Here is a 229,041-nt window from a genome sequence, read left to right as displayed (position 1 = left end):
AAGCTGTTCGAGCGCTGCGATCAGCTCTCCGGTGGCCAGTTGCAACGGGTCGGCATCGCTCGGGTGCTCTATCAAGCGCCGGAACTGATCCTTGCCGATGAGCCGGTGTCTGCCATGGACCCGGTGCTCGCCGGTCATACCCTGAGCGTGCTCAATGAGGAAGTCAGTCGGCGCGGCATGACCCTGCTGGCCAGCCTGCATGCGGTTGACTTGGCCCTGGCGCATTTCCCGCGAATCATCGGCGTGCGCGAGGGCCGCATCGTCTTCGACCTGCCGCCCGAAGCAATCAGCGTCTCCGCGCTGGATGCGCTCTACGCCAACGAACAATTGCCAGTCGTGCCCGCTTCGGCAGCGGCGGCGCCTGTGAGCGTGCAGATCCCACGATGCTGAACCCGGTACTGCGTGACCCGGCAGCCTTGCCGCGCCTGGCACTGACCCTGCTGGCAGTGCTGCTGCTGTGGCCAAGCCTGACGCTCAGCGAGCTGAACCTGGCGGTGCTGTTCGATCAACAGAACGCAGCCAATATGGGCCGCTTTCTCGCCGACTTCTGGCCGCTGGCGCATGATCGCGAGTTCCTCCAGTTACTCGGTCGCGCCACCCTGGAAACCCTGGCTATCGCCACCGCCGGCATGGCCCTGGCCCTACTGATCGCCATTCCCGGCGCACTGCTGGCCAGCCGCGCGCTATCACTCTCCGCCGTGCACCGTGGCGGACGTCCGGCCTGGTGGGCGCAGGCGCTGCGCTGGCCGGTACGCGGCCTGCTGATCATCCTGCGCAGCGTGCCGGAAATCGTCTGGGCGCTGTTGTTCGTGCGCGCCGTTGGCCTTGGCCCGACTGCCGGCGTGCTGGCCATCGCCATCACCTACAGCGGCATGCTCGGCAAGGTCTACGCGGAAATCTTCGAGTCGGTCGACCCGCGCCCGAGCCGCGCCCTGCTGATCGCCGGCAGCCCACGCTTGGCCGCCTTCGCCTACGGGGTTCTGCCCAATGCCGCCGCGGAAATGCTCTCCTACACGGTGTACCGCTGGGAATGCGCCATCCGCGCCTCGGTGGTGATGGGCTTCGTCGGCGCCGGCGGCCTGGGCCAGCAGATCGACCTGTCGCTGCGCATGTTCGCCGGCGGCGAGGTGGCCAGCATGCTACTGACCTTCCTGTTACTGGTCCTGCTCGCCGACCAACTCAGCCGTCTGCTGCGCGCGAGGTTGCTATGAAGCCTTCTGCGGGCAAGCGTCTGGGCAACTACGGCCTGCTGCTGGCCTTGCTGGTGACGGTGGTTGCGTCCTTCCGTTTCCTGGATATCGACCTTGGCGCACTGATCAGTGGCGACAGCCTGAGCCAGATGGGCCGCTATGCCAGCAACTTCTTCAGCCCGGATTTCTCGGCGCCGCACGTGCGGGCCATCGGCCACGGCGCGCTGGAGACCCTGGCCATGTCAGCCGTAGGCACCCTGTTGGCAGCCCTGCTCGGCCTACTCCTGGCCTTGCCGGCGGCCGGACGTTTCGGCTGGCTGGCGCTGAGCGGCTCTCGTTTTCTCTTGAATGCCCTGCGCGCGATACCGGAACTGGTGTGGGCGGCCCTAGTGGTGCTGGCCGCCGGCCTCGGCCCGAATGCCGGCACCCTGGCCCTGGCCTTGCACACCACCGGGGTGCTCGGCCGGTTGTTCGCCGAAGCCCTGGAGAACACCTCGAACGAACCAGCCGAAGCGATTCGCCTGGGCGGCGGCGGACATCTGGCGGCGTTCTGCTACGGCACCCTGCCGTCAGTCTGGCCGCAACTGATCGCCTATTCGTTGTACCGCTGGGAAAACAATATCCGCATGGCCAGCGTGCTCGGCTTTGTCGGTGCCGGTGGGCTGGGACAGATGCTCTACGTCAGTCTCAGCCTGTTCCAGGAAGCCCAGGCGGCGACGGTGATCCTGGCGATGCTGATCCTGGTGCTAGGCGTCGACGCCTTCAGCGGCTGGGCGCGTCAGCGCTGGGTCAGCGCGTAGGGCGGTCCGGACGGCGATCCGCTCGGAGCGAAGCGACAGCCCGCCACAGGCTGCTTCGCGAATCTGCGGCGAGTAACGCCCTATCCGATAGCGCCACTACAAGCCGTCTTTCTCAAGGTGGTCGAGATCGACCGAATCACCGGTATGACTGCCGAGCTTGGTGCGGATATCGGCGAACATCTGGTCGTATTCCTGGTGACCACGCATGATCAGGCTGAAATTGGCCGGCATCCCATGCTTGAGTGCCAGGCGGCTGGCGACACTGGCGAAATTGAAGGCGGTATCGCGGTGCAACTCGAACTGCTCCTCGAACGCCTTGCCCGCCACGTCGCCGGCCAGGCGCATGTGTAGCATCGGCCCCTCGACCGGATCCTGGCGCACCTCGTAGTGGAGATCGATGCTGAACGTAGGTTGGTCCGGGGTGGCGACCGGGTTAGCGCGATGCAGATGGCCAGGCTCGAACATATTGGCTCCGTAGCGACAGAGAAAGGGAAGACTCGAACCAGTCTAGCCCTGTTCACCGCCACCGGCGCATCGACTCTGCGGTTGTGAAAATATCGCGCGCCGTCGCGCGACCGTCTCCAGGCGTTCGCGGCAAGGCGCACCGTGTGAAAAACAGGGGAGTTTAGTGAGCTAAATAACCCTGTTTTTCACGTAGCGCAACGCCGCAGCGGTCGTGTGGAGGCGGCCGAAGTAGACGCGCGTTATTTCACCGGCTCTCAGTGCACAACAGGCTCGCCACGCCGCTCCTGCACCAGCACCCAAGGCGCCACCACCACCGCCCACAGCGGCGGGTCGCGCGCCAGCAGATCCGCGGCATCCCCATCGTCGACTTTTTTCAATTGGCCGCTGGCCAGCCAGGCGCTCACCTTGCCCTGGTCGTTTTCCGCTACGACTTGGGCCATCGCAATCAGATCTTGCGTAGCCCCGACCACCAGCAACGCACCGCGGGCGAAGCAAGGTTCCAACTCTTGCCAGGTGATTGGTGCAGTTTCGCCAAGCAGCTTGGCGTAGAGGGTGCTAGGTTGTTCAGTCATGGTTTGTCCGCAGATGTAGTCCGAATTTTGCTTGGGCAACATGATAGCGCCGCGCAAGCGCCAGGCAAGTACGCCGGACGCTGCCGAACGCAGACGAGGCACGCCGTTTTTCTATACGTTTCTTGCAATTAAGCGACATCTGCATGAATTGTCCCCAACGGCTGGCTTTTCAATCGGCAAAGCGGCGCTCTACACTGCAGCAGTAAAGTTGCCAGGGGTATGGCCGGGGAGAACGATCCGGCTCTGCAGCTTTGGCCGCCAGAACTACACAACGAAAACCAATAAGAGTGGAGCACTATGAACAAGGCTACTAAGCAGATCTCCAAACTGTTTGCCGCCATGGCCATGGCCGGCGTTGCCAGCTACTCGCTAGCGGCTGATACGATCAAGATTGGTATGGCAGGCCCGGTAACGGGCGCAGTCGCACAATATGGCGAGATGCAATTTATCGGCGCCAAGATGGCCATCGAGCAGATCAACAAGGCTGGTGGCGTCAACGGCGCCATGCTCGAAGGCGTGGTGTATGACGATGCATGCGATCCGAAGCAAGCCGTGGCCGTAGCCAACAAGATCGTCAACGACGAAGTAAAATTCGTGGTTGGCCACCTCTGTTCCAGCTCCACTCAACCAGCGTCCGACATCTACGAAGATGAAGGCATTCTGATGATCAGCCCGGCTTCCACCAGCCCTGACATCACCGCTCGCGGCTACGAACTGGTGTTCCGCACCATTGGCCTGGACAGCCTGCAAGGCCCGACCGCCGGCAACTTCATCGCCGACCACGTCAAGCCGAAAGCTGTCGCTGTGATCCATGACAAGCAGCAGTACGGCGAAGGCATCGCCACCGCGGTCAAGCAGACGCTGGAAGCCAAGGGCACCAAGGTCGTCCTATTCGAAGGCATCAATGCCGGCGACAAGGATTTCTCCGCGATGATCGCCAAGCTCAAGCAAGCCAATGTGGATTTCGTCTACTACGGCGGCTACCACCCGGAGTTGGGCCTGCTGCTGCGTCAGTCGGCTGAAAAAGGTCTGACCGCCAAGTTCATGGGCCCTGAAGGTGTGGGTAACAAGGAAATCTCGGCCATCGCCGGCCCGGCTTCCGAAGGCCTGCTGGTGACCCTGCCGAAGTCGTTCGATCAGGATCCACGCAACCAGGCACTGGTCGAAGCGTTCAAAGCCAAGAACGAAGACTCCAGCGGCCCGTTCGTCTTCCCCGCCTATGCTGCCGTGCAAGTGATTGCCGAAGGCATTGAGAAAGCTGGCGATACCGATACCGCCAAGGTGGCCGCAGCCCTGCGCGCCAACAGCTTCGACACGCCTACCGGCGTCCTCAGCTTCGACGAAAAGGGTGACCTGAAAGACTTCAGCTTCGTGGTCTACGAATGGCACCAGGACGGCACCAAGACCGAAGCACCGCTTAACTGAATAAAGCGGCTTCCCGCCTGAACCCAAAGCCCACTGCAGCCGCAGTGGGTTTTGTTTATTAGAAGAATTCCGGTCTCACCCTGCGCCACAAGCGCTGACGTGCGTGACGACCCAGGAGTTAGGCAATGCCTGATCTGTATCACTACCTGCAACAGCTGGTTAACGGCCTGACCGTTGGCAGTACCTATGCCCTGATTGCCATTGGCTACACCATGGTCTACGGCATCATCGGCATGATCAACTTCGCCCACGGCGAGGTTTACATGATTGGCTCGTATGTAGTCTTCATCGTTATCGCCGGCCTGACCATGTTCGGCCTGGACAGCTTGCCCCTGATAATGATCGCCGGCTTCGCCGCCAGCATCATTGTCTGCGCAGCCTACGGTTACAGCATCGAACGCGTCGCCTATCGCCCCCTGCGCGGTGGCAACCGCTTGATCCCGCTGATCTCGGCGATCGGCATGTCGATCTTCCTGCAGAACCTCATGTTGTTGTCTCAGGACTCCAAGGACAAAGCCATTCCCAATCCCTTACCGGGCAACTTCGTGTTCGGTGAAAGCGCCATGAATGGCGTGGTCATTTCCTATATGCAGGTGCTGATTTTCGTCGTCACCTTCCTGGCGATGATCGGCCTGACCCTGTTCATCTCCCGTTCGCGACTGGGCCGGGCCTGCCGGGCCTGCGCCGAAGACCTGAAGATGGCCAACCTGCTGGGCATCAACACCCACAACATCATCTCCCTGACCTTCGTCATCGGCGCCGCTCTGGCCGCAGTTGCCGCCGTGTTGCTGGGCATGCAGTACGGCGTGATCAACCCGCACCTGGGCTTCCTCGCCGGCATCAAGGCGTTCACCGCAGCGGTACTGGGCGGCATTGGTAGCATCCCGGGCGCGGTATTGGGCGGCCTGGTGCTCGGTGTAGCCGAAGCCTTCGGCGCCGACATCTTTGGCGATCAGTACAAGGACGTGGTGGCTTTCAGCCTGCTGGTGCTGGTGCTGTTGTTCCGACCGACCGGCATCCTGGGTCGCCCGGAGGTTGAGAAAGTATGAGCACCTCGATCAAGAAAAACTTCAAAACGGCCTTCTTCAGCGCCCTGCTGGTGCTGGCCGTGGCCTATCCGGTAATCGGCCTGAAGCTGAGCACCGTGGGTATCAAGCTGCAAGTGCAAGGTGCCAGCCCGGCCGTTCTCTGGACCATCCTCGGCAGCTCGATTGCCATGTTCTTCTGGCAATTGTTCCGCACCCAGCTGAGTGCCGTCTTGCGCCATGCACCGAAGTTACCGAGCATGCCGAGTCAGGCAAGCAATTTGCTCACCCTGCCCTCGACCCAGCGCTGGGTGATCATCGGGCTGATCATCATGGCCCTGGCCTGGCCATTCTTCGGCAGCCGCGGCGCGGTGGACATCGCCACCCTGATCCTGATCTACGTGATGCTCGGCCTGGGCCTGAACATCGTGGTCGGTCTGGCCGGATTGCTCGACCTCGGCTACGTGGCGTTCTATGCCGTAGGCGCCTACAGCTATGCACTCCTGTCGTTCTACTTCGGCCTGAGCTTCTGGATCTGCCTACCGATTGCCGGCCTGATGGCGGCATTCTTCGGTTTTATCCTCGGCTTCCCGGTGCTGCGTCTGCGTGGCGACTACCTGGCCATCGTCACCCTGGGTTTCGGTGAGATCATCCGCATCCTGCTGAACAACATGACCTGGCTGACCGGCGGCCCCAACGGTATCGGCTCGATCCCCAAGCCGACGCTGTTCGGCCTGTCGTTCGACCGCAAGGCCGCTGAAGGCATGCAGACGTTTCATGAATATTTCGGCGTGGCCTATGCCTCGATCAACAAGGTGATCTTCCTCTACCTGATTGCTCTGGTGCTGGTACTGCTGACCCTGTTCGTGATCAACCGCCTGTTGCGCATGCCGATTGGCCGGGCCTGGGAGGCCCTGCGCGAAGACGAAATCGCCTGCCGTGCCCTCGGCATGAACCCCACCATGATCAAGCTTTCGGCCTTCACCCTGGGCGCCTGCTTCGCCGGTTTTGCCGGCAGCTTCTTCGCCGCACGCCAAGGCCTGGTCAGCCCGCAATCCTTCACCTTCATCGAGTCGGCGATCATCCTCGCCATCGTCGTACTGGGCGGCATGGGCTCGCAGTTGGGGATCATCCTGGCCGCCATCGTCATGATCCTGTTGCCGGAGCTGGCGCGCGAATTCAACGAGTACCGCATGCTGATGTTCGGCGCCCTGATGGTGCTGATGATGATCTGGCGTCCGCAAGGCCTGCTACCCATGCAGCGCCCGCACCTGGAGTTGAAACAATGAGCCGCCCTATTCTGGAAGTGAGCGGCCTGTCCATGCGCTTCGGCGGCCTGCTGGCCGTCAACGGAGTTGGGCTGACCGTCAATGAAAAACAAGTGGTGTCGATGATCGGCCCGAACGGTGCCGGCAAGACCACGGTATTCAACTGCCTGACCGGCTTCTACCAGCCAACCAGCGGCAATATCCGCCTCAATGGCGAGCAAATCGAAGGCCTGCCAGGCCACAAGATCGCCCGCAAGGGCGTGGTGCGGACCTTCCAGAACGTGCGGCTGTTCAAGGAAATGACCACGGTGGAAAACCTGCTGGTGGCTCAGCACCGTCACCTCAACACCAACTTCATTGCCGGCCTGTTGAAGACCCCGGCGTTTCGCAAGAGCGAACGCGAAGCCATGGAATACGCCGCGCACTGGCTGGAGCAGGTCAACCTGACCGAATTCGCCAACCGCCCGGCCGGCACCCTCGCCTATGGCCAGCAACGTCGCCTGGAAATTGCCCGCTGCATGATGACGCGGCCGCGCATCCTCATGCTCGACGAACCGGCCGCCGGCCTCAATCCGCGGGAAACTGACGACCTCAAAGCCCTGATCCGCATGCTGCGCGATGAACATAGCGTCACCGTATTGCTGATCGAGCACGACATGAAGCTGGTCATGAGCATTTCCGACCATATCTATGTGATCAACCAGGGCACGCCCCTGGCCGAAGGAACGCCGGAGCAGATCCGCGCGAACCCGGACGTGATCAAAGCCTACCTGGGGGAAGCTTGATGCTGTATTTCGACAAGGTTTCCACCTTCTACGGCAAGATTCAGGCACTCCATGACGTCGACGTCGAGGTGCGCCAAGGCGAGATCGTCACCCTGATCGGTGCCAACGGCGCCGGCAAGTCGACCCTGCTGATGACCCTGTGCGGCTCACCGCAGGCGAGCAGTGGCAGCATCCGCTTCGAGGGTGAAGAGTTGATCGGCCAGAACACCCCGGACATCATGCGCAAGAGCATTGCCGTGGTGCCGGAAGGTCGCCGGGTATTCTCCCGCCTGACCGTGGAAGAGAACCTGGTGATGGGCGGCTTCTTCACGGCCAAAGGCGAGTTCCAGGAACAACTAGACAAGGTCCTGCAGCTGTTCCCGCGCCTGCAGGAACGCCTGTCGCAGCGCGCCGGCACCATGTCCGGCGGCGAACAGCAAATGCTCGCCATCGGCCGCGCGCTGATGAGCAAACCCAAGCTGCTGCTGCTCGACGAACCCTCCCTGGGGCTTGCACCGATCATCATCCAGCAGATCTTCGGCATCATCGAACAGCTGCGCGCGGATGGCGTGACCGTATTCCTGGTCGAGCAGAACGCCAACCAGGCGCTCAAGCTGGCCGACCGTGGCTATGTGCTGGAGAACGGCCGGATCGTCATGCAGGGCAGCGGGCATGACTTGCTCAATGATCCGAAGGTGCGCGACGCCTACCTGGGGGGTTAAAAACTACTGCGCTCGGTCATGCGTCGTTGAAAGCAGACTCAACAAGCCGCTTGCGGCTAACGCGCTTTAGCGCGGCCCGAAGGGCGAGTGAAACGAGTAATGCTCATGTACATACGTACACTCCGCTTTTTCGCCTGCTTTCGCCTAGTCTGACCATCGCTCGCTACGTTTTTAAAGGCTATGTACCCTTTAACTGTTGCATGGGCCGGCCCACCGCCTCCTGCAGACAAAACTCTGGCTGAATGCGCTTTGTGTACCGCTCCAACATGCGGCGCCAACCCAGGTAGTTAACGAGGTACTTGGTCGCAACCCCATGAAAGCGCGCCATCCAGCCCTTCAGCCGACTGTGATAAGCGTTGACGTTCTGGATATGAAAAGCCGCTTCCTGGACGCGTAACCCCGGCCTCGCATACACCACCTTGTGGGTGATCCCGTTGCGGCGTGCAAATGCCGCATAGATTGCTGCGCCATCAGAACAGAGCACCGACGCTTTATCCACCAAAGGCCTTAGCGCGGCACTTACATGGGCGGCGTCGAGCTTCTCCAACTGAAAGTCAGCGGTATGTCCTTCACGGTCGCGAACAACCAAAACGGGTATCTGATCCGGCCCCGTTCCGCGTGTCTTGCCCACACCCCCGCGTTTACGGGGTGGGCGCGGCATCTCGCGCTGACCTTTGAATGACTCGAGAAAGAACGTTTCGTCGGCCTCGACAATGCCGCTTTCACGCGCATCGTGATGCGCCGCCACATCATGCAAAAACCGATGTCGCCAGCGAAATGAAGTGTTCTTGCTGACGCTGCAGTGTCGGGCCGCCGCTCTCACGGTCAATCCAGCAATGAGGGCTTGGGCATAATCCAGCCAGCAGTCCTTTTTGCGTAGGCGCGCCAAGGGTGTTCCAGTCAATGCATTGCACGTGCGCCGACAGACCTTGCAGCGATAGCGCTGCAAGCCACCACTGCGGCCCCATGAGGCCAGTTGCGCGGCGTCGGCGGCACAGTGCGGGCAGGCTTTCAGATCAGGGATGAGCTCTTCAAAGCCATCTCGCTGCACGTTGATCTGGAGAAAATGCTGAACGATGGACTTCTGTTTGATCGTGAGGCGATCAAGCCGAGCCAGTAGGTGTTGAAAGGGTTGGGCATCCATAACGGCACTCCTTGATGAGCACACGTCTTCAGTCTAGGCCTTGCAACAGTTAACGAGTACATAGCCTTTTTAAACCTACCTTGCACAATAGAAACCGCTCCCCGGAGCGGTTTTTTATCTGCACCGTTTGCCCAATGATCCGCGCACGACGCCCCTGGCCAGTTACAATGACAGCCCTTTTTTACCGACGACTCTTTCCATGACCGACCCGATACGCCTGTCCAAACGCCTGATTGAACTGGTCGGCTGCTCACGTCGTGAGGCCGAGTTGTATATCGAGGGCGGCTGGGTACTGGTCGATGGCGTAGTGGTGCAAGAGCCGCAATTCAAGGTCGAGACGCAGCGCGTCGAGCTGCTCCCGGACGCGGTACTGGCACCGGTCGAGCCAGTCACCCTGCTGCTCTATGTGCCCTCCGGTCACTTCCCGGATCGCGCGGTCGAAACCGTCAGCCAAGCCAGCCAATGGCCGGAAGACGGCTCCGGCATCCGCCCGCTGAAAAGCCACTTCGCTCGATTGGTCACCTGCCTGCCACTGCAAGCCGGCGCCGATGGCCTGCACGTGCTGACTCAGGACTGGCGGATCGAGCGCAAGCTCAAGGACGATCAGGCCAAGCTGGAGCAGGAGTATGTCGTCGAGGTCATCGGCACACTCAGTAACAGCCAACTAAAACGCCTGAACCACGGCCTGAGTTTTAACGGCTCAGCGCTGCCACCGTGCAAGGTCAGCTGGCAGAACGAAACCCGCCTGCGCTTCGCCTTGAAAAACCCGCAGCCCGGGCAGATCGTATTCATGTGCAACAGCGTCGACCTCAAGGTGCTGGGCATGAAGCGCATCCGCATCGGCGGCGTGTCCATGGCCAAAGTCCAGCCCGGCCAATGGCGCTACCTGGCCGCGAAAGAACGCTTCTAGGCATTTCTCCGGCTGCAGCACCTGAGTGCTGCAGCTCCCAACATTTCAGGACACCCTCATGCTCAATAACGATGTACTGCGCAGCGTGCGCTATATGCTCGACGTCAGTGACGCGAAAATTGTCGAAATCATCCAGCTCAGCGGCAAGCAGAGCAGCGTGGCCGAAATCGCTCCGCTGTTGAAAAAGGACGACGAGGAAGGCTTCGTCGCCTGTGACGACGAGCTGATGGCGCACTTTCTCGATGGCCTGGTGTACCTCAAGCGCGGCAAGGACGAAAGCCGCCCGGCCCAGCCCTTCGAGCTACCAGTGACCAATAACATGGTACTGAAAAAGCTGCGCGTGGCCTTCGAACTGAAAGAAGACGACATGCACGAGATCATGCAGAGCGTCGACTGCCCGGTATCAAAACCCGAGATGAGCGCACTGTTTCGCAAGTTCGGCCACAGCAACTACCGCACCTGCGGCGATCAGTTCCTGCGCAACTTCCTCAAGGGTCTGACTCTGCGCGTGCGTGGCTGAACCTCAGCTGAGGGAGCGGCGCATGGCTCATGGCGCTGCATTCCCAGGCGCAATAATGCCTGCCGTTGGCAGGCCGGGCGTTTAGGGTAGTGGCATTCATCCCCCAAGAGGATTCGCCATGCACCCCTACTTCTCCCTGCAAGGCCGCACCGCGCTGGTAACCGGTGGCACCCGCGGTATCGGCAGGATGATCGCCAAAGCCTTCCTCGAAGCCGGTGCGACTGTCTATGTATGTGCCCGTGACGGCGAGGCCTGCGCGCAAACCGCCGCCGAACTCTCAGCCTTTGGCACGTGCCACGGCCTCGCCGCCAACCTGGCCAGCGAGGAAGGCGTGCAGGCACTGGCCGCGCAACTGACAGGCGAAATCGGCCAGCTGGACATCCTGGTCAATAATGCCGGTACCACCTGGGGCGCGCCGCTTGAGTCCTACCCGGTCAAGGGCTGGGAAAAAGTCATGCAACTCAACGTGACCTCGGTGTTCAGCTGCATCCAGCAGTTGCTGCCATTGCTGCGCAAGGCCGGCTCGGCGACCAATCCGGCGCGGGTGATCAATATCGGCTCGGTGGCCGGCATCACCTCCCATGGCGAAGACGCCTACGCCTATGGCCCGAGCAAGGCCGCACTGCATCAACTGTCGCGCATGCTTGCCCGCGAACTGGTCGACCAGCACATCAACGTCAACGTGATTGCGCCGGGACGCTTTCCGAGCAAGATGACCCAGCACATCGCCCAGGATGAAGCGGCCATGGCCGAGGATACCGCGCTGATCCCGATGAAGCGCTGGGGCCGAGAGGAAGAAATGGCGGCCCTGGCGATCAGCCTGGCCAGTACTGCCGGCGCCTACATGACCGGCAACATTATCCCCATCGATGGCGGTTTCAGCCTCTGAGTCAACTTTGCCAACACGTGCGGCCGCTGGTCTGGCACACCGCCCGGCGACCGACTGCTCTGCTAGGTTTAATGACTGGGGGGTGAACCTACTTCGAAGCCGCAACCACGGCAAGGAGGAAAGCCATGAGCATGGCTGACTGGCGTATGCAGGGCGCCGAATTTGCCACCTGCAACTGCGATTGGGGCTGTCCCTGCCAATTCAGCTCCCTACCTAGCCACGGCAACTGCGAGGCCGTGGTGTCGATGCGCATCGACCAGGGCCACTACAACGAGGTCAAGCTGGACGGCCTGTGCTGGGTCGCCACCTTTGCCTGGCCCGGCGCAATCCACGAAGGCAGTGGCCGCTGCCAGGCATTCATCGAGGACAAGGCCACCCCGGAGCAGCGCGAGGCGTTGCTGCGCATTCTCTCTGGCGAGGACACCGAGCCAGGCGCCACGGTGTTTTCGGTATTTGCCAGCACCATCAGTGAGATGCTCGAACCGCAGTTTGTGCCCATCGAGTTCACCGTCGACGTGGATAGGCGCGAAGCCCATACCCGCATCGCCGGTGTACTTGAAGTCAAAGGCGAACCGATTCGCAACCCGGTGACCGGTGAACTACAGGAAGCGCGAATAGTCCTGCCCAAAGGCTTCGAGTTCACCGAAGCACAGGTAGCCAGTGGCACCTACCAGACCCAGGGCGCGATCAAGATCGCCGCGCAGAACAGTCATGGTCACTTCGCCCGGCTGCACTTCACCGGGCAAGGGGTGGTGCGCTGAAGGTGCAGGGCTCTCCTGAGAAACTCGCCGACCAGCAACACCGACGCTTGCCCTACTGGCCACTGGGCAAGGAACAATGGCTGACGCTGCTGAGCCTGCTGGCGTTGACTGGCGTCGCCTGGCTGCTGTTGTTCCGCATGGCTGCGAGCATGACCACGCCGAACGCCATGGTCGATATGGCCATGGCGGGCATGCCGATGCCCTGGAGCCTGACCGATGCGCTGCTGATGCTGGCGATGTGGTCGGTAATGATGATCGGCATGATGCTGCCGAGCGCCCTGCCGATGATCCTGCTCTACCAGCAGATGTTGCGCCGCTATATGACGCCCCCTCAACGGCACCTGGCGCTGCTGCTGTTCTGCCTGGCCTATCTGCTGGTGTGGAGCGGCTTCAGCCTGATCGCCACTGCCCTGCAATGGGGCTTGGATCGCCTCGCCCTGCTCAGCCCGCAGATGCGCAGCCAGAGTCAGTGGCTTGGCGCGGCCCTGCTGATGGGGGCCGGGGCCTACCAGTGGCTACCGGGCAAGTCGGCCTGCCTCGCGCATTGTCGCGGACCGGTGCAGTTCCTCCTCGGTCACTGGCGCCCCGGTGTGGTCGGTGGTTGGTCCATGGGCCTGAAGCATGGCCTCTACTGCCTGGGCTGCTGCTGGATGCTGATGGGCCTGCTGTTTGTCGGCGGAGTGATGAACCTGCTGTGGGCAGCCTTGATCGGCGTCTATGTGCTGCTGGAAAAGCTGCTGCCCGGCGGCATCTGGCTCGGTCGCATCGCCGGGCTAGTGTTATTTGTCTGGGGAATGGCACTTCTGCTTGGCTAGGGTGACTTAAGGCCGCCGCGTATTGCGGGTAAGATGGCCCTCCTCGCCACTGCCAGTCGCTTGCCCATGCCCTACTCCGTTTCGCCCATCGGTTTCGTCCGCTCCTGTTTCAAGGAGAAATTCGCCATTCCCCGTCAGCCACAGTTGGCACCGGCTGCCCGTGGTGTGCTGGAACTGGTCGCCCCCTTCGATACGGGCGAAGCGGTGCAGGGCCTGGAGCAGGTCAGCCATGTCTGGCTGCTGTTTCTGTTCCACCAGGCACTGGAAGACCAGCCACGCCTGAAAGTGCGCCCACCGCGCCTGGGTGGGAATAAATCGGTAGGGGTGTTCGCCACCCGCGCCACCCACCGCCCCAACGGCCTCGGGCAATCGGTGGTCAAACTGGACAAGGTCGAAGCGGGCAGGCTCTGGCTGTCGGGGATCGACTTGCTCGACGGCACACCGGTGCTGGATATCAAACCCTACGTGCCCTATGCCGACAACGTCGCCAGTGCCTATAACCGCATCGCCGACGGTGCTCCGCTGTTGATCGAGGTGCAATGGCGAGACGCTGCCCTCAGCCAGGCGCGCAGCCACGGCCTGCGCCTCGACCAGCCGCTGGTCGAACTGATCGAGCAATGCCTGGCCCAGGATCCGCGCCCGGCCTATCAGGTGCCACCGCCCGAACGGCGCTACGGCACGCGTTTGTGGGATGTCGATGTGCGTTGGCACTACCCGGAACCGGGAAATATCTGCGTGCTGGAAGTGGTGGCGACCTGAGTGAGTCAGCTAAGACAAGCCAGGCGGCTGCAGCCAATGCGTCGGGTGCTCTTGGCCTGCGGGACCTGTCGAACCCAAGGTAATCACTAGCCCGCGCGAAGCCGCTAGGCATTTTGATTGAAGTATTGCTTCCGCAGTACTTGGGCTACGACTAAAGTTGACTCATGGGCACCACCTGTCGGCACATCTTCATACTTTCCTGCAGGTCATGGCTGATTCCGAGAATCAATAATTTACCTTATGAAAAAAAAGCCTTACGTCCCATCAGGTAACCTTGTTGACCTTCTGCTCGATGCCATTTGCGTAGTCGACCAAGAGGGACGCTTTGTTTTTGTCAGTGCCGCCTGCGAACAGATCTTTGGTTATACCGCCGAGGAAATGGTCGGCAGGAGCATGATCGAACTGGTGTTGCCAGAAGATCGCGCCAGGACGCTGCAAGCGGCCAGCGAAGTCATGTTAGGCACCAGCAAACCCAATTTTGAAAATCGCTATGTGCGCAAAGATGGGCAGATCGTTCACATCATGTGGTCGGCCCGCTGGTCGGCGGACGATCAACTGCGGATTGCCGTGGCCCATGACGTCAGCGAACGCAAACGCAGCGAGTCGATGCAAGCGGCGCTCTATGCCATCTCCGAAGCGGCGCACCTGGCCAAGGATCTACCCAGCCTGTTCGAGAAAGTTCACTCGATCGTCGGCCAGCTGTTACCGGCCATCAACTTTTCCGTGGTTCTTTACGATGAACAGAACGACCAGCTGAGCTTTCCCTACCATATCGACGAGCGCTATCAGGCCCCGGCTCCGCACAATCTGGCGGCCCCCACACTCAGCGCGGAAATCATCCGCACTGGGCAGACCTTGCTGCTCTCACCAGAAACGCTGACGACCCTGCCCGAGCATGTGCAGGCGATCGACTGCGCTTCATTGTATTGGCTGGGCGTGCCCCTCACCTCGCACAACGGCACCATTGGCGCCTTGGTGGTCCAGAGTTATACCCACGGAGCGCGCTACACCGACAAGGACAAGGAACTGCTGCAATTCGTCTCGACCCAGATCGCGACAGCCATCGAGCGCCAGCAGATGCTCAGTCGCTTGCAGTTCATGGCCCAATACGACCAACTGACCCAACTGCCTAACCGTGCCCTGCTCTACGACCGCTTGCACACCGCACTGACCAGGACACGTCGGGAGCAAACGCAACTGTCGCTGCTGTTCCTCGATCTGGACAAATTCAAACAGGTCAACGATACGTTCGGCCACACCATCGGCGATCTCCTGCTACAACTGGTTGCCAAGCGCCTCAGGCAATGCGTGCGCGAATCGGATACGGTCGCACGCCTGGGTGGCGACGAATTCGTGGTGCTGCTCGAAGACTTCCACTCGCCGGATCATGCCGTGCTGGTCGCCGAGAAAATCCGCTTAGCACTCAACCAGCCATTCGACCTGAATGGTCAGGCGCACATGATTCTGCCGAGCATCGGGGTGGCGTTCTATCCGCAGCACGGTAATGACGCACAACAGTTGCTCACTCATGCCGACAACGCCATGTATGCAGCGAAAAAAAGCGGCGGCAATCGCTTCCAGATCACACTCGACCCAAGCCCCCACTGAAGACGCCCTGCTCGGCAGCGAACTGGATAATTGGTCCGGCTTGGCGGATTCGCCCGTCGCGGGCATCAGCCAGGAAACCAACGCGGAGTCCCGCTGCAATCCGGGAGCGATTTGTCGGCAGTGGATGCCTCCCCGATTTTCATCCAAGTACAAAAAAATCCCGTCCACTTGAATCAAGTGAGCGGGATTTTTTGTGCAGCGAGCCTTTGCATAAGACCCTGGAGCTTACTTCTCGACGAAGGCGCGCTCGATCAGGTAATCGCCCGGCTCGCCCATGCGCGGAGAGATTTTCAGGCCGAAGCTGTCGAGCACGGCCGCCGTTTCGTCGAGCATACTCGGGCTGCCGCAGATCATCGCGCGGTCGTCCTGCGGGTTGATCGGCGGCAGGCCAATATCGTGGAACAGCTTGCCGCTGCGCATCAGGTCGGTCAGGCGGCCCTGGTTCTCGAACTCTTCACGGGTCACGGTCGGGTAGTAGATCAGCTTGTTCTTCAAAGCATCGCCGAAGTATTCATTCTGCGGCAAGTGCTCGGTGATGAACTCGCGGTAGGCTACTTCGTTGACGTAACGCACGCCGTGTACCAGCACGACTTTCTCGTAACGCTCGTAGGTTTCCGGGTCCTGAATCACGCTCATGAACGGAGCCAGGCCAGTGCCGGTGCTCAGCAGGTACAGGTGCTTGCCCGGCAACAGGTCGTCGAGTACCAGGGTGCCGGTGGGTTTGCGGCTGACCACCAGCTCGTCGCCGGGCTTGAGGTACTGCAACTGCGAAGTCAGCGGACCATCCGCCACCTTGATGCTGAAGAACTCCAGATGCTCTTCATAGTTCGGGCTGGCAATGGAGTAGGCGCGCATCAGCGGCCGGCCGGTATCCTGTTGCAGGCCGATCATCACGAACTGACCGTTCTCGAAGCGCAAGCCCGGATCGCGAGTGGTCTTGAAGCTGAATAGGGTGTCGTTCCAGTGATGCACACTGAGAACACGCTCGACGTTCAGGTTGCTCATGTTAGGTCCTCAAGAATCACGGGCAGTTGCGGTTGCAGCAGATTCTAGACCCGGGCAGAATATCTGTTAAGTGGATAATTAAGATATCCGTTATCGGTTATATATATATGCGATTTACCCTACGACAGCTTCAGGTATTCGTCGCCGTGGCGCAGCAGCAAAGCGTCTCGCGCGCGGCTGACTCCCTGGCATTGTCGCAATCGGCGACCAGCACCTCGCTCAGCGAATTGGAGCGCCAATCCGACTGCCAATTATTCGACCGCGCCGGCAAGCGTCTGATCCTCAATGCCCTGGGCTCGCAGTTATTGCCCCAAGCCGCGGCCCTGCTCGACCAGGCCAAGGAGATCGAACGCCTGCTGGGCGGCAAGAGTGGTTTTGGCTCGCTGAATGTCGGCGCTACGCTGACTGTTGGCAATTACCTGGCAACCCTGCTGATCGGCAGCTTCATGCAGCGCCACCCGGAATGCCGAGTCCAGCTCCAGGTGCATAACACCGCCTATGTGGTGCAACAGATCGCCCACTATGAGCTGGACATGGGTTTGATCGAGGGTGACTGCCAGAACCCGGATATCGAGGTGCAGCCCTGGGTCGAAGACGAACTGGTGGTGTTCTGCGCGCCGCAACATGCCCTGGCCAAGCGCGGCGAAGCCAGCCTCGACGAGCTGACCCAGGAAGCCTGGATACTCCGCGAGCAGGGCTCTGGCACGCGCCTGACCTTCGATCAGGCCATGCGCCATCACCCGCGCTCGCTGAATATCCGCCTGGAGCTGGAACACACTGAAGCAATCAAGCGGGCGGTGGAATCGGGCCTGGGCATTGGCTGCATTTCACGCCTGGCCCTGCGCGACGCCTTTCGCCGCGGCAGCCTGGTGGCGGTGGAAACACCTGAGCTGGATCTGCGGCGGCAGTTCTACTTTATCTGGCACAAGCAGAAGTACCAGACCGCCGCAATGCGTGAATTCATCGATCTATGCCGGGCGCTGACTGCCGGGGTCAGGCGCAGCGATGAGATAGTGCTGCCAAACATTGCCTGAGCAGTCCTGCCGCCACAACATTGCGCGCGGCCAGCAATGTTTCACAGGCGGCTAGCCCAGCAGGATCACCGCCCAGACACTGGCGATCAACGTCAGGGACACGAACTGCGCGGCGCTGCCCATGTCCTTGGCGTTTTTCGACAAGGGGTGCAGCTCCAGGGAGATGCGATCGACCGTCGCCTCCAGCGCAGAATTGAGCAGTTCGACGATCAACGCCAACAAGCAAACGCCGACCATCAGCGCGCGCTCGCCCCGGCTGACGTCGCTGTAGAACGCCAGCGGAATCAACACCAGATTGAGCAGCATCAACTGACGAAATGCGGCCTCACTGGCAATCGCAACACGCAAGCCCGCCAGCGAATAGCCCGCCGCATTAACGATACGCTTGAGGCCCGTCTGGCCCTTGAATGGCGACGACATAAGAAGGTTATCCACACTGTAAAAGGAAAAGGCTGGCTGGCTGGCTGGCTGGCTGGCACGAGAACTATAAGACCTGCACAAGCAAACCGACACAATCCCGCTGGCTTGACTGCGCGTACAGACGTGCGAGCAACGTGTATCAGGAGCGCACTCAGCTGCTCGGGATCGATTCCATCTGCTGCAACAGCAGCGCCGCCTGGGTACGAGTTCGTACGCCGAGCTTGCGGAAAATCGCCGTGACATGCGCCTTGACCGTAGCCTCGGAAACGCTTAACTCGTAGGCAATCTGCTTGTTCAACAAGCCGTCGCAGACCATGGTCAGCACTCGAAACTGCTGCGGGGTCAGACTGGCCAGGCCTGCACTGGCGGCTTTAGCTTCGGCAGAGACCTGAGCAGCCTCCTCGGTTTGCTCCGGCCACCAGGTATCACCATCGAGCACCACTTGTACGGCTTGCTGGATACTCTCCAGAGAGCTGGACTTGGGAATGAAACCACTCGCGCCAAACTCGCGGGCCCGCGCCACCACGTTAACCTCTTCCTGTGCCGAGACCATCACCACGGGCACCTGCGGGTATTGCCCACGCAACAACGCCAAACCGGAAAAACCATAGGCACCGGGCATATTGAGGTCGAGTAACACCAGATCCCAATCTGACTTCTGCGCCAGGCAAGTTTCCAACTCGGCGATGCTGGCAGCCTCTACCAGGCGAGCCTGCGGGCCAAGACCCAGGGTCAGCGCCTGCTGAAGTGCACTGCGAAATAACGGATGGTCGTCGGCAATCAGGATTTCATAGGTGGCCATTGCAGATCCTGTTCTTGTTATGTGAGTACCGCTAGCGCAGGCCTGCCGGGTAAAACACGACAGACCGCTCGATTAGCCGCGCATAGTACACGGCCAACTGCATAATGCGCCTAAGACGGCGCCAAGCATGCCGAGCGATCTCGGAGTGGTCAAGCGCGTTGCTTTGCGGCACAGTCTGCACTTTTGCCCAACGAGACTGTTTTATGCGAAGCCAGGCCCTGCGCGCCGACCTCTTGATGCTGCTGACGGCCATGATCTGGGGCTCGGCCTTCGTCGCCCAGCGCCTGGGCATGGACTCGATAGGGCCATTGCTCTACAGCGGCCTGCGTTTTGCCCTGGCGGTATTGATTCTGCTGCCACTGCTACCGCTGCTTGAGCGCCGCTCGCGCAGCACACCTCCGCCGCCGCTAAACCGCCACCTGCTACTGGGTGGTGGCCTGATGGGCTTGGCGTTGGCCCTGGGAATCAATCTGCAGCAGGTCGGTTTGCTCTTCACCAGTGTCACCAACGCCGGATTCATCACCGGATTGTACGTGATCATCGTGCCCCTGCTCGGCCTGCTGATCGGCCACAAAACGGGGCTGGGCATCTGGCTGGGCGCCTCGCTGGCGGTGCTCGGCATGTTTTTGCTCAGCGTCGGCGAAGGCTTTCAGGTCGCCTCCGGCGACTGGCTGCAATTGGCCGGAGCCTTCGTCTGGGCCGTGCATGTGCTGCTGGTGGGGGTCTTCGCCAGGCGTCATGACCCATTGCGTCTGGCCGTGGTGCAATTCGCCACCTGCGCGCTGATCAGCCTGCTGTTGGCGCTGATCTTCGAGGAGATCCACCTCGACTCGATCATCGCCGCCGGGCCGGCGATTCTGTATGGCGGTCTGTTCGGCGTGGCCATCGGCTTTACCTTGCAGGTGGTGGCGCAAAAGCATGCGATCGCCTCGCATGCCGCGATCATCCTCTCGCTGGAAGCCGTGTTTGCCGCCATTGCAGGCGCCTGGCTACTGGGCGAAGCGCTGCAACTGCGTGGTTATTTCGGCTGTGCACTGATGCTCGCCGGCATGCTGCTGGCGCAATTATGGCCGAAAAAACCCAGCCAACTACTCACAGAAACAAGCGCAAATGCTGGTGCAGGGCGTCGTCCAGATCAACCGCGCGTGGAGCCTTAGCCGCCAAGTAGTGCTGGCTGAAGACATCCAGATAGGCATTCAGCGCGTCGGCGGCACGCTGATCGCCGGCCAGCTCCAGACAGAGCGCCGCCACCTCGGCGGTACACAGGTGATCGTCGCGCGTGGACCGCCGCAGACGATAACGCGACAACTGCTCGGGCTGCAGGCTGAGCACCGGCAAGCTGTCGAGGTAGGGGCTTTTGCGGAACATCTTGCGCGCCTCGGCCCAGGTCGCATCGAGCAGAATGAACAGTGGCCGCTTGCCAGGTGCATGCTGCACCTCACTGACCACTCGCGCAGACTCGACGTATTCACCGGGAAACACCAGATAGGGCTGCCACTGCGGATCGCTCAGCAGCGCCGGCAAGGCGGGCTCGACCGCCGTTCGCAACCAGCCGAAGGCCGACGTGTCGGCCACTACATCGGCAATCAACCAACCGGTATTGCTCGGCTTGAGCGCCTCGACATCATGCATCAGCAAACACATGCCCGATTTCGCCTCGATCTGCGGACGCCAGGCGCACAGGCAATGGCTCAGGGCCAGCCGGCAGCGCTGGCAACGCACGGCCTTGGAGCCACGGGCCAGGAAAGGTTTTTCACTACGCGCAATGCGCGCGGCGCGCAAACGAGCGACGGCATGGCTCATGCGCAAAGCGTTCCGTAGCAAGCAATGGACGTCATGTGGGATCCTGGGGCGGTAAGCCCGCCAGTCTAACAAAGCCGCCACGATTGCAGGTGGGGTAAACCCAGGCAGCCAAGTAAGATAGTCACTTGCTGAACCTCTGCAGGCTCATGCCTGTCGAAGGGTTCGAATTGACTCTGGAGAACCCCATGCCGCGCCTGATCGCTGTAATCCTCGCCCTTAGCCTGCCCATGTTCGCTCAGGCCGCATCGCTGAACAATTTCGAGCTGAGCAAGACCCTGGAACGCGTCGCCCAGGAAAGTAGCGTTGGCACGCCACGGGCGATCAACGCAGACATTCTCGATCAAGGTTATAGCGTCGACGGCAATGAACTGGTCAATCACCTGAGCGTGCGCCCCGCCCACGCCGCGCAGATGCGCGGTAACCCCGATAGCGTGCGCGCGCAGTTGGCCAACAGCGTGTGCCGCAACCCCGGCTATCGCCAGTTATTGGCGCGTGGCGCCGTCCTGCGTTACGAGTTCAGCGAATACAAAACCAATCGCCCGATCGTCAGCGAGCGCTTCAGCAACAGCGACTGCGGCCAATAGGCGGCAGTAGTCAATCAACGCCGGTATTGGGGCTGCGCCAGCCGACAAGAAAGCCTGCAGCTTTTTTCCGGGCAGAGGTAAGTGACAGTACTGCTACTCGGCAAAGCCGAGGCAACCCCCTTCGGCAATACCGCCAGCGCTATGCGGATTGACGTGACTACCCAGGGGCACACCCGGCGCGCCATCGGCTGCCTGGACATAGCTGTAGAGGTCTGCCACTAGCCGGCTCATTCCAGTTTCATCGCTCCTGTAACGCGCGATCTGTTCAGGGTGCTGGTTGGCGGTCAACAGATTCAGCGCCTCGACTGCCGCCACACAGTGCCCCTGCCCCATCAGCCAACCACGGCTTTCCCCGGCCTGGGCATTCAGCGCCAGGTAGGCGGCGTAGCCGGGCACCATGTTCAAGGCGCCGCCGGTACGTCCCTCGGGCTTTACCTTGAAGTCGTCAGGTTCCAGGGCCATGCCGTCCAGGCGTACGCGCCAGGCATGCTCATCTGCACCACCAGCCATAAACCGGCGGCGTTCAGCCGGTCCAGTGCGCGCAGCAGAGCATAGACACTGGCCAGGTCGAGCTGCTTACCCGCTTGCACCCGTTGATGGGCCATACGCAAGACCGCCGCACAGGTCTCTGGACTATGCTGTACAGGGCCGTAGCCCTGCTGCCAAGCGGCGAACCCAGGTTCGGCCAAGGCATGGGCGGCCAGCTCACGGGCACTCGGCAATAATTACGGCATGGGCGCTCGCCTGGAGCTTTCGCACTGTCTAGCACGCAACGAGCAGCCGGCACCCTGATCTGCATCAAGGCCAGCGACCATCATTCGCGGCACCCTGAGCTCATTCACCATCATCAAGGATTTCCGATATGGCTCTAATCAGCTTCCTTGGCGCCATCCAGCAAGTCACTGGTTCCTGCTACCTGATCGAAAGCCGCGACGGCGCCAAGGTGCTGCTTGAGTGCGGCATGCGCCAGGGCCGCCGCGAAGAGGACGAAGGCAATCGCGCACCCTTCGCTTTCGATCCGCTGAGCCTGGATGCGGTGGTAATTTCCCATGCCCATATCGACCATAGTGGCCTGCTGCCCAAACTGGTCGGTGCCGGTTATCGCGGGCCGATCTTCGCCACCGACGCTAGCTGTGAACTGATGGAACTGATGCTGCTGGATGCGGCGCATATCCAGGAGAAAGATACAGAGTGGGAGAACAAGTGGCGTGCACGCAAGGGCAAGCCACCGCTCAACCCGCTGTATACCACCGAGGATGCCGAGCAGGCGCTCAAACAAAGGCGCCCACAGGCCTATGGCGAGCCACTCGAAATAGCCAAGGGCGTGCAGGTAACCTTTCACGATGCCGGCCATATCCTTGGCTCGGCGATCGTCGAACTGCAGGTACAGGATCATCACCTGACCCGGCGCCTGGTGTTTTCCGGTGATCTCGGCAACACCTGCTCGCCCCTGATGCACCCACCGACCACGCTCGACCGAGCCGATCTGGTGCTACTCGAGTCCACCTATGGCGATCGCGATCACCGTAACAGCGACGACACCCTGGATGAACTGGCCGAGATTCTCCAGCAGGCCCATCGCGACGGCGGTAACGTGCTGATCCCGGCCTTCGCCGTCGGCCGCACCCAGGACCTGATCTACTACCTCGGTCGTTTCTACCAGGAGGGTCGACTGCCCCAGCAGGTGGTGTTCCTCGACAGCCCCATGGCCATTCGCGCCAACACCATCTATTCGCGCTTTCAACACCTGTTCGACCCGGACGATCACGCGGCCATTGCGCACAAACCCGCCAGGCGCATCGAGGACTGGTTGCCGATCCTGCGCTGCACGCCGACCCCGGAAGAGTCCATGGCGATCAACCGGGTCAAAAGCGGCGCCATCATTATCGCCGGCAGTGGCATGTGTACCGGAGGGCGCATCGCCCACCATTTCAAGCACAACCTCTGGCGCGAAGATTGCCATGTGGTGTTCCCCGGATTCCAGGCCAGAGGCACTCCGGGACGAGCCATAGTCGACGGTGCCAGCACGGTGAAAATGCTCCACCAGCGCATCGCAGTAAAAGCACAAATCCACACCCTCGGCGGCTTCTCCGCCCATGCCGGGCAGTCGCAGTTACTCGACTGGGTCAGTCATTTCGACCATCACCCCGAACTGTATCTGGTGCATGGCGAACTGGAGAAAATGCAGACGCTGCAGCAGGCTCTGCGCGAGCGCCTTAACTGGATTGCCAGCATCCCTGAGCCAGGCGAGCAGATCGCCATCTGAGCCAGCGCGAGACAACTGCAGCAGGCCCCGCACCCGCCATCCCAAATGACTGCAGGCACGGGGCTGCAGTTATGGCACTACCGTCTTCGCCAGCAGGCGCCTGCCTGCATTGGCCGGCGAACGCCCGGTCGGCCCATACCGCCAAGCCCCCGCAGCCCGGCCGTAGACGCAACCGAGGACCCGGGCCTCCGCCATCGCGCTGGCGAGCAGGCTCAAGATCCAGCGACAGCGCCCAGTCCAATCGTCGCTGGTGCCCACCCAGACTGGAGATTTTCTGCAACCTGATCAGGTATTTAGCGCTTCCAAAGCGCAAGCGCCAGCCATACTCTGAATATGACCGGAGCTTTCACGACAGCGAAACAATCCGGCCGGCATCCAGAACGGAGAAGTCGAATGCCTTACGCACCGGACGATTACTTATCCCGCCACTTCCAGACCAGTGGCATCGACCTTGCTGACAAAGTCGACGAGCTGGTTACCCTGGTCGCCCCTGGCGACAGCCCGAACCTGCCACTGTATCGCGACATGCTGATCACGGTGATCCGCATGGCCCAGGCCGATCGCAATCGCTGGGACGCCAAGATCATGCTGCAAACCCTGCGTGAAATGGAGCATGCATTCAGCTCTTTGGAGCAGTTCAAACGGCGGCGTAAAGTTACCGTTTTCGGCTCGGCACGTACGCCGCCCGATCACCCGCTGTATGCCCTGGCCCGCGAGCTCGGCGCCACCCTGGCGCGGCACGACTTGATGGTGGTTACCGGTGCCGGCGGCGGCATCATGGCGGCAGCCCATGAAGGCGCCGGCCTGGAAAACAGCCTGGGCTTCAATATCACCCTGCCCTTTGAACAAGGGGCCAATGCCACTGTGCATGGCACCAGCAACCTGCTGTCATTCCACTTCTTCTTCCTGCGCAAACTGTTCTTCGTCAAGGAGGCAGATGGTCTGGTGCTGTGCCCTGGCGGCTTCGGCACCCTGGATGAAGCACTCGAAGTACTGACCCTGATTCAAACCGGCAAGAGTCCATTGGTGCCCGTGGTACTGCTCGATCAACCGGGGGGTAGTTTCTGGAAAGATGCCATGGCCTTTATCGACAACCAGCTGGTGGGGAACCGCTATATCCTGCCCAGCGACCTGCATCTAGTGCGCCTGGCACACAGCGCCACGGAGGCAGCAGATGAAATCGCGCAGTTCTATCGCAATTACCACTCCAGCCGCTGGCTCAAGGATCGCTATGTGATCCGCCTCAACCACGCGCTCAATGAAGCGGTCATGCAGCAGCTGAACCTCGAGTTCACCAGCCTGTGCAAAAGCGGTGGTTTTCAGCAGCAGGCTTATTGCGAGTCCGAGCAGGACGAACCGGAACTCTGCCACCTGACTCGCCTGGCCTTTGCATTCAATAGCCGCGACCACGGCCGCTTGCGCGAACTGCTGGATCTGATCAACCAGCCGCAGCACTGGGAACAGCCAAGCTGATTACGCTTGGCCAACGAGGTCAGCTATTTGTGACGCGCACCGCCAGCCAACCGCTGCAGACAACCGCCACCCAGTAACCGGAAATCTATCTGTAGTGTGGGTTTCAGCCCAGCGCTGCTGAGTTGGGGCCTTTCTGGGCTAAAGCAGAGCGCCGCCCGCCCCATCCGTTTTGCCATCAACACATAAAGGGTACATAGCCAACAAAAAACCCGGAGCGCAGGCTCCGGGTTCAAAGGATGTTTCAGTCCAGATCGAGGCCGCGTAACAAACGGCTGATCAGATCCAGTGGATAACCGCGATAACTGAGGAAGCGGCCCTGCTGGGCATGTTCACGAGCATCGCCCGGCAGTTGACCGGCAAATTTTCGGCGCCAGGTTTGTTCCAGCTGCTCGCACCAATCGATACCGCTGTCGCGCAACGCCTGCTCGACAGCGGGCCGGGGCAAACCGCGCTGGATCAGCTCTTCACGAATGCGCAACGGCCCATAACCGGCGCGCGCACGATAGCCGACAAAGTTTTCCAGATACCGCGCTTCGGATAACAAGCCCTCTTGCGCCAGGCGCTCGAGGGCTGTGTCAATCAGTTCGACTGGGGCGCCCCGTTGACGCAACTTACGGGTCAACTCGACGCGCCCATGCTCGCGACGCGCCAATAGATCCATGGCTGCTCGGCGCACCGCGACGAGGTTATCCAGTACGACAGGCATGTTCTACGAGTCAGGCCTCGGCAGTGGCCAGAACGTCTGCGCTGGCCTTGGCCGGAGTGCTGGAAACCAGCAACTTCTCGCGGATCAGGCCCTCGATGGTGCGTGCCACTTCCGGGTTATCTTCCAGGTACTTGGCCGAATTGGCCTTGCCCTGACCGATCTTGCTGCCCTGATAGCTGTACCAGGCACCGGATTTCTCCAGCAGGCCGTGTTGCACGCCGAGGTCGATAACCTCGCCATTGCGGTAGATGCCCTTGCCATAGAGGATCTGGAACTCAGCCTGCCGGAACGGCGGCGCCACCTTGTTTTTCACGACCTTGACCCGGGTTTCGCTGCCCACCACTTCGTCACCCTCTTTCACCGCACCGGTGCGGCGAATGTCCAGGCGCACCGAGGCGTAGAACTTCAACGCGTTACCGCCGGTGGTGGTTTCCGGGCTACCGAACATCACCCCGATCTTCATGCGGATCTGGTTGATGAAGATCACCAGGCAGTTGGCGTTTTTGATGTTGCCGGTAATCTTGCGCAGTGCCTGGGACATCAGGCGAGCCTGCAAGCCCACGTGCATGTCGCCCATCTCGCCTTCGATTTCCGCTTTCGGCACCAGGGCCGCCACGGAGTCGATGACGATCACGTCGACGGCATTGGAGCGCACCAGCATGTCGGTTATTTCCAGCGCCTGCTCGCCGGTATCCGGTTGCGATACCAACAAGTCATCGACATTCACGCCCAGCTTGCCGGCATATTCGGGATCCAGAGCATGCTCGGCATCGACGAAGGCACAGGTGGCACCGAGCTTCTGCGCTTCGGCGATCACCGACAGGGTCAGGGTGGTTTTACCGGAAGACTCGGGGCCGTAAATCTCGACGATCCGGCCTCTTGGCAGACCGCCGATACCCAGGGCGATATCCAGACCGAGCGAGCCGGTGGAAATGGCCGGAATCGACTGGCGCTCATGATCGCCCATGCGCATGACTGCGCCCTTGCCAAATTGCTTTTCGATCTGGCCCAAGGCTGCCGCCAAGGCGCGCTTCTTATTCTCGTCCATTGAAGTCCTCACGTAATAAAGAAGGGCCTGCTAGCGGCCACTAACAACTGTATAAGTAGACAGTATTATTCCACAGGGCAAGTCCCTCGCCTACCCTGCATTTGGATTTTCTTGCGCAATCACGCGCAGCAGCCCCTCCAGAGCGGCCTCGACCGTTTGTCGGCGAACTTCGGCGCGGTCGCCAGCGAACTGGCGGCGTGCGCTGAACAGCCGCTCGTCGTCACCCCAGGCCAACCACACGGTGCCCACCGGCTTATCCGCCGAGCCGCCATCCGGCCCAGCCACCCCGCTGACCGCCACCGCATAACGCGCCCCGCTCTGTGCCTGGGCGCCACGCACCATGGCCTCGACCACCTCGCGACTGACCGCCCCTTCGGCGGCGAACAACGCCTCGGGCACCCTCAACTGCTTGCTCTTCTGTCCATTGGAATAGGTGACATAACCAGCCTCGAACCAGGCCGAGCTGCCGGGGATTCGGGTAATTGCCTCGGCAATACCACCGCCAGTACAAGACTCCGCGGCACTCACCTGCGCACCTTGCGCCTGCAATCGCTGACCCAATTCGACGGCCAGCCGGGTCAGGCGTTGATCATTCACAGTCATCTGCACTCCGGGGTTAAAGCCAGCCAGGGGGATACCGTACACTAGGCGCTTTTGCGATTCAGCCGGACAGTTAAAACGATGAGCCAAAGCGATCTTAGTTCTCACACGCCCATGATGCAGCAGTACTGGAGACTGAAAAACCAGCACCCGGACCAGCTGATGTTCTACCGCATGGGCGACTTCTACGAGATCTTCTACGAGGACGCGAAAAAGGCCGCCAAGCTGCTGGATATCACCCTCACCGCCCGCGGCCAATCCGCCGGCCAGGCGATTCCCATGTGCGGAATCCCCTACCACGCCGCCGAAGGCTACCTGGGCAAGCTGGTCAAGCTCGGCGAGTCGGTGGTGATCTGCGAACAGATCGGCGACCCGGCCACCAGCAAGGGCCCGGTGGATCGCCAGGTGGTGCGCATCATCACCCCCGGCACGGTCAGTGACGAGGCGCTGCTCGACGAGCGGCGCGACAACCTGCTGGCTGCCGTGCTGGGCGACGAGCGGCTGTTCGGCCTGGCTGTGCTGGACATCACCAGCGGTCGCTTCAGCGTGCTGGAGATCAAAGGCTGGGAGAATCTGCTGGCCGAACTGGAACGCCTCAATCCGGTCGAATTGCTGATTCCCGATGACTGGCCGCAAGGCTTGCCCGCGGAGAAACGCCCCGGCGTGCGTCGCCGCGCGCCCTGGGATTTCGAACGCGACAGTGCGCACAAAAGCCTCTGCCAACAGTTCACCACCCAGGATCTGAAAGGCTTCGGCTGCGAGAACCTGACCCTGGCCATAGGCGCCGCCGGCTGCCTACTGACGTACGCCAAGGAAACCCAGCGCACCGCCCTGCCACACCTGCGCAGCCTGCGCCATGAGCGCCTCGACGACACGGTGATTCTCGACGGCGCCAGCCGGCGCAACCTGGAGCTGGACGTCAACCTCGCCGGCGGGCGCGAGAACACCCTGCAATCGGTGGTCGACCGTTGCCAGACCGCCATGGGCAGTCGCCTGCTCAGCCGCTGGCTGAACCGCCCGCTGCGCGACCGCACAATACTGGAAGCGCGCCAGGAATCGATTGCCTGCCTGCTGGAACGTTATCGTTTCGAGACCCTGCAACCGCAGCTCAAGGAAATCGGCGATCTGGAACGGATCCTCGCCCGCATCGGCCTGCGCAATGCGCGGCCACGGGACCTGGCGCGCCTGCGCGATGCCCTGGCCGCCCTGCCCGAATTGCAACAGGCCATGACTGACCTCGACTCGCCGCACCTGGCTGAGCTGGCCGGCATAGTCAGCACCTACCCGGAGCTGGCCGAGCTGCTAGCCCGCGCCATTATCGACAACCCGCCCGCGGTAATCCGCGATGGCGGCGTGCTCAAGACCGGCTACGACGTCGAGCTGGACGAACTGCAATCGCTCAGCGAAAACGCCGGCCAGTACCTGATGGATCTGGAGGTGCGGGAGAAGGCACGTACCGGCCTGGCCAACCTCAAGGTCGGCTACAACCGCGTGCATGGCTACTTTATCGAACTGCCGAGCAAGCAGGCGGAGTCGGCGCCGGCCGACTATATCCGCCGCCAGACCCTGAAAGGTGCCGAGCGCTTCATCACCCCCGAGCTGAAGGAGTTCGAGGACAAGGCGCTGTCGGCCAAGAGCCGCGCCCTGGCCCGCGAAAAAATCCTCTATGAAGAACTGCTGGAACGCCTGATCGGCCACCTCGGTCCGCTGCAGGACAGCGCCGCGGCCCTGGCCGAACTGGACGTGCTGAGCAACCTGGGCGAACGCGCCCTGAACCTCGACCTCAATCGTCCACGCTTCGTCGACGAGCCCTGCATGCGTATCGAGCAAGGCCGTCATCCGGTGGTCGAGCAGGTACTGACCACCCCCTTCGTGGCCAACGACCTGAGCCTCGACGATGACACGCGCATGCTGATCATCACCGGGCCGAACATGGGTGGTAAATCCACCTATATGCGCCAGACCGCGCTGATCGTGCTGCTCGCGCATATCGGCAGCTTCGTCCCCGCGGCCAGTTGCGAACTGTCGCTGGTCGATCGCATCTTCACCCGTATCGGATCAAGCGATGACCTGGCGGGTGGCCGTTCGACCTTTATGGTCGAGATGAGCGAAACTGCGAATATCCTGCACAACGCCACAGAACGCAGCCTGGTGCTGATGGACGAAGTCGGCCGCGGCACCAGTACCTTCGACGGCCTGTCGTTGGCCTGGGCCGCCGCCGAGCAACTGGCCACACTGCGTGCCTACACGCTGTTCGCCACCCACTACTTCGAACTCACGGTACTGCCGGAAAGCGAGCCGCTGGTTGCCAACGTGCATCTCAACGCCACCGAGCACAATGAGCGCATCGTCTTTTTGCATCATGTACTGCCCGGCCCGGCCAGCCAGAGCTATGGTTTAGCGGTAGCGCAACTGGCCGGCGTTCCTGGCGACGTGATCCTGCGCGCCCGCGAACATCTGGCGCGCCTGGAAACCACCAGCCTGCCCCATGATTTGCCACGCAACGAGCCCGGCCAGCAGGTGACTCCACTGCAAAGCGATATGTTTGCCAGCCTGCCGCACCCGGTGCTGGAGGAATTATTCAAGATCAACCTGGATGATCTGACTCCGCGCAAAGCGCTTGAACTGTTATATACATGGAAAGCGCGAGTCTAACGCCCGCGCGCGCAAGCTGTTAGAATCGCGCGCGCTTTGGGATGCTGCGGCCTACTAGCCCGGTGTCGCAGCCATAGTTTCCCGAACCAAGGGGCTGTTTATGTAAAACAGTCCCCGAGCCGTAGCCTGAGGAGAGAATTAGAAATGACCTTCGTCGTCACCGACAACTGCATCAAGTGCAAGTACACCGACTGCGTGGAAGTCTGTCCGGTGGACTGCTTCTACGAAGGCCCTAACTTCCTGGTGATCCACCCGGACGAGTGCATTGACTGCGCACTCTGCGAGCCGGAGTGCCCGGCCCAAGCGATCTTCTCCGAAGACGAAGTACCGGAAGACCAGCAGGAATATACCCAACTCAATGCCGATCTGGCCGAAGTCTGGCCGAACATCACCGAGAAGAAAGAAGGCTTACCTGATGCTGAAGAGTGGGATGGCGTAAAAGACAAACTGCAACACTTGGAACGCTAAACCTTACTCAGCGCCCACTGAAAGACCCGCCTTGCGCGGGTCTTTTGCTTTCTTGCAGGCAAAAAAAGGGGCGGTATTACCCGCCCACTCTTTTGTCCCTACTCCCTGTATTCCCTGCTCATCATCCTGATGAAATCACGTCCTGCGATTGTCCTGACCGCTGTCCGTTGCGATCTGTGCCAGTCCCTAGGCACAGGTGTAATACTAGCGTTTCCCTGCTTTGCCACAAGCCCGCCAAATACCTGAAAAAATGCAATGCCCCATATAATATAATTAAATAACTATATAAATCAGTAGCTTGAATTAAACCCTCCTATTCAAACAGCGACTTTCCTGCCATTCTTTCCCTTAATCACTTACACGTCGCGTAAGCAATGGCTTACACGACGCCCACAAAAAACCCGGCCTAAGCCGGGTTTTGTAGAGCAGGCAAGAGCTACTGAAACAAGGCGTCACTCGACAAACCGTTCTTTTCCAGGATCTCGCGCAAGCGCTTGAGCGCCTCGACTTGAATCTGCCGCACACGCTCGCGAGTCAAGCCGATCTCCTGACCGACTTCTTCTAGGGTACAGCTTTCGTGGCCGCGCAAGCCGAAACGCCGCACCACTACCTCACGCTGCTTGTCGGTCAACTCGGACAGCCATAGATCAATGCTTTGCGACAAGTCGTCGTCTTGCAGCAACTCGCATGGATCGGTTGGACGGTCATCAGTCAGGGTATCGAGCAGGGTCTTGTCAGAGTCCGCGCCGAGGGAAACATCCACCGAAGAAACCCGCTCATTCAGGCCGAGCATGCGCTTGACGTCACTCACCGGTTTTTCCAGCAGGTTGGCAATCTCTTCGGCCGAAGGCTCATGGTCGAGTTTCTGGGTCAACTCGCGCGCCGCACGCAGATAGACGTTGAGCTCTTTGACCACGTGGATCGGCAATCGAATGGTACGGGTTTGATTCATGATCGCCCGTTCGATGGTCTGGCGAATCCACCAGGTTGCATACGTCGAGAAGCGAAAACCCCGCTCCGGGTCAAATTTCTCGACCGCCCGGATCAGCCCGAGATTACCTTCCTCGATCAGATCGAGCAGCGACAAACCACGATTGACGTAGCGGCGGGCAATTTTCACCACCAGCCGCAGGTTGCTTTCAATCATGCGCTTACGCCCAGCAGGATCGCCCTTCTGCGCCAATCGCGCAAAGAACACTTCCTCTTCAGGGCTAAGCAGGGGAGAAAAACCGATTTCGTTGAGATACAACTGAGTGGCGTCTAGCGCGCGCGTGTAGTCGATGTACTTGTGCTGCTTGCTACTTGATTGTTTGGCTTTAGTGCGAGCCTGCGGCTTTTCCGCCTCATCGCTCGACACATCGTCCAAGACGACGCCAGTCTCCATCAAGAGCACTTGATCATCGACGTCAAACTCCGGCGCTTCTTTTGGAATGAGTGCCATTATTGTTGTTCCTTGCTGAGTTCGACAGCAAGCTCTGGTGGCACCTGATTCCCTGGCAACACCTGAGCTCGTCCTCCCACGTGATGGAGCAGACGAGCGGCCGATCAAGGGTGCGGCAAGTATTGCATCGGGTCTACAGGCTTTCCCTGACGGCGAATTTCAAAATGAAGCTTCACCCGGTCGGCTCCTGTGGAACCCATTTCGGCAATCGTTTGCCCAACTTTGACCTGCTGTCCCTCCTGAACCAGCAGCCTGCGGTTGTGTCCGTAGGCACTTACGTAGGTATCGCTATGTTTGATGATCACCAACTCGCCGTAGCCCCGCAAACCACTCCCGGCGTATACAACTGACCCATCAGACGCAGCTAAAACAGGCTGTCCCAAATCACCGGCGATATCAATGCCTTTATTCAAACTGCCGTTTGAGGAGAATCGTCCAATTACAACGCCGCTGGCAGGCCAGGCCCAGCCTGATGCTGAGCGCGCGACAGATTGCACCGGAGTGGTCGCCTGGGTTGTCTTGATAGGCACTGGCGACTGCGCCTGAGTCCGCACAGTCGGGGACTTAAGCGGCGCAACCGGGCGGCCAACCGGTGCCGGCCGGGTCACTGTAGGCGCGGCGGCAACTACAGCCCTCCGCGTCGGCTGGCGACCGTCGAAGCGAATGACCTGGCCAACCCGAATCAGATAAGGCGAGGCAATACCATTGCGCGCAGCCAAGGCTTTCCAGTCCCAGCCGAAACGAAAGGCAATTGAATAGAGGGTATCGCCACGCCGCACCAAATATTGACCGCTGGTCACAGGTTGGCGCTGCTGCGTCGCCGCACCGCGGTGATTGCGATCGACAACTTGCACACCACCCGACGGGCTGGCACAGCCAGCCAGGAGCACACCAATAACCAGGCCACCCAACAGGCTCCGAGCGCTGCTGCTGCATATTCGCGATTGAATGGCAGTGAAACTCACCCGTATCTCCCTTTATGACTAGTGGCGTTGGTTGATTGGTGGGTATTGTGCCGTAATTATTCGGCGCAGCTAGTGCTTTGCTGATGGCGCGCGGCCAACCACTCCAGCCCGAGCACTAGCAGTACCCCGCCCAGAGCCAAAAGAATAGCCAAGAGTAGCTGTGGATCCTGCCCGCTAACTTCGGCGAAACGTCCCGGCAAGAGGTTGGCCTGGAGCAGCGGTACCTGCTGCCCATGGCTGTCGGCGTGCCAGGTAAGGGTTTCCTTCCACGGCCAGAGCTTGTTCAGCGAGCCCAGCATCAACCCCGTCAATAACGCCAGGGTCAGGTCGCGCCAACGCAGCAACAGCCAACGCAGCAACCCGGCAAAGCTGACGATGCCCACCAGGCAACCGCTGGCAAAGAGCGCCAGGACGTTGACATCCAGACCTTTTACCGCGCCGAGAATAAAGGGATACAGACCCAGCAGCAGCAAGATGAAACTACCGGAAATACCCGGCAGGATCATTGCGCAGATGGCAATCGAGCCTGCGAAGAAAATACTCAGTGAGTCAGTACCCCACTGCATCGGCGCAGCCACGGTGATCCAGTAGGCAAATGCCGCACCTACAGTGAAACTGACGAAACGACTCCAGTTCCAGCGCTGGATCTCTCGTGCGACCAGATGCGAAGAAACCAGTATCAAGCCGAAAAAAAACGACCACACCGGGATCGGGTGCTCGGCCAGCAGGAAGGTGATTACCCGCGCCAGGCTGAGCACACTGGTCAGAATGCCGGCCAACAGAACCAGCAGGAAAGTTGCATTGGCGGCCTGCCAGGCGGCCAGGACACGACCGCGCAAGAGCAAGCTCAGCGCAGCGGGCACACCGGCTATCGAACGCAGCAGTTCATCGTAGATCCCGCTGATAAAGGCGACGGTACCGCCGGAAACGCCAGGCACCACATCGGCCGCGCCCATGGCAATGCCTTTGGCGAAGAGCAGAAGATGTTTCTTCATGGATTCTTCCAGGTAAACGCTAACGATCAGGCCAAGGGCCCATTGAGCAAGGGAACGAAACGCACGGCATCCAGCACATGCCTGGCAAACCCCTGTTCCTCACGGACGATCAGCAGCAACTGCTGCACATCGCCGGCACCGACCGGAATCACCAGGCGTCCACCCGGCGCCAACTGATCGAGTAGAGCCTGGGGCACCTCACTGGCAGCCGCGGTGACGATGATACCGTTGTAGGGCGCCAAGGCCGGCCAACCCTCCCAGCCATCACCCCAGCGAAACACCACGTTGCGCAAGTTCAACTCGGTCATGCGTTCCTTGGCCCTATCCTGCAACCCTTGAATACGCTCGACGCTGAAAACCCGCTCGACCAACTGGGCGAGAATTGCCGTCTGATAACCGGAGCCGGTGCCAATTTCCAGCACCTTGTCCAAGGGGCCGGCGGCCAGCAGCAATTCGCTCATGCGCGCAACCATGTAAGGCTGCGAAATGGTCTGGTTATGGCCGATCGGCAGCGCGGTGTCTTCATAGGCGCGATGGGCCAAGGCTTCATCAACGAACAGGTGGCGCGGTGTGCGACGGATCGTTTCCAGCACCTGGGCGTTGGACAACCCCTCTTCATACAGCCGCTGAATCAGCCGCTCGCGAGTTCGCTGCGAAGTCATGCCGATGCCGCGATGATGCAACTCGTCTTGCTCACGCCTCATCAGAGCAAACCCTCTAACCAAGGTTGCAGACTGCTGAGGCCATCCTGAAAGGTACGATCCAACTGCAGCGGGGTAACGGAGACGAAGCCCTGCATCACCGCATGGAAGTCAGTGCCCGGCCCGCCATCCTCGGCATCGCCAGCGACCGAAATCCAGTAGCCCTCCTTGCCACGTGGGTTGATCACCTTGACCGGCGCAGCGGCACGGGCACGATGGCCCAGGCGAGTCAGCTGGATACCACGGATATGCTCCAACGGCAGGTTGGGGATATTCACGTTGAGCACGGTGCGCGGTGGCAAATCCAGCTGTTCATGAGCCGCCACCAGCTTGCGCGCAAAATAGGCGGCCGTCGGCAGATTATCCGGCTGCCGCGAAAGCAGGGAGAACGCGAACGCCGGACGGGCCAGAAAACGGCCTTCCAACGCGGCGGCCACCGTGCCGGAATAGAGCACGTCATCGCCCAGATTAGCGCCCAGGTTGATACCCGCCACGACCAGATCTGCCACCTGCGGCAGCAGTCCGTTCAGGCCCAGATGCACACAGTCGGTCGGCGTACCGTTGAGGCTGATAAAGCCGTTGGGCAAGGTGCAAGGGTGCAGCGGACGGTCGAGGGTCAGCGAGCTGCTGGCACCACTTCGGTCCTGATCGGGTGCGATCACCACGCACTCGGCATAATCGGCCAAAGCAGCATACAGCGCGGCAAGGCCTGGCGCTGCCACGCCATCATCGTTAGAAATCAGAATACGCATGGGTTGTCCGTTTGCCCTGCAGGCAACAGATCGACTAGCTCGCGCACTAAGACGGTGGCAAAGCATCCAGCCGGCAGGACGAATTCCAGTTGCAGAATGTCAGGCTCGGGATAATGCCACGTCAAACCGCCTATGGGGAGGCGCAGGATACGCCGTTCGTGTGTCATCCCCGCTTCTGCCAACCAGTCGACCAAGGCACGCTCATCCTCGGCGACCGTCTGCTCCAAGTCCTGGGCGACTCCGCCGGCCGTCGAGGCACCCGCGCCCCACAAGGGCCCGGTCGGGTGCAAATCCAGAATCGTCAAGCGTGGATCCGAGCATTCAGCCTCACCGGCAGGAAAAAAACTGCGGCTATCGGTAAAGGCCAGCAGATCACCCAGCAGCGCCTGATTCCAAGTATCGGCGGCGACCCGCTGCGCCAGTACGCGATTAAATAAATAACTGCGCGCCGCGGACAGTACTCGCGAACGGACATTACGCTTCTCAGGCAAGGTTTTAGATTCGGCAAAGTGCCGTGCATGGGCGACGTTCCCCCCCTCGAAGCCAAAGCGCTGCAAGCCGTAGTAGTTAGGAATGCCCTGAGCGGCTATTTGCGTAAGACGTATATCCAAGGCTTCGCGATCAGCCTTGAGTTGAGTCAAACGCAAGGTAAAGCCATTGGCCGCATGAGCACCGCGCTGCAATTTACGCGTATGGCGCAGCTGCTTGAGGATCGCCAAGCTGGCGTCTTCGGCGCCGCCCAAGTCAGGATTGGCCTTGCCAGGCAGGTGCAGACTGAACCATTGACGGGTCAAAGCCTGGCGATCCTTGAGTCCGGCATAGCTGATCATGCGGATTGATACGCCAGCGGCGCGGGCGATGCGCTTGGCCACCTCCTCGGTATTCAGCTCGCGTTTTTCCACCCATAGCCAGAGGTGTTCACCCTCTCCAGCCAGGGGGATGTCCAGCACCTCATCGACCTGGAAGTCTTCCGCCACAGCCTTGAGCACCGCGGTACCGCACGGCTCGCCATGGCCGCGCGGGCCAAGCAATTCGAGTTCGTTCATCGGCCTACCAATAGCGCAACGGCATGCACCGCGATGCCTTCTTCGCGGCCGGTGAAGCCGAGTTTCTCGGTGGTGGTAGCCTTGACGTTGACCTGATCCAGCGAGACCTGCAGATCCTCGGCGATCAGGCTGCGCATTTGTTGGATATGCGTGGCCATCTTCGGCGCCTGGGCGACTATGGTGGCGTCGACATTACCCACCTGCCAGCCTTTGGCCTGCAGCAAATCCAGGACATGCCGCAGCAGCATACGGCTGTCAGCCCCCTTGAAGGTCGGGTCGGTATCCGGAAAATGCTTACCGATATCGCCCAGTGCTGCGGCGCCGAGCAAGGCATCGGCGAGCGCATGCAGCAGCACATCACCGTCGGAATGGGCGATCAGCCCGAAACTGTGGGGAATCCGTACGCCGCCGAGGGTAATGAACTCGCCCTCGCCGAAACGGTGTACATCGTAGCCGTGGCCAATACGCATAAGAACAACGCCCTGCAAAAGTCAGGGCCTGATTCTACATGCAGGAGCCTGACTGTAGGGCACGCCGTGCGCACCGGCAATCGGCCAGCACCACGACGAACTCTCTTTTCGCAACCACTGAGCGGTGTGCACCGCGCCCCTACGCCAGAGCCTGCGCATGATGGCGCAGGTGGTCTTCGATAAAGCTGGCGATGAAGTAGTAGCTGTGGTCATAGCCGGGTTGCAGGCGCAGGGTCAGCGGATGCCCGGCGGCCTGCGCGGCGCTCTGCAGAGCCTGAGGTTTGAGCTGGCCGTCGAGGAAATCGTCACGATCGCCCTGATCGATCAGGATCGGCAAACGCTCGGACGCATCGGCGATCAGCGCACAGGCATCCCATTCGCGCCAGCGCGAGCGTTCAGCACCAAGGTAGCGGGAAAACGCCTTCTCGCCCCAGGGGCAGTTGGACGGATTGCCGATCGGCGCGAAGGCTGACAGCGACTGGTAGCGCCCCGGGTTGCGCAAGGCGCAGACCAGCGCGCCATGCCCGCCCATGGAGTGACCGCTGATGCCGCGTTTGGTCGAGACCGGGAAGTTAGCCTCGATCAGCGCCGGCAACTCCTGCACCACATAGTCGTGCATGCGGTAATTGCGCGCCCAGGGTTCTTGCGTGGCGTTTAGATAGAAACCGGCACCCAGACCGAAATCCCAGGCGCCATCCGGGTCGCCCGGCACATCAGGCCCGCGCGGACTGGTGTCCGGCGCGACTATGATCAAGCCCAGTTCGGCGGCCAGCCGGTGGGCGCCGGCCTTCTGCATGAAGTTCTCGTCATTGCAGGTCAGCCCCGACAGCCAGTAGAGCACCGGCAGCTTGGCGCCCTGCTCGGCCTGCGGCGGCAGGTAAACCGCGAACACCATGTCGCAGTTGAGCGTACTCGAACGATGCCGGTAGCGCTTGTGCCAGCCGCCGAAGCTTTTCTGGCAGGAGAGGTTTTCAAGAGTCATGTTTCAGCTCACACAAAATAGGACTTGCAGGGGCAACGCAATCCGCCCCCGCCCAAATCGCCCCGCAGCAGGCGGGGCGCATGCACCCTAGAAATGGATGACTGTACGGATGCTCTTGCCTTCATGCATCAAGTCAAACGCCTTGTTGATGTCTTCCAGCGGCATGTTGTGGGTAATAAAGGTATCCAGCGGGATTTCACCCTTCTGCGCCTTCTCCACATAGCTCGGCAGTTCGGTACGGCCTTTCACCCCACCGAACGCCGAACCACGCCAGACTCGCCCGGTAACCAGCTGGAACGGACGGGTGGAAATTTCCTGACCGGCACCCGCCACGCCGATGATGGTCGACTCGCCCCAGCCCTTGTGACAGCACTCCAGCGCCGCGCGCATCAACTGCACATTACCGATGCACTCGAAGGAGTAATCCACCCCGCCATCGGTCATTTCGACTATGACGTCCTGGATCGGCTTGGCGAAATCCTTCGGATTGACGCAGTCGGTGGCGCCCAGTTGCCGGGCGATTTCGAACTTGGCCGGGTTGATGTCGATGGCGATGATCCGCGCGGCCTTGGCCATCTTGGCGCCGATGATGGCCGCCAGACCGATGCCGCCGAGGCCGAAGATCGCCACGCTGGCGCCCTCCTCGACCTTGGCAGTATTCAATACCGCGCCGATGCCGGTGGTGACGCCACAACCGAGCAGGCAGACCTTCTCCAGCGGCGCTTCCTTGGGAATCTTGGCCAGGGAGATTTCCGGCAATACGGTGTATTCGGAGAAGGTCGAACAACCCATGTAGTGGTAGATCGGCTGGCCCTGATAGGAAAAGCGGCTGGTGCCATCCGGCATCAGGCCTTTGCCCTGGGTGGCACGCACTGCCTGACACAGGTTGGTCTTGCCGGATTTGCAGAATTTGCACTCGCGGCACTCGGCGGTGTACAGCGGGATCACATGATCGCCGACCGCCAGCGAGGTGACGCCCTCGCCTACCGCCTCGACGATGCCGCCGCCTTCATGACCCAGGATGCAGGGAAACACACCTTCGGAGTCTTCACCGGACAGGGTGTAGGCATCGGTATGGCACACGCCCGTGGCGACGATGCGCACCAGCACTTCACCGGCCTTCGGCGGTTCGACATCCACTTCGACGATTTGCAGCGGTTGGTTGGCGGCAAAGGCTACCGCAGCACGTGACTTGATCATGATCGCTCTCCGACGGGATATAACAGTGGCAAAGAGTGTAGATCATCCTCTGCAGAGTAATAATCGGCGTTATGGCAAAACATTATTGCCATCTAGGGATAATAGCCAGAAGCTACAGGCAACTCAGTGAATCGCTTGAGCGCATCAGAATCGGGAAGGAGCAGACATCATGAATCGCTGGGAAGGTCTGGATGAATTCGTTGCGGTGGCCGAGTGCGGCCAATTCACCGCCGCCGCCGAGCGTCTGGGCCTGTCCTCCTCGCAGGTCAGCCGCCAAGTCGCCCGCCTGGAGGAGCGCCTACAAACCCGCCTGTTCTACCGCAGCACCCGGCGCGTGGCCCTGACCGAAGCCGGGCAAACCTTCCTGCAGCATTGCCAACGCCTGCAGGATGCCCGCGAAGAAGCCCTGCGCGCGGTTGGCGACCTTGGCAGCGAACCCAAAGGACTGCTGCGCATGACCTGCGCCGTAGCCTATGGCGAGCGCTTTATCGTGCCCCTGGTGACGGACTTCATGACGCGTCACCCGCAATTGCGGGTGGACATTGAGTTGAGCAACCGCAACCTGGATCTGGTTCATGAAGGCCTGGATGTGGCCATTCGCCTGGGCCGCCTACAGGATTCGCGACTGGTCGCCACACGCCTGGCACCCCGACGCATGTACCTGTGCGCGGCGCCAGATTATCTGCAGCACTACGGTCGCCCGCACAGCCTGTCCGAACTGAACCGGCACAACTGCCTGATCGGCAGTTCGGATACCTGGAGTTTCCAGCTCAACGGCCGCGAAGCCTCGCAACGCGTACAAGGCAACTGGCGCTGCAACAGCGGCCAGGCGGTGCTCGATGCGGCCTTGCGCGGCCTGGGCTTGTGTCAGTTGCCGGACTACTACGTACTGGAACATCTGCGCAGCGGCGCCCTGGTCTCCTTGCTGGACAACCAGCAGCCGCCCAACACCGCGGTCTGGGCACTCTATCCCCAGCAACGGCATCTATCGCCGAAAGTGCGACAACTGGTGGACGCCCTCAAGGCAGGGTTGGCGCAACGCAGGGAGTATCGCCCCTGATGACGCGACCCGCGCGCCGCGGGGCCATCAACGACGCCAATTGCGGCGCTCAACCTCTTCGCTCCTGTGGCCCATCCATGACAGACCGAAATCAGCAGCGCTCGGCCCAGCGCTGGCGCAGCCAATCGAGGTCTTCGGGCCGGGTCACCTTGAGGTTATCGGCGCGGCCCTCGACCAAGCGCGGCGCCTGCCCGAGCCACTCGACAGCCGATGCCTCATCGGTAATAGCCACCTCGGCAGCCAAAGCCTCTGCCAGCGCACGGTGCAGCAAGCCGAGGCGGAACATCTGCGGCGTGTAGGCCTGCCAGATCAGCGAACGATCGACGGTCTGCAGCACCCGACCATCAGACCCGGCACGCTTCAAGGTGTCGCGCACAGGCACCGCGAGCAGGCCGCCAACCGCATCACCGGCCAGCTCGGCCAGCAGCTTATCCAGGTCCTGGCGCGCCAGATTGGGCCGCGCCGCATCATGCACCAACACCCAGTCGCACTCCTGCGCCCCCAACTCGGTCAGGCGCTGCAAACCATTGAGCACCGAATCCGCGCGCTCCCGACCGCCCTCAGCACGGGTGATACGCGAGTCGTGCGCACACGCCAAAGTCGGCCAGTAGGGATCATCGAGCGCCAGACTGACCACCACGCCTTGCAGCTGCGGGTGATCGAGAAAACAGGCCAGGGTGTGCTCCAGAATGGTTTTACCGGCCAGCTCCAGATATTGCTTGGGCCGGTCGGCACGCATGCGGCTGCCAACCCCGGCGGCGGGGATCAGGGCCCAAAAATGCGGCAATACGGAAGTCTTCATTCGGTTAACTGGTAGTCATTCGGTTAACTGGTAGAGAGTCTCGCCCTCTTTGACCATGCCCAGCTCATGGCGGGCGCGCTCCTCGACGGTTTCCATGCCCTGCTTCAGCTCCATGACTTCCGCTTCGAGAATACGATTGCGCTCCAGCAGGCGCTGATTATCACCTTGCTGATCGGCGATCTGGTGACTCAAGTCGGTGACCTGCGCCAGGCTGCCATCGCCCACCCACAAGCGATACTGCAAGCCAACCAGCAGCAGGATCAGGATGACTAACAACCAATAAGGACTACGCATGACAGTAAAAGCATCCGGACGAAAAGAGGGGCGACTCGCGCCGCCCCTCTTTTACCATGACTCGACCACTCACTGAAAACGCCGCGAGCGTAACCCGCAGCAGTTTTCAGCCACGGAATTCGGCACGGCCGCGATATGGCGCCTTACCAGCCAGTTGCTCTTCGATGCGCAGCAATTGATTGTACTTGGACACCCGATCGGAGCGGCACAGCGAACCGGTCTTGATCTGGCCGGCAGCGGTGCCCACGGCCAAATCGGCGATAGTCGAGTCTTCGGTTTCGCCGCTGCGATGGGATATCACCGCGCTGTAGCCGGCCGCCTTGGCCATCTGGATGGCTTCCAGGGTCTCGGTCAGGGTGCCGATCTGGTTGAACTTGATCAGGATCGAGTTGGCGATGCCCTTGTCGATGCCCTCTTTGAGGATCTTGGTGTTGGTCACGAACAGGTCGTCGCCGACCAGTTGCATCTTGCTACCGAGCTTGTCGGTGTGGACTTTCCAACCGGCCCAGTCGGACTCGTCCATGCCGTCTTCGATGGAGATGATCGGGTAACGCTCGGCAAGGCCCGCCAAGTAATCGCTAAAGCCTGCGGCGTCGAACACCTTGCCTTCACCGGCCAGGTCGTACTTGCCATCGGCGAAGAACTCGCTGGACGCGCAATCCAGGGCCAGGGTGACGTCGTCGCCCAGCGTGTAACCGGCGTTGGCCACAGCCTCGGCAATGGCGGCCAGGGCGTCTTCGTTGGAGGCCAGGTTAGGGGCGAAACCACCTTCATCACCCACCGAGGTACTCAAGCCACGGGCTTTGAGTACGATCTTGAGGTGATGGAAAATCTCGGTACCCATGCGCAGGGCTTCGGCGAAGGTCTTGGCGCCTACCGGCTGAACCATGAACTCCTGGATGTCGACGTTGTTGTCGGCATGCTCGCCACCATTAATGATGTTCATCATCGGCACCGGCATGGAGTAGACGCCCGGCGTGCCATTGAGGTTGGCAATGTGCGCGTACAGCGGCAGGTCGTTGTCCTGGGCGGCGGCTTTGGCGGCGGCCAGGGACACCGCGAGAATGGCGTTGGCGCCCAGCGTGGCTTTGTTCTCAGTACCGTCGAGGGCAATCATCGCGCGGTCAAGGGCTTGCTGGTCGAGCGGATCCTTGCCCAGCAACAGGTCACGAATCGGACCGTTGATATTGCCTACGGCCTTGAGTACGCCCTTGCCCATATAACGGCTCTTGTCGCCATCACGCAGTTCCAGCGCTTCGCGCGAACCAGTGGAAGCACCGGACGGTGCGCAAGCACTACCGATGATTCCGTTATCGAGAATCACGTCGGCTTCCACAGTCGGGTTGCCACGGGAGTCGAGAACCTCACGGCCTTTGATGTCGACGATCTTTGCCATTGCTTTTAGCACTCCAAAAAGTTGACGAGAACGGTACCGCCAGGGACTGAGTTCATGCCGCCTGCAAGGTCGGCAGGCGACAGATAGCTGACCACATAGTCAAATTATGCCCGGACGGCACTTTACCGGAGAAAAGCCGTTTCAGGCAGTCTCAATCGGCGGAAAACTCTTGATCAGATCATCCAGCTGCTTGAGCTGAGTGAGGAAGGGTTCCAGCTTGTCCAGGCGCAAGGCACAAGGACCATCGCACTTGGCATTGTCTGGATCCGGATGCGCTTCGAGGAACAGCCCAGCCAGGCCCTGGCTCAAGCCGGCCTTGGCCAGGTCGGTGACCTGGGCACGGCGGCCACCGGCGGAGTCGGCACGTCCGCCCGGCATCTGCAGGGCATGGGTAACGTCGAAGAACACCGGATACTCGAACTGCTTCATGATGCCGAAGCCGAGCATGTCCACTACCAGGTTGTTGTAGCCGAAGGAGCTGCCACGCTCACAGAGGATCAACTGATCGTTGCCGGCTTCGACACACTTGGCCAGGATATGTTTCATCTCCTGGGGCGCGAGGAACTGGGCTTTCTTGATATTGATTACCGCACCGGTCTTGGCCATCGCCACCACTAGGTCGGTTTGCCGCGAGAGAAATGCCGGTAACTGGATGATGTCGCACACCTGCGCCACCACGGCAGCCTGCTGTGGCTCGTGTACGTCGGTGATCAGCGGCACGCCGAAGGTCTTCTTCACTTCTTCGAAGATCTGCATGCCCTCTTCCAGGCCGGGGCCGCGGAAGGAGCTGATCGAGGAGCGGTTGGCCTTGTCGAAGCTGGCCTTGAACACGAACGGAATACCCAGCTTGTCGGTAACCCGCACATATTCTTCGCAGGCGCGCATGGCCAGATCGCGCGATTCGATGACGTTGATGCCACCGAACAAGACGAAGGGCTTGTCGTTGGCGATGTCGATGCCGCCGACCTTGATGATCTTCTGGGTCATGTCCTTATGCCTTCTTCGCGTGCTGGGCCAGCGCAGCGTTGACGAAACCGCTGAACAACGGATGACCGTCGCGCGGCGTCGAAGTGAACTCCGGGTGGAACTGGCAGGCGACGAACCACGGATGATCCGGCGCTTCTATCACTTCGACCAGGGCGCCGTCACCGGAACGACCGGTGACCTTGAGGCCAGCCTCGATCAGCTGCGGCAGCAGGTTATTGTTCACTTCATAGCGATGGCGATGGCGCTCGACAATTACGTCCTTGCCGTAGCACTGATGCACTTGCGAGCCGCTGAGCAGCTGGCAATCCTGAGCTCCGAGGCGCATGGTGCCGCCCAGGTCGGAGGCATTGCTGCGCTGCTCGGTGACGCCGGTGGCGTCCTGCCATTCGGTGATCAGACCGACTACCGGGTGGCTGCTGCTGTTGTCGAATTCGGTGGAGTTGGCATCACTCCAGCCCAGCACATTGCGGGCGAACTCGATCACCGCAACCTGCATGCCCAGGCAGATACCCAGGTAAGGAATCTTGTTCTCGCGGGCAAACTGCACAGTGGTGATCTTGCCTTCCACGCCACGCAGGCCGAAGCCACCGGGCACCAGGATCGCATCGACGCCTTCGAGCAAGGCGGTGCCCTGGTTCTCGATGTCTTCGGAGTCGATATAGCGCAGGTTGACCTTGGTGCGGCTCTGGATGCCGGCATGGCTCATCGCTTCGATTAGCGACTTGTAGGCATCCAGCAGTTCCATGTACTTGCCGACCATGGCGATGGTGACTTCATGCTCAGGGTTGAGCTTGGCGTCGACCACCCGCTCCCACTCTGACAAATCGGCACCGCCGCACTCCAGACCGAAGCGCTCGACGACGAAATCATCCACTCCCTGGGCATGCAGTACGCCCGGAATCTTGTAGATGGTGTCGACGTCTTCCAGGGAAATCACCGCACGCTCTTCGACGTTGGTGAACAGGGCGATCTTGCGCCGCGAGGAGATATCCACCGGATGATCGGAGCGGCAGATCAGCACGTCGGGCTGCAGACCGATGGAACGCAGTTCCTTCACCGAATGCTGGGTCGGCTTGGTCTTGGTCTCGCCGGCAGTCGCGATGTACGGCACCAGCGTCAGGTGCATGAGCATGGCGCGCTTGGCGCCCACTTCCACGCGCAACTGGCGGATGGCTTCGAGGAACGGCTGCGACTCGATGTCGCCCACGGTGCCGCCGATCTCGACCATGGCCACATCGGCATCGCCGGCACCCTTGATGATGCGGCGCTTGATCTCGTCGGTGATGTGCGGGATGACCTGAATGGTCGCGCCCAGGTAATCGCCACGGCGCTCTTTGCGCAGCACGTGCTCGTAAACCCGGCCGGTGGTGAAGTTGTTGTCCTGGGTCATGGTGGTGCGGATGAACCGCTCGTAATGGCCCAGGTCGAGGTCGGTCTCGGCGCCGTCGTGGGTGACGAACACCTCGCCGTGCTGGAACGGACTCATGGTGCCCGGATCGACGTTGATATAGGGATCCAGCTTGAGCATCGTGACCTTCAGGCCCCGCGCCTCCAGGATAGCCGCCAATGAAGCCGAGGCGATGCCTTTCCCCAATGAAGAAACAACACCACCCGTGACGAAGATGAAGCGCGTCATGAAAAACCCTAGAAGTCTGCGTTTAGGCGGTCAGCGCCGCCGGGGAAAGCGAAGGAAGGCCGAAGCCACAATTACGAACATGCCGTAATTGACAAGCTGTTGCCGACTCCATTCTCCTGAGGAAAAGGGGTCTGCAAAAGCTCTAGTAAGACGGGAGCGTAGTCTACCGGAAAGGCCTTACCAGCTCAAACCTTGATCATTGATCGGTGGCTGCCAACTGAGTTGCCATTGGCCACCATTCGCCCCATCCAAACCGGGAAGATTAGCCACGGCCTGCAACACGCCATTGCACAACAGCAGGGGCAAGCGCGGACGGACAAACGCCGGCACCCGCTGCTCATTAAGCAAACGTTTCAAATCGCGATGACCGCGCCCAGGCAGGCTCATGACCTCGCCCCCCTGGCGATAGGCCAAACGCCAGTCGCCGGCTGGCAACTGGCCCTCGACACGCACGCAACCATTGCCTGCCAGCGGCAACCAACGCCCAGGACTGAGCTGAACGTCAGGCGTTTGCGGCATGCACAGCCAGTCGCCGTTGAGCCACCACAACCGCTGGTCGGCTCGACGCAACTCGCCTGCCGCCAGACGCCAGATCGGGACGGCGTCACCGGCCGCATCGCGCAACGCCCGCCAGCCGGCCCAGTGCTCACTGTCCGGCATAGGAGTGAGGCTGCGCAGCCAGTAGCGCAGGGCATTGCACTGACGGGCATCGTTCAACGCCCGCAACGGCGCCAGGGACACGCTGGGCAGATTGAGCCAGGCAAACTCGCAGGGCGCCTGCGCAGCCTGCAAGTCCTGCTGCGCCAGTTCATCGAGCAGCTGAGCAGCCTCGCCCAGATGCTCCGCCGCACGCGCCATGCTGGCCGCCGCCTGCGGCCAGCGCCTAGTCAGGAGCGGCAAGACCTGATGGCGCAAGTAATTGCGCGAGAAGCGGCTATCGGCATTCGACGGATCCTCCACCCAGCGCAGCTGATGTTCGTCGGCATAAGCCTGCAACTCGGCACGGGAACACTGCAACAGCGGCCGTAGCAGCTGCCCGGCACCGAGCGGCCGACTCTGCTGCATAGCCGCTAAGCCTTGCACGCCGGCGCCGCGCAGCAGGCGAAATAGCAGGGTTTCCGCCTGATCATCGCGATGCTGCGCCGCCAGCAAAACCTCGCCCGGACCCAGCAGCGCGCGAAAAGCCGCATAGCGCGCTTGCCGTGCGGCGCGCTCGACGCTGGCCCCCGGCTGCACCTGCACAGGCTCCACCTGCAGCGGCACACCCAGCACATCACACAACCGACGACAGTGCGCCGGCCAGGTATCGGCAACTGCTTGCAAGCCGTGATGAATATGAATAGCGGAAAGCGGCGGTAACGCCTCGCGTTGCGCGAGACCAACCAGAAGATGCAGCAGCACGGTTGAATCCAGGCCGCCGGAAAGCGCGATACGCCAGGCCGGCGCATCGCGCCAGGGAGCCAGAGCCGTCAGCACGCGGGATTCGAGGGACATAGGCACAACTTCAGGCTGCAGGGTGGGTCGGCCGGCGATCCGCTTCAGCCTATCGATACGGACGCCGGATGGGTGAAAATTTCACCCATCCTACAACCGCCCTCAGGCGATGCCGTAGCTCATCAAGCGCTCATAACGACGAGCCAGCAGTTCGGCGGTATCGAATTTACGCAGCATGTCCAACTGAACCGCCAGCTCCTGGCGCACCGATTCGGCGGCAGCGACTGGATCGCGATGGGCGCCGCCCAATGGCTCGCCAATCACCTGATCGACAATCCCCAGGCCTTTCAGGCGCTCGGCCGTGATACCCATGGCTTCCGCGGCGTCCGGGGCCTTATCTGCAGTTTTCCACAGAATCGAGGCACAGCCTTCCGGCGAAATCACCGCGTAAGTCGAGTACTGCAGCATGTTCAGCTGGTCGCAAACGCCAATCGCCAGAGCACCGCCGGAACCACCCTCACCAATCACGGTGGCGATGATCGGAGTTTTCAGACGCGCCATCACCCGCAGGTTCCAGGCAATCGCCTCGCTCTGCCCACGCTCTTCGGCGTCGATGCCCGGGTAGGCGCCCGGGGTGTCGATAAAGGTCAGGATCGGCATCTTGAAGCGCTCGGCCATTTCCATCAGGCGACAGGCTTTGCGGTAACCTTCCGGGCGCGGCATGCCGAAATTGCGGCGTACCTTCTCGCGCACCTCACGGCCCTTCTGGTGGCCGATCACCATCACCGGCTCACCATCCAGACGGGCGACACCGCCGACTATCGCCGGGTCATCGGAGAAATGCCGATCACCGTGCAGTTCGTCAAATTCGGTGAAAATGTGCTGCAGATAGTCCAGGGTGTAAGGCCGGTGCGGGTGACGGGCGAGCTTGGCAATCTGCCAGCTGCTCAGGTTACTGAAAATACTTTCGGTCAGAGCACTGCTCTTGACCTGCAGGCGGGCGATCTCATCGCTGATGTTCAACGAGTTGTCGTTACCGACCAGGCGAAGCTCTTCGATCTTGGCTTGCAGGTCGGCGATCGGCTGTTCGAAATCGAGAAAATTCGGGTTCATAGTCATCCGTCTTGCGTCGACGGCCATGCGGCCGGGGAGCTGTATCCGTTTCGCGCCTACCTTATAGGAACAGGCGCATTCAGGTCGACACTCGGGTCTGGATAAAAATCACCGCTAACCGGTGATTCACTCACAATCCCACCCACGAGCGCCGCAACCAACACATGAAGCCGGGGCCTCAAAAATCAGCGGTAGTGCAGAAAGACGTTGTCTCGCCCGAACTGGTCACGCAATGCCTGAATCAGACTGTCGGCCGGATCGATTCTCCAGCCTTCGCCAAACTGCAGCATGGCCCGCGCATCCTCACCGGTGTACTCCAGGGTGATCGGGCAGGCACCGCGATGGCGCTTGCACACATCCGCCAGCCAGCGCAGCCGATCGCCCTTCAAGGCACTACTGGCAATCCTCAAGCGCAGGCTGTCAGCCAGTCCGGTCCGCGCCTCCTCCAGGCTCATCACTCGCTTGGCCCGCAAACGCAGACCGCCGGAAAAATCATCGTTACTCACCTCGCCCTCGACCACCACCAGGGCATCGCTCTGCAACAACGCCTGATTGCTGGAAAACGCTTCGGCGAACAACGACGCCTCGATCCGGCCAGAGCGATCGTCCAGGGTGATGAAACCCATCTTGTCACCCTTCTTGTTCTTCATCACCCGCAGGTTGACGATCAGACCGGCAATCGTCTGGTCGCCGCGCGCCGGCTTGAGGTCGATGATCCGCTGACGGGCAAAGCGCCGTACCTCGCCTTCGTATTCGTCGATCGGATGCCCGGTCAGATACAGGCCGAGGGTGTCCTTCTCGCCTTTAAGGCGCTCCTTCAGCGACAGCTCACGGGCCTTGCGGTGATTGGCATAAACATCCATCTCGGCATCGGCAAACACCCCGCCAAACAGATCCACATGACCACTATCATGGCTGCGCGAGGTCTGCTCGGCCGCCTGCACAGCCTCCTCCATCGCCGCCAACAGCACCGCGCGGTTACGATCAATATTGGCCTTGTAGGCTTTTATTTCCTCGTGGAAATACGGCCCCATACGATCCAGGGCGCCACCGCGGATCAGCGCTTCCAGGGTGCGCTTGTTGATGCGTTTGAGGTCGACGCGCGAGCAGAAGTCGAACAGATCCTTGAACGGACCATCCTTACGCGACTCGACGATGGCCTCGACCGGCCCCTCGCCGACCCCCTTGATCGCGCCCAGGCCATAGATGATCCAGCCTTCGTCGGTAACCGTGAACTTGAATTCTGAAATATTCACATCCGGCGCATCGAGGCGCAGCTTCATGCTGCGGCACTCCTCGATCAGGGTCACGACCTTGTCGGTGTTGTGCATATCCGCCGACAAAACCGCCGCCATAAAGGCGGCCGAGTGGTGCGCCTTGAGCCAGGCCGTCTGGTAAGAGAGCAAACCATAAGCGGCCGAGTGGGATTTATTGAAGCCGTAGCCGGCGAACTTTTCCACCAGATCGAAGATATTGCCCGACAGGTTCGCATCGATGCCGTTGCTCGTGCAGCCCTCGATAAAGCCACCGCGCTGCTTGGCCATCTCCTCGGGCTTCTTCTTACCCATGGCGCGACGCAGCATATCCGCGCCACCGAGGGTATAACCAGCCATGACCTGGGCGATCTGCATCACCTGTTCCTGATACAGGATGATGCCGTAGGTGGGCTTGAGTACGGGCTCCAGGCCCGGGTACTGATAGTCCTGATGCGGATAGGAAATCGGCTCACGACCGTGCTTGCGGTTGATGAAGTCGTCGACCATGCCCGACTGCAACGGGCCCGGACGGAACAGGGCCACCAGGGCGATCATGTCTTCCAGGCAGTCCGGCTTGAGCTTCTTGATCAGCTCCTTCATGCCGCGCGACTCGAGCTGGAACACCGCAGTGGTCTCGGCCTTCTGCAACATTTGGAAGGTCGGTTTGTCATCCAGCGGAATGAAGTCGATATTCAGGTCCGGCAGGCCTTGCTTGGCCTGCTCGCGGTTGATCGTTTCCATCGCCCACTTGATGATGGTCAGGGTGCGCAGACCGAGGAAGTCGAACTTCACCAGACCTGCGGTTTCCACATCATCCTTGTCAAACTGAGTGACCAGACTGCCGCCTTCGTCATCGCAAGCAATCGGCGAGAAGTCGGTGAGTTTGGTCGGCGCGATAACCACGCCGCCGGCGTGCTTGCCGGTACCACGAGTGATGCCCTCGAGCTTGCGCGACATTTCCCAGATTTCCCGGGCATCCTCGTCGACCTTGAGGAAGTCGCGCAGCGGCTCCTCCATCTCGTAGGCTTTTTCCAGGGTCATGCCAACTTCGAAGGGAATCATCTTCGACAGGCGATCGGCCAGGCCATAGGGTTTGCCCTGGGCCCGCGCCACGTCACGCACCACCGCCTTGGCCGCCATGGTGCCGAAGGTGATGATCTGGCTGACCGCGTTACGCCCGTATTTCTCGGCGACGTAATCAATTACCCGGTCGCGGCCATCCATGCAGAAGTCGACGTCGAAGTCGGGCATGGAGACCCGTTCCGGGTTGAGGAAGCGTTCGAACAGCAGGTCATAGGCCAGCGGATCGAGGTCGGTGATCTTCTGCACGTAGGCCACCAGCGAACCGGCACCCGACCCCCGGCCAGGGCCGACCGGCACGCCGTTGTTCTTCGCCCACTTGATGAAATCCATAACGATCAGGAAGTAACCGGGGAAGCCCATCTGGATGATGATATTCAGCTCGAAGTTCAGCCGATCGATATACACCTGCTTCTTCGCGTCGTAGTCCGGCGTGTCCTTGGGCAGCCTTACTTCCAGGCGCTCGTCGAGACCGTCGAAGGAAACCTTGCGAAAGTACTCGTCCATGGTCATCCCGGCCGGCACCGGGAAGTCGGGCAGGAAGTACTTGCCCATCTGCACTTCGATATTGCAGCGCCGGGCAATCTCGACGGTATTTTCCAGCGCCTCCGGCAGGTCGCTGAACAACTCGGCCATCTCTTCCGGGCTCTTCAGGTACTGCTGATCGGAATAGCTGCGCTGACGTCGCGGATCGTCCAGGCTGCGACCTTCACCGATGCACACACGGGTCTCGTGGGCGGCGAAATCATCCTGCTTGAGAAAACGCACATCGTTGGTCGCCACCAGCGACGCCCCGACCTTGGCTGCCAACTCGACCGCCAGGTGCAGATGCTCCTCGTCGTTGACCCTGTTGGTGCGCTGCACCTCCAGGTAAAAGCGCTGTGGAAACACCTCCAGCCATTCGCGCAGCAACGCTTCGGCTGCGGCTGGCTCGCCGTTCAGCAGGGCATGACCGACCTCGCCCTCCTTGGAGCCAGACAGCGCGATCAAACCTTCGGCGGCGGCCTTGACCCAGTCGCGCTGGATGATCACCTGGTCGTTGCGTTGCCCCTCGGTCCAGCCGCGGGAAACCAGTTCGGTCAGGTTGCGGTAGCCCTTGGCATTGGTAGCCAGCAGGGTCATGCGGCTGAGTGGACCGTCATCATCGGTGTTAGCCAGCCAGATGTCGGCACCACAGATCGGCTTGATTCCGCCGCCCATAGCCGCTTTGTAGAATTTGACCAACGAGCACATGTTGCTCATGTCGGTGACCGCCACCGCCGGCATGCCCACACTCGCCACGGCCTTGATCAGCGGCTTGACCCGCACCAGACCATCGACCAGGGAATACTCGGTGTGCAGACGCAGATGGACAAACGAAACAGTCATGACAGTCCTATACAAAACACAAAACGACAAGATGGGGATTGTACAGCCTTCGCAACGACAAGCTGCAAGCGCAGAGATGCAGGCTCAACAGCAGAGATTTCGGGCCTACAGCCGAATGGCGGCGACGGCCTCAGTCGTCCAGCAGCGCACGCACCGGGGCAAATGAGCGCCGGTGAATCGGCGTTGGCCCCAGGCGGCGCAAGGCTTCCAGATGCACGGGAGTGGGATAGCCCTTGTGCCCGGCGATGCCGTAACCGGGATACAACGCATCGAGCAGCTGCATCTCGCGATCGCGGCTGACCTTGGCCAGAATCGAGGCCGCGGCGATCGCCGGGACCTGGCTGTCGCCCTTGATCACAGCCGTGCTCGGCACTTGCAGGATGGGGCAACGATTACCGTCGATCAGCGCCAGCCGGGGCACGACACTCAAGCCCTCGACCGCGCGCTGCATGGCCAGCATGGTCGCGTGGAGGATGTTCAGGCGGTCGATTTCCTCCACCTCGGCGCGGGCGACGCACCAGGCCAGGGCTTTCTCGCAGATTTCATCGAAGAGCTGCTCGCGCCGTGCAGCGCTGAGCTTCTTCGAATCGTTCAGTCCCAGAATCGGCCGCAACGGATCGAGAATTACCGCTGCAGTGACCACAGCTCCGCACAATGGGCCACGGCCGACTTCATCGACACCGGCGACCAGCTCCTGCACCTGACTGAAGTCCAGACCCAGCTGCATCAGGCCTGCCCTATCAGTTTGAGCACGGCCTCGGCCGCCTGGGCAGACGCATCACGGCGCAGGGCACGGTGAATCACATCGAAGCCTTCGGTCTGTACTACACCGTCATTGAGCAGAGGCGCCAAGGCCTGGGCCAAAGCTTCCGGGGTTGCCGCATGCTGAATCAGCTCAGGAACCAACATACGCTCGGCCAACAAATTGGGCAGCGCGAAATAGGCACTGCTGACCAGGCGTTTGAGAATCAGGTAAGTCAGCGGTGCGACCTTGTAGGCCACCACCATTGGTCGCTTGTACAGCAGGGCTTCCAGGGTGGCCGTACCCGAGGCGATGAGCACCGCATCGCAAGCCGCCAGGGCATCGTGGGAGCGGCCATCGAGCAGGGTCAAGGGCAAGTCACGCCCGACCAGCATTTGCTCCAGCTGCACGCGGCGCTCAGGGCTGGCACAGGGCACGACGAAACGGATGCCCGGACGCAGGGTACGCAGACGCACCGCCGCATCGAGAAACAACGCGCCCAAACGCGCCACTTCACCGCCCCGACTGCCCGGCAGCAAGGCCACTACGGCGCTGTCCTGCGGCAAGTCCAGGGCCTCGCGCGCCGCCGCCCGGTCGGCCTGCAGGGGAATCGCATCGGCCAGTGGATGACCGACGAAACGCACCGGCACCTGATGGGCGTCGTAGAACTGCGCCTCGAACGGAAACAGGGTCAGCATCAGGTCGCAGGCGTCACGAATCTTCAACACGCGCTTCTGCCGCCAGGCCCAGACGGAGGGGCTGACGTAGTGCACGGTCTTAATCCCGGCACGGCGCAATTTGAGCTCGAGGCCCAGGTTGAAATCCGGCGCATCGATGCCGATGAACACGTCCGGCTTGGCGTCGATCAGGGTCTTGATCAACTGCCTGCGCCGCGCCAGCAACTCCGGCAGCCGGCCGAGCACTTCGACCAGGCCCATCACCGCCAGGCGTTCCATGGGAAAATAGGAACTCAGGCCCTCGGCCTGCATACGTGGGCCGCCGACGCCGATGAATTCGATTTGTGGATGACGGGCCTTCAAGGCCTGCATCAGGCCGGCGCCGAGAATGTCGCCGGAGGCTTCACCAGCCACCAGCGCGACGCGCAATAGATCCGCCATGAGCTAGCGGGTAATGCCGCGATTGGACGCCTGGATCGAGTCGCGGAACACCGCAACCTCAGGGAACTGCAGCGAAGGCTCCACCAACTCGGCCAAGGCTTCTTCTATGGTCAAGCCTTGGCGATAGACGGTCTTGTAGGCGCGGCGTAGCGCATGGATCGACTCGGCACTGAAACCGCGACGGCGCAGGCCTTCGAAATTCATGCTACGGGCTTCCGCCGGATTGCCGGAAACCGTGACATAGGCCGGTACGTCCTTGCCAATCGCCGTGCCCATGCCGGCAAAGCTGTGCGCGCCGATATGGCAGAACTGATGCACCAGGGTGTAACCGGACAGAATCGCCCAGTCGCCGATATGCACATGTCCCGCCAGCGCGGTGTTATTGACCAGAATGCAATGGTTGCCAATCACGCTGTCATGGCCGATGTGCGCATAGGCCATGATCAGGTTGTGATCGCCCACGGTGGTCTCGTCGCGGTCCTGGATGGTGCCCCGATGCATGGTGACACCTTCGCGAATGATGTTGTGATCGCCAATCACCAGACGCGTGGGCTCGCCCTTGTACTTACGATCCGGCGTGTCCTCGCCCAGCGAGGAGAACTGATAGACGCGATTGTGCTTACCAATTCTGGTTGGCCCTTTGATGATCACATTAGGCCCAAGCACTGTACCCTCACCAATCTCCACATCAGGCCCTATGATCGACCAAGGGCCGACGACAACGTCGTCAGCCAGCTTGGCAGAAGGATCAATGATGGCGCGAGGGTCAATCAAACTCATAGTTTGCGTTCCGCACAGATGATTTCAGCCGAACATACTTCCTTGCCGTCGACACTGGCCTTGCATTCAAACTTCCAGATGCTGCGCTTGTTACTCAGGTGGCGGGCCTCGAGGATCAGTTGATCACCCGGCACCACTGGCTGACGAAAGCGCAGCTTGTCCGAGCCGACGAAGTAATACAGGGTACCGTCCGAAGGCTTCAAACCCATCATCTTGAAGCCCAGTATGCCGGCCGCCTGGGCCATTGCCTCGATGATCAACACGCCGGGCATGATCGGATGCTGGGGAAAGTGCCCGTTGAAGAATGGCTCATTGATGCTGACATTCTTGTGCGCACGAATGCACTTGCCCTCAACATCCAGATCCACTACCCGATCTACCAGCAGGAACGGATAACGATGCGGCAGGTACTCACGTATTTCGTTGATGTCCATCATGTCCAGAGAAGCCTGTAATAAAAAGAGGAGAGCGCGGCATAGCCGGCTCAGGCATCAGATGAGGCGTTCCCGCTGGAGGTCACGGCAGCCAGTTGTTTTTCCAACTGTTGCAGTCGCCGCGCCATGTCATCCAACTGACGAATTCGTGCCGCACTCTTGCGCCACTCGCCCGCAGGCTGCATGGCGGTACCAGAAGAATAAGAACCCGGCTCGGTGATCGAGCGGGTCACCATGGTCATACCCGTGACGAAGACTCCGTCGCAGACTTCGATGTGTCCGACCATGCCGACGCCACCGGCGATCATGCAGTTCTTGCCAATTTTGGTGCTGCCGGAAATACCCGCACAACCGGCCATGGCCGTGTTGTCGCCGATCTGCACGTTGTGCGCGATCATGATCTGGTTGTCCAGCTTGACCCCGTTACCGATCAGCGTGTCTGCCAGCGCACCGCGATCGATGGTGGTATTGGCGCCGATTTCGACGTCGTCGCCGATCACCACACCACCGATCTGGGCAATCTTCTGCCAGACACCCTTCTCGTTGGCGAAGCCGAAGCCCTCGCCGCCGATCACCGCGCCCGACTGGATCACCACCCGTTTGCCGATGCGCACATCGTGATACAGGGTGACTCGCGGCGCGAGCCAGCCACCCTCACCGATCAGCGAACGCGCACCGATCACGCAATGCGCGCCGATCGTCACGCCGGCGTCGATCCGCGCACCGCGCTCGATCACCGCGTATGCACCGACACTGGCACTGGCATCCACCTGCGCATCATCGGCCACCCATGCGGTTGCATGCACACCAGCCGCAGCCTGTGGCTTGCGATCGAACAGGTGGGAGAGCTGCGCATAAGCCAGATAGGGATTGGCGACCAGCAAGGCGTTGCCGCTGTAATTCTCGGCATCGGCGGCGGTCAGCAAGACCGCGCCGGCACGGCAATCGGGCAGGTATTTGCGGTATTGCGGATTAGCCAGAAAGCTCAGTTGATCAGGGCCAGCCTCCTGCAAGGTGGCCAAACCACTGATCGCTTTATCGGCGGTGCCACGTAAGGTGGCATCCAGCCGTTCGGCCAGCTGAGCGAGGGTAAAAACCGGAGCCTGCATGATCAGCGCAGCTGATTCATGCGCTCGATAACCTGCAGAGTGATGTCGAACTGGGGCTTGACATCGATCACCGCACCGCGCTCGAGCACCAGGTCGAAGTTACCTTTCTTGATCACTTCTTCCACGGCTTTATCCAGGTTCGGCTTGAGCTTTTTCAGCATCTCGCGATCGGCAACTGCCTTGGATTCGTTCAGCTCTTTGGACTGAAACTGGAAATCGCGGGCCTTCTGCTTGAATTCCAGCTCCAGACGCTCACGCTCGGCGGTCTGCATTTTTTCGCCATCTTTGACGATGCGATCCTGGATGCGCTTGGCATCGCTTTCCAGGGTCTTGAGCTTGCTCAGCTGCGGGCCGAATTTTTTCTCGGCATCGACCGCATAGCGCTTGGCCGCATCGGACTCGAGCAGCGCCATTTGGTAATTGAGTACTGCTACTTTCATTTCGGCAAATGCTGGGGTCGCCAGCAGGGCCACGCTTAACAGAACCAGTTGGGTCAACTTACGCACGGTGCAACTCCTGCAAAAACTGTTGTAGTAGTTCAGTAATCGGACGCTTAGAACGTCTGACCGAGGGAGAACTGGAATACCTGAGTGTCGGCGTCGTCCGGTTTGACGACCGGCATGGCCAGGCTGAAACTCAACGGCCCCAGCGCGGTGATCCAAGTCAGGCCCACACCCACGGAGCTGGCGAGACTCCCAGCATCCAAGCTACAGCTGTCGCTAAGGGCTTCCTGGCTGGCACTGCAGTTGGTGTCGAACACGTTACCTACGTCCCAGAACAGTGCGGTACGCAGCGAACGCTGATCCTTGACGAACGGCATCGGGAACAGCAATTCGACGCCACCCTGGATCAGCACATTACCACCGAACGGCAACGGATCCTGATCGGGATCGAGCTGAGTGCCCGGCTTGGTACCTGTACTTGGCGTGCTACGCGGGCCCAGACTGCTGTCCTCGAAACCGCGTACCGAGCCGAAACCGCCAGCATAGTAGTGCTCGTAGAACGGCAGCTCGGCAGTCGAGCCGTAACTATCGCCATAGCCCAGCTGGGTGTGGAAGCGAAGGCTGTAGTTGTCGCTCAGCGGCTTGAACACCTGGCCACGGTAGTCGAGCTTGTAGAACGACAGGTCGCTACCCGGCACCGTGGTTTCGAACACCAGGCTCTGGGAATGGCCACGGGTGGCCATGACGCCGCGATTGAGGGTCGACTCCGACCAGCCCACCGAGGCCTTGAGGTTCAGGTAGCTGTCGCCTTCCTGTTCGAGGAAATCGAAGATCTCATCGACCGTGAACACACCAGTGCTGATGTCATCCTGCTGAGCCGTCAGGCCATAGGTCAGGCGCGAGGTTTCGCTGATCGGGTAACCGATGCTGGCGCCAACGCCATAACTGTCCACCGCATAGCTGGACACATCGGTGTCGAGTTCGTCGTAGTCAGTGGTGCGATAGAAGGCGTTGTAGCCCAAACTGACGCCATCGGCAGTCCAGTAGGGGTCGACGAAACCGAAGTTGTAGCGTTCCTGGAATTCGCTGCGGGTCAAGCCGACGCTGACTTTGTTACCCGTCCCGAGGAAGTTGTTCTGGGTGATCGAGCCACCGAGGATCAGACCGGCGTTCTGGGCGAAACCGACGCTGGCGGTGATCGAACCGGACGCCTGCTCTTCGACGCTGTAGTTGACGTCGATCTGGTCGTCGGTGCCCGGCACTTGTGGGGTTTCGACGTTGACTTCCTTGAAGAAGCCCAAGCGCTCCAGACGGGTTTTCGACTGATCGATCAGGTAGGTCGAAGCCCAGCCGCCTTCGATCTGGCGCATTTCACGGCGCAGCACTTCGTCTTCCGACTTGGTGTTGCCACGGAAGTTGATGCGGTTGACGTAAGCACGCTTACCCGGATCGATGACGAAGGTAATGGAGACCGTGTTGTCTTCATCATGCGCTTCCGGCAAACCGTTGACGTTGGCGAAGGTGTAGCCCTCGTTACCCAGACGGCGAGTGATCAGTTCGGAGGTGGTGGTCATCACCTTGCGCGAGAAAACCTGACCTTCCTGTACCAGCAGCAACGACCTGATGTCTTCTTCCGGCACCTTCAAGTCACCGGAGAGCTTCACCTCACGCACGCTGTACTTCTGGCCTTCGTCGATGTTGACGGTGATGTAGACGTGTTTCTTGTCCGGGGTAATGGACACCTGGGTCGAGGAAATATCCATATTGATGTAGCCGCGATCCAGGTAGTAGGAGCGCAGACGCTCCAGGTCACCGGAAAGCTTTTCGCGGGCATACTTGTCGTCGTTTCTGAAGAACGACAGCCAGTTGCTGGTCTTCAGCTCGAACAGATCGATCAGGTCTTCGTCGGCGAAGGCGCTGTTGCCCACCACATTGATGTGCTGGATGGCGGCGACCGTGCCTTCATTGATATTGATTTTCAGCGCCACGCGGTTACGCGGCTGCGGAATCACTTCGGTTTCGATTTCGGCCGAGTAACGTCCCTGGGCCACATATTGGCGCTGCAGTTCGTTACGCACACCTTCGAGGGTCGCACGCTGGAAGATCTCGCCTTCGGCCAGCCCGGACTGATTCAGTCCCTTAAGCAGGTCTTCGCTGCTGATGGCCTTGTTACCGTCGATCTCGATGCCGGAAATCGACGGCCGCTCCACCACGGTAATGACCAGCACGTCACCATCACGGCCGAGTTGGATATCCTGGAAGAAACCGGTTTTGAACAGGCCACGAGTTGCCTCCACCAGCGAGCGGTCATCAGCCTCTTCACCGACATTGAGCGGCAAGGCACCGAATACGCTGCCCGCAGACACACGCTGCAGGCCATTGACGCGGATATCGGAGATGGTGAAGGACTCGGCGTGAACTTCGGCGATCATCAATGCGGCAAGCACCGCAGGTAGCAGCAGACGTTTCATGAAGTCCTTTCTTATTCCAACTGACAATAAAAAATCTGCCGCCCAAGGCGACAGATTTGTAATTCAGTAACGGTCTACAGTCGACCCAGGTCGTTGATCAAGGCCAGCAACATCACCCCGATCACCAAACTGATACCAATCTGCATCCCCCAACCCTGCACCCGTTCCGACAGTGGACGACCACGCACCCACTCGACCAGGTAATAAAGCAGATGCCCCCCATCCAGCACAGGGATTGGCAACAAATTGAGAACCCCCAGACTTATGCTCAAGTAGGCGAGGAAGTTGAGAAAATCCCCCAAGCCCGACTCGGCCGAAGCGCCCGCCACTTTAGCAATGGTTATCGGCCCGCTCAAGTTTTTTACCGAGAGCTCGCCAAACAGCATTTTCTTCAGCGAGTCGAGGGTCAGCAGACTCATCGTCCAGGTACGCCGAAAGCCCTCAGCCACGGCCTCCAGCGGCCCGAAACTGACCTCGCGAAGCATCTCAGCTGGCCACTCGACACCTGCAACGCCCGCGCCCAGATAACCTCTGCGGGCCTCACCCTCTCCGCGTGCGGCGAGGTTCACGGCCACTTGCATATCTCGCCCATCGCGCTTGACCAGCAGGGTTACGGCTTCGGCCGGCATGGCCTGCACGCGATCGACCAGCTGCTGCCACTCATCCAGCGGCTCGCCATTGAGCATCAGCAGCTGGTCGCCAACCAGTAATCCGGCAGCCTGCGCCGGGCCTTTCGGATCCAGCTGCGCCAACACCGGCAACAGCGCCGGGCGCCAGGGGCGAATGCCAAGGGCGGCGATCGGATTTGGCTCCTCAACGCCCCTGAGCCAATCTTTCAGCACGATTTGCCGCGGGCCAGCGGTTGTGGAACCCTGATCGCGGGCATCGACACTCAAGGTGCCACTTTCGCCCAGGCGCCGCACCAACTGCAGGTTGACCGCCGCCCAGCCAGTGGTCGGCTCACCATTGACCGCAACGATTTCCTGCCCAACCTGCAAGCCGGCATCGGCCGCCAGACTACCGACCTCAACGGCGCCGATGACCGGACGCACCTGCTGGCTGCCGAGCATCGCCACCGCCCAGAAAAACACCAGGGCCAGCAGGAAGTTGGCAACCGGCCCCGCTGCCACTATGGCAATACGCTGACCTACGCTCTTGCGATTGAACGATTGATCGAGCTGCTCGGGCGGCACATCACCTTCGCGCTCATCGAGCATCTTGACGTAGCCACCCAGGGGAATGGCGGCGATGACGAACTCGGTGCCCTGGCGATCATGCCAGCGCACCAGCGGCGTGCCGAAGCCCACGGAGAACCGCAGAACCTTGACCCCGCAGCGGCGCGCCACCCAGAAGTGACCAAACTCGTGAAAAGTAACCAGCACCCCAAGTGCAACCAGGGTACCGACAATCATATAGAGCGCACTCATCTAGCTTCTCCGCGACTGGGGGTGTGCTCGCAGCAAATGACCAACCATGCGGCGTTCTGCTTGCGCTTATCAACCACGACGATTCAGCCATTGCTCGGCAAGCACACGCGCTCGACGATCTGCCGCCAGGACTGCATCCACACTTTCGACTGCAACGCCCGGCTCGGCGTTCAGCACAGCCTCAATGATACTCGCGATCTCGGGAAAGCGAATGCGCCGCTCGAGAAAGGCCGCCACCGCCACCTCATTGGCCGCATTGAGCATGGCCGGCACACTGCCGCCCGCCTCTGCCGCCTCGCGCGCCAGTCGCAAGCAGGGAAAACGCTGCTCGTCCGGCGCATGGAAGTCCAGCCGGGCGATGGCGAACAGATCCAGCGGCGCCACCCCCGAATCAATGCGCTGTGGCCAGGCCAGGGCATGGCTGATCGGCGTGCGCATGTCCGGGTTACCCAGCTGCGCCAACACCGAACCATCGACATAGTCGACCAGCGAATGGATCACGCTCTGCGGATGGATTACCACCTCGACCTGCGCCGGCTTGGCGTCGAACAGCCAGCAGACCTCGATCAACTCGAGGCCCTTGTTCATCATGCTCGCCGAATCCACCGAGATCTTGCGCCCCATCGACCAGTTGGGATGGGCGCAGGCTTGCTCGGGAGTCACCTCGTGCAACTGTTCCAGTGGCGTTTCGCGGAACGGGCCGCCGGATGCGGTCAACAAAATCCGCCGCACGCCCACTTGCTCCAGCCCGCGGGCATAATCGCCGGGCAAGCACTGAAAGATTGCATTGTGTTCGCTGTCGATGGGCAACAAGACCGCACCGCTGCGCCGCACCGCCTCGATAAACAGGGCGCCGGACATCACCAGCGCCTCCTTGTTGGCCAACAGGACCTTCTTGCCCGCCTCGACTGCCGCCAGCGTCGGCTTGAGTCCAGCCGCGCCGACAATAGCCGCCATCACCGCATCCACCTCGGGATGGGCGGCCACTTCGCACAGGCCCTGTTCGCCGAACAGCACCCGCGTCGCCAGGCCCGCCGCATGCAAACCACCCTGCAGATGGCGCGCCGAGCGCTCATCCGGCACCACGGCATAGCGCGGCCGGTAGATCATGCACAGCGCCTCCAACTCAACCAGGCGGCTGAAGCCGGACAAGGCAAACACTTGATAACGCGCGGGGTGTCGGCCGATCACATCGAGGGTACTGAGGCCGATGGAGCCCGTGGCCCCGAGCACTGTAATCTGCTGCACCTGGCTCACAGGGCACCCCAACCGGCCAGCCACAACAGCGCGGCGAACATTGGAATGGCGGCGGTCAGGCTGTCGATGCGATCGAGCACCCCGCCGTGTCCCGGCAGCAGATTGCTGCTGTCCTTGAGCCCAGCCTGACGCTTGAACATGCTCTCGGTCAGATCGCCGACCACCGAAATCGACACCACCAGCGCCGCACCCGCCAGCGCCATGAACAACTCACTGGCGAACCAGTCCCTATAGAGCCCCACCGCCAGGGTGATCAGCAGGCTGGTAATCAGGCCGCCAATCACGCCCTCCCAGCTTTTGCCCGGACTGACCCGCGGCGCCAGCTTGCGCTTGCCAAAGGCCTTGCCGGTGAAATAGGCACCAATATCCGCGCCCCAGACCAGCACCATCACCGCCAGGATCAAACCGTTGGCCAGTGGCCACTGCTTGAACAGCACCAAGCCTTGCCAGGCCGGCAGCAGGATCAGCAAGCCGATCAACAACCGACCCGGCAACCCGGCCCAATAGCGGCTACTGGCCGGATAGCTCAACACCAGCACAGTGGCCAGCGCCCACCAGACGACAGCGAGCAGCAACAGCCAGGGCGCCAATGTCGGCAATTGATAGAGCCCGAATAACAGCGCAGCAACCCCTGCGGCATAGGCCACTCGCAGCGGCTGTCCGGCCAGGCCCGCCAGGCGCGCCCACTCCCAGGCACCCAGACTGACCACGGCGCCAATGAACAGCGCAAAGGCCGCACCATCGAGCAGAAAGAACCCGCCCAGGGCGATGGGCAGTAACACCAACGCAGTCATGATCCGTTGTTTAAGCATCAGGCACGCGCCTCGGCATCGACCTGTTCAGCGGATCGACCAAAACGCCGCTGGCGCTTGGCGTAATCCGCCAAGGCCTTGCGCATGGCATCGTGCTTGAAATCAGGCCAGAACAGATCAGAGAAATACAGCTCGCTGTAGGCCAACTGCCATAACAGGAAATTACTGATGCGATGCTCGCCACCCGTACGGATGCACAAATCGGGCAAGGGCAAATCGCCGGTCGCCAGACAGCTCTGCAACAGCTCGGGGGTAATATTTTCAGGCCGCAAGTGCCCGCCCTGAACCTCGCGAGCGAGCCGCTGCGCCGCCTGCGCAATATCCCACTGCCCGCCATAGTTGGCGGCAATCTGCAGGACGAAACGTTTGGCGCCAGCGGTCAAGGCTTCAGCCTCACGCATGGCGGCTTGCAGCTCCGGATGGAAGCGCGAGCGATCGCCAATGATGCGCAGACTGATGCCGTTCTCGTCGAGCTTCTTCGCCTCGCGGCGCAGCGCGCCGAGGAACAACTCCATCAGCGCCCCGACCTCGTCGGCTGGACGCTGCCAGTTCTCGCTGGAGAAGGCGAACAGGGTCAACACCTCGACCCCGGTCTCGGCGCACACCTCAATGACCGCGCGCACCGCATCGACGCCAGCCTTATGCCCGGCAATTCCCGGCAACAGACGCTTGCGCGCCCAGCGGTTATTACCGTCCATGATGATCGCCACATGACGTGGCACGGCCGCTTTAGCGCCGCCTATGGTCTTGTGCATAAGGATCTCCTGACCGCTAAACGGCCATCAGATCCGCTTCTTTCTGCTTCACAGCCACTTCGATTTCCGCCACGAACTTGTCAGTCAGCTTCTGGATATCATCGGCGGCACGACGCTCTTCGTCTTCGCTGATTTCTTTCTCTTTGACCAGATCTTTCAGCTGACTCAAGGCATCACGGCGGATATTGCGCACGGCAATACGGCCATCTTCCGCGGCATCACGCGCCTGCTTGGTGAAGCCCTTGCGGGTTTCTTCGGTCAGCGCCGGCATGGAAATCAGCAGCAACTCGCCCAGGTTGGTCGGATTGAAGCCCAGACCGGAACTCTGGATCGCCTTGTCGACAGCAGCCAGCATGCCGCGCTCGAACGCGACAACCTGCAGGGTGCGGGAATCCTTGACGGTCACGTTGGCAACCTGATTCAAGGGGGTGTCGGAACCGTAATAAGACACCATCACGCCACCCAGAATGCTTGGATGAGCCTGGCCGGTACGAATACGACTGAAAGCATGGGTCAGCGAATCCAGGCTCTTCTGCATACGTTCCTGGGTATCTTTCTTGATCTCGTTGATCATTTTTCACTTTCCTCGATCAGAGTACCTTCGGCACCGCCCAGCACGATATTCAGCAGGGCACCGGGTTTATTCATATTGAAGACGCGCAGCGGCATCTTGTGATCACGGCACAAGCAGATGGCCGTCAGATCCATCACACCAAGCTTGCGATCCAGCACTTCATCGTAAGTCAGGTGATCGAACTTCTCTGCATGCGGATCCTTGAACGGATCGGCAGTGTACACACCGTCCACCTTGGTCGCCTTCAACACCACGTCGGCATCGGTCTCAATGGCCCGCAGGCAGGCGGCCGAATCGGTGGTGAAGAACGGATTGCCGGTGCCAGCGGCAAAGATCACCACCTCACCGGTTTTCAGGTGACGCAACGCCTTGCGCCGGTCGTAGTGATCGGTCACCCCAACCATGGAAATCGCCGACATCACGATTGCCGGGATATTCGAACGTTCCAGCGCATCGCGCATGGCCAGGGCGTTCATCACGGTCGCGAGCATCCCCATATGGTCGCCAGTCACCCGATCCATGCCGGCTGCGGAGAGCGCCGCCCCACGAAAGAGGTTGCCACCGCCGATGACCAGGCCGACCTGCACGCCGATCCCCACCAACTGGCCAACTTCCAAAGCCATGCGATCGAGCACCTTGGGATCGATGCCGAAATCTTCCGACCCCATCAGGGCCTCGCCGCTAAGTTTGAGCAGAATGCGCTTATAGCGCGGTTGACGACCACTCACCTGCTGAGCCATAACCAGTCTCTCCTGCGGCGTTTGAATTCTTTACGCGCCTTGCGGCACGGGTTTATCGAGCGCTTTGACAACACCCGGAGCCCTTTGTGCTACGCCTACCATCAGCGCAGCAAACAGCCCGACAGCCCCTCAATTTGACAAAGAGGCCGCGCGCGTATGCGGGCAGCCTCTTCGGGGCGACAACTATAAAGCGTCTTACTGCTTGCTGGCAGCCAGTTGTGCAGCAACTTCTTCAGCGAAGTTGTCTACCGGCTTCTCGATGCCTTCGCCGACCTGGAAGCGGGTGAAGGAAACGATTTCAGCACCGCCTTTCTTGGCCAGAGCACCGACCTTGATTTCCGGGTCTTTAACGAAGGCTTGCTCAACCAGACTGGCTTCCGCGAGGAACTTCTGGATACGACCGCCAATCATCTTCTCGACGATTTCAGCCGGCTTGCCCTTGATCTTGTCTTCGTTGAGGCTCATGAACACGGCTTTTTCGCGTGCGATCGCTTCAGCGGACACTTCCGTAGGCAGCAGGAACTCTGGGTTGCTGGCAGCCACGTGCATGGCGATGTCCTTGGCCAGATCAGCGTTACCGCCGCTCAGAACTACAACCACACCAATCTTGTTACCGTGCAGGTAAGCGCCGACCACGTCGCCTTCAACGCGGGCCAGGCGACGAATATTGACGTTCTCGCCTACTTTGGCGATCAGCGCTTCACGCGCAGTTTCCTGAGCGGCGATCAGCGGCGCAGCGTCGGTCAGCTTGTCAGCGATGGCTTTTTCCAGGCTGCTGTTGACGAAATTCTTGAAGTCGTCCTGCAGAGCCAGGAAGTCGGTTTGCGAGTTAACTTCAAGGATCACGGCCGATTTGCCGTCGTCAGCAACCTTGACTGCGATAGCACCTTCGGCAGCGATGTTGCCTGCTTTCTTGGCTGCCTTGATCGCGCCGGAAGCACGCATCTCATCAATGGCTTTCTCGATGTCGCCGCCAGCCTTGGTCAAGGCCTTTTTGCAATCCATCATGCCTTCGCCAGTGCGCTCACGCAGTTCCTTGACTAATGCTGCAGTAATCTCTGCCATTTCAAATTCCTCTTGGATAGGTTGTTAACCATTCCACCCGCCTGAACGGGCGATCAATTCTGTAAACACACTGCTCGAACCCGACCCACAGCAACCGGACGACAATGGTTTTCCAAGTGGCAAAAAGGGGGCCTAGCCCCCTTTCTGCGTAGCGAGTAACGCTTGGCGCGTACCGCTTAGCCCTGAACCGCTTCGGCTGCAGGAGCTGCCGGGACTGCCGGGGCTTGCTCGACGAAATCGTCGCTGCCGCCGCCGGTGTTAGTGCGCCCGCGAACTACGGCATCAGCCATGGCGCCCATGTACAACTGGATAGCGCGGATGGCGTCATCGTTACCCGGAATGATGTAATCAACACCTTCTGGGCTGCTGTTGGTATCGACGACGCCAATAACCGGGATACCCAGCTTGTTGGCTTCGGTGATAGCGATGCGCTCGTGGTCAACGTCGATCACGAACAGAGCGTCCGGCAGACCGCCCATGTCCTTGATACCACCCAGGCTGCGATCCAGTTTTTCCAGATCACGGGTGCGCATCAGAGCTTCTTTCTTGGTCAGCTTGGTGAAAGTGCCGTCTTGGGCTTGAACTTCCAGGTCACGCAGACGCTTGATCGAGGCGCGGATGGTTTTGTAGTTAGTCAGCATGCCGCCCAACCAGCGATGATCGACGTACGGCGAACCGCAACGAGCTGCTTCTTGAGCAACGATCTTGCCAGCGGAACGCTTGGTGCCGACGAACAGAATCTTGTTTTTGCCCGAAGCCAGCTTCTCAACGAACGACAGCGCGTCGTTGAACATCGGCAGGGTTTTTTCAAGGTTGATGATGTGGATCTTGTTACGCGCGCCGAAAATGTACTTACCCATTTTCGGGTTCCAGTAACGGGTCTGGTGACCGAAGTGCACACCGGCCTTCAGCATATCGCGCATATTGACTTGGGACATGGTAGTTCCTTGATAAGTCGGGTTAGGCCTCCACGCATCCCAACCTCCAACCAGTCGCACGTGGCGAAAGGCACCCAGGAAATCGTGTCGATGCGTGTGTGGATTAAAGCTCCCAGGCATACGGCCCGTAAAGCGGCGCGTTTTATACCATAAAAGATAGCCGCAAGCTACAGCCATCGAGCAAAAAGACAACGCGGCCACGCGCGCAGCTTATGGCTTGCAGCTTGAAGCTGCTAACATGACCCTCTTTTCAGTCTGCACCCGAGAGCCCATATGACCGTCACCATCAAGACGCCCGTTGAAATCGAAAAAATGCGCGTAGCCGGCCGCCTCGCTGCCGACGTACTGGAAATGATCGGCGAGCACGTCAAACCCGGAGTCACCACCGAGGAACTGGATCGCATCTGCCATGACTATATTGTCAATGTGCAGCAGGCCATCCCCGCGCCGCTCAACTACAAAGGCTTCCCCAAGTCGATCTGCACCTCGATCAACCACGTGGTCTGCCACGGCATTCCCAACGAAAAGCCGCTGAAAGAGGGCGACGTACTGAACATCGACATCACCGTGATCAAGGACGGCTACCACGGCGATACCAGCAAGATGTTCATGGTCGGCAAGGTGCCGGAATGGGCCGAGCGTCTGGCCAAGATCACCCAGGAGTGCATGTATAAAGGCATTCAACAGGTGCGTCCCGGCACCCGCCTGGGCGACATCGGTGAAGTGATCCAGAAGCACGCGGAGAAAAATGGCTTCTCGGTGGTGCGCGAGTACTGCGGCCACGGCATTGGCGCGGTGTTCCACGAAGAACCGCAGGTACTGCACTACGGCCGCGCTGGCACCGGCATGGAGCTGAAAGAAGGCATGACCTTCACCATCGAGCCGATGATCAACCAGGGCCGCGCGGAAACTCGCCTGCTCGGCGACGGCTGGACCGCGATCACCAAGGATCGCAAGCTCTCGGCGCAGTGGGAACACACCATCCTGGTCACTGCCGACGGCTACGAAATCTTCACCTTGCGCAGCGACGACACCATCTCCCGCACCTCGGCCTAATCATCGCCGCTCTTATAAAGGAAGATCGTCGCATGCCGCAGGTAGACTCCAAGCTGTTCGACCGCGGCCAATTCCAGGCCGAACTGGCGCTCAAGGCCAGTCCCATCGGCGCCTTCAAGAAGGCCATCCGGCGCGCCCATGAGGTGCTCGATGCACGCTTCAAGGAGGGTCGCGAGGTCCGTCGACTGGTCGAGGATCGCGCCTGGTTTACCGATCAGATCCTGCGTGAAGCCTGGGATCGCCTGGAGTGGAGCGAAGACGCCGACATCGCCCTGCTGGCGGTCGGCGGCTATGGCCGTGGCGAGCTGCACCCCTACTCGGATATCGACCTGCTGATCCTGCTCGACAGCGCCGACCACGAAACCTTCCGCGAGCCGATCGAACGCTTCCTCACCCTGCTCTGGGACATCGGTCTGGAGGTCGGGCAAAGCGTGCGCTCGGTCGACGAATGCGCCGATGAAGCCCGCGCCGACCTGACGGTGATCACCAACCTGATGGAAAGCCGCACCATCGCCGGCCCCGAGCGCCTGCGCCAGCGCATGCAGGATGTCACCAGCACCACGCAGATGTGGCCAAGCAAGCACTTCTTCCTAGCCAAACGCAAAGAACAGCGCGCCCGCCACGCCAAGTACAACGACACCGAATACAACCTCGAACCCAACGTGAAGGGTTCGCCGGGTGGCCTGCGCGACATCCAGACCATCCTCTGGGTCGCCCGCCGCCATTTTGGCACCTTGAATTTGCACGCCATGGTCGGCCAGGGCTTTCTCCTGGAAAGCGAATACGCCTTGCTGGTGTCCAGCCAGGAGTTCCTGTGGAAAGTGCGCTACGCCCTGCACATGCTCGCCGGCCGCGCCGAAGACCGCTTGCTGTTCGACTACCAACGCGAGATCGCCAGCCTGCTGGGCTATGAAGATGGCAATGCCAAACTGGCAGTCGAACGCTTCATGCAGAAGTACTACCGGGTAGTGATGGGGATTGCCGAGTTGAGCGATCTGATCAAGCAGCACTTCGAAGAGGAAATCCTCCGCGCCGGCCAAAGCGGCCAGGCGCAGCCGCTGAACAGCCGCTTCCAGCTCCGCGACGGCTATATCGAAGTCACCCACCCCAACGTATTCAAACGCACGCCCTTCGCCATTCTGGAAATCTTCGTGCTGATGGCCCAGCACCCAGAGATCAAGGGCGTGTGTGCCGATACAATTCGCCTGCTACGCGATCACCGCTACCTGATCGACGACGACTTCCGCAGCGACATTCGCAATACCAGCCTGTTCATCGAGTTGTTCAAGAGCGCCCAGGGCATCCACCGCAACCTGCGGCGGATGAACCGCTACGGCATTCTCGGGCGTTACCTGCCCGAGTTCGGCCACATCATCGGGCAAATGCAGCACGACCTGTTCCACATCTATACGGTCGATGCGCACACCCTCAACCTGATCAAGCACCTGCGTAAATTCAAGTGGACGGAGCTGGCCGAGAAATTCCCCCTGGCCAGTAAGCTGATCGGCAAACTGCCCAAGCCCGAATTGATCTACCTGGCCGGGCTTTACCATGACATCGGCAAGGGCCGCGGCGGCGACCACTCCGCGCTGGGCGCGGTGGACGCCGAAGCCTTCTGCGTGCGCCATCAGCTGCCCAACTGGGACCGTAAACTGATCGTCTGGCTGGTGCAGAATCACCTGACAATGTCGTCCACCGCCCAGCGCAAGGACTTGTCCGACCCGCAGGTGATCTACGATTTCGCCCGCCTGGTCGGCGACCAGACGCGCCTGGACTACCTCTATGTGCTGACCGTGGCCGACATCAACGCCACCAACCCCAGCCTGTGGAACTCCTGGCGCGCCAGCCTGCTGCGCCAGCTCTACACCGAAACCAAGCGCGCCCTCAACCGCGGCCTGGAAAACCCGCTGGACCGTGAAGAACAGATTCGCCTGACGCAGAGCGCCGCCCTGGACATTCTGGTGCGCGGCGGCACCGACCCGGACGAGGCCGAACAGCTGTGGTCGCAGCTCGGCGATGACTACTTCCTGCGCCACACCGCCGGCGACGTGGCCTGGCATGCCGAGGCGATCCTGCAGCACGCTAACGACAGCAATCCACTGGTGCTGATCAAGGAAACCACCCAACGCGAATTCGAGGGTGGCACGCAGATCTTCATCTATGCCGCCGACCAGCACGACTTCTTCGCCGTGACCGTGGCCGCCATGGCCCAGCTCAACCTGAACATCCATGACGCGCGGATTCTCACCTCGACCAGCAAGTTCACCCTCGATACCTATATCGTCTTGGAGGCCGAGGGCGGCTCGATTGGCGAAAATCCTGCGCGGATCAAGCGGATCCGCCAGGGCCTGGTCGACGCGCTGAAGAACCCCGATGATTACCCGAACATCATCCAGCGCCGGGTACCGCGCCAGCTCAAGCATTTCGCCTTCGCGCCACGGGTAACCATCCACAATGACGCGCAGCGCCCGGTGACCATCCTCGAGTTGACCGCCCCCGATCGACCGGGCCTGTTGGCCAGGGTCGGGCGGATCTTTCTCGACTTCGACCTGTCACTGCAAAATGCCAAGATCGCTACCCTTGGCGAGCGGGTGGAAGACGTGTTCTTCGTCACCGACGCCAACAACCAGCCGCTGTCCGACCCCGAACTGTGTCGCCGGCTGCAGGAAACCATCATCGAGCAGCTCTCGGACGCCAACGGGCAGACCACAGAACCAAACCGGATAACTATTTGATGACGGCAAGCGCAGGCTACCCAGTAGTCGCTTGCAGTACCCAGGAAAGAAACATGAACGACGCGTTGAACCAGCTGCAGCCCTACCCCTTCGAAAAACTCCGCGCCTTGCTGGCCGGTGCTCAGCCGCCCAGCGACAAGCCGGCCATCGCCCTGTCGATCGGCGAGCCCAAGCATCGCTCGCCGGCTTTCGTCGCCGAGGCGCTCAGCGCCAACCTGGAGAAACTGGCGGTCTACCCCAGCACCCTGGGCATCGCCGAACTGCGTGAAGCGATCGCCAGCTGGTGCAGCCGGCGCTTCAATCTGCCGGCCGGCATGCTCGACCCGGCGCGCCAGGTACTGCCGGTCAACGGCACGCGCGAAGCCCTGTTCGCCTTTACCCAGACCGTGGTGCAACGCGGTGTCGACGGCCTGGTGATCAGCCCCAACCCATTCTACCAGATCTACGAAGGCGCGGCCCTGCTCGCCGGCGCCCAGCCGCACTACCTGGCGTGCCTGGAACAGCATGGCTTCAACCCGGATTTCGATGCGGTGCCGGCCGAAGTGTGGCAGCGCTGCCAGATCCTCTTCCTCTGCTCGCCCGGTAATCCGACTGGCGCGCTGATTCCGTTGGCCACTCTTAAGCGGCTGATCCAGTTGGCCGATGAGTATGATTTCGTCATCGCCGCCGACGAGTGCTACAGCGAGCTGTATTTCGACGAGCCGAACCCACCCGCCGGCCTGCTGACGGCCTGCGCCGAACTGGGTCGCAACGACTTCAAACGCTGCGTGGTGTTCCACAGCCTGTCCAAGCGCTCCAACCTGCCGGGCCTGCGCTCGGGCTTCGTCGCCGGCGACGCCGACATATTGAAAGCTTTCCTGCTGTACCGTACCTACCACGGCTGCGCCATGCCGGTGCCAACCCAACTGGCCAGCATTGCCGCCTGGAACGACGAACAGCACGTCAAGGCCAACCGCGAACTGTACCGCGAGAAGTTCGACGCCGTGTTGGCGATTCTCGATGGCGTGCTCGATGTGCAGCGCCCGGATGGCGGCTTCTACCTGTGGGCCAGAACCCCGATAGACGACGAAACCTTTACCCGTGAACTGTTCGCCCGCGAGCACGTCACCGTGGTGCCCGGTTCCTACCTGTCGCGCAGTGTCGACGGCGTCAACCCAGGCGCCAATCGTGTGCGCATGGCCCTGGTCGCACCGCTGGCCGAGTGCGTGGCAGCCGCCGAACGCATCCGCGCCTTTGTGAAGAGCCTGTAAGCATGAGCAGAACCTTGTTTGGCATCAAAGCCTGCGACACCATGAAGAAAGCCCGCACCTGGCTCGACGAGCACGGGGTAAGCTACGTCTTTCATGATTACAAAACTGTCGGCATCGACCGTGAGAACCTGGACAAGTGGTGCAACGAGCATGGCTGGGAAACCATTCTCAACCGTGCTGGTACCACCTTCCGCAAATTGGACGAGGCGCACAAAGCCGACCTCGACCAAAACAAGGCGATCGGACTGATGCTCGCTCAGCCGTCGATGATCAAGCGCCCGGTGCTGGATCTCGGCAACAAGACCCTGGTTGGTTTCAAGCCCGAGCGCTATGCCGCCGAACTGGCCTGAACAATCCGTACCCATTGAATTCGCGTTAAGGAAAGCAACATGACCACTACCCTCTTCAGCCTGGCCTTCGGTGTCGGCACCCAGAACCGTCAGAGCAACTGGCTGGAAGTCTTCTATGCCCAGCCCCTGCTCAACCCATCGGCCGAACTAGTGGCCAAGGCTGCAGAAAAACTCGGTTACAACGGTGGCAACCAGGCGCTCGGCTTCACCACCCAACAAGCCGGCGACCTGGCCGAGGCCTTGAAAGGTATCGATGCCGCCCAGGCGGCCCTGCTCACCCGCCTGGCGGAAAGCCACCAGCCGCTGGTCGCCACCTTCCTCGCCGAAGATCTGCCCCTGAGCAGCACGCCCGAGGCTTACCTCAAGCTGCACCTGCTGTCCCATCGCCTGGTCAAGCCGCATGGTCTGAACCTGACCGGGATCTTCCCGTTGCTGCCGAACGTGGCCTGGACCAGCCAGGGCGCCATCGACCTGACCGAATTGCCCGAGCGCCAACTAGAAGCACGTCTGCGCAGCGAACTACTGGAAGTCTTCTCGGTGGACAAGTTCCCGAAAATGACCGACTACGTGGTGCCGAGTGGTGTACGCATCGCCGACACCGCTCGCGTACGCCTGGGCGCCTACATTGGTGAAGGCACGACCGTGATGCACGAAGGTTTCGTCAACTTCAATGCCGGCACCGCAGGCCCGGGCATGATCGAAGGCCGCGTCTCCGCCGGCGTATTCGTCGGCAAGGGCTCCGATCTGGGCGGCGGCTGCTCGACCATGGGCACCCTGTCCGGTGGCGGCAACCTGGTGATTTCCGTGGGCGAAGGCTGCCTGATCGGCGCCAACGCCGGTGTCGGCATCCCCCTGGGCGACCGCAACACCGTGGAGTCCGGCCTGTACATCACCGCCGGCACCAAGGTGGCACTGCTCGATGGCCAGAACCAGTTGGTCAAGGTGATCAAGGCGCGCGAACTGGCCGGCCAGCCGGACCTGCTATTTCGCCGTAACTCGCAAACCGGCAGCGTGGAATGCAAGACCCACAAGTCGGCGATCGAGCTGAACGAAGCCCTGCACGCGCATAATTGACCTTGGCGACGAACTGCAAGCCGAGCGCTTGCAGTTTTGTAGGATGGGTTGAGCGCAGCGATACTCATCACGCCCATTATGGGTATCGCTGCGCTCAACCCATCCTACGGTCTCAATTGCCTGCCCATGTCTATCCATTCCCCATGGCGTGCCGACTTCCCCGGCATCCTGGCCCTCGACGGCGAAGGCCAGACCTACCTGGACAGCGCCGCCACCGCGCAAAAGCCCCAGGCCATGCTCGATGCCCTGCTCGGCTATTACGCAGGCGGTGCGGCCAATGTGCATCGGGCCCAGCACTTGCCGGGCGAGCGGGCTACCCGCGCCTTCGAAACCAGCCGTGACAAGGTCGCGCGCTGGCTCAATGCGCCAGACTCGGCGCAGATCCTGTTTACCCGCAGCGCCACCGAAGCCTTCAACCTGCTGGCCTATGGCCTGGAGCATGAGTTGCAGGCCGGTGACGAGATTGTCATCAGCGCCCTGGAACACCACGCCAACCTGCTGCCCTGGCAGCAGTTGGCCCTGCGCCGCCACCTCAAGCTGATCGTTCTGCCGCTGGACGCCGCCGGCCTGATCGACCTCGAGCAGGCGGCCAGCTTGATCGGCCCGCGCACCCGGGTGTTGGCGCTCAGTCAGTTGTCCAATGTGCTCGGCTGCTGGCAGCCGCTGGCAGAGTTGCTCGCCTTGGGCCAAGCCCAGGGCGCGCTGACCGTAGTCGATGGTGCCCAAGGCGTGGTGCATGGCCGACATGACGTCGAGTCCCTGGGTTGCGACTTCTATGTCTGCTCCAGCCACAAGCTCTACGGGCCGGATGGCGTCGGCCTGCTCTATGGCCGCAAACCGGCACTGCAGCGTCTCCGGCACTGGCAGTTCGGCGGGGAAATGGTGCGGGTGGCCGATTACCAATGCGCCGAGTTTCGCGCTGCGCCGCTGGGCTTCGAAGCCGGCACGCCGCCGATCGCCGGGGTGATCGCCCTGGGCGCCAGCCTGGACTATCTGGCCTCACTGGACGCCGTTGCCGTGGCCGCCCATGAAGCCGCGCTGCATGGCCAACTGCTCAGCGGCCTGACTGCGCGCGACGGCATCCGCCTGCTGGGGGCGCCCAAGGTGGCGCTGGCCAGTTTCGTGGTCGAGGGCGTGCACAATGCCGACCTCGCCCACCTGCTCACCGAACAGGGCATCGCCGTGCGCGCCGGTCATCACTGCGCCATGCCGCTGCTGAACAGCTTCGGCCTGGCCGGAGCGATCCGCGTATCCCTGGGTCTGTACAACGACAGCGCGGATCTGCAGCGCTTCTTCGCCGCGCTGGATCAATCCCTGGAGCTGCTGCGATGAGCCTGCCCGCCAGCGCCGAGCAAGCGCTCGCCGCCTTCGGCCAATGCCCCGGCTGGGAACAGCGCGCGCGTTTGCTGATGCAGTGGGGCGAGCGGCTGCCCGCGCTGAGTGACGTGGAGCGCTGCGAGGCCAATCGCGTGCATGGCTGCGAAAGTCAGGTCTGGCTGGTCGCCGCACAACGGGATCAGTGCTGGCAGTTTCGCGCCAGCAGCGATGCGCGCCTGCTGCGCGGGTTGCTGGCCCTGCTGCTGGCCCGGGTCAACGGCCTGACCGGCGCCGAATTGAGCGAAATAGACCTGGCCGACTGGTTCGCCCAACTCGGCTTGGCGCGCCAGCTCTCGCCCTCGCGCAGCAATGGCCTGAATGCCGTGCTGCAGCGCATGCGCGAGCTGACCAGACAGCCAGCGGCCTAGCCAACCACCCCGCAATCAAGGCGTCTTGGTTGGCAACCACTGATCCGCATTGCCGCTATACAGAGCCTGCTGCAGGCGTTCTAAATCGCCCCTTTGGACAAAATTCCGCAAGCTGCGATTGAAGGCTTCCCGCAGTTCGGCGCCGCGCGGGCCATTCTTGCGAAACAACAGATGCAGCGGTTCGCTACTCAGGCTAAGTGGGTGATGGGTAATCCCGGCACGCGCCTCGGCGGAGAACATCCGCCGCAGCATGGCATAGCCCACTGCGCGGTCCTGCGGGTGCAGGTCGATACGATCCAGCGCCAACAGACGAAAACTGGTGCCCTCCTTGCCGCTTTTCACCACCTGCAATTGCCCGGCCCGCTCGGCTGCATCGAACCGGCCGCCATAGACATAGCCCAAGGTGGTGCCAATGCGAAACGTCTGCAAATCCTCGATCCGCTGCCAGTCGAAGCCCAGCCCCTTGCGGTGGAACAGCACCATCTCGCCGTGAATCAGCGGGTCACTGCAGTCGCTGAAGCTACGCCGTGCCGCAGTGCAGGTGTAGGGCATGATTGCGTCGAGCGTGCCTTGCTGAAGCTTCAGCACATTGCGATCCCAGGGATAGAAGAGGAACTCCGCCCGATAGCCGGCCTCGGCAAATACCGCACGAATCAGGCGCGCCATGGCGCCCTTATCACTGCTGTTCTGGTCGACGTAGGGCGCCCAATCGCCCGTGCCTATTCGCACGGTTGGCTGCGCCATGCCGGCGGGGCTGAACGCAAGGGCGAACACAATCAGCAACTGGCCGCCCAGGGCACGCCACGCGGTACGCACATGGCGCAACCCAGCAGGGTGAAAGCCACGAATCATTACAGCCACCTCGGGATCCAGTAGGGCGCAAACAACCTTCGCGACCCGCGTCCGCTTGCCTGCCGCTTAGTCAAAGCGGCAGGGCCTGGGACGCCCTCATGATGCCTGACGTTCGGCCGGCCTGCGCGCGCCGGCCACCAGTTTTTCCACGGTCTTGGCCACGGCGACCATGCCGAAGCTCGCGGTGACCATCATCGCCGCACCAAAACCGCCGGCGCAGTCGAGCTTGACCCCTTCGCCGACAAAGCCCTTGTACTGGCACACGCTGCCGTCCGGCTTGGGGTAGCGCAACTGCTCGGTGGAAAACACGCAGGGCACGCTGTAGTTACGCCCCGGCGTACGCGAAAACTTGTAGTCGCGGCGCAGGGTCGAGCGCACCTTGGCGGCCAGCGGATCGTTCCAGGCCTTGTTCAGGTCGCCGACCTGAATCTGCGTCGGGTCGATCTGCCCGCCGGCGCCGCCGGTGGTCACCACCTGGATCTTGCGCCGCTTGCACCAGGAGATCAGCGCCGCCTTGGCGTTGACGCTGTCGATGCAATCGATCACCGCGTCGAGTTGCTCGGTGATGTATTCGGCCATGGTCTCGCGGGTGACGAAGTCCGCCACCGCGTGCACCACGCAGGCAGGGTTGATCGCCCGAATGCGCGCCGCCATCACCTCGACCTTGGCCTGACCGACCGTGCTGTCCAGCGCCTGGATCTGCCGGTTGGTATTGCTGACGCAGACATCGTCCAGGTCGAACAGCGAGATCTCGCCGACGCCCGAGCGCGCCAGCGCCTCGGCCGCCCAGGAACCGACGCCGCCGATGCCGACCACCGCGACATGCGCCGCAGCCAGACGCTCGGCGCCCTCGCGGCCATACAGGCGGGCAATTCCAGCAAAGCGTTGTTCGTCGATCGTCATTTCATCACCTCGATCCCCATACCCCGGGCAGGCGCGCATTATAGGAAGGTCGCCTGGCACACCCAAGTGCCGATTCGACTCAAGCCGGTGAATAACCACCTATATGGGTTTGCTCGAGTCGGCGGCGCGGTAGTCCGCCGACCACGAGAAGACCGCCTGCCGGAGCCTGCCATGCAGAATTTCAGTTTTCATAACCCGACCAAGATCCATTTCGGTGAAGGCCAGATCGCCAAGCTCGGCAAGGAAATCCCCGCCGGCAGCCGCGTGCTGGTCACCCATGGTGGCGGCAGCATCTTCCAGAACGGTGTATGGGCACTGGTCGAGGAAGCGCTGGCGGGCTTCACCATCAGCCGCTTCGCCGGCATCGAAGCCAATCCGCAGTTCGACACCCTGCTGCGCGCCGTGGAGCAGGCCAGGCGCGACGACTGCAACTTCATCCTAGCCATCGGCGGCGGCTCGGTGATCGACGGCAGCAAGTTCATCGCCGCGGCGCTGTGCCATGTCGGCGAGCCGCTCGAGTTGCTCACCGGCACCCGCGCCAAAGCCGCGGTGCCGCTGGGTTGCGTACTGACCCTGGCCGCCACCGGCTCGGAAAGTAACCCGCACGGGGTGGTCACCCATGTGGCGCGCCAAGAGAAGCTGCCGTTCTCCAGCCCGCTGCTGTTCCCGCGCTTCGCCATCCTCGACCCCTGCACCACGTTCAGTCTGCCGGTGCAGCAAATCGGTAACGGCGTGGTCGATGCCTTCGTCCACACCATCGAGCAGTACCTGACCTACCCGGCCGACGCACCGCTGCAGGACCGCTATGCCGAAGGCCTGCTGCAGACCCTGATCGAGGAAGGCCCAAAAGCCCTGGTCAACCCCGAGGACTACCAGGTCCGCGCCAACCTGATGTGGTGCGCCACCCAGGCGCTCAACGGCCTGATCGGCTGTGGCGTACCCCAGGACTGGGCGACCCACCTGATCGGCCACGAGCTGACCGCGCTTTACCACATCGACCATGCGCAGACCCTCGCCGTGGTCCTGCCGGCGCTGCTCGCCGAACGTCGCGAGGCCAAGCGCGCCAAGCTGCTGCAATACGCCGAACGGGTCTGGCAACTGCGCGAAGGCGCTGAAGACACGCGCATCGACGCGGCGATCGCCGCCACCGAGGCCTTCTTCAAGCGCATGGGCGTGCCGACCCGCCTGTCCGAACACGGCCTGGATGCCGACGCGATCCCCCAGGTGCTGGCGCAACTGCAACGCCACCAGCTGACTGCCCTCGGCGAACACCGCGATATCGACCTGGAGGTCAGCGAGCGCATTCTGTTGCGCGCGTTGTAACTGCAGGCACAGGCCCGGGCCGCTGTTTTGCTTTAATATGGCGGCCTTCCTGCTTGATGCCGCTCTGGAGCCGCAATGACTGCCCCCGCCCCGACCCTGACGCCCACCCTGGAACTCGCCTGCGACCTGATTCGCCGCCCGTCCGTCACCCCGGTCGACGAAGGCTGCCAGGAGCTGATGATGCGTCGCCTCAACGCCCTGGGCTTCCAGATCGAAGCCATGCGCATCGAGGAAGTGGATAATTTCTGGGCCAGCCATGGCCAGCAGGACGGTCCGGTGCTGTGCTTCGCCGGGCATACCGACGTGGTGCCGACCGGCCCGTTGCAGGCCTGGCAGCACCAACCGTTCGACGCCCTGATCGACGAGCAGGGCATGCTCTGCGGGCGTGGCGCGGCCGACATGAAGGGCAGCCTGGCGTCGATGATCATCGCCGTCGAGCGCTTCGTCACCGACCACCCGCAGCATAACGGCCGCATCGCCTTCCTGATCACCAGCGACGAGGAAGGCCCGGCCCAGCACGGCACCAAGGCAGTGGTCGAACGCCTGGCCGCGCGCGGCGAACGCCTGGACTGGTGCATCGTCGGCGAGCCGTCGAGCACCTCGCTGGTTGGCGATACAGTCAAGAACGGCCGCCGCGGCTCGCTCGGCGCCAAGCTGACGGTACGCGGTGTGCAGGGCCACGTGGCCTACCCGCACCTGGCGAAGAACCCGATCCACCTGGCCGCCCCGGCACTGGCCGAGTTGGCCAGCGAACACTGGGACGACGGCAACGCCTTCTTCCCGCCAACCAGCTTCCAGGTCTCCAACCTGAATTCCGGTACCGGCACCACCAACGTGATCCCAGGTGAGCTGCAGGCGATCTTCAACTTCCGCTTCTCCACCGAGTCCACGGTCGAAGGCTTGCAGCAGCGGGTCAACACGATCCTCGACAAACATGGCCTGGACTATCACGTGGAGTGGGCCTTGTCCGGCTTGCCGTTCCTCACCGAACCCGGCGCCCTGCTCGACGCCGTAGCCGCCAGCATCAAGCGCGTGACCGGCCGCGAAACCCAGCCCTCGACCAGCGGCGGCACCTCCGATGGACGCTTTATCGCCACCCTCGGCACCCAGGTGGTCGAACTCGGCCCGGTCAACGCCACCATCCACCAGATCAACGAGCGCGTGCTGGCCAGCGATCTGGAGGTGCTGACCGAGATTTACTATCAGACCCTCGTCAAGCTTCTCGCCTGAAAATCCATGACTATGTCTACTGCGCACCCCGATAGCTGCGTTGGGCGGTACTCGCTCCTCGCCTATCTAACTGATATGTCTGATATGTCTCGTCGCTGCGTTCCGTCCGCCTTGCTCTCGGGTTGCTCGCTACGACATTTCCACGGATTTTTCGCATGCTGACCTGCCCCCTCTGCCAAGGCGCCTTGAGCGCCGTCGACAACGGCGTGATCTGCCCGGCCGGGCATCGTTTCGACCGCGCGCGCCAGGGCTACCTGAACCTGCTGCCGGTGCAGCACAAGAACAGCCGCGACCCTGGCGACAACGCCGCCATGGTCGAGGCCCGCCGACGCTTTCTCGATGGCGGCCACTATGCGCCGCTGGCCAGGCGCCTGGCCGAACTGGCCGCGGGTTACGCCCCCGGGCGCTGGCTGGATATTGGCTGCGGTGAGGGTTACTACACCGCACAACTTGCCGATGCCCTGCCCGATGCCGACGGTTATGCCCTGGATATCTCCCGTGAAGCGATCAAACGTGGCTGCAAGCGTTCGCCGCAGCTGACCTGGCTGGTTGCCAGCATGGCCCGGGTGCCGCTGGCCGACGCCAGCTGCCAACTGCTCGCCAGCGTGTTCAGCCCGCTCGACTGGCAGGAAGCAAAACGCCTGCTCGCCCCCGGCGGCGGCCTGCTGCGCATGGGCCCGACCCGCGAACACCTGATGCAACTGCGGCACAAGCTGTATGACGAAGTCCGCGATTACGACGACCAGAAGCACCTCGAACTGATCCCTGCGGGCATGCGCCTGGCCCACAGCGAAACCCTGAGCTTCGAGCTGCAACTGAGCAGCAGCGAGGCTCGCGCCGACCTGCTGGCGATGACGCCCCATGGCTGGCGCGCCAGCGCCGAACGGCGCGCCGCAGTAATCGCCGAACCTTTAGAGGTGACGGTTGCCATACGCTACGATTGGATCGAGCGCACAGGCCGTTGAAAAACTACTGCGCTTGACTATGCCGCGTTGGGATCAGGCTTTAAATGCTCATGTACGTACAGCTGTACACTCCGCTTTTGACTCACTACGTTCGCCCTGCGGGCCAGCCTTTGGCTGTTACTCCGCTTCGCTACGTTTCGCCTGATCCCGCCTGGCTACGCGCCCCGGCCTAGCCTTCGCTCGCTACGTTTTTCAAACGGCCTACCAAGCCCCGAAATAGAGAATGACCATGCGCCAACCGGATATCGAGATTTACCTGAAAGATGCCGATCACCACGCCATCGCCGTGTGGCTGAGCGAAGCGCTCGGCCCGTGCACGCCCTGGCAGCAGAAAGGCCAGACCTTCAAGTGCCTGGCCGGCGATGTGCCGGTGACCTGGCTACCGAAAGCCGTCGGCAAGTGGCATAGCCTCTACTTGGAAAGCGCCGCCACACCCTGGACGGACGACCTGACCTGCGCCCAGGCGGCTTTTGCCGCGCTCGACGTCGAAGTACGCTGCGCCCCGGGCAGCTGGCAGGAAGAGGAAAACGTCGAACAAGCCGACCGCTGGATGCGCATCAGCGCCGATGGCGTCGAGGAAATCACCTGGCGCACCGGCTGAGACACAAGCGCGGCGCCTAGCGCCTGCGGGCAAGGACACACGAAAAAGCCCGTCATCGACGGGCTTTTTCGTTGCTACAGAGACGGCTTGCGCCCTTCCATCAAGGTGCGTGGCCAATCAACCGTGCTTGCGCCGCCGCCACAGCCACAACGCCAGCACGCCGAACGTCAGCAACAGCGGCATCAGGGCGATATTGACGAACTTCAACGTGCGCCCCAGCGCCTCGATATCGGCGTTCAGCTGGTAACGCACCTCGCGCAGTTCCTTGCGGATCTTCAGCTTCTCCTGAAGGAACTGGCGCACCGTGGCCTGCTGTTCCGGGGTCAGCTCCGGCACCTTGCTCGGGTCGTCGCGCTGCTGCAAGACGGCGAGCTTCTGCTCGGTGTCCGCCAGCCGCGCCTGCAGGGCCTGCTCCTTCTCGCGAAAACGTACCTCGGCCTCACGCTGCAATGCCTCGACCACCTCGAACGGACGGGTGAAACGTCCGCGTGAACGCACGCTGATCAGCGCCTCGGAGCCGGCCAGGTTATCCAACGCATTAATCGCGAAACCCGCGTTGTCCGCCCACGGCTGCGGAATGCGCTGGCCGAAGAAGTCCTGCACCTGCACCCACATGCGGTCGGTGAGCATATCGGTATCGGCGACCACGATGACGTTGATGTTGTCCGCCTGCTTGAGCCCGTCCTTGCGCCCTTCGATGCCGTCCGGGTAGGCCGACTGCGCCGGGCCGTCAATCCGCGCGGCGATGGTGTAGCGTTCGCCGGTCGGCTGCAGTTCGCGAATCAGTTCTTCCGGGTTCTGCAGCATGGCGAAGCGCTTCGCGTCGAACGGCATGGCGTACTGCGAACTCTGCAGCAGCGGGATGAAACGGGTCTTGGCCCCCTCCAGCGGCTCGAGCATACCGGCGGCGGCCACGGTCAGGTTCTCCAGCGCGGCGGTGCTGATATCGTCCTGATCCAGGGCGCCCTTGGGCAGGCTCAGCCAGGCGGCATGCCGCACCGGCCGACGATCCTGACCCATGCTCACCGACATGGCGTAGGAGCCATCGCCGAGCACCTGATCCGGCACCATGCGCAGGCCCCAGGCCTTGAACAGCGGCTCGAGATCGGAGGACTTGCCGAGGACCCTCTCGCCGGGCATCTCAGCCTGGGTATCGGCCTCACTGAACGGATCGACGAAAGTCAGCAGCTTGCCGCCGCGCAGGACGAACTGGTCGATGGCGTAGAGGGTCTGTTGCGGCAACTGCTTGGGGTGCACCAGCAGCAGTACCGAGACATTCTCGGGGATCAGGTCGACGCCGGCCTTCAGGCTCTCGATCTGGAACAGCTGGCGAATTTCTTCCATGACCATCCACGGCGGCGTCGGCTGGCGTGACGCCATGTCGAAGCCGCCATTGATCTGCAGTCCGGACAAAACGCCGACCACCGGCCGCTCCGGTTTGGCCAGGCTCTGCAGCAGACGGCTGAGCTCGTATTCGAGGAACTCCTCCTGATCAAGGGCGAAGAAGGGGATCACCTGCACATCGCCCGCAGCGTTCTTGCCGGCCAGGCCGAAGTAGATCGAATCGCCGCCCTGCTGCAGAGGAATGGCCTGCAGGCCGAACTCGGCGGCCTTGTCCTCCTCCGCGGAGAAGGGCTCGGGGTCGATGATGTTCAGTTTGAGCTTGTCACCCGCCTCACGTTGGTAGGCCTGGAGCATTTCCTCGACGCGCTTGGCGTAGGTGCGCAGCGCCGGCAGGTCCTTGGTGGCCGTGTCGGAGTAGAAGAAGCTCAGCGCCACCGGCTCATCCAGCTCGGTAAGTATCTGCTTGGTACCGGAGGAGATGGTGTAGAGCTTCTGCTCGGTCAGATCCAGGCGTGCACCGGTCAGGCTCAGGCTGGAGAACAGGTTGAATGCGAGAAACGCCAGGGCGATAAGCACGAGCCCGGCGCCGGAAACCATCAGCTTTTTCATGGGCGCCCTCAATCGGCTTTCTTCAGGTCGATGACCACCGCCGTCGCGGCCAACCAGGCCGCGATCAGGGTGAGGAAATACAGCACGTCACGCAGGTCGATCACGCCCTTGCTGATGGCATCGAAACGGGTCAGGAAGCTCAGCGACGCCACCGCGTCGATCAGCCATTGCGGTGCCCAGCCACTGAAGCCGTCGAGCACCATGGGAAAGCCGCTGACGATAAACAGGAAGCACACGCTGACTGCCAGGATAAAGGCGATCACCTGGTTCTTCGCCAACGCCGACATGCACGAGCCGATGGCCAGATAAGCGCCGGCCAGCAACCAACTGCCGATGTAGCCGGTGGCAATGGCGCCGTTGTCCGGCTCGCCCAGGTAGTTGACGGTGATGATCATCGGGAAGGTCAGCAGCAGCGCCAGGCCGGCGAAGGCCCAGGCGGCGAGGAACTTGCCGGTGACCGCCTCGAAGCGGGTGATCGGCAAGGTCATCAGCAGCTCGATGGTGCCGGACTTGCGCTCCTCGGCCCACAGACGCATGGCGATGGCCGGCACTAGAAACAGGTACAACCAGGGATGGAAACCGAAGAACGGCGCCAGATTGGCCTGACCACTCGCGAAGAAACCGCCCAGGTAGAAGGTGAACACCCCGGACAGGACCAGGAAGATCACGATAAATACATAGGCCAGCGGCGTGCTGAAGTAGCTCGCCAGCTCGCGTTTGAACAGCACCGGTAACTGCCTCATACCACCTCTCCACGGGTCAGACGGCGGAACACTTCGTCCAGCCGGCCGCGCTCGACATTCAACTCCTTAACTCGCCAGCCGCGCTGAGCGATCAGCGCATTGACCTGCGCGAAGATCACTTCGCCCGGCTTGGCCAGCACGCTGAGGCTGTGCTCACGCTCGTTCTCTTCCACCGCGAGCACGCCCGGCAATGCCGCCAGCGCCACCCGATCCAGTGGCTCTTCGGCCACCAGGGTGACCGCTTGGTGATAGCGCGAGCGGCTTTCCAATTCCAGCGGCGTGCCATCGGCGAGCAGCTTGCCGTGGGCGATCACCACCGCACGGGTGCACACGGCTGAAACCTCTTCAAGAATATGGGTGGAGATGATCACGATCTTGTCGTAGGCCAGGCTCTGGATCAGCTTGCGTACCTGGTGCTTCTGGTTCGGATCAAGGCCATCGGTGGGCTCGTCGAGGATCAGTACCTTGGGGTCATGCAGGATCGCCTGGGCTAGGCCGACCCGGCGTTTGAAGCCCTTGGACAGGGTCTCGATGGACTGTTCGAGGACATTTTCCAGCTCGACCTGAGCCACTGCCTTGGCCACTCGCTGACGCTTCGCCGCACCCTTGAAGCCGCGCACCTCGGCGATGAAGTCGAGAAAACCGCGCACCGTCATGTCGCCATAACAGGGCGCGCCTTCGGGCAAGTAACCGATCTGGCGCTGGGCCTTGAGGGTATCTCTCTGGATATCGAAGCCGAGAATGCTCGCCGTACCGGACGTTGGCGCAAGAAAACCGGTGAGCATCTTCATGGTGGTGGACTTGCCGGCACCGTTCGGGCCGAGAAAGCCCAACACTTCCCCCCGCTCGACGCTGAAGGACAGGTCGTCCACCACCGTGTGCTGTGCGAAACGCTTGGTTAGATTGCTTATCTCGATCATGGTCCCTCACCCGTGCGCTAACAGATCCTGCTCGCGGCCCGTATAGAGCAGCGAAACGGCCTTTAAATGCCGGCGGGACTATAAGGAGTCGAGCACCGACAGTGCAAGCCAAGAACCCGCAAGGCATGCCCTTGACGCAAGATTGCTCCGCAGGATGGGTTAGCCGCCCAGGCGCTGGCTGCCAAGAGCGCATTTCAAGCGCGGCGTAACCCAGCATGGCGGCGGGCCTGCTGACACCGTGCTGGCTTACGCGGCGTCTTCAACCCAGGTTTGCTTCAGGCACGCGCCCCTCCGCCGACCTGCGCGCCCGGCCCAACGCTTCAACCAACCGGCCCATGACAAGCTTTTGCCGGCACGCCAGCGATCCGGCACACTAGCCGCCCCGAGCAATTGCTCGTTTGCACAGTCAGCAGACTCCGTATGACCCGCTCCCCGTTTCGCCGCCTCGTGTTCGGTACCCTGCGCCGCCTGCTGTACCTCTGGGTGCGTTCGGAAACCATCAACCAGTCGGCCTTCACCCTCAAGCTCGACCGCAGCAAGCCAGTGTTCTATGTGCTGCAACTGCCGTCCTTGAGCGATCTGGCGGTGGTCGATACGGAATGTCGCAAGGCCGGCCTGCCGCGCCCGATATTGCCGGTCGCGGTGGGCGATCTGCTGGAGCCGGCGGCGTTCTTCTACTTGACCCCGGAGCCGGACTGGCTCGGCCGCCAGGACAAGCGCGGCATTGCGCCGACCCTGCAACGCCTGATCAGCGCCCTTAGCCAGCATGCCGTGGACGATGCCCAGATCATCCCGGTCAGCGTGTTCTGGGGCCAGTCGCCGGATCGGGAAACCAGCGCCTGGAAGCTGCTGTTCGCCGACAGCTGGGCGGTCACCGGGCGTCTGCGCCGGTTGGTGAGCATCCTGATTCTGGGGCGCAAGACCCGCGTACAGTTCTCCACGCCGATTCACCTGCGCGAGCTGGTCGAGCAGGACAAGGGCCACGAGCGCACCCTGCGCATGGTTCAGCGCATCCTGCGCGTACACTTTCGCAACCAGAAGGCCGCGGTCATCGGCCCGGACGTGTCGCACCGGCGCAACCTGGTCAAGGGTCTGGTGCACGGCCCGCAGGTTCGCCAGGCGATCATCGAGGAAGCCGAGCGTGAAGGTATCAGCCTTGAAAAAGCCGAAAGCCAGGCCCTGCGTTACGGCAACGAAATCGCCTCGGACTACACCTACACGGTGATCCGCTTCCTCGAACTGCTGCTCAGCTGGTTCTGGAACAAGATCTACGACGGCATCAAGGTCAATCACATCGAAGGCGTACAGGAGGTCGCCCAGGGTCACGAGGTAATCTACGTACCCTGCCACCGCAGCCATATCGACTACCTGCTGCTGTCCTACCTGCTGTTTCGCAACGGCTTGACCCCGCCGCATATCGCCGCCGGGATCAACCTCAACATGCCGATCATCGGCGGCCTGCTACGCCGTGGCGGCGCCTTCTTTATGCGCCGCACCTTCAAGGGCAACCCGCTGTACACCGCGGTGTTCAACGAATACCTGCACAGCCTGTTCAGCAAGGGCTTCCCGGTCGAGTACTTCGTCGAAGGCGGCCGCTCGCGCACCGGCCGCATGCTCCAGCCGAAGACCGGCATGCTCGCCATCACGATGCGTAGCTTCCTGCGCAGCCACCGCCTGCCGGTGGTGTTCGTGCCGGTGTATGTCGGCTACGAACGGGTGCTGGAAGGCCGCACCTACCTGGGCGAGCTGCGCGGCGCGAGCAAGAAGAAGGAGTCGATCTTCGATATCTTCAAGGTCATAGGCGCGCTCAAGCAGCGCTTCGGCCAGGTCTGGGTGAATTTCGGCGAGCCAATCAAGCTGGCCGAGTTCCTCGACCAGCAACAACCGGACTGGCGCAGCCAGGACCTCGCACCGCATTACCGGCCAAGCTGGCTGAACGAGGCCACCAGCAAGCTCGGCCAACGCGTGGCGCAACACCTCAACGAAGCGGCGGCGATCAACCCGGTCAACCTGGTGGCCCTGGCGCTGCTGTCCACCAGCAAGCTGGCCCTCGACGAACCCGCCTTGGCGCGGGTGCTGGATCTCTACCTGGCGCTGCTACGCCGCGTACCCTACTCGCCGCACTGCACCCTGCCGGAGGGCGACGGCCAAGCGCTGATCGAGTACGTGCAGGCCATGGGCCTGTTGGCCGAACAGCGCGATGCGCTGGGCAAGATCCTCTATCTAGACGAGCACAACGCCGTCCTGATGACCTACTACCGCAACAATGTGCTGCACATTTTCGCCCTACCCGCGCTGCTGACCAGCTTCTTCCAGAGCAGCGCGCGGATCAGCCGCGAACAGATCCTGCGCTATACCCGCGCGCTCTACCCTTACCTGCAAGCCGAGTTGTTCATGCGCTGGAACCTGGACGAGTTGGACGCCGTGGTCGACCAATGGCTGGCCGCCTTCGTCGAGCAGGGCCTGCTCACCTTCGAGGCCGACGTCTATGTACGCCCGGTTCCCAGCTCGCGGCATTTCGTCCTGCTAACCCTGCTCTCGCGCACCATCGCCCAGACCCTGCAGCGTTTCTACATGGCCACCGCCCTGCTGCTCAATGCCGGCCAGCACGCGATCAGCGCCGAGGAACTGGAAGACCTGTGTACCGTGATGGCCCAGCGCCTGTCGATCCTGCATGGCCTCAACGCCCCGGAATTCTTCGACAAGAGCCTGTTCCGCCACTTCATTCAGACCCTGCTCGACCAGAGCGTGCTGCGCCAGGACCCGGCCGGCAAACTCAGCCACCACCCGTTGCTCAACGAACTCGCCGAAGGCGCCGCCAAGCGCGTGCTACCGGCAGAGATTCGCCTGTCGATCCGTCAGGTGGCCATGGACAGCAGCGAGGATGTGCCGGAGCCGGTTTAACCGGGTGCCGGGCCGCCCCTCCTACAGAGTCGTGCGGCACCGGCCGCGGGGGCCATCGCTGAGCAGCATAAAGCTTGTTGCAGCCTCACGATCAGCCACCCCAGTTCATGCACCTTGCTCCTGGCACGCCAGGGCACTGCGCAGCAGGGCCGGCTGCATCGGCCGATCGAGGAAATAGCCCTGGGCTTCCTCGCAGTCGTATCGCTGGAGAATATCGAGTTGTTCTTGCGACTCCACACCCTCGGCCGTCACGGTCAGGGAGAGCGCCCGGCCGAGTCCGATGATCGCCTTGATGATTGCCTGGCTGTTCTCGCAACCGTCCAGGTCGGAGACGAAACTGCGATCGATCTTCAACCCATCGAAAGGGAATGTGCGCAGATAGCCGAGGGACGAATAGCCGGTGCCAAAGTCATCCATGGACAGCCTGACGCCCAAGTCCTTGAGTGCCTGCATGATCACCAGCGCGCCCTCGGCATCCTCGAGCAAGACACTCTCGGTGAGCTCCAATTCCAATCTCGACGGCGGCAGGCCGGTTTCGGCAAGGGCGGCCGTCACCCGCGCCACCAATTGCCCATGCTGGAACTCAACCGGTGAGAGGTTCACCGAAACGATCAGTTCCTCGCTCCAGCTCATGGCTTCCATGCAGGCGGCATGCAACACCCAGGAACTCAGGGGCACGATCAAGCCGGTGGTCTCGGCGATTGAAATAAAGCTATCGGGGCTCAACAGTCCGCGTTGCGGGTGCTGCCAGCGAACCAGCGCCTCGGCCGCGACCATGCGCTTGCTGTTGACGCTGTAACGGGGCTGCAGGAGCAGGCGCAGCTCGTCGTGCTGCAAGGCCTGGCGCAAATCGTGTTCGAGCTGACGGCGCTCGACGACCCGCTCGTTCATGTCGCTGGCATAAAAACACCAGGTATTGCGCCCGGCCCCCTTGGCCTCGTACAGCGCGATATCCGCATACCGGAGCAACTCGTCCGCCTGGGCCGCGTCGGTGGGCGCCATGGCCACGCCAATGCTGGTGCCGATAAAAATACTGTGGTTATCGATCTCGAATGGCCGTTCGATGCTGGCGATCAAACGCTCGCACAGATGCTCCACTTCCTCCTGAGCAGATATGCCACTGACAATCAGAATGAACTCATCACCCCCCAGGCGGGCAACCAGATCGCCCTCGCGCAGGCACAGGCGCAGGCGCCGGGAAACCTCGTTGAGCACCCGGTCGCCGACCTCATGGCCGAAAGAGTCGTTGACTGGCTTGAAGCGGTCGAGGTCGAGGCTGAGCATGACCAGCGGATTTTTCGCAGTGGGTAGCGCCTTGAGTTTGCCGTCGAGGAACTCCTGCATGCGGTTGCGGTTCGGCAGGCCGGTCAGCGCATCATGCAGCGACAGGTGTTCGATGCGCGCCCGCGCCTCGACCTCTTCGGTGATGTCGCTGGCAGTACCGCGGTAACCGCCGGTAACCTGCGCATCGGCAACGGTTCGCATGGAGAGTCGACAGGTGCGCAAACGGCCATCCTGGGCGCGGTAATGACATTGCCGGGTGCCATTGGAGGCCCTGCTCTTGCGCTTGCTCAGCCAGGTGGATAGACCACCGGGACACTCGATGAACTCATCGATCTGGCGCCCCAACCAATCGCTCTCGGCATGCCCGGTCACCACCTGAAAGCGTGCGGAAAGGTAGGTCAGACGCAGCGCGGTATCGACCTCCCAAATCCAGTCCGAGGCGGCTTCGGCGACATCGCGAAAGCGCGCCTCACTGGCCGCCTGGGCCAGTTTGCTGGTGTACAGGGAAGCATAGCTGGCATCCATCTCGCGCGCGGAAGCCATGGCCCGGCGCAGGGTCAACCAGGTGACCAGCGCAAAAATGCTCCCGGCCAAGGCCAGCAGCGGCAGAATCAGGTAAAGCAACTGATCACCAGGCCGGGCCGGCTGCCAACGCAACAGCAGCTGCTCGTCGTTGAGGGTGGCCAGGGGCAACGAGGACGCGCCTGGCGCATCGGCTGCAGCGCTGGCCACCTGCAACCTGTCGATACCGAAATCCGCTCCAAGCGCCTGCAGCTTGTCCGGCCCGAGTCGATCGACGAAGAGCAAAACGGATGTCGGTCCCGGCACTTCGACTACCTGCGGATCGCCTCCGGGGGTAAAGCCCGCAGCAGCAACCAGCGCCGGCTGACCGGCTATTTGCACAAAGCCCACGACCGGTTCTGCATCCCCGGCCTGCTCACGTGCCTGTGCGAGCAGGCCGGCTATGTCTTGCTGGAGCCATTGCCCCACCGAGGTTGCCACACGCTGACCGTCGACCACCGCATAAGAGGTAGTACCGTCGGCAGCGACGACAAACAGACCCTCAAAGGCGAAATCATCAAACAGGCTGGGCCCCATGTTCTGTCGCGTATAGGCCCACTCAAGATCGACTGCGGTATGCAGATTTTGGTAAGCATCCCCCCAAAAGGCGTAGTCGCTGATAATCGTCAGCATCGACTTCTGCCGGGCCTGGGTGGCCTTTTCCACATAGAACCGGCCTTGTTCGAGCGCTCGAGTATTCTGCTGCAGCGCAATCTGCACCAACGCCGCACTGGCCACGACGAACAGCACCAACAGCAAGGCTGAGAGAAGCAGCAACGCCCGGCGGGTGGCACTCGAATTGGCGACGCCGATGGCCGGTTGACGGGACAGTTCTGCTGTTGGCGACATGGAAAATCCTCGAGCGATTGGTGATGCGGCGCAAAGCAGGTGCAAGCCAGGGGATACGCGAGCGTGAAGGCACTATGCCATCACCTCTGTTAACGCCAGCAGCAAAGCGTCCCCGCGCACTCATTGACTGCGCCACAGTGTCGCCAAAGGCGTTGAGAAAATCGTGAACGAACGTCATATCCGTTGAAAAATTACGGCTGTAGATCGGACCGCGCCGGCGCAGCGCAGCCAAGCTGTGGGGTCTTGGGCTTTATCCACAATATGATAAACACGGCACCGCCGACGTTTGGCGGTTAAAGCGGGTCGCTACAGGCAAAGAGCGAACCAGAATCGGGCAGCGCGGCGAGCGCAGGAGAAAGTCCGTCGTTATGGCTGCCCTGCGGGTCGATGCCGATCGAACCCGAACCAACAGGATTGATTCAGCAGGACATCGACTACCCGCTATTCTGAAATCTGCCGGATATCCAGCAGCACCCACACCTCGTAGCCCTTGGCGCGTGCGGATTTTTCGGCCTCGAGCTGAGCGGTCAGCGTGCTGATCGAACTCGAACGATGCTCGAAGCGGAAAGTCGGGCCACCGTTCTTGCGCACGCTCAGTTCGACGAGCGTGTAACTGGACGCGGGCTTTGACTGTGATTGTGGTTGTTTCGGTAGAGCTGGGTCGAGGCCGAGGGCGCGGCGCATCTCGCCTTCGGAGAGGTTGGTTTCGGTCAAGCTAGAGCCCTATTGCAATTATGAGTGTCATTGTTGAGCAGGACTTTGCAGGACATTCGCGACAAAGTGCTGCGAGGACGGCGAATCTCGCCGATACATCGCAAATCAAAGTAGATAGTGACACGTCGCCATAAAGAAGTGGATACACAGAACGTTATCTAGCGGCCTGTCGGGCTTAACACTGTCCTACTGCGAAAAAGCCGGACCTGATCATTTTTTACGCGCCATTTCGTTGAATAGAGCCACTATTCGCCTCAAAAGCGCGCAAAAACTGTGTTAACCCGGACTTCCCCTCGCTACAGACGGTCAAGTCCGACAGGCTGCTAGCCCGACTTGCGACTTGCGCCGCCACTCAACCCGACCAACGGACTCGCGCCACGCCAGGCAAAGATTGTCTAGGCTGTAATTGCCGATCTTGCCAACGCAGTCATCTCGTCTGGAGGTTCGCCATGCAACTCCAAGGTTCCTGCCATTGCGGCGCGGTGGTGTTCAGCCTGAGCAGTGCCCACCCTTATCCCTACCAGCGTTGCTACTGCTCGATTTGCCGCAAAACCCAGGGCGGCGGCGGTTACTCGATCAACCTCAGCGGCGCGGCACACAGCCTGATAGTCACCGGGCGCAAGCAGGTCGCCATCTATCGCGCCAAGATCAAGCGCGAAGGCGAGCGCCGCGCCCATACCAGCAGTGCCGAGCGGCATTTCTGCCGACTGTGCGGCAGCGCCCTGTGGCTCTTCAGCCCAGAGTGGCCGGAGCTGATTCACCCCTTCGTCTCGGCTATCGACACGCCGCTGCCGGTGCCGCCGGAACACACCCACCTGCTGCTCGACTCGAAAGCCTCCTGGGTCGAAGTCAATGTGCGGCCCGGCGATCAACAATTCGACGGTTACCCCGAAGAATCCATCGCCCAGTGGCATGTACGCCTTGGCCTGAGTCGCTGAGCGCTGGCCAGCCGCGGAGCCAGGCAAGTGCCCGACGCCTCCGGGCGGCAGGTTTGGTCGACCCCGGCAGTGCGGGTAAGATGGCGGAATGATTAAACACAGCCCAACGTTTTCACTCGATCATGAGCGCCTGCTCGACGCCCTCGTCGCCACCGATAAGCTGCTGATCATTCAGGACCTGGACGGCGTCTGCATGGGCCTGGTGCGCGACCCGCTGACCCGGACCATCGAACGGCGTTATGTGCAGGCAGCCCGTCAGCTGGCGGGGCACTTCTTCGTCCTGACCAACGGCGAACACATCGGCAGGCGCGGGGTGAACGGCATCGTCGACAACGCCCTCGCAGCCCCCGCCCAGGCCCGCGAGCAAGGTCTCTACCTACCCGGGCTAGCGGCCGGCGGCGTACAACTGCAGGATCGCCACGGCGAGGTTTCCCACCCTGGCGTAAGCGAGGCGGAACTGGCCTTTCTGCAGACGCTACCGGGCAAGGCCGAGCGCTTCCTCGGCGAACTGCTGGCCGCACCGCCCTATTCGCTCACCGCATCCGAGATCGCCGCCCTGGTTAGCGCCAGCGTACTGGACAACCTCGCCTCACCAACCCTCAACATCAACAGCCTCTACCAGCATTTCAGCGACCAACCGGCGCTCTACCAGCAGCTGCAGCACGCAGTCGAAGGCTTCATGGCGCACCTGCTGCAACAGGCCGCCGCCTGCCAACTGCAGGAGTCCTTCTTCGTCCACTACGCACCCAATCTCGGCAGCGACGCCCAGGGCCTGGAACGGGTCAAATACAGTACCGGCGACAACGCCGGCACCACCGATTTCCAGTTCATGCTCAAGGGGGCGATCAAGGAAGTCGGCGTACTGGTGATTCTCAATCACTACTATCACCAACACACCGGGCACTACCCGCTGGGCGCCGACTTCAACGCCCGCCAGGCCCCGCGCGAGCGCGACGCGCTGTTGCAACTGGCGCGCGAGCGCTTCGACCCGGCCCAGATGCCGCACATCGTCGGCGTGGGCGACACGGTCACCTCGGCCACTCGCACGCTGGATGGCCAGACCGAGCAACTGCGCGGCGGCAGCGACCGCGGCTTCCTGACCCTGGTGCAAGAGCTGGGCAAGGCCTTCGACAGCGACAACTGCGTGGTCTATATCGACAGCAGCGGCGGCGAGGTCGATCGCCCGGGCCTGGATGCGGCGCACCTGCAGCGCAGGGCGAGCGAGCCGAGCCTGGAACCCTGGGCGGCAGCCGAGGGCATCAGCGACCCCGCCGACCCACTCGCTCTGGATGTGGTGTTCTGTGCTGGCCATGGCCAATATGTCACGTTTTTCTGCACCCTGGCCGAGCGCTACGCGGGGCGTAGCCGGGCTGCCCAGTGAATGTCCTTGAAGTGGCCAACCCTGAGTTTGCCGCTCAACTCTTCAGCCGGTAACCGGTCTTGAAGATCCAGCCAACGGTGAGCACGCACAGCAGCAGGAAGGCGAAGATCATGCCCAGGCTGAGCACCACGTTGACGTCGGAGACGCCGTAGAAGCTCCAGCGGAAGGCGCTGATCAGGTACACCACCGGGTTGAACAGGGTGATGGTCTGCCACGTGGGCGGCAACATGCTGATCGAGTAGAAACTGCCACCGAGGAAGGTCAGCGGCGTGACGATCAGCGCCGGGACTATCTGCAATTTCTCCCAGCCGTCGGCCCAGACGCCGATGATGAAACCGAACAGGCTGAAGGTCAGCGCGGTCAGCACCAGCAAGGCCAGCATCCACACCGGATGAAAAATCTCGAAATCGACGAACAGCCGCGCCGTGACCAGAATCACCAGCCCCAGCACGATCGACTTGGTCGCCGCCGCGCCGACATAGCCGAGCAGAATTTCCAGGTAGGACACCGGTGCCGAGAGCAGCTCGTAGATGCTGCCGGAATACTTGGGCATGTAGATGCCGAAGGAGGCATTGGAGATGCTCTCGGTGAGCAGTGCCAGCATGATTAGCCCCGGCACGATGAAGGCGCCGTAGCTGACCCCGTGCACCTCGGTCATGCTGCTGCCGATGGCCGAACCGAACACCACGAAGTACAGCGAGGTGCTGATCACCGGGGTGGCGATGCTCTGCAACAGGGTGCGCCAGGTGCGCGCCAGCTCGAACAGGTAAATAGCCTTGATGGCATAAAAATTCATACACGCGCCTCATCAGGTTGTTCATCCGCTATTGCGCTCGGCCATGCGGCGTTGCTCATTACGCGGCTCAACGACCTGATACCAAATTAACGAAGATGTCTTCCAACGAACTCTGGCTGGACTGCAGATCCTTGAAGTCGATGCCGTGCTGGGCCAGGTCCTTGAGCAGTTCGGCGATGCCGGTGTGCTCGCGCTGGGCGTCGAAGGTGAACACCAGGGTGTGGCCTTCATCGGCCAGCTCCAGCGCATGGCCGGTGAGTTCGGCGGGTATGCTCGCCAGCGGCTGCTGCAGATGCAGGGTCAGTTGCTTCTTACCGAGCTTGTGCATCAGCACCTGCTTGTCCTCCACCAGGATGATCTGGCCCTGGCTGATGATGCCGATGCGGTCGGCCATCTCCTCGGCCTCCTCGATGTAGTGGGTGGTGAGGATGATGGTCACCCCGCGGGCGCGCAGGCCGCGGACCATGGCCCACATGTCGCGGCGCAGCTCGACGTCGACCCCGGCGGTGGGTTCGTCGAGAAACAGGATCTGCGGCTCATGCGACAGCGCCTTGGCGATCATCACCCGGCGCTTCATGCCGCCGGACAGCTCCATGATCTTGGCGTCGCGCTTGTCCCACAGCGAGAGGTCGCGCAGCAGGCGCTCCAGGTAGGCCGGATCGGGCTTCTTGCCGAACAGGCCGCGGCTGAACTTGACCGTGGCCCAGACGGTTTCGAACACGTCGCTGACCAGCTCCTGGGGCACCAGGCCGATCTGCGAGCGGGCCGCGCGATAGTCCGTAATGATGTCGTGACCGTCGACCAGCACCCGCCCGCCGCCCGGATTGACGATGCCGCAGATGATGCTGATCAGGGTGGTCTTGCCGGCGCCGTTGGGGCCGAGCAAGGCGAATATCTCGCCCTTGCGGATATCCAGGTCGATGCTTTGCAGCGCCGGATGGCCGGAGGCGTAGGTCTTGCTCAGTTGCTGGATGGAGATCACCGGTTGCACGGGATGGCCTTGCCTGGAAGAGAGAAAGGCAGAGTGTAAGTAACTTGGGGTGGGGTGAGGCAAGTGCCGCCTGGTTTGCACCTTAGCCAAGCACCCGCGAGCGGGCTTAGGACAAGGGCATCTGCTCGGCCAAAAAATCGATCAGGCTGCGCACCGAGGGCAGCAAGCCGCGGCGCGAGGGGAACAGCGCATGCACCACGCCGCAGCGCGGTGCCCACTGCGGCATGATGTCGAGCAGCCGACCTTGCGCCAGTTCCTGCTCGACCACCATGCACGGCAACTGCACCAGGCCAACGCCGCGTAGCGCGGCCTGCAGCAGGGTCGTCATGTCGTCGCTGATCAAGCGCGGTTGGTGCCGGACCTCGGCCATGGCCCCATTGGGGCCCTCCAGTCGCCACAGATGTTCGCCCGGTTGCCGCCAGTCCAGGCTGGGCAGGCCACTCAGGTCCGCGGGCAGCAAGGGCAAGGCGCGGCCCTTGAGCAACTCGGGGCTGGCGACCAGTCGTTGCGGGCTGTCTGCCAGCACGCGCATCACCAGATCGCTGTTTTCCAGTGGAGGGAAACGCACGCGCAGGGCCAGGTCGAGGCCTTCGCCGATCACGTCGACGTGCCTGTTGGTGGCATCCAGATGCACCTGGACTTTGGGATTGAGGACCATGAAGCGGCCGATCAGGTCGCCAATCCGGTACTGCAGCAAGGTGGTGGGACAGCTCATGCGTACGATGCCCTGGGGTTCCGAGCGCGTGCGTTCGATCACCTCCCGCGCGGCTTGCGCCTCGATCAGCATGGCCAGGCAGTGCCGGTAATACTCCTGACCGATCTCGGTAACCGAGAAGTGCCGCGTCGTGCGCTGCAGCAGGCGCACACCCAAGCGCTCCTCGAGCAGGGCAATGCGCCGACTGAGTTTGGACTTGGGTGTATGCAGCGCCCTGCCTGCCGCCGCAAAACCACCGTGTTCGACGACTTGGGCGAAGTAGTAGAGGTCGTTGAGGTCGTCCACCAGTGTTCTCCTTATAGAACGCTGAGACTGATTTACTCAGTCTACCGGGATAGCTGTTGCACTCCTAAGCTGTTGTGCATACACAGAGGAGGCATCTCATGAAAAAGATTCTTGGCCTTTACAGCAGCCCTAAGCAGCACTGGGTCGGTGACGGTTTTCCGGTTCGCTCGCTGTTTTCCTATGACAGCCTGGGCCAGCACATCAGCCCGTTTCTGCTGCTCGACTATGCCGGTCCGCATGAGTTCGCCCCGACGCAGCAGCCGCGCGGTGTCGGCCAGCATCCGCACCGCGGTTTCGAAACCGTGACCATCGTCTACCAGGGCGAACTGGAGCACCGTGACTCGACTGGCAGCGGCGGCCTGATCGGCCCCGGCGACGTGCAGTGGATGACCGCCGCCTCAGGAATTTTGCATGAAGAATTCCACTCCGCCGCGTTCACCGAGCAGGGCGGCACCTTGGAGATGGTGCAGCTGTGGGTCAACTTGCCGGCCCGCGACAAGCTGGCCGCGCCGGGCTACCAGACCCTTCTCGATCAGGACATTCCGGTAGTGCCGCTCGACGGCGGTGCCGGTTCCCTGCGCCTGATTGCCGGCGAGTTTGCCGGGCAACAGGGGCCGGCACACACCTTCACCGCCATGGACGTTTGGGATATCCGCCTGAATGCCGATAAGCCGCTGGCCTTGCCAGTCGCCGAGGGGCGCAGCACGGCGCTGATCGTATTGCGCGGCAGCGTGCTGGTGAATGGCAGCCAGCTGGTCAGGGAGGCGCAGATGGTGCTGCTCGACCGCGCCGGCGACGAGCTGTTGCTGGAAGCCAACAACCAGGCGCTGGTGCTGCTGCTCAGTGGCGAGCCGATCGATGAGCCGGTGGTCGGTTACGGCCCCTTCGTGATGAACAGCCAGGCCGAAATTGCCCAGGCGGTTAAGGACTTGCAGAGCGGCTCGTTCGGCCAACTACCGGCCTAACGGTCATCCGCCGCCGGTCTCACTGCCTAGTCTCAATAGACCGGCTCACCCAGGACCCGTGGCCTAACTCGTCACCCAGACCCGGACCGTCGAAACGGCCCGGGCCTCTCAACCTTTCAAGAGGATCCGCGCATGCATTCCTTCGCAAATATTGCCAACTTCAACGGCCAGAAACCGACGATCGACCCCAGCGACACGGTGATGCTGCTGATCGACCACCAAAGCGGCCTGTTTCAGACAGTCAAAGACATGCCGATGACCGAGCTGCGCGCCAACGCCATCACCCTGGCGAAGATTGCCAGCCTGGCGAAGATCCCGGTGATCACCACTGCCTCGGTGCCCCAGGGACCCAATGGCCCGCTGATTCCCGAGATCCACGAGGCCGCGCCGCACGCCCAGTACGTGGCGCGCAAGGGCGAAATCAATGCCTGGGACAGCCCGGACTTTGTGGCGGCCGTGGAAGCCACCGGCAAGAAGACTCTGATCATCGCCGGCACCATCACCAGCGTGTGCATGGCTTTCCCGAGCATTAGCGCGGTGGCGGCCGGCTACAAGGTGTTCGCGGTGATCGACGCCTCGGGCACTTACTCGAAGATGGCCCAGGAAGTCACCCTGGCCCGGGTGGTCCAGGCCGGCGTGGTGCCCATGGACACCGCGGCGGTTTGTTCGGAGATCCAGCAAACCTGGAACCGTCCTGATGCCGCGCAGTGGGCCGAAGCTTACAGCCATATTTTCCCGCATTACCAGTTGCTGATCGAAAGCTACCTCAAGGCACAAGCCGTGGTGAGCAATCAGGAAGTCCTGGATTCGCAGCGCTAATCCCCCAAGCCCTGCACTGATTGGCGCAGGGTCATCAGCAGAAACAAGGAGAAGCAAAATGACTACCACCTACAAACGTCTCGACAAGAACCAGGCCGCGGTCCTGCTGGTCGACCACCAGACCGGCCTGCTGTCGCTGGTGCGCGACATCGACCCGGACAAGTTCAAGAACAACGTATTGGCCCTGGCCGATCTGGCCAAGTACTTCGAACTGCCGACCATTCTCACCACCAGCTTCGAGAACGGCCCCAACGGCCCGCTGGTGCCGGAGCTCAAGGCGCAGTTCCCGGACGCGCCCTATATCGCCCGCCCCGGCCAGATCAATGCCTGGGACAACGAAGACTTCGTCAAGGCGGTAAAGGCCACCGGCCGCAAGCAGCTGATCATCGCCGGGGTGGTCACCGAGGTCTGCGTGGCCTTCCCGGCGCTGTCGGCGATCGAGGCCGGCTTCGAGGTGTTCGTGGTCACCGATGCCTCCGGTACCTTCAATGAAATCACCCGCCATTCGGCCTGGGACCGTATGTCCGCCTCCGGCGCGCAGCTGATGACCTGGTTCGGTCTGGCCTGCGAGCTGCACCGCGACTGGCGCAACGACATCGAGGGGCTGGGCACGCTGTTCTCCAACCACATCCCCGACTACCGCAACCTGATCAACAGCTACAGCACACTGACCGCGGGCAAGTAAGCGCGCCGACAAGGGCTGCGCTGCGCAGCCCTTGATCTTTGCGCCACTTACAGCTGTTCTTAACAGCCTTGGCAGTCCAGCAGAATAGGAGTTTGCAATGAGCGCAGCGTCAGTCACGGCCTCCCTCGACGGGCAGGCCTATCAGGTCAAACTCAGCGCTGGCGTACACCAATGGCTGGGTGACGAGCCGCAGGCACTCGGCGGTGGCGACACCGGGCCTTCGCCCCATCAGCTGCTGCTATCGGCCCTGGGTGCCTGCACCTCGATCACCGTTGCCATGTACGCGCAACGCAAGGGCATACCGCTGCAGGCCATCGATGTGCAACTGAGCCTGCTGCAGGCGCCCAGTGCGCAGCATCCGCAGACCCGCATCGGTCGAAACATCCACCTGTCGGGCGAGCTGAGCGATGCACAACGCCAGCGCCTGCTGGAAATTGCCAATGTTTGCCCCATCCATAAGCTGCTGAGCGGCGAGATCCTGATCGACAGCCAGCTGGTCGACTGAGGAGCACCGACGTGACAAATTCAGAAATCAAGGTGCTGGGCATCTCCGGCAGCCTGCCCAGTGGCTTCTACAACACGGCCGCCCTGCGCGAGGCGGTCAGGTTCAACACACAGCGGGGATAACGTCATGAGTACCCACGATAACCAATGCCAGCTGTCGTCATCCAGCGATTGCCCGTTAGAAAATGGCCAGCGCAGCATCCAGCGCGTGACCTCGCGTAGCGCCGAGATTGGTGGCGGCATTTCCGTTAGCCGCCTGCTGCCTTCAGCGCAACGGCGAATGATCGGCGCCTGGTGCTTCCTCGACCATGCCGGCCCCGCCACCTTCACCACCGACGCCGGTCTGCGGGTCGGCCCGCACCCACACATCGGCCTGCAGACCTTCACCTGGATGATCGAAGGCGAAGTGCTGCACCGCGACAGCCTGGGTCATGTGCAGACGGTTCGCCCGGGCCAGGTCAATCTGATGACCGCCGGGCGCGGCATCAGCCATAGCGAAGAGTCCTTGCCCACCGAACGGCGCCTGCATGCCGCGCAGCTGTGGATCGCCCTGCCCCGCGCCGAGAGCCAGCGCGCGCCGGCGTTCGAGCACCATCCCGAGCTGCCCTGCTGGGACCAGCACGGCTGCCGCCTCACCTTGCTCGCCGGGCACTACGACGGCCACACGGCGCCGACCCGGATTTACTCGCCGCTGCTCGGCATCGACCTGCACAGCGCGCCGGGCGCCACGCTCGAGCTGCGCCTCGATCCGGCGTTCGAGTACGGCATTCTGCCGCTGCAGGGCGAGGTGCAGATCCAGGCGGAGCGCTTCGCCGTCAACCAACTGGCCTATCTCGGCCGCGGCCGCGACCAGCTTTCCGTGCAGTTGGCGCCGGGTAGCCAGGCGCTGCTACTGGGCGGCGAGCCGTTCGCCGAGGAGATTCTGCTGTGGTGGAACTTCGTCGGCCATAGCCAGGCCGAGATCAGCCAAGCCCAGCACGACTGGCAAGCGGGGCACCCGCGTTTCGGCCGGGTCGAGGGCTACGACGGCGCGCCATTGGTAGCGCCCAGCCTGCCATGGTCGAGCGACTGAACCGACGCGGCGGCCGGTGCGGGCGCCGACCCGCCATTCAATAGGCTATGTCCCATGAAACGTGCAGGCCGGCAAGGTGCTGGGCGGGGGCGATGATTCGTAGGGCGAGTTAGTGGCGCAGAGGCGGGTTGGCAAAGTAACGGCGGAAGTTGTGCGCCGCGTAACCCACCAAGCGGTGATCGGCCAGCCCCATCTGGTGGGTTACGGCGCAACTGACTACGCATCAGCAGAGAGCCCGTGGTCATGCGCCTAACCGACCCTAGAAAAGCTGCGTGCAACACGTAATCAGGCATAGCCATTGAATAACCCGCGCCCCCGGCCATGCCTGGGGGCGCCAACCCTATGCTGCAAACGCTACCCTACGCCGCCCAGCCCATCGCCAGTCAAGGAGTCACCATGGCCGAACCAGGCAGCCTGCTACAGACCGCCGTGGTATTCCTCCTCGCCGCAGTATTGATCGTGCCCCTGGCCAAACGCCTGCAACTGGGCGCGGTACTCGGCTACCTGCTGGCCGGGGTGCTGATCGGCCCGGCGGCCCTGCGCCTGGTGGACGACCCGCAAAGCGTCAGCCATATCTCCGAGCTGGGGGTAGTGCTGCTGTTGTTCATCATCGGCCTGGAATTGTCGCCCCGGCGCCTGTGGGTGATGCGCAAGTCGGTATTCGGCGTCGGCATGGCCCAGGTGCTGCTGACCGGCCTGGTGATCGGCGCGGTGGCCATGTTCGGCTTCGCCCAGCCGCTGAAGACCGCACTGGTGCTCGGCCTCGGCCTGGCGCTGTCGTCGACTGCCTTCGGCCTGCAACTGCTCGCCGAACGCAAGGAGCTGACCAGTCCCCACGGTCGCCTTGCCTTCGCCATTTTGCTGTTCCAGGACATCGCCGCCATCCCGCTGATCGCCCTGGTGCCGTTGCTCAGTAGCACTGGGACGGCGCCCGACGCCGGCAGCGACCTCGGCCAGTTGTTCAAGGTACTGGGCAGCATCGGCCTGGTGGTCATCGGCGGGCGCTACCTGCTGCGCCCGGTGTTTCGCATCGTCGCCAAGACCGGCCTGCGCGAGGTGTCCACCGCCACCGCGCTGCTGGTGGTAATCGGCACCGCCTGGCTGATGGAGCTGGCGGGCATCTCCATGGCCCTCGGCGCCTTCCTCGCCGGCCTGCTGCTGGCCGACTCGGAATACCGCCACGAGCTGGAATCGCAGATCGAGCCGTTCAAGGGCCTGCTGCTCGGCTTGTTCTTCATCAGCGTCGGCATGACTGCGGACATCCGCCTGCTGTTCGCCCAGCCGGTGCTGGTGCTCGGGCTCACCGCCCTGCTGATTTTGCTCAAGCTGCCGCTGCTGGTGCTGCTCGGCCGCCTGCCCGGCGGGCTCGGCGCGCACAGTGCGCTACGCCTGGGCGTGGTCCTGGCAGCCGGCGGCGAGTTCGCCTTTGTGGTGTTCCAGATGGCCCGCGAGCAGGGCCTGTTCGAGCCGCGCCTGCATAGCCTGCTGGTGCTGGTCATCACCCTGTCGATGGCCGTCACGCCGCTATTGGTGCTGCTGGTGGCGCGCCTGTGCAAGGTCAAGGAGCAGCCGCGCGAAGTGCCGGCGGAGTACCGCGAGATCGACAGCGATGCGCCGCGCGTGGTGATCGCCGGCATGGGCCGCATGGGCCAGATGGTCGCACGGGTGCTGCGCGCGCAGCGGGTGCCCTTTATCGCCCTGGACACCGAGGTCGACACCATTGAGCTGTCGCGCAGCCTGGGCCGTATGCCGATCTTCTACGGCGACCCGCTGCGCCCGGAGATTCTCCACGCGGCCAAGACCGAGCAGGCGGAATATTTCATCGTCGCCACCGACGACCCGGAGATCAGCCTGAAGACCACCGAACTGGTGCGCCGCCTCTACCCGCACCTGAAGGTCATCGCCCGCGCGCGCAACCGCCAGCACGTGCATCACCTGCTGGATGCCGGCGCCCTGCCGATCCGCGAGACCTTCCATTCGAGCCTGGAGATGAGTCGCCAGGTGCTGCTCGGCCTGGGCCTCGACGAGGCGCAGGCGAACCAGCGGATCAAGCGCTTCCAACGCCACGACGAGGAAGTGCTGGAGGCCCAGCACCGGGTCTACAACGACAAGGCCGCAGTGCTGCAAACCGCCCGCGAGGCGCGCACGGAACTGGAGACCCTGTTCGACGCCGACTCCAGCGAGGCTCCGCCGCAAGCCTAAATCCGTGGATGGGTTGAGGAGCGTAGCCGCGTCTAGATGACCCGTCATGAATGACTGCTGCCGACACATAGCTCACGCTCGGTATTACCTAGAAATCCCGGGACGACTCAAACTACACTTCAGATTCACCTTAGCTGCTGGTTATCGGGCAGTAACCTAAATAAAAACCCGGGGCTCATAACCGGAACTTGAGGTAACAGGTTCGATGCTAGGACGGCACTCAGAAAAAACGCAAAAGCGCGACGCGCGCCCCGAATTTTGGCAGCTTTCCATGCGTTGCTGCCAGTTGGCTGGCGGCGTGGATGTCGCCTTTTTCTTTATTTTTCTCATTCTTGGCTCACCCATTCTGGCCTGGGTTAACGTGATCAGCGTGGCCATGTATGTCTGCGCCTATCGCGCACTCAAACAGCGACGTAATCGGATCGCGATCCTGCTGATCCGCACAGAAGTGCTTGTGCATGCAGGGCTTGGCACAATATTGGTTGGCTGGGAAAGTGGCTTTCACTACTTTTTGCTAATGTTCATTCCGGCCCTGTTCGTTACCATGCGCGCCCGCAACGCCTGGATCCTCGCCGCGTGCCTGTGGGCCTACTATGTTGGGCTGGATGTACTCATGTGGTACATCGAACCTCTGCAACCCATTTCCTCAAATGCCCTGTTGGGTGTGCATGTTTTCAACTTGACTGTGGTGTTCAGCATGTTCAGCTATCTTGCGCTGTTCTATGTGATCACGGTAACCCGCGCGCACAATAGTCTGGAGCGGATGGCAACGACAGACTCGTTGACCGGCCTGTTCAATCGCCGGCACATGATTGCGCTGACCGAGAAAGAGCTGGCGCGACACCATAGGCTTCCCAGTAACCTCATCTTAATGTTGATGGATATAGATCACTTCAAACAGATCAATGATCAGTACGGACACGATATTGGTGACCGGGTGCTCGATGCTGTGAGCAACTCACTCAAAAGAACAATGCGTGAACAGGATTTTATCGGCCGCTGGGGCGGCGAAGAATTTCTTGCGGTATTGCCGGAAACCGATCTTGATCAGGCTGCTGCAAGCGCAGAGCGCATACGCAAGGCGATCCAGGCGTTGGTCATTGACAGTGGCTGCAATAAAATCAGCGTGACTCTGTCCATCGGCATCGCGCAGTACCGTACTGAAGAGTTACTCAGCAACGCTATTGCGCGGGCCGATCACGCGCTCTACGAGGGCAAGTCAGCTGGACGTAACAGAGTAGAAGTGGCGCAGCCCTAGTAGGGTGTATGCGGTTTTCGGCCTGGAGTGAAGACAACCGAGGCGCCGGACTCGAAAACCTCGTCGACGCCCTCGATCTTGCTGGTGCCATACATCTCATGCACCTGGCAGCCGACCTCGGCTGCCAGGTGCATCGTCCTAGCCCAGTGAGATCGAGTCGTCGGTATATGCCGCCGGCCACAGCCTTCAGTGGATCGGTTTCCAACGTGGTGCGTGCCAGCTCACACACTTGGACAATAAGGAACAGACCACGACATTGATCGTTGCTGAAGTCTGCTTCTGGCCGATTGTTGCCTATCGCGACCGGCTGGTCCGGGTCCAGCCTGTGTAAAAACGTGCACCGAGATCGATCCGACCAACAAGCGACCTCCAGTAATTGCAAATACACCATGATCGCCTATTTGGTAAGGGGTCATCCCCCCGGTAAATGCAGCCTGTGCAGCCGCCTGGAGCATCGTGCGAGGCCCGGTCAGACCCGGTCAGACCCGGCCATGCGCGACCGAACCGCCAGACCGCCCGCCTGAAACGCCCCAAAAAAGGGATCTACCCGCCCGCTCGCACTCTTATGGTTCACCGCCCTGCGCCTGGGCGATGACCACGAGGAAGCTGAAGGACGCCAGCGGGATCACCTCGCCATCGCCCGCCAAGGCCCGCGCTGTCTCTGCTTTGCCAATCCGCCAGTTACGCGTTGCCGGCTTCTACGACCCAGGCCGGATGTCGGCACGAAACCTGCTAATGCTCTAGCAACCCCTGCCAAAACCTCCGGCAGGACATCCCACATGGTCACCGCCGACCATCGGCCTACACAGGCACAGGATGGGTGAAACGGACAGCGCGGTCCGGGCACTTCACCCCACACACCCCATGAATACCAGGCAAAGACGCCTGGAGCTGGCAGACAGCTCCAGGCGTTTTTTTTTGCTGGCCGTGCCCCTGGCAACGGCTCTGACTGAGGAACGGCTATGAACTCTCTCGTCACTCCGATCAAGCGCGAAACCTTGATCGTCATCGGCAACGGCATGGTCGGTCATCATTGCGTCGAGCAACTGATCGAACAGGGCGCCCTCGCCCGGTATGACGTGCATGTGTTCGGTGAAGAGCGCCAGCGCGCCTACGACCGTGTGCACCTTTCCGAGTATTTCGGCGGTCGCGATGCCGAGTCCCTGGCCCTCGGCGAGCCCAATCTGTATGCCCAGCACGGCGTGCAATTGCACCTCGGCGTGCCGGTGCTGGCAATCGACCGCGAGCGCAAGCAAGTGCTGACCAGTACCGGACGCCAGGCCTACGACCGCGTGGTGCTGGCCACCGGTTCCTACCCCTTCGTGCCGCCGATTCCCGGCGCCGAAGGCAACTCGCGCCTGGTCTATCGGACGCTGGACGACCTCGACGCGATCCGCGCGGCAGCCACCAATGCCCGCCGTGGCGTGGTGGTCGGCGGCGGCCTGCTCGGCCTGGAAGCGGCCAACGCCCTGAAATCCCTGGGTCTGGAAGCCCACGTAGTCGAATTCGCGCCACGCCTGATGCCGGTGCAATTGGACGCCGAAGGCGGCGCCGCGCTCAAGGCGCGCATCGAGGCCCTTGGCGTCGGCGTGCACCTGTCGCGCGCCACCCAGGAGATCGTCCCCGGCGAGGAATACGCCTACCGGATGAACTTCAATGACGGTGAATTCCTCGAAGCCGACCTGATCGTGTTCTCCGCCGGCATCCGCCCGCAAGACGCCCTCGGCCGTAGCGCCGGGCTGGAGATCGCAGCGCGCGGCGGCCTGGTGGTCGACAACGAGTGCCGCAGCAACGACCCGGACATCTTCGCCATCGGCGAATGCGCCTCCTGGAACGGCAGCATCTTCGGCCTGGTCGCGCCGGGCTACAGCATGGCGCGCAACGTGGCCAGCCAGTTGGCGGGCGGCGACTACCAGCCCTTCACCGGCGCCGACATGTCGACCAAGCTCAAGCTGCTCGGCGTCGACGTCGGCTCGATCGGCGATGCCCACGCCGCCACGCCCGGCGCCAAGAGCTACCGCTTTATCGACGAGGCCAGCGCCAGCTACCGGCGTCTGGTGGTTTCCGCCGATGGCAAGCAGGTGCTCGGCGCGGTGCTGGTCGGCGACAACAGCTACTACGACACCCTGCTGCAATACGCGCAGAACGGCATCGCCCTGCCGAAAGATCCGTCCGGCCTGATCCTGCCGCAGTCCGAGGGTGCGCCGACCCTGGGGCCCGACGCCTTGCCGGACAGCGCGACCATCTGCTCCTGCCACAACGTCAGCAAGGGCGCGGTGTGCTGCAAGGTCGAGGCCGGCGTCACCGACCTCGGCGAACTCAAGGCGCAGACCAAGGCGGCCACTGGCTGCGGCGGTTGCAGCGCGCTGCTCAAACTGGTGTTCGACAACGAGCTGACCGCCCGTGGCGTCGCCGTCGACAAGAGCATCTGCGAGCACTTCGGCCACACCCGCCAGGAGCTTTACGCCATCGTCCGGGTCGAGGGCGTCATCAGTTTCGAGGAGCTGCTGGCCAAGCACGGCCGCGGCCATACCGGCTGCGACATCTGCAAGCCGGCGGTGGGCTCGATCCTCGCCTCGTGCTGGAACCAGCCGATCACCGACTCGTCGTTGCTGCCGCTGCAGGACACCAACGACACCTTCATGGCCAACATGCAGAAGAACGGCACCTACTCGGTGGTGCCGCGCATCGCTGGCGGCGAGATCACCCCGGACAAGCTGATTGCCCTCGGCGCCGTGGCGAAGAAATACGACCTCTACACCAAGATCACCGGCGGCCAGCGCATCGATCTGTTCGGCGCCCAGTTGCACCAGTTGCCCGATATCTGGGGCGAGCTGATCGCAGCCGGCTTCGAGACCGGCCACGCCTACGGCAAGTCGCTGCGCACGGTGAAATCCTGCGTCGGCAGCACCTGGTGCCGCTACGGCGTGCAGGACAGCGTCGGCATGGCCCTGCGCCTGGAAGACCGCTACAAGGGCCTGCGCTCGCCGCACAAGATCAAGTTCGGCGTCTCCGGCTGCACCCGCGAATGCGCCGAGGCGCAGAGCAAGGACATCGGCGTGATCGCCACCGAGAACGGCTGGAACCTCTACGTGGCCGGCAACGGCGGCATGCGCCCACGGCATGCCGAGCTGTTCGCCACCGACCTCGACGACGCCAGCCTGATCCGCACCATCGACCGCTTCCTGATGTTCTACATCCGCACCGCCGACAGGCTGCAACGCACCTCGGTCTGGCGCGAGAGCCTGGACGGCGGCCTGGACTTCCTCAAGGAGGTGATCATCGACGACAGCCTGGGCCTCGGCGCCGAGCTGGAAGCGCAGATGCAACTGGTCATCGACCGCTATGAATGCGAGTGGGCCAACGCCCTGAAAGATCCGGAGAAGCTCAAGCGCTTCCGCACCTTCGTCAACGACGAACGCGGCGACCCGGACATCCACTTCGTCAAAGAACGTGGCCAGCGCCGCCCGGTGCATGCCTCTGAACTCCACCTGATCCCCGTTACCGAGGAGCTGCTCTGATGCGCCAATCGAATGTCGTACGTGCCGAATTCCGCCAAGCCGCGCCAAGCCCCGCCGCGTGGCGCGCGCTGTGCAGCCGTGAGGATCTGGTCGCCAACTCCGGCGTGGTCGCCTGGCACGACGGCGCCCAGGTCGCCCTGTTCCACCTGCCGCACACCGCCGAGGGTGAAAAGCTCTACGCGATCGACAACCGCGACCCGCAATCGGGCGCCAACGTCATCGGCCGCGGCATCGTCGGCCAGCTCAAGGGCGACCTGGTGATCGCCTCGCCGCTGTACAAACAGCACTTTCGCCTGGCAGACGGCAGCTGCCTGGAATACCCCGAGCAAAGCCTGCGCGTCTGGCCGGTTCGCCTGAACGGCGATGCGGTGGAAATCGGCCTGCTTGCTTGAGCCCCTCAGGCTGCAGTCGGCTCGCCCCTTGAGCCGGCTGGCGCACCTATCCAACCGCCGGACAACAGCACAAAAGCCAACCGCGACAAGCCCGCAGACGGCGTGAACATATCCAGCGCCATCACGAGATCGCCTCCAGCTCGGCGGTAGGGCGGTCCGTTCGGAGGTACGGCTTCGGAGCGCAGCGACAACCCGCCAGCGTCTATGCCGCGCCGAGCAACCAATGGTGCACTGCCTGCGGCGAGTACACCCTACGAACCGCTGGGTGGCTGGCCTGCGCATCCTGCGCCTGACCTGCCAGGAGGAAAAACGCCTGCTCGAGCGCCTGGAAAACATTGAGAGCCTGAACGACCGGGGAAAGCTGCAACAGCGCATGCACGAGCAACTCGGCATCCGCCGCGGCCTGGAGAAACACCCGGAGATCGCCTACCGGCTGCTCGATGCCCATGACCTGTTTCGCGATGTTTGAGGTGTTGTGTGGCTGGAAACCGGCCAAAGGCAGTCATTCGATGTGACCACGAAAGTAGGGACGATTCAGTCCGATGAAAACCCTGTATGGTCGGGCATTGAAAGATGGAAGCTGATACTGGATTCCTTTTATGTGGCTCCCCGCGATATCCCGGTCCCAGCCGGTCAGCGTCCAACAAACCATCGTTTATTGGACGGATCCAGAATGGCAATAGTACCGATGATCGATGCAGTCAATCCGAACGCCTGGACATCACTCGAGCTGCTGACTATTGGCGTAGTTCTGAGCTTTTTTCTGGCGTGCCTCACTGCTGCGACATGGCAGGCGTTTTCCCCTAGGAACCACCGCTGGGCCCGGATGTACTGGGTTGCCTGTAGCGTTCTGATGTGGACAGGCGTAGCTGGCCTGATCTATTTTGCCGTCTTCCCGCCCGAGCATTTTGACGAAGCGGGCCGCGTTGTCGGGGAAATACCACCCGAGTTCGGGTTTGCCGGTGCGATCGTTACGTTCGCTTTCTGTGCCGCGCTCGCAGGATTTGTTATGAAGGCGCTGATGCGCGTTTATCGAAGGACCAGACAACCGGGTTGAAGGGCGGGAGGATGCTGGCGGGCGAGGTGCGATCTGAGTCCCGTCAGTTGCCGATAATGTGAGCAGCCGAAGATGACATGCAAGTCGGCGCCGTCGAATGCAAGCACGGCCGGTTGCAAATGCAAGTCGCTACAGTCAACCTCATCCAGCGGATGCTCCGCAAACCTGTCACTAAAGTGAAGACTATGAACAAACCGTGCTTTTCGTTTTTTCTGACTCTTCTGCTTGCCGTATCCGCGATCCCCACCCATGCCGGGCAGCGTGCCCCACTTCGGTCACCCGAGCCCGGCGTGCTCTGCGACCGCTATTTGTGTGTCAACGACAAGGGGGTTTCTCGAAAGCTCACCGAAAAGTATCTCAGCAAGAAGGCCGCGACCAAGCTGTTTTCACAGGGCGATTTCGACCTGACCGAGTTCACCTTCGCCAACCGTATTTTCTGCGACGTGAAAGAGCGACTGTGCCGCGAAGATCGCTACTACGGCGCCAACGGCGAGCGCAGCGGGGCCGTGTCCAGAAAATACACCGAGCTACTGTTCGGCCAATGATTCTCTCGGTGACGCACCTTCAATTTCTAAACCATGTTTGATCAGTTACAGCCCCGTCGAGGAATATCGCCCGGACTGCCAATCTGAGTCGGTCAGTTCCAGATAATCTGGGCAGGCGGCGATGGAATCGCAAGCACGCTGGGTTGAATGCAAGCACAAATGTTCTATCTGCCGATTTCCGTAAAGCCGCTCAAAGCCCCGCCGCCTGGCGCGCACTGTGCAGCCGTGAGGATCTGGTCGCCAACTCCGTCGTGGTCGCCTGGCACGACGGCGTCCAGGTCGCCCTGTTACACCTGCCGCACACCGCCGCCGGTGAAAAGCTCTACGCCATCGACAACCGCGACCCGCAATCGGGCGCCAACGTCATCGGCCGCGGCATCGTCGGCCAGCTCAAGGGCGACCTGGTGATCGCCTCGCCGCTGTACAAACAGCACTTTCGCCTGGCAGACGGCGTGAAAATATCAAGCACCATCGCAAGACCGCCTCCAGACGTTCGCAGCAGCGTGCAGCTCAGATCGTAGGGCGGTTCGGGCGGCGTTCCGTTCGGAGGTAGGGCGGCTTCGGAGCGTAGCTACAACCCGCCAGCTTTTATGCCGCGCCACAGAATCATCGGTGCACTGCCTGCGGCGAGTACACCCTACGGGCCGCAGGTTGGCTGGCCGGCCCGCAGATCTGTCGTCACAAAGCAGATGGGCAAAATCGAGCTCGGCTCGCTATGCTTGGAGCCCATGACGCCCTCTCCCCAGATCCGCCCACCCTGCCCACCCGGCGCCTGCGACTGCGGGCGCGAACAGTTGCTGGCAACAACCGGCAGCGACCTGCGCATCCTGCGCCTGACCCGCCAGGAGGAAAAACGCCTGCTCGAGCGCCTGGAAAACATTGAGAGCCTGAACGACCTGGAAAAGCTGCAACAGCGCATGTACGAGCAACTCGGCATCCGCCTGGCCGTCGCCCCGGGCTTCAACGAAGTACGCAGCATGCGCGGCATCGCCATTGATATCGAGCAACTACCGGGGCTCTGCCGCAAAACCCGCCAGTCACTGCCAACCGCCATCCGCCGCGGCCTGGAGAAACACCCGGAGATCGCCTACCGGCTGCTCGATGCCCATGACCTGTTTCGCGATGTTTGAGGTGCTGTGTGGCTAGAAACGGCCAAAAACAGCTCGCCAGCTGTTCCGAGGAAACCAGGGGAGACTCACTTGGCCGAAAGTGGACGTTTAGAGCAGGGAAAATAAATATGTCCCCTTTTGGCCGTTCCCCTGGCCCGAACCCAGCCAAGACTGAATACAATATGCGCCCGATTATCCCGGGCCATGAATATGGCTGCACCGCACAAGGAACTCGCCTCCATGGCCTCCCCAGATAAACAGCAAAAACGCGCCCAGCGGGCCAAAGCCAAGGCTAAACAGAACCGTTCGGGTAAGTCCAAAGCCAATGTCATACATCCGGTGCTGGCCAATCCGCTGATCAACGAGCCGTTCGATGATGTCGAAATCGACCTGAGCACCTTCGACTTCAAAGACATCGAAGAGAACGGGTTCGACCCGGCGCACTTCGACGACCTGTTCCAGGCGATGAGAGTCGGCGAAGGCATCAGCCTGCTAGCGATGTGCGTGGTGTTCCTGCAATACCCGGTGTTGGAGCTGGTGGTCGCTGAGGAAGCGGAAGACGCGGCCACCGATTTCATGATGGGCCTGCTGATCACCTATCGCGGGATCTTCCATGATGAAGACGAAGACACGGCAGTGGATTGGATCGGCGGCGACGCCTTCCAGAATGCCTATAACGAAGCGTCGATGATCCTGCAGAAGAAGAACACTCGCGGCACACCAAGCGCCCGAGCTTAAAAGAGAATTTATTTAAATAATCGGGGATAGACCACGATTTAGGAAATGGCGATCTGCCCCCAGTTGTTATTGGTCTCGGGCCCTTAATCATCAGCAGCAGATGGCTACAGCAGCTGTCGCAGAGTGTCCTCTTTCGGCCAAAAGCGGACGGTTGTCCTATATATAAAGCGGTCCCATTTGTCAGTCCCTTTTTCCAAACGGACACAGAACAAAGATGTCCAGTTTGAAACCACTTTCACGCGCAGAATAGTTATTGGATGAGCGTGAACCTCTGGCGGCGATCAATTGGATCGCGAAAGATTCGCCGCATCCTGCCGCCCTCCACCAATTTTTCGAGCCATTATGGACGTGCAAAAAAGTTTGCGACCACAGAGGCTGCGCTTCCGGGAGTACCTAGCCCTGACGACCTGGTGGTAATGGCCGGGGTGGCCTTGCCGAAGCGTCACAGACCGCGCTTCCATTTTCGAATATGCAGCCTGCCTGAGCGGCAAGACAACCTAGGATAGCGTTCGAGCCAGCGGCTCCTGCGTGATAATGGTAGGGAAGATTTTCACCGCTATGCCCGTTGCAACTGTCCAAAGCCTTAGGGACGGCGTCCCGATACCATGAAATGCGAGAAAATTTGATAGCCATCCATTGCAATGCCGATCTGTGTGCCATGCGCAACCGCAGACGCACCCTGCAAATCTCTGTGGGTGGTCGGCGCACGCGGCAGGCAGTCCGTGACGGCATGATAGTGGTACCCGACATGCGTGTTCACATGACCGCCGCAGTCATCGAAGGGCGCTATGGTATGTGCGCTGAGGATCGCATCGAGCGGTGCGGGGCCGACCCGGCGCATGCTATTTTAGGCTACGCCGGACCCGTAAGAATTTGTCGGTTGCGGCCGGCCGGAGGCTTGGGGTTGCAAAGGGATCACGTAGGTCATGGTCGCATCTTTCTGCATGTATTCCGGCAGACACTGTACGCAGTAATTCTGATAGGTCGGATCAACATAGGGGCGCGCAGCCGCTTCGCAAGCCTCCAATGATCCAGTGAAACGGACGTTACCCGTCTCGGGGTCGAACAATTGCCATGCAGTGTCGCCACAGAATTGCGCAAGGTTTGAGATGAAGGCTGCGTCCACATCGTAGACCTCCCCATCGTGCATCCAGATGCCGCCAGCTTTGGCGCCGTCCGCGATATTGCCGGGGCACCAGGGGCCGGGCGTATAGCTTTTCGGGTCTGCTTTGACCGTGATCGGATAACAGCTCGTCACGCTGCCCCCTGACAGTGTGCAGTCGACGATTTTCGGCTCGCCAATCAGTCTGGCACCCTCGAAGAAAGCGGAAATTTCAGGAATGGTCGGTGGCGAAGTTTGCGCCAGTGGCTCCGTTCCACAGGCCAGCATGCCTGCAATGAGGACCGATGCCCGGCCATAGCCGTTGAGGTGTGCCATGTCGTGTTCCTCGCATTTCGAAAGGTGCCAAGGGACTATAGCCATCATCCATTCGGGATAGGTTAAGCAGCCATTCACTACAAGCAGATTCAGAGCCAAAACTGACCTTGGTGGAAGACTGAAATCTTTCCCGTTAAATAAACGTCGTTAGAACCTAAGAAGTCCGGTGCGACTCATAGTCGTCGCTTCCTTACGAGCGTATTCAAGCTTGCTGCGCCTTCTGTACACCCCGTCCATTCCACCAAACTAGCAGGTAGATCAACGTGGCGACGCTCCCTGCAACCGCCATTACTGTGAAGACCAGAGCGGCTTGCCCCGGCATGAACTCCAACAGTGAGGTCAGAAACTGGCCCGAGAAAATAGCCATCGACAGGTAGGCAAAATTGCGGCCGCGGCGTGCGGTGGGTGTGCGCTCCACTGTCATGTGGTTGACCAGCGGAATCGAGAAGCCGAACCCTATACCGGAAAAAAGGGCGCCGAGACTCATTAGCTGCATGTCCTCGGCGAGTCCGAACAGGATCAAACTGACCGTGATGCTTGCAAAGGCCAGCGTCAGGGTGATGTTTTCGCCGATCTGTCTGGCAATCCGAGGCAATAGCATGGCCGCTACTACCGCTACCAATGAGATGGCAGCAAGAAAGAGGCCGATTTGCATCTCGCCCAAGCCCATGCCGGATAACTCTAGTGGTAGCAACACAATGGGCGTGAAGAACAACATCATCGCTGCTGCGGCTGCCAAGTAGACCCATCCCATGCCAGTGCCAGAATCAGAGGATGTATCTGCCGCTATGCCAGCTTGTTCATCTGAGGGGGTGCGACGGGGTACCCATGCGCGCAACATCAACAGCATGACCCAAGCCAGCAGGTAGATCGCAAAGGGCCAGTACCAGCCGATCCCGGCCAGAATGCCGGCGGCCATTAGGAACAACACACCACCTAGCTCGATAGCCATGCCTTGCTGGGCGAGCATCTTCAGACGCTCATGCCCCTGATACCAATGCGAGATAAGGCTGGTGCCAGAGACCATCACCACAGCTGTAGCGCCTCCCAATAATACGCGGTCGGCAAACACCAGTGCCGGGCCTGCCAGCATGGCGCCAGCTATGCCCAGTAGACCGTAGCTGGCTAGACCAATTTGCAGCGCTGTATAGGCACCAACACGGTCTATCAATCTCCCAGCCAGCGGCGCAAAAAGAATCACACCCAGTGCTGGGAGGGTGACCAGCCAGCTGGCGTGGCTACTCACGCCCAGAGCAGAAGAAATGATGGCCAAACCGGGCGCTACTACCGTGCCCACCATGATGATCAGGCAGGCCACGGCCAGCAGGGTGAAGCGTCCGCGTGACGAGAGAGAAGCTGGGAGGGGGCTGGGCTTTTCAAACATGAGCATGAACCTTGTTTGATGAGGTCGCGGTGGGTTTGAATCGCCGCTAGTCACACGCCGCTATCCCTCTGTATTTTTAGATGCCCATGCATTCTGTTGAAAACCCGCATCAGCGGGCTTTCTTATGACAGTCAGTAGCCGGTGAGAATGTTAATGATCACGCCAGTGCCGACGACAACCAGCACATAATCGCCGTTGATGCGCAACCAACGATGGTTCTTCGGTGGAGCAGGCAAGTGGCGCGACCGCCAGTCCGTCACCCAGTAACGATCGGCGCGATAAGTTTTAGCGACGACGTGGCCACGTTTCCACTGGGAATGAGGCACCGGCATGCCGGGCTGTGGACGGAAGCCCGGGTCACGATAGCTCTGTTTTTTGTCCGGCCCATTGTACTTCTGTTGATTACTCTGATGCTGGTGGTCCTGCGGCGTTCCGGGTTGAGCAAAGCTGGCCAAGGGAGCGCTGAACATCAGCGCGGCGCAGATCACTGAAAGTGTCTTTTTCATCTGATGGTGGTCCTGTACTTGTGAATGACCGGCCAAAACGTTGTCGATGCCGGGTGCGATGGTGTTATCAAATCACAGTTTCAGGGGTGTAAACCTCAGGCTAAGGTAAAGGTCCGGTAAAGGTATGTAAGGACGACCTTCACACCGATATCTGCCTGTCACCACAGACCGCTTTGGGTCGTTAGCTGCCTGTCACGAATGACCACAATCGACCCAATATAGGTAGACGCTTAGTATCAATATCGGGTTTGTCCCCGATTGTTCAGTCTTTTCGCCGAACCAAGGCCAGGTACACAGCTGACGGGCTCTTGGCGGGATCAATGTAGTTCGCATTGGACAGATCACACAGCTGGACAGGCTCCAATACCATTTCCAGATTTGGTGCCCCTTCGTACCAGGGGGCATCATCTTCCAGTCCCGCAGCGAAGGCTTTCAGCAGGTCATGGGGACTCTCGAAATCCCGCTTATAAGAGTAGTTGCCGGACTGGTCGTCATAAAATTGTGAGAACACCAACATCACTACTCCCCACCTCTTCACGCTGTCATTGCAGGATACATCAGGAATCACTTTCGCTAAGTCACGGCGAATTTCCCAGACCTTCTGGTAAGTATTCTTATTGTTATGGATTACTTTGAATTCGATGGAAATTGGCGGCTCCTGTTGCCGTTGGTCTTCTATCCACATGTCCACTTTTTTTCTTTCTGCAGCAATCAACCAGCGGGGCACATTGAGGCGATAGTCCAGGGGTTCTGCCAACCCGAAAAGGGCGCGATTGGTGTCCAGCAATGCTGCCGACTCCAGGCTCAGCCAGTGCTCCGGCGCAGCGGTGACGACCAGCGAGGACAGCATTTGCCGGCGCTCGTCTTGTTGCAGATGTGTTGCCAGATAATCAAAAAAAGACGGGACAAAGGACATTTTATGAGCCTTGAGGTGCAGAACATGTCGGAAAGTTAATGGGCGTGAAGCTCTAAAGCAGATTTCAAACGCTGGGTGATGTCGTCAAGCAATTGCTTGGGCTTGCGAATCTGGATTGAGCCAGCATGGGACAGAATCCACCACTTCAACTCCCAGCTGTCATTCAGGGTTGCGGTCAAAATCGCTCCGTTGTCCTCCTTGATCAGAGTCATGTCAGCTGCGATGGGCGTCTCAGAAAGGAGACGGAATAGGCCATCATTGACCCACGCCTCAAGTTGTATCTGGGCAGTGCTGCCGAATTGCATCGCGCCGTTTGAGAGATAGTTCTGCAAGTCGAAATCGTTTGGCTTCCGACTGACGGACGTCAGCAGTGTGACTTGCTCGAAGCGATGCAGAGCAAACTGCCGAACATCGTCGTATAGTTCAGCTGTTGCGAGCAGGTAGGTGACCTGGCCGCGCTGGATTAATGCCAGCGGGTTAAGCATTAAGTTGCGGGTTTGATCCTTGTGAGCGGCGTAGTAACGACACTCCAGTTGTTTGTCATAAAGCAGAGCTTGCTGAACGGTTTCTACATGATCTTCATCGACTTGCGGCGCTATCAAATTCAGCTCAGGGTGAACGCAGGCCACCTTGTCTGGCCAGCGAGCCGAAGCATTCGAATTGTTTAGCGCGTCTATTTTCTGCCGGGCTTGGCTGAATAGTGGTGTCAGACTTTTCGTCATGTATACGGGGAGCAAGGGGCGGATGCTGTCCTCCACCAGACGCAATGTGAGCGCTTCAGCCAAGCTGATGCCTGGCATGCTTGCTGAGCTGCCTGGTGTCCAGTACCAGCCGTATGGCGTGCCCTTATCGTTGCACTGCAACGGGAATATCTGTGACAGCTCTACCAAATCACGTTCTACAGTCCGTTTACTCGCATCATGCCCTGCAGATTGAAGGCGGCTCTGCAGTTCGAGTGCGGTCAGTCCCGGCGCGCGGTTGGGTAATAGCTTGAGCAGCTCCCACTGACGGGCCAGAGTGCGGCGGGTAGAGTTGGCTGGCAAACTGGGCATCCTTGTCATGTCGAGGGGTGGCTAGGATGCCGTCTTTTGCTGTTGGGCGGCAACTGTGGTCGGCAAAGATGACATCTGTCAGTCATCAGGCTCCCCGAGAAGCAACACAACAGGAGGCTCGCAGGAGTAAATCTTCATGCCTGATTTCAATAAGCTGAGATTAGGGTTGGCTTTCTCTATCGCGGCTTCCAGCTCGATATACATACTCAGGGAGAGATCGACCGCACCGAATAGAATGGCGAACAGTGTCTTGTACCTGACTTTATCGAGCTTTGAATTGGGTGCGTGCGGTGGGTGATCGTAACTAATCAGCTCATAGCGCAATCGACGACTTTGGCTAACTTTGAGCACCTGTAGGAAATCAGCCAAATCGGTGCAAACCATTCCAGTACCGAACAGCGACTCTCGAAGGTACTGCATCGAGTGCTGAGCCCAGTCATGAAAGTTGTCCGCCCAAGGGCTTGGCGTATACACCAGTTGGTAGCCATGCTCGGGCATCTCCCGCGAATAGGATTCCTGATCGAGATAGATCAGTGCAGAAGCGTGGGTACCCCATCCGAAGTAGTCCAGTGGCGCATTAACTACAAAGCAGATATCACTCTGCCCTAGCTTCGCTTGCGCATTGGCGTCTCTTTCGAGGCTGGTGTGCATGGTTTCGTACAGCAGACTGAAGTCCATAACCTGCATACGTAAGCTTTCCGGCAGGTGCATCTCTAATTCGTCCATGAGGCCGCCTCAGTCAATAGTCTTCAAGCGAATGATCTTGCGCTCCCGCGCCTGCTTCACCAGCCAAGCAATCAGCTCGGCGTAGTTGATGTCCTCAGTCTCGCTGATCGCTTTGCGTGACTCTTCCAGGCTGCTGATCATTGACTGAATTGCATGCACATCTATGAGGTGGGTCAAACCAGCACGTGCCATTAACGTAACCGGCTCAAGCAGGGCGTCAAAAGCATCCTGTTGAATCAACAAGCGTGATAAACGATTGAGTTGCTCGCGGATGCTGATTGGCGGCTCGTCCGAGGAGAGAAAGCCGGCGAGATTGATGATGCGCCGGCCCAAACGTTTGCTATGCGAAGCGTCTTGCAGAAGGGCTTCGAGATTTTCCTTGATCAGGCGATCCATGATGTGTTTCCAGTGATGTTCTCGACTGGAAGCATGGAGTACATGTGCGACGAAATATGTCGCGCATAAAGAACTATAATTTTCAGTTACCTATGCTGGAAGAGGAGTGAAGTCTGACCCGCGCTTTATCTTGTAGGTCTATTCAAATGTCCCCTTCTGGCCGGCAACTGCCCCCCACAACAACCCACGCCCACACTCACAATCGCCCAGATAACCCACCCCGCTGCCCTGCCCGCGCAATCGCGTCCCATGCCACGTAGAATCGCAGCGTGAAACAAGGACTTGAGGTTGCAGCGGTGGATCTACAGCAGGGTTTTGTCCTGACCCGACACTGGCGCGATACGCCGGCCGGTACGCATGTCGAGTTCTGGTTGGCAACCGACGCCGGGCCGCGGCATATCCGCCTGCCGTGTCAGCCCTCGGTGGCGTTTATTCCTGCCGAGCAACGCGCGTTGGCCGAGGCGTTGCTGCGCGGGGAACGTGACGTCGAATTGCGCCCGCTGGAGCTGTGCGACTTCCACCATCGGCCGGTGCTCGGCCTGTATTGCCGCCAGCATCGCCAGTTGATGAATATCGACAAGCTGCTGCGCAAGGCCGGGGTCGAGGTGTACGAGGCCGATATCCGCCCGCCGGAGCGCTACCTGATGGAGCGCTTCATCACCGCGCCGGTGTGCTTCGGTGGCACGCCGGACGCCAGCGGCATGCTGCTCGATGCGCAGATGAAGCCCGCCCCGGACTATCGCCCGCGCTTGAAGCTGGCGTCCCTGGACATCGAAACCAATGCCCAGGGCGACCTGTATTCGATCGCCCTCGAGGGTTGCGGCCAGCGCCAGGTGTATATGCTCGGGCCGGCCAACGGCGCGGACACGCCGCTGGATTTCGCCTTGGAGTACTGCACCAGCCGCCAGCAGTTGCTGGAGAAGCTCAACCAGTGGCTGGCCGCCCATGATCCCGATGCGATCATCGGCTGGAACCTGGTGCAGTTCGACCTGCGTGTGTTGCACGAGCACGCCCAGCGCCTGCAGGTGCCGTTGCAGCTCGGTCGCGGCGGCGATGCGATGGGCTGGCGCGAGCATGCCAGCCGTAACAATCACTTCTTCGCCGAGGCCGCCGGGCGACTGATCATCGACGGCATCGAGGCGCTGCGCTCGGCGACCTGGAGCTTCTCCTCGTTCAGCCTGGAGAACGTCGCGCAAACCCTGCTCGGCGAAGGCAAGGACATCGCCACGCCGTACCAGCGCATGGACGCCATCGACCGGATGTTCGCCGAGGACAAGCCGGCCCTGGCGCGCTACAACCTCAAGGACTGCGAGCTAGTCACGCGGATCTTCGCCAAGACCGAGATCCTCACCTTCCTGCTCGAGCGCGCCACCGTCACCGGCCTGCCTGCCGACCGCAGCGGCGGCTCGGTCGCGGCCTTCTGCCACCTGTACATCCCGCTGATGCACCGCCAGGGCTTCGTCGCGCCGAACCTTGGCGAGCGACCACCGGAAGCCAGCCCCGGCGGCTTCGTGATGAACTCGCAGCCCGGCCTGTACGAATCGGTGCTGGTGCTCGACTACAAGAGCCTGTACCCGTCGATCATCCGCACCTTTCTGATCGATCCGCTGGGGCTGGTGGAGGGCATGCGCCAGCCCGAGGACAGCGAGTCGGTGCCGGGCTTTCGCGGCGCGCGCTTCTCGCGCACCCGGCATTGCCTGCCGGCCATCGTCGAAAGCGTCTGGCAGGGCCGCGAGGCAGCCAAGCGCGAGCACAACGCGCCGCTGTCGCAGGCGCTGAAGATCATCATGAACGCCTTCTACGGGGTGCTCGGCTCCAGCGGCTGCCGCTTCTTCGACCCGCGCCTGGCCTCCTCCATCACCCTGCGCGGCCACGAGATCATGCGCAGGACCCGCGAGCTGATCGAGGCCGAAGGCCATGCGGTGATCTACGGCGACACCGACTCGACCTTCGTCTGGCTCAGGCGCGCGCATGGCGAGGAGGAGGCGGCGCAGATCGGCCGCGCCCTGGTGCAGCGCGTCAACCAGTGGTGGCGCGCGCACCTGCGCCAGGAATACGACCTGGAAAGCGCCCTGGAGCTGCAGTTCGAGACCCATTACAGCCGCTTCCTGATGCCGACCATCCGCGGCGCCGAAGAGGGCAGCAAGAAGCGCTACGCCGGGCTGGTCACGGCGGCGGACGGCAGCAGCGAGATGGTCTTCAAGGGCCTGGAAACCGTGCGCAGCGACTGGTCGCCGCTGGCCCGGCAGTTCCAGCGCGAGCTGTATCTGCTGATCTTCAACCGGCAGCCCTACCAGGACTATGTGCGCGACTACGTGCGCCGCACCCTGGCCGGCCAGCTCGATGAGCATCTGATCTACCGCAAGCGCCTGCGCCGTAGACTGGACGACTACCAGCGCAATGTGCCGCCGCATGTGCGCGCGGCGCGCATGGCCGACGAATACAACGACCAGCAAGGCCGCCCGCGCCAGTACCAGAATGGCGGCTGGATCAGCTACGTGATCACCCTCGCCGGCCCCGAACCGCTGGAAACCCGGCGTACGCCCATCGACTACGAACATTACCTCACGCGCCAGCTCCAGCCGGTGGCAGACGCCATCCTGCCGTTCGTGGGCGACGACTTCTCCCGCCTGGTCGGCGGCCAGCTCGGCCTGTTCTGAGCACGCCGAATCCCCCCAACCCAGCGCTAGAGCCTGTTCACATCGCGGAGCGCAGCAAAGGCAGGTACGCGGGGCTTTCGGAGATCGAGTTGTGGCCCTTGTCCGGGATGACCTTAAGCGTGGCCACGCCGGGCGCGAAATGCCGGTAGAGCGCCTCGGTACTCGAACGTGGAATGATTTCGTCCTGTTCGGCCGCGATCAGCAGGGTCGGCACCTTGATGCGCGCGGCATAGGTCGAGGATTCGAACTTGTCCTTGAGCAGCCACTTAATCGGCAGGAAGGGGAACTGCCGTGCGGCGATCGTCTGCAGGCTGTCGAACGGCGTGATCAACAGCAGGCGTGAGGCCGGGCGTTGGCTGGCCAGACGAATGGCGACCCCCGTGCCCAGGCTGCGCCCCATCACCACGGTCTGCGGATGCGCGGCATGCACCCGGTCGAACAAGGCCAGGGCATCGCGCTGAATCGCCTCCTCGGAGGGCGACCCGGCACTGCCCGCAAAACCGCGGTAGTGCAGCAAGTAGAGCGCATGTTCGGGAAAGGCCTGGGAAAACTCGGCCAGATTCCGCGAAACGTCCTCGGCGTTGCCACCGAAGTAGATCAGCGCATTCGGGCCGGCGTGGGGCCTGACTGAAACCAGCACCTCGCCATCGTCCACTGGCAGCCTGAGCAGTGTGTCGGGCTGGCTGATGGAGAGCGGTTGCGGGAAGTAGATGAGGCTGCGCTGGAACACCAACAAGGCGACGCAGATCGCCACGTACAAGGCGGCAAGCACTGCCAGGATCGAAAGTATTCGCGACATGCGGTTAGCTTCTCTTCGGCTATGCGGCCGAGCTGAATGACTGCGACGGATCGCGTTCAGGGGGTGTGAAAATATCGAGCGCCGTCGCGAAACCGACGCGGGGCGTTTGCAGGCGGGAATTTTGTCACAACCGCTCAAAACTTCAGCATAGGTTTATACGCCCTGCCCCGCTAAGCTCGTCGTGTCATCCCAAAATCGAACTCTCACAGGAGCCGTCATGAGCATAACCCGATACGAAACAGCTGCACGAATGAGCCGAGTCGTGGTGCATAACCAGACCGCCTATCTATGCGGGCAGGTCGCAGAAGACCGCAGCGCCGGAATTCAGGAACAAACGCGGACCATGCTGGCCAAGGTCGATACCTTGCTGGAATCGGTCGGCAGCAATCGCGAACAGCTGCTGTCCGCCACCATCTACATCAAAGACATGAGCCTGTTCGCCGAGATGAACAGCGTCTGGGACAGCTGGGTGCCAGCGGGTTTCGCCCCTGCCCGTGCCTGCGTGGAAGCCTCGATGGCCAGCCCTGAACTGCTGGTAGAAATCTCGGTGATTGCTGCCGTCAGCCGTTGATTGCAGATGAGCCGTTGCGCGGATATCGACCTTGGCGTTGATCGCCAGTCATCCCGCGCGCCGGTTGTCTAAGGCGGATTACTGCTTATTCAGCCAGGATGAATCAGCAGTAATCCCCCGCCGAGCGCAGCTGAATGGAGCGCAGCCGCCGATTCAGGACCGCATGGTTCGCTCAGGTCCGGGCGCTATTGCTGGGGTACAGACGATCTTGCGTCATCTATCCGTTGCACAAGCATCCTTTGTCAGCAGCTGTGTTGCGCCGCCTAATAGCAGCGTTACGCGGCCTGTTGCTCTGCTCCAGGCGCAGCAGAACATCCGCTAGGGCACACCGACTCAAGGAACCTACCCATGCTGCTTGGCAAACCCCTCACCACCTGGTGCGACGAATACCCGCTGCTCAACCAGTTGATCGCGCTGCAGGAGACCAGCTGGTTCAATCCGCGAATCGCCTGTGCGGCCGAGGCCTTGCAGGATGTCGGGCTGACCCAGACAGACGTCGACGACGCCAGCGCGCGCCTGTTGCGCTTCGCCCCCTACATCGCCCGCGCATTCCCGGAGACCGCAGGCAGTGGCGGGATCATCGAGTCGAGTATCCGCGCGGTGCCGCACCTGCAGGCCCTGCTGGGCGAACGCTATGGACTCAACGGGGGCGGTGCGCTGTGGCTCAAGCAGGACAGCCATCTGCCCATCTCCGGATCGATCAAGGCGCGCGGCGGCATCTATGAGGTGCTCAAGCATGCCGAGGAGCTGGCGCTGGCCGAAGGCTTGCTGCAAATAACCGACGATTACGCCCTGCTCGACAGCGATGCGGCCCGGGCCTTCTTCGGCCGCTACAAGATTGCCGTCGGTTCGACCGGCAATCTCGGCCTGTCGATCGGCATCATCAGCGCCCGCCTAGGCTTCCAGGCGACGGTGCATATGTCGGCCGATGCGCGGCAGTGGAAGAAGGACAAGCTGCGCGGCCATGGCGTGACTGTGGTCGAGTACGCCTGCGACTACAGCGTTGCGGTGGCCGAGGGGCGCAAACAGGCGGATGCCGACCCCTGCTGCCACTTCGTCGATGATGAAAATTCGACCAGCCTGTTTCTCGGCTATGCCGTCGCCGCAGAACGGCTGAAGCAACAATTGGCCGCCGCGGCGATCAGCGTCGATGCCGAGCACCCGCTGTTCGTCTACCTGCCCTGTGGCGTCGGCGGTGGCCCAGGCGGAGTGGCCTTCGGCCTCAAGTTGGCGTTTGGCGATGCGGTGCATTGCCTGTTTGCCGAGCCCACTCACTCACCCTGCATGCTGATCGGAGTGCATACCGGTCGCCACGATGAGGTCTCGGTGCAGGACTTCGGCATCGACAACCTCACCGCCGCCGATGGCCTGGCGGTCGGCCGCCCGTCCGGCTTCGTCGGCCGCGCCATGCAGCGTTCGATCGACGGCTATTACACGGTCAGCGATGAAGAGTTGTATCGCCTGCTGGCGCTGCTGGAAAGCAGCGAAGGCCTGCGCCTCGAACCCTCGGCGCTGGCCGGCGTACCGGGCATGGCCCGCGTGCTCAGCGAGGAGCAAGGCTATCGCGCGCGCATGCACCTGACCCCGGCGCGGATGGCCCAGGCGACTCATCTGGTCTGGGCCACCGGCGGCAGCATGGTGCCCGCGGCGGAAATGGCCGACTATCTGGCCAAGGGCCGGCACCTGTTGCAAGCGGAACAGGCCTGAACCCGGCGTATGCGCTGGCTGCCCTGACCGGCTCGCCAGCGCTCGGTCGCAGTACGCGAGCGTTTTTTCACAACCGCTCATTGCTAGAATGACCTCATGCTCAATCTTCCCCCTCGGCTTGGCGCCGGGCTCAACAGTAGCCAGTTCGCCAACCTGCATACCTTCCTTGCGGCGGCGCGCCATCTGAGCTTTGCCCGCGCGGCAGACGAGCTATGCCTGACGCCGAGCGCCGTCAGCCATCGTATCGGCCGCCTGGAACGCGGGCTGGGCTTGAAACTGTTTCAGCGCCTGACCCGGCAGATTCGCCTAACCGCGGATGGCGAGCGCATCTTCAACATCCTGCAAGGTGCCGTGGGCGAGTTGCTCGAAGCCTTGCAGCAGGCCCCAGGTTCCGAAATCGCCGGGCCGCTGGCGATCTATGTCCGCCCCTCGCTCGCCGAATGCTGGCTGGTGCCGAGGCTGGCCGACTTTACCGCCCGTTACCCCTCGGTTGCCCTGGATATCCGGGTGGGCAACGACACGGTCGACTTCCGCACCCAGAACATCGATTTGGCGCTGTATTTCACCAGCGATACGTTTCCCGGCCTGATCGCCAGCCAACTGATGGACGAACAGATCGCCCCGGTGTGCAGCCCCGAGTATGCCCAGCGCCATGGCTTGCTGGATAACCCGGACAACCTGCAACAGTGCACCCTGCTGCATGACTCCCTGGCCTGGGACAACGCCGCCTATGATGCCGAGTGGCAACTGTGGGCCAGGCACTTCGGGATTGAGGCCACGCTGCCCCAGCGCAGTCTCACCTTCGACCGTTCCGACCTCTGCGTGCTGGCGGCGATCAATCACGCGGGGATCGCCATCGGCCGCTATCAGCTGGTGCAGCAGCGGCTTGAACGAGGCGAACTCATCCTGCCATTCGGCGGCTTCGCGCTGACCAGTCGCTGTCAGTACCAGCTGGTGCACCCAGCCCATGAGCCCATGCCGAGCCGGCTGCAGGTCTTCATCGACTGGCTGCGTGAATGCGTCGCCGCCGACGCCGGGCGGGCATAAAGATAGTCCCAGGGTTTGCACCAGCGCCCCGCTCCGCTACCCTCGCTAGATACCTCAGCGCAAGAAGGATCGCCCCATGTTTCGCATCTCTGCACTCGTTGCCGGCCTGGCCCTGTCTGCCAGCGCTTTTGCCCTGTCGCTCGCCGACCTGTCCCAGCAGGACGCCAGCGGTGGGCTGAAGGACGCCTTGATCCAGGGCGCGCAGGTGGCGGTCAAGCAACTGGGCGCCCCGGGCGGTTTCAGCAATAACCCGCAGGTACGCATCGAGCTGCCGGGCAACCTCGGCAAGGCGGCGAAAACCATGAAGATGATGGGCATGGGCGCCCAGGTGACCCAGCTGGAAGCCAGCATGAACCAGGCTGCCGAAGCCGCCGTACCGCAGGCCCAGGCCTTGCTGGTGAGTGCCGTGCAGAAGATGACCGTACAGGATGCCAAGGGCATCCTCGCTGGCCCGCAGGACTCGGCCACCCAGTACCTGAACAAGAGCAGCCGCGAGCAGATCCGCGCGCGCTTCCTGCCGATCGTCAAGCAGGCCACCGACCAGGTTGGCCTGGCCCAGCAGTACAACGCCTTCGCCGGCCAGGCCGCGAGCTTCGGCGTGGTCGACGCGAAGAGCGCCTCTATCGAAAACTACGTCACCGAACAGGCGCTGGACGGCCTGTTCGAAATGATCGCCAAGCAGGAAGCCAGCATTCGCCAGAACCCGGCCGGGGCGGCGACCAGTTTGGCGAAGAAGGTGTTTGGGGCGTTGTAGTTCGGTGCTGGTTTGGCGGTTTGTCATTCGCCCGCAATGACCCAGACGGCGCCCAAAGCCCCATCTGGTGGCCGCGTGGAATCGCAGCGCAGTCACAGCCGCAGGCTGGTTCGTAGGATGGGTTGAGCGCAGCGATACCCATCAAGCAGGCTGACCAACAACCGCATGGGTATCGCTCTGCTCAACCCATCCTACCCGGTGGTTTGTCATTCGCCCGCAATCACCCCGGCGACGGCCAATGCCAACATCAGCTGGCCGCATGGAAACGCAGCGCAGCCAAACCCGACTGCTGCGGAAACGCTTCAATCCTGCACCCCACGACTACCGGCTCAACACCTGCAGGACGTTTCCTCTTCCCCCTCCGGGCCACTGCAGGTGATCGTGGCGGTGCGGAAATTCAGGTCGACGAACAGGTGGCACCAATGCTCACCGGCGCGCCAGCCCATGGAGACGCTCGACATGTTCGACTGATGCAGTTCGAACTCGCCGGCGAAGGCCGGGTGGGTCGAACGCAGCTCCATCAGGCTGAGCAGACGCTGCACCACTGGGGCTTGCAGGGCCTGCTCGGCCTCGTCCAACGAATAGTAGTGGCGGTTGATTTCCCGCGCCTCGCCCGTTTCTTCCAACAGCTCGGTGTCGTTGTGGCCGGCCAGCAGGCCGACGTAGTAGACCTGCGGAATGCCGGGGGTAAAGAACTGGATCGCGCGGGCGGCGATGTAGGCGTCTTCGTTGCCCTGCAGGGCATCGAAGAAGGTGCAGGTGAGCTGGTAGATCGCGCCGACGCTGTGCACGTTGGCGGCCGAGCGGCGCAGAATGGGGTCGGCGCTGCGTTCCGAGACGTTCTGGATCAGTGCTTCGATATGCTCACGCGGAAGGATTTCCTCCACATCCGGAATGCAGATGCCATCGTGGGTATCGAGCACGGTGATCTGGTTGTGCGGACACATGCGCAGCCAGGACTTGAGGTACTGGCTGTTGCCGTCGAGCAGCGTATACAGCAGCAGGGGCGGCAGCGCGAAGGCATAGGACCACATGCCGCGCGCCGAGATGGCGTACTGCCAACTCGGGTGGTCGTGCACCTCGGGCAGTATCTCTATGCCGCGGGTCGCCGCCGTGTTCTTGAACCAGTCGAGGATTTGCCACACCTGCGGCTCGACCAGAAAGCAGCTGGTGCCGATCTTCTTGGTGGTGTAGCCGAAGGCATCCAGACGCAACAGTTTCACCCCGCGCTCGGCGAGAAAGGCGATGGTGTCGGCCATCATCTGGTAGGTCACCGGCGAGTCGTAGTTGAGGTCGATCTGACGCTCGGTGAAGGTGCACCAGACCCGCCCGCTGCTGCCGTCGGCAAAGGTGATTTCGCGGAACGGTTCCTTTTCCTTGCGGATGTGGATCTTCGCCAGATCGTCCGGGCCGATCTCGCCCAGGCTGTCGACATCGACGAACATCTCGGCCCACTCCGAGTCATCGCCCTTTTGCAGGTAGTCCTGGAACTCCGGCGAGTCATCGGCCAGGTGATTGAGTACCAGATCCAGACAGACATCGTAGTGCGCGGTCAGGCGCTCGATGTCTGCCCAATCGCCGAGAGCCGGGTCGATGCGCTTGTGCGTCAGCGGCGAGAAGCCACTGTCGGCATTCGACGGAAAGGGCGGCAGAACATGCACCCCACCCACCGCGCGACCGAGCTTGTGTTCGACGAAATTGGCCAGGTCAGCCAGGTCCGAACCGATGCGGTTGGGATAGGCGATCAAGTGGACGGTATTTTTCAATGACATGCGAGGTCTCCCTGAATTCATGGAATTTAGTGCAACCCATGCAATGAGCAGCAGAAGACAAACCAGCGCAGGAATCAGGCCTGCAACGCAACGGATTCACGCGCAAAAAACCACGCCTGCCGGCAACTGCCTGCCACAACGGTAACAGCTTGAGCCCGGCCTGTGGGCGGACAGCGCCCGCCAAAATCGGTTCGGCGCCGCGCAAAACGGGACCAACAGCGGGATTTGTAGCCGGGCTGAGCGCCAGTGCAATCCACAGATGCGTTGCGGATCGCACCGCGTTCGGCAGCTTATCCGGCGACCAAAACTGGGTAGGCTCGACGACGCCGTTTTCAGCCAGCATCGCTAATGGCGGATGGATTAAGCGTCATCCACCCGACAATCTCGCAGGGCCTGCAGACCCACATAGGCGCGACAAAAAACGCCGTTCACTTGAGCCAAGTGAACGGCGTTGTTCGGGTAGCGGGCGAGTTAAATCGCCGGATCAGGCTCTTGCTTGACCCGGAACCAGGCGGCGTAGAGTGCCGGCAGGAACAGCAGGGTCAGCGCCGTGGCGACGACCAGGCCGCCCATGATGGCCACCGCCATCGGCCCGAAGAACACGCTGCGCGACAGCGGGATCATCGCCAGCACCGCCGCCAGGGCGGTCAGCACGATGGGCCGGAAGCGCCGCACCGTGGCTTCGATAATGGCGTTCCAACTGTCCATGCCGGCGCTTCTGTCCTGCTCGATCTGATCGACCAGGATCACCGAGTTACGCATGATCATGCCGGACAGGGCGATGGTGCCAAGCATGGCAACGAAGCCGAACGGCTGGCGGAAAATCAGCAGGAACAGGGTCACGCCGATCAGGCCCAGCGGCGCGGTGAGGAACACCATCGCCGAGCGCGAGAAGCTTTTCAGCTGCAGCATCAGCAGGGTCAGCACCACCACGATAAATAGCGGCACCCCGGCATTCACCGACTGCTGCCCGCGCGCCGAGTCCTCGACCGTACCGCCGACGTCCAGCAGGTAGCCATCGGGCAGCGCCGCGCGGATCGGCTCCAGGGTCGGCAGGATCTGTTTGACCAGACTGGCCGGTTGCTCTTTGCCGTAGATGTCGGCGCGTACGGTGACGGTCGGCAAGCGATTGCGGTGCCAGATCACCCCTTCCTCGAAACCGTATTCGAGGATGGCGATCTGCGCCAAGGGCACGCTGGTGCCGCTGTCGGTGGGTATCGCCAGGCTCGGCAATAGACCGAGTTGCTGGCGCTCGCTCAGAGTGCCGCGCAGCAGAATTTCGATCAGTTCGTTGCCTTCGCGGTACTGACTCACCGACGAGCCGGTCAGCGAGCTGCGCAGAAAGCGCGACAGATCGGCGGTGCTGATGCCCAGGGCACGCGCGCGCTCCTGGTCGATATTCAGGCGCACCACCTTGCTCGGCTCTTGCCAGTCCAGGTGCACGTTGGCCACATGCGGGTTGTCGCGCACCTTGTCCGCCACCTCGCGGGCCAGCGCGCGAACCTCGTCGATATGCTCGCCGGAGACGCGCAGCTGCACCGGGTAGCCAACCGGCGGGCCGTTCTCCAGGCGCGAAACGCGCGTACGCAGGGCTGGGAATTCGTCATTCAGGGTGGCGATCAGCCAGCTGCGGATTTTTTCGCGCTCCTCGATGCTTTTCGCCAGCACCACGAACTGGGCAAAACTGGCAGCCGGCAGTTGCTGGTCGAGCGGCAGGTAGAAGCGCGGCGAGCCAGTGCCGACATAGGCGACATAATTGTCGATGCCCTCGTGGCCATCGAGCAGTTGCTCGAGATGCTTGACCTGCTCTGCAGTGGCGTTCAAGGAGGCGCCTTCGCCCAGTTTGAGGTCGACCATCAGCTCCAGACGCCCGGAAGCGGGAAAGAACTGCTGTGGCACGAAACGGAACAGCACTATCGAGGCGACGAACAGCGCAAGGGTCAGCAGGATCACCGTCTTGCGCCGCCGCACGCACCATTGCACGGTACGCCGCACGCGCTGATAGAACGGTGTCGCGTAGGGATCATGCCCCTCGGCGCTGCTGCCATGCTTGGCCGCATGCAACTTGGCCAGGTCCGGCAGCAGCTTGGCGCCCAGGTAGGGCACGAAGACCACGGCGGCGATCCATGACACCAGCAAGGCGATGGTCACCACCTGGAAGATCGAACGGGTGTATTCGCCGGTGCCGGACTGCGCGATGGCGATCGGCAGAAAGCCGGCGGCGGTGATCAGGGTCCCGGTGAGCATCGGAAAGGCGGTGCTGGTCCAGGCATAGCTGGCCGCCTTGATGCGGTCGTAGCCCTGCTCCATCTTGATCGCCATCATTTCCACGGCAATGATCGCGTCGTCGACCATCAGCCCCAACGCCAACACCAGCGCGCCGAGGGAGATCTTGTGCAGGCCGATCCCCAGGTAGTACATGGCGGCGAAGGTCATCGCCAGCACCAGCGGAATCGACAGCGCCACCACCAGGCCGGTGCGCAGGCCGAGGGAGAAAAAGCTCACCAGCAGGACAATGATCACCGCCTCGGTGAGTACGCGAATGAACTCGCCGACGCCGGTCTTCACCGCCGCCGGTTGATCCGAGACCTTGCGCAGTTGCATGCCGGCCGGCAGGGTTTCCTGCAGGCGGGCGAAGTCGATTTCCAGGGCCTTGCCCAGCACCAGGATGTCGCCGCCGGCCTTCATCGATACGGCCAGGCCGATGGCGTCTTCACCCATGAAGCGCATGCGCGGCGCCGGTGGGTCGTTGAAGCCGCGTTTGACCTCGGCTACATCGCCGATGCGGAAGGTCCGCTCGGCCACCCGGATCGGGAAGTTGCGGATGTCCTCGACCGACTCGAAGCGCCCGGTCACCCGCAGCTGCACGCGGTCAGAGACGGTTTCGAAGAAGCCGGCCGCCGCCACCGCGTTCTGCTCTTCCAGCGCCTGTTGCACCACGCTCAGCGGCAGGCCGAGGGTGGCCAGCTTGGTGTTGGACAACTCGATCCAGATCTTCTCGTCCTGCAGACCGAGCAGATCGACCTTGCCAACATCCTTGACCCGCTGCAGCTGCAGCTGCACGCGGTCGGCATAGTCCTTGAGCACCGCGTAGTCGAAACCTGTGCCGGTCAGTGCATAGATATTGCCGAAGGTGGTGCCGAACTCGTCGTTGTAGAACGGCCCCTGAATACCCGGGGGCAAGGTGTGGCGAATATCGCCGACCTTCTTGCGCACCTGGTACCAGAGGTCGGGAATCTCTTCGGAATGCATCGAGTCGCGCGCGATGAAGGTCACCTGGGATTCGCCAGGTCGCGAGAAGGACACGATCCGCTCGTACTCGCCGGTCTCCATCAGCTTTTTTTCGATGCGCTCGGTGACTTGGTTGGCGACTTCCTCGGCGCTGGCCCCCGGCCAGTTGGTGCGCACCACCATGGCCTTGAAGGTGAACGGCGGGTCCTCGCTCTGGCCCAGCTTGGTATAGGAAATACCGCCGACCACCGCCAGCAACAACATGATGTAGAGCACGATCTGACGATTGCGCAGCGCCCAGGCGGACAGGTTGAAATCCATCGAGGCTACTCCTTGGCTGCCAGCTTGACCGTGCGATTATCGCGGTCGACCGGACGCACCTGCTGGCCTTCTCGCAGCACCTGCACCCCGGCGGCGACCACCCAGTCTTGCGCCTGCAGGCCTTCCAGCACCGGCACACTGTTCTCGGCATAAGCGCCGATGCGCACATACGTGCGCTTGAGCGTGGAGTCCTTGGGGTCGACCAGCCAGACGTAGGGCTGGCCTTTCTCGGCGGTCAGCGCCGACAGCGGCACCGACAGCGGCACTTCGCCGTTATGGGCGATAAACACCCGGGCACTTTGGCCCAGCTCGGCCGGCACCTTGCCTGCGCTGAAGGCCACGCGTGCGGCAAAGGTGCGCGACTGCGCGTCGGCTGCCGGGGATATCTCGCGAATCCGCCCGGGGAAGCGCTGATCCGGCTGCGACCAGAGTTCGACCGCCACTGGCTGGTCGACCTTGAAACGCTCGTAGGCTTGTTCGGGCAGGTTGATCGAGACCTCACGCTCGCCATCGGCGGCCAAAGTGAACACGGACTGCCCCGCCGCCACCACCTGACCGACCTCGACCATGCGCCGGGCAATCACGCCATCCTGCGAGGCGCGCAATACTGCGTAACCGGCCTGATTGCTGGCCACATCGAACTCGGCCTTGATCTGCTTGAGGCGAGCCACGCCCGAGCGGTAGAGGTTTTCAGCGTTGTCATATTGCGAGCGACTAACCAGGTTACGCCCCTGCAGGGTCTTGTAACGGTCGCGCTCGGCGCGCACCAGTTGCAGATTGGCCTCGGCCGCGGAGACTTGCGCGCGCATGGCTTCGAGCTGCAAGCGCACATCCTGCGGATCCAGCTCGGCCAGCGACTGATCCTTGCGCACATGGTCACCCACCTCGACCAAGCGCTTGGCGACCTTGCCGCCGATGCGGAAGGCCAGCTCAGGCTCCAGGCGCGCACGCACCGCTCCGGCATAGGCATCCATCATTTCGGTAGCCGGTTGCGGCTGCACCACCATGGCAGGGCGGATAGACTGTTCGACCGGCTCCCCCTGACCACAGGCAGCAAGCAGAACGATGAGACTGACAATCAAGGCATGGCGAAACATGATGGATGACCTTTCGCGAAGGTTTGGAATATTTGTACTGGCGGGTATAGTAGAAATAGCAAACTCACCAGTCCAGTATTAAAAGCAGCCAATGCCAAACAAGTTGTTACCGCCCAGCGGCCCAGGCCGCCCAAAAGACCTCCTCAAGCGCCAGGCCATCCTGGAAGCGGCGAAAAGCCTATTCATGCGCAATGGCTACGACGGCAGCAGCATGGACGCCATCGCCGCCGAAGCCGGGGTGTCCAAACTGACGGTGTACAGCCACTTCACCGATAAGGAGACCCTGTTCTCCGCTGCGGTGAAGGCCAAGTGCGAGGAGCAGCTACCCGAACTGTTCTTCGACCTGACGCAAGGCACGCCCATCGATACCGTGCTGCTGAATATCGGCCGCGGCTTCCACACGCTGATCAATAGCCGCGAGTCGGTGGAGATGCACCGACTGATGGTGGCCCTGGCCGGCCAGAACCCCAAGCTGTCGCAGATGTTCTACGAAGCCGGCCCGCAACGCCTGCTCAACGAGATGCAGCGCCTGCTGAGTAAGGCCGATCAGGCCGGTCAGTTGCGCATCGTCGATGCGCCCCGCGCCGCCGATCAGTTCTTCTGCCTGATCAAGGGCGGCGCCAACTTCCGCCTGCTGATTGGTTGCGCCAGCCCGCAACAAGACGAAACTGCCGAGCAGCATGTGCGGGGCGCGGTAGACATGTTCGTGCGCGCCTATCGGCCGAACTAAGCACCTTGCCGGATTGCACCCGGGCAACGCAGGGCACCACCAATGCGCCGCCCGGAGGCTTTTGTAGGATGCGGCGGGCCGCGTAGGTTTGAGCGCAGCGATACCCATCGGCGATCAGCGCGCAGGCCGGCTATGGCCCTCTCCGGCGATTGCCCCTCGCCTTGGCGCTGGGCCGGCATTGGTCGTGATGGGTATCGCTGCGCTCAACACCATCCTACGGACAGTTCGTAGCCTGCAGCTTCTTCAGCGCATAGATGTCGTAGCGGCTGGTTTTGCCTTCCAGTGCATAAGTCGGTTTGCACCCGTCGATGACCGGCGCCTTGCGCGGGCGCTTGACCACCACCCGGTGGCTGGCCAGGGCCAAGGCTGCAGCCAGCAGGGCCGGGGCATCCAGGTCGTCGCCGACGAAGGGGCGGAACAGGCGCATTTCCTTCTTAACCAGCGCACTCTTGTCGCGATGGGGGAACATCGGGTCGAGGTAAATCACCTGCGGCGGCTCGCTCTGCCACTCGCTGATCAACTCGATCGCGTTGCCGGTCAACAGGCGCATCTGCGCCACTATCGGCCCCACATCCCGATCGACCGCGGCGCGGGCCAGGCCATCCTCCAGCAACGCAGCAATCAACGGCTGCCGCTCGATCAAGGTCAGGTTGCAGCCCAGGCTGGCCAGCACGAAAGCATCGCGACCCAGCCCGGCGGTGGCATCCAGCACGCGGGGCCGCACGCCCGGCTGCACGCCCACCGCCTTGGCGATCATCTGCCCGGTGCCACCGCCGAACAGCCGGCGATGCGCCACTGCGCCCTCGACGAAATCCACCCGCACCGGCCCTGGCGCCTGCGGCCCCAGTTCGACCAGCTGCAAGCCCTGCTCGCCCAGTTGCATGGCAAACTCGGCCTCGCCGCTTTGCGGCAAGCCCAGGCGCTCGGCCCACCCCGCCGCAGTCTCGGCCAGATGCGGGGCCAGGGCTTCCATACGAATTGTGGCGCCAGGTCGTTCGTCATTCATTGGGAAATGTGCTCAAAAAATACTCAATTCGATCTGTATGCGGTCGATCATCAATAACGCGGCATTCTGCCAGAGCCGGCCCTTTCCGGGCGGACCAAGTTCGTCATGTTTGCGCTGATTTAGCGGCTGGACGCACTAGCGGCACATGCGCAGCAACCCCATATCGACATGAAAATGATCGCGATGGGCGACGTTGTACGCCGGTCCGAGCGTGACATTGAAGCTGGCGCAAGCGCCTTTATGCACCAGGTGCAGGAAGCCCGCTTCGGCGCTGTCTTTCGGCCAGTCACGCAGAACGCTGATGCGCCGGCCGTCGCGCAAGCGGAAACCGACGATATCCAGGGCATTGGCCGAGGCATGCTGGCTGCGGCGCTGGCTACCCGCGATGTTACGGCAGGCGAAGCTGCCGACATGCTCGACTTGCACCACCGGCTGGCCGAACACCTCCTGGGCCGCAGGCTGCAAGGCATGCCGCTCGAACAGGGTAAAAGCCGCCGCCAGCGGGCAGGTAGCAATAAAGCTGCTGCTAAACCGCACCGCGGACGCCTGCACCCGCAGGGTATTCTGCAGCGGGCAGTCCGCCGCCGGGCTGCTATCGGCCAGCGCCGTGTAACGCAGCGGCGACGTGGCCAGGGCCTGCTGACAGAGCACAGGATCAGCCTCCAGGCGCCAGAGCTTGAAGGGGGTCAGCAGGTTCGGCGTGACCCTGATATCCAGTGGCGCCCAGGGATTCCAGCGCGGCGGCACATCGAGCCACTGTCGATAGACCGCCAGCGGCACGCCAAGCAAACCCAACACCACCAGCAGTAGCAGAACTCGACGCAAACCCTCAGCCCTTGAACAGATTGTTGATGCGCGCGAACGGCATGCCCTGGCCGGTCGCCACCAGGCTGCCGTGAGCGGCCAATTCCTGCGCCGCCTGGAAGAAGGCGCCATAGGCGACGCGCGCCAGACCGGAGCCGAGACTGACGCGTTTCACCCCCAGTTCGGCCAGCTCATCCAGCGACAACCGCAGGCTGGGCGAGCCCACCAATACGTTGACCGGGCGCGGTGCCACGGCCGTGACCAGCGTCAGAATTTCCTCGCGGGTCGTCAGGCCCGGCGCATAGAGCACATCGGCGCCCGCCTCGGCGTAAGCCACCAGGCGGCGGATGGTGTCGTCCAGATCGAGTCGGCCATGCAGGTAATTTTCCGCCCGCGCCGCCAGGGTGAAGGTGAACGGCAGGCGCCGGGTTGCCGCGACCGCCGCCTGGATCCGCTCGACCGCCAGTTCGAAGGGATAGATCGGCGACTGCGCATCACCCGTGGCATCTTCGATGGAGCCGCCAACCAGGCCGATCTGCGCCGCCAGGGCGATGGTTTCGGCGCAGTGCTGCGGGTCATCGCCGTAACCGTTCTCCAGATCGGCGGCCACCGGCAGCGGCGTCGCCTCGACGATAGCACCGGCGTTAGCCAGGGCCTCCTCGCGACTGATCGCGCCTTCTGCATCGCAGCGGCCCAGAGAAAAGGCCAAGCCGGCACTGGTCGTCGCCAACGCCTCGAACCCCAGGGCCGCGAGCATCTTCGCCGAGCCGGCATCCCAGGGATTGGGCAGCACGAACAACCCGTCGCGCTGGTGCAGGGTGCGGAAAGCCTCGCCACGCTCAACCTGAGTAGACATATCGATCGCTCCTATTTCGATTTCGACCTGCGTGCACCTTAGACCAGACGCCCTGCGCCGCAACAGCCTCAAGGTCGGCCAAGCTACTCAGCCGCGCCCTCGACGAAAGCCAGCGACGCCTGCACGCATGGCAAATAGCGCGCCGCCAGCTGATGGCAACCCCATGCAGCAGCGTGTTCGGCCAGATGCGGGGCCAGGGCTTCCCGACCCATTGTGGCACTAGCAGCCTGTCGGACTTAATCACTGGATTCCAGGATAATCCCGACACCGCCCAGCCGATGCCTCCGCATGAGCCGCTTTCGTCCGATCGACCGCAAGACTGACTACCTGCTCCCGCCATCGATGGATGACTGGCTGCCAGAAGCCCACCTGGCCCGTTTCATTCTCGAAGCCATCGAACGGCTCGACTTGAGTGCGCTCACCCGGCGTTATGGCGGACGCGGCAGCGCCGCCTATCACCCCGAGGTGCTGCTTAGTCTGCTGGTCTATGGCTATGCCACCGGCACCTTTTCCAGCCGTATGATCGAACGCGCCACTTACGACTCGCTCGCCTTTCGCTACCTGGCCTCAGGCAGTCACCCCGATCACGACACCCTGGCCAGCTTCCGCCGCCGCTTCCTCGACGAGTTGGTCGGCATCTTCCTTCAGGTGCTGGAGCTGGCGGGCGAGATGAAGCTGCTCAAGCTCGGCACCATCAGCCTCGACGGCACCAAGCTGCATGCCAACGCCTCACGCCACAGTGCACTGTCCTATGGCCATATCCAGACACTCGAACGCCAGCTCAAGGCCGAAGTGCAGGAGCTCCTGGCGCTGGCTGAACGGGCCGACCAGGCAGAGCTCCCCGTCGGCATCGATCTGCCGGACGAGATCAAACGCCGGCAAGATCGCTTGCTCGCCATGGACGCGGCGAAGGCCACGATCGAGGCGCGTGCCCGCGTGCGGTTTGAGCAGGAACAGAGCGCCTATAAGGAGAAGCTCGCCAAGCGCGCGGCACGCGCAGCAGAAACCGGCAAAAAGCCGGGCGGCAAGCCGCCCAAAGCCCCGGTGGAAGGGCCGGCTGAGCACGACCAAATCAACCTCACCGACGAAGACTCGCGCATCATGCGGGTGGCTGGCGGCGGCTTCGAACAGTGCTACAACGCCCAGGCCGCAGTGGATACCGACACCCTGTTGGTGGTGGCGCCAGGCCTCACTCAGGCGGGCAACGACAAGCAACAAGTCGTCCCCATGCTGGCCGAGCTCAAGGCGCTACCGGAGTCATTGGGTCAGGTGAACGTGGTGCTCGGGGACTGTGGCTACAACAGCGAAAGCAACATCGCCGCCTGCGAGGCGGCGGGAATCGAGCCCTACCTGGCGGTGGCACGCGAAGATCATCACCCGCACTGGAAGGCGCGCTTCGAGGAGCTGGCAGCGCTCGACGCTGATGCCACAGTGCAACAACGCATGGCGCACAAACTCAAGAGCCAGCCGGGGCGCCGCCTCTATGCGCTGCGCAAACAGACGGTGGAACCGGTGTTCGGCATCATCAAGTCGGTCATGGGTTTTCGCCAGTTTCTGCTGCGAGGCAAGGACAAGGTGAGCGGCGAATGGCGCCTGGTATGTCTGGCCTGGAATTTGAAACGCATGGCCGTTTTGCGCCACAAATCCGTCCAGTGTGGGTAGAAATGAACTAAACCCGCTCGTTCTCAGGAAATTCGGGGCAAAAAAGCCTGAAAATACCTCAATAGTGGGGCGAATCGCTTCGCCTCACTATTGATATCCCCGTTCATGAACTCAAGTCCGACAGGCTGCTAGGCCGTGGGTTGCTCATCGGCAAATATCCTCGAGAAATGTTCAACCTGGCCGCTAAGCGGCCGATAACCAGGTGCGCGGCATGTTGCCCGACTTGGCCCCTAGCGGCCGCACCGAGCTCCTTATGGTTAATGGCGTTTCCACTCCCAGCACCGCACTGCCGGCCTATAGCAGCAACCCGAGCGGCAACAGCCCGGCAGACATTCGCGCCTATCTGGATTTCCAGATCCTGTTGAGTCGGGTGATCTCGGGCCAGCAGCCGTTGGTTACCGCCGAGGCGGCAGGCGAACCGCAGGCGAGCGCAGCAATAGCGCCCGCTGCTATCGAGCAAGACAGCAGTGCCCAGGACTTCATCGCGCAACGCCAGCTCGAGCTGGGTCTCAGACTCAACGCCGAACCGAAGAAAGTCGATCGCTTGACCCTAATGCTGCTCGCCGACGCTTTCAGCGCCGGCAGCCAGAGCGCGCCCACAACGCCCGAGCCGTCCCGCTACCCGCTGACCCTGGCGTGAGCGCGGTTCGAGGCAGCTCGGGCTTGATGGCTGCGCTCAACGCCGACTGTGCGAGGCCGCCCGAAAACGGCCCGGCGAAATCTCGAAGAACTCGCTAAAACAACGACGGAAATGCGAGATGCTGACAAAGCCGCTGGCGACGGCGATATCGGTGAGGGACTTGTTGGTCTGTTGCAGCAGCTGGCGGGCGCGGGTCAGGCGCAGCTCCAGGTAGTAGCGCGAGGGCGTCGCGTTGACGTGACGACAGAACAGACGCTCGAGCTGGCGCCTGGAAATGTCTACGCAGGTGGCAATCTCATCCACCGTCAGCGGCTCGTCGATGTTGTTGTGCATCAGCTCCAGCGCCGACTTCAATGCCTGTGGCAAGGTCGGGTCGTAATCGACGGCCACCACCGACACATCCAGGACTTCCTGCATGGTGTCGCAGCTCAACACTTCCTCGATGGCACTTACCAGGTTGAAGCCACTGCCGCGCCGCACCACTTCCAGCATCATGCCCAGCGAGCTATTGGCACCGGCACAACTGATCCGCTCGCGATCCAGCACATAGGCATGGTTCGACAATCTCACCTTGGGAAACAGCTCGGCGATCATCGCCCGACCATCGGGATGGAAAGCACAGTCGTAGCCATCCAGCAGCCCCGCCTCGGCAAGAAAATAAGCGCCGTTCCACAAGCCGCCGAGCATGGCGCCAGCGGCGTCGGCCGATCTGAGCTTGGTCCTGAGCAGCGGATCCACCTGCAGGCGCACGCGAAAGCCGCCGCAGACGACCAGGATGTCCTGCTGTTTCTCTGCCATATCGGCCAGGCAGCAGTCTGCCGAAATGACGATGCCCAGATCGCTGACCACCACCGCGCTTGCGCCACCGACCACCAGCACTTCATAGAGCGGCGCCGGGCTCATCAAGTTGGCGGTGACCAGGGCGTCCACCGCCCCGGTGAAGGCCATCATCGAAAAATTATCCAGCAGCACGAAGGCAACGCGCCGCAGCGGCAACGCCGGCTCGCTGCCCTGGCCCTTGGCGAAGTGCGCCATATTCTTATTTTTTAACAAACTCTCGAAAGAGGATCTCATGTTGCAACTCACTGGCACGAAAGCATTTACTGAAGAAGGTAACTCAGACCATGTTATTTATTTGAATAGGCCTACGGAACAACATTCGTCCGCCTAACTACTGCCACTATGACACTAAGCACTTCCTGGCCTTAGCCATTAAAACGAAGACGCTCAGCATATCCCGACACTTGCACCGAGCCGCGAAAAATACAGATGTAAATGGCATGTAATGCACTGATTACAACCTGATACAGCAACCCGTAAAGCAGTTCACATCGGCTTGCTAGGTTGAGTCCTCCAAGAACTACAAAATGATCGCCGGCTCAGCCAGACGATCACTCCCTGGAGGAAGCTCGTGCACACCAATAACAACGCTCGCCCCTCGCTCGTCCTCGCCCTGATCCCGATCGTCCTCACGCTCGGCATACTGGCGATCCAGCTGTTCTATTACGGCGACTTCACCCCCCACGTACCCCTGGCCATCGGCCTGGCGATTACCGCGCTGATCGGCTGGGGTCAGGGTTATCGCTGGAAGGACATCGAGAAAGGCTCGCTGCACGTCGTGTCCATCGGCTTGCAATCGATCGGCATCCTCATCGTGGTTGGCATGATCATCGGTACCTGGATCGCCAGCGGCACCGTACCCCTGATGATCTATGGCGGCCTCAAGCTGCTGTCACCCGAGGTGTTTCTCGCCGTCGCCATGCTGATGTGCGCCGTGGTCTCGGTGTCGCTTGGCACCTCCTGGGGCACGGTCGGCACCATCGGCCTGGCGCTGATGGGCATAGGTGCGGGGTTCGACGTCCCGATGTACTGGACCGCTGGCGCCGTGGTGTCCGGGGCGTTCTTCGGCGACAAGATCTCGCCGCTGTCCGACACCACCAACCTGGCCCCGGCCGTCACCGGGGTCAATCTGTTCGACCATATCCGCAACATGTTGCCGACCACCATCCCGGCCATGCTGATTGCCCTGGTCATCTATCTACTGGTGGGCTTCAACCTCATCGGCGGCAATGAACTCGACTCCAGCAAGATCGACCTGATCACCAATGGCCTCGCGCAGAACTTCGAGCTGTCCTGGGTGCTGTTGCTTCCCCCGCTGCTGGTCATTGGCCTGGCGCTGAAGAAAATGCCGGCCCTGCCCTCGCTGTTTGCCGGCGCCATCGCCGGCGGTATCCTGGCCATGGCTTACCAGGGCGCCAACCTGCATGACGTGTTCACTTACATGCAGAGCGGTTACAGTCTCAACAGCGGGATCAAGGACATCGACAGCCTGCTTAACCGCGGCGGCATCCAGTCGATGGCCTGGGTCATCACCCTGGTGATGATCGCCCTGGCCTTGGGCGGCGCCCTTGAGCGCACCCGTTGCCTCGAGGTGATTGTCGAGGCGATCCTGAAAAGGACGCGCAGCTTCGGCAGCATGCAAACCGCCGCCATTGGCACCTCGATTGCTACCAACTTGGTCGCCGGCGACCCCTACCTGTCCATCGCCCTGCCCGGCCGCATGTTTGCTCCGGCCTACCGTGGCAAGGGTTACTCGACCCTCAACCTGTCGCGCGCAGTCGAGGAAGGCGGCACCCTGATCTCCCCGCTGGTGCCATGGAACGCCGGCGGTGCCATCGTGATCTCCTCACTGGGTCTGGCCGTGGGCGATGGCAACTTCGAGAACCTGCTGTATATCCCGCTGGCTTTCGCCTGCTGGTTGTCACCGGTGATCGGCATCGCCTATGCCTACCTCGGCTGGTTCTCGCCCAAAGCCACCGAGCAGGAGCGCGCGAACTGGAAGGCGCAGGGCGAGGCGATCCAGACCTTCGACCAGCCCGAACCAGGCTACCGCGCAGCGCCTGTCGCCGACTGAGGCCGACGCACTACTGATAGAGCGCTGCAACCCAGGGCCGGCCGTCACTCGACGACCGGCCCTTTGCTTTGGCTATGTCCCCGTTACGTGTTGCACGCAGCTTTTGTAGGGTGGGTCGGGCCGCGCAGGTTAGTGGCGCTGAGCAGAGGCTGAAAATCAACTGCGGAAATTGCGCGCCGCGTAACCCACCAAGCGGTTGTCGGCTTGCCTCCTCTGGTGGGTTACGGCGCAACCGACTACGCACCAGCAAATAGCCTGCAGTCATGCGCCTAACCCACCCTACGAATCATCGCCCCCACTCACACCTCGCCGACCTGTCGCGCCCGGCTCAGATTGCTCGGCAGCGCTGCCTTGAGCGCCGTGAATAACGCCAGGCAGCGGGCGCCATCAGCCTCTCGGCTGCAGGTTTCTAACGCCGTGGCCAGCCGCGCGACCTCAAGCAGGCCGAGCGTACTGCAGCTGCCCGCCAGCTTGTGGGCCAACTCGCCAACCTCATACAGATCGTCCAGTTGCAGGGCATCGTCGACCTGCACCAGCAGCCCGTCGGCCTGCTCCTGGAACTGCTCGAACAAGCTGCGCAAACGCGCCTGGCCGAATACCTGGCGATGGATGGTCAGCAGGTGCAGGTCGACCCCCGCCTGCTCATCCGCCTGCGGCTGCGCCGCTATGCCGCTGTCGGGCGGCTGACAGAGTTGCCTCAGCACCTGCTGCAACGCCGCTGGCTGCAGCGGCTTGGCCTGCACCGCAGCTATACCCGCCGCCAGATAACCCTGGATATCCTCCACGCCGACGCTGGCGGTCAGGGCAATGATCGGCGTGTCGGCATTCAGGCTGTCGGCGCTCGAGCGAATGGCGCGGGTCACCTCGACACCGCTCATGCCCGGCAGGTGCATGTCCATGAGGATCGCATCGAAGGCCTGCTGCCGGCACACCGCCAGGGCTTGCCGACCATCCTCCGCCAGGTGCACCAGGTGCCCGGCGTGCTCGAGCAGCCCACAGATGACCTGCTGGTTAATCGGCGTGTCCTCCACCAGCAACAGACTCAGGCTGAGCGCGGGCGAGAGTGTGGCTGTGGCCTCGGCCTGCGTCGCGGGCGGCTGGGCCACCTGCAGCTCCACCTCGAGCCAGAAGGTGCTACCTGCGCCCTCGCGACTGTCGACACCGATCCGTCCGCCCATGGCCGCGACCATCTTCTGGCTGATGGCCAGGCCCAAGCCGGTGCCACCGAAGCGTCGGGTGATGCTTTCATCGGCCTGGGTGAAGCGCTCAAAAATCCGCTGCTGCTGCTCGGCGCTGATGCCGATACCCGTGTCGCGCACCGCGAAGCGCAAGCGGCTGCCGGCCTTGTCCACGCCGCCGACCCTTAACTCGATGGCGCCGCGCTCGGTGAACTTCACCGCGTTGCTCAGCAGGTTGGCCAGTACCTGACGCAGGCAGCCGGCTGCGCCCCGGTAGTAGCGAGGCAGTTGCGGCTCGATCTGGCAACTGACCCGCAGCGCCTTGCCCTGCAACTGCGCCTCGGCCAACAGGGCCTGTTCCTCGAGCAGTTGAGGCAGGCAGAACACCTGCTCTTCCGGCACATAGCCGCCCTCCTCCAACTTGGCGTAATCGAGCACCCCATCGAGGATGGCCAACAGGCCTTCGCCGGACTGGCGCAGGGCATCCAGGTAGCCACGTGCCTGTTCGGACTGCGGCGTGTGGTAGAGCAGTTGAGTCATGCCGAGAATCCCGCTCATCGGCGTACGGATCTCGTGGCTGATCCCGGCGAGGAACTGCGAACGAGCCTGGCTGGCGGCCTCTGCCACCTCCTTGGCCTGGCGCAGGCTGCGCGTGCGTTTGTCGACCATGCGCCGCAACTGTTCGCGACTGAAGAGCAATTGCTCGTGGGCGCGCTCACGGCGCTCGATGTCCTGATTGATCCCCAGACGCAGGTCGTTGAGCGATTCGACCAGCGCATCCAGCTCGTCGCTGCGTGGGCTCGGCTGGCGTTCCAGCTGCAACGGCGTATCACGCGAACCGACGCCCAGGTTGCGTGCGTAACGGGCCATGCTTTCCAGGTGCCGAGTGACCATGCGCTGAAAAATCGCCATGACCACCAGCACACTCAAGAAGATGGTCAGCGCCTGACCGAGAAACAGGGTCAAGGCACTCCAAGCCAGGCGGGCATACACCGCGCCAAGATCGGTATGCACCACCAGCTGGCCGAGGTTACGCGGCCCCAGAGGCGTCTCATGGCGCAAGGCGAAGCGATGCTCTGCGGTCCGCGCCGCCGTGCGCTCCCCAGCAGCCAGCAGCAGCCGTTCACCGGTGTCGGCATCCTCCAGGGTCAAGGAACTGATGTCGGGAAAATCCAGGATGCCACGCATCTGCAGGCGCAGCTGCTCGCGGTCGACATCCCAGATGCTCTTCGCCAGGCTGGCCAGGTAGACATTGCGGATCAACTCGATGCGCTGCTCGATCACGCGCATCTCGCGGCGATACTCGATGGCGGCCTGGATGCTGGTGGACAGCACCACGAAGAGCAGGCTGCAGACCAGCACGTAGAGCATCATGCGATAGCCCAGCGGGTGCTCCTGGCGGTAGGTGAGCAGCTTGCGCCAGGTTTTTTTAGGGTGCTGAATCATAGAGATTGGTCATGCGATGGGGTTCGGCGAGATAGCGAGCACTGTAGTGCTCATCCAGGCGTTTCAGGGTGCCATCCTCGCTCAGTTCGCGCAGGCGTTGGTCGAGTCGCGGCAGCAGGGCGAGCAACGCCGGATCGCGGCGCACGCCTATCCGGTAGTGTTCGGTGACCAGCTGGCCGGGCTGTTGCACGATGACCTGGTCGTAGCCGAAACGGCGGTTCTGCAGGGTCCAGCTGTAGAGGCCAACCGGCATGAAGTCGATACGCCCCTGGGCCAGCTTGATGAAGTTCTGCTCGCCACTGGACACCCATTCGATGTTCAAGTGCTGCTCGGCGAAACGGTCGAAGCGGTCACCGAAACTGTCGCCCAGCAGCAAGCCGACGGTGAGTCCGCGCAGATCGTCCCAGCTGTCAAAACGCACCGATTTGTCGCGTAGGGTGAACAGCACGATCGGGTCGGCCACCAGCGCCTCCTTGGTAAAACCCATCCAGGCTTCACGCTCATGGGTGCGATAAGCGGCGACGACTATGTCCACCCGTCCCTGCTGGGCCTCCAGCAAGCAGCGCTTCCAGTTGCCCAGTGCCAGCAGGCGCACCTCATGACCCAACTCGGCGAACAGCTGGCGCACCACCTGCGGCGCCAGCCCCACCAATGCGCCCTGGGAGTGCCAGGACACCGGCGGATAGAACGGGTGACCGCAGGCCAACAGTTCGCGCGCCTGGGCCACCGGCGCCAGCAGGCCCAGCAGCAGCGCCAGCGCCGCGCGCTTCACCTGGCCTGCAGCGCCTTGGCCGCGAGCAGGTAACCGACCCCATGAATGGTCAGGATGATCCGCGGGTTGGCCGGATCGTCCCTGAGCTTGCGGCGCAAGCGGCCGATCAGCACATCGATAGTGCGATCGTTCGGTGCCCATTCGCGGTTGCGCATCTGGTCGAGCAGCTGGTCACGGCTCATGGTCTTGCCGAGGTTGCCCAGCAGCACGCTGAGCAGCTGGAACTCGCCGCCGGTGAGTTGGCTGACCCGGTTGTCGCAATCGGTGACCTGGCGCAGACCCAGGTCCACCGTACATGCGTCGAAGCGCAGCAGGTTCTGCCCGGTGCTGACCGGCGCCTGGGCGCGGATCAGGCGTACTCGGCGGCACAGGTTCTTGGCGCGGGCGAGAATATCGCGCGGGCTGAAGGGCTTGGTCACGTAGTCGTCGGCACCGCACTCCAGACCGATCAGCTGGTCGACCGCATCCTGGCGCGCGCTGATCAGAATGATGCCGACCTCCGAATGCACCCGCAGCTCGCGGGTCAGGGTCAGGCCATCCTTGCCGGGCATGCGGATGTCCAGCAAGACCAGGTCCACGGTTTCGCGCGCAAGGATCTGCTCGGCCTCCTCCGCCGTGGCGGCGGCCAGGACGCGGTAGCGCTCCTCGGCGAAATAGTTGCACAGGCACTCGCGGGTGATGAGCTCGTCATCCACCACCAACACCGTCAGGTCATCGGACATGCCAGGCCTTCAAGGGCTGAAATCTGCTGGGCTGGAGCCGGGGGCGGCGCCGGTCGGCGGGCAGCCGCTCGACATCCAGTTTATCCGCTGCACTTTATTACAAGCGAACGCGCCCCAGGTGCCTATTTCCGACACTTGGAGGCGCGTGACCACCGTGCCACGCTCAGCGACTCAGAACGGCAGGGGCAACTTGGCGGTGCGCCCGCCATCGACTACCAGCACCTGGCCGGTGACGAAGGCCGCCTCGTCCGAGGCGAGAAACACCACCGCGCCGCCTACGTCCTGCGGGGTGCCGGTGCGCCCGACCGGGTGCATGGCCAGCAAGCCCTGGCGCGCGCCAACCGGATCGACCTGGGCGTTGATGTAGGCATTGCTCAGGTCCGAATCGATCCAGCCTGGCGCGATGGCATTGCAGCGCACCCCGTCGCGGCCCAGGTCCACCGCCAGCGCCCGGGTCAGGCCATGCACGCCCGCCTTGGAGGCGCAGTAAGCGGCATGCTGCGGGTTGGCGCCGAGGCCTTCGATCGAACCGATGTTAATGATGCTGCCACCACCGCGCTGGCGCATCTGCGCCAGCAGTTCACGGACCAGGAACACCGGCGCGCGCAGATTGACCACCATCATCCGGTCCCAGTCCTGCTCGCTCATGGCCTCGATCGGCTGCTCGGCCATGAAGCCGGCGTTATTCACCAGCACGTCGATGCCGCCGAGCAGTTCGGCCGCGGCCTGGGCGATCAAGCGCGGGGCGCCGGACTCGGCCAGATCCGCTTCGACGAAGAACACCTCCGGGTTACTCGCCAGCTCCGCGTCCAGCGCCTGACGCTGGGCCACCAGCACCCGCGCGCCAGCGGCCAGCAGTTTTTCGGTAATGCCGCGGCCGATGCCGCGACCACCGCCGGTGACCAGGGCGTTTTTTCCCTTGAGCAACATATTCATCTCCTTAGCCCGAAACCGGCTTGGCGCCGGTCACTTCTAAAGCTTCACCGGCGATATAACGCGCCTCGTTCGAGGCCAGAAAGGCGATCACGTCGGCGATGTCTTCCGGCTCGGCGATGCGTCCCAGGGGCACGCTCTTGTTCAGTTCCTCGACGGCTTTATCCGGGTCCAGGCCGCGGCGTTCGAAGCCGCTGCGAATCATCGGCGTGTTGATCTCGTGCGGGCACACGGCATTGACCCGGATGCCCAGCGGCGCGCAGTCGCGGCCGAGGTTCTTGCTCAGCGCTGCCACCGCGCCCTTGCTGGTGCAGTAGGCGACATGGCCGGGCCTGGATAGATGCCCCACACCGAGGACGTGTTGACGATGGCCGCGCCTGCACGCCCCTTCATGTGCGGAATCGCTGCGCGACAGATGTAAAACACCGCATTGAGATTGACGCCCATGGCGTCGAACCACATCTCGTCGGTGGTTTCCTCGATGGTGCCGCGCGGAATGATCCCGGCGTTGTTCAGTACGATGTCGAGGCCGCCGAAGCTTTCCACGGCCGCACTGACCACTGCCTCGCAATAGCTCTTCTCACGCAGGTCGCCAGCCAGGTAGCTGACCTCGGCGCCGAGGGCGCGGGCCTTCTCGGCGATCTTTGCGCAGCCGGCCTCTTCGCGGTCGGAGAGCATCAGCCGCGCGCCCTCACGGGCAAACAGCAAGGCCAAGGCCTGGCCGACACCGCCGGCGGCGCCGGTGATCAGGGTGACTTTCTCGGCGAATTTCATAGGGCAACCTCCTTGAGCAGGGTTGAACCAGGCAGCGCCTGGACGGATTCGGTCTTAAACAGCAGCTGAAATAAAGTGGCGCAGTCGGCGCTGGCGGGTAGCTCGGCGACGGCCTGCTCGATGGCCTGACGTCGCTCGGCATCAAGGCTGACACCGGCCAGCAGGTGAAACTTGGCGCGAAATTCGGCCTGACTCATGGCCGTGGCCGGGTCGCCCTTGGCGGCGGTGATCGGGCTGGCGAAGCGCTGGCCATCTTTGAGCGTCACCGATACCCGCGAGAGGATCTCGTTGGGGAAGCGCGCCGACAGATCGTCGGCCTCGACTATCTCGATGCGCCGGCTGACCGCGAGGATGTCGGGCGCATGCACCGAGTCACCAGTCACCTCCAGCGGGCCGACCTGGCCGCGCGCTACCAGCGCCGCCAGCGGGAAGGCCAGGGCGTACTGGGCCTCGTCGGCATTGGCCGGGGTATGGCCCTGCAGCCGCATGGATTCGTGGAAGGTCTCGACGGTGATCTGCTCAATCGCCGCGCCGCGAATCTGCGGGTGCTCGGCCAGCAGCGCGGTCATCGCGGTCAACGCTGGCTGCGCCCAACGGCACACCGGCCAGGGCTTGAAGTACTGGGCATCGATCTCCCAGCGCTGACCAAGGTCATGCCACTGGGCGGCCACCGCGCTGGTTTCCACCGTCTCGGCCGGTGCGCCGGTGACTCCGGCCTGGGCCAGAAACAAGGCATTCAATCCCGCATAGGCGCCGGCGCCGTGGGCGTCGCGGAGCATCGAGGGGTGATCGATCAAGCGCATCATCGGGCAGCGCGGGCCGAAGTACTCGGCGATACCCAGGGCATGGCGGAAAGTCTGCTCGTCCAAATCAAGCAAGCGAGCGCCCGCACAGACCACGCCGAGCCCGGAGAAGGCACCGGAGGCATGGTATTCAGGCGCAGTGGCCATCAACGCGACGCCGGCGCGCAGCGCCGTTTCATAACCGATGCACAGCGCGCTGAGCAGCTCCTCGCCACTGATGTCCCTGCCCTGCTCGCGGCAGGCATCGACCAGCGCCAGCAACGCCGGCACCACGGTGGCGCCGGCATGGCCCTTGGAGGTGAAATGGCCCTCATGGGCATCCAGGCTGTCGACACTGAAACCGCCGGCCCAGGCTGCGCCAAGCGGGTGCACCGCACGGCCATCGAACAGCAGGCGGCTGGCCAAGGCGCCGGCCGGGTAATGGTTGACCGCGTAGCCTTTGAGGGCCTGGCTGGTCTGGTTGTCGCGGGCGCCGGCGGCGACCCCGAGAATATCCAGCAGGCAGATCTGCAGCAGGTCACGGGTGTGCTGCGGCGCCTGGCTGAACGTGAAATCACGGACGAACGAATAGAGCGACATACGCTTACTCCACAGACGGGACGAGGATCGACAGGAAAAAAGGCTATGTCCCAATAGCGTGTTGCATGACACGACCCACCACCACCTCCTGCTTTAAGTAGATCCGTAGGGTGGGTTAGGCGCCTGGCACAAGACTAGTGACTGTTACCCGGTCAGTTGCGCCGTAACCCACCATGATCAGCACGCCGACCGCCACTTGGTGGGTTACGCGGCGCGCCAATGATGCAGTTGATGTTCAGCTCTATGGCCTGCGCCGCTAACCCACCCTACAAAAGCTACAAAGCTGCGGCCAACACATCACTGGGACATAGCCAAAAAAAAGCGCCCGTCAGGGGCGCCAAATAAAGTGTGTAGCCTGAGCCGTCGGACTCAGTTGGCGGCGGCGCGGGAAGCGGCCAGCCAGGTATCGAATTGCTCACGGTGCGCGGCAACCCACTCGGCGGCATGACGCTCGATATCCTTGGCTTTGTTTTCGCCGTCCTGCATCTTCAGGTTCTGCGCGCTCTCGTCGTCGGTGGTGATCTGTACCAGGGAGAGAAACTTCAGGGCTACCGGGTTCTCTTCGGCAAACTCCTTGTTCAATACGGCCTTGACCTCATCCACGGCGAAGCCGAGGTTCTTGCCGTTGAAGCTGGTGTTCACGTCATTCTTGCCATCCGGCAGATCGGTGTAAGGCACTTCCAGCCAGACCACATCCTTGCCCTCGACCAGCACGCCGGCGATCCACTGCGGCACCCAGGTGAAATACAAAATCGACTCGCCTTGTTTGTAGCGGGCGATGGTGTCGGCCATCAGCGCGAAGTAGGAACCACGGTTGTGGCTGACGCTCTTCTCCAGGTCATAGGCCTTGAGGTGGTGGTCGATCACCAGTTCACAGCCCCAACCCGGGTTACAACCGGTGAGGTCGGCCTTGCCGTCGCCATTGGTGTCGAACAGCTTGGCGATCTCCGGCTTCTTCAGGTCGGTCAGGTATTTGATGTTGTGCGCTTCGGCGGTCTTCTTGTCGATCAGGTAGCCCTGTAGCACGCCGGGGATCACATTGCCGGCCTTGACCAGCGTGTCGTCGCCGCCGACCTTCTGATAGAAGGTGTCGTGCAGCTTGTCCCACAGGTGCACGGTGAAGTCCGCATCGCCGTAAGACAGCGCGACCATCATCGCCGCGTACTCGGTCTCCTTCGGCTTCTGCACCTCATAGCCCAGCTCACGCAGGCCGACCATGGCCACCTCACCGCGAAAGCGCTCCTCGGCAATGCTCGGGAAGATCGGCGTCACGTCCACGCCCTCTCCTGGCTTCTCGGCAGACGCGGCCTGGCCATAGAGTGGCAACAGGCTCAGGGATGCAACGGCGGCGCAGTGCAGGAGCTTCTGGGTGAAGCCACGGGTTTCGAAATTCATCGTCAGCTACCTTTTGGGTTTTGTTGTTAGTCGGGTATTTCGATTGAGTTCAGCGGTGGCCTCAGGCCTCGGCCTTGGCGCTGACCGGACGATTGCCCAGCAGACGCAACAGCAGACCGACCGGGCCGCTGTGGTACCAGCGCAGGCTGGGGTCGCCGCTGGTGCGCTCGCCCATGGCCTGGGTCAGGCGGTCGAGGAAGATCGCCAGCAGCACCAGACCGACGCCGCCAACCGTGGCCAGGCCCATGTCGAGGCGACCGATGCCACGCAGGACCATCTGCCCCAGGCCGCCGACCGAGATCATCGAGGCGATTACCACCATCGACAGCGACAGCATCAGGGTCTGGTTGACACCGGCCATGATGGTTGGCGCGGCCAAGGGCAGTTGCACGCGCTTGAGCATTTGCCAAGGTGTGCAGCCGAAGGCGCGGGCTGCCTCAATTTTGTCTTCCGGCACCTGGCGGATGCCGAGGTTGGTCAGGCGCACCAGCGGCGGCACGGCGAAGACGATGGTCACCAGTACGCCGGGCACGTTGCCGATGCCGAACAGCATCACCACTGGTACCAGGTAAACGAAGGCCGGCAGGGTCTGCATGGCATCCAGCAGTGGCCGCACGATCTTCTCCAGGCGGTCGCTGCGCGCCGAGAGGATCCCCAGGGGCACGCCGATCAGCGCGCAAAAGAACACCGAGGTCAGCACCAGCGCCAGGGTGGTCATGGACTCTGACCAGACCCCAATCAGCCCGAGTAGGGTCAGGGTAATCGCGCATAACCAGCCCATGCGCGGGCCAGCAACCTGCCAGCCGAGCAACGAGGACAGGAGAATGCCGATGGAAGGCGGGATGCTCTGCAGGATGAACTCAAAGCCATTGAGCACCTGGTCGATCGGCCAACGAATGGCCCGGAAGAATTCGCGAAAATTGTGCACCAGGTAATTCAGGATGCTTTCCACCCAGTCACCCAGGGGAATGGTCAAGGTTTGGAACGGGTCGAGGATGCTGAACTCTGACATCTTGGCTACCTACTCTCATGATTCTGGGTTTACTGCGGGCTCAACAATGCGGCGCTTAGTGGCGGCTCATGGTCTGCAGCAGCAAACTCTTGGAAATGGTGCCCTTGAAGGCGCCGTCATGGTCCAGCACCGGCACCGGGTAGGGCAGCGTGGCGACGATATCCAGCACATCGTGCAGCGGCGTATCGATGTAGATGGGCGGGTGCTGATCCAGCTTGAGCTGCTCGAGCTGCGGCGGCTCGGCGCCCCCCTGCAAGTCGCCGGCGTCGACCACCGCAAGCAGGTGATTGTGCTCGTTGACCAGGTAGCCATAAGGCACCCCGGCCTTGAAGCTCGGCGCATGACCGTTGACCCGGCACACGGTTTCCGGGTCGAGCTGGGCGACATCGCCGGCCTTGAGCAGCCGAGAGCTGTCGAAGCCCTTGAAGAAGGCCTCGACATACTCATTGGCCGGGTTGCACAACAACTCCTGGGGTGTGCCGATCTGCACCACCCGACCGCCTTCCATGATGGCGATCCGATGACCGATGCGGACGGCCTCTTCGATGTCGTGGGAGATGAAGATGATGGTGCGCTGCTGCTCGGCCTGCAGGCGGATCAGCTCGCCCTGCATCTCGCTGCGGATCAGCGGGTCGAGGGCGGAGAAGGCCTCGTCCATCAGCAGAATGGTTGGGTCGTTGGCCAACGCACGGGCCAGACCGACGCGCTGTTGCATGCCGCCAGACAACTGGTGCGGGTAGCTGTTTTCGTGCCCGGCCAGGCCAACCTGGCTCAAGGCCTCCAGCGCACGGGCGCGGCGTTCCTGCTCGCTGACCCCGGAAATTTCCAGGCCGAAGGCCGCGTTGTCGAGCACGCTCATGTGCGGCATCAGGGCGAAGGACTGGAACACCATGCCCATTTCCTTGCGCCGCACGTTGGTCAGTTCCTTGTCCGACAGCCCGGTGATCTCCCGGCCGTTGAGGTGGATGCTGCCGGAGGTCGGTTCGATCAGCCGGTTGAACAGGCGCACCATGGTCGACTTGCCCGAACCGGACAGGCCCATGATGACGAAGATCTCGCCGCGCTTGACCGAGAAGCTGGCGTCGAACACACCAACCACCTGCCCGGTCTTCTGAAATATCTCGTTCTTGTCGGCGCCGTTGCGCAACATATCCATGGCCACTTCCGGCTGCGCGCCGAATACCTTGAATATATTCTTGACCGAAAGTATCTCGTCGGGTTGGGTCATTGCGCCCTCTTCTTATAGATATATAAACCGTTAACTTGATGACGCCGCTCGGCGCTTTATCCGGGTGAACCAATCCGCCAGCGCTTAGCTTGAAATTAAGTTAAGCCGGCCATTAATGGCCTGAATTACCGCGAATATGCCCGTTGGCGACTGCCTGCAAAGAGTGCCGCCGGGTGAGTCAAAATTAGAGTTTAGATGGCTGAGCGTCCAACGACATTTGTTCGGCCAAAACCATAACCTGATGTTATTGATTGAGCGCAGAGTCGCTGGCGATATCGGGGCCTACCCGTGGCAAACAAGGCATACCGTGGGGCATAGCAGGCGGACAGGAGACGGCAAGCGAGCGGCCTGCTCAGCGCTCAGCTGACAGGCTGAGCAAGCGGCTAGCCGACGAAATTAACCCTTGGGCTGCGAGTAACTGGCCTTCATACGCTGCGCAGCGGCCTCTGCCGCATCCAAACCGGCAGCGATAGCCGTCTTGAATCCCGCATCGATCATTGCCTGCAAACCGGCCGCCGTGGTGCCTCGATAGTCGAGCATGGCCCGCACCATCTCGGCCGGCGGCATGCCATCGCGACCGAGCAACTGGCTCGCCCCAACCACCACGCCACGCACCGCGCGCTCGGCAACCTGGCGCGGCAGCCCCTTGGCCAGGGCATGAGCGAGCATCGCCTCGGCCAGTAGCGCCGGATAGGCCGCTCCGGAGCCAACCAGCCCGGTCAGGTAGTCGAGATCCGCTTCGCTCGTCACCTCATCGGTGCTGCCACAGGCCTCGAACATGGCTTGGGTGAAAGCCCTGTCGGCGGCCGACACCGGCTCCGTGGCGAACCACGGGGTATAGGACTGGCGAATCTGCGCCGCCGCGTTGGGCATGGCGCGAATGATTCGCTGGCTACCGGTACGCGCGATCAGGGTCTCGACCGAAACGCCGGCCATAAACGAGATCACCAGCTTGCCGGCGGCCTCGATAGACACATCGGCGAACTGCTCGGGGCGCACCGACAGCACGATGACCTCGGCCCGTTGCGCCAACTGGCGATTATCCTGAGTCAGCTGCACCGCGGGCCAGGCGTCGAACCCATCCACGCGCCCGGAACGACTGGAGAGGATCAAGGAGGCGGGCTGCAGCACGCCGCGTTCGAGCATGGCGGCGCCGATGGCACGCCCCAGCCAACCGCCACCGCCGATGATGCCGACCGTCAGTTCACTCGACATACAGACGCCCTCCTAGGCTGAATGATTCGCCGCCAGCGCGACCAGCGTCGGCTCTGGCACCGGGTAGCCGTGGCGGGCATAGAAACGCTGGAGTTCACGCGGTTCCGGCGCCTGGCCGGTAAAGATCGTCACGTACTCGGGGATGCGCTGCATGCGCGTCGGCAGATCCTCGCGACTGTTCATGCTGATGTAGCCGATCTGGGTCAGGTATATCGACCGGGCCCGCACGTCGGCCGCCATGCCCTGGTAGCCGAAACGGCTGAACATAGCGCTCAACGCAGCCAGGCGCGCCGTGTCGGCGAGCTCGACTTGCGCCGCCACTCTGGGCTCTTGCAGCGCCCAACTGCGCAACGCGAACTCGAACTGCGAGTCGAACAGCGCCGGATTCAGCCAGCAGTCGAACACGTTGAGAATGGCCTCGGCGATGCTTTCCGCGTAGGCCTCGCTCTGGTGGATCAGATTGCCGCTGTTCTTGGCGCGCCAGCGCTCGATCAGCGCCGCCAGCAGCTCTTCGCGATCGGTGAAAAACCAATAAAAACTGGTTCTCGACAGGCTCAGTTTTTTCGCCAGCGGCAGGATCCGTACGGACTCGACGCCCGACTCGATCAGGCTGTCGTAAGCCGCCTGCAGCCAGATCTCGGCCGATCCACGCCAGCCGCTATCACTCGACTTCTTCGGTTCATTCATGGGCCGATGGTAGCCAGCAAGCGGCCCTCACACAATCTGAATGTCCGCAGGCGTCGATAAAAATGACAGGCCTGTACATTTCCCCTAATCCACGTTCGCCCCGGCCACCTAGCAGTGCCTGTGCGCGTGAGGGGATACCTGCTGGCGACACAAACCCACCGATCACGACAGGCGCAGCGGACGATCAATGTACAGCAAGGCCCACCCACTAGACACCAGTGTACATTTTCGGTAAATACACACTCACGTCCCCGTCCACGTGGAGCCCTGAGCATGTCCAATGACCCGTTGCTGCAGCCCTACCAGCTCAAGCACCTGACCCTGCGCAACCGCATCATCACCACCTCGCATGAGCCAGCCTACCCCGAGGACGGCATGCCCAAGGCGCTGTACCGCGCCTACCACGTCGAGCGCGCCAAGGCCGGCGTGGCCCTGACCATGACCGCCGGCTCGGCCGCGGTGTCGCGCGACAGCCCGCCGGTGTTCAACAACATCCTCGCCTACAAGGATGAGGTGGTCGGCTGGCTGAAGGACCTCACCGATGAGTGCCATGAGCACGGCGCGGCGGTGATGATCCAGCTGACCCACCTGGGGCGGCGCACGCGCTGGGACAAGGGCGACTGGTTGCCCGTGGTGTCGCCGTCGCACAACCGCGAGGCGGCGCACCGCGCCTTCCCCAAGCAGCTGGAAGACTGGGACATCGAGCGCATCATCAAGGACTACGCCGATGCGGCGGAGCGCATGCAGGCGGCCGGTCTGGACGGCATCGAGCTGCAGGCCTACGGCCACTTGATGGACCAGTTCTGGTCGCCGCTGACCAACGAACTGGACGCCCCCTATGGCGGCTCGCTGGACAACCGCCTGCGCTTCACCTTCGACGTGCTCAGCGCCATTCGCCAGCGCGTCGGCAACCAGTTCATCGTCGGCGTGCGCTATACCGCAGACGAAGTGCTCAGCGGCGGTTTCAACGCGGATGAAGGTGTGGACATCTCGCGTCGGCTCAAGGCCAGCGGCATGGTCGACTTTCTCAACGTGATTCGCGGCCACATCGACACCGACGCCGGCCTGACCGACGTGATCCCGATCCAGGGTATGGCCAGCTCGCCGCACCTCGACTTTGCCGGACAGATTCGCGCCGCCACCGATTTCCCCACCTTCCACGCCGCGAAAATTTCCGATGTCGCCACCGCCCGCCATGCCATCGCCTCGGGCAAGGTCGACATGATCGGCATGACCCGCGCGCACATGACCGACCCGCACCTGGTACGCAAACTGATCGAGGGCCGCGAGCAGGACATCCGCCCCTGCGTCGGCGCCAACTACTGCCTCGACCGCATCTATCAGGGCGGTGCGGCCTACTGCATCCACAACGCCGCCACCGGCCGCGAAACAAGCATGCCGCATGAAATCCCCAAGGCTGCCAAGCGGCGCAAAGTGCTGATCATCGGCGCCGGCCCGGCGGGCCTGGAAGCGGCCCGAGTGGCTGGCGAGCGCGGTCATGAGGTAGTGCTGTTCGAGGCGGCCAATGACGCCGGCGGGCAGGTGCGCCTGACCGCGCGCAGCCCGCGCCGGCGCGAGATGCTCGGCATCATCGACTGGCGCATGGCGCAATGCACGGCACTCGGCGTGACCTTCCACTTCAACACTTGGGCCGATGCCGAGACCATCCGCGCCGAGCGGGCCGATGTGGTCATAGTCGCCACTGGCGGCTTCCCGCATACCGAGATCCTCAGCGCCGGCAACGAGCTGGTGGTATCGGCCTGGGACATCATCTCCGGCGACGTCAAACCCGGCGCGAACGTGCTGCTGTTCGACGACGCCGGTGATCACACGGCGCTACAGGCCGCCGAGTTCATCGCCCAGACTGGCGCCAAGCTGGAAATCATGACCCCGGACCGCTCATTCGCGCCGGAAGTCATGGCCATGAACCTGGTGCCCTACATGCGCTCGCTGCAAAAACTCGACACCACCTTCACCGTCACCTATCGCCTGGCCGCGGTGGCGCGTGACGGCGCCGAGCTGGTGGCGAGCATCGACAGCGACTATGGCGGCGTGCGCAAGCAGCGCCGGGTGGATCAGGTAGTGGTCAACCACGGCACCCGGCCAATGGACGAGCTGTATCTAGAACTCAAGCCTTTCTCGCGCAACCTCGGCGCGGTGGACCACGGCGAGCTGATCGTCGGTCAGCCGCAGTCCAGGGACGACAACCCGGATGGCGAATTCCAGCTGTTCCGCATCGGCGATGCAGTAGCGGCGCGCAACACCCACGCGGCGATCTACGACGCCCTGCGTCTGGTCAAAGACCTCTGAGCACCTGGCCTGAATCGCTAATAAGCCACATGACGGCCGGATCGTCATGTGCCCTTCTCCCGCGCTGGCTGACCGTCACCCCAAGTCGCCTCGCTCGCCAACTCCCTCCCGTAGCGCAAAGCCGATCTGCGCTCGCGAGCGAAACGTGAGCATGAATTGCGTTGTGCCTTGGAAGACGTACAGCGAGAGAAAGCGGGTTCAGCGAGACATACAGCGCGTTTCAGCTTTAGTCCGCTATGCCTTGGCGGAACCGGCTGCCTCGTGTAGACACATTCGACTAGCGTCGAATACTGTGGCGCGTGAGTTTGCGTCAGCGCCGATTCAGCCGTTTGGGCTTGCCGTCATCCCTGTCGCGTTTCTCCCTGATCGCTGTCGCGCCCCCGCGACAACATCAAGGCAAGACAAGGACTTACAGGGCGACAAGGAACGTTATACGACATGCTGTCGCGAACAAACGCGACATGGTATGTCGCCTAATTATAGTTAGGTTCTACAACATGGAAGTATCAGCAACATCACCATCTCTACAGAAAATGAGCTTCATTCGTGGGAGTCAACCGCTATGGAAGGCATTCTGGATTTTGTATGTTCTAGGTAGCCTTTCTTTCACGGCCATTTTCGTAGTACTAATAAAATCTCTCTCAACAAGCCATTTGCTATTACAAGCAAGTCATATTTTAAATCTACAAAAAGAAACAGCTTTATTAACGACCGCAACTACAGTTGTAGTTATCTACATTATGTATTTCTTGTTATGTTCAATTTCTGTTTGGCGTTGCGCCAAAAACACCATGAGAAATTTATGGGCTAATCTTGCAAAAATAATAATTTCAATAAATTTTGCTTGGATTTCTTGGAAAGCATTTGTCGCCTTCGACTCTTTATTAACGCACTTTTCTCATCAGTGAATTGCGTATAAACCTAACAAGTGGTTCAAACCGCTCGCTTCGCTCACTGGGACGGGCTAAAGCCCAATGTCATCAACTTAAGCAGTTTCTCTATAAATATCATATAATTAGCGCTCAAATTAGCGCATAGGAAAACTCCTTATGGCCTCTCATTCCACACCGTTTGACACCGCCCAGCAAACCCTGGCCTGAAAATTGTACAAAAAATAACCAGCTCGCTTGATTGTCCCGCTTTCATCGATACCCACCGCCAGCACCCTCAAGACTTTACCCGCCGACGTCAGCTGACCTTCAAGAACCTCGTCCTGTTCTTGCTCAATCAGCCGCGCACCGCCTTGCAGACCGAACTCGATCAGTTCTATCGCGTGCTAAATCAGGCCTCGGCCGAGACCCAGGTGGTTACCGCGCAAGCCTTCAGCAAGGCTCGCAGCAAGCTCAAGCCCGAGGTCTTCGAGAGCCTTAACCAAGTCCTTCAGCACCAGATCGACAGCCTCGGGCTGCGCCAGACGTGGTGCGGGCTACGCGTACTCGCCGTGGATGGCTCCACCGTACATTTACCACTGGAGCCGGCCATGACGCGCTTCTTTGGCAGCCACAGCGAGTTTCCCGTTGCCCGCCTGTCCATGCTCTACGACGTCACCGACGGTCAAACGCTGCACAGCCTGATCGTGCCATTCGAAGTCGGCGAGCGTGATTGCACCCACTTGCATCTCGCGCATCTGCCCCCTGACAGCCTGACGCTGTTTGATCGCGGCTATCCTGGGCACTGGTTGTTCGCGCTGTTCGAGCAGCAACGGCGGCATTTCCTGATGCGCCTGCCTTGTGGCTACAACGCGCAGGTCAAACAGTTTCTCCAGTCGGGTCAGGTCGAAGACACGCTGTTCTTCGCGGCCAGTCATCCAGAAGCGCGCTTGTTTTGTACCGAGGCCGGCGTCGATCCCGCAGGCCAGGTCGAATTACGCTTGGTTCGGGTCGAGCTGGCGAGCGGTGAAAGCGAAGTGTTGCTGACCTCTCTGCTGGACCGGCAGGCATTCCCGGCCGAGGTGTTTGCGGATCTCTACCACCGCCGATGGGGCATCGAGACGGACTACCGCCGCGTCAAGCAGACCCTGAGTCTGGACAACTTCAGCGGTCGCAGCGTGGTAGCGGTGAAGCAGGACTTTCATGCCGGGCAACTACTGAAGAATCTGGGGCTGCTGATGAACTACCTGCTGCAACCGGTCATCGAACAGCGCCACAAAGGCCGCAAGTTGCGCTGGAAGGTCAACTTCACCCAAGGGGTGTCGCGCCTCAAGAACACCTTGGTCGAGCTGCTGGTGCGCCCCTGTGCTCAGGGGCTGGCCAACGTGCTGGCGCTGATGACCAACAGTCTCAGCGCCGTGCGTCCAGGGCGCAGCTTCCCGCGTAAGTGTAAGCGCCCGGCCAGCCGCGGCTGCGAGGGGGCCAAACCGACGCGCTGAGAACCCGCACTACCGCCAAAACCGCCGTGCAAAAAAGCTGGCCAGAAGCGGTCGGTACGCGCTCGCCCGGAAAACGAGAAACCCGCTCGATAAAGCGAACCGGCGTCCATTAAGCTGCCGCCAAGATTAAATATGCGCTGAATCGGGGAGCAAAACCGGTGGCGGTGCTGCTGCAACCGAGCGCTCAAGCCCTGGATTTGCTTGCTCCAGACAGGGCTGGGAGCTTAAGTTGATGACATTGGGCTAAAGCCCGCCCCTTAACCAAACGTTATACATCATAGGGGTATTGAGTGAAGACTCCGAATAACAATTATGATGGAAAGCCAACAGCATATTTAGACCACAACATTCTTGATTTATTTGTGAAAACAAGAGATTTACCATTCGCATCTGAACTGAGAGAAAAATATCAGATTATTTATTCAGATGAGACGCTCAAGGAAATTAAACGTACAGGAGATAATGGCTCACAATTTCTTGAAGCTCTTGAAAACTTGGAGGCGATGCACCTTCGAATCTTCGTCACGGAGAGCTTTAAAGTAACTGATCGGGCCATATTAAAAGAATTAAATCCGTTCGATGCGTTTGAAGATTACTGCAAAAATATTGAACCGATTTATGAGGCAATGGAAAAAGCCACAGCGCAATCATTGCTTAAATTCTATGGCGGTCGAGCAGGAAGCGACTTTGATGAAATCAACAGAGAACAGATAGATTCATTTGGCGGCCTCATGAACTATATTTCTGACCGAGTTGACGAAGTCAAAGACTTAGTTCCCGGAATAGATGCTGAAATCTCTGCCTATACAAAAGAAATGCAAAAAAGCTTCAACGAGGCTCTTACCCAATCAACAGTAGAGCTGCGTAAACACATAGAGGATGAATTAAACTATTCTGGCGTTCAGACATACCGCAATCATATGAAGGTTGGGCCGGTACAACTGAACAACATTGAACCACCGAACGTTATAGAGAAAATATGGAGCATCTATAAAACGCTTGATGGCTACAGAGAGAATAATTTCTCAATAGAGCAATTTCTAGGTTTGTCAAAAAACCCAATTTACAACAGAGAAATGTATCTGCATGAAAAAGTAACATCTATATACAACGTGTTAAATGTTATCGGCTACTATCCAGATTCCAAAATGAAACATGACAGAAGATTCACTGCCGCAATGAGTGATGCAGGGCATGCTGCTATATCTTCGTTTTCAGATTTTCTATTCTCTCGGGATGCCGCCTTCATACATAAAACCAGAGCCGCGTATGAATATCTCAACGTCAAAACCAAAGTTATCGAAGTAACCGTTAGTGACGTATAACAACTGGTTCAAACCGTTCGCTTCGCTCACTGGGACGGGCTAAAGCCCAATGTCATCAACTTAAGCTCCCAGCCCTGTCTGGAGCAAGCAAATCCAGGGCTTGAGCGCTCGGTTGCAGCAGCACCGCCACCGGTTTTGCTCCCCGATTCAGCGCATATTTAATCTTGGCGGCAGCTTAATGGACGCCGGTTCGCTTTATCGAGCGGGTTTCTCGTTTTCCGGGCGAGCGCGTACCGACCGCTTCTGGCCAGCTTTTTTGCACGGCGGTTTTGGCGGTAGCGGCGTTTTGCAAGGTAGTTGTCGCGTCAGCCGTGTTTTTAAGCTGCTATTTTCAGTGCCGGCTGCTCCCTTTCCGGGTTGAGTGTGACGGCGCCGATAGGTTGCCAATTTCGCGTTGCACCTGACCAGCGATGCGGGTGTTTATGACGGGCTTGCTGGTACAGCGCATGACGCTTGGCTAGCACTTCTTGATCCTCTCCACGATGGCGCTGTGCCGGGGTCACGAAGCGGATGCGGCTGTGGCGGTGCTCATGGTTGTACCAGCGGATAAAATCGCGCACCCAGCTGCGTGCTGCGTCCAAATCGGCAAAGCCATCCTGCGGCCATTGCGGGCAGTATTTCAGGGTTCTAAACAGCGACTCTGAGTAGGGATTGTCGTTGCTCACCCGCGGTCGTCCGCGCGATGGGGTGATGCCCAGGTCGTACAACTTACTCAGCAGCGTCACCGATTTCATCGGCGCGCCGTTGTCCGAGTGCAGCACCAAGGGTTGGCCCGCGCAGCGCTCGCCGAGCACGGTACGCTGCATCAGTTCGGCCGCACGCTCGCCGCTTTCTTGCTCGTAAACCTCCCAGCCCACGGCCTTGCGGCTGTAGATATCCTCGATCAAGTACAGGTAGTAATACTGCCCGCGCACCGGCGATTGCAGGTAGGTAATGTCCCATGACCAGACCTGATTGCTCTTCCTCGCACTGTGCGTGGTCGGCGCGGCGTGCTTGTGCGGCGCATGGCTGCGGCCACGTTGGTGCAGCTGATCAGCGGCTTTCAGCACGCGGTAAAAGGTGGCTTCTGAGGCTAGGTAGCGACCTTGATCGGCCAGCCTTGGCACGATCTGACTCGGCGGCAAGCTGGCGAATGGCGGGCTGTTGCAGGCATCCAGGATGGTGCGGCGCTCCTCAGCACTCAGGGCATTGCTCGGTCGCGGACGTAGTGTGGTCGTACGCACATCGGCCTGTATGACAGGTGTCAGCGCCCAGCGTTGCAGGCTGCGCAGCGACAGCCCGATCTCTGCACAGGCAATTGCCTTGCGTGCACCAGAAGCAACGGCATGGTTAAAGCGTTCAACGAGTTGTTGCCGTTCTGGCAGAGAGGTCAAACGTCCTCGCTGTCGTTTCCCCAGAAGGCATTCATCTTTTTTCGCAGCACCAGGATGGCGGCGGTTTCCGCCAACGCCTTGTCCTTGCGTCGCAGTTCACGCTCCAACTCGGCGATGCGTTTCTTGTCGGCGCGCGCCTGCTCTCGATCAGCCTGACGCTGTGCCTGGGCAGACAGCTGGCCACTGATGCAGGCTTGGCGCCACGCGTTGAGTTGTTCAGGGTACAAGCCCTTGCTACGACAGTATTCGCTGAGCTCGATCTCGCTCAGGGTGGCCGCGTGCAATACCGCTGCGAACTTGGCTTCAGCCGGCCAGTCATCGGCGTTTTTCTTGTCTCCGGGCACTACCGCGCCTCCCGCTTTGAGCTTCGTGCGCCAAGCATACAGGGTGGCTTGGGAGATACCTTCTTGACGCGACAACTCGGCCACGGACATGTTTTGCGGCGGCAGTAATTTACGGATAAGGGCAGCTTTACGCTCAGGTGAATAGCTCGACATTACAGCTCTCTTTGACGCCCCCGATCTATCGTTTTGATAAATCAGCTCAGGCGACAACTAGCCTGACACCGGGGGGTAGTGCGGGTTCTCAGCGCGTCGGTTTGGCCCCCTCGCAGCCGCGGCTGGCCGGGCGCTTACACTTACGCGGGAAGCTGCGCCCTGGACGCACGGCGCTGAGACTGTTGGTCATCAGCGCCAGCACGTTGGCCAGCCCCTGAGCACAGGGGCGCACCAGCAGCTCGACCAAGGTGTTCTTGAGGCGCGACACCCCTTGGGTGAAGTTGACCTTCCAGCGCAACTTGCGGCCTTTGTGGCGCTGTTCGATGACCGGTTGCAGCAGGTAGTTCATCAGCAGCCCCAGATTCTTCAGTAGTTGCCCGGCATGAAAGTCCTGCTTCACCGCTACCACGCTGCGACCGCTGAAGTTGTCCAGACTCAGGGTCTGCTTGACGCGGCGGTAGTCCGTCTCGATGCCCCATCGGCGGTGGTAGAGATCCGCAAACACCTCGGCCGGGAATGCCTGCCGGTCCAGCAGAGAGGTCAGCAACACTTCGCTTTCACCGCTCGCCAGCTCGACCCGAACCAAGCGTAATTCGACCTGGCCTGCGGGATCGACGCCGGCCTCGGTACAAAACAAGCGCGCTTCTGGATGACTGGCCGCGAAGAACAGCGTGTCTTCGACCTGACCCGACTGGAGAAACTGTTTGACCTGCGCGTTGTAGCCACAAGGCAGGCGCATCAGGAAATGCCGCCGTTGCTGCTCGAACAGCGCGAACAACCAGTGCCCAGGATAGCCGCGATCAAACAGCGTCAGGCTGTCAGGGGGCAGATGCGCGAGATGCAAGTGGGTGCAATCACGCTCGCCGACTTCGAATGGCACGATCAGGCTGTGCAGCGTTTGACCGTCGGTGACGTCGTAGAGCATGGACAGGCGGGCAACGGGAAACTCGCTGTGGCTGCCAAAGAAGCGCGTCATGGCCGGCTCCAGTGGTAAATGTACGGTGGAGCCATCCACGGCGAGTACGCGTAGCCCGCACCACGTCTGGCGCAGCCCGAGGCTGTCGATCTGGTGCTGAAGGACTTGGTTAAGGCTCTCGAAGACCTCGGGCTTGAGCTTGCTGCGAGCCTTGCTGAAGGCTTGCGCGGTAACCACCTGGGTCTCGGCCGAGGCCTGATTTAGCACGCGATAGAACTGATCGAGTTCGGTCTGCAAGGCGGTGCGCGGCTGATTGAGCAAGAACAGGACGAGGTTCTTGAAGGTCAGCTGACGTCGGCGGGTAAAGTCTTGAGGGTGCTGGCGGTGGGTATCGATGAAAGCGGGACAATCAAGCGAGCTGGTTATTTTTTGTACAATTTTCAGGCCAGGGTTTGCTGGGCGGTGTCAAACGGTGTGGAATGAGAGGCCATAAGGAGTTTTCCTATGCGCTAATTTGAGCGCTAATTATATGATATTTATAGAGAAACTGCTTAAGTTGATGACATTGGGCTAAAGCCCGCCCCTTAACCAAATGTTATACGGCTACGCATGAATATCGACTTTGTATCATTCATCCATCCTTCACATGTTGCCGTTCAAAGTTAAAGGGGTCGGAGTGATTAAAAATAAATCACTCCGACCCCTTTAACGTGGCCACTCTGTCGTTCGCGCAACGGACCAAGCGTTCAATCGATCACCAGGATCAAACGTGTTATTGGCCTTGCTCCGTTGCAGGACTCGCCTGTTGCGACAGTGCTTGCGTCTACCTTGCGCTACCACTCCAGGCAGCCCCCACCACCCTGGCGTCTAGAGGTCTTCCGGCGGCTCGAGCGGCACCAGGCTCGGCTCCGGCAAGGTACCGCCCTGCCGCGACAGGATGATCGCCGCCAGCACCACCAACAGGCCGCCACCGAGCATGCCGGCGCTGATCTGTTCGCCGATCAGCAGCACGGCGATGGTCACCGCCACCACCGGCTCCAGGGTCGACAGGGTAGAGGCCGAGGAGGAGCCAATAAGCGGCGAGCCGGCGAGGAAGGCGGCGACCGGCAGGATCGTGGCGAACAGGGCCAGGCCCAGGGTCGACCACCAGGCCGGCGCACCGGAGGGCAGGGTCGCGCCCGAGTAGAGTGCGGCGATGCAGAAGGTCAGGGCGCAGCCCAGCAGTACCATGGCCGCCGAGGCCAGCGGCTGCTCATGGCGAATGCTATGGGTACCGTAGATGATTGCCGCGCCGTAGCTCAGGGCGGAGAACAGCGCCCAGAGCACCCCGCTCACCTCGCCGTGCATACTCAGGCCGGTGGCCAGCAGCACGCCGCCCAGCGCCAGCACCAGGCTGATCAGCTTGAGCACACTGGTGCGCTCGCCGAGGTAGGCGATCGACAGGGCGGTGACGAAGGCCGGGAAGGAGAACATCAGGATCACCGCCAGGCTCACCGAGGTGCTGCGGCTGGCGGTGTAGTAGCCCAGCGCAGCCAGGCCGTAGCCGACGCCCACCAGCAGGTTCTGTCTGGCCAGGCGCCCGCGCGGCAGGCGTACCCCGCGCAGGCGCAGGTACAGCAGCAGGATCGCCGCCGCGATCACGAAACGCACCAGCAGCAGGCCCACCGGGTCCGCGCCGCTGGCATAGGCGTATTGGGCGAACAGCGGCTGCAGGCCATAACAGAAGGCCGCCAGCAGCACCAGGAAGAAGCCCCGGGCGTAGCCGTCGTTGAGTACCAGGGGAGACGCACTGTGCATGATGTGAAAACCTGCTGATCGAGAATCGGGCAAGAATAAGCACCGCATAACCTTGAGGGTTATGCGAGGCCGCCGGGTACTTACTAAGCAGCGTCAGTCGGCCAGCTTGCGCACCATGGTCGCGCAGTACCAATCATCGAACTGGCACACGCCGTTCTCGGCGATCGAGGAATAAGGCCCCGGCTGATAGGCCGGCGAGTTGACCCCGGCCTGGGTGCCTTCCACCAGACGACGGTCCTGGTCGTTGGTGGCCAGCCAGACTCGGGTCAGGGTTTCCAGGTCGTAATCGAGGCCTTCCTGGGCATCCTTGGGCACCAGCCATCTGGTGGTCACCAGGGTCTCGTTCGGTCCCAGGGGCAGCACGCGAAAGCTCAGGGCGTGGTCGCCGAGGAAGTGATTCCAGGTCGAGGGATAGTTGAAGTACAGCAGCGCGCCGATGTTCTCCACCCCGCTAGTATCCAAGCGCCGCGCCACCGCCGGCTTGCCGCTCATGGTGTAGCTGACGGCGCCGGACGACAGCGGAATGCGGGTCATGCGGAACTGACCGTCTTCGTCCATTACCAGGCGGCTGGGCAGCCCGCCCGCTTCGCAGCGCTCCCAATGCTCGAGCAGCTCCAAGTCCTCGGCGCCAGCTACGCCGGCCACCGCGAGGTTCTCGACGAAGGAATTCATCAGTTCAGGGTGGGAGCCGTCACAGTGGAAGCACTCACGGTTATTCTCGAACACCAGCTTCCAGTTGCCCTTCTCCACCAGATTGGACTCGAAGGCCACCTTGCAGTCATCGAGGTTGTGCGGGGCGATAAAGGGCGACACGGCGGCACGAAACTTCGCGAAGTCCGGCGCCTGCTCGGCCACGCAGACGTAGATGTAGCTGTTGACCACCTCGCAGTGGGCCAGCTTGAGGCCGTAGTCGGCGGTGTTGAAATCCGGTCCCATGTTGCCGGCGAACAGCAGCTTGCCATCCAGGTCGAAGGTCCACTTGTGATAGGGGCAGACCAGCTTGGCAACCTTGCCGCTGGCTTCGGTGCAGACCTTGGAGCCGCGATGCCGGCAGGCATTGTGCAGGGCACGGACCTGTCCATCGCCGCCGCGCACCACGGCTACCGGGTAGTCGCCGATCTGCAGGGTCAGGTACTGGCCCGGCTTCTCCAGTTCGAAGGTATGCCCGGCGAAGATCCACTCCTTGTGCCAGATCTGTTCGAGGTCCTGACGGTAGACCTCGAGATCGCTGTACAAAGCCGTCGGCAGCGCATGACGCGGCTTACGCAGCTGGATGAGTTCTGCAACCTTCGCTTCGTTATTCACTGTGTAGGCACTCCAAGGTTAATCCAGGCGATCGACTAGTGGTCTGTACGGCTAGTTGGTTAGCTCAAGTTCGGATGGCTGAGGTCCTGAGGCAAGGCGCTGCGACGAGTCATAGCGGGCTATGGCGAGGAGCGGCAACGCAGCATCAGGGACTCAGACGCCGAAATTGACTAATTGAACTAGCCACACAGGCCACTCGGCACTTTTCCGACTTCTAATGTCGGCGTCCTGTGCGTTAATAAATTTGGCTGCGGCAATCCAGGCTATTGCCTGGCGATGCTTTCGGATAATCTCCAGAACCAGCACCGGCTTGATCGCCTCTATAACCACTGTCGAAAGTTTAGAGTGCGCGCCCAGTTGGCAGAACCGACTTTTTATTCAGGATATTGAATACCTGTTGTTATGGTTAAACATACCGAACCCGATCAGACGCTGATCAAGATGCCCTCCCTGCGCGCGGTTAAATCCTTCGTAGCGGCCGCCAAGTACCAGAATTTCACTCGCGCCGCCGAGGCCCTGTGCGTGACCCAGGCGGCGATCAGTCGGCAGATCCGCGAGCTGGAAACCTTCCTCGGCGCCGAGCTGTTCACCCGTGCCGGCCGGGCCGTGGAGCTGACCGCCGCCGGCGCGATTTTCTACGATGCCGCGCACCTGTCGTTCGTCAACATCGCCCAGGCGGCCGAGCGCATCCGCAGCAACAACGCCGGCAAACGGGTGCTGACCCTGTGCTGCTCACCGGCGTTTTCCGCGCTGTGGCTGGCGCACCGGCTGCCGAGTTTCTTCAGCAGCAACCCGGATATCGACCTCAACCTGATTACCACCCAGAACTTCCTGGCCATGGAGCCTGGCGTGCGGCCGGACATCTTCATCACCAAGATGGCCAAGATTCGTTCGGGCTACCGCAGCCTGCCGTTGTTCCACGACGTCATCTACCCGGTGTGCACCCCGCGTTATCTCGAGCAGCACCCGGAGTTGCGCAGCCTCGAAGGCCTGCGCGACAGTGTGCTGCTCAACCTCAGCCCCTATGGCCGTTCGCAGGTGGCCGAGCATGTCGACTGGGGCGTGTGGCTGGCCTTTCACGATATCGATATTGAGACCCGCGCCCACGACAGCCCACACTTCTTCAACGCCAACGACTACAACATGCTGGTGCAGATGGTGCTCAACCATCAGGGCGTGGCGCTGGGCTGGAACCACCTGGTCGGCCATCTGGTCGCGCAGGGCCTGCTGGTGCGGCCGGTCGAGCAGGAAGTGGTGCACAAGGAAAGCCTGCACTACCTGACCTTCAGTGAGGACAAGGAAGATGACGAGGCCTGCTGCCGACTGCGCGACTGGCTAATGCAGCAGTTTTAATTACCTGTGGTTATTGATAGCCCCAACATCAGGTTATTGATATTAACCCCCCTCTTTTAGAGGTCGTTATGCACACGACCATCCTTCATTTAAAAACCTGCCCCGCGCAGGTTTTTTTATGCCTGTTATTTGTCGCCGACCCATAACCTTTGATTATGAATTACCGCCCTTAAATGTTGCTTATTGCAGCGGCTAAAACGGCCGTAACCTTTTTCTCGAAATCACAACACATTCAACCTCTTCCAATCAGGTGACCGCATGAACTTCGATGGTGTTTGGACCCCGGTAGTAACGCCCTTCAACCAAGACGGCGCGATAGATTTCTCAGCCTTGAGCGCGGTGATCGACAGTCTGATCGGTCACGGCGTGCACGGCCTGATCATCGGCGGTACCACCGGCGAGTATTACGCCCTGAGCAATGCCGAACGTAAGCAGTTGTTCGACGTCGTCAGCGAACAGGCCAAAGGCCGCATCACCCTGATGGCCGGGATCAACGCCACCAGCACCGAAGAAAGCCTCGACCTGGGGCACTACGCCAAGGCCGCCGGTTTCGACGCCATCCTCCTGGCCGCCCCTTACTACTGCCAGCCGACCCAGGAAGAACTGCTGGCCCACGCTCTCTGCGTAGACGACGCCCTGAACATGCCGACCATGCTCTACAACTTCCCGGCACGCACCGGCACGCCGATGAGCTTCGAGTTCATCGATGGCCTCAAGGGCCGGCCGAATTTCCAGGCGATCAAGGAGAGCACCGGTTCGGTCGAGCGCATGCACACCCTGACCCAGGACTACGCCGGCCAGCTGCAGGTCAGCTGCGGCATGGACGATCAGATTCTCGAGTTCTTCGCCTGGGGCGCACGCAGCTGGGTCGGCGGCGCCTCCAACTTCCTCGCCCCGGAGCACGTGGCCATGTACCAGGCCTGCGTGGTCGAGCAGGACATGATCAAAGGTCGCGAACTGGCCCAGCGCCTGCTGCCGATGCTCAACCTGCTGGAGCAAGGCGGCAAGTTCTGCCAGTACATCAAGCAGGGCTGCGAATTCGCTGGCCTGCCCGTCGGCCAGACTCGCCGCCCATTACTGCCGCTGAATGACGCCGAAAAAGCCGCCTTCAAGCAGACCTATGAGCAGTTGATCGCCCACCGCGGCTAACAGGTCGTTGCAAAACTACTGCGCTCGGCTATGCAGCGTTGAAATCAGGCTCTGCAGGCAGCTTGCTGCTAACGCACTTCAGTGCGGCCCCGAAGGGGCGAGCGAAGCGAGTACTGCTCACGTACAACTCGTACGCTCCGCGTCCTCGTCTGATTCCGCCTTAACTAGGCGTCCCCGCCTAGCCGTCGCTCGCTACATTTTTCAACGACCTGCTAACCCGCCAGGCGTCTTGGAGGCACTCACTATGCAGCTGCACTGTAATTTCCTGCCCCAGGACGATGGGCACTGCGGCTGGTACGAAACCCTGCCGCCCGCACCGCCCAGCACACCGCTGCGCGGCACGGTGCAGGCCGACTGGGTGGTGCTCGGCGCCGGTTATGCCGGCCTGGCCGCCGCTCGGCGCCTGGCCGAGCTGCAACCCGAAGCAAGCATTGCCCTGATCGATGCCAAGCGCGTCGGTTTCGGCGCGGCCGGGCGCAATTCCGGTTTCATGGTCGACCTGCCCCATGACCTCACCTCGCACAGCTACACCAGCAGCCAGGAGGCCGATCACAAGATCATCCGCCTCAGCCGCGGTGCCATCGACTACACCCGCGAGATCGTCCAGCGCCACGCCATCGACTGCGACTGGCGCGAGCAGGGCAAGCTGCACGGTGCGGCCAACGAACGCGGCAGACATGCGCTGGAGGAGTTCGCCAAGGGCCTCAGCGTGCTGGGCGAGCCCTATCGCCTGCTCGATGCCCAGCAGATGAAGGCGGTCACCGGTAGCGACTTCTACCAGGCCGGTCTGCATGCCCCCGGCGCGGTACTGGTGCAGCCGGCGGCGCTGTCGCGCGGTCTGGGCCAGAGCCTGCCGGCCAATGTGCGATTGTTCGAAGACAGCCCGGTGCTGAATATCGAAATCGGCAAACCGCATGTGCTGACCACCGCCCAAGGCTGCATCAAGGCGCCACGCATGGTGTTGGCCAACAACGCCTATGCCTCGAACTTCGGCCCACTCGGCCTCAAGGGTCGCCTGCTGCCGGTCTACACCTACGCCAGCATGACCCGTCAACTGACCCCCGAGGAGCTCGCGCGCCTGGGTGGCGAGGAAAGCTGGGGGCTGATTCCGGCCGACCCGCTGGGCTCCACCGTGCGTCGACTGGCCAATGGGCGCATCTGCGTGCGCAACTCCTTCACCTACAACCCCGAGGTGCATGCCTCGGCCAGCACCTTGCAACGGGTGTTCAAGGCCCATCGCAAGTCGTTCGAGCGACGCTTCCCGATGCTGCCGGAGGTCGACTTCGAGTACACCTGGGGCGGCGCCCTGTGCATCTCGCGCAACAACGGCTCGGAGTTCGGCGAGATCGCCCCCGAGGTGTTCAGCGCGGTGTGCTGTAACGGCCTGGGCCTGACCCGCAGCACCATCTCCGGCAAGTTGATCGCCGACTACGCCCTGGGCGTGGACAGCGACCTGCTGAGCATCATGCTGGAACAGCCAAAACCCTCACGCAATCCGCCCGAACCACTGCTGGGCCTGGGCGTGCGCTCGTCCATCGCCTGGAAAGAGTGGACCGCCGGCGTAGAACTCTGAGACCTCTCAACCTTCAGGAGAAATACAATGACTGACGCCCTCACCCGCAGCGCCATCGATCAGCAGGTCGAGCGCCTGGAATACCGCAACCAGGCCTTTATCAACGGCCGCTTCGTCGCCGCCCGCTCGGGTGCCACCTTCAGCACCCTGAATCCGGCCACCGGCCAGGTACTGTGCGAAGTCGCCGCCTGCGACGCCGAGGATGTCGACCTCGCCGTGCAAGCAGCCCGTGCAGCTTTCGATGCCGGCGTCTGGTCGCGGTTGGCGCCGGCCGAGCGCAAGGCTGTGATGATCCGCTTCGCCGACCTGATCGATGCCAATCGCCTGGAATTGTCGGTCTTGGAATCCCTGGAAGCCGGCAAGCCGGTCGGCGAGTGCTACGCCATCGACATCCCCGACACCGCGGCAACCATCCGCTGGCATGCCGAGGCCGGCGACAAGCTGTATGACGCCCTGTCGCCCTCCGCCCCCGGCAACATCGGCATGATCAAGCGCGAGCCGGTCGGTGTGGTCGGCGCGGTGCTGCCGTGGAACTTCCCCTGCATGATGGCCGGCTGGAAGCTCGGCCCGGCGCTGATCACCGGCAACAGCGTGATCCTCAAGCCGGCCGAGCTGACCTCGCTGGCCACCCTGCGCCTGGCCGAACTGGCCTTCGAAGCCGGCATCCCGACTGGCGTACTCAACGTGGTGCCGGGCCTCGGCCACACCGCCGGCAAGGCCATCGGCCTACACCCGGACATCGACATGACCGCCTTCACCGGCTCCACCGAGGTCGGCCGGCTGTTTCTCGAATACTCGGCCAAGAGCAACCTCAAGCGTGTGGTGCTTGAGTGTGGCGGCAAGAACCCGCAGGTGGTCATGGCCGATGCCGGCGACCTGCAGGCGGTGGCCGGCAACGTGCTCAGCGCCGCGTTCTGGAACATGGGCGAGAACTGCTCGGCCGGCTCACGGCTGATCGTGCACCGCTCGATCAAGGACGCGCTGCTCGAGGAAATGCTCAGCCAACTCGAGGACTGGGCCACCGGTGATCCGCTGGACCCGGACGTGCGCCTCGGCGCCCTGATCGAGCAGGCGCACATGGACAAGGTTCTCGGCCATATCGAGCAGGCCAAGGCCGAAGGCTGCAAGCTGCTCAGCGGTGGCGTACGCCTGCATGCCGAGAGCGGCGGCTATTTCGTCGCACCGACCATCTTCGACGCCACCAGCAATCGCTCGTCGGTCGCGCAGGATGAGATTTTCGGCCCGGTGCTGGCGGTGATCGCATTCGACACCGAGGAAGAAGCCATCGCCATCGCCAACGACACCTGCTATGGCCTGGCCGCCTCGCTGTGGACCGCCAACATCAACACTGCGCACCGCATGGCCGCGGCGATCCGCGCCGGTACCGTGTCGGTCAACTGCTTCTCCGAGGGCGACATCAGCACCCCGTTCGGTGGCTACAAGCAGTCCGGCTTCGGTGGCCGCGACAAGTCGATCTACGCCCACGACCAGTACTGCGAGCTGAAGACCACCTGGATTCAGTTGTCCTAGCAGGTCGTTAAACAGGGCAAGCGCAGCCCGGCCGCTGAACCGGCCGGAGCCTTCATGACCAACCGAGCCCCCTCCCCGTAGTTCGACGGTGAGGGGGTTCGTCCCTATTGCCGAGAAACGCTCATGAACAGTCTCACCAGCAGTGAATACCTCAACCCGGTCAGCACCCAGACCTGGGCCAACGGCCGCCACCTGGTGCGCTGCCTCAAGGTCATCAAGGAAACGGCGGACGTCATCACCTACTGTTTCAGCATGCAGGAGCCGGTGCTGTTCTTCTTCAAACCGGGGCAGTTCGTCACCCTGGAACTGGAGATCGACGGCGAGCAGGTGATGCGCTCCTACACCATCTCCAGCGCGCCCTCGATTCCCTACAGCTTCTCCATCACGGTCAAGCGTGTGCCTGGCGGAAGGGTCTCCAACTGGCTGCACGAGCACCTCAAGGAAGGCGAGCCGATCGCCGTGCACGGCCCGGTTGGTCAGTTCAACTGCATCGACTACCCGGCCGACAAGGTGCTGCTGCTCTCCGGCGGCGTCGGCATCACCCCGGTGATGTCCATGGCACGCTGGCTGTTCAACACCAACAGCGAAGTCGACATGGTCTTCGCCCATAGCGCGCGCACCCCGGCCGATATCATCTACCGCGCCGAGCTGGACTACATGTCCACGCGCATCGACAACTTCAAGCTGCACCTGATCTGCGAGCGCAACGAAACCGGGCAGATCTGGGGTGGCTACCGCGGCTTTCTCAGTCGCGAGATGCTGCAGCTGATCGCCCCGGATTTTCTCGAGCGCGAGGTGTTCTGCTGCGGGCCGGCGCCCTACATGAAAGCCGTGCGCCGTCTCCTCGCCGAGGCCGGCTACGACCTGTCGCGCTATCACGAGGAGTCCTTCGGTGCGACGCCAGAGGAGGACATCGCCAGTGCCGAGGAACAGGCCGCCGTGGCCTTGGCCCAGGCCGAAGAGCCCCAGGTCAACCATTGGGTGACCTTCAGCGACTCCGGCAAATCGGTGCAGGCCGAGCTTGGCACGACCCTCTACGAGGCCGCCGCCAGCGCCGGCCTGACCATTCCCAAAGCCTGCGGCATGGGCATCTGCGGCACCTGCAAGGTGCGCGTATTAACCGGCGAGACGGCCATGGAACACAACGGTGGCATCTCCGAGGAGGAGATCGCCGAGGGCTATGTGCTGAGCTGTTGCACCCGGGTCAAAGGCCGTGTCGAAGTGGCGTACTAGCGGCCCGCGCGAGTTGCTGACGCGCAGCCGCTAGGGGATTAAAGCTGCTCGAGCAGCGCGAGCAGCGCCTTGGCCGTGTATTCGGACGAGGCCGGGTTCTGCCCGGTGATCAGCAGGCCATCGGTGACCACGTAGGTAAACCAGTCGTCCGCCTTGGCGTACTGGCCGCCGTTGGCTTGCAGCATGTCCTCGACCAGGAACGGCACCACATCGGTCAGCTGCACCGCGGCTTCCTCGCTATTGCTGAAGCCGGTGACGCGCTTGCCGTTGACCAGTGGCTGGCCGTCGGCGCCCTTGGTATGGCGGAAGATAGCCGGCGCATGACACACCGCGCTGACCGGCTTGCCGGCGCCATAGAAGGCTTCGACCAGGGCAATGGAGTGCGCATCTTCGGCCAGGTCCCAGAGTGGACCGTGGCCGCCTGGGTAAAACACCGCGTCATAGTCATCGGCGCGAATGTCCGCCAATTTCAGGGTATTGGCCAACGCGTCCTCGGCTTCTGGATCGGCGCGAAAGCGCTCGGTGGCGGCCGTTTGCGCGTCGGCTTCATCGCTCACCGGGTCCAGCGGCGGTTGACCGCCCTTGGGCGAGGCCAGGGTCAGCTCGGCGCCGGCATCCTTGAACACGTAATAGGGCGCGGCGAACTCCTCCAGCCAGAAGCCAGTCTTCTTGCCGGTGTTGCCCAGCTGATCGTGGGACGTCAAAACCATCAGAATCTTCATGCTGTGCTCTCCTGTCTACGGGTTAGTTATCGGCGCCAACGCGGATCACCAGCTTGCCGAAGTTCTTGCCTTCGAGCAGACCGATAAAGGCCTGTGGCGCATGCTCCAGACCGTCCACCAGGTCCTCACGGTAGTTGATCTGGCCAGCAGCGAGCCAAGCACTCATGTCTTGGGCGAACTCGCCATAACGGTGCGCGTAATCGTCGAAGATGATGAAGCCCTGAATCTTCAGGCGCTTGGTCAGCACCGTGCGCATCAGCAACGCCATGCGGTCTGGCCCATCCGGCAGTGCCGTGGCGTTGTAGTGGGCGATCAGGCCGCACACCGGAATGCGCGCCGAGGTATTGAGCAGCGGCAGCACCGCATCGAAGACCTTGCCACCGACGTTCTCATAATAGATATCGATGCCCTGCGGGCAGGCCTTGGCCAGTTGCTCGGCAAAGTCCGGCGCACGGTGGTCGATGCAGGCATCGAAGCCCTGTACCTCAACCGCATGCTGACACTTCTCCGGGCCGCCGGCCACGCCGACCACGTGACAGCCCTTGAGCTTGCCGATCTGCCCGACTGTGGCGCCGACCGGCCCGGTGGCCGCCGCGACCACCAGGGTCTCGCCCGCCTTGGGCTGACCGATGTCCAGCAGGCCCATGTAGGCGGTGAAGCCCGGCATACCGAGAATGCCCAAGGCATAGGCCGGATTTTCCGGCGTGGCGCCGAGATGAGTCAGGCCAGTACCGTCGGAGAGCGCGTAGTCCTGCCAGCCAGCGTAGGCCTGGACCCAGTCACCGACCTGATAGTCCGGGTGCTTGGACGCCACAACCCGGCTCACGGTCGCGCCCACCATCACCCCGCCCTCCTCGACCGGCGCCGCATAGGAGGGTGCGTCGCTCATGCGACCGCGCATATAGGGGTCCAGCGACAGGTAGACGGTGCGTAGCAGCACTTCGCCGTCAGCCGGCGTGGGCATATCCGCTTGCTCCATCCGGAAGTTGTCTGCCGTGGGGGCGCCATACGGGCGCGAGGCCAGCACGACTTGGCGATTGATTGCTTGGGTCTGGGTCATTGTTCTACTCCTTCGAATGCAGTGAATTAAAGGCAGGCTTGCAGCACCTGGCGGCTGATGGCCGGGGTGACATCGCGGTGCTCGCCCAGGCGGGTCATGCCATGTGCCTCGAGTTGAGCGATCAATGGTTCGATCACTTCCTGTCCCAGTTGGTAATCGCCCAGGCGGGTTTTCACCCCGAGGGCCTCGAAAAAATCACGGGTGCGCACGATGGCCGCGTCGATGCGCTGCGCTTCGCTGCCGCTACTCAAGCCCCAAACCCGTTCGGCGTATTGCAGCAGTTTGGCGTGCTTGGCTGCGCGGCGTTGCTGCAACATGACCGGCAGCACCACGGCCAGGGTCTGCGCATGATCGAGACCATACAACGCGGTGATTTCATGACCGATCATGTGCGTGGCCCAGTCTTGCGGCACGCCCGCACCGATCAGACCATTGAGCGCCAGGGTCGCCACCCACATCAGGTTAGCGCGTACCTGGTAATCCTGCGGCTGACTCAACGCCTTGGGGCCGAGTTCGATCAGCGTCAGCAGCAGGCCTTCGGCGAAGCGATCCTGCACCGGGGCATCGGCCGGGTAAGTCAGGTACTGCTCGACCACATGCACAAACGCATCGACCACACCGTTGGCCACCTGACGCTCCGGCAGGGAAAAGGTCTTGCTCGGGTCGAGAATCGAGAAAACCGGAAACAGCAACTTGTTCCGGAATGGCAGTTTTGCCTGCAGCGACTTACGGGTGACCACGCCGCCGTTGTTCATCTCCGAGCCGGTCGCCGGCAGGGTTAGCACCGCGCCGAAAGGCAACGCCTGAGTGACCTTGCCGCCGTGACTCTGAAGGATTTCCCACGGCTCGCCGGCATAGTTGGCAGCGGCCGCGACAAACTTGGTGCCATCGATCACCGATCCGCCGCCCACCGCCAGCAGGAAGTCCACAGCCTCGCGGCGCACCAGCGCCACCGCTTCCATCAGGGTTTCGTAACTGGGGTTGGGCTCGATACCGCCAAACAGCAGTACCTCGCGATCCGCCAGCGCAGACTGCACTTCGGCCAGGGTCCCGGTGCGCTGGGCGCTGTTGCCGCCAAACAGCACCAGCACCCGCGCATTGGCCGGGATCAGGCGATCCAGCTCGGCGATGCGGCCTTCGCCGAAGCTGATGTGGGTGGGGTTGTAGAAGTCGAAATTGAGCATAAGCAGTGTGATCCTTGATGGGCCGAATTCGTTCGATACTTACGTTTAATAATTAGACCAGTCGACTAGAGGCGACACCAAAAATACCCGCCATGCTGGCGGGTACGGGTGCGGCGAATGGTTAATCGAGCAGCTTGTGCGTCATGTTCATCGCCTGCTCCATTGGCAGGCTGTTGCGATGCAGCTTGGCCAGCAGACTGGCGCCCAGCCACAACTGGTACAGCAGGGTGGCGGTCTGCCGGGGCTCGCTATCTATCAGCGAGCCATCCTGTTTGCCGGCCTCGATGCAGCCGGCGAGGCTGGCGATGATCCGGTCCGTACCATCGCGCAAGGTGATGCGCATACTTTCGGAGAGGTCGGCGACCTCGGCGCTCAGCTTGACCACCAGGCACTGCTGTTGACTGCAAGGGCCTGAATAGCTGTCCAACCACTGCTGCCAGTAACCCATCAACCGCTCGCGGGCCGACTGCCCGCTGGGCGAGAAGCGCTGCTCCACTTGCTCCAGGTACTTCTTGAAATAGTCCTCGAGCAAGGCCTGACCGAACAGCTCCTTGGATTTGAAGTAGTGATAGAACGAGCCCTTAGGCACGCCGGCGGTCTGCAAGATCTCATTCAGGCCCACACCGCTGAAGCCCTTGGCGGCCATGATGCGGTGACCGGTGTCGAGCAGGTGTTGGCGGGTATCGTCGTAAGCGCTTTTCATGGTGGCAACCCTACACCTTAAATAGACCAGTCGTCTAGCTGCCTGACTCGGCAAGGCCGCGATTCAGGATCCATGCGGGTTTGCCGCCTTTCACGCAGGGCTGCCAATCAGAGCAGGCCCAGTTGCTCCAGCACGGGCTCGACTACGGGCTCGGGCAATGCCGGCAAATCGGGTAGCCGCTGCCGCAACTGGCTGTGAAAGCGTTGCGCCAACTGCGGCGCCAGACGGTTATCGAAGGTGTGCAGGAATACGTGAGGCGTGCGCCCCTCCTCGATCCAGCCGGCAACCTTGTCCAGCCAGGGCGCCATGAAGCGGTCGTTGGCAGCGAGTTCGGGGTGGCCGATAAAGCGCAGCTGCGGCGCCTGACTGAACGCCGTCGGCCGGATCGGCAGGCGCGGCTTCTTCGCCTGGGCATGCAGCAGCGCCGGCTCCTGCGAGACACAACTGAACAACGCCCGCGCATCCAGGCAGATCCGCTCGATGCCCCGCTCCAGCAGCAGGCGATTGAGCGCCCGTTCCTCTTCACCCTTGGCGAAGAAGGCTGGATTACGCACCTCGACGGCTAGTCCGCTGCCGGACCAGTGTTCGATAAAGGCGCTCAATTCAGCCAGACGCGACGGGCCGAAGCTGGCGGGCAACTGCAACCAGATTGGCGCCACCCGCGCGCCCAAGGGCGCCAGCAGCCGGCGAAAGTCATCACTGGCGGCGAGTTGCTCACGCAGATCGCCGGCATGGCTGATATCGCGCGGCAGCTTGGCGCAAAAATGAAAGTGCGCGGGCATCAGTGCAGCCCAGCGGGCAACCGTAGCGGCCGAGGGTCGCGCATAGAAAGTGGTGTTGCCCTCGACCGCATTGAAGACTTCGGCGTAGCGCGGCAAAAAGTCCGCCGGACGGGCGCTATCCGGATACAGCGAACCACGCCAAGCCGGCTCGCTCCAGGATGGGCAGCCAAGAAAGTAGGGGCGCATCAGCGTTCGTAATCAGGCGTAGAGATCAAGGCCCAGTATTTCCTGGGCGCCAGGCTCGCTGGCGTAGGTAGCGGTGGCGCTGTAACTGGCAATCGCCTGGGCCGCGCGATTGCTGACGCCTGGCTGGTAGGCAAGGTTCTGCGCCCGTACCGGCAGGTTGTCGGTGCTGGCGTTGGCAGCCTGTACCCGACGGGTTTGCGCTGTTTGCTCGAAACCCTGACTGCTCGCCGGGGCTGCCGGTTGCTCACGACGCTGCTCTATCTCGCGCTGGGCTTCGCGAAACGGCGTAACCGCCGTGCCCGAACGAGGCCCGCGATCTGGCGAGTAGGAAGGTATGGAGCCGTCGATGCGCATCTATTACTGCTCGGCAGTGGTCAGTCAAATGGGTGGAAGTACGTGCAATTTAGCCCCGCCCAGACGGATTGGCAATTGATCGTGGAACGGAGCGACGCAGAGCATCTAGGCAAAACAGCGAGCTGGTCCCGACAAACTGCGCGCCTTGGCGATTAACCGCGCACCACGAGTTGAGATAGAGCCCTTTACTGCGGTGCTTTCGGCGTGGCGACCTTGTCGCGCAGGTACACCGGCAGGGCCTCATCGGCTACCACAGCCTCCCCCCGCGCCCAGGCAAAGCGCGCCAGACTGAGCAGGTCTTCGGCATGCGGCAGCATCGCACCATCCTGTGCATACGGCGTCAGCGGGATGCGCGCGGCGAACGTGCCCCAGCCGGTGCCGGCGCCGAACCAGTCACCCGTGGCGTCTTGCGGCAAAACGGCCCGTTCGGGCGGCAACACCACTTCGCCGCCGGCAAGGCGCATTTCCCCGTTGTCGCTGCGATAGCAGCCCCAGTAGATCTCATCCATACGCGCGTCGATGGCCGCAGCCACCTGTGTGGCGCCGTGCTCGCGCTGCGCGCGCTGGGCCAGGACCGCCAAGTTGGACACCGGCACCACCGGACGATCCAGGGCAAAGGCCAGGCCTTGCACCACGCCGACCGCAATTCGCACACCGGTAAAGGCCCCCGGACCACGGCCGAAGGCAATTGCATCCAACGCCGACAGTGACACGCCGGCCTCGGCCAGCAGATCCTGGATCATCGGCAGCAAGCGCTGGGCATGCTGGCGCGGAATCACCTCGTAATGGCTGATTACCTTGCCGTCATGCAACAAGGCGACGGAGCAGGCTTCGGTAGCGGTATCCAGGGCCAGCAGAGTGGTCATTGGGATTCGGACAGGTTAGCGAGTGGGCGGGCATTAAAACGGTTTAGCGGCATTTTTGCCAGCTGTCCGGACCGCCATTGCGGCGCCCGGACAACGGAACCAGCCCGACAGGCCTTAGTGCAGTTGCTCGGGCGTGACCACGATCCAGTTTTTGTCGGCATTCACCGGCAAGCCCAATTCGCCCTGGCGCTTGGCCGCAGAGGCCTGCCAATCCTTGACCTGCTGGGTGTATTTGGCCTTGCGATCGACCCAGACCCGCAGCCCACCCTTACTGGTGTCGGTCGCGTTGAACAGCATGTAGCCATCGGACAGCGGCGTGTCACCCGCCACCAGAACCGGCATCTTCCACTGGTCGATCCAGCCGAAAATGGTACCGAGCTTGCCCTCGTACCAGGTCATGGGGTTCATCAGGAACGGCGTCACTTCCAGGTCGAGGTTCTTCGCCGGGTCATAGCTACCCTTCTGCACCTGCAGGCGCGAGGTGGTCAGGGCGCCGGTCTTGCGGTCCTTGAGCAGCATGTTGACGCCGATGACGTTGGCCGGTTTGACGTTGTAGCCGTACTTGGGATCGCTGGCGATCATCCGCACCAGCTCTTCGCTGGCAGCGCTGATCACATAGACCTCGATGCCATTTTCCTGCAGGCGGTTGTACAACTCCTGCATGCCGGCGAAGGGCTTGGGCGGATTGACGCTGCCTTCGACCACCTTGTCGCCATCGTAGTACTTGAGGGGGATCGGCTTGCCATAGGCCATGACCTCATCGACATAGCCCTTCAGCTCACGCAAGGTGAAACCGGAGAATATCTGCGCCACCCAGGGATAGCAGATCAGGTTGTCGACTTCACACAGGCGGTAGTAGTAGCTATTGAGGCTTTCCTTGAACGCTGGCGTGTCCTTGAACGGAATCAGCTTGAGCGAGGGGTCCATGTTTTCGCGCGTCAGTAGCCCCTTCATTTCCAGGTAGGGCAGCAGCGACTCCTCGATGTCGAATTGGTAGGTGGTGTTGTCCATATCGAATACCGCATAGGCGCCTTTATTGGCGTTGGCGGCGATCATGCTGTCGAGTTGGGCGGCGGCTTCGCTGGGCCAGTGTTGCAGTTCGGTAGCCGCGGCGCCCAGGGACGCAACGCTCATGGTCAGACCGATCATCCACGCCTGCATAGCTCTCATGTGTTCTCCTACTTCCGTCTAATGAAGAAATAAGCCTATCTGGTATAGACCAGACACTCGAGACTAGCTTGCCTGAGCAAGGCTACTGTTCTGAGAACGACGCTGATTTAACCGAACCCTAGCTCGCCTGTTACAGAAACGACAACGGCCCGCAAGCGGGCCGTTGAACAACTGCGGATCGAGACTTAACTCAGGGCAGCGAGCACCTTGGCAGTAATCTCGTCCACGCTACCAACGCCGGCGATGGCGCTGTATTTCGGCGTGCCATTGACTGCGGCGAGCTTCTGATAGAAATCCACCAGCGGCTTGGTCTGCGAGTGGTAGACCGACAGGCGGTGACGCACGGTCGCTTCCTTGTCGTCTTCGCGCTGGATCAGTTCTTCGCCGCTTTCGTCGTCTTTACCGGCGACTTTTGGCGGGTTGTGTTCGGTGTGGTAGACACGCCCGGACCCCGGGTGCACGCGACGGCCGGCAATACGACCCACGATTTCCTCGTCGTCGACAGCGATTTCCACTACATAGTCGATGTTCACCCCGGCGTCCTTCAGGGCTTCGGCCTGGGGAATGGTGCGCGGGAAGCCATCGAAGAGGAAGCCATTGGCGCAATCGGGCTGAGTGATGCGTTCCTTGACCAGGTTGATGATCAGGTCATCGGAAACCAGACCGCCACTGTCCATGATGCTTTTGGCTTTCAGGCCAAGTTCGGTACCGGCCTTCACTGCAGCACGCAGCATGTCGCCGGTGGAGATTTGCGGAATAGCAAACTTCTTGGTGATAAAACCGGCCTGGGTACCTTTGCCGGCACCGGGCGCCCCTAGCAGAATCACGCGCATCGATGTGCTCCTCAAGATTTAAGAAAAAAGCGTCGGACTCGCCTCATGGGGCCAATCTCAGAATGGTTCCGGCAACACTCGGCAAGCTGCCAAGTGGCCAAAAGGTTGACCAAGATACACAGCGCCCCCCCACCGCACAAGTCACCGAAAGTCGGATACACCTAGGCCTTTCAGATGCAATCACGCAGCGATCGGGCGCCTCTGGAGCACGTCCAGGGCACCCGGGCAACGCCCGACCCGCCGCGTCTAACCGGTGTTGCGCAAACCGGCGGCAATACCCGCGACACTGACCAGCAAAGCCTGTTCCAGTGGGCTGTCGGCCTTGCTATCACGCAGCCTGGAGCGTGCCAGCAGTTCGGCCTGGAGCAGGTGCAAGGGGTCAAGGTAGGTGTTGCGCACGCTGATGAACTCCAGGGTCTCGGGACTGTGCGCCAACAGCTGCGACTGACCGGTCAAACCCAATACCGCTGTAATAGCCTGCGACAATAGGTCGCGTAGATGTTCGCCCAAGGGCCGCAAGGATGGCTCGACCAGGCGCTCATCGTAGAGCCGGGCAATCGCGCCATCGGCCTTGGCCAGGACCATTTCCAGCATGTCGATGCGGGTGCGAAAGAACGGCCAATGCTCGCGCATCTGCTCCAACAACTCACCTTCGCCGCGTTGCACCGCGCTGTTCAGGGCGTATTCCCAGCCAAGCCAGGCCGGTAACATCAGACGGGTCTGGGTCCAGGCGAAAATCCAGGGAATCGCCCGCAAGCTCTCTATCCCACCCTCACGCCGCTTAGCCGGGCGGCTGCCCAAGGGCAGGCGACCGAGTTCCTGCTCTGGCGTGGCCTGGCGAAAGTATTCGACGAACTGCGGATGCTCGCGCACCACACCGCGATAGGCCGTGACACCATCGGCGGCCAGTTTGTCCATCACTTCGCACCAGGCCGGCTCGGGTGTCGGCGGTGGTAACAAGGTGGCTTCCAGCACCGCGGCCAGGTAGAGGTTGAGGTTCTGCTCGGCGATATCCGGCAGGCCGAACTTGAAGCGGATCATTTCGCCCTGTTCGGTGGTGCGAAAACGCCCCGCCACCGAGCCCGGCGGCTGCGAGAGGATCGCCGCATGAGCCGGACCGCCACCGCGGCCGACGGTGCCGCCACGGCCGTGGAACAGCAGCAATTCGACCTGCTGCGCAGCACAGACCTGCACTAATTTTTCCTGGGCACGGTACTGCGCCCAGGCCGCCGCTGTGGTGCCGGCATCCTTGGCCGAATCGGAATAACCGATCATCACTTCCTGCGGACCATGCAGGCGCGCGCGGTAGCCCTTGAGGCTGAGCAGACGGTCGATCGCCGGGCCGGCGTTGTCCAGATCGGCGAGGGTTTCGAACAGCGGTACCACACGGATTGGGCGCAGCAGCCCCGACTCCTTCAACAGCAGTTGCACGGCCAGCACGTCGGAAGGCGCACCGGCCATGGAGATCACATAGGAACCCAGCGAGGCCGCCGGCGCGGCTGCCACCTCACGGCAGGTGGCGAGTACCTCTGCGGTGTCGGCACTGGGTTTGAAGTGGCTCGGCAACAGCGGTCGGCGGTTGTCCAGCTCAGTCGTGAGAAACTGCTGCCGCGCCTCCTCATCCCACTCGGCGTAACGCCCCAGGCCCAGGTAATCGGTGATTTCATCGAGGGCCGCGGCGTGACGACTGGAGTCCTGACGCACGTCCAGACGCACCAGGAACAAGCCGAAAGTGGCGGCGCGGCGCAGGCAGTCGAGCAGGAGGCCATTGGCGATCACGCCCATGCCGCAGGCGTGCAGCGACTGGAAGCAGCACTCCAGCGGCTCGAGCAATTCACGGTTGTCCTGCAACACCGCCACTGGCGCTGCGACCGGCCCGTGCAGTGAATCATGAGCCCAGCTACGGGTGGCGCGCAGGCGTTCACGCAGTTTTTTGAGCAGGCTGCGATAAGGTTCGGCGCTATCACCGGTCCGGGCCAGCAGTTCGGGACTGGCTTGCTGCATGGACAGCCCGGCGGCCAGTTGATCGATATCACGCAGGTACAGATCGGCCGCCATCCAGCGCGCCAGCAACAACACCTCGCGAGTCACCGCGGCAGTGACGTTGGGGTTGCCGTCGCGGTCGCCGCCCATCCAGGAAGCGAAACGAATCGGCGCGGCGTCCAGCGCCAGGTGCATGCCGGTGGCCTCATGCAAGGCCTGGTCAGCCTTGCGCAAAAAATTCGGCACCGCCTGCCACAGCGAATGCTCGATCACGGCGAAGCCCCACTTGGCCTCGTCCACCGGGCTGGGTCGGCTGCGGCGGATTTCTTCGGTATGCCAGGCCTCAGCGATCAGGCGCTGCAAATGCTCGGCGACCTGTTCGCGCTCGGCAGCCGACAGATCGCTGTGATCCCCCGCCGCCAGTTGTGCGGCGATCGCATCGTATTTCTGGATCAGGGTACGCCGCGCCACTTCGGTCGGGTGGGCGGTCAGCACCAACTCGATGTCCAGGCGGCCGAACTGGCGCGCCAAGGCGTCGGCGCCGTGGCCGCTGGCCAGCAGGCGCTGCAGCAATTCAGCCAGTACCCGCGACTCGAAGGGCTCCGCCTCGTCAGGGCCGCGACGACGGATGCGGTGATATTGCTCGGCGATATTGGCCAGATTGAGAAACTGGTTGAACGCCCGCGCCACCGGCAACAGTTCGTCGTCGGCAAGCTGTTCGAGGCCAGCGCTAAGCTGCTCGGCACCAGCCGCCGAACCACGCCGCGCCGCTTTGGCGCCCTTGCGAATGCGCTCGATCTTGTCGAGAAAAATCGTCCCCCGCTGGGCGCTGATGGTGTTACCCAGCAGCTCTCCAAGCTGATGAACGTCCTCGCGCAAACGCGCGTCGATTTCTGCCATGACTGACTCTCCGCTCAAGCGTGAACCCCAAGAGTGCCCAGCACGGCAACATCTTACAAGCGTGCGACGCCGAACCGACAAGAGCGCGAGTCCGGTCTAGCAGCCTGTCGGACTTGAATTCATGAGCGGGGCATCAATAGTGAGGCGAAGAAACTTGCCTCAGTATTTAGGTATTTTCAGGCATTCTTGCCCCGGACTTCCTGGGATCGAACGGGTTTAGTCCATTCTTACCCGCAGTGGACGGATTTGTGGCGCAAAACGGCCATGCGTTTCAAATTCCAGGCCAGACAAACCAGGCGCCATTCCCCGCTCACCTTGTCCTTGCCTCGCAGCAGAAACTGACGAAAACCCATCACCGACTTGATGATGCCGAACACCGGCTCCACCGTCTGTTTGCGCAGCGCATAGAGGCGGCGCCCCGGCTGAGCCTTGAGCTTGTGCGCCATGCGTTGCTGGGCCGTGGCGTCGATGTCGAGCGGTGCCGGTTCCGCGAAGCGCGCTCGCCAGCCGGGGTGGTGGTCTTCGCGCGCCACCGCCAGGTAGGGTTCGATTTCGGCCGTTTCGCAGGCGGCGATGTTGCTTTCGCTGCTGTAGCCACAGTCCCCGAGCAGCGCCTGCACCTGGCCCAACGAGGCCGGCAGTGCCTTGAGCTCGGCCAGCATGGGGACAACTTGTTGCTTGTCGTTGCCCGCCTGGGTGAGGCCCTGCGCCACTATTAGTAGCGTGTCGGTATCCACCGCCGCCTGGGCGTTGTAGCACTGTTCGAAGCCGCCGCCGGCCACCCGCATGATGCGCGAGTCTTCGTCGGTGAGGTTGATTTGGTCGTGCGCCGCAGGCCCCTCCACCGGTGCTTTTGGCGGCTTGCCGCCGGGCTTCTTGCCAGTTTCTGCCGTGCGTGCCGCACGCTTGGCGAGTTTTTCCTGGTAGACGGCCTGATCCTGCTCGAAGCGCACGCGGGCGCGCGCCTCGATCTTGGCCTTCGCCGCGTCCATGGCGACCAATCGATCTTGCCGGCGTTTAATCTCGTCCGGCAGGTCGATGCCATCGGGGCGTTCTGTCTGGTCGGCGTTTTCTGCCAGCGCCAGGAGCTCCTGCACTTCGGTCTTGAGCTGGCGTTCGAGTGCCTGGATATGGCCATAGGAAAGTGCGCTATGGCGTGAGGCGTTGGCATGCAACTTGGTGCCGTCGAGGCTGATGGTGCCGAGCTTGAGCAGCTTCATTTCCCCCGCCAGCGCCAGCACCTGGAGGAAGATGTCGGCCAACTCGTCGAGGAAGCGCCGGCGGAAGCTCGCCAGGGTGTCGTGATCGGGGTGGCTGCCGGCTGCGAGGTAGCGAAAGGCGAGCGAGTCGTAAGTGGCGCGCTCAATCTTACGGCTGGAAAAGGTGCCGCTGGCATAGCCATAGACCAGCAGGCTGAGCAGCACCTCGAGGTGGTAGGCGGCGCTGCCGCGTCCGCCGTAGGCGCGGGTGAGCGCGCTCAGGTCGAGCCGTTCGATGGCTTCGAGAATGAAGCGAGCCAGGTGATCTTCTGGCAGCCAGTCATCCAGCGATGGCGGGAGCAGGTAGTCAGTCTTGCGGTCGATCGGGCGAAAGCGGTTCATACGGGGGCATCGGCTGGGCGGTGCCGGGATTATCCTGGAATACAGCGATTAAGTCCGACAGGCTGCTAGGCTCTAATCAGGCCCGTCGCAAAAGGACGTGACTGAACACAAATTGCACAACCACCTGCCACGAGCAGGTAAAGGACGAAGTAGTCATGAAAGTTCGCGAACTTGTCCATCATTGGGAACAGAACGCCAAGGCCCGTATGACGCGCAACCTGTATCAGATCAATCTCGACATGGAAGCGGCAGCACGCCTGGCAGCCTTAGCCGAGATGTACCCCAAGCGCAGCCCGGAAGCACTCCTCGGCGAGTTGATCGGCGCGGCGCTGGAAGATCTGGAAACCAGCCTGCCCTACGTCAAAGGCAGCCAGGTGGTGGCCACCGACGAGGAAGGCAATCCGCTCTATGAAGACATCGGTCCGACCCCACGATTTCTTGCCTTGTCACGCAAGTATCTGCACGAAATGAGCGCGCAGCAGGACAACACCAACCACTAAAAGCCCTGCGGGGTCCTCTGGACAATCCACACGCCCCAGCAATTGGGGCGCCATGCCTACAATCCTGCATCTACAGAACCCGCTCGGAGTTCGCAGGCTGACCGCGCCGACTCAGAAGTCGTGAGAATATCGAGCGCCGTCGCGAGGCCGCCTCCAGGCCTTCGCTGCAAGACGCGCTGTGATCGTTTGGAGGCGACCGCAGTAGGCGAGAGTTTTTTCACAGCCTCTCAGCGCAACAGCCCCAAATCCTTGGCCCGCGCCACTGCCTGGGTACGCCGTTCGACCCCCAGTTTGCTGTTGATATGCCGGGCATGGGTCTTCACCGTGTGCAGCGAAATGAACAGCTGATCGCTGATTTCCTGATTCGAGCAACCCTGGGCGATCAGCTGCAATACCGCCAACTCACGCGAACTCAAGGCCTCGGTCAGCTGGCTATCACGCTTGGTCAGCTCCACTCCCTGAGTCTGGGGCAGATACTTGAGCAGCTCGCCAGCCACGGCACACTCGGGGCGCGCCATCAGTTGCTCGCGCAGCCATTGCGGCTGGTGAACGAACAACTCCTGATAAGGCAGCAAAGCACCACCCTGCGCCGCTTCCAGGCTGCTGGTCAGCCAGCTGACAGCCTCACGGTCGCGCCCGGATGCCTTGAGCAACAGAGCCAATTGCACTTGGGCCGCCACCACGAACAAGTGACCCGATGCGCTTTGGGCACACTGACTGAGTGCGCGCAGGCGCCGTTCGGCAACCTCCGAGCGCCCCTGCAAGCGCTCGAGCGCAGCTTGCTGCAACTCGATATGCAAGGCCAACTGCGGATGGAACTCGGGAGCCGCGCCGGGCGTTTCGCCGCAATAGGTCTCAGCCAGCCGCTGTAGCCAGACTTCGGCCAATTCCAACTGGCCCTTGGACAACCACAGCTCACACTTGACCACCGTGATCATCGCCAGATAGTAGATCGACGGCACGTCCCAGGCATGCATCAGGCGCTCGGCTTCGGCCAATTGGGCAAAGGCCTCGCCGAGGCGCCCTTCACGCCCCTCGACCCCCGCCAGCACGCAATACCCCACCAGCAGGCTGATGTCGCGACACGCGCGCGCCTCACCGATCCCGGCCAGCAATTTGGTGCGGGCGGCCTGGGTTTGCAGCGACACGCTAAGCAGATAGCCCTCGTACAGATTCAGCCGCGCCCGCACCGAATACACGCGCTGGGGCGAGAGCCCCTGCAACCGCTGCAAGCCCAGGCGTACCTCGACCAGGGCGCGCTGAACCTCGCCACGAGCGTGCAGCACTCGTGCTCGCTCGGCATGTGCCAGGCCCTCGAACAAGGGATTATCGAGCCGCTGCGCCAGCTCCAGGGCCTCGCGATTGAGCCCTCGCGCACGCCACAGGTCACCCTTGGTCATGGCCAGGTTGGCCAGGGTGAACAAGCACATCAGGCGCGGTCCGCAGCGTTTTTCGCTGAGCAGGGCCAGGGCCTCGCTGCAATAACGCTCAGCCTCAGACACCTGGCCACGACCGCGGGCGATGATGCCGGACAAGGCCAGCCACTGGGCCAACAGATCATCCTGCTCCTGCGCGTCGGGGGCCGGCAGAAAACGCCCCAATTGCTGGATCAGCTCGTCGGCAGCATCCAACTGGCAGGCCAGCGCCAGAGCCCAGCCGTACAACACCAGCAGACGCGGCGTGCTGGCCAGCAGGCTGTCGGGCAGGTCCATCTTCCAGCGCAGCAAACGCGCGACATTCTGCTCGCCAAGCAATTGTTCCTCGGACAGGTTCTGCACCAGGTTGGCCGCCACTTCCGGCTGGCCGGCCCGTAACGCCTGATCGACCGCTTCGTCATGCAGGCCCTGGCTGCTGAACCAGCGACAGGCCCGCAGATGCAGGGCCGCCTGGGACTGGCTGCGTTGGCCAGCGGGACGCGAGCGCAACAGATCGGAGAACAGGTGGTGGTAGCGAAACCAGCGGCCCTGCTCGTCCAGGGGCACCAGAAAGACCTGATGGGTCTGCAGATGCTGGATAATCGCCGCGCTGTCATGCTGCTCACGCAAGGCATCGCACAGCTCGACACAGAAACGCTCCAGGCAGGCGGTGTCGAACAGGAAGCTCTGCACCTCGGCCGACTGCTGCTCGATCACCTCCTCCAGCAAGTACTCGCGGATCAACCCTTCGTCGCCCTGGGGCACCCGCTCCGGACTGTCGTCATCAGCCTGCTGACGGGTCAACAGCCACAGGCGCAAGCCGGCCACCCAGCCTTCACTGCGCTGACACCATTCCTCTAGAACCGACCCACTGAACTGAGCCCCCTGGCTGCCGAGCAGCGCGCGGGTCTCGTCCTCGGTCAGGCGCAAGTCCTGCTCTTGCAGTTCCAGCAACTGCCGAGACAGGCGTAGGCGAGCCAGGTGCCAGTCGGGACGTTGGCGGCTGGTCACCAGAATGACCAGGCCCTCGGGTAAATGATTGAGCAGAAACTGCAGGCAGCGGTCGAGCACCGCGCCCTGAGCCAGGTGATAGTCGTCCAGCACCAGTAACAAGGGCGCGGTCGGTACGAGGCGCTCGCCCAACTCGTCAAGCAGGCCATCGAGCCACTCTTCGAAGGCGAAGGGTTGATGCCGCTGACGCATGCGCAACAAGGCCTGAGCGTCCTCGCCCAAGCCCGGATAAAACTGCTGCAGGCCGGCCAGCAGGCGCTCGAGAAAACGCCCGGGATCACTATCACGCGGGCTAAGACCCAGCCACAGGCTGTGCCAGTGCTCGGGCAGTGTCTGGCAGAACTCACTGGCCAGCGAGCTTTTGCCAAAACCCGCAGGGGCGCTGACCAGCAGCAGCCGTCCCGCCAAACCCTCGGCCAGCCGCTCACACAAACGCGGCCGTGACACATGGCTGGCTGGCAGTGGCGGACGAAAAAAGCGACTGTCGCCCAGAGGCACAGTATCGCTGACTTCAGGTGCTATACGCGTCAGATCGGTCATCACCCGGCTCTTGTTAGGACATTGCCAGTTCAGGCGCGAACTCTCCGCAGACTATCGACTTAACCGCGGGAATTGAAGCCTGGATGTGCACACGGAAACAAATCATTACCCAGGCGCGCAACTCGGCTTCAGGCTGAGCGAGATCGGCCGGGCGATGTCAGGCGGCATAGGTAACCGCAGTTTTTTGTAGAAGGCCCGACCTGGGCCGATGTTTGATTTTAGCGCCCCTGCGGCCCGCATCGCCGCGAGGTAGCGCCGCCTACAGGCCCGTGCAGTGGCTGACGACGTGGGCAAACGCTGAGGGTGGCGGGGAAGGAAAGGCCATGTCCCTTGTCATCTGTTGCGCAGCGCCGAGGCAGGTAGGTAGGTAGGTAGGTAGGTAGGTAGGTAGGTAGGCACACGGTAATGCCCCGCAGGCCAGCGTAGCCAGCATTTGGGGCATAGCCAAAACAAGAAAGCCGGCCCCAAGGGCCGGCTTTCACTGTTACATCAACCGCTGTTAACGAACGCCAGCCTGACGCAGTGCGGCCGGGGTGTAGTCGCTTTCTTTGGCCGGGTAGTCGAACTCGTAGGATTGACTCTCTTCGTTCTTCATACCCAGCGCCAGGTAACGACCGGACTGCAGGTCATACAGGGTTTCCACGGTGTACCAAGGTACTTTCTTGTCGTAGTAGTACTGGGCATGCGCCTCAGCTACACGCCACAGGTTACCGCGACCGTCGTAGTGGTCGATTTGCGCGGCTTGCCAGGTGTCTTCGTCGAGGAAGAAGTCACGCTTGGCATAGATATGACGCTCGCCCGCTTTCAGGGTCGCAGTCACATGCCAGACACGGTGCAGCTCGTAACGGGTCAGGTCTTGGTTAATATGACCGGCCTTGATGACTTGATCATATTTCAGCTTCGGCGAGTCCAAAGCGTACGCGTTGTAAGGAATGTAGATTTCCTTCTTGCCGTTCAGCTTCCACTCGTAACGGTCAGGCGCACCGTTGAACATGTCAAAGTTGTCGGACGTACGCAGACCATCGGAAGCGGTACCCGGACCGTCATAGGACACCTGCGGTGCGCGGCGCACGCGACGCTGACCGGCGTTGTACAGCCACGCCAGACGCGGCTCCTTCACCTGGTTGAGGGTCTCGTGCACCAGCAGGACGTTGCCTGCCAGACGCGACGGCGCGGTTACCCGCTGCTTGAAGTAGAACAGCACGTTGCTCGGCTTGCTGGTGTCGGCATCCTTGAGCGCACCGCGGAAGGTGAACTCATCCTGGAAATACACCATGCTGTAGGAGCCGTTTGCCTGCGGAGTCGCCTGGGTCACCAGACGCTTGACGCTGCCACCACGGTAACGGGTGATATGGTTCCAGATCGCTTCCAGACCGTCTTTCGGAATCGGGAAGGGGTTGGCCTGCTCGAAGTTCTCCAGCCCGTTACCACCCTCGACCATCTTGGTGTTGACGGCATTGCGCTTGGCCGCATCCAGCACGAAGTCCGGCATGCTCGCCGAACGGTGGGTTGGGTACACCGGGATTTTGTAGCTTTGCGGGTAACGCTTGAACATGGCCTGCTGACCGGGAGTCAACTTGTCCTTGTACTGTTCGGCGTTGGCCGCGGTGATGGTAAACAGGGGTTGCTCGCTGGCAAACGGATCGGATAGGAAGCCGGCAGCGTCGGCAGTGCCGGCATTGGTTGGCAAACCGCCAGTCCAGGCCGGAATCGAGCCGTCCGCATTACCTGCCATCTCGGCACCGACTGGCGTCAGCGTGGTTCCCAGCTTGGCAGCCTCCTCTGGCGATACTGCTGCCATCACGCTGCAGGCCAGCAGCGAGAGGGTCAGGGCGCCGGTTTGCAACAGACCTTTTGTTGTTTTCATATACAGAGTCTTCCTCAAAATTCCTGGCCGCTTAGAAGTTCATACCGAAGCTGAGTGCAACGAAGTCGCGGTCGATCGACGTGTTGTAGTCGCCACCGAAGAAATCGGTGTAAGACAGGCCGGCGGTGTAGGTGTTCTGGTATTCGGCATCGAGGCCGAGGCTGACGGCTTTGGCGCCTTCGTTGAACAACCCGTTCGGGCCATAACCCTCTACGTCATGCGACCAGGAAACGCTGGGGCGCAGGTTGATACCGGCAATGGCACTGTTGTAGTCCCAGATCGCCCGGGCACGGTAGCCCCAGGAAGTGCTGGTGACGAAGCCATCGTCATTACAGTGTTTACGAGCATTAGAGGCATCTGGGTTTGTTGAACCACCAACAGTCAGATCATTTAGCAGACCGCAGGTAGCAACCCCCAACCCCGCAAAACCTGGAGCGCCCACATCAGGCAGAGCACCAGGACCGAAAACCGGGTCACGCCCATAACGAACGTTGGAGCTATTTTCCAGTCCACCCACATGCGCAACCCCGACCTCACCCACCAGGGTCAGACGGTCCGCCCCCATCACCCGGTCGAAGAAGTGAGTGAAGGTGGTCTGGAACTGAGTAATCTCTTTTCGGGCATAGCCATGCGAATCCTGGCCCGGAGTCGCACTCAATAAAGAGGCGTCACCAAATATACTATTGCCGCCCTCTATTGGCCTCACTGCAGAAAACAGAATATCAGTCGTATTATAGGCAACAGGAGCATTAGGGCGATAACTCACTTCACCACTCCAAGCCGTCCCAGTAGGCAATGTAGTGGAGAAACTCAATCCATAGAGCCGAATATCTTCCGGATACTCCATAAAGTAACTAGAATTACCAGCAACAATAAGCGCTGCCGCAGGACCTGTGGCTAGTGGCGCTGCAGGGTTATAGAATTGAGACGCCCCAGCATATACGTTTGCATCAGGTGCAGTAGCACTCAGAAAAGGAGTTCGGCTATGATAATTCATTGCATAAGCGCCAAACTCAGTATTAAGCTTCTCGGCAAAGTACCTAAAGGCAAGCCCCCATTGCCCCTCATCTCTAGCGTCCCTATCGCCCGAGCGTTTGACCCGCACCCCTTCGGAATTGCCATCAATATTTGCGATAGCTCCAAATGCACCGGAGGCGTTCAAACCATTAATGATGCGATTCACTCCAGCTTGACTGGCAGACTTATTTGTTAGCAGCCTCAGGTTATCATCACATCCATCTGCTGCTATATCAGGCTGAGCAAAGAAGGTACCGCAGTTGTCGACGACCGTCTGATCCCACTCGAGTTGGTAGAAGAACTCGGCCGACAAATTATCGGTCAGGCTCTGCCCCACATAGAACATATTGACCGGGATCAGGCCTTCCTTGACCTCCGCGCCAGGACGACGAAAAGCCGATGCATCGACCGGGTTGATCGAGTTGATGCTGTTTTGGATAAAGGTACTTTCGCCCCAGCTGACGACCTGCTTACCGAGGCGCACGGAACCCGGCATACCGCCGATGTCGTAGTTGTGGTAGACGAACGCATCGAGAATTTGCGCGCCCGAGGCCTGGGCGGCCTCTTTGCGGTTATGGTCGTCGATGTCCTTGAACAGACGGCTCTCGTCCTTCAGCTCGAAGTCGTACCAATACTTGCCGCGCACGAATACGCCGGTATCGCCGTATTTCAGCTCAAGGTCGTGAATACCCTTGAAGATCTTCGAGAAGGTCTCGCCCTTCTTGAAGTTCTGACGGCTGTCATCGGTGGTCTGCGACAGACCTTGGCCACCGTTATTCACACCGATCAGATCCCTATCGGCACCGCGAACAGACCAACTAGCACCGACAGACAGTGCGGAATCGAACTGACCTTCGATTTCACCGATATTGAAGGTGACGCCGAATGCCGGTGCGGCGAGGGTGGATGCGAGGCTGACGGCCAGCGGCAGTTTTGCCAGGCGCCAGGTTTGCTTTGATTTTGTCATCGACGCTACTCCATGTACTTTTTTGTTATGGATGCTGCGGACTATAGCCAGAGAGTGTGACTGCTTGATCCCTCTAAAGTGTGATTTGCAGCCGCCCCAGCCACTCTGGCTCGCAGGTTTCGGCGGATCAGCCCGATCCGCCACGAGCCAAGAATGGCTGGAAAAGAATATTTAGCAAGCCAAACGCTTGTTTGACTGAGCAGTCACTTGGCCGAGGTAGCACCACCACACATTACAAGGTGGAGAGAAACGCACAGCCGGCTGCCTGCCACTGGGCGATATCCAAGCGAATGCGCTTCTTATCCAGCTTGCCGACACTGGTCTTGGGAATTTCCGTAACAAGCGCGATCTGCGTGGGGATAGCCCACTTGTTGATATGCCCCTGTTCGACATAAGGCTTGAGGTGATCCTTGAGACCCTTGGCATCCAGGGTCTGATCATCATTCAACACCAGCAAGGCAAAAGGCCGCTCGCCCCACTGCGGATCCACTACCCCCACCACCGCCACTTCACGCACGGCCGGATGACGACTGATCAGGTCTTCCAGCGCCAATGAGGAGATCCACTCGCCACCGGTTTTGATCACGTCCTTTATGCGGTCACGAATCTCGATGAAGCCCATGCCGTCGATGGTCGCCACGTCGCCGGTGTGCAGCCAGCCGTGCTCCCAGAGTTCCTCGCCTTTCTCCGGCTCACGGAAATAACCCTGGGTCAGCCACGGCGAACGCAACACCAGCTCGCCCTGGGACTCGCCGTCCGCCGGCAGCATGGTGCCATCGGCGCTCATGATTGCCGCCTCGACCAGAGGCACCGGCACCCCAGCCTTGATCCTGTAGGTGATCTGTTCATCCTCGCTGCCGGCCAGGAGCTCGTCATTGATGTGCGCGCAGGAGATCAGCGGACAGGTTTCCGACATGCCATAGGCAGCAGTCAGCTGGATGCCGCGCGCCTTGGCCGCATCGTAAAGGGCGCGATTCAAAGCGCTGCCGCCGATGATCATCTTCAACCCGCCGAAGTCATGGCCTTTGGCACTCGGGGTGTTGAGCAGCATTTGCAGAATGGTTGGTACGCAGTGGGAGAAGCTGACTTTCTCCTCCTTGATCAGCTTGCACAGCATCTCCGGCTCGTAGCGGCCTGGATACACCTGCTTGATACCCAGCATGGTGGCAGCATAAGGAATGCCCCAGGCATGCACATGGAACATCGGGGTAATCGGCATGTAGACATCGTTGGTGCCCAGCAGGCGCACGCTGTCGAGACTGCCCAGCACACTGGCCGCCGCCATGGTGTGCAGCACCAGTTGCCGATGAGTGAAATACACGCCCTTGGGGTTGCCGGTGGTGCCGGTGGTGTAGAAGGTGGTGGCCACCGAGTTTTCATCGAAATCGGCGAAGTCATAGCTCGGACTGGCGACCGCCAGCAGTTGCTCGTACTCGCCGACCAGCCCCGGCAGTTCGGCGGTTTTCTCCTCGGCATCGGTCAGCAGCAGGGTTTTCTCGACCGTGGTCAGTTGCGCGGCGATACCGTTGTAGAGGGGCACGAACTCACTGTTGACCAGGACGAACTTATCCTCGGCGTGGTTCATGGTGTAGAGAATCTGATCGGGCGACAGGCGAATATTGATGGTGTGCAGCACCGCGCCAAGCATGGGAATGGCGAACATGCACTCGAGGTAGCGGTGGCTGTCCCAGTCCATCACCGCAACGGTATCGCCGGCCTTGACTCCGGCCGTCGTCAGCGCATTGGCCAGGCGGGCAACCCGCTCATTGAAGGTCGCATAGCTATAACGCAGCGTGTCGCGATAGACGATTTCCCGGGTTTTTTCATAGCGAACGCCGGACAGCAACAAGCGCTTGATCAGCAGCGGATATTGATGGGCATTCGCCGCCGGCGGGATGATGCGGGTTTGCAGCATAGTGAGCACCTGTCAGCGGATATAATTTTTATTCAGTGACAGGACTCTAGAGCGCTTACCAGGCGGGCAAATCAGTCAAAAGAATGATTTGCCCGCCTGACTTTTTGGCACCCATTGGTCACGAAACAGGATCAATAAACAAAGCCGGCTCACAGCCACTACTTATTTATCCCGCGCGTTTATAGAGGCGACCGCAATAGCCAACATCGTCATCACCGGCGAGCGCCCGTGCCCCACGGTCGGGCCATCGGTAACCTGCGGAAGCAACCCGAGTGGCACCAGGATAAGGTCGATCCGTTCGAGATCAGCCAAGCCTTCGCCATGACTACCATACTGAGCATGCGCGAACGAAGCCGGGATCAGGCCAAGGTCAATACTTAGGGCGGCGGCAACTCTACGGCGCTGGCGGTCGAACTGCTGTAAGCCGACACCGGGGATGGGGAAACAGGCCAGCGCCTCTTCCCCGCCGCGCCTCTAACGCAACTCGCTGAACGCCAACTTGATGCCCAAGCCGACCAATACCGCGCCCATCAGCCGATCGAACCAGTGGCCCAAGCGGGCAAAACCGGCGCGCACCCCCGGCCGGCTGAACAGCATCGCCACCAGGCAGAACCACAGCGCCGTCGCCAGCGCCAGGTAGAGGCCATAACCGGCCTGCACCGTCAGCGGAGTGTGCGGATCAATCACCACGGTAAACAACGAGAGGAAGAACAGGGTGGCCTTGGGGTTCAGGCCATTGGTGACAAATCCGGTGACAAAGGCTGCACGCGGTGAACGCGCGGCCTGCTCCAGGCCCAGTTCGGCGCGAGCCGGGTCAGCTGGCTTGGCGCGCAACGCCTTGATCCCGATGTAGAGCAGGTAGGCAGCTGCCAGCCATTTCAGGGCGTTGAACAGGACAATCGATTGCGACACGATCAGGCCGATGCCGAGCAACGAATAGGCCACGTGCACGAAGATCCCGGCGCCCACACCCAGTGCGGTGAAGATCCCGGCACGCCGGCCGAAGGCCACGCTTTCGCGCACCACGATGGCAAAATCCGGCCCAGGGCTGGCCACGGCCAGCAAGTGAATCAGGGCAACGGTGAAAAACTCCGTCCAGTACATAGCGGCTCCGCAACGGGCATAGGGGTCTGATAGGCTGTTCACCTTACGCCCCGTTCCGACAGTAGAAAAGGTACAGCTGATGAGTAAAAGTAGCCGCGCAGCCTTTCTGGACCACAGTACGCTAGACCTCGGCGATCTCGACTTGTCGCCACTGCAGCAGCTATTCGGCGAGCTGACGCTGTACCCACTGAGCAGCCCTGAGCAGGTGATCGAGCGCCTGCAGGGCGTGCAGGTGGCGATCAGCAACAAAGTCCCGCTGGACGCCAAGACCTTCGCCGCCTGCCCCGAGCTGAAACTGCTGTTGATCGCCGCCACCGGCACCAACAACATCGACCTGGCCGCCGCGCGCGCGCATGGCGTACTGGTCTGCAATTGCCAGGGCTACGGCACACCTTCGGTGGCGCAGCACACCCTGATGCTGCTGCTCGCCCTGGCCACCCGCCTGCCCGACTACCAGGGCGCGGTACGTGACGGCCGCTGGCGGCAGGCGCAGCAGTTCTGCCTGCTGGACTTTCCCATCGTCGAGCTGGAAGGCAAGACCCTCGGCCTGCTCGGCCACGGTGAACTGGGTGGTGCCGTAGCGCGACTGGCCGAAGCCTTCGGCATGCGCGTGCTGCTTGGCCAGCTGCCGGGCCGTCCACCCCGCCAGGATCGCCTGCCGCTGGACGAATTGCTGCCGCAGGTCGATGCCCTGACCCTGCATTGCCCACTCAACGCCGCCACCCACAACCTGATCGGCGAATACCAGCTGAGCCTGATGAAACCCGGCGCCTTCCTGATCAATACCGCACGCGGCGGCCTTATCGACGAACAGGCCCTGGCCGACGCCCTGCGCCGCGGCCACCTGGGTGGCGCGGCCACCGATGTACTGACCCAGGAGCCGCCAACGGACGGCAACCCCTTGCTCGCCGCCGACATCCCGCGCCTGATCGTCACCCCGCACAGCGCCTGGGGCAGCCGCGAAGCGCGGCAGCGCATCGTCACCCAGTTGACGGAGAATGCTCAGGCGTTTTTCGACGACGCAGCGCGCCGGGTGGTGAACTAGCCGCCGGGGGAATGGGCCAACGTGCCAGGCCATCGGGCCAGCACACCCTTACCCCATTGCGCTCAAAGCTCTGGCCATATTTGCTATCCTCCGCGCTTTTCCCAGGAGCCCACCCCATGGACCCGCGAAGCGAAGTACTGCTGCGCCAGGCCGAACTGTTCGGCGGCCCGTTGTTGCTCGCCGGCCTGCCGGCCGACGACCTGCTCGGCCGCTTGCCTGAAGCCCGGGGCTGGAGCTGGCACGCCGGCGAGCAAGCGCTGCTGGACAGCCGCTTTACCGGGCGCAGCCAATTCGGGGTAACGCCCCCCACCAGTGAATTCGCCGCTGCGGTGCTGTTCCTGCCGAAGTCCCGTGAACTGACCGACTACCTGTTGTGCGCCCTCGCGGCGCAACTGGCCGGGCGCGAGCTGTTTTTGGTCGGAGAGAAGCGTGCTGGCATCGAACGCGCAGCCAAGCAGCTGGCCGCGTTCGGCAGAGCGCGCAAGCTCGACAGCGCGCGCCATTGCCAGCTCTGGCAAGTGCACGTCGAGCATGCCCCGGCAACCCCTAACCTCGAAACCCTGGCGCGGCACTACAGCCTGCCACTAAGTGACGGTCCGCTGAGCGTGATCAGCCTGCCCGGGGTTTTCAGCCATGGTCGCCTGGACACCGGCAGCGCCCTGCTCCTGGAGCATCTGGAGCAGCTGCCGGCAGGCCACCTACTCGACTTCGGCTGCGGCGCCGGCGTGCTCGGCGCGGCGCTGAAACGCCGTTATCCCGAGAGCCAGGTGACCCTGCTGGATGTCGATGCCTTCGCCGTGGCCAGCAGCCGCCTGACCCTGGCGGCCAACGGCCTGCAGGCCAACGTCATCAGTGGCGACGGGATTGCCGCCGCGCCCACGGATCTGGCCGCGATCCTCAGCAACCCACCCTTCCACCAGGGTGTGCACACCCACTACCAGGCCACGGAAAACCTGTTGCGCCATGCGGCTGAACATCTTGAGCGCGGCGGCCAACTGCGCCTGGTGGCCAACAACTTCCTCAAGTACCCACCGCTGATCGAGCAATACCTCGGTCCCTGCCATACCCTGGCCGACGCCAAGGGCTTTCGCATCTACCGTGCGAGCAAGCAGTAACCACCTGAGCAGATGCGGCTTGCCCAATCCACTGTGGGTGGGCAGAATGCGCCCGTCCTAGGGGAGTAGTCTCCCGCGAGCATCAGCTCGCCCGGCACGCGTCAACATACTTGGTCCACCGACCATGGTGCGTGCGACCCTCAGCCCCACAACACGGGCTGGCGCATTGTTAACAACCAGCCACTGGCTGATGACACTGCGCACAGGGTTTGACAAGACCTATGACACGCACACCTTACCCGGGGCGGGAAGGCTGTACGTGTCATAGCCATGTCGACCCGCCCCCGTTAGGAAGTCTCATGCTGGAATCCCTGCTCGTCCCTACCCTGATCGTTGCCCTGGCCGAAATCGGCGACAAGACCCAATTGCTCGCCTTGCTGCTGGCCGCGCGCTTTCGCAAGCCCTGGCCAATTATCCTCGGCATCGTGGTCGCTACCCTGGCCAACCACTTTCTCGCCGGCGCCGTCGGCAACTGGGTAGCCGGCCTGTTTTCCCCACAGACCCTGAGCTGGACGCTCGCCGCCTCCTTCGTTGCAGTGGCCCTGTGGACCCTGATTCCCGACAAGCTGGATGACGATGAAAGCTCGCGCTTCAAGCGCTACGGCCCGTTCCTGACCACCCTGGTCGCCTTCTTCATCGCCGAGATGGGCGACAAGACCCAGGTCGCTACGGTGATGCTGGCCGCGCAGTACCCACACTTCGTGCTTGTGGTGATCGGCACCACCCTAGGCATGCTGATCGCCAACGTACCCGTGGTGCTGGTCGGCAACTTTGCCGCCGAGCGCTTGCAACTGACCCTGATTCGCCGCCTGGCCGCCGGCGCCTTCGCCGCGCTGGCGATTTATGCGTGCTACCAGGCCCTGCAACTCGGCGGGCACTTATAGTGATAATTTGACGCCACTCCTCTGGCGCTCCATCCGCTGTTTTGGCTACTCTGACGGCCGACAAGATGCGCAACAACTGGCGCACCTTGCCCAACAAGCCCGGGAGAGAAGCATGTCATTGGATGATCGAAAAAAGTTGGTCCGCCGGCATATCGACCTGTCGTGGAACAAAGGTCGCCTGGCCTTGGCCGGGCAGCTGCACAGCAAGGACTTTCTCTACAAAAGCTCGTTTGTCGGCCATCACCTGGGCAGCGACGCCTTCGCCCAGCTGACCCAGGACATCCGCAAGGCCATGCCAGACCTGCAGGTAGTGGTCGAGGAATGTATTGCCGAAGGCAATAAAGTGGTCACCTGGAGCACCCTGATCGGCACCATCGAGAAACCGGCCTTGGGTTACCCGCCGAGCGACAAGGTATTGAGCATCGCGGCGATGGCCTTCTGGACGCTGACCCCGAGCAACGAGATCCAGGAAATCTGCACCATGTTCGACATGGAAAGCTTCCGCGCCCAACTAAGCCTGGACACCCGCTCATTCGCGGAAAAATCCCTGCCGTAAGCCAATGCGCCGCCGACAGGGGCAGGGCCGCGCCCCCGTTAGACAGTCCTATCGCCCCGACCTGGGGTGCGTACGGCGCACCCTAGTCGAAGCGGACATGCACCTGGCGAGGCTGTCAGCGTCTGGCCTGCTCATAGAGCGGCATGACTTTCGGGATTGCCGCCTGCAAGGCCGCGATGCGGCTGCTCGACGACGGGTGAGTGCTCATGAATTCTGGCGGTGCACCATTGCTGGCCTGAGCCATCTTCTGCCACAGACTGATCGCCGCGTTCGGGTTGTAGCCGCTACGGGCAGCCAGTTCCAGCCCGAGTAGATCGGCCTCGTTCTCGTTGCCCCGGCTATTGGGCAAAGTCAGGCTGTACTGCACCACGGTATCGGCCATGGCCATACCCACCTCACCCAGGCCGAGCAGCGCCCCGGCGCCCTGTTTGGCCAGCGCCACACCGTAGGCCTTGGACATGGCTTCGCGGCTATGCTCGCGCAGGGCATGGGCCATTTCATGGCCGATGATCGCGGCGATCTCATCGTCGTTCAGCTGCAGCTTATCCATCAGCCCGCTGTAGAAGAGGATCTTGCCACCCGGGCCGCAGCTGGCATTCAGCTCGGGACTCTTGATCAGATTGACCTCCCACTGCCACTGCGCGGCATCGGGGCGAAAAATCGGCGCCTGCTTGATCAAGCGACCGGTGATGACCTGCAAGCGTTTGGCGCTGGCGCTGCTCTTGTCCAGCACACCTTTGCTCGACGCCTCACCCAGTGTCTGCTGATAGGACGTCGCATACATCTGATTGATCTCTTGGCTCGAAAGCATGCCAAACATGTACTGCTTGCGCTCGACACCCACCGCGCCACCGCTGGTGGTGTTGACGGCTTGGCATCCTGTCAGCAGCAAGGCCGCGGCCAGCGCGGTAAAGGACAACGTCTGGTTCATGCTGAGTCTCCATTCAATTAAGTAACATATGCTAGGCCTGCCACCTTGGCCGAGCAACCGAGAATAGCGCGCAAGACAGCCAGCTATCCGTTAGCGCTGCAAGACCCTGCGCTCGATAAACCGTCACGTAGTGCGCGCCGCGCTGGTAGGGCCGGCCGGACGGCTAAAAGTTCCACTTCCAGCACACAACTGACGGCAGCTACGCCGGCGTCAGGCACTCGGGGGCGTTCAGCTTGGGATCGTTGACCAGATTGGCCAGCACCCGCTCGCGCAACTGCGGCTGCGGACGGGCGAGCAGCGCTGCAAGCTCGTCGTGCGGCGTATCTGCCGCCAGCCACAGCGCCTGAGCGGCGGCATCGAGGATCAGCGGGCGGCGCTGATTGGCCGCAGGCTGGGTCACCACCGCCGCACTGAGATAGACACAGCCTTCGACCGGATATGCCTCCCACAGCGCGGCGAAGTACAGCGGGCTGTCTTCGCTGGTCAGCCAATACGGCCGCTTGCGCGCAGAGCCACGCCATTCGTAAAAACCATTGGCCGGTAACAACCCGCGGCGCAGGCGAAAGGCATTGCGGAACATCGGCTGCTCGGCCAGGGTTTCCGCCCGCGCCTGAGCCGGGGTTTTCGACAGATCCGTCAGCCATGGCGGAGTCAGCCCCCAGCGGGCGCGAACCAGTTGGCGCTCACCCGCGACGGCACGCACTAACAGGACCTGGGCGCCGGGCGCAATATTCCATTGCGGCTGCTGATCCGCAGGAAAACCGGGTAAGGCCGCGAACACTGGCGACCAACGAAACAGGGCATAACGTCCACACATGGGGCAACTCGATAACAGGTAGGCAGCGGCCAGGTAATGCCGACTGTTGGATGGATCACACGTAAAGACTCAGGGGCCGGCGCGCCACACTCTGGCGCTCAACCAGGCCCGGGCAGACTGGGCAGTGGCAGAAGGCATCAGGTGCGCGTGGCGCACCCTACACGCCCAAGCCCCACGAGGGAGGAATTAGCAGAGCAGCACGCCCTGGAAATTCTCGGGCTCATCATTGGCCAGCGGTTGCGCAGTATTGTACGTGGCGATCAACTGCTGCGCGCGTTCGGCCTCTACATCGTCAACCATCAGGCCAAGCAGGCCACAGGCCGGCAGCTCGCCAACCCCGCCGAGCAGATGCTGGCCGGTCAGGTGGGCCTCGATGCCCTCACTGGCCAGCATGCCCAGCAGCAATTCGCCTTCCAGCACGTCCTGCGGCTCGTAAATACGCTGCATCAGTCGTTTTCTCCACGTACATCGAGCGTCCAGTCAATGCCATCGGTTTGCAAATCGAAGACAATGGGCCGACAGCACACCGGGCAATCCTCGATGTACTGTTGATCACCGGCGGAAAGGTCAAGCAGGGCTTCGACCGACTCGCCACAGTACGGGCATTGATAGAGCTGACTTTCCAGCATCGCGGTCTCCATGTGACTTGTAGGTATAATCGCCGGTCTATCGCTGGTCCCAAGCACGGAACCACCCTCCTCAACATTCTGTTAACCACAGCCAACCACGACAAGAGAGCATGATGGGCGAATTCGATGCCATCCGACCTTACGCCGACTCCGAAGTACCCCCTGTTCTGGCGCGCTTGCTGGCAGACGACGAGTTTCTCGACATCCTCACCCAGTATCGCTTCCCCCGCCTGGCCGCAGCACTCGGCTGGCTGCTTAAACCACTTATAGCCTATCGACTGCGTCTTGAGTTCAGCAAGGTTGCCTCGGTGGCGGCGCTGCAGGAGAAAGTTGAGGTTTACATCGACCAGAGCATCGAGCGCGCCACCGATGGCGTGACCTATTCCGGAGTCGAGCAACTCAAGGCCGGCAGCGCCTATCTGTTTCTCGCCAATCACCGTGACATCGTCATGGATCCGGCCTTCGTCAATTACGCGGTGTACCACGCAGGCCTGCCGACCCCGCGCATCGCGATTGGTGACAATCTGCTGCAAAAGCCCTTCGTCAGCGACCTGATGCGCCTGAACAAGAGCTTTATCGTGCACCGCTCGCTCAGCGGGCGCCGTGAGAAACTTGCCGCCTACCAACTGCTGTCAGCCTATATCAATCACTCGATCCGCACCGATTGCGAGTCGATCTGGATCGCCCAAGCCGAGGGCCGCGCCAAGAATGGCAACGACCGCACCGACTCGGCGATCCTCAAAATGTTCCACATGAGCCGCAAGAGCGAGCCCTTTGCCGAGGTGATTGCGGCGCTGAAACTGACCCCGGTGTCGATCAGCTATGAATACGACCCCTGCGACCAGGCCAAGGCCTGCGAGCTGTTCACCCGTGCCACCAGCGGCAGCTACAGCAAAGCCCCGGGCGAAGATGACCAGAGCATCGCCCTCGGCATCACCGGTTATAAAGGTCGCGTACACGTGCACTTCAGCGCGCCAGTAAGCAGCGGCCTGGAAGACAGCAAGCAGCTGGCCGCCGAGATGGACAGACAGATCCTCAGCGGTTACCGGCTATTCCCCGTGCATTACCTGGCCTATGCCATGTGCAACGAGCGCGATCCGGCACTCGACGTACCCAGTGCAGCGCAGCTATTTCCCGCCGAGGAACTGGCCCGCGCCGAAGCCGAGTGGAACAAGCGTCTGGCTCGCTGCCCGGCCGAACAGCAACCTTATCTGGTGCTGCAATATGCCAATCCGGTGCGCAACCAATACCGGGTGAAAGCCGGCTTGCCGCTGTAGGAATGCTTGACGCGGACAACAAACGGCAGCCCACGGGCTGCCGCTTTGGCTTGAAAGCATTGCCTGCGCCCCGTGGCAATTCAGAGCTGGGCGCTGCCCCAGGACAGCGCAAGCGACGCCGCCAGGCTGGCAAAACCGAAACGATAGAAAAACCGGTTAAGGCGCTGGGCCGGGGCGTCGAACACACACGCCTCCTCGACCATCGCCTTGGCAGTGCCACCCGCGATCAAGCGCGCCACTGCACGCTGCTCACGCACGCGGGTGGCTATCAGCAACCAGCTCCCGGCAAGCCCGAAGAACAGGGCAAGGGCATTCAACGACTGCGCGGGTTGGCCAAGAAAAACAGACCAGAGCGCCTGCAACGGCATCAGCAACCTCCACATCAAATTGGTGCACCGATCACGCCGGCGCACCACGAAAGGGAAAATGCCGGCGCTGCCGAACGGAATGAAGCGACTGCGTTGATCGCTCGAGGAAGGAAAACTCGATGCTCCAGGGATAGCCGCTGAATCTCCGCCTCAAGTACTTCTATCAGTCGCACTTCACACCGCCGCAACCCACCGGACGATCCGAAAAACCGCGCACAGTTTACTGGAGGCCGCCTATTTAGAAGTTTCGTTTCCGACGAACGAAGGAGCTATCCCAAAATCGTCTGAAAATCGTCACATTCCTGGCCTAAGCTTTGAATCCTCTTCAGCTACGCCACCGTCATCGCTGCACGGGAGCGTATCCAACCTACCCGCGGAGGAATTGCCATGCTCACCCCACAACCGCTTGATCGTGATTACCTGATCGATTCTCTCGACGAGATGGAAGAAGCTGTCATCAACGAGCTGTCCTTCAACGTTCAGGACCACCACTGGCTGGTCTATTGTGCCCTTGGTGGCCATGAACACTATGACCTGCCGGACATCGACCCACACACCGGCTTCAGCTTGCCGGCGTTTTACGCCGAAGCGGCCTGAATCCTCCCCAAAAAGCCCAGCACGACTGCACGACCGTTCACCCAAGAAAAAACGCCGCTCCCCCGTTACCGGAAAGCGGCGTTTTTTTGTGTGCGGCGCAGACCCCGGATGGGGCCACCTGCAGCTCTGATTGATGGGCTGCAGCCATCCTGCACAATTCCGGACATGTATCGCACGTCTGTGCCATCAAGAAAAAATGCCGCTTATCCCTTACGGGGAGCGGCATTTTCTCTGACTCTCGAACTATCCGATTTGTCGCTGACAACCAAGACCTGACGAGCCGGATCTTGGCTGAGCAGCCTTGCGCTACGCGCCGACTTTTATCGACTAGCGATTATTGGCGGAGCATTTGCCCAATGGTCGGATCCTTGAACGCGCGGGTCATGGCATCGCTCAACACATCACTGACCAGCTTGGTATTGGTTTCCTGGTTCGGCGCCATGCCAAAGCGCTGATTCAACGAGGCGCCGTAGCGACCGTTGTAACGGCGCACGCTGTTCTGCACGTCGATGCGGAAGGTCGCGGTGATATTCGATTCGGTGACGTACAGGCCTTCTTTTGGCGACTGGTACTTCAGCTCAGCCAAGGTCAAGGTCAGTTGCGGCGCGTTGTAAGCGTTCGGCGTCGGCGTGAAGCCAAGCAGGCGCACCGCGGCTTCTGCCTGAGCTTGCAGTTTTGGCACGATATCCTGGCCGGTCACGACGATCGCGCTGGTTTCCGGGTACAAGCCACCACGCGTGCCGAGTACTGGCGACGGACGGCCGTCGACAACCTTCACTACCACCGGCTGGCCTTGGCCAACGGCGGCCAGCGGGCCATTGATCTTGGGTTGCGGGCTGAGTTGTTGCGGGCTGTGGGCGCAGCCGACCAGGGTCAGGCTGACAACAGCGATCAGACCAAACAACAGGCGATGCAGCATGCTCATCTCTCCATGGGTGTAGGGCGCAAAATTGCTCTGCAGTATACCCAGCGACAGCATGGGCTAACAGCGCCGCAGACAAGACTCGAGGCTGCCAGGCTGTTGTCACGGCGTTGTCATGCCTGGCTGGCATAAGACTTTAGTCGTCAACCGCCCTGAGTCCATGCCATGTTTTTCCTTCGCTCCTGGCTCGCCCCACGCCGCCACATCCGCACATTTGCCTTACTCGATAGATTTGGCCTGTGCCGCGCCTTTCGCCAGTCAGCCCAGGCGCCACAAGGCCTGGGCTGGATCGAAGTCAATCAGCAGCAGCTCGGCTGGCTGCATAAACCACTTCCCAACAGCGCGCGCATCGCCCCAACAGAGACACATTTGGCCGCCGTCAAAGCGTTAGCTGCCTGACCGGAGGAAGAAGAAAACGCACTTGAGTGCGATCAATTTCCCGGTATTCGTCTTATAATCGCGCCCCGATTATAAGGACGTCTCCTGATCGGGCCTCGCCGTACTGCTGATGCATTAGCCATCGGCCACGCCCCAGAGAGTCGCCCACTTCGTGCTGCCCCTTCCGGCTAGCCGCTTTACCCATACGCAGAACGCCTTGCAGCCAGCAACGGGAGTTTTGCGCGGGCAAAAAGGCAGGCCTGGGCGAACGAGCTTTTGAGGTTCACGGCTCCAAAAGAGCGTGACAAAAACGGTTTCAACAACTTCACAAGAGTGTGGCGAAAATGAACGATCTTGCGGCTGGCAAATGCTCCGTCATCCCCTCCTGCCTCACCCCGGGACATCTCAGCGATCGCTGATAGGCGTTGTTTCACGCTTAGGCCTCTGGCCGTCAATTGGGTGCTGCATTTTTAGGAGAAGTGATAATGGCGCAGAACGATTACGAAACAGTAGATGCGGTGCTGGTTGGCGCCGGCATCATGAGCGCGACCTTGGCCGTGCTCATGAAAGAACTTGATCCGAACCTCAAGCTGGAAGTCATCGAACTGATGGAGTCCGGCGCGATAGAAAGCTCCAACCCCTGGAACAATGCCGGTACCGGCCATGCCGGGTTGTGCGAGCTGAACTACACCCCGCAAGCGGCGGATGGTGCTATCGACATCAAAAAATCGGTGACCATCAACACCCAATTCGAGGAGTCGAAGCAGTTTTGGGCCTATCTCGTTGAGAAAGGCACCTTTGGCGCGCCCAAGTCCTTTATCACCCCGGTGCCGCACCTGAGCTTCGTGCGCGGACAGGAAGGCATCGACTTCCTCAAAGCGCGTTTCAAGGTGCTCACCCAGCACCACGCCTTCGCCGAAATGGAATACACCGAAGACCGCGCGACCATGGCCAAGTGGATGCCACTGATGCTGCCGGGCCGCGACCCTCAAGAACCGATCGCTGCGACCCGGGTCATGGCAGGCACCGACGTCAACTTCGGCGCACTGACCAAACACCTGCTCGACCACCTGGGCACACAGCCCAACGCACAGGTCAAATGCAGCCAGAAGGTCACCGGCCTCGAGCGCAACCAGCAAGGCTGGCTTGTCAAGATCAAGGATATGCAGAACGGTGGCCACCGTACGGTCCAGGCCAAGTTCGTCTTCCTTGGCGCCGGTGGTGCCGCCCTGCCATTGCTGCAGATGTCCGGCATCCCGGAAGGTAACGGGTTCGGCGGTTTCCCGGTCAGCGGCCAGTGGTTGCGCTGCGACAACCCAGAAGTAGTCAAACAGCACGAAGCCAAGGTCTATAGCCAGGCCGAAGTGGGTTCGCCGCCGATGTCGGTGCCGCACCTCGATACCCGCGTGGTCGATGGCAAGAAATCCTTGCTATTCGGGCCCTACGCCGGGTTCTCGACCAAATTCCTGCGTCACGGCTCCGTGCTCGATCTGCCGCTGTCGATACGCCCCAACAACATCGGCCCGATGCTTGCGGTCGCACGCGACAACTTCGAACTGACCCGTTACCTGATCAAGGAAGTGATGCAGTCCGATGAAAAGCGCCTGAAGACCCTGCGCGGTTTCTACCCTGAGGCGAAAGCCGAAGACTGGCGCCTGGAAATGGCCGGTCAGCGCGTGCAGATCATCAAGAAAGATGCCGAGCACGGCGGCATCCTGCAGTTCGGCACCGAACTGGTCGCGGCGCAGGACGGCTCCATCGCCGCCCTCCTCGGCGCATCGCCAGGCGCGTCGGTGACCGTGTCGATCATGCTCGATCTGATTCAGCGCTGCTTCCCCGAGCAGGTTAAATCCGAGCAGTGGCGCAGCAAGCTGAACGAGATCTTCCCTGCCATGGCCGAGGTGCTTGCCAACGAAGCCGAACGCTATAGCGAGGTGCAGACGCGCTCCGACGAACTGCTGCAACTCAACGAGCCAGCAATGGCTTGAGTCGACTGCAGTACTAAAAAACCGCCTTTCGAGGCGGTTTTTTTATAGGCGCTGCACAGGGGACGCGCTTGAGTACTAGGCGGAGGCAGCCATGGGGTAGAAGCTGAAATATTGATGCAGTGCATCGACCATCTCGACGAACTCGGCTGGCGGCACCACCATGGCGAAACCTGAGTCGAAGCTGCCCGGGGTGACATCCTCATGGCACCACTGGCACGTGGCCGAGAAGTCGATGAAGCGTTGCGCATTTGGCCCTGGAATTTTCAAGCGCATGTCGAAGCGCGCGCCCACCAGCATCGGCAGTTGGCTGATCAACATCAGACCCTCCAACGACACATTACCGATATAGCCCATTGGCTTGTCGGTTATGCGGTTGAATACCTTCAGGTAGTAAGGCAACTGCTGACGATCTATTCGGCGCTGAATAGGCATAATGGCAAATCGCTATGAATGGGCTTTAAGTATGGCCGCACTACCGCTCTTAAACCAGTTTCAGGAACAGCGTTCGGACACTCGGTCGCGCAGCTGACGACGAGCAGCATCAAGCTGTTCATCGCCGTAATAGCTCCGCTCACCCGACGCCTCGGTGTGAAAATAGCGGCGTCCCTCCGGGATCTGCGCCAGCCTGTTGCGCAGCTCAGCGCACTCCTGCGCACGTAGGGCTTGGCGTTCCGCTGATACAGCCGAAGCCTGCGCCTGCTCGGCACGGCGGGCCTCATAGAAGCGCGCGGTACGCTCCTCGCGTTGACGCGTTAGATCGTCGCGCTCGATCACCTGCGGCCTGATCTCGATCTGCTCGGCTCCGGCCGCAACAGGCCGCTGATCGAAATGCACTTGGCCATTGGCGTCGACCCAGCGATAAACCTCCGCTGCCGCCAATCCCGGCAGCAACAACAGACAGAACAACACGCGCATGATTTTCCTCCCTGAAATAATGCTTCAGCTTACCCCTGCAATAACCCGTTACCAACCTCGGCGACCGGCGGTCAGAGTGCCGTGGATGCAGCCCTGGTCGCTCCAGCAGGACGGTAATGTCCCAACTGCTGCAAGGTTTCCAGGCGCGCGCGGGCGCGGAACGCGTATTCGCTGGTGGGATAACGACTGATAAGGAACTCATAGGTCTGCGCCGCATCGACGAACAGGTTTTGCCGCTCCAGACACTGGCCGCGCAGCATGGATATTTCCGGCTGCAGGTAGCCACGCGAACGGCTTTTGCGCTCGGCCTGGGATAACTCCAGAATGACCTGGGGACAATCGCCCCGCTCATAGGCGCGATAGGCATTGTTCAGGTGGTGGTCGAGCGACCACCGGGTACAACCGGCGGCGCTGAGCGCCAGGATCAGAATCAACAGGGTTCGCATGGGTCTCTCCTCCAATGAGCAGTGTATCGACTGACACGGCAAAATCTGCAGGGCACCCCGACACCCGGTTCAGGCGCCAAGGAATTGCCTGTCCACTAAGCTGATACAGATCAACGCCAGCAGCGCCCCCATGCGTTGCAATGTGCAGCTAACCCACAGCGAGGTCCAGGCCATGAATCTGCAACAGCTACTGGTTGTCATCGATCCCCAGCAGATACACCAACCGGCACTCGAGCGGGCGCTATGGCTGGCACGCAAGAGCCGCGCGCAACTGCACCTGCTGCTGGTCGAATACAACGCCACCCTGGAAGCCGGCCACCTGTTCGATACGGCCATGCAAAGCCGGGGCCGGGCCGCCTTGCTCGAACGTGGCACGGCATGGCTGGAGGAGTTGGCCGCGCCACTGCGGGCCGAGGGCCTGGAGCTGCATCTGGACGTGCGCTGGGGCAGGCCGCTGCACAAGCTGGTGCTGGAGAAAGTGGCAGAGCTGGCGCCAGACCTGGTGCTCAAGTCCACCGCTCATGACAGCCCGCTACGCCGGCTGCTGCTGACCAACAGTTGCTGGCAGTTGATCCGCCATTGCCCGGCAGCGCTATGGTTGGTGCACCATGCCGAGTGGCAGGGCCATAGCCTGTGTGCGGCGCTGGACCCACTGCACAGCGCCGACAAACCGGCGGCGCTCGATCATCAACTGATTCGCGCAGCCAGCGAGCTGAGCCGGCAACTGGGCATGCAGGCTCATTACCTGCACAGTTATTCCCCCCTGCCGCACACCCTGATGTTCGATGCCGAACTGCTCGCCAATTACGACGACTATGTCGCCCGCTGCGCCGCCCAGCACAGTGACGCCTTTGCCCAGTTGCTCGGCCAATACCCGATCGCCACGCCCGACACCCACCTGATCGAGGGCTTTGCCGAAGAAGTCCTGCCACGCTTTGTTCGCGAGCAGCATGTCGATCTGCTGCTGATGGGCGCCATCGCTCGCGGCCACCTGGATACGGCCCTGATCGGGCATACCGCGGAGCGCATTCTGGAGAGCGTGGACTGTGATTTACTGGTCCTAAAACCTGAGAGCTTATGAAAAAACTCTCGCCTACTGCGGCCGCCTCCAGACGCCCGCTACTGACGTTGCACTACGTGAAAAGCAGGGTCATTTAGCTCACTAAACTCCCCTACTTTTCACGCAGCGCGCCTTGCCGCGAACACCTGGAGACAGCCTCGCGACGGCGCTCGATATTTTCACAACCGCTGAGCATAAAGGTAGTGCAGAGCAACAATGACTACAGGATTACGGCGTAGTAGCCTCGCGCTTAATCGCAACTCAGGAGTCCGCGCATGACCTTTCGCCGTACCAAAATCGTCGCCACCCTTGGTCCATCGAGCAATTCGCCCGAAGTCCTCGAGCAACTGATCATCGCGGGTCTGGATGTGGCCCGCCTGAACTTCTCCCATGGCACGCCGGACGAGCACAAGGCCCGCGCCAAGCTGGTCCGCGAACTGGCCGCCAAGCATGGCCGGCATGTCGCCCTGCTTGGCGACCTGCAAGGACCGAAGATCCGCATTGCCAAGTTCGCCTGCAAGCGCATCGAGCTTAAGGTCGGCGACCCGTTCACCTTTTCCACCAGTCACCCGCTGACTGAAGGCACCCAGGAAATCGTCGGCATCGACTACCCGGACCTGGTCAAGGATTGCGGCGTCGGCGACGAGCTATTGCTCGACGACGGTCGGGTAGTGATGCGCGTGGACACGGCAACTGCCGACGCCCTGCACTGCTCGGTATTGATCGGCGGCCCGCTGTCCGACCATAAAGGCATCAACCGTCGCGGCGGTGGCCTGACCGCGCCAGCGCTGACCGAGAAAGACAAGGCCGACATCATCCACGCCGCCGAGATGGACCTGGATTACCTGGCCGTGTCCTTCCCGCGCGACGCTTCGGACATGGAGTACGCGCGCAAACTGCGCGACGAATCAGGCGGCACCGCCTGGCTGGTGGCCAAGATCGAACGGGCCGAGGCCGTGGCCGACGACGAAACCCTCGACGGTTTGATCCGCGCCAGTGACGCGGTGATGGTCGCCCGCGGCGACCTTGGCGTGGAAATCGGCGATGCCGAGCTGTGCGGCATTCAGAAGAAAATCATTCTGCATGCACGGCGCCATAACAAGGCGGTGATCACGGCGACCCAGATGATGGAGTCGATGATCCAGAACCCGATGCCGACCCGCGCCGAAGTCTCCGACGTAGCCAACGCCGTGCTCGACTATACCGACGCGGTGATGCTCTCGGCAGAAAGTGCTGCCGGTGCCTACCCGTTGGAAGCGGTGCAAGCCATGGCGCGGATTTGCATCGGTGCGGAAAAACACCCGACCAGCAAAGCCTCCAGCCACCGCATGGGCACGACCTTCGAACGTTGCGACGAAAGCATCGCCCTGGCGGCCATGTACACGGCCAACCATTTCCCGGGCGTCAAAGCGATCATCGCCCTGACCGAAAGCGGTTACACCCCGCTGATCATGTCGCGGATTCGCTCCTCGGTGCCGATCTACGCCTTCTCCCCCCACCGCGCCACCCAGGCGCGTGCCGCCATGTTCCGCGGCGTCTACACCGTACCGTTCGACCCGGCGGCCATGCCCCCGGAACAAGTCAGCCAGGCGGCCGTGGACGAACTGCTCAAGCGTGGCGTGGTCAAGCCGGGTGACTGGGTGATCCTGACCAAGGGCGACAGCTACCACACCATCGGCGGCACCAACGGCATGAAGATCCTGCATGTCGGTGAAGCGCTGGTGTAAGGCCCGCGTCACCCTGTAAAAGGCCGCTCGATGAGCGGCCTTTTGTTATCCGCAGGGAACACCGTGCGCACTCCAGGAGTCGGCGTTTAGCCGAGTTTGGAGAAGTCCGCCGGACGCCGCTGCATGAAGGCCGTCAGCGCCTCGATAGCTTCCGGCGAGCGCAGGCGCTGACCGAACAGCGCGCCCTCTTCCTCGATCACCCGGCGCAACTCCTCACGCCCAGGCGCGCGCATCAAGCGCTTGCTATCGGTCACTGCCGAGGGCGGCAGTTGCTGGAAGCGCAGGGCCATCTCGCGGGCCTTGGCCAAGGTCGCGGCGCCGCCCTCCAGCGCCTGGTTGGCGATGCCCCAGGCAGCCGCTTGCTCGCCGGTGAAGCTTTGCCCAAGCAGCAGCAACTCGGCCGCCCGCACATGGCCGAGCAGGCGCGGCAGAATCAGGCTGGAGCCGAATTCGGGGCACAGGCCCAGGTTGACGAAGGGCATCTTCAGGGTCGCCTCACGGCTGACGTAGACCAGATCGCAATGCAACAGCAGGGTGGTGCCGATGCCCACCGCCGGGCCGCTGACCGCCGCTACCACCGGCTTGCTGAACTCGAACAGGACCTGCATGAACTGGAACACGTCACTTCCCAGCCCGGACGGTGGCGCCTGGATGAAATCGGCCACATCGTTGCCACTGGTGAAGCACGTCTCGCCGCCGGTGATCAGCACGGCGCGTACGCTGCTGTCCTGATCGGCCTGCTTGAGCACCTCGGCCATGCCGCTGTACATCGCCCGGGTCAGGGCGTTTTTCTTGTGCAAACGGTTCAGGCGCAGGGTCAACAGACCTTCCTCGCGCTCAACCAGCAGGTGCTCACTCATCACTCAAACTCCGGGGCTGACACCGCAGTGGCGGTTATCGGGCGTGCGGCAAGAACAGGTCGGCAAATATCTGATTACGCGGCATACCTGCCAAATACAGGCGCCGGGTAAAGGCTTCGACACTGTCGGGGTGGCCGCAGAGTAAGGCGAGGGTTTGCCGGGAAGCAAGGCGCAGTTCGGCCAAAGCCGCTGACATCTCGGCCGCGCTGAGCAGCTCGACCTGCAACTGCGGATACTGCGCCGCCAGCTGCGTCAGGGGCTCGGCCAGGTAATGCCCGGTGCGATCATGGGCCAGATGAATGACCCGGATGCGGCCCTGGTGATCCTGGCGCAGTGCTTCGCGCAGCACCCCGTAGAGCGGTGCCAGCCCGGTGCCGGCCGCCAGCAGCCAGAGTGAGCGCATCTGCCAATCGGGGTCGTAGTGCAAGGCGCCACCGCGCAGCTCACCGAGGCGCAAGGTATCGCCCGGCTTGAATGCCCGCGCCGCATCGCTGAACGCGCCGCTATGACGACAGTCCAGATGGAACTCCAGCCAGGAGTCTTCGCCAGGCAGGCTGGCCAACGAATAAGGTCGGGCAATCCCCGTGTCGGTCCAGAGCACCAGATGCTGACCGGCTCGGTAACGCAGCGGTTGTTGAGGCGTCAGGCGCAAGCGCAACACATCGGGGCTCAGCCAGTCACAGGCATCGATATGCGCAGGCCGGCCATCGCGCACGGGATCGAACACTTCGACCTGCAAGTCGTCGACGATCCGACACTGGCAGGCCAGGCGCCAGCCCTGCTCACGACGCTGTTGGTCGAGCGCCTCGGGCTTGGCATCCAGCGGTTCACCGCGCAGGCAACGCACCAGGCAGGCATGGCAACTGCCCGAACGGCAACTGTAAGGCACCTCAACACCGCCCTGCAGCAGGGCATCGAGCAGGTTGCTGGCAGGCGCAACGGTCAGCCGCTGCTCGCCCACCCGGAGTTCAGGCATCGATATCCTCCCAGGCCGCCGCACACCGGTTACGTCCGTTGCGTTTGGCCCGGTAGAGCGCCTGATCGGCACGTTGCAGCGCCTCATCCAGGTCATCGTGCATGGTCAGTAAGGTCATTCCGATGGACAAGCTCAGAGTATCCACCTTAATGCCCAAGGGTTCAGCCTGATTGAAGGCCTCGCGCAAGCGCTCGCAACAGGCGGTGAACCGATCGGGCTGGGTATTGGGCAGCAACAGCACGAATTCCTCGCCGCCGTAGCGCGCGATAATATCGCCATCGCGCAGACAGGCTTGCGCCACGGTGGCGAAGGTCTGCAGCACACGATCACCCGCGGCGTGACCGTGGACATCGTTGACCCGCTTGAAGTGATCCAGATCGATCAGCGCCAGGCCGTGCTGACTGTCGGCGCGCAGGTTTTTCAGCTCACCTTTGGCAAAGCGCAGGAAATGGCGGCGGTTGAACAGGCCGGTCAGCTCATCCGTCGCGGCCAGGTCTTCGAGCTGGCGCATCATTCCGCGCAAGGTGTCCCGGTGTGCCTGCAAGGCGAAGCGACGCTGGCGCATGCGCTGCCGCATAGCCTGCACATAGCTGGCAAACAGGCTCATCCAGAGCATCACGCCGCCCAGCACGCAGACCTGCAAGATGGCCTGACCGGGATCGGCCAACGGGTACCGATAAGCCTCGTATAGGTTGAGTCCGGCGAAGCCGAAAAAAGCGATGACCGCGCAACGCGCAAACACTTTTGGTGGCAACTGGAACACGCCGAACAACAGGATCAGCACGTAGAACACCAGCAAGGCGCCGCGCCCATTGGCAAACATGCCCAACAAAACCGTCAGCCAGGCCAGAGCCACCAGCACCTGCGCTTCGGTCAGGCTGGGGTCACGAAAACGCAGATTCTGCCCGGAGAGAAACAGGCCGAGGAAGGTCGACTGAGTGAGTATTGCCAACCCAGTGAGGAGCAGCGTAGTCGCTATGGAGGCACGAAACAGATCGTTGAATACCGCGATCCAGCACAGTAGCGCCGTGAGGGCGTAAGTCACCACCGCCATGCCGAAGCGTTTCAGCAGCAGGCGTTGCAGAGTACGCTGAGTGACCCGCTGATGGCTTAGGCTCATGAGGGCTTATGGGCTCCATCCCATACTGGCATTCAGCCGCTACTCTACGCCCGTACTCATTAAATGCCTAGCACGTTCAGGGGCCGATCAGCGACCAAGGTCGACCATCGGCGACTGTCCGCTCAGCAGCCTGCGCGTTATACTGCCGCGCCTTTTTTACTGCACCCGCGCGTCGACTCGTGGTTCGCCGTCGCCGTAGTTTTGCCCTACTCCTACCTTTATAAAAAGGAGCGCCAAGCATGACCGTGATCAAGCAAGACGACCTGATCCAGAGCGTCGCCGACGCCCTGCAGTTCATCTCCTATTACCATCCCGTGGATTTCATCCAGGCCATGCATGAGGCCTACCTCAAGGAAGAGTCCCCGGCCGCGCGCGACGCCATGGCGCAGATCCTGATCAACTCGCGCATGTGTGCCACCGGTCATCGACCGATCTGCCAGGACACCGGTATCGTCACCGTATTCGTCCGTGTGGGCATGGACGTGCGCTGGGACGGCGCGACCATGAGCGTCGACGACATGATCAACGAAGGCGTACGTCGCGCCTACAACCTGCCGGAAAACGTCCTGCGCGCCTCGATCCTGGCCGACCCGGCCGGTGCGCGCAAGAACACCAAGGACAACACCCCGGCGGTGATCCACTACTCCATCGTCCCCGGCGACAAGGTCGACGTGGACGTTGCAGCCAAGGGCGGCGGCTCCGAGAACAAGTCGAAGATGGCCATGCTCAACCCGTCCGACTCGATCGTCGACTGGGTGCTCAAGACCGTGCCGGAAATGGGCGCCGGCTGGTGCCCACCGGGCATGCTCGGCATCGGCATCGGCGGCACCGCCGAGAAGGCCGCGGTGATGGCCAAGGAAGTGTTGATGGAGTCCATCGACATCCATGAGCTGAAAGCCCGCGGCCCGTCCAACCGGGTCGAAGAGCTGCGCCTGGAACTGTTCGACAAGGTCAATCAGCTGGGCATCGGTGCCCAGGGCCTGGGCGGCCTGACCACCGTGCTCGACGTCAAGATCATGGACTACCCGACCCACGCCGCCTCCCTGCCGGTGTGCATGATCCCCAACTGCGCCGCCACCCGTCACGCCCACTTTGTGCTCGATGGCACTGGCCCGGCCGAACTGACGCCGCCGCCGCTGGACGCCTACCCGGAAATCGTCTGGGAAGCTGGCCCGAGTGCGCGCCGCGTCGACCTCGACAGCATCACCCCGCAAGACGTGCAGAGCTGGAAGCCGGGCGAAACCGTACTGCTTAACGGCAAGATGCTCACCGGCCGCGACGCCGCGCACAAGCGCATGGTCGAAATGCTCAACAAGGGTGAACAGCTGCCGGTCGACCTCAAGGGTCGCTTCATCTATTACGTCGGCCCGGTCGATCCAGTCGGTGACGAAGTGGTTGGCCCAGCCGGCCCGACTACCGCCACGCGGATGGACAAGTTCACCCGGCAGATCCTCGAAAGCACCGGCCTGCTCGGCATGATCGGCAAGTCCGAACGCGGCCCGATTGCCATCGAGGCGATCAAGGACAACAAGGCCGTATACCTGATGGCCGTCGGCGGCGCCGCTTACCTGGTGTCGCAAGCGATCAAGAAATCCAAGGTGCTGGCTTTCGCCGAAATGGGCATGGAAGCCATCTACGAGTTCGAGGTCAAGGACATGCCGGTGACCGTTGCGGTCGATACCAAAGGCGAGTCGGTGCACATCACCGGCCCAGCGATCTGGAACAAGAAGATCGCCGAAAGCCTGGCGGTGGAAATCAAGTAACCCCGCCGCGCATCAACGACAAACCCGGCCTGGTGCCGGGTTTGTCGTTTTCATGGGTAAGCGACCGAGTCAGTCCAGCGGTTCATCGTCACGAATGAGGGTGTATTGCCGGCCTTGCTCGTCGTCGCTGTAGTCGTGCACATAGAACATCACGACCTCCCCCAGCCCCGGCATGGTCGCCACATAATCGCCAACGTCAGCCACGAAGAAATCAGCCGAACCGGGCTTGGCCTCGCACTCGATATAGGCGCTGACGAACGTATCGGGCTCGGCATCGCCGAAGTAGTCGGCACGCTCGAGTTCATCCCATTCGGCAGGCGCCTGGAACGCGCCACTAAACAAAATCTTGGCATCGCCAAGGTCCAGCTCTTCGGCATCGGGATCATCGTCATCCGGGCGGTAGACGGTGCAGTCCTGGGCGTCCGGGTTGCTGAGAATGGCCAGGCGTTGCTGGGGGTCGATCTGGGGCACGTGGATCTCCTTTATCAGGATTGCAGCCTACAGGAGGCATAAGAAGTTGTGAAAATAGCCAGCACCATCGGCGAAACGCGCCATGCAGCAGTGGGCACCTGGAAATGGTCGCCGTTGCTGAGCCGTCTTCACAGACGCTCAGTGTGGCGGGTAAAGACCAGGGCTTTCAAGCCGCTGTCAGATTGAATATCGGCAAACTCCGGCGGGTTTTCCAGGCGCTGGACAAAGCTCAGACTCGGCGCTTCAAGGGCCATGCTCTCGAGCAAAAAGTCGGGGCCGATGTCCGGATCATTGATGCAGGCCAGCACCACGCCGTGCTCGCTGAGCAACTCGGGCAGGCGGCGCAGGACTTTTCGATAATCCTGGGTCAGGACAAAGCTGCCCTTCTGGAATGACGGCGGATCGATGATGACCAGATCATAGGGGCCACATTTTTTCACCTTGCCCCAGGATTTGAACAGGTCGTGACCGAGGAAACTGACCTTGCTCAGGTCATGCCCATTCAGCCGATGATTGTCTCGCCCGCGGCTCAGGGCCGCCCTGGCCATGTCCAGGTTGACTACATGCTCGGCGCCACCGGCAATCGCGGCCAGCGAAAAGCCACAGGTGTAGGCGAACAAATTGAGGACCCGCTTGCCTTGGGCCTGGGTTTGCACCCAGCGGCGGCCGTAGCGCATGTCGAGAAACAGGCCGGTGTTCTGCTTCTTGCCAAAATCCAGCTTGAAACGCAGGCCATGTTCGCTGATCAGCCATTCATCGCAAACCTCGCCGAGCAGCCACTGTGTTGCGCTGTCCGGCAAATAGCGGTGCTGCAGCAACAGGCTGTGCGCCTGACTGTCCAGCCAGGCCGGCGAGCGGGTCAGCGTCATGAGCATGTGTTTCAGCGCGGCCAGCTGCGCTTCCTCCGGCTCGCGGAACAGCGACACCAGCAGCACACCCTGCAACCAGTCGACCGTAACATGCTCAAGCCCCGGCCAGCAGCGCCCCCGGCCATGGAACAGGCGCCTGGTTTCGGCGGGAACGGGGCTTAGCCCGGCGAGCAACTGCTGCTGCAGGGTAGCGATAGCATCTGAATTCATGGGGTTCTTATCACCTTGTCGTTGCGGCGCATTTTAAACGCAATAGCGGTTAGGCCCCGGAAATTACTCAGCTGATCAGCTGACAAACTCGACGCCCCATCACCGGCAGCGCAGACAGCTGCAGGGAGCCGCGCCCGCTCTCGCCGGGCTTGCCGCATTTGCCACATCCGTGGGGGTCACCCGGTCCAGGGCGATAGCAGGCATGGTCGGCTGCACAAACATCGCGTCAGGGTCGGCCCTGCAACGCCGCGCGTAGCCCAGATAAGCGCCTTGGTAATCCGGGAAACACAGCCTGACCCAGCCAATTACCGATCGCTTAAGTCTGCGTTAAGACTCACAGCCGACACTCGTACCCAAGCCAACAGATGAGGTTCCGTTCATGGAGCTGCCTTGGGTGCAATACGACAATGCGTTGGCTCGAATCGGCCGCGATCAACCGCTGAGCCTGTTCCTGGCGCACGCCGCCAGCCCACGCCGGGCGGAGCTGGAAGCCTTTATCCACGAGCGCTTCGCGCTGCAGCATGGCGCTAGGGTGAGTCACTTCATGCCTTGCCTGTTCGGCCTGAAGGATGTCGACGGCCAGTTGCTCGGCGCGGTCGGTCTGCGCGGTGGCGCGAATGCTCCACTGTTTCTCGAACGCTACCTGAGCCAACCGATCGAAGGCGTGATCGCAGCCCATCAGCAACATAACCCACCCAGCCGCCAGCAGATTGTCGAAGTCGGCAACCTGGCCGCCAACAACCCCGGCGCTGCACGCCTGCTGATAGTCGCCCTGACCGACCTGCTGGTGGCCATGGGCTTTCGCTGGGTGACGTTCACCGGTACGCCGGGCCTGCTCAACAGCTTCCAGCGCCTGGGCCTGACGCCCTTGCCGCTGGGGCCAGCCAACCCGGACTGCATGGGCACCGAGCTGGCAGATTGGGGCAGCTACTACGACTCCCTACCGCAGGTGATGGCCGGCGACATCTACGCCGGCCATCAACGCCTGCTGCACCTCGGCGTCTATCCGCGCCTGGGCCACCAAGCCTTTTATGCCCTGGAGGGTATGCCCAATGTGGCCTGCAGCTGACAGCCTGTTCGACCAATTGGCCTTGCACGCCGAGCGTATTGCCCTGCGCGAAGGCGCGCGGCAATTGAACTACCGTCAGTTGCTTGACGAAGTGTCGCGCCGCAGTGCGCACCTGACGCAGCTTGGCGTCCAACGCGTCGCCCTGGCCCTGGATAATGGCATCGATTGGTTGCTGTGGGATCTGGCCGCGCTCCAGGCTGGCCTGGTCTGCGTGCCGCTGCCCGGCTTCTTCTCCACCGACCAGCAGCGTCATGTGCTGGACAGCGCCGGGGTCGACTGCCTGCTCGGTCAGGACAGTCCCGCGTATCGCGACCTGGGCTTCACGGCTACAGACGCCGGTCTGCTGCTGCGCCCGCAACCCTCGACCGTCGAACTGCCCGCAGGCACCTGCAAGATCACCTACACCTCGGGCACCACCGGCCAGCCGAAAGGCGTCTGTCTGGATGCCCACACCCAGCTGCAAGTCGCCCGTAGCCTGGTCAAGGCCAGCGCCGCCTGCCAGGTCGAACGCCACCTGTGCGTGCTGCCACTGGCCACCCTGCTGGAGAACATCGCCGGGGTCTACGCACCGCTGCTGAGCGGTGCTTGCGTCGAGTTACTGCCGATGGCCGAGGTCGGTCTGCTCGGCGCCAGCCAGTTCGACCTGCCGTGTTTTCTCGGCGCGCTGAACCGCGTGCAACCAAATAGCCTGATCCTCCTGCCGCAGTTGCTCCTGGCCCTGGTCAGCGCCGCAGAACGCGGTCTGCCGCTGCCCGACTCGTTGCGCTTCATTGCAGTGGGCGGCGGCCGGGTGGCGCCGCAACTGCTCGAACGCGCCGACGCCCTGGGTCTGCCGGTGTTCGAAGGCTATGGCCTGTCCGAATGCGCCTCGGTGGTTTGCCTGAATACCCCGATACAGCGCCGTATCGGCAGCGTCGGCAAGCCACTCGAGCACCTCGAGATCCGTCTCGGCGCCGATCAGGAAGTCCTGGTCAAAGGCCCGCGCCTGCTCGGTTACCTGGGCGAGCCGGCAACTCAGGGCGAATGGCTCGGCACTGGCGACCTCGGTCACTTCGAGGAGGGTTTCCTGGTCCTGCACGGGCGCAAGAAGCACCAGTTCATCACCGCCTTCGGCCGCAACGTCAACCCGGAATGGGTCGAGGCCGAGCTGGCCCAGCAGCTGCCGATCGCCCAGGCCTGGCTGCATGGCGAAGCGCTGCCGGCGAATGTCGCGGTGCTGGTGCCACGCTTGCCCAACACCAGCGACCAGCAACTCGCCGCGGCGGTCGAGCAGGTCAACCAGCAGCTCCCCGATTACGCCCGCGTGCACCACTGGCTGCGCGCCGAGCAGCCCTTCAACGCGAGCAACGAGCTGGCCACCAGTAATGGCCGCCTGCGCCGCGCCGCCCTTTGCCAACATTACCAATGCGCCATCGAACAGCTGATGGCCGATCAATCCAGCTACGGAGACGCCTGATGAAATTCTATGAGTCCCTGCTCGAGCAAACCCGCAGCGAACGCGAATACCTGCTGAGCGCGCCGATCATTCAGCAAGCCATGGCCGGCACGGTCAGCCTCGACAGCTATGTGGCCTTCCTCCGCGAGGCTTACCACCACGTCAAGCACACCGTGCCGCTGCTGATGGCCTGTGGCGCGCGCCTGCCGGAACGCCTGGAGTGGCTGCGCGAGGCGATCGCCGAGTACATCGAGGAGGAATACGGCCACCAGGAATGGGTACTCAACGACATCCGCGCCTGCGGCGGCAACCCCGATGTGGTGCGCGGCAGCGTGCCCAAGCTGGCCACCGAGCTGATGGTCAGCTTCGTCTATGACCGCATTGCCCGGCATAACCCGGTGAGCTTCTTCGGCATGGTCACCGTGCTCGAAGGCACCAGCATCGCCTTGGCCACCCAAGTCGCTGGAGTCATTCAGGACAAGCTGCAACTGCCAGCCCAAGCCTTCAGCTACCTGAGTTCCCACGGCAGCTTGGATCTGGAACACATCGAATTACTGAAAAGGCTGATGGACCGCCTGGACAACGCCGACGACCAGGCCGCCGTGGTGCACACCGCCAAGGTGGTCTACCGCCTGTATGGCGACATATTTCGTAGCCTGCCGCTTAGCGCCTGAGGAAAACCCATGAAACTTTCTGAATGCCGCGCCGTGATTACCGGTGCCAGCGGCGGCATCGGCCAGGCGCTGGTCGCCGCCTTGCTGGCCGAAGGGGCCCACCTGCTGCTGGTGGGCCGCCGACTGGGGCAGATGCAGAGCCTGGCGCAGCGCTACCCAGGCCAGATGGTAGTGGTCAAAGCCGATATCAGTGAACGCGCCGGGCGTGACACCGTGGTGGCCGCGGCCCAGCGCTTCGGCGGGATCAATACCCTGATCAACGCCGCCGGGGTCAATTGCTTCAGCCTGCTCGACGAGCATGACGAGACGGACATTGCCGAACTGATCGGCACCAACGTCACCGCCACCCTGCAGCTGACCCATCGCCTGCTACCGCTGTTGCGCCAGCAAAGTCGGGCGCTGCTGGTCAACCTCGGCTCGACCCTGGGCGCCATCGGTTATCCGGGTTTCAGCGTCTACTGCGCGAGCAAGTTCGCCCTGCGCGGTTTTTCCGAAGCGCTGCGCCGCGAGCTGGCCGACACCCAGGTCAAGGTCCTCTACTTCGCCCCACGCGCCACCCGCACCGGCATGAACGCGGCCAACATGGTGGCAATGAACGACGCGCTCAACGTCACCATGGACGATCCACTCAGCGTCGCCGCGCAACTGGTCGAAGCCATCCGCCGTGAACACCAGGAAAGCTACCTGGGCTGGCCGGAAAAACTCTTCGTGCGTCTTAACAGCCTGTTGCCACGCCTGGTCGACCAGGCACTGCGCAAGCAATTGCCGATCATTCAACGCTGCGCCCGCTCAAAGCCCTGAAGGAGCTCCACCATGACGTTTGCCCGCACCCTCGTCTGCACCCTGCTCTGCCTGGGCAGCCTGCCCGCCTTCGCCCTCAGCGAACAAGGCCAGCAGCAACTGCAAGCCCTGCAAAGCCGCTGGGCCGAGATCAATTACCAACTGCCGGAAAAACAACGCGAAGCGGCCTTCGCCACACTCGCCGAGCAGGCGCAGCAAGCGCTGAAGGCCGAGCCCGAGGCCGCCGAACTGCTGATCTGGCGCGGCATCATCCTCAGCACCCAAGCCGGCGCCAAAGGCGGGCTGGGCGCGCTGGGCCTGGTCAAGCAGGCCAAGGCCAGCCTCGAACAAGCCCTGGCCGCCGATCCTCAGGCGCTGGCCGGCTCCGCCTACACCAGCCTCGGCAGCCTCTACTATCAAGTGCCGGGCTGGCCGATCGGCTTCGGCGACGACGAAAAAGCCGAAGCCATGCTCAAGCAGGCCCTGACGCTCAACCCAGACGGCATCGACCCCAACTACTTCTACGGCGACTTCCTGCAGCGCAACAAACGCTACGCCGCAGCCAAGCTCGTCCTGGAAAAATCCCTGCAGGCGTCCGACCGCCCCGGCCGCGCCAGTGCCGATGCCGGTCGCCGCGCCGAGGCGCGTCATCTGCTCGCTGAAATCGCCAAGAAACTGGAATAACTCCGCCGAGCGGAGTTGAATGGCGACATATCGCCAGCCGCCTCCAAGCGCATGGCGACCCCTCGACAAGGAACCCCCCATGCGCATTCTGCTGGTCGAAGACGATAGCGCTCTCGGTGAAGGCATTCGCACCGCCCTCAAGCCCGAGGGCTACACCGTCGACTGGGTACAGGACGGCAGCAGCGCCCTGCATGCCCTGACCCATGAAAGCTTCGAATTGGCGATCCTCGATCTCGGTCTGCCGCGCATGGATGGCCTGCAGGTGCTCAAGCACCTACGCGCCGCCGCCAACCCGGTGCCGGTGCTGGTGCTCACCGCGCGCGACTCGACCGCCGACCGCATCGCCGGGCTGGATGCCGGTGCCGACGATTACCTGGTCAAACCCTTCGATGTCGCCGAACTCAAGGCGCGTTTGCGTGCCCTGCTGCGGCGCAGTTTCAACCGCCCGCAGCCGGCCCTGGAGTACCGCGGCATCAGCCTCGACCCGGTCAGCCAGGCCGTGAGTTTTCAAGGGCAAGCGGTCAATCTGCCGCGCAAGGAATTTCTCCTGCTCCACGAACTGCTCGCCCAACCCGGTCGCGTACTGACCCGCGACAAGCTGCAACAAGCGCTCTACGGCTGGGAAGAGGAGCTGGAAAGCAACGCCCTGGAAGTGCACGTGCATCACCTGCGCAAGAAGTTCTTTCCCGAGCTGATCCGCACCGTACGCGGAGTCGGCTATCTGGTGGATAAAGCCTGATGCTGTCGATCCGCGCCCGTACCCTGCTGCTGGTTCTCGGCTTGCTCAGCCTGTCGATGACCCTGATCTCCTACAAAAGCTACCGCGATGCCCAGCATGAGATCGAAGAGCTGTTCGATGCCCAGTTGGCGCAGACCGCCCGCCTGCTGCAAGGCATGGTCAGCCGCGACATGCCCCCGAGCGCGCGCCAGAACCTGCAACGTGCGCTGAACCAGGCCATCCTGGCGCAACATGAAGACGGCAGTGACGACGCCGCCAGCGGCCACCCCTATGAGGGCAAACTGGCCTTCCAGGTGCTCGATGAACGGGGCCAGATACTCCTGCAGTCGGCCAGCGCCCCGAACGGCGTACTGGAGAAAATGGTCGAAGACCTGGAGCAAACGGACAATTCCCCTCCCGCACTGGCAACCGACGAGCTCCTGGCCCACATCACCGAGCAGCTGGCCGGCTACCACACGGTCACCCTGGGAGACTATCACTGGCGCCTGTTCATCCTGCGCGACCGACTCGATGGCCACTGGATTCTGGTGGGTGAGCGAGAAGACGTGCGCGGCGAACTGGTGGGTAAAGTCGCCCTGCGCAGCCTGCTGCCCGACCTGGTCGGCCTGCCCCTGCTCGCCCTGCTGGTATGGCTGGCCGTAGGTTGGGGGCTGCGTCCACTGCAGCGCATGGCCGAGCTGATCAAGGCCCGCGCCCCGGACAACCTGGCGCCCCTGCTGCTGTCGCCGTTGCCTGCCGAGCTGGAACCCATGGGCGCCGCACTCAACCGCCTGCTGATGCAGGTCAAGCAACTGCTCAACCAGGAAAAACGCTTCATCGCCGACGCCGCCCACGAACTGCGCACGCCGCTGGCGGTGCTGCGCATCCATGCGCAAAACGCCCTGCAAGCCCCCGACCCGGCCGACCGCAACGACGCACTGCGTCAGCTCGGTGGCGGCGTCGAACGCGCCACCCGGGTCATCACCCAGTTGCTGACCCTGGCCCGCCTCGACCCCAACGTGGTGCAACTGGCGATGGTCAACCTCGACCTGCTCGGCTTCGTCCGCAACGAACTGGCCGAACTCATCCCCCTGGCCCTCGACCGCCAGCAGGACCTCAACCTCGACGCCGACGAAAGCGGCGACTACCAGCTACTCGCCGACGGTCCGAGCCTGGGCACCCTGCTGCAAAATCTGGTCGGCAACGCCGTGCAATACACCCCACCCGGCGGGCGCATCCAGGTGCAACTGCACGCGCAAGCCGATGCCGTACTGCTGCGCATCCAAGACAGCGGCCCCGGCGTCGAAGCGGCCCTGCGGGAAAAACTCTTCGAACGCTTCTACCGCCAGGGCAGCGGCCAAGGGGCAGGACTCGGCCTGTCGATCGTGCTGCGCGTGGTCGAACTGCACCGTGGCAGTATCAGCCTCGATGAATCGCCATTGGGCGGCCTGGAAGTCTGCGTGCGCCTGCCGAGGGATGGCCGGGGCAGCTAAAGAAGACATAAGCGCGTGCCCTGCCGGCCCTAGGCAGTGACAGCTTGCGCAGTCTGCCGTTTCGCCTGCAGTCTCTTAGATACCTTCAGGCCTGCAAGTTTTGGGCGTTGGCCGCCTATCTTGACTGTCCGGTTTGGGTCCAGACTGTGTAAAAACGCTTCGCCAAAATTAAAGTGTGCGTCCCTACGTTAAATCTGAACTTTATTGGCACGTCAGCAGATGTGGATTTGGAGTAGATGCGCTGTTTTCGACTCGCTTTTTGGCACCTGAAGCGCATGAAAACGTTTCCTGATTACGCATAAACCTCAGCCAGCTTGAGGAGCCGGTAAGGCATAGGCGGTGTCCTCAATGCGGCATAACTGAACCGCTCTATCATGGCACCAAGATCGAAGCGCCGGTTGAAGCGGTACTCGAACTCGGCCAGATAGCGCGGAGCATGCTTGAGATCGAACGCATGGAAAGTCCCGGTCAGGGCGTTTTTGACGTTGCCCAGCAGGGTGTTAACCCACTTGAAGGTCGGATGCTGGGCACTGGCCCGGCCACTCCCTGTCACGATGGAAAAATGCTGGCACTCCCGCGCATCGAAAGCCCGGAAACACGCAAGACCGTCGCTGAATACGGTACTTCCAGGCGCCACCGACTGTTGCGCGTAACTGCCGATCGCCTTGAGCGTGAAGGCCCGTACACGGCGTAGCTGCAAATACTGAGGGTGACCTTCTGCGCTGGTCTGCACCGCCGCGATGAAGGGAGCCTTGTTCTCCGAGCCGCGACCGCGCTTTCCCGGCCGCTCACCACCCAGATAGGCATCATCGACTTCAATGCGACCACTGAGCACCGTGTTCCGTTCGCGCTCGAACATCACCTGCATGATCTTGTGCTTGAGCTGCCAGGCCGTGTTGTAGCTCACGCCCAGTTCACGCGAGAGCTGCAAGGCCGACAAGCTGTTCTTGCGTTGAGTCAGCAGGTAGATCGCCAGGAACCAGGTGGTCAGAGGGAGCTTGGTACTGTCAAAAATCGTCCGTGCGGTCAGCGAGGCCTGATGATGGCAGCGGTTGCACTGATACAGCCGCCGTGCCAATTGGCAGCAGGCGCCCTGATGGCCACACTCGGGGCAGATGAAGCCGGCTGGCCAACGTAGCTTGAAGAGCGCTTCGCGACACTGCTCCTCGGTTGCGTAGTGCTTAAGGAAGTTAGTGAGCGAAAGACCGGGCTGGAATTGAACCTGATTGCGGGCCATGGGACACCTGCTGCTGGTTATTCATACAGTTAACCGTAGCAGGGGATTCCAATGAAGCAACTGAGCTTGGTACGTAATCAGGAAACGTTTTCACACAGCCTGGACCCACAGCGGCCTATGGCAACAGGCAGATATCGGCCAGAAGCGGTCTGTGGTGACAGGCAGATATCGGTGTGAAGGTCGTCCTTACATACCTTTACCGGACCTTTACCTTAGCCTGAGGTTTACACCCCTGAAACTGTGATTTGATAACACCATCGCACCCGGCATCGACAACGTTTTGGCCGGTCATTCACAAGTACAGGACCACCATCAGATGAAAAAGACACTTTCAGTGATCTGCGCCGCGCTTATGTTCAGCGCTCCCTTGGCCAGCTTTGCTCAACCCGGAACGCCGCAGGACCACCAGCATCAGAGTAATCAACAGAAGTACAATGGGCCGGACAAAAAACAGAGCTATCGTGACCCGGGCTTCCGTCCACAGCCCGGCATGCCCGTGCCTCATTCCCAGTGGAAACGTGGCCACCTCGTCGCTAAAACTTATCGCGCCGATCGTTACTGGGTGACGGACTGGCGGTCGCGCCACTTGCCTGCTCCACCGAAGAACCATCGTTGGTTGCGCATCAACGGCGATTATGTGCTGGTTGTCGTCGGCACTGGCGTGATCATTAACATTCTCACCGGCTACTGACTGTCATAAGAAAGCCCGCTGATGCGGGTTTTCAACAGAATGCATGGGCATCTAAAAATACAGAGGGATAGCGGCGTGTGACTAGCGGCGATTCAAACCCACCGCGACCTCATCAAACAAGGTTCATGCTCATGTTTGAAAAGCCCAACCCCCTCCCCGGTTCTCTCTCGTCACGCGGACGCTTCACACTGCTGGCCGTGGCCTGCCTGATCATCATGGTGGGTACGGTAGTAGCGCCCGGTTTGGCCATCATTTCTTCTGCTCTGGGCGTGAGTAGCCACGCCAGCTGGCTGGTCACCCTCCCAGCACTGGGTGTGATTCTTTTTGCGCCGCTGGCTGGGAGATTGATAGACCGTGTTGGTGCCTATACAGCGCTGCAAATTGGTCTAGCCAGCTATGGTCTACTGGGCATAGCTGGCAGGCCCGGCACTGGTGTTTGCCGACCGCGTATTATTGGGAGGCGCTACAGCTGTGGTGATGGTCTCTGGCACCAGCCTTATCTCGCATTGGTATCAGGGGCATGAGCGTCTGAAGATGCTCGCCCAGCAAGGCATGGCTATCGAGCTAGGTGGTGTGTTGTTCCTAATGGCCGCCGGCATTCTGGCCGGGATCGGCTGGTACTGGCCCTTTGCGATCTACCTGCTGGCTTGGGTCATGCTGTTGATGTTGCGCGCATGGGTACCCCGTCGCACCCCCTCAGATGAACAAGCTGGCATAGCGACAGATACATCCTCTGACTCTGGTATTGGCATGGTATGGGTGTACTTGGCAGCCGCAGCAGCGATGATGTTGTTCTTCACGCCCATTGTGTTGCTACCACTAGAGTTATCCGGCATGGGCTTGGGCGAGATGCAAATCGGCCTCTTTCTTGCTGCCATCTCATTGGTAGCGGTAGTAGCGGCCATGCTATTGCCTCGGATTGCCAGACAGATCGGCGAAAACATCACCCTGACGCTGGCCTTTGCAAGCATCACGGTCAGTTTGATCCTGTTCGGACTCGCCGAGGACATGAAGCTAATGAGTCTCGGAGCCCTTTTTTCCGGTATAGGGTTCGGCTTCTCGATTCCGCTGGTCAACCACATGACAGTGGAGCGCACACCCACCGCACGCCGCGGCCGCAATTTTGCCTACCTGTCGATGGCTATTTTCTCGGGCCAGTTTCTGACCTCACTGTTGGAGTTCATGCCGGGGCAAGCCGCTCTGGTCTTCACAGTAATGGCGGTTGCAGGGAGCGTCACCACGTTGATCTACCTGTTAGTTTGGTGGAATGGAAGGGGTGTACAAAATGCGCAGCAAGCTTGAATACGCTCGTAAAGAAACGACTACTATGATTCACACCGGACTTCTTAGGCTCTAACGACGTTTGTTTAACGGGAAAGATTTCAGTATTCCACCAAGGTCAGTTTTGGCTCTGGATCTGCTTGTAGTGAATGGCTGCTTAACCTATCCCGAATGGATGATGGCTGTAGTCCCTTGGCACCTTTCGAAATACGAGGGACACGACATGGCAGACCTTATAGGCTATGGCCGGGCATCGGTCCTCATTGCAGGAATGCTGGCCTGTGGAACGGCGCCCCTTGCGCAAACTTCACCACCGACCATTCCTGAAATTCCCGCTTTCTCGAGGGTGCCAGACTGATTGGCGAGCCGAAAATCGTCGACTGCACATTGTCAGGGGCAGCGTGACGAGCTGTTATCCGATCACGGTCAAAGCAGACCCGAAAAGCTATACGCCCGGCCCCTGGTGCCCCGGCAATATCGCGGACGGCGCCAAAGCTGGCGGCATCTGGATGCACGATGGGGAGGTCTACGATGTGGACGCAGCCGTCATCTCAAACCTTGCGCAATTCTGTGGCGACACTGCATGGCAATTGTTCGACCCCGAGACGGGTAACGTCCGTTTCACTGGATCATTGGAGGCTTGCGAAGCGGCTGCGCGCCCCTATGTTGATCCGACCTATCAGAATTACTGCGTACAGTGTCTGCCGGAATATATGCAGAAAGATGCGACCATGACCTACGTGATCCCTTTGCAACCCCAAGCCTCCGGCCGGCCGCAACCGACAAATTCTTACGGGTCCGGCGTAGCCTAAAATAGCATGCGCCGGGTCGGCCCCGCACCGCTCGATGCGATCCTCAGCGCACATACCATAGCGCCCTTCGATGACTGCGGCGGCCATGTGAACACGCATGTCGGGTACCACTATCATGCCGTCACGGACTGCCTGCCGCGTGCGCCGACCACCCACAGAGATTTGCAGGGTGCGTCTGCGGTTGCGCATGGCACACAGATCGGCATTGCAATGGATGGCTATCAAATTTTCTCGCATTTCATGGTATCGGGACGCCGTCCCTAAGGCTTTGGACAGTTGCAACGGGCATAGCGGTGAAAATCTTCCCTACCATTATCACGCAGGAGCCGCTGGCTCGAACGCTATCCTAGGTTGTCTTGCCGCTCAGGCAGGCTGCATATTCGAAAATGGAAGCGCGGTCTGTGACGCTTCGGCAAGGCCACGCCGGCCATTATCACTAGGTCGTCAGGGCTAGGTACTCCCGGAAGCGCAGCCTCTGTGGTCGCAAACTTTTTTGCACGTCCATAATGGCTCGAAAAATTGGTGGAGAGCGTTAAAATGCGGCAAATCTTTCGCGATCCAATTGATCGCTGCTAGAGGTGCTCGCTCATTCAATAACTATTCTGTGCGTGAAAGTTGCTTCGAATTGGACATCTTTTTTCTGTGTCCGTTTGAAAAAATGGACTGACAAATGGGAGCGCTTTATTTGTGGGACAACCGTCCGCTTTTGGCCGATCTCAGCCCGTCGCCACAGACCGCTCTGGGTCCAGACTGTGTAAAAACGCTTCGCCAAAATTAAAGTGTGCGTCCCTACGTTAAATCTGAACTTTATTGGCACGTCAGCAGATGTGGATTTGGAGTAGATGCGCTGTTTTCGACTCGCTTTTTGGCACCTGAAGCGCATGAAAACGTTTTCACACAGCCTGGGTCGATTTCTGCCTGTCGATTGATCCGTATGCGTCTGACCAAGTCATCAACCCAGTCGCTCAAAGCCAAGACATGCCGATGCGCGCCCCCCCCGCGGGAGCAAGCTCCCTCGCCACCGGTGTGAAGTTCACCGAAAGTTCACCTGAATATCCTTAACTGACTGGCATTGGGGCAAGCCCGGCTCCCACAGGTCTCGCGCCGGACTTGCGGCGTTTTGCAAGGTAGTTGTCGCGTCAGCCGTGTTTTTAAGCTGCTATTTTCAGTGCCGGTTGCTCTCTGTCTGGATTGAGTGTGACAGCGCCGATAGGTTGCCAATTTCGAGTCGCGCCCGACCAGCGATGCGGGTGTTGATTGCGAGCATGCTGGTACAGCGCATGACGCTTGGCCAGCACCTCTTGATCCTCGCCACGATGCCGCTGCGCCGGGGTCACGAAGCGGATGCGGCTATGCCGGTGTTCGTGGTTGTACCAGCGCATAAAGTCGCGCACCCAGCTGCGTGCTGCGTCCAGATCGGCAAAACCATCCTGCGGCCATTGCGGGCAGTATTTCAGGGTTCTAAACAGCGACTCTGAGTACGGATTGTCGTTGCTCACCCGCGGCCTCCCGCGCGATGGGGTGATGCCTAAATCGTACAATTTGCTCAGCAGCGTCACTGATTTCATCGGCGCGCCGTTATCCGAGTGCAACACCAAGGGCCGGCCGGCGCAGCGCTCAGTCAGTACGGTGCGCTGCATCAGTTCGGCCGCCAGTTCGCCGCTTTCTTGTTCGTAGACTTCCCAGCCCACGCCCTTGCGGCTGTAGATATCCTCGATCAAATACAGGTAGTAATACTTCCCGCGCACCTTTGAAGCCAGGTAGGTGATGTCCCACGACCAGACCTGGTTGGCCTTCGTAGCGTTGTGCGTGGTCGGCGCGGCATGCTTGTGCGGTGTATGACTGCGGCCACGTCGATGCTGCTGATCGGCTGCTTTAAGGACGCGATAAAAGGTCGCCTCCGAGGCCAGGTAGCGGCCTTGATCGGCCAACCTTGGCACGACCTGGCTGGGCGGCAGGCTGGCGAATTCCGGGCTGTTGCAGGCAGCCAAGATCGCGCTGCGCTCGCACTCACTCAGGGCGTTCAACGGTCGTGGGCGTAGCGTGGTGGTGCGCACATCAGCCTGCACCACCGGCGTAGACGCCCAGCGTTGCAGGCTGCGTAGCGACAGCCCGATCTCAGCGCAGGCAACCGCCTTGCGCGCACCCGAAACCACCGCATGGTTAAAACGCTCAACGAGTTGTTGCCGTTCTGGCAACGAGGTCAGACGTCCTCGCTGTCGTTTCCCCAGAAGGCATTCATCTTTTTTCGTAGCACCAAGATGGCGGCGGTTTCTGCCAGCGCCTTGTCCTTGCGCCGCAGTTCGCGCTCTAGCTCTGCGATGCGCTTCTTGTCGGCACGCGCTTGTTCGCGCTCGGCTTGACGCTGAGCCTGGGCCGACTGCTGGCCGCTGATGCACGCTTGGCGCCATGCGCTGATTTGCTCAGGGTACAAACCCTTGCTGCGGCAGTACTCACTGAGCTCAATCTCACTCAAGGACGCCGCGTGCAGCACCGCTGCAAACTTGGCTTCAGCCGGCCAATTATCGGTTTGTTTCTTGTCTCCAGGCACCACCGCACCTCCTGCTTTGAGCTTGGTGCGCCAAGCATACAGCGTCGCTTCGGGGATGCCTTCTTGGCGCGACAACGCCGCCACAGACATGTTTTGTGGCGGGAGTAATTTGTTCAGCAGGGCAGCTTTACGTTCAGGTGAATAACTCGACATATCAGCTCTCTTTGACGCCCCCGATCTACCGTTTTGATAAATCAGCCGAAGCGACAACTAGCCTGACACCGGGGACTTGTCGGGGCCCATTACCTCCCAGTACTAAAGGTGGTGCCAATGAAAGCTAAAGGACCATTCCAGTCTGGCGTCATAGGTTTAGGCTCAATCCCATGATCAAAAGATACCGGCTGCGATGGCCCATCCACCTCTGCATCTTAAAACACTGTTCGCCTGAACACTTGATGCAGCACGACTCCCGCTGAACTTC

The 229,041-nt window shown here is 61.6% G+C and carries 209 protein-coding genes, 3 pseudogenes and 1 riboswitch (1 of these 213 running past the window's edge); of the genes and pseudogenes, 94 read left to right on the top strand and 118 right to left on the bottom strand.

Going from position 1 to position 229,041, the window contains the following annotated elements; translation table 11 throughout:
* The 3 genes in view from VCJ09_RS06825 to phnE are tightly spaced (each overlapping or abutting the next) and all read left to right on the top strand, a layout consistent with a single transcriptional unit that may run on beyond the window.
* Positions 1–390 carry the final stretch of a phosphonate ABC transporter ATP-binding protein gene (locus VCJ09_RS06825; protein ID WP_324733679.1) on the top strand. It extends 414 nt beyond the left edge of the window, so 390 of the gene's 804 nt are visible here — the last part of the coding sequence; its start codon lies beyond the left edge, outside the window; its stop codon occupies positions 388–390.
* Positions 384–1,211 (top strand): PhnE/PtxC family ABC transporter permease, encoded by an 828-nt coding sequence (locus VCJ09_RS06820; RefSeq protein WP_324733678.1) that lies wholly within the window; start codon positions 384–386, stop codon positions 1,209–1,211. The genes VCJ09_RS06825 and VCJ09_RS06820 overlap by 7 nt, the downstream gene beginning before the upstream one ends.
* The gene (gene phnE / locus VCJ09_RS06815) at positions 1,208–1,990 is read left to right on the top strand and encodes a phosphonate ABC transporter, permease protein PhnE (protein ID WP_324733677.1); all 783 of its coding nucleotides are present in this window, start codon (positions 1,208–1,210) and stop codon (positions 1,988–1,990) included. Before VCJ09_RS06820 ends, phnE begins: the two co-directional genes overlap by 4 nt.
* A 96-nt stretch (positions 1,991–2,086) precedes the next feature.
* Here the strand turns inward: phnE and VCJ09_RS06810 are convergent, their stop codons facing one another.
* Positions 2,087–2,455, bottom strand: coding sequence for a DUF5064 family protein (locus VCJ09_RS06810; RefSeq protein WP_079201199.1), 369 nt, complete (start codon positions 2,453–2,455; stop codon positions 2,087–2,089).
* A 254-nt stretch (positions 2,456–2,709) separates the two neighbouring features.
* Positions 2,710–3,027: a DUF2288 domain-containing protein gene (locus VCJ09_RS06805; protein ID WP_324733676.1), complete on the bottom strand. Its 318-nt coding sequence runs from the start codon at positions 3,025–3,027 to the stop codon at positions 2,710–2,712.
* Between the two features lie 297 nt (positions 3,028–3,324).
* Between VCJ09_RS06805 and VCJ09_RS06800 the strand changes: the two genes are divergently transcribed.
* The 5 genes from VCJ09_RS06800 (at position 3,325) to VCJ09_RS06780 (ending at position 8,231) form a co-directional block, all read left to right on the top strand.
* A complete protein-coding gene (locus VCJ09_RS06800; protein ID WP_324733675.1) occupies positions 3,325–4,452 on the top strand; it encodes a branched-chain amino acid ABC transporter substrate-binding protein in 1,128 nt (375 codons plus the stop codon).
* 125 nt (positions 4,453–4,577) lie between these two features.
* Positions 4,578–5,501: a high-affinity branched-chain amino acid ABC transporter permease LivH gene (livH, locus tag VCJ09_RS06795; RefSeq protein ID WP_324733674.1), complete on the top strand. Its 924-nt coding sequence runs from the start codon at positions 4,578–4,580 to the stop codon at positions 5,499–5,501.
* Positions 5,498–6,766 carry a high-affinity branched-chain amino acid ABC transporter permease LivM gene (locus tag VCJ09_RS06790; RefSeq protein ID WP_407693016.1) on the top strand — a complete coding sequence of 423 codons (1,269 nt, stop codon included), beginning with the start codon at positions 5,498–5,500 and terminating at the stop codon, positions 6,764–6,766. Before livH ends, VCJ09_RS06790 begins: the two co-directional genes overlap by 4 nt.
* Entirely contained in the window at positions 6,763–7,530 is a 768-nt protein-coding gene (gene livG, locus VCJ09_RS06785) for a high-affinity branched-chain amino acid ABC transporter ATP-binding protein LivG (protein WP_079201195.1), read from the top strand. The genes VCJ09_RS06790 and livG overlap by 4 nt, the downstream gene beginning before the upstream one ends.
* Complete coding sequence (locus VCJ09_RS06780) at positions 7,530–8,231, top strand: ABC transporter ATP-binding protein (RefSeq protein WP_079201194.1); 702 nt, start codon at positions 7,530–7,532, stop codon at positions 8,229–8,231. Before livG ends, VCJ09_RS06780 begins: the two co-directional genes overlap by 1 nt.
* Positions 8,232–8,409: 178 nt before the next feature.
* Here VCJ09_RS06780 and VCJ09_RS06775 read toward each other — a convergent pair whose 3' ends face one another.
* Positions 8,410–9,375 (bottom strand): IS1595 family transposase, encoded by a 966-nt coding sequence (locus tag VCJ09_RS06775; RefSeq protein WP_324732510.1) that lies wholly within the window; start codon positions 9,373–9,375, stop codon positions 8,410–8,412.
* Positions 9,376–9,574: 199 nt separating this feature from the next.
* Between VCJ09_RS06775 and VCJ09_RS06770 the strand changes: the two genes are divergently transcribed.
* The 7 genes from VCJ09_RS06770 (at position 9,575) to VCJ09_RS06740 (ending at position 15,637) form a co-directional block, all read left to right on the top strand.
* Positions 9,575–10,285, top strand: a complete 711-nt coding sequence (locus tag VCJ09_RS06770; RefSeq protein WP_324733673.1) for an rRNA pseudouridine synthase — start codon at positions 9,575–9,577, stop codon at positions 10,283–10,285.
* A gap of 58 nt (positions 10,286–10,343) precedes the next feature.
* Positions 10,344–10,805: a YehS family protein gene (locus tag VCJ09_RS06765; RefSeq protein ID WP_324733672.1), complete on the top strand. Its 462-nt coding sequence runs from the start codon at positions 10,344–10,346 to the stop codon at positions 10,803–10,805.
* 118 nt (positions 10,806–10,923) lie between these two features.
* Entirely contained in the window at positions 10,924–11,694 is a 771-nt protein-coding gene (locus tag VCJ09_RS06760) for an SDR family oxidoreductase (RefSeq protein ID WP_324733671.1), read from the top strand.
* 125 nt (positions 11,695–11,819) lie between these two features.
* Positions 11,820–12,455 carry a DUF1326 domain-containing protein gene (locus VCJ09_RS06755; protein WP_324733670.1) on the top strand — a complete coding sequence of 212 codons (636 nt, stop codon included), beginning with the start codon at positions 11,820–11,822 and terminating at the stop codon, positions 12,453–12,455.
* 2 nt (positions 12,456–12,457) lie between these two features.
* Positions 12,458–13,270, top strand: a complete 813-nt coding sequence (locus VCJ09_RS06750; RefSeq protein WP_324733669.1) for a DUF2182 domain-containing protein — start codon at positions 12,458–12,460, stop codon at positions 13,268–13,270.
* 66 nt (positions 13,271–13,336) lie between these two features.
* Complete coding sequence (gene tsaA / locus VCJ09_RS06745) at positions 13,337–14,029, top strand: tRNA (N6-threonylcarbamoyladenosine(37)-N6)-methyltransferase TrmO (protein WP_324734615.1); 693 nt, start codon at positions 13,337–13,339, stop codon at positions 14,027–14,029.
* 240 nt (positions 14,030–14,269) lie between these two features.
* Positions 14,270–15,637, top strand: coding sequence for a sensor domain-containing protein (locus VCJ09_RS06740; protein WP_324733668.1), 1,368 nt, complete (start codon positions 14,270–14,272; stop codon positions 15,635–15,637).
* A 225-nt stretch (positions 15,638–15,862) separates the two neighbouring features.
* Here the strand turns inward: VCJ09_RS06740 and fpr are convergent, their stop codons facing one another.
* Positions 15,863–16,642 (bottom strand): ferredoxin-NADP reductase, encoded by a 780-nt coding sequence (gene fpr, locus VCJ09_RS06735; RefSeq protein ID WP_324733667.1) that lies wholly within the window; start codon positions 16,640–16,642, stop codon positions 15,863–15,865.
* 107 nt (positions 16,643–16,749) lie between these two features.
* Between fpr and VCJ09_RS06730 the strand changes: the two genes are divergently transcribed.
* A complete protein-coding gene (locus VCJ09_RS06730) occupies positions 16,750–17,676 on the top strand; it encodes a LysR family transcriptional regulator (RefSeq protein WP_324733666.1) in 927 nt (308 codons plus the stop codon).
* Positions 17,677–17,727: 51 nt separating this feature from the next.
* Here the strand turns inward: VCJ09_RS06730 and VCJ09_RS06725 are convergent, their stop codons facing one another.
* Both VCJ09_RS06725 and erdR read right to left on the bottom strand, forming a co-directional pair.
* Positions 17,728–18,096, bottom strand: a complete 369-nt coding sequence (locus tag VCJ09_RS06725) for a diacylglycerol kinase (protein WP_324733665.1) — start codon at positions 18,094–18,096, stop codon at positions 17,728–17,730.
* A 151-nt stretch (positions 18,097–18,247) separates the two neighbouring features.
* Positions 18,248–18,898 carry a response regulator transcription factor ErdR gene (gene erdR / locus VCJ09_RS06720; RefSeq protein ID WP_324733664.1) on the bottom strand — a complete coding sequence of 217 codons (651 nt, stop codon included), beginning with the start codon at positions 18,896–18,898 and terminating at the stop codon, positions 18,248–18,250.
* Between the two features lie 203 nt (positions 18,899–19,101).
* On the opposite strand from erdR, the gene VCJ09_RS06715 reads away from it, so the two are divergent.
* Positions 19,102–20,055, top strand: coding sequence for a DMT family transporter (locus VCJ09_RS06715; protein ID WP_324733663.1), 954 nt, complete (start codon positions 19,102–19,104; stop codon positions 20,053–20,055).
* Here the strand turns inward: VCJ09_RS06715 and VCJ09_RS06710 are convergent.
* Positions 19,991–20,701: a tRNA-uridine aminocarboxypropyltransferase gene (locus VCJ09_RS06710; RefSeq protein ID WP_324733662.1), complete on the bottom strand. Its 711-nt coding sequence runs from the start codon at positions 20,699–20,701 to the stop codon at positions 19,991–19,993. The two genes, VCJ09_RS06715 and VCJ09_RS06710, sit on opposite strands and share 65 nt — an antisense overlap.
* Before the next feature lie 185 nt (positions 20,702–20,886).
* Between VCJ09_RS06710 and VCJ09_RS06705 the strand changes: the two genes are divergently transcribed.
* Positions 20,887–21,285 (top strand): quorum-sensing-regulated virulence factor family protein, encoded by a 399-nt coding sequence (locus VCJ09_RS06705; RefSeq protein ID WP_324733661.1) that lies wholly within the window; start codon positions 20,887–20,889, stop codon positions 21,283–21,285.
* Between the two features lie 30 nt (positions 21,286–21,315).
* Here the strand turns inward: VCJ09_RS06705 and VCJ09_RS06700 are convergent.
* Positions 21,316–22,007: pseudogene (locus tag VCJ09_RS06700) on the bottom strand (phosphoketolase family protein); the annotation flags it as partial.
* 140 nt (positions 22,008–22,147) lie between these two features.
* Here VCJ09_RS06700 and VCJ09_RS06695 point away from each other — a divergent pair.
* Both VCJ09_RS06695 and VCJ09_RS06690 read left to right on the top strand, forming a co-directional pair.
* Entirely contained in the window at positions 22,148–23,551 is a 1,404-nt protein-coding gene (locus tag VCJ09_RS06695; RefSeq protein ID WP_324733660.1) for an MBL fold metallo-hydrolase, read from the top strand.
* A 393-nt stretch (positions 23,552–23,944) separates the two neighbouring features.
* The gene (locus tag VCJ09_RS06690; RefSeq protein WP_324733659.1) at positions 23,945–25,024 is read left to right on the top strand and encodes an LOG family protein; all 1,080 of its coding nucleotides are present in this window, start codon (positions 23,945–23,947) and stop codon (positions 25,022–25,024) included.
* A gap of 241 nt (positions 25,025–25,265) precedes the next feature.
* On the opposite strand, the gene recX is transcribed toward VCJ09_RS06690, so the two are convergent.
* The 3 genes from recX to VCJ09_RS06675 all read right to left on the bottom strand — a co-directional run bounded on the left by recX (position 25,266) and on the right by VCJ09_RS06675 (position 27,381).
* Positions 25,266–25,730, bottom strand: a complete 465-nt coding sequence (gene recX, locus VCJ09_RS06685; protein WP_324733658.1) for a recombination regulator RecX — start codon at positions 25,728–25,730, stop codon at positions 25,266–25,268.
* Positions 25,731–25,740: 10 nt separating this feature from the next.
* Positions 25,741–26,778, bottom strand: a complete 1,038-nt coding sequence (recA, locus tag VCJ09_RS06680; RefSeq protein WP_079201179.1) for a recombinase RecA — start codon at positions 26,776–26,778, stop codon at positions 25,741–25,743.
* 90 nt (positions 26,779–26,868) lie between these two features.
* Positions 26,869–27,381, bottom strand: coding sequence for a CinA family protein (locus tag VCJ09_RS06675; RefSeq protein ID WP_324733657.1), 513 nt, complete (start codon positions 27,379–27,381; stop codon positions 26,869–26,871).
* Between the two features lie 78 nt (positions 27,382–27,459).
* Here VCJ09_RS06675 and mutS point away from each other — a divergent pair, with 78 nt between their 5' ends.
* Positions 27,460–30,033 (top strand): DNA mismatch repair protein MutS, encoded by a 2,574-nt coding sequence (gene mutS / locus VCJ09_RS06670; RefSeq protein WP_324733656.1) that lies wholly within the window; start codon positions 27,460–27,462, stop codon positions 30,031–30,033.
* 144 nt (positions 30,034–30,177) lie between these two features.
* The gene (fdxA, locus tag VCJ09_RS06665; protein WP_079201132.1) at positions 30,178–30,501 is read left to right on the top strand and encodes a ferredoxin FdxA; all 324 of its coding nucleotides are present in this window, start codon (positions 30,178–30,180) and stop codon (positions 30,499–30,501) included.
* Between the two features lie 436 nt (positions 30,502–30,937).
* Here the strand turns inward: fdxA and rpoS are convergent, their stop codons facing one another.
* The 9 genes from rpoS to VCJ09_RS06620 all read right to left on the bottom strand — a co-directional run bounded on the left by rpoS (position 30,938) and on the right by VCJ09_RS06620 (position 39,053).
* A complete protein-coding gene (gene rpoS, locus VCJ09_RS06660) occupies positions 30,938–31,942 on the bottom strand; it encodes an RNA polymerase sigma factor RpoS (protein ID WP_324733655.1) in 1,005 nt (334 codons plus the stop codon).
* Positions 31,943–32,046: 104 nt separating this feature from the next.
* Complete coding sequence (locus tag VCJ09_RS06655; protein WP_407693015.1) at positions 32,047–32,907, bottom strand: peptidoglycan DD-metalloendopeptidase family protein; 861 nt, start codon at positions 32,905–32,907, stop codon at positions 32,047–32,049.
* A gap of 56 nt (positions 32,908–32,963) precedes the next feature.
* Positions 32,964–33,902 carry a DUF368 domain-containing protein gene (locus VCJ09_RS06650; protein WP_324733654.1) on the bottom strand — a complete coding sequence of 313 codons (939 nt, stop codon included), beginning with the start codon at positions 33,900–33,902 and terminating at the stop codon, positions 32,964–32,966.
* 26 nt (positions 33,903–33,928) lie between these two features.
* Positions 33,929–34,564, bottom strand: a complete 636-nt coding sequence (locus VCJ09_RS06645) for a protein-L-isoaspartate(D-aspartate) O-methyltransferase (RefSeq protein ID WP_324734613.1) — start codon at positions 34,562–34,564, stop codon at positions 33,929–33,931.
* Between the two features lie 41 nt (positions 34,565–34,605).
* Positions 34,606–35,355 carry a 5'/3'-nucleotidase SurE gene (gene surE / locus VCJ09_RS06640; RefSeq protein WP_324733653.1) on the bottom strand — a complete coding sequence of 250 codons (750 nt, stop codon included), beginning with the start codon at positions 35,353–35,355 and terminating at the stop codon, positions 34,606–34,608.
* A complete protein-coding gene (gene truD, locus VCJ09_RS06635) occupies positions 35,343–36,401 on the bottom strand; it encodes a tRNA pseudouridine(13) synthase TruD (protein ID WP_324733652.1) in 1,059 nt (352 codons plus the stop codon). The genes surE and truD overlap by 13 nt, the downstream gene beginning before the upstream one ends.
* Positions 36,398–36,871 (bottom strand): 2-C-methyl-D-erythritol 2,4-cyclodiphosphate synthase, encoded by a 474-nt coding sequence (ispF, locus tag VCJ09_RS06630; RefSeq protein ID WP_324733651.1) that lies wholly within the window; start codon positions 36,869–36,871, stop codon positions 36,398–36,400. Before ispF ends, truD begins: the two co-directional genes overlap by 4 nt.
* 139 nt (positions 36,872–37,010) lie before the next feature.
* Complete coding sequence (fghA, locus tag VCJ09_RS06625) at positions 37,011–37,853, bottom strand: S-formylglutathione hydrolase (protein ID WP_324733650.1); 843 nt, start codon at positions 37,851–37,853, stop codon at positions 37,011–37,013.
* Between the two features lie 87 nt (positions 37,854–37,940).
* A complete protein-coding gene (locus tag VCJ09_RS06620; protein WP_324733649.1) occupies positions 37,941–39,053 on the bottom strand; it encodes an S-(hydroxymethyl)glutathione dehydrogenase/class III alcohol dehydrogenase in 1,113 nt (370 codons plus the stop codon).
* Between the two features lie 169 nt (positions 39,054–39,222).
* On the opposite strand from VCJ09_RS06620, the gene VCJ09_RS06615 reads away from it, so the two are divergent.
* On the top strand, positions 39,223–40,113 hold the full coding sequence (locus VCJ09_RS06615) for a LysR substrate-binding domain-containing protein (RefSeq protein WP_324733648.1): 891 nt from the start codon (positions 39,223–39,225) through the stop codon (positions 40,111–40,113).
* Between the two features lie 91 nt (positions 40,114–40,204).
* Here the strand turns inward: VCJ09_RS06615 and ispD are convergent, their stop codons facing one another.
* From ispD to rpsB, 23 genes are all read right to left on the bottom strand, one after another.
* Positions 40,205–40,915: a 2-C-methyl-D-erythritol 4-phosphate cytidylyltransferase gene (ispD, locus tag VCJ09_RS06610; RefSeq protein ID WP_324733647.1), complete on the bottom strand. Its 711-nt coding sequence runs from the start codon at positions 40,913–40,915 to the stop codon at positions 40,205–40,207.
* A 15-nt stretch (positions 40,916–40,930) separates the two neighbouring features.
* Entirely contained in the window at positions 40,931–41,209 is a 279-nt protein-coding gene (gene ftsB, locus VCJ09_RS06605; RefSeq protein ID WP_324733646.1) for a cell division protein FtsB, read from the bottom strand.
* Between the two features lie 106 nt (positions 41,210–41,315).
* The gene (gene eno / locus VCJ09_RS06600; protein ID WP_324733645.1) at positions 41,316–42,605 is read right to left on the bottom strand and encodes a phosphopyruvate hydratase; all 1,290 of its coding nucleotides are present in this window, start codon (positions 42,603–42,605) and stop codon (positions 41,316–41,318) included.
* Positions 42,606–42,746: 141 nt separating this feature from the next.
* Positions 42,747–43,592 carry a 3-deoxy-8-phosphooctulonate synthase gene (gene kdsA, locus VCJ09_RS06595; protein WP_324733644.1) on the bottom strand — a complete coding sequence of 282 codons (846 nt, stop codon included), beginning with the start codon at positions 43,590–43,592 and terminating at the stop codon, positions 42,747–42,749.
* Between the two features lie 4 nt (positions 43,593–43,596).
* Positions 43,597–45,228 carry a CTP synthase gene (locus tag VCJ09_RS06590; protein WP_324733643.1) on the bottom strand — a complete coding sequence of 544 codons (1,632 nt, stop codon included), beginning with the start codon at positions 45,226–45,228 and terminating at the stop codon, positions 43,597–43,599.
* 177 nt (positions 45,229–45,405) lie between these two features.
* The gene (gene tilS, locus VCJ09_RS06585; protein ID WP_324733642.1) at positions 45,406–46,722 is read right to left on the bottom strand and encodes a tRNA lysidine(34) synthetase TilS; all 1,317 of its coding nucleotides are present in this window, start codon (positions 46,720–46,722) and stop codon (positions 45,406–45,408) included.
* Between the two features lie 102 nt (positions 46,723–46,824).
* Positions 46,825–47,775, bottom strand: a complete 951-nt coding sequence (gene accA / locus VCJ09_RS06580) for an acetyl-CoA carboxylase carboxyl transferase subunit alpha (RefSeq protein WP_324733641.1) — start codon at positions 47,773–47,775, stop codon at positions 46,825–46,827.
* Between the two features lie 185 nt (positions 47,776–47,960).
* Positions 47,961–51,479, bottom strand: coding sequence for a DNA polymerase III subunit alpha (dnaE, locus tag VCJ09_RS06575; RefSeq protein ID WP_324733640.1), 3,519 nt, complete (start codon positions 51,477–51,479; stop codon positions 47,961–47,963).
* Positions 51,480–51,609: 130 nt separating this feature from the next.
* Positions 51,610–52,206 (bottom strand): ribonuclease HII, encoded by a 597-nt coding sequence (gene rnhB, locus VCJ09_RS06570; protein ID WP_324733639.1) that lies wholly within the window; start codon positions 52,204–52,206, stop codon positions 51,610–51,612.
* Positions 52,206–53,339: a lipid-A-disaccharide synthase gene (gene lpxB, locus VCJ09_RS06565; protein ID WP_324733638.1), complete on the bottom strand. Its 1,134-nt coding sequence runs from the start codon at positions 53,337–53,339 to the stop codon at positions 52,206–52,208. Before lpxB ends, rnhB begins: the two co-directional genes overlap by 1 nt.
* A gap of 3 nt (positions 53,340–53,342) precedes the next feature.
* Positions 53,343–54,119: an acyl-ACP--UDP-N-acetylglucosamine O-acyltransferase gene (gene lpxA, locus VCJ09_RS06560; protein WP_079201111.1), complete on the bottom strand. Its 777-nt coding sequence runs from the start codon at positions 54,117–54,119 to the stop codon at positions 53,343–53,345.
* On the bottom strand, positions 54,116–54,556 hold the full coding sequence (gene fabZ, locus VCJ09_RS06555; protein ID WP_305255122.1) for a 3-hydroxyacyl-ACP dehydratase FabZ: 441 nt from the start codon (positions 54,554–54,556) through the stop codon (positions 54,116–54,118). Before fabZ ends, lpxA begins: the two co-directional genes overlap by 4 nt.
* A gap of 47 nt (positions 54,557–54,603) precedes the next feature.
* Entirely contained in the window at positions 54,604–55,662 is a 1,059-nt protein-coding gene (gene lpxD, locus VCJ09_RS06550) for a UDP-3-O-(3-hydroxymyristoyl)glucosamine N-acyltransferase (RefSeq protein WP_324733637.1), read from the bottom strand.
* Between the two features lie 2 nt (positions 55,663–55,664).
* Positions 55,665–56,168 carry an OmpH family outer membrane protein gene (locus tag VCJ09_RS06545; RefSeq protein ID WP_079201108.1) on the bottom strand — a complete coding sequence of 168 codons (504 nt, stop codon included), beginning with the start codon at positions 56,166–56,168 and terminating at the stop codon, positions 55,665–55,667.
* A gap of 47 nt (positions 56,169–56,215) precedes the next feature.
* Positions 56,216–58,576, bottom strand: coding sequence for an outer membrane protein assembly factor BamA (gene bamA / locus VCJ09_RS06540; protein WP_324733636.1), 2,361 nt, complete (start codon positions 58,574–58,576; stop codon positions 56,216–56,218).
* A 74-nt stretch (positions 58,577–58,650) separates the two neighbouring features.
* Positions 58,651–60,003, bottom strand: a complete 1,353-nt coding sequence (rseP, locus tag VCJ09_RS06535) for an RIP metalloprotease RseP (RefSeq protein WP_324733635.1) — start codon at positions 60,001–60,003, stop codon at positions 58,651–58,653.
* Between the two features lie 69 nt (positions 60,004–60,072).
* Complete coding sequence (gene ispC / locus VCJ09_RS06530) at positions 60,073–61,260, bottom strand: 1-deoxy-D-xylulose-5-phosphate reductoisomerase (RefSeq protein WP_324733634.1); 1,188 nt, start codon at positions 61,258–61,260, stop codon at positions 60,073–60,075.
* Complete coding sequence (locus VCJ09_RS06525; RefSeq protein WP_079201104.1) at positions 61,257–62,072, bottom strand: phosphatidate cytidylyltransferase; 816 nt, start codon at positions 62,070–62,072, stop codon at positions 61,257–61,259. Before VCJ09_RS06525 ends, ispC begins: the two co-directional genes overlap by 4 nt.
* Positions 62,072–62,827, bottom strand: coding sequence for a polyprenyl diphosphate synthase (gene uppS, locus VCJ09_RS06520; protein ID WP_324733633.1), 756 nt, complete (start codon positions 62,825–62,827; stop codon positions 62,072–62,074). Before uppS ends, VCJ09_RS06525 begins: the two co-directional genes overlap by 1 nt.
* A 16-nt stretch (positions 62,828–62,843) precedes the next feature.
* The gene (frr, locus tag VCJ09_RS06515; RefSeq protein ID WP_079201102.1) at positions 62,844–63,401 is read right to left on the bottom strand and encodes a ribosome recycling factor; all 558 of its coding nucleotides are present in this window, start codon (positions 63,399–63,401) and stop codon (positions 62,844–62,846) included.
* Positions 63,398–64,141 carry a UMP kinase gene (gene pyrH / locus VCJ09_RS06510; RefSeq protein WP_172147861.1) on the bottom strand — a complete coding sequence of 248 codons (744 nt, stop codon included), beginning with the start codon at positions 64,139–64,141 and terminating at the stop codon, positions 63,398–63,400. The genes frr and pyrH overlap by 4 nt, the downstream gene beginning before the upstream one ends.
* Positions 64,142–64,336: 195 nt before the next feature.
* Complete coding sequence (gene tsf / locus VCJ09_RS06505; protein ID WP_324733632.1) at positions 64,337–65,206, bottom strand: translation elongation factor Ts; 870 nt, start codon at positions 65,204–65,206, stop codon at positions 64,337–64,339.
* A 176-nt stretch (positions 65,207–65,382) separates the two neighbouring features.
* A complete protein-coding gene (gene rpsB / locus VCJ09_RS06500; protein WP_079201100.1) occupies positions 65,383–66,144 on the bottom strand; it encodes a 30S ribosomal protein S2 in 762 nt (253 codons plus the stop codon).
* A 273-nt stretch (positions 66,145–66,417) separates the two neighbouring features.
* Between rpsB and map the strand changes: the two genes are divergently transcribed.
* The 7 genes from map (at position 66,418) to VCJ09_RS06465 (ending at position 74,354) form a co-directional block, all read left to right on the top strand.
* Positions 66,418–67,200 carry a type I methionyl aminopeptidase gene (gene map / locus VCJ09_RS06495; protein ID WP_079201099.1) on the top strand — a complete coding sequence of 261 codons (783 nt, stop codon included), beginning with the start codon at positions 66,418–66,420 and terminating at the stop codon, positions 67,198–67,200.
* A 32-nt stretch (positions 67,201–67,232) separates the two neighbouring features.
* Positions 67,233–69,935, top strand: a complete 2,703-nt coding sequence (locus VCJ09_RS06490) for a [protein-PII] uridylyltransferase (RefSeq protein ID WP_324733631.1) — start codon at positions 67,233–67,235, stop codon at positions 69,933–69,935.
* A gap of 53 nt (positions 69,936–69,988) precedes the next feature.
* Positions 69,989–71,185 (top strand): succinyldiaminopimelate transaminase, encoded by a 1,197-nt coding sequence (gene dapC / locus VCJ09_RS06485; RefSeq protein WP_324733630.1) that lies wholly within the window; start codon positions 69,989–69,991, stop codon positions 71,183–71,185.
* A gap of 2 nt (positions 71,186–71,187) precedes the next feature.
* Positions 71,188–71,535 carry an ArsC family reductase gene (locus VCJ09_RS06480; RefSeq protein WP_324733629.1) on the top strand — a complete coding sequence of 116 codons (348 nt, stop codon included), beginning with the start codon at positions 71,188–71,190 and terminating at the stop codon, positions 71,533–71,535.
* Between the two features lie 39 nt (positions 71,536–71,574).
* Positions 71,575–72,609: a 2,3,4,5-tetrahydropyridine-2,6-dicarboxylate N-succinyltransferase gene (gene dapD / locus VCJ09_RS06475; protein WP_324733628.1), complete on the top strand. Its 1,035-nt coding sequence runs from the start codon at positions 71,575–71,577 to the stop codon at positions 72,607–72,609.
* 126 nt (positions 72,610–72,735) lie between these two features.
* Positions 72,736–73,941 (top strand): aminotransferase class V-fold PLP-dependent enzyme, encoded by a 1,206-nt coding sequence (locus tag VCJ09_RS06470; RefSeq protein ID WP_324733627.1) that lies wholly within the window; start codon positions 72,736–72,738, stop codon positions 73,939–73,941.
* Positions 73,938–74,354: a SufE family protein gene (locus VCJ09_RS06465; protein WP_324733626.1), complete on the top strand. Its 417-nt coding sequence runs from the start codon at positions 73,938–73,940 to the stop codon at positions 74,352–74,354. Before VCJ09_RS06470 ends, VCJ09_RS06465 begins: the two co-directional genes overlap by 4 nt.
* A gap of 15 nt (positions 74,355–74,369) precedes the next feature.
* Here VCJ09_RS06465 and VCJ09_RS06460 read toward each other — a convergent pair whose 3' ends face one another.
* A complete protein-coding gene (locus VCJ09_RS06460; protein WP_324734612.1) occupies positions 74,370–75,206 on the bottom strand; it encodes a substrate-binding periplasmic protein in 837 nt (278 codons plus the stop codon).
* Positions 75,207–75,302: 96 nt separating this feature from the next.
* A complete protein-coding gene (gene tcdA, locus VCJ09_RS06455; protein WP_324733625.1) occupies positions 75,303–76,109 on the bottom strand; it encodes a tRNA cyclic N6-threonylcarbamoyladenosine(37) synthase TcdA in 807 nt (268 codons plus the stop codon).
* 171 nt (positions 76,110–76,280) lie between these two features.
* Between tcdA and VCJ09_RS06450 the strand changes: the two genes are divergently transcribed.
* The 4 genes from VCJ09_RS06450 to VCJ09_RS06435 all read left to right on the top strand — a co-directional run bounded on the left by VCJ09_RS06450 (position 76,281) and on the right by VCJ09_RS06435 (position 80,228).
* Positions 76,281–77,432 (top strand): iron-containing alcohol dehydrogenase, encoded by a 1,152-nt coding sequence (locus VCJ09_RS06450; RefSeq protein WP_324733624.1) that lies wholly within the window; start codon positions 76,281–76,283, stop codon positions 77,430–77,432.
* 75 nt (positions 77,433–77,507) lie between these two features.
* Positions 77,508–78,662 (top strand): succinyl-diaminopimelate desuccinylase, encoded by a 1,155-nt coding sequence (gene dapE, locus VCJ09_RS06445; RefSeq protein ID WP_324733623.1) that lies wholly within the window; start codon positions 77,508–77,510, stop codon positions 78,660–78,662.
* 155 nt (positions 78,663–78,817) lie between these two features.
* Positions 78,818–79,627 (top strand): putative RNA methyltransferase, encoded by an 810-nt coding sequence (locus VCJ09_RS06440; RefSeq protein ID WP_324733622.1) that lies wholly within the window; start codon positions 78,818–78,820, stop codon positions 79,625–79,627.
* A gap of 229 nt (positions 79,628–79,856) precedes the next feature.
* On the top strand, positions 79,857–80,228 hold the full coding sequence (locus VCJ09_RS06435) for a hypothetical protein (RefSeq protein WP_324733621.1): 372 nt from the start codon (positions 79,857–79,859) through the stop codon (positions 80,226–80,228).
* Between the two features lie 117 nt (positions 80,229–80,345).
* Here VCJ09_RS06435 and VCJ09_RS06430 read toward each other — a convergent pair whose 3' ends face one another.
* From VCJ09_RS06430 to VCJ09_RS06420, 3 genes are read right to left on the bottom strand one after another with little or no spacing between them, the layout of a single operon-like run.
* Positions 80,346–82,181, bottom strand: coding sequence for a GldG family protein (locus VCJ09_RS06430; RefSeq protein ID WP_324733620.1), 1,836 nt, complete (start codon positions 82,179–82,181; stop codon positions 80,346–80,348).
* 8 nt (positions 82,182–82,189) lie between these two features.
* Positions 82,190–82,924: an ABC transporter permease subunit gene (locus VCJ09_RS06425; protein ID WP_324733619.1), complete on the bottom strand. Its 735-nt coding sequence runs from the start codon at positions 82,922–82,924 to the stop codon at positions 82,190–82,192.
* Positions 82,921–83,844, bottom strand: a complete 924-nt coding sequence (locus VCJ09_RS06420) for an ABC transporter ATP-binding protein (RefSeq protein WP_079201085.1) — start codon at positions 83,842–83,844, stop codon at positions 82,921–82,923. The genes VCJ09_RS06425 and VCJ09_RS06420 overlap by 4 nt, the downstream gene beginning before the upstream one ends.
* A 420-nt stretch (positions 83,845–84,264) precedes the next feature.
* Between VCJ09_RS06420 and plsB the strand changes: the two genes are divergently transcribed.
* Entirely contained in the window at positions 84,265–86,748 is a 2,484-nt protein-coding gene (plsB, locus tag VCJ09_RS06415) for a glycerol-3-phosphate 1-O-acyltransferase PlsB (protein WP_324733618.1), read from the top strand.
* A gap of 105 nt (positions 86,749–86,853) precedes the next feature.
* Here the strand turns inward: plsB and VCJ09_RS06410 are convergent, their stop codons facing one another.
* A complete protein-coding gene (locus VCJ09_RS06410; protein WP_324733616.1) occupies positions 86,854–89,442 on the bottom strand; it encodes a bifunctional diguanylate cyclase/phosphodiesterase in 2,589 nt (862 codons plus the stop codon).
* Between the two features lie 441 nt (positions 89,443–89,883).
* Positions 89,884–90,156 carry a hypothetical protein gene (locus VCJ09_RS06405; RefSeq protein ID WP_407693014.1) on the bottom strand — a complete coding sequence of 91 codons (273 nt, stop codon included), beginning with the start codon at positions 90,154–90,156 and terminating at the stop codon, positions 89,884–89,886.
* A gap of 449 nt (positions 90,157–90,605) precedes the next feature.
* Here VCJ09_RS06405 and VCJ09_RS06400 point away from each other — a divergent pair, with 449 nt between their 5' ends.
* On the top strand, positions 90,606–91,094 hold the full coding sequence (locus VCJ09_RS06400; protein ID WP_324733615.1) for a GFA family protein: 489 nt from the start codon (positions 90,606–90,608) through the stop codon (positions 91,092–91,094).
* 88 nt (positions 91,095–91,182) lie between these two features.
* Complete coding sequence (gene stpA, locus VCJ09_RS06395; RefSeq protein ID WP_324733614.1) at positions 91,183–92,475, top strand: glucosylglycerol 3-phosphatase; 1,293 nt, start codon at positions 91,183–91,185, stop codon at positions 92,473–92,475.
* A gap of 34 nt (positions 92,476–92,509) precedes the next feature.
* Here stpA and VCJ09_RS06390 read toward each other — a convergent pair whose 3' ends face one another.
* The 3 genes from VCJ09_RS06390 to VCJ09_RS06380 form a co-directional block, all read right to left on the bottom strand.
* Positions 92,510–93,271 (bottom strand): ABC transporter permease, encoded by a 762-nt coding sequence (locus VCJ09_RS06390; RefSeq protein WP_324733613.1) that lies wholly within the window; start codon positions 93,269–93,271, stop codon positions 92,510–92,512.
* A 67-nt stretch (positions 93,272–93,338) separates the two neighbouring features.
* The gene (locus tag VCJ09_RS06385) at positions 93,339–94,262 is read right to left on the bottom strand and encodes an ABC transporter ATP-binding protein (protein ID WP_324733612.1); all 924 of its coding nucleotides are present in this window, start codon (positions 94,260–94,262) and stop codon (positions 93,339–93,341) included.
* 106 nt (positions 94,263–94,368) lie between these two features.
* Entirely contained in the window at positions 94,369–95,262 is an 894-nt protein-coding gene (locus VCJ09_RS06380) for a LysR family transcriptional regulator (RefSeq protein WP_324733611.1), read from the bottom strand.
* A gap of 98 nt (positions 95,263–95,360) precedes the next feature.
* Here VCJ09_RS06380 and VCJ09_RS06375 point away from each other — a divergent pair, with 98 nt between their 5' ends.
* The 7 genes from VCJ09_RS06375 to VCJ09_RS06345 all read left to right on the top strand — a co-directional run bounded on the left by VCJ09_RS06375 (position 95,361) and on the right by VCJ09_RS06345 (position 102,767).
* Complete coding sequence (locus VCJ09_RS06375; RefSeq protein ID WP_324733610.1) at positions 95,361–96,227, top strand: pirin family protein; 867 nt, start codon at positions 95,361–95,363, stop codon at positions 96,225–96,227.
* Positions 96,228–96,359: 132 nt separating this feature from the next.
* Complete coding sequence (locus tag VCJ09_RS06370) at positions 96,360–97,046, top strand: isochorismatase family protein (protein ID WP_324733609.1); 687 nt, start codon at positions 96,360–96,362, stop codon at positions 97,044–97,046.
* A 58-nt stretch (positions 97,047–97,104) separates the two neighbouring features.
* A complete protein-coding gene (ycaC, locus tag VCJ09_RS06365; RefSeq protein ID WP_324733608.1) occupies positions 97,105–97,731 on the top strand; it encodes an isochorismate family cysteine hydrolase YcaC in 627 nt (208 codons plus the stop codon).
* 97 nt (positions 97,732–97,828) lie between these two features.
* Positions 97,829–98,236: an OsmC family protein gene (locus tag VCJ09_RS06360; RefSeq protein ID WP_324733607.1), complete on the top strand. Its 408-nt coding sequence runs from the start codon at positions 97,829–97,831 to the stop codon at positions 98,234–98,236.
* Between the two features lie 126 nt (positions 98,237–98,362).
* Complete coding sequence (locus tag VCJ09_RS06355; RefSeq protein WP_324733606.1) at positions 98,363–99,307, top strand: pirin family protein; 945 nt, start codon at positions 98,363–98,365, stop codon at positions 99,305–99,307.
* 396 nt (positions 99,308–99,703) lie between these two features.
* On the top strand, positions 99,704–101,509 hold the full coding sequence (locus tag VCJ09_RS06350; protein ID WP_324733605.1) for a monovalent cation:proton antiporter-2 (CPA2) family protein: 1,806 nt from the start codon (positions 99,704–99,706) through the stop codon (positions 101,507–101,509).
* Positions 101,510–101,714: 205 nt separating this feature from the next.
* Complete coding sequence (locus VCJ09_RS06345) at positions 101,715–102,767, top strand: GGDEF domain-containing protein (RefSeq protein WP_324733604.1); 1,053 nt, start codon at positions 101,715–101,717, stop codon at positions 102,765–102,767.
* Here VCJ09_RS06345 and VCJ09_RS06340 read toward each other — a convergent pair.
* On the bottom strand, positions 102,764–102,901 hold the full coding sequence (locus tag VCJ09_RS06340) for a hypothetical protein (protein ID WP_324733603.1): 138 nt from the start codon (positions 102,899–102,901) through the stop codon (positions 102,764–102,766). The genes VCJ09_RS06345 and VCJ09_RS06340 overlap by 4 nt on opposite strands.
* A gap of 828 nt (positions 102,902–103,729) precedes the next feature.
* On the opposite strand from VCJ09_RS06340, the gene nirB reads away from it, so the two are divergent.
* The 8 genes and pseudogenes from nirB (at position 103,730) to VCJ09_RS06300 (ending at position 110,129) form a co-directional block, all read left to right on the top strand.
* Entirely contained in the window at positions 103,730–106,288 is a 2,559-nt protein-coding gene (gene nirB, locus VCJ09_RS06335; RefSeq protein WP_324733602.1) for a nitrite reductase large subunit NirB, read from the top strand.
* Positions 106,288–106,680, top strand: a complete 393-nt coding sequence (gene nirD / locus VCJ09_RS06330) for a nitrite reductase small subunit NirD (RefSeq protein ID WP_324733601.1) — start codon at positions 106,288–106,290, stop codon at positions 106,678–106,680. Before nirB ends, nirD begins: the two co-directional genes overlap by 1 nt.
* A 268-nt stretch (positions 106,681–106,948) precedes the next feature.
* Positions 106,949–107,149, top strand: a pseudogene (locus VCJ09_RS06325) (hypothetical protein); the annotation flags it as partial.
* A 6-nt stretch (positions 107,150–107,155) separates the two neighbouring features.
* Complete coding sequence (locus VCJ09_RS06320) at positions 107,156–107,737, top strand: hypothetical protein (protein ID WP_324733600.1); 582 nt, start codon at positions 107,156–107,158, stop codon at positions 107,735–107,737.
* Between the two features lie 77 nt (positions 107,738–107,814).
* On the top strand, positions 107,815–108,282 hold the full coding sequence (locus tag VCJ09_RS06315; RefSeq protein WP_324733599.1) for a YcgJ family protein: 468 nt from the start codon (positions 107,815–107,817) through the stop codon (positions 108,280–108,282).
* Between the two features lie 143 nt (positions 108,283–108,425).
* A complete protein-coding gene (locus VCJ09_RS06310) occupies positions 108,426–108,803 on the top strand; it encodes a nitrite reductase (NAD(P)H) small subunit (protein WP_324733598.1) in 378 nt (125 codons plus the stop codon).
* 207 nt (positions 108,804–109,010) lie between these two features.
* Positions 109,011–109,412 carry a hypothetical protein gene (locus tag VCJ09_RS06305; protein WP_324733597.1) on the top strand — a complete coding sequence of 134 codons (402 nt, stop codon included), beginning with the start codon at positions 109,011–109,013 and terminating at the stop codon, positions 109,410–109,412.
* Positions 109,413–109,631: 219 nt separating this feature from the next.
* A complete protein-coding gene (locus VCJ09_RS06300; RefSeq protein ID WP_324733596.1) occupies positions 109,632–110,129 on the top strand; it encodes a hypothetical protein in 498 nt (165 codons plus the stop codon).
* A 583-nt stretch (positions 110,130–110,712) separates the two neighbouring features.
* On the opposite strand, the gene VCJ09_RS24720 is transcribed toward VCJ09_RS06300, so the two are convergent.
* The 8 genes from VCJ09_RS24720 to VCJ09_RS06265 form a co-directional block, all read right to left on the bottom strand.
* On the bottom strand, positions 110,713–110,970 hold the full coding sequence (locus tag VCJ09_RS24720) for a YHYH protein (RefSeq protein WP_407693012.1): 258 nt from the start codon (positions 110,968–110,970) through the stop codon (positions 110,713–110,715).
* A 6-nt stretch (positions 110,971–110,976) separates the two neighbouring features.
* Positions 110,977–111,567 carry a hypothetical protein gene (locus VCJ09_RS06295; protein WP_324733595.1) on the bottom strand — a complete coding sequence of 197 codons (591 nt, stop codon included), beginning with the start codon at positions 111,565–111,567 and terminating at the stop codon, positions 110,977–110,979.
* A 202-nt stretch (positions 111,568–111,769) separates the two neighbouring features.
* The gene (locus VCJ09_RS06290; RefSeq protein WP_324733594.1) at positions 111,770–112,951 is read right to left on the bottom strand and encodes an MFS transporter; all 1,182 of its coding nucleotides are present in this window, start codon (positions 112,949–112,951) and stop codon (positions 111,770–111,772) included.
* A gap of 131 nt (positions 112,952–113,082) precedes the next feature.
* Entirely contained in the window at positions 113,083–113,457 is a 375-nt protein-coding gene (locus tag VCJ09_RS06285) for an RcnB family protein (RefSeq protein ID WP_324733593.1), read from the bottom strand.
* 262 nt (positions 113,458–113,719) lie between these two features.
* Positions 113,720–114,373 (bottom strand): hypothetical protein, encoded by a 654-nt coding sequence (locus tag VCJ09_RS06280; protein ID WP_324733592.1) that lies wholly within the window; start codon positions 114,371–114,373, stop codon positions 113,720–113,722.
* Between the two features lie 35 nt (positions 114,374–114,408).
* Positions 114,409–115,425, bottom strand: a complete 1,017-nt coding sequence (locus tag VCJ09_RS06275) for a helix-turn-helix transcriptional regulator (protein WP_324733591.1) — start codon at positions 115,423–115,425, stop codon at positions 114,409–114,411.
* Between the two features lie 78 nt (positions 115,426–115,503).
* A complete protein-coding gene (locus tag VCJ09_RS06270; protein ID WP_324733590.1) occupies positions 115,504–116,151 on the bottom strand; it encodes a hypothetical protein in 648 nt (215 codons plus the stop codon).
* Positions 116,152–116,160: 9 nt separating this feature from the next.
* Positions 116,161–116,547 carry a hypothetical protein gene (locus VCJ09_RS06265; RefSeq protein ID WP_324733589.1) on the bottom strand — a complete coding sequence of 129 codons (387 nt, stop codon included), beginning with the start codon at positions 116,545–116,547 and terminating at the stop codon, positions 116,161–116,163.
* A 296-nt stretch (positions 116,548–116,843) separates the two neighbouring features.
* Between VCJ09_RS06265 and VCJ09_RS06260 the strand changes: the two genes are divergently transcribed.
* On the top strand, positions 116,844–119,207 hold the full coding sequence (locus VCJ09_RS06260) for a DNA polymerase II (protein ID WP_324734610.1): 2,364 nt from the start codon (positions 116,844–116,846) through the stop codon (positions 119,205–119,207).
* Between the two features lie 37 nt (positions 119,208–119,244).
* On the opposite strand, the gene VCJ09_RS06255 is transcribed toward VCJ09_RS06260, so the two are convergent.
* On the bottom strand, positions 119,245–120,006 hold the full coding sequence (locus VCJ09_RS06255) for an alpha/beta hydrolase (RefSeq protein ID WP_324733588.1): 762 nt from the start codon (positions 120,004–120,006) through the stop codon (positions 119,245–119,247).
* A 217-nt stretch (positions 120,007–120,223) separates the two neighbouring features.
* On the opposite strand from VCJ09_RS06255, the gene VCJ09_RS06250 reads away from it, so the two are divergent.
* From VCJ09_RS06250 to VCJ09_RS06235, 4 genes are all read left to right on the top strand, one after another.
* Complete coding sequence (locus tag VCJ09_RS06250) at positions 120,224–120,577, top strand: RidA family protein (protein ID WP_324733587.1); 354 nt, start codon at positions 120,224–120,226, stop codon at positions 120,575–120,577.
* Positions 120,578–120,925: 348 nt separating this feature from the next.
* Positions 120,926–122,284, top strand: coding sequence for a D-serine ammonia-lyase (gene dsdA, locus VCJ09_RS06245; protein WP_324733586.1), 1,359 nt, complete (start codon positions 120,926–120,928; stop codon positions 122,282–122,284).
* A 96-nt stretch (positions 122,285–122,380) separates the two neighbouring features.
* Positions 122,381–123,331 carry a DNA-binding transcriptional regulator DsdC gene (gene dsdC / locus VCJ09_RS06240; protein ID WP_324733585.1) on the top strand — a complete coding sequence of 317 codons (951 nt, stop codon included), beginning with the start codon at positions 122,381–122,383 and terminating at the stop codon, positions 123,329–123,331.
* A 76-nt stretch (positions 123,332–123,407) separates the two neighbouring features.
* Complete coding sequence (locus tag VCJ09_RS06235) at positions 123,408–124,085, top strand: DUF4197 domain-containing protein (protein ID WP_324733584.1); 678 nt, start codon at positions 123,408–123,410, stop codon at positions 124,083–124,085.
* Between the two features lie 329 nt (positions 124,086–124,414).
* Here the strand turns inward: VCJ09_RS06235 and gtfA are convergent, their stop codons facing one another.
* From gtfA to VCJ09_RS06220, 3 genes are all read right to left on the bottom strand, one after another.
* Positions 124,415–125,857 carry a sucrose phosphorylase gene (gtfA, locus tag VCJ09_RS06230; RefSeq protein ID WP_324733583.1) on the bottom strand — a complete coding sequence of 481 codons (1,443 nt, stop codon included), beginning with the start codon at positions 125,855–125,857 and terminating at the stop codon, positions 124,415–124,417.
* A 471-nt stretch (positions 125,858–126,328) separates the two neighbouring features.
* Complete coding sequence (locus tag VCJ09_RS06225) at positions 126,329–129,409, bottom strand: efflux RND transporter permease subunit (RefSeq protein WP_324733582.1); 3,081 nt, start codon at positions 129,407–129,409, stop codon at positions 126,329–126,331.
* A 5-nt stretch (positions 129,410–129,414) separates the two neighbouring features.
* Positions 129,415–130,506: an efflux RND transporter periplasmic adaptor subunit gene (locus VCJ09_RS06220; protein ID WP_324733581.1), complete on the bottom strand. Its 1,092-nt coding sequence runs from the start codon at positions 130,504–130,506 to the stop codon at positions 129,415–129,417.
* Positions 130,507–130,597: 91 nt separating this feature from the next.
* Between VCJ09_RS06220 and VCJ09_RS06215 the strand changes: the two genes are divergently transcribed.
* Positions 130,598–131,236, top strand: coding sequence for a TetR/AcrR family transcriptional regulator (locus tag VCJ09_RS06215; protein WP_324733580.1), 639 nt, complete (start codon positions 130,598–130,600; stop codon positions 131,234–131,236).
* A gap of 214 nt (positions 131,237–131,450) precedes the next feature.
* Here VCJ09_RS06215 and VCJ09_RS06210 read toward each other — a convergent pair.
* The 3 genes and pseudogenes from VCJ09_RS06210 to VCJ09_RS06200 form a co-directional block, all read right to left on the bottom strand.
* Positions 131,451–132,238 (bottom strand): annotated as a pseudogene (locus VCJ09_RS06210) (class I SAM-dependent methyltransferase).
* A gap of 139 nt (positions 132,239–132,377) precedes the next feature.
* Complete coding sequence (locus tag VCJ09_RS06205; protein ID WP_324733578.1) at positions 132,378–133,067, bottom strand: extensin-like domain-containing protein; 690 nt, start codon at positions 133,065–133,067, stop codon at positions 132,378–132,380.
* A gap of 4 nt (positions 133,068–133,071) precedes the next feature.
* Complete coding sequence (locus VCJ09_RS06200; protein ID WP_324733577.1) at positions 133,072–133,902, bottom strand: isocitrate lyase/PEP mutase family protein; 831 nt, start codon at positions 133,900–133,902, stop codon at positions 133,072–133,074.
* 288 nt (positions 133,903–134,190) lie between these two features.
* Between VCJ09_RS06200 and VCJ09_RS06195 the strand changes: the two genes are divergently transcribed.
* Entirely contained in the window at positions 134,191–135,564 is a 1,374-nt protein-coding gene (locus VCJ09_RS06195; protein WP_324733576.1) for an IS1182 family transposase, read from the top strand.
* A 211-nt stretch (positions 135,565–135,775) separates the two neighbouring features.
* A complete protein-coding gene (locus VCJ09_RS06190) occupies positions 135,776–136,204 on the top strand; it encodes a hypothetical protein (RefSeq protein WP_324733575.1) in 429 nt (142 codons plus the stop codon).
* A gap of 36 nt (positions 136,205–136,240) precedes the next feature.
* Here VCJ09_RS06190 and VCJ09_RS06185 read toward each other — a convergent pair whose 3' ends face one another.
* Complete coding sequence (locus VCJ09_RS06185) at positions 136,241–137,278, bottom strand: GlxA family transcriptional regulator (protein WP_324733574.1); 1,038 nt, start codon at positions 137,276–137,278, stop codon at positions 136,241–136,243.
* A gap of 337 nt (positions 137,279–137,615) precedes the next feature.
* Here VCJ09_RS06185 and nhaC point away from each other — a divergent pair, with 337 nt between their 5' ends.
* Entirely contained in the window at positions 137,616–139,118 is a 1,503-nt protein-coding gene (nhaC, locus tag VCJ09_RS06180; RefSeq protein WP_324733573.1) for a Na+/H+ antiporter NhaC, read from the top strand.
* A 299-nt stretch (positions 139,119–139,417) separates the two neighbouring features.
* On the opposite strand, the gene VCJ09_RS06175 is transcribed toward nhaC, so the two are convergent.
* The 12 genes from VCJ09_RS06175 to VCJ09_RS06120 form a co-directional block, all read right to left on the bottom strand.
* A complete protein-coding gene (locus tag VCJ09_RS06175) occupies positions 139,418–141,742 on the bottom strand; it encodes an ATP-binding protein (RefSeq protein WP_324733572.1) in 2,325 nt (774 codons plus the stop codon).
* Positions 141,726–142,514 (bottom strand): substrate-binding periplasmic protein, encoded by a 789-nt coding sequence (locus VCJ09_RS06170; RefSeq protein ID WP_324733571.1) that lies wholly within the window; start codon positions 142,512–142,514, stop codon positions 141,726–141,728. Before VCJ09_RS06170 ends, VCJ09_RS06175 begins: the two co-directional genes overlap by 17 nt.
* On the bottom strand, positions 142,511–143,236 hold the full coding sequence (locus VCJ09_RS06165) for a response regulator (RefSeq protein WP_407693013.1): 726 nt from the start codon (positions 143,234–143,236) through the stop codon (positions 142,511–142,513). The genes VCJ09_RS06170 and VCJ09_RS06165 overlap by 4 nt, the downstream gene beginning before the upstream one ends.
* 171 nt (positions 143,237–143,407) lie before the next feature.
* Positions 143,408–144,166: an SDR family NAD(P)-dependent oxidoreductase gene (locus VCJ09_RS06160; RefSeq protein WP_324733570.1), complete on the bottom strand. Its 759-nt coding sequence runs from the start codon at positions 144,164–144,166 to the stop codon at positions 143,408–143,410.
* A gap of 10 nt (positions 144,167–144,176) precedes the next feature.
* A complete protein-coding gene (locus VCJ09_RS06155) occupies positions 144,177–144,464 on the bottom strand; it encodes an SDR family oxidoreductase (protein WP_324733569.1) in 288 nt (95 codons plus the stop codon).
* Complete coding sequence (locus VCJ09_RS06150) at positions 144,452–144,943, bottom strand: SDR family NAD(P)-dependent oxidoreductase (RefSeq protein ID WP_324733568.1); 492 nt, start codon at positions 144,941–144,943, stop codon at positions 144,452–144,454. Before VCJ09_RS06150 ends, VCJ09_RS06155 begins: the two co-directional genes overlap by 13 nt.
* Positions 144,940–146,325 carry an MmgE/PrpD family protein gene (locus VCJ09_RS06145; protein ID WP_324733567.1) on the bottom strand — a complete coding sequence of 462 codons (1,386 nt, stop codon included), beginning with the start codon at positions 146,323–146,325 and terminating at the stop codon, positions 144,940–144,942. The genes VCJ09_RS06150 and VCJ09_RS06145 overlap by 4 nt, the downstream gene beginning before the upstream one ends.
* Before the next feature lie 369 nt (positions 146,326–146,694).
* Positions 146,695–147,720 (bottom strand): glycine betaine/L-proline ABC transporter substrate-binding protein ProX, encoded by a 1,026-nt coding sequence (gene proX / locus VCJ09_RS06140; RefSeq protein WP_324733566.1) that lies wholly within the window; start codon positions 147,718–147,720, stop codon positions 146,695–146,697.
* 61 nt (positions 147,721–147,781) lie between these two features.
* Positions 147,782–148,732, bottom strand: a complete 951-nt coding sequence (gene proW / locus VCJ09_RS06135; protein ID WP_324733565.1) for a glycine betaine/L-proline ABC transporter permease ProW — start codon at positions 148,730–148,732, stop codon at positions 147,782–147,784.
* Positions 148,733–148,787: 55 nt separating this feature from the next.
* On the bottom strand, positions 148,788–149,960 hold the full coding sequence (gene proV, locus VCJ09_RS06130) for a glycine betaine/L-proline ABC transporter ATP-binding protein ProV (protein ID WP_324733564.1): 1,173 nt from the start codon (positions 149,958–149,960) through the stop codon (positions 148,788–148,790).
* A 396-nt stretch (positions 149,961–150,356) separates the two neighbouring features.
* Positions 150,357–151,175 carry a pyrroline-5-carboxylate reductase family protein gene (locus VCJ09_RS06125; RefSeq protein ID WP_324733563.1) on the bottom strand — a complete coding sequence of 273 codons (819 nt, stop codon included), beginning with the start codon at positions 151,173–151,175 and terminating at the stop codon, positions 150,357–150,359.
* Positions 151,176–151,187: 12 nt separating this feature from the next.
* The gene (locus tag VCJ09_RS06120) at positions 151,188–151,862 is read right to left on the bottom strand and encodes a TetR/AcrR family transcriptional regulator (RefSeq protein WP_324733562.1); all 675 of its coding nucleotides are present in this window, start codon (positions 151,860–151,862) and stop codon (positions 151,188–151,190) included.
* A 273-nt stretch (positions 151,863–152,135) separates the two neighbouring features.
* Between VCJ09_RS06120 and VCJ09_RS06115 the strand changes: the two genes are divergently transcribed.
* The 4 genes from VCJ09_RS06115 (at position 152,136) to VCJ09_RS06100 (ending at position 157,865) form a co-directional block, all read left to right on the top strand.
* Positions 152,136–154,172 carry an NADH:flavin oxidoreductase gene (locus VCJ09_RS06115; protein ID WP_324733561.1) on the top strand — a complete coding sequence of 679 codons (2,037 nt, stop codon included), beginning with the start codon at positions 152,136–152,138 and terminating at the stop codon, positions 154,170–154,172.
* A 497-nt stretch (positions 154,173–154,669) separates the two neighbouring features.
* Positions 154,670–155,080 (top strand): hypothetical protein, encoded by a 411-nt coding sequence (locus tag VCJ09_RS06110; RefSeq protein WP_324733560.1) that lies wholly within the window; start codon positions 154,670–154,672, stop codon positions 155,078–155,080.
* 188 nt (positions 155,081–155,268) lie between these two features.
* Positions 155,269–156,540 carry an IS4 family transposase gene (locus VCJ09_RS06105; protein ID WP_324734608.1) on the top strand — a complete coding sequence of 424 codons (1,272 nt, stop codon included), beginning with the start codon at positions 155,269–155,271 and terminating at the stop codon, positions 156,538–156,540.
* 290 nt (positions 156,541–156,830) lie between these two features.
* On the top strand, positions 156,831–157,865 hold the full coding sequence (locus VCJ09_RS06100; RefSeq protein WP_324733559.1) for a hypothetical protein: 1,035 nt from the start codon (positions 156,831–156,833) through the stop codon (positions 157,863–157,865).
* 317 nt (positions 157,866–158,182) lie between these two features.
* On the opposite strand, the gene VCJ09_RS06095 is transcribed toward VCJ09_RS06100, so the two are convergent.
* The 4 genes from VCJ09_RS06095 to VCJ09_RS06080 all read right to left on the bottom strand — a co-directional run bounded on the left by VCJ09_RS06095 (position 158,183) and on the right by VCJ09_RS06080 (position 163,753).
* Positions 158,183–159,735 (bottom strand): IS3 family transposase gene (locus VCJ09_RS06095; protein WP_324730598.1). Its coding sequence is split into 2 segments (ribosomal slippage): positions 158,183–159,273 and positions 159,273–159,735, totalling 1,554 coding nucleotides; the frame shifts between segments, so codons are not numbered across the junction.
* Positions 159,736–159,823: 88 nt separating this feature from the next.
* Complete coding sequence (locus tag VCJ09_RS06090) at positions 159,824–161,095, bottom strand: IS4 family transposase (RefSeq protein ID WP_324734608.1); 1,272 nt, start codon at positions 161,093–161,095, stop codon at positions 159,824–159,826.
* Between the two features lie 423 nt (positions 161,096–161,518).
* Entirely contained in the window at positions 161,519–162,448 is a 930-nt protein-coding gene (locus VCJ09_RS06085) for a DMT family transporter (RefSeq protein ID WP_324733558.1), read from the bottom strand.
* 93 nt (positions 162,449–162,541) lie between these two features.
* Entirely contained in the window at positions 162,542–163,753 is a 1,212-nt protein-coding gene (locus VCJ09_RS06080; RefSeq protein ID WP_324733557.1) for an aromatic ring-hydroxylating oxygenase subunit alpha, read from the bottom strand.
* A 402-nt stretch (positions 163,754–164,155) separates the two neighbouring features.
* On the opposite strand from VCJ09_RS06080, the gene VCJ09_RS06075 reads away from it, so the two are divergent.
* From VCJ09_RS06075 to VCJ09_RS06055, 5 genes are all read left to right on the top strand, one after another.
* On the top strand, positions 164,156–165,106 hold the full coding sequence (locus tag VCJ09_RS06075; protein ID WP_079201038.1) for a LysR family transcriptional regulator: 951 nt from the start codon (positions 164,156–164,158) through the stop codon (positions 165,104–165,106).
* Between the two features lie 258 nt (positions 165,107–165,364).
* Positions 165,365–166,255 carry a 4-hydroxy-tetrahydrodipicolinate synthase gene (gene dapA, locus VCJ09_RS06070; protein ID WP_324733556.1) on the top strand — a complete coding sequence of 297 codons (891 nt, stop codon included), beginning with the start codon at positions 165,365–165,367 and terminating at the stop codon, positions 166,253–166,255.
* A gap of 244 nt (positions 166,256–166,499) precedes the next feature.
* On the top strand, positions 166,500–167,828 hold the full coding sequence (locus VCJ09_RS06065; protein ID WP_324733555.1) for an NAD(P)/FAD-dependent oxidoreductase: 1,329 nt from the start codon (positions 166,500–166,502) through the stop codon (positions 167,826–167,828).
* Between the two features lie 27 nt (positions 167,829–167,855).
* Positions 167,856–169,358, top strand: coding sequence for an aldehyde dehydrogenase (locus tag VCJ09_RS06060; protein ID WP_324733554.1), 1,503 nt, complete (start codon positions 167,856–167,858; stop codon positions 169,356–169,358).
* Positions 169,359–169,481: 123 nt separating this feature from the next.
* The gene (locus VCJ09_RS06055) at positions 169,482–170,591 is read left to right on the top strand and encodes a hybrid-cluster NAD(P)-dependent oxidoreductase (RefSeq protein WP_324733553.1); all 1,110 of its coding nucleotides are present in this window, start codon (positions 169,482–169,484) and stop codon (positions 170,589–170,591) included.
* A 38-nt stretch (positions 170,592–170,629) separates the two neighbouring features.
* Here VCJ09_RS06055 and VCJ09_RS06050 read toward each other — a convergent pair whose 3' ends face one another.
* The 11 genes from VCJ09_RS06050 to VCJ09_RS06000 all read right to left on the bottom strand — a co-directional run bounded on the left by VCJ09_RS06050 (position 170,630) and on the right by VCJ09_RS06000 (position 182,935).
* Positions 170,630–171,313: a type 1 glutamine amidotransferase domain-containing protein gene (locus VCJ09_RS06050; RefSeq protein ID WP_324733552.1), complete on the bottom strand. Its 684-nt coding sequence runs from the start codon at positions 171,311–171,313 to the stop codon at positions 170,630–170,632.
* A gap of 22 nt (positions 171,314–171,335) precedes the next feature.
* The gene (locus tag VCJ09_RS06045) at positions 171,336–172,373 is read right to left on the bottom strand and encodes an NADP-dependent oxidoreductase (protein WP_324733551.1); all 1,038 of its coding nucleotides are present in this window, start codon (positions 172,371–172,373) and stop codon (positions 171,336–171,338) included.
* Positions 172,374–172,399: 26 nt separating this feature from the next.
* Positions 172,400–173,557 carry an iron-containing alcohol dehydrogenase gene (locus tag VCJ09_RS06040; protein ID WP_324733550.1) on the bottom strand — a complete coding sequence of 386 codons (1,158 nt, stop codon included), beginning with the start codon at positions 173,555–173,557 and terminating at the stop codon, positions 172,400–172,402.
* A gap of 121 nt (positions 173,558–173,678) precedes the next feature.
* Positions 173,679–174,260 carry a TetR/AcrR family transcriptional regulator gene (locus tag VCJ09_RS06035; protein WP_324733549.1) on the bottom strand — a complete coding sequence of 194 codons (582 nt, stop codon included), beginning with the start codon at positions 174,258–174,260 and terminating at the stop codon, positions 173,679–173,681.
* Between the two features lie 107 nt (positions 174,261–174,367).
* Positions 174,368–175,228 (bottom strand): DUF72 domain-containing protein, encoded by an 861-nt coding sequence (locus VCJ09_RS06030; protein WP_324733548.1) that lies wholly within the window; start codon positions 175,226–175,228, stop codon positions 174,368–174,370.
* Positions 175,229–175,240: 12 nt separating this feature from the next.
* Complete coding sequence (locus VCJ09_RS06025) at positions 175,241–175,582, bottom strand: hypothetical protein (RefSeq protein ID WP_079201029.1); 342 nt, start codon at positions 175,580–175,582, stop codon at positions 175,241–175,243.
* Between the two features lie 185 nt (positions 175,583–175,767).
* On the bottom strand, positions 175,768–176,448 hold the full coding sequence (gene tsaB / locus VCJ09_RS06020; RefSeq protein WP_324733547.1) for a tRNA (adenosine(37)-N6)-threonylcarbamoyltransferase complex dimerization subunit type 1 TsaB: 681 nt from the start codon (positions 176,446–176,448) through the stop codon (positions 175,768–175,770).
* 114 nt (positions 176,449–176,562) lie between these two features.
* Positions 176,563–177,618 (bottom strand): HAD family hydrolase, encoded by a 1,056-nt coding sequence (locus VCJ09_RS06015; protein WP_324733546.1) that lies wholly within the window; start codon positions 177,616–177,618, stop codon positions 176,563–176,565.
* A gap of 185 nt (positions 177,619–177,803) precedes the next feature.
* Complete coding sequence (gene adk / locus VCJ09_RS06010) at positions 177,804–178,451, bottom strand: adenylate kinase (protein WP_324733545.1); 648 nt, start codon at positions 178,449–178,451, stop codon at positions 177,804–177,806.
* 246 nt (positions 178,452–178,697) lie between these two features.
* A complete protein-coding gene (gene ppc / locus VCJ09_RS06005) occupies positions 178,698–181,334 on the bottom strand; it encodes a phosphoenolpyruvate carboxylase (protein ID WP_324733544.1) in 2,637 nt (878 codons plus the stop codon).
* Between the two features lie 227 nt (positions 181,335–181,561).
* Positions 181,562–182,935 carry an IS1182 family transposase gene (locus VCJ09_RS06000; RefSeq protein ID WP_324733543.1) on the bottom strand — a complete coding sequence of 458 codons (1,374 nt, stop codon included), beginning with the start codon at positions 182,933–182,935 and terminating at the stop codon, positions 181,562–181,564.
* 155 nt (positions 182,936–183,090) lie between these two features.
* Here VCJ09_RS06000 and VCJ09_RS05995 point away from each other — a divergent pair, with 155 nt between their 5' ends.
* Entirely contained in the window at positions 183,091–183,435 is a 345-nt protein-coding gene (locus VCJ09_RS05995) for a pilin assembly protein (protein WP_079201024.1), read from the top strand.
* Between the two features lie 227 nt (positions 183,436–183,662).
* On the opposite strand, the gene VCJ09_RS05990 is transcribed toward VCJ09_RS05995, so the two are convergent.
* The 5 genes from VCJ09_RS05990 to VCJ09_RS05970 form a co-directional block, all read right to left on the bottom strand.
* Positions 183,663–186,401, bottom strand: coding sequence for a LuxR C-terminal-related transcriptional regulator (locus VCJ09_RS05990; RefSeq protein ID WP_324733542.1), 2,739 nt, complete (start codon positions 186,399–186,401; stop codon positions 183,663–183,665).
* A 499-nt stretch (positions 186,402–186,900) separates the two neighbouring features.
* Positions 186,901–188,268, bottom strand: a complete 1,368-nt coding sequence (locus tag VCJ09_RS05985) for a DUF1329 domain-containing protein (RefSeq protein ID WP_324733541.1) — start codon at positions 188,266–188,268, stop codon at positions 186,901–186,903.
* A gap of 31 nt (positions 188,269–188,299) precedes the next feature.
* Entirely contained in the window at positions 188,300–190,252 is a 1,953-nt protein-coding gene (locus VCJ09_RS05980) for a DUF1302 domain-containing protein (protein WP_324733540.1), read from the bottom strand.
* 232 nt (positions 190,253–190,484) lie between these two features.
* Entirely contained in the window at positions 190,485–192,167 is a 1,683-nt protein-coding gene (locus tag VCJ09_RS05975; RefSeq protein ID WP_324733539.1) for a fatty acid--CoA ligase, read from the bottom strand.
* A gap of 474 nt (positions 192,168–192,641) precedes the next feature.
* Positions 192,642–193,271 carry a LysE family translocator gene (locus tag VCJ09_RS05970; RefSeq protein ID WP_324733538.1) on the bottom strand — a complete coding sequence of 210 codons (630 nt, stop codon included), beginning with the start codon at positions 193,269–193,271 and terminating at the stop codon, positions 192,642–192,644.
* 79 nt (positions 193,272–193,350) lie between these two features.
* Between VCJ09_RS05970 and VCJ09_RS05965 the strand changes: the two genes are divergently transcribed.
* From VCJ09_RS05965 to VCJ09_RS05950, 4 genes are all read left to right on the top strand, one after another.
* On the top strand, positions 193,351–194,316 hold the full coding sequence (locus VCJ09_RS05965; RefSeq protein ID WP_324733537.1) for a 2-hydroxyacid dehydrogenase: 966 nt from the start codon (positions 193,351–193,353) through the stop codon (positions 194,314–194,316).
* Positions 194,317–194,432: 116 nt separating this feature from the next.
* The gene (locus tag VCJ09_RS05960; protein WP_324733536.1) at positions 194,433–195,431 is read left to right on the top strand and encodes a class I SAM-dependent methyltransferase; all 999 of its coding nucleotides are present in this window, start codon (positions 194,433–194,435) and stop codon (positions 195,429–195,431) included.
* A 48-nt stretch (positions 195,432–195,479) separates the two neighbouring features.
* A riboswitch (yybP-ykoY riboswitch) is annotated at positions 195,480–195,619 on the top strand.
* 114 nt (positions 195,620–195,733) lie between these two features.
* A complete protein-coding gene (locus VCJ09_RS05955; protein WP_324734607.1) occupies positions 195,734–196,315 on the top strand; it encodes a TMEM165/GDT1 family protein in 582 nt (193 codons plus the stop codon).
* A gap of 112 nt (positions 196,316–196,427) precedes the next feature.
* Entirely contained in the window at positions 196,428–196,871 is a 444-nt protein-coding gene (locus VCJ09_RS05950) for an ester cyclase (protein ID WP_324733535.1), read from the top strand.
* Between the two features lie 115 nt (positions 196,872–196,986).
* Here VCJ09_RS05950 and VCJ09_RS05945 read toward each other — a convergent pair whose 3' ends face one another.
* The 4 genes from VCJ09_RS05945 to VCJ09_RS05930 all read right to left on the bottom strand — a co-directional run bounded on the left by VCJ09_RS05945 (position 196,987) and on the right by VCJ09_RS05930 (position 199,248).
* Positions 196,987–197,802 (bottom strand): M48 family metallopeptidase, encoded by an 816-nt coding sequence (locus VCJ09_RS05945; protein ID WP_324733534.1) that lies wholly within the window; start codon positions 197,800–197,802, stop codon positions 196,987–196,989.
* Positions 197,803–198,001: 199 nt separating this feature from the next.
* Entirely contained in the window at positions 198,002–198,619 is a 618-nt protein-coding gene (locus VCJ09_RS05940) for an SOS response-associated peptidase (RefSeq protein ID WP_324733533.1), read from the bottom strand.
* A gap of 186 nt (positions 198,620–198,805) precedes the next feature.
* Positions 198,806–199,066, bottom strand: coding sequence for a putative signal transducing protein (locus tag VCJ09_RS05935; protein WP_324733532.1), 261 nt, complete (start codon positions 199,064–199,066; stop codon positions 198,806–198,808).
* Positions 199,066–199,248 (bottom strand): CPXCG motif-containing cysteine-rich protein, encoded by a 183-nt coding sequence (locus VCJ09_RS05930; protein ID WP_079201012.1) that lies wholly within the window; start codon positions 199,246–199,248, stop codon positions 199,066–199,068. Before VCJ09_RS05930 ends, VCJ09_RS05935 begins: the two co-directional genes overlap by 1 nt.
* A gap of 110 nt (positions 199,249–199,358) precedes the next feature.
* On the opposite strand from VCJ09_RS05930, the gene VCJ09_RS05925 reads away from it, so the two are divergent.
* Positions 199,359–200,525, top strand: a complete 1,167-nt coding sequence (locus VCJ09_RS05925) for a 1-acyl-sn-glycerol-3-phosphate acyltransferase (protein WP_324733531.1) — start codon at positions 199,359–199,361, stop codon at positions 200,523–200,525.
* 80 nt (positions 200,526–200,605) lie between these two features.
* Here the strand turns inward: VCJ09_RS05925 and VCJ09_RS05920 are convergent, their stop codons facing one another.
* The gene (locus tag VCJ09_RS05920; RefSeq protein ID WP_324733530.1) at positions 200,606–200,893 is read right to left on the bottom strand and encodes a hypothetical protein; all 288 of its coding nucleotides are present in this window, start codon (positions 200,891–200,893) and stop codon (positions 200,606–200,608) included.
* A gap of 387 nt (positions 200,894–201,280) precedes the next feature.
* Here VCJ09_RS05920 and VCJ09_RS05915 point away from each other — a divergent pair, with 387 nt between their 5' ends.
* Positions 201,281–201,490, top strand: coding sequence for a hypothetical protein (locus VCJ09_RS05915; protein ID WP_324733529.1), 210 nt, complete (start codon positions 201,281–201,283; stop codon positions 201,488–201,490).
* A gap of 334 nt (positions 201,491–201,824) precedes the next feature.
* Here the strand turns inward: VCJ09_RS05915 and VCJ09_RS05910 are convergent, their stop codons facing one another.
* Positions 201,825–202,409 carry a YajG family lipoprotein gene (locus tag VCJ09_RS05910; RefSeq protein WP_079201008.1) on the bottom strand — a complete coding sequence of 195 codons (585 nt, stop codon included), beginning with the start codon at positions 202,407–202,409 and terminating at the stop codon, positions 201,825–201,827.
* A gap of 168 nt (positions 202,410–202,577) precedes the next feature.
* On the opposite strand from VCJ09_RS05910, the gene VCJ09_RS05905 reads away from it, so the two are divergent.
* Positions 202,578–202,811 carry a hypothetical protein gene (locus VCJ09_RS05905; RefSeq protein ID WP_324733528.1) on the top strand — a complete coding sequence of 78 codons (234 nt, stop codon included), beginning with the start codon at positions 202,578–202,580 and terminating at the stop codon, positions 202,809–202,811.
* Between the two features lie 464 nt (positions 202,812–203,275).
* Positions 203,276–204,778 carry a malate dehydrogenase (quinone) gene (gene mqo, locus VCJ09_RS05900; protein WP_324733527.1) on the top strand — a complete coding sequence of 501 codons (1,503 nt, stop codon included), beginning with the start codon at positions 203,276–203,278 and terminating at the stop codon, positions 204,776–204,778.
* Between the two features lie 75 nt (positions 204,779–204,853).
* On the opposite strand, the gene VCJ09_RS05895 is transcribed toward mqo, so the two are convergent.
* From VCJ09_RS05895 to VCJ09_RS05885, 3 genes are all read right to left on the bottom strand, one after another.
* Positions 204,854–205,210: a PilZ domain-containing protein gene (locus tag VCJ09_RS05895; RefSeq protein ID WP_324733526.1), complete on the bottom strand. Its 357-nt coding sequence runs from the start codon at positions 205,208–205,210 to the stop codon at positions 204,854–204,856.
* Between the two features lie 60 nt (positions 205,211–205,270).
* Complete coding sequence (locus VCJ09_RS05890) at positions 205,271–205,693, bottom strand: DUF4124 domain-containing protein (protein ID WP_324733525.1); 423 nt, start codon at positions 205,691–205,693, stop codon at positions 205,271–205,273.
* Positions 205,694–205,764: 71 nt separating this feature from the next.
* Positions 205,765–206,139 (bottom strand): tetratricopeptide repeat protein, encoded by a 375-nt coding sequence (locus VCJ09_RS05885; RefSeq protein ID WP_324733524.1) that lies wholly within the window; start codon positions 206,137–206,139, stop codon positions 205,765–205,767.
* A gap of 172 nt (positions 206,140–206,311) precedes the next feature.
* Here VCJ09_RS05885 and VCJ09_RS05880 point away from each other — a divergent pair, with 172 nt between their 5' ends.
* On the top strand, positions 206,312–207,220 hold the full coding sequence (locus tag VCJ09_RS05880) for a universal stress protein (RefSeq protein ID WP_324734606.1): 909 nt from the start codon (positions 206,312–206,314) through the stop codon (positions 207,218–207,220).
* Between the two features lie 254 nt (positions 207,221–207,474).
* Positions 207,475–208,926: a pyruvate kinase gene (gene pyk, locus VCJ09_RS05875; protein WP_324733523.1), complete on the top strand. Its 1,452-nt coding sequence runs from the start codon at positions 207,475–207,477 to the stop codon at positions 208,924–208,926.
* A gap of 86 nt (positions 208,927–209,012) precedes the next feature.
* Here pyk and VCJ09_RS05870 read toward each other — a convergent pair whose 3' ends face one another.
* From VCJ09_RS05870 to VCJ09_RS05860, 3 genes are read right to left on the bottom strand one after another with little or no spacing between them, the layout of a single operon-like run.
* Positions 209,013–209,786: an enoyl-CoA hydratase gene (locus VCJ09_RS05870; RefSeq protein ID WP_324733522.1), complete on the bottom strand. Its 774-nt coding sequence runs from the start codon at positions 209,784–209,786 to the stop codon at positions 209,013–209,015.
* A 34-nt stretch (positions 209,787–209,820) separates the two neighbouring features.
* Positions 209,821–210,762: an iron-sulfur-binding ferredoxin reductase gene (locus tag VCJ09_RS05865; RefSeq protein WP_324733521.1), complete on the bottom strand. Its 942-nt coding sequence runs from the start codon at positions 210,760–210,762 to the stop codon at positions 209,821–209,823.
* Positions 210,755–211,882: a GGDEF domain-containing protein gene (locus VCJ09_RS05860; RefSeq protein WP_324733520.1), complete on the bottom strand. Its 1,128-nt coding sequence runs from the start codon at positions 211,880–211,882 to the stop codon at positions 210,755–210,757. Before VCJ09_RS05860 ends, VCJ09_RS05865 begins: the two co-directional genes overlap by 8 nt.
* Before the next feature lie 239 nt (positions 211,883–212,121).
* Here VCJ09_RS05860 and VCJ09_RS05855 point away from each other — a divergent pair, with 239 nt between their 5' ends.
* Positions 212,122–213,645: a fumarate hydratase gene (locus VCJ09_RS05855; protein WP_079200998.1), complete on the top strand. Its 1,524-nt coding sequence runs from the start codon at positions 212,122–212,124 to the stop codon at positions 213,643–213,645.
* A 69-nt stretch (positions 213,646–213,714) separates the two neighbouring features.
* Here the strand turns inward: VCJ09_RS05855 and VCJ09_RS05850 are convergent, their stop codons facing one another.
* A complete protein-coding gene (locus tag VCJ09_RS05850) occupies positions 213,715–214,116 on the bottom strand; it encodes a hypothetical protein (RefSeq protein ID WP_324733519.1) in 402 nt (133 codons plus the stop codon).
* 128 nt (positions 214,117–214,244) lie between these two features.
* The gene (locus tag VCJ09_RS05845; protein ID WP_324733518.1) at positions 214,245–215,195 is read right to left on the bottom strand and encodes a class I SAM-dependent methyltransferase; all 951 of its coding nucleotides are present in this window, start codon (positions 215,193–215,195) and stop codon (positions 214,245–214,247) included.
* 379 nt (positions 215,196–215,574) lie between these two features.
* Here VCJ09_RS05845 and VCJ09_RS05840 point away from each other — a divergent pair, with 379 nt between their 5' ends.
* From VCJ09_RS05840 to VCJ09_RS05810, 7 genes are all read left to right on the top strand, one after another.
* Positions 215,575–216,264 (top strand): thermostable hemolysin, encoded by a 690-nt coding sequence (locus VCJ09_RS05840; protein WP_324733517.1) that lies wholly within the window; start codon positions 215,575–215,577, stop codon positions 216,262–216,264.
* Positions 216,248–217,720 (top strand): AMP-binding protein, encoded by a 1,473-nt coding sequence (locus VCJ09_RS05835; RefSeq protein WP_324733516.1) that lies wholly within the window; start codon positions 216,248–216,250, stop codon positions 217,718–217,720. Before VCJ09_RS05840 ends, VCJ09_RS05835 begins: the two co-directional genes overlap by 17 nt.
* Positions 217,720–218,373 carry a TenA family transcriptional regulator gene (locus VCJ09_RS05830; protein ID WP_324733515.1) on the top strand — a complete coding sequence of 218 codons (654 nt, stop codon included), beginning with the start codon at positions 217,720–217,722 and terminating at the stop codon, positions 218,371–218,373. Before VCJ09_RS05835 ends, VCJ09_RS05830 begins: the two co-directional genes overlap by 1 nt.
* Before the next feature lie 9 nt (positions 218,374–218,382).
* The gene (locus tag VCJ09_RS05825) at positions 218,383–219,174 is read left to right on the top strand and encodes an SDR family oxidoreductase (protein WP_324733514.1); all 792 of its coding nucleotides are present in this window, start codon (positions 218,383–218,385) and stop codon (positions 219,172–219,174) included.
* 12 nt (positions 219,175–219,186) lie between these two features.
* The gene (locus VCJ09_RS05820; protein ID WP_324733513.1) at positions 219,187–219,837 is read left to right on the top strand and encodes a tetratricopeptide repeat protein; all 651 of its coding nucleotides are present in this window, start codon (positions 219,187–219,189) and stop codon (positions 219,835–219,837) included.
* 79 nt (positions 219,838–219,916) lie between these two features.
* Positions 219,917–220,576: a response regulator transcription factor gene (locus VCJ09_RS05815; RefSeq protein ID WP_324733512.1), complete on the top strand. Its 660-nt coding sequence runs from the start codon at positions 219,917–219,919 to the stop codon at positions 220,574–220,576.
* Positions 220,576–222,048 carry a sensor histidine kinase gene (locus tag VCJ09_RS05810; protein WP_324733511.1) on the top strand — a complete coding sequence of 491 codons (1,473 nt, stop codon included), beginning with the start codon at positions 220,576–220,578 and terminating at the stop codon, positions 222,046–222,048. Before VCJ09_RS05815 ends, VCJ09_RS05810 begins: the two co-directional genes overlap by 1 nt.
* 292 nt (positions 222,049–222,340) lie before the next feature.
* Here VCJ09_RS05810 and VCJ09_RS05805 read toward each other — a convergent pair whose 3' ends face one another.
* Complete coding sequence (locus tag VCJ09_RS05805; protein ID WP_324730843.1) at positions 222,341–223,285, bottom strand: IS1595 family transposase; 945 nt, start codon at positions 223,283–223,285, stop codon at positions 222,341–222,343.
* Positions 223,286–223,601: 316 nt separating this feature from the next.
* Between VCJ09_RS05805 and VCJ09_RS05800 the strand changes: the two genes are divergently transcribed.
* From VCJ09_RS05800 to VCJ09_RS24715, 5 genes are all read left to right on the top strand, one after another.
* The gene (locus VCJ09_RS05800) at positions 223,602–223,976 is read left to right on the top strand and encodes an RcnB family protein (RefSeq protein ID WP_324733510.1); all 375 of its coding nucleotides are present in this window, start codon (positions 223,602–223,604) and stop codon (positions 223,974–223,976) included.
* 131 nt (positions 223,977–224,107) lie between these two features.
* Positions 224,108–224,500, top strand: a complete 393-nt coding sequence (locus VCJ09_RS05795; protein WP_324734743.1) for an MFS transporter — start codon at positions 224,108–224,110, stop codon at positions 224,498–224,500.
* Entirely contained in the window at positions 224,454–225,278 is an 825-nt protein-coding gene (locus tag VCJ09_RS05790; RefSeq protein WP_324734605.1) for an MFS transporter, read from the top strand. Before VCJ09_RS05795 ends, VCJ09_RS05790 begins: the two co-directional genes overlap by 47 nt.
* Before the next feature lie 275 nt (positions 225,279–225,553).
* A complete protein-coding gene (locus tag VCJ09_RS05785) occupies positions 225,554–226,069 on the top strand; it encodes a hypothetical protein (protein ID WP_324733509.1) in 516 nt (171 codons plus the stop codon).
* Between the two features lie 6 nt (positions 226,070–226,075).
* Positions 226,076–226,333, top strand: a complete 258-nt coding sequence (locus VCJ09_RS24715) for a YHYH protein (protein ID WP_407693012.1) — start codon at positions 226,076–226,078, stop codon at positions 226,331–226,333.
* 887 nt (positions 226,334–227,220) lie between these two features.
* Here the strand turns inward: VCJ09_RS24715 and VCJ09_RS05780 are convergent.
* Positions 227,221–228,773, bottom strand: a protein-coding gene (locus VCJ09_RS05780; RefSeq protein ID WP_324730516.1) for an IS3 family transposase whose coding sequence is annotated in 2 segments (ribosomal slippage) — positions 227,221–228,311 and positions 228,311–228,773 — 1,554 coding nt in all. Because the reading frame shifts where the segments join, the coding sequence is not laid out codon by codon here.
* Positions 228,774–229,041 lie beyond the last annotated feature (268 nt).

It is taken from the genome of Pseudomonas paeninsulae (assembly GCF_035621475.1).
In the GTDB taxonomy this organism is placed as follows: domain Bacteria; phylum Pseudomonadota; class Gammaproteobacteria; order Pseudomonadales; family Pseudomonadaceae; genus Aquipseudomonas; species Aquipseudomonas paeninsulae.
This window is presented reverse-complemented; position numbering and strand designations above follow the sequence as displayed.

Excerpts from the sequence above, each read along its gene's own strand:
- VCJ09_RS06725 (WP_324733665.1), bottom strand. The coding sequence starts at position 18,096 with ATGTCGTCGCCATTCAAGGGCCAGACGGGCCTCAAGCGTATCGTTAAT.
- VCJ09_RS06000 (WP_324733543.1), bottom strand. The coding sequence starts at position 182,935 with ATGAACCGCTTTCGCCCGATCGACCGCAAGACTGACTACCTGCTCCCG.
- VCJ09_RS05940 (WP_324733533.1), bottom strand. The coding sequence starts at position 198,619 with ATGTGTGGACGTTATGCCCTGTTTCGTTGGTCGCCAGTGTTCGCGGCC.
- rpoS (WP_324733655.1), bottom strand. The coding sequence starts at position 31,942 with ATGGCACTCATTCCAAAAGAAGCGCCGGAGTTTGACGTCGATGATCAA.
- VCJ09_RS06715 (WP_324733663.1), top strand. The coding sequence starts at position 19,102 with ATGCGAAGCCAGGCCCTGCGCGCCGACCTCTTGATGCTGCTGACGGCC.
- frr (WP_079201102.1), bottom strand. The coding sequence starts at position 63,401 with ATGATCAACGAGATCAAGAAAGATACCCAGGAACGTATGCAGAAGAGC.
- VCJ09_RS06185 (WP_324733574.1), bottom strand. The coding sequence starts at position 137,278 with ATGAGATCCTCTTTCGAGAGTTTGTTAAAAAATAAGAATATGGCGCAC.
- VCJ09_RS06695 (WP_324733660.1), top strand. The coding sequence starts at position 22,148 with ATGGCTCTAATCAGCTTCCTTGGCGCCATCCAGCAAGTCACTGGTTCC.
- VCJ09_RS06110 (WP_324733560.1), top strand. The coding sequence starts at position 154,670 with ATGGAAGTATCAGCAACATCACCATCTCTACAGAAAATGAGCTTCATT.
- tilS (WP_324733642.1), bottom strand. The coding sequence starts at position 46,722 with ATGTCCCTCGAATCCCGCGTGCTGACGGCTCTGGCTCCCTGGCGCGAT.
- VCJ09_RS06190 (WP_324733575.1), top strand. The coding sequence starts at position 135,776 with ATGTTGCCCGACTTGGCCCCTAGCGGCCGCACCGAGCTCCTTATGGTT.
- VCJ09_RS06165 (WP_407693013.1), bottom strand. The coding sequence starts at position 143,236 with ATGTCCGATGACCTGACGGTGTTGGTGGTGGATGACGAGCTCATCACC.
- VCJ09_RS06490 (WP_324733631.1), top strand. The coding sequence starts at position 67,233 with ATGCCGCAGGTAGACTCCAAGCTGTTCGACCGCGGCCAATTCCAGGCC.
- VCJ09_RS06120 (WP_324733562.1), bottom strand. The coding sequence starts at position 151,862 with ATGAATGAACCGAAGAAGTCGAGTGATAGCGGCTGGCGTGGATCGGCC.
- rpsB (WP_079201100.1), bottom strand. The coding sequence starts at position 66,144 with ATGTCCCAAGTCAATATGCGCGATATGCTGAAGGCCGGTGTGCACTTC.
- phnE (WP_324733677.1), top strand. The coding sequence starts at position 1,208 with ATGAAGCCTTCTGCGGGCAAGCGTCTGGGCAACTACGGCCTGCTGCTG.
- VCJ09_RS06710 (WP_324733662.1), bottom strand. The coding sequence starts at position 20,701 with ATGAGCCATGCCGTCGCTCGTTTGCGCGCCGCGCGCATTGCGCGTAGT.
- VCJ09_RS06400 (WP_324733615.1), top strand. The coding sequence starts at position 90,606 with ATGCAACTCCAAGGTTCCTGCCATTGCGGCGCGGTGGTGTTCAGCCTG.
- VCJ09_RS06160 (WP_324733570.1), bottom strand. The coding sequence starts at position 144,166 with ATGTTGCTCAAGGGAAAAAACGCCCTGGTCACCGGCGGTGGTCGCGGC.
- dapD (WP_324733628.1), top strand. The coding sequence starts at position 71,575 with ATGACCACTACCCTCTTCAGCCTGGCCTTCGGTGTCGGCACCCAGAAC.
- fghA (WP_324733650.1), bottom strand. The coding sequence starts at position 37,853 with ATGACTCTTGAAAACCTCTCCTGCCAGAAAAGCTTCGGCGGCTGGCAC.
- VCJ09_RS06440 (WP_324733622.1), top strand. The coding sequence starts at position 78,818 with ATGCTGACCTGCCCCCTCTGCCAAGGCGCCTTGAGCGCCGTCGACAAC.
- tsf (WP_324733632.1), bottom strand. The coding sequence starts at position 65,206 with ATGGCAGAGATTACTGCAGCATTAGTCAAGGAACTGCGTGAGCGCACT.
- mutS (WP_324733656.1), top strand. The coding sequence starts at position 27,460 with ATGAGCCAAAGCGATCTTAGTTCTCACACGCCCATGATGCAGCAGTAC.
- tsaA (WP_324734615.1), top strand. The coding sequence starts at position 13,337 with ATGCCCTACTCCGTTTCGCCCATCGGTTTCGTCCGCTCCTGTTTCAAG.
- VCJ09_RS06175 (WP_324733572.1), bottom strand. The coding sequence starts at position 141,742 with ATGATTCAGCACCCTAAAAAAACCTGGCGCAAGCTGCTCACCTACCGC.
- VCJ09_RS06790 (WP_407693016.1), top strand. The coding sequence starts at position 5,498 with ATGAGCACCTCGATCAAGAAAAACTTCAAAACGGCCTTCTTCAGCGCC.
- VCJ09_RS06615 (WP_324733648.1), top strand. The coding sequence starts at position 39,223 with ATGAATCGCTGGGAAGGTCTGGATGAATTCGTTGCGGTGGCCGAGTGC.
- VCJ09_RS06775 (WP_324732510.1), bottom strand. The coding sequence starts at position 9,375 with ATGGATGCCCAACCCTTTCAACACCTACTGGCTCGGCTTGATCGCCTC.
- VCJ09_RS06145 (WP_324733567.1), bottom strand. The coding sequence starts at position 146,325 with ATGTCGCTCTATTCGTTCGTCCGTGATTTCACGTTCAGCCAGGCGCCG.
- ppc (WP_324733544.1), bottom strand. The coding sequence starts at position 181,334 with ATGGCAGAAATCGACGCGCGTTTGCGCGAGGACGTTCATCAGCTTGGA.
- VCJ09_RS05885 (WP_324733524.1), bottom strand. The coding sequence starts at position 206,139 with ATGCGAACCCTGTTGATTCTGATCCTGGCGCTCAGCGCCGCCGGTTGT.
- VCJ09_RS05890 (WP_324733525.1), bottom strand. The coding sequence starts at position 205,693 with ATGCGCGTGTTGTTCTGTCTGTTGTTGCTGCCGGGATTGGCGGCAGCG.
- VCJ09_RS06805 (WP_324733676.1), bottom strand. The coding sequence starts at position 3,027 with ATGACTGAACAACCTAGCACCCTCTACGCCAAGCTGCTTGGCGAAACT.
- VCJ09_RS06800 (WP_324733675.1), top strand. The coding sequence starts at position 3,325 with ATGAACAAGGCTACTAAGCAGATCTCCAAACTGTTTGCCGCCATGGCC.
- livG (WP_079201195.1), top strand. The coding sequence starts at position 6,763 with ATGAGCCGCCCTATTCTGGAAGTGAGCGGCCTGTCCATGCGCTTCGGC.
- VCJ09_RS06060 (WP_324733554.1), top strand. The coding sequence starts at position 167,856 with ATGACTGACGCCCTCACCCGCAGCGCCATCGATCAGCAGGTCGAGCGC.
- fpr (WP_324733667.1), bottom strand. The coding sequence starts at position 16,642 with ATGAGCAACCTGAACGTCGAGCGTGTTCTCAGTGTGCATCACTGGAAC.
- VCJ09_RS06355 (WP_324733606.1), top strand. The coding sequence starts at position 98,363 with ATGAGTACCCACGATAACCAATGCCAGCTGTCGTCATCCAGCGATTGC.
- VCJ09_RS05965 (WP_324733537.1), top strand. The coding sequence starts at position 193,351 with ATGAGTAAAAGTAGCCGCGCAGCCTTTCTGGACCACAGTACGCTAGAC.
- VCJ09_RS06315 (WP_324733599.1), top strand. The coding sequence starts at position 107,815 with ATGCAAGTCGGCGCCGTCGAATGCAAGCACGGCCGGTTGCAAATGCAA.
- bamA (WP_324733636.1), bottom strand. The coding sequence starts at position 58,576 with ATGAAACGTCTGCTGCTACCTGCGGTGCTTGCCGCATTGATGATCGCC.
- fdxA (WP_079201132.1), top strand. The coding sequence starts at position 30,178 with ATGACCTTCGTCGTCACCGACAACTGCATCAAGTGCAAGTACACCGAC.
- VCJ09_RS05920 (WP_324733530.1), bottom strand. The coding sequence starts at position 200,893 with ATGCCGTTGCAGGCGCTCTGGTCTGTTTTTCTTGGCCAACCCGCGCAG.
- VCJ09_RS06620 (WP_324733649.1), bottom strand. The coding sequence starts at position 39,053 with ATGATCAAGTCACGTGCTGCGGTAGCCTTTGCCGCCAACCAACCGCTG.
- VCJ09_RS06525 (WP_079201104.1), bottom strand. The coding sequence starts at position 62,072 with ATGCTTAAACAACGGATCATGACTGCGTTGGTGTTACTGCCCATCGCC.
- VCJ09_RS06370 (WP_324733609.1), top strand. The coding sequence starts at position 96,360 with ATGCATTCCTTCGCAAATATTGCCAACTTCAACGGCCAGAAACCGACG.
- map (WP_079201099.1), top strand. The coding sequence starts at position 66,418 with ATGACCGTCACCATCAAGACGCCCGTTGAAATCGAAAAAATGCGCGTA.
- VCJ09_RS05990 (WP_324733542.1), bottom strand. The coding sequence starts at position 186,401 with ATGACCGATCTGACGCGTATAGCACCTGAAGTCAGCGATACTGTGCCT.
- ycaC (WP_324733608.1), top strand. The coding sequence starts at position 97,105 with ATGACTACCACCTACAAACGTCTCGACAAGAACCAGGCCGCGGTCCTG.
- erdR (WP_324733664.1), bottom strand. The coding sequence starts at position 18,898 with ATGGCCACCTATGAAATCCTGATTGCCGACGACCATCCGTTATTTCGC.
- VCJ09_RS06375 (WP_324733610.1), top strand. The coding sequence starts at position 95,361 with ATGAAAAAGATTCTTGGCCTTTACAGCAGCCCTAAGCAGCACTGGGTC.
- VCJ09_RS06150 (WP_324733568.1), bottom strand. The coding sequence starts at position 144,943 with ATGAAATTCGCCGAGAAAGTCACCCTGATCACCGGCGCCGCCGGCGGT.
- VCJ09_RS06280 (WP_324733592.1), bottom strand. The coding sequence starts at position 114,373 with ATGTCCTTTGTCCCGTCTTTTTTTGATTATCTGGCAACACATCTGCAA.
- proV (WP_324733564.1), bottom strand. The coding sequence starts at position 149,960 with ATGACCCAACCCGACGAGATACTTTCGGTCAAGAATATATTCAAGGTA.
- tsaB (WP_324733547.1), bottom strand. The coding sequence starts at position 176,448 with ATGACCACTCTGCTGGCCCTGGATACCGCTACCGAAGCCTGCTCCGTC.
- mqo (WP_324733527.1), top strand. The coding sequence starts at position 203,276 with ATGGCGCAGAACGATTACGAAACAGTAGATGCGGTGCTGGTTGGCGCC.
- VCJ09_RS06650 (WP_324733654.1), bottom strand. The coding sequence starts at position 33,902 with ATGAAGAAACATCTTCTGCTCTTCGCCAAAGGCATTGCCATGGGCGCG.
- VCJ09_RS06770 (WP_324733673.1), top strand. The coding sequence starts at position 9,575 with ATGACCGACCCGATACGCCTGTCCAAACGCCTGATTGAACTGGTCGGC.
- VCJ09_RS06075 (WP_079201038.1), top strand. The coding sequence starts at position 164,156 with ATGGTTAAACATACCGAACCCGATCAGACGCTGATCAAGATGCCCTCC.
- VCJ09_RS06435 (WP_324733621.1), top strand. The coding sequence starts at position 79,857 with ATGCGCCAACCGGATATCGAGATTTACCTGAAAGATGCCGATCACCAC.
- VCJ09_RS06360 (WP_324733607.1), top strand. The coding sequence starts at position 97,829 with ATGAGCGCAGCGTCAGTCACGGCCTCCCTCGACGGGCAGGCCTATCAG.
- VCJ09_RS06050 (WP_324733552.1), bottom strand. The coding sequence starts at position 171,313 with ATGAAGATTCTGATGGTTTTGACGTCCCACGATCAGCTGGGCAACACC.
- kdsA (WP_324733644.1), bottom strand. The coding sequence starts at position 43,592 with ATGACCCAGAAGATCATCAAGGTCGGCGGCATCGACATCGCCAACGAC.
- accA (WP_324733641.1), bottom strand. The coding sequence starts at position 47,775 with ATGAACCCGAATTTTCTCGATTTCGAACAGCCGATCGCCGACCTGCAA.
- VCJ09_RS06810 (WP_079201199.1), bottom strand. The coding sequence starts at position 2,455 with ATGTTCGAGCCTGGCCATCTGCATCGCGCTAACCCGGTCGCCACCCCG.
- VCJ09_RS05855 (WP_079200998.1), top strand. The coding sequence starts at position 212,122 with ATGACCGTGATCAAGCAAGACGACCTGATCCAGAGCGTCGCCGACGCC.
- VCJ09_RS06300 (WP_324733596.1), top strand. The coding sequence starts at position 109,632 with ATGGCCTCCCCAGATAAACAGCAAAAACGCGCCCAGCGGGCCAAAGCC.
- surE (WP_324733653.1), bottom strand. The coding sequence starts at position 35,355 with ATGCGTATTCTGATTTCTAACGATGATGGCGTGGCAGCGCCAGGCCTT.
- VCJ09_RS05945 (WP_324733534.1), bottom strand. The coding sequence starts at position 197,802 with ATGAACCAGACGTTGTCCTTTACCGCGCTGGCCGCGGCCTTGCTGCTG.
- ispF (WP_324733651.1), bottom strand. The coding sequence starts at position 36,871 with ATGCGTATTGGCCACGGCTACGATGTACACCGTTTCGGCGAGGGCGAG.
- livH (WP_324733674.1), top strand. The coding sequence starts at position 4,578 with ATGCCTGATCTGTATCACTACCTGCAACAGCTGGTTAACGGCCTGACC.
- dsdC (WP_324733585.1), top strand. The coding sequence starts at position 122,381 with ATGCTCAATCTTCCCCCTCGGCTTGGCGCCGGGCTCAACAGTAGCCAG.
- VCJ09_RS06420 (WP_079201085.1), bottom strand. The coding sequence starts at position 83,844 with ATGATCGAGATAAGCAATCTAACCAAGCGTTTCGCACAGCACACGGTG.
- VCJ09_RS06730 (WP_324733666.1), top strand. The coding sequence starts at position 16,750 with ATGCGATTTACCCTACGACAGCTTCAGGTATTCGTCGCCGTGGCGCAG.
- plsB (WP_324733618.1), top strand. The coding sequence starts at position 84,265 with ATGACCCGCTCCCCGTTTCGCCGCCTCGTGTTCGGTACCCTGCGCCGC.
- recA (WP_079201179.1), bottom strand. The coding sequence starts at position 26,778 with ATGGACGAGAATAAGAAGCGCGCCTTGGCGGCAGCCTTGGGCCAGATC.
- VCJ09_RS06195 (WP_324733576.1), top strand. The coding sequence starts at position 134,191 with ATGAGCCGCTTTCGTCCGATCGACCGCAAGACTGACTACCTGCTCCCG.
- VCJ09_RS06065 (WP_324733555.1), top strand. The coding sequence starts at position 166,500 with ATGCAGCTGCACTGTAATTTCCTGCCCCAGGACGATGGGCACTGCGGC.
- VCJ09_RS06265 (WP_324733589.1), bottom strand. The coding sequence starts at position 116,547 with ATGGATCGCCTGATCAAGGAAAATCTCGAAGCCCTTCTGCAAGACGCT.
- VCJ09_RS06820 (WP_324733678.1), top strand. The coding sequence starts at position 384 with ATGCTGAACCCGGTACTGCGTGACCCGGCAGCCTTGCCGCGCCTGGCA.
- VCJ09_RS06250 (WP_324733587.1), top strand. The coding sequence starts at position 120,224 with ATGAGCATAACCCGATACGAAACAGCTGCACGAATGAGCCGAGTCGTG.
- VCJ09_RS05845 (WP_324733518.1), bottom strand. The coding sequence starts at position 215,195 with ATGAATTCAGATGCTATCGCTACCCTGCAGCAGCAGTTGCTCGCCGGG.
- VCJ09_RS06220 (WP_324733581.1), bottom strand. The coding sequence starts at position 130,506 with ATGTTTCGCCATGCCTTGATTGTCAGTCTCATCGTTCTGCTTGCTGCC.
- VCJ09_RS05865 (WP_324733521.1), bottom strand. The coding sequence starts at position 210,762 with ATGCCTGAACTCCGGGTGGGCGAGCAGCGGCTGACCGTTGCGCCTGCC.
- rseP (WP_324733635.1), bottom strand. The coding sequence starts at position 60,003 with ATGAGTGCGCTCTATATGATTGTCGGTACCCTGGTTGCACTTGGGGTG.
- VCJ09_RS05930 (WP_079201012.1), bottom strand. The coding sequence starts at position 199,248 with ATGCTGGAAAGTCAGCTCTATCAATGCCCGTACTGTGGCGAGTCGGTC.
- VCJ09_RS05880 (WP_324734606.1), top strand. The coding sequence starts at position 206,312 with ATGAATCTGCAACAGCTACTGGTTGTCATCGATCCCCAGCAGATACAC.
- VCJ09_RS06025 (WP_079201029.1), bottom strand. The coding sequence starts at position 175,582 with ATGCGCATCGACGGCTCCATACCTTCCTACTCGCCAGATCGCGGGCCT.
- proX (WP_324733566.1), bottom strand. The coding sequence starts at position 147,720 with ATGAATTTCGAAACCCGTGGCTTCACCCAGAAGCTCCTGCACTGCGCC.
- VCJ09_RS06740 (WP_324733668.1), top strand. The coding sequence starts at position 14,270 with ATGAAAAAAAAGCCTTACGTCCCATCAGGTAACCTTGTTGACCTTCTG.
- dapC (WP_324733630.1), top strand. The coding sequence starts at position 69,989 with ATGAACGACGCGTTGAACCAGCTGCAGCCCTACCCCTTCGAAAAACTC.
- adk (WP_324733545.1), bottom strand. The coding sequence starts at position 178,451 with ATGCGCGTGATTCTGCTAGGGGCGCCCGGTGCCGGCAAAGGTACCCAG.
- VCJ09_RS06780 (WP_079201194.1), top strand. The coding sequence starts at position 7,530 with ATGCTGTATTTCGACAAGGTTTCCACCTTCTACGGCAAGATTCAGGCA.
- dapA (WP_324733556.1), top strand. The coding sequence starts at position 165,365 with ATGAACTTCGATGGTGTTTGGACCCCGGTAGTAACGCCCTTCAACCAA.
- dsdA (WP_324733586.1), top strand. The coding sequence starts at position 120,926 with ATGCTGCTTGGCAAACCCCTCACCACCTGGTGCGACGAATACCCGCTG.
- VCJ09_RS06115 (WP_324733561.1), top strand. The coding sequence starts at position 152,136 with ATGTCCAATGACCCGTTGCTGCAGCCCTACCAGCTCAAGCACCTGACC.
- VCJ09_RS05970 (WP_324733538.1), bottom strand. The coding sequence starts at position 193,271 with ATGTACTGGACGGAGTTTTTCACCGTTGCCCTGATTCACTTGCTGGCC.
- VCJ09_RS05820 (WP_324733513.1), top strand. The coding sequence starts at position 219,187 with ATGACGTTTGCCCGCACCCTCGTCTGCACCCTGCTCTGCCTGGGCAGC.
- VCJ09_RS05985 (WP_324733541.1), bottom strand. The coding sequence starts at position 188,268 with ATGAAAACAACAAAAGGTCTGTTGCAAACCGGCGCCCTGACCCTCTCG.
- ftsB (WP_324733646.1), bottom strand. The coding sequence starts at position 41,209 with ATGCGTAGTCCTTATTGGTTGTTAGTCATCCTGATCCTGCTGCTGGTT.
- VCJ09_RS06290 (WP_324733594.1), bottom strand. The coding sequence starts at position 112,951 with ATGTTTGAAAAGCCCAGCCCCCTCCCAGCTTCTCTCTCGTCACGCGGA.
- tcdA (WP_324733625.1), bottom strand. The coding sequence starts at position 76,109 with ATGACGATCGACGAACAACGCTTTGCTGGAATTGCCCGCCTGTATGGC.
- VCJ09_RS06255 (WP_324733588.1), bottom strand. The coding sequence starts at position 120,006 with ATGTCGCGAATACTTTCGATCCTGGCAGTGCTTGCCGCCTTGTACGTG.
- VCJ09_RS05860 (WP_324733520.1), bottom strand. The coding sequence starts at position 211,882 with ATGAGCCTAAGCCATCAGCGGGTCACTCAGCGTACTCTGCAACGCCTG.
- VCJ09_RS06430 (WP_324733620.1), bottom strand. The coding sequence starts at position 82,181 with ATGAAAAAGCTGATGGTTTCCGGCGCCGGGCTCGTGCTTATCGCCCTG.
- VCJ09_RS06295 (WP_324733595.1), bottom strand. The coding sequence starts at position 111,567 with ATGGCACACCTCAACGGCTATGGCCGGGCATCGGTCCTCATTGCAGGC.
- rnhB (WP_324733639.1), bottom strand. The coding sequence starts at position 52,206 with ATGCAGCTGGGTCTGGACTTCAGTCAGGTGCAGGAGCTGGTCGCCGGT.
- VCJ09_RS06765 (WP_324733672.1), top strand. The coding sequence starts at position 10,344 with ATGCTCAATAACGATGTACTGCGCAGCGTGCGCTATATGCTCGACGTC.
- VCJ09_RS06425 (WP_324733619.1), bottom strand. The coding sequence starts at position 82,924 with ATGAGGCAGTTACCGGTGCTGTTCAAACGCGAGCTGGCGAGCTACTTC.
- VCJ09_RS06045 (WP_324733551.1), bottom strand. The coding sequence starts at position 172,373 with ATGACCCAGACCCAAGCAATCAATCGCCAAGTCGTGCTGGCCTCGCGC.
- VCJ09_RS05950 (WP_324733535.1), top strand. The coding sequence starts at position 196,428 with ATGTCATTGGATGATCGAAAAAAGTTGGTCCGCCGGCATATCGACCTG.
- VCJ09_RS06030 (WP_324733548.1), bottom strand. The coding sequence starts at position 175,228 with ATGCGCCCCTACTTTCTTGGCTGCCCATCCTGGAGCGAGCCGGCTTGG.
- VCJ09_RS05995 (WP_079201024.1), top strand. The coding sequence starts at position 183,091 with ATGAAAGTTCGCGAACTTGTCCATCATTGGGAACAGAACGCCAAGGCC.
- VCJ09_RS06305 (WP_324733597.1), top strand. The coding sequence starts at position 109,011 with ATGACGCCCTCTCCCCAGATCCGCCCACCCTGCCCACCCGGCGCCTGC.
- pyrH (WP_172147861.1), bottom strand. The coding sequence starts at position 64,141 with ATGGCTCAGCAGGTGAGTGGTCGTCAACCGCGCTATAAGCGCATTCTG.
- VCJ09_RS06645 (WP_324734613.1), bottom strand. The coding sequence starts at position 34,564 with ATGACTTCGCAGCGAACTCGCGAGCGGCTGATTCAGCGGCTGTATGAA.
- VCJ09_RS06285 (WP_324733593.1), bottom strand. The coding sequence starts at position 113,457 with ATGAAAAAGACACTTTCAGTGATCTGCGCCGCGCTGATGTTCAGCGCT.
- VCJ09_RS05840 (WP_324733517.1), top strand. The coding sequence starts at position 215,575 with ATGGAGCTGCCTTGGGTGCAATACGACAATGCGTTGGCTCGAATCGGC.
- VCJ09_RS06235 (WP_324733584.1), top strand. The coding sequence starts at position 123,408 with ATGTTTCGCATCTCTGCACTCGTTGCCGGCCTGGCCCTGTCTGCCAGC.
- pyk (WP_324733523.1), top strand. The coding sequence starts at position 207,475 with ATGACCTTTCGCCGTACCAAAATCGTCGCCACCCTTGGTCCATCGAGC.
- VCJ09_RS24720 (WP_407693012.1), bottom strand. The coding sequence starts at position 110,970 with ATGCGCCGGGTCGGCCCCGCACCGCTCGATGCGATCCTCAGCGCACAT.
- VCJ09_RS05910 (WP_079201008.1), bottom strand. The coding sequence starts at position 202,409 with ATGCTGCATCGCCTGTTGTTTGGTCTGATCGCTGTTGTCAGCCTGACC.
- gtfA (WP_324733583.1), bottom strand. The coding sequence starts at position 125,857 with ATGTCATTGAAAAATACCGTCCACTTGATCGCCTATCCCAACCGCATC.
- VCJ09_RS05870 (WP_324733522.1), bottom strand. The coding sequence starts at position 209,786 with ATGAGTGAGCACCTGCTGGTTGAGCGCGAGGAAGGTCTGTTGACCCTG.
- recX (WP_324733658.1), bottom strand. The coding sequence starts at position 25,730 with ATGCCTGTCGTACTGGATAACCTCGTCGCGGTGCGCCGAGCAGCCATG.
- VCJ09_RS06690 (WP_324733659.1), top strand. The coding sequence starts at position 23,945 with ATGCCTTACGCACCGGACGATTACTTATCCCGCCACTTCCAGACCAGT.
- lpxB (WP_324733638.1), bottom strand. The coding sequence starts at position 53,339 with ATGGCGGATCTATTGCGCGTCGCGCTGGTGGCTGGTGAAGCCTCCGGC.
- uppS (WP_324733633.1), bottom strand. The coding sequence starts at position 62,827 with ATGCACAAGACCATAGGCGGCGCTAAAGCGGCCGTGCCACGTCATGTG.
- VCJ09_RS24715 (WP_407693012.1), top strand. The coding sequence starts at position 226,076 with ATGCGCCGGGTCGGCCCCGCACCGCTCGATGCGATCCTCAGCGCACAT.
- eno (WP_324733645.1), bottom strand. The coding sequence starts at position 42,605 with ATGGCAAAGATCGTCGACATCAAAGGCCGTGAGGTTCTCGACTCCCGT.
- VCJ09_RS06675 (WP_324733657.1), bottom strand. The coding sequence starts at position 27,381 with ATGACTGTGAATGATCAACGCCTGACCCGGCTGGCCGTCGAATTGGGT.
- VCJ09_RS06345 (WP_324733604.1), top strand. The coding sequence starts at position 101,715 with ATGCTAGGACGGCACTCAGAAAAAACGCAAAAGCGCGACGCGCGCCCC.
- nirD (WP_324733601.1), top strand. The coding sequence starts at position 106,288 with ATGCGCCAATCGAATGTCGTACGTGCCGAATTCCGCCAAGCCGCGCCA.
- VCJ09_RS06275 (WP_324733591.1), bottom strand. The coding sequence starts at position 115,425 with ATGCCCAGTTTGCCAGCCAACTCTACCCGCCGCACTCTGGCCCGTCAG.
- VCJ09_RS06200 (WP_324733577.1), bottom strand. The coding sequence starts at position 133,902 with ATGTCTACTCAGGTTGAGCGTGGCGAGGCTTTCCGCACCCTGCACCAG.
- proW (WP_324733565.1), bottom strand. The coding sequence starts at position 148,732 with ATGTCAGAGTTCAGCATCCTCGACCCGTTCCAAACCTTGACCATTCCC.
- VCJ09_RS06350 (WP_324733605.1), top strand. The coding sequence starts at position 99,704 with ATGGCCGAACCAGGCAGCCTGCTACAGACCGCCGTGGTATTCCTCCTC.
- VCJ09_RS05805 (WP_324730843.1), bottom strand. The coding sequence starts at position 223,285 with ATGGCCCGCAATCAGGTTCAATTCCAGCCCGGTCTTTCGCTCACTAAC.
- VCJ09_RS06410 (WP_324733616.1), bottom strand. The coding sequence starts at position 89,442 with ATGTCGCCAACAGCAGAACTGTCCCGTCAACCGGCCATCGGCGTCGCC.
- VCJ09_RS05905 (WP_324733528.1), top strand. The coding sequence starts at position 202,578 with ATGTTTTTCCTTCGCTCCTGGCTCGCCCCACGCCGCCACATCCGCACA.
- VCJ09_RS05790 (WP_324734605.1), top strand. The coding sequence starts at position 224,454 with ATGGTCTCTGGCACCAGCCTTATCTCGCATTGGTATCAGGGGCATGAG.
- VCJ09_RS05980 (WP_324733540.1), bottom strand. The coding sequence starts at position 190,252 with ATGACAAAATCAAAGCAAACCTGGCGCCTGGCAAAACTGCCGCTGGCC.
- VCJ09_RS06270 (WP_324733590.1), bottom strand. The coding sequence starts at position 116,151 with ATGGACGAATTAGAGATGCACCTGCCGGAAAGCTTACGTATGCAGGTT.
- VCJ09_RS05895 (WP_324733526.1), bottom strand. The coding sequence starts at position 205,210 with ATGCCTATTCAGCGCCGAATAGATCGTCAGCAGTTGCCTTACTACCTG.
- VCJ09_RS06340 (WP_324733603.1), bottom strand. The coding sequence starts at position 102,901 with ATGCACCTGGCAGCCGAGGTCGGCTGCCAGGTGCATGAGATGTATGGC.
- VCJ09_RS05925 (WP_324733531.1), top strand. The coding sequence starts at position 199,359 with ATGATGGGCGAATTCGATGCCATCCGACCTTACGCCGACTCCGAAGTA.
- dapE (WP_324733623.1), top strand. The coding sequence starts at position 77,508 with ATGACTGCCCCCGCCCCGACCCTGACGCCCACCCTGGAACTCGCCTGC.
- VCJ09_RS06225 (WP_324733582.1), bottom strand. The coding sequence starts at position 129,409 with ATGGATTTCAACCTGTCCGCCTGGGCGCTGCGCAATCGTCAGATCGTG.
- VCJ09_RS05825 (WP_324733514.1), top strand. The coding sequence starts at position 218,383 with ATGAAACTTTCTGAATGCCGCGCCGTGATTACCGGTGCCAGCGGCGGC.
- stpA (WP_324733614.1), top strand. The coding sequence starts at position 91,183 with ATGATTAAACACAGCCCAACGTTTTCACTCGATCATGAGCGCCTGCTC.
- VCJ09_RS05815 (WP_324733512.1), top strand. The coding sequence starts at position 219,917 with ATGCGCATTCTGCTGGTCGAAGACGATAGCGCTCTCGGTGAAGGCATT.
- VCJ09_RS06040 (WP_324733550.1), bottom strand. The coding sequence starts at position 173,557 with ATGCTCAATTTCGACTTCTACAACCCCACCCACATCAGCTTCGGCGAA.
- VCJ09_RS05830 (WP_324733515.1), top strand. The coding sequence starts at position 217,720 with ATGAAATTCTATGAGTCCCTGCTCGAGCAAACCCGCAGCGAACGCGAA.
- truD (WP_324733652.1), bottom strand. The coding sequence starts at position 36,401 with ATGAACGAACTCGAATTGCTTGGCCCGCGCGGCCATGGCGAGCCGTGC.
- VCJ09_RS06015 (WP_324733546.1), bottom strand. The coding sequence starts at position 177,618 with ATGAGAGCTATGCAGGCGTGGATGATCGGTCTGACCATGAGCGTTGCG.
- VCJ09_RS05835 (WP_324733516.1), top strand. The coding sequence starts at position 216,248 with ATGTGGCCTGCAGCTGACAGCCTGTTCGACCAATTGGCCTTGCACGCC.
- lpxA (WP_079201111.1), bottom strand. The coding sequence starts at position 54,119 with ATGAGTTTGATTGACCCTCGCGCCATCATTGATCCTTCTGCCAAGCTG.
- VCJ09_RS05795 (WP_324734743.1), top strand. The coding sequence starts at position 224,108 with ATGTTTGAAAAGCCCAACCCCCTCCCCGGTTCTCTCTCGTCACGCGGA.
- VCJ09_RS06085 (WP_324733558.1), bottom strand. The coding sequence starts at position 162,448 with ATGCACAGTGCGTCTCCCCTGGTACTCAACGACGGCTACGCCCGGGGC.
- VCJ09_RS05960 (WP_324733536.1), top strand. The coding sequence starts at position 194,433 with ATGGACCCGCGAAGCGAAGTACTGCTGCGCCAGGCCGAACTGTTCGGC.
- VCJ09_RS05810 (WP_324733511.1), top strand. The coding sequence starts at position 220,576 with ATGCTGTCGATCCGCGCCCGTACCCTGCTGCTGGTTCTCGGCTTGCTC.
- VCJ09_RS06465 (WP_324733626.1), top strand. The coding sequence starts at position 73,938 with ATGAGCCTGCCCGCCAGCGCCGAGCAAGCGCTCGCCGCCTTCGGCCAA.
- VCJ09_RS06480 (WP_324733629.1), top strand. The coding sequence starts at position 71,188 with ATGAGCAGAACCTTGTTTGGCATCAAAGCCTGCGACACCATGAAGAAA.
- VCJ09_RS06460 (WP_324734612.1), bottom strand. The coding sequence starts at position 75,206 with ATGATTCGTGGCTTTCACCCTGCTGGGTTGCGCCATGTGCGTACCGCG.
- VCJ09_RS05935 (WP_324733532.1), bottom strand. The coding sequence starts at position 199,066 with ATGCAGCGTATTTACGAGCCGCAGGACGTGCTGGAAGGCGAATTGCTG.
- fabZ (WP_305255122.1), bottom strand. The coding sequence starts at position 54,556 with ATGATGGACATCAACGAAATACGTGAGTACCTGCCGCATCGTTATCCG.
- VCJ09_RS06055 (WP_324733553.1), top strand. The coding sequence starts at position 169,482 with ATGAACAGTCTCACCAGCAGTGAATACCTCAACCCGGTCAGCACCCAG.
- VCJ09_RS06755 (WP_324733670.1), top strand. The coding sequence starts at position 11,820 with ATGAGCATGGCTGACTGGCGTATGCAGGGCGCCGAATTTGCCACCTGC.
- VCJ09_RS06590 (WP_324733643.1), bottom strand. The coding sequence starts at position 45,228 with ATGACGCGCTTCATCTTCGTCACGGGTGGTGTTGTTTCTTCATTGGGG.
- nirB (WP_324733602.1), top strand. The coding sequence starts at position 103,730 with ATGAACTCTCTCGTCACTCCGATCAAGCGCGAAACCTTGATCGTCATC.
- ispD (WP_324733647.1), bottom strand. The coding sequence starts at position 40,915 with ATGAAGACTTCCGTATTGCCGCATTTTTGGGCCCTGATCCCCGCCGCC.
- VCJ09_RS06470 (WP_324733627.1), top strand. The coding sequence starts at position 72,736 with ATGTCTATCCATTCCCCATGGCGTGCCGACTTCCCCGGCATCCTGGCC.
- VCJ09_RS06705 (WP_324733661.1), top strand. The coding sequence starts at position 20,887 with ATGCCGCGCCTGATCGCTGTAATCCTCGCCCTTAGCCTGCCCATGTTC.
- VCJ09_RS05915 (WP_324733529.1), top strand. The coding sequence starts at position 201,281 with ATGCTCACCCCACAACCGCTTGATCGTGATTACCTGATCGATTCTCTC.
- VCJ09_RS06760 (WP_324733671.1), top strand. The coding sequence starts at position 10,924 with ATGCACCCCTACTTCTCCCTGCAAGGCCGCACCGCGCTGGTAACCGGT.
- dnaE (WP_324733640.1), bottom strand. The coding sequence starts at position 51,479 with ATGACTGTTTCGTTTGTCCATCTGCGTCTGCACACCGAGTATTCCCTG.
- VCJ09_RS06125 (WP_324733563.1), bottom strand. The coding sequence starts at position 151,175 with ATGTCGAGTGAACTGACGGTCGGCATCATCGGCGGTGGCGGTTGGCTG.
- VCJ09_RS05800 (WP_324733510.1), top strand. The coding sequence starts at position 223,602 with ATGAAAAAGACACTTTCAGTGATCTGCGCCGCGCTTATGTTCAGCGCT.
- VCJ09_RS05975 (WP_324733539.1), bottom strand. The coding sequence starts at position 192,167 with ATGCTGCAAACCCGCATCATCCCGCCGGCGGCGAATGCCCATCAATAT.
- lpxD (WP_324733637.1), bottom strand. The coding sequence starts at position 55,662 with ATGCAGGCTCCGGTTTTTACCCTCGCTCAGCTGGCCGAACGGCTGGAT.
- VCJ09_RS06035 (WP_324733549.1), bottom strand. The coding sequence starts at position 174,260 with ATGAAAAGCGCTTACGACGATACCCGCCAACACCTGCTCGACACCGGT.
- VCJ09_RS06215 (WP_324733580.1), top strand. The coding sequence starts at position 130,598 with ATGCCAAACAAGTTGTTACCGCCCAGCGGCCCAGGCCGCCCAAAAGAC.
- VCJ09_RS06390 (WP_324733613.1), bottom strand. The coding sequence starts at position 93,271 with ATGAATTTTTATGCCATCAAGGCTATTTACCTGTTCGAGCTGGCGCGC.
- VCJ09_RS06450 (WP_324733624.1), top strand. The coding sequence starts at position 76,281 with ATGCAGAATTTCAGTTTTCATAACCCGACCAAGATCCATTTCGGTGAA.